The organism is Brakhagea baltica, from assembly GCF_052161605.1.
In the GTDB taxonomy this organism is placed as follows: domain Bacteria; phylum Planctomycetota; class Planctomycetia; order Pirellulales; family Pirellulaceae; genus JBKCUI01.
On the sequence record NZ_CP197409.1, the window covers coordinates 1557133 to 1787818 of the forward strand.

At 51.7% G+C, this 230686-nt stretch carries 161 protein-coding genes and 1 tRNA gene (2 of these 162 running past the window's edge); 87 read left to right on the top strand and 75 right to left on the bottom strand.

The genetic code is table 11. The features are described 5' to 3' along the window. Positions 1-136: the start of a lysylphosphatidylglycerol synthase domain-containing protein gene (locus SH449x_RS06110; protein ID WP_482380438.1), read on the bottom strand. 926 nt of this gene lie to the left of the window's left edge; 136 of the gene's 1062 nt are visible here — the first part of the coding sequence; it begins with the start codon at positions 134-136; its stop codon lies off the left edge, out of view. Positions 137-313: 177 nt separating this feature from the next. On the opposite strand from SH449x_RS06110, the gene SH449x_RS06115 reads away from it, so the two are divergent. Continuing rightward, a complete protein-coding gene (locus tag SH449x_RS06115; protein WP_482380439.1) occupies positions 314-2206 on the top strand; it encodes an AI-2E family transporter in 1893 nt (630 codons plus the stop codon). Here the strand turns inward: SH449x_RS06115 and SH449x_RS06120 are convergent. Continuing rightward, positions 2156-3103 carry a sodium:calcium antiporter gene (locus SH449x_RS06120; protein ID WP_482380440.1) on the bottom strand — a complete coding sequence of 316 codons (948 nt, stop codon included), beginning with the start codon at positions 3101-3103 and terminating at the stop codon, positions 2156-2158. The two genes, SH449x_RS06115 and SH449x_RS06120, sit on opposite strands and share 51 nt — an antisense overlap. Positions 3104-3153: 50 nt before the next feature. After that, positions 3154-5409, bottom strand: coding sequence for an ATP-dependent DNA helicase RecG (locus SH449x_RS06125; RefSeq protein WP_482380441.1), 2256 nt, complete (start codon positions 5407-5409; stop codon positions 3154-3156). 143 nt (positions 5410-5552) lie between these two features. On the opposite strand from SH449x_RS06125, the gene SH449x_RS06130 reads away from it, so the two are divergent. From SH449x_RS06130 to SH449x_RS06140, 3 genes are all read left to right on the top strand, one after another. After that, the gene (locus tag SH449x_RS06130; protein WP_482380442.1) at positions 5553-6353 is read left to right on the top strand and encodes a sugar phosphate isomerase/epimerase family protein; all 801 of its coding nucleotides are present in this window, start codon (positions 5553-5555) and stop codon (positions 6351-6353) included. Between the two features lie 249 nt (positions 6354-6602). Next, positions 6603-7415, top strand: coding sequence for an ABC transporter ATP-binding protein (locus SH449x_RS06135; protein ID WP_482380443.1), 813 nt, complete (start codon positions 6603-6605; stop codon positions 7413-7415). Further along, a complete protein-coding gene (locus tag SH449x_RS06140; protein WP_482380444.1) occupies positions 7415-10132 on the top strand; it encodes an FtsX-like permease family protein in 2718 nt (905 codons plus the stop codon). Before SH449x_RS06135 ends, SH449x_RS06140 begins: the two co-directional genes overlap by 1 nt. 8 nt (positions 10133-10140) lie before the next feature. On the opposite strand, the gene SH449x_RS06145 is transcribed toward SH449x_RS06140, so the two are convergent. Then, positions 10141-11157, bottom strand: coding sequence for a hypothetical protein (locus SH449x_RS06145; protein ID WP_482380445.1), 1017 nt, complete (start codon positions 11155-11157; stop codon positions 10141-10143). 332 nt (positions 11158-11489) lie between these two features. Here SH449x_RS06145 and SH449x_RS06150 point away from each other — a divergent pair, with 332 nt between their 5' ends. The 5 genes from SH449x_RS06150 to SH449x_RS06170 all read left to right on the top strand — a co-directional run bounded on the left by SH449x_RS06150 (position 11490) and on the right by SH449x_RS06170 (position 17358). After that, positions 11490-12470, top strand: coding sequence for a hypothetical protein (locus SH449x_RS06150; protein ID WP_482380446.1), 981 nt, complete (start codon positions 11490-11492; stop codon positions 12468-12470). Positions 12471-12515: 45 nt separating this feature from the next. Continuing rightward, positions 12516-14333: a Gfo/Idh/MocA family protein gene (locus tag SH449x_RS06155; RefSeq protein ID WP_482380447.1), complete on the top strand. Its 1818-nt coding sequence runs from the start codon at positions 12516-12518 to the stop codon at positions 14331-14333. 128 nt (positions 14334-14461) lie between these two features. Then, entirely contained in the window at positions 14462-14965 is a 504-nt protein-coding gene (locus SH449x_RS06160; protein WP_482380448.1) for a hypothetical protein, read from the top strand. 8 nt (positions 14966-14973) lie between these two features. Then, positions 14974-15963 (top strand): DNA polymerase III subunit, encoded by a 990-nt coding sequence (locus SH449x_RS06165; RefSeq protein ID WP_482380449.1) that lies wholly within the window; start codon positions 14974-14976, stop codon positions 15961-15963. 9 nt (positions 15964-15972) lie between these two features. Then, positions 15973-17358 (top strand): ATP-binding protein, encoded by a 1386-nt coding sequence (locus SH449x_RS06170; protein WP_482380450.1) that lies wholly within the window; start codon positions 15973-15975, stop codon positions 17356-17358. A 31-nt stretch (positions 17359-17389) separates the two neighbouring features. On the opposite strand, the gene SH449x_RS06175 is transcribed toward SH449x_RS06170, so the two are convergent. Then, a complete protein-coding gene (locus SH449x_RS06175) occupies positions 17390-20809 on the bottom strand; it encodes an efflux RND transporter permease subunit (protein ID WP_482380451.1) in 3420 nt (1139 codons plus the stop codon). 38 nt (positions 20810-20847) lie between these two features. After that, positions 20848-22002 (bottom strand): efflux RND transporter periplasmic adaptor subunit, encoded by a 1155-nt coding sequence (locus SH449x_RS06180; RefSeq protein ID WP_482380452.1) that lies wholly within the window; start codon positions 22000-22002, stop codon positions 20848-20850. 393 nt (positions 22003-22395) lie between these two features. On the opposite strand from SH449x_RS06180, the gene SH449x_RS06185 reads away from it, so the two are divergent. After that, positions 22396-23028, top strand: a complete 633-nt coding sequence (locus tag SH449x_RS06185) for a sigma-70 family RNA polymerase sigma factor (RefSeq protein WP_482380453.1) — start codon at positions 22396-22398, stop codon at positions 23026-23028. Positions 23029-23131: 103 nt separating this feature from the next. Beyond that, positions 23132-26071 (top strand): serine/threonine protein kinase, encoded by a 2940-nt coding sequence (locus SH449x_RS06190; RefSeq protein WP_482380454.1) that lies wholly within the window; start codon positions 23132-23134, stop codon positions 26069-26071. An 8-nt stretch (positions 26072-26079) separates the two neighbouring features. Here the strand turns inward: SH449x_RS06190 and SH449x_RS06195 are convergent, their stop codons facing one another. Beyond that, positions 26080-28299 carry an NfeD family protein gene (locus tag SH449x_RS06195; RefSeq protein ID WP_482380455.1) on the bottom strand — a complete coding sequence of 740 codons (2220 nt, stop codon included), beginning with the start codon at positions 28297-28299 and terminating at the stop codon, positions 26080-26082. Positions 28300-28302: 3 nt separating this feature from the next. Between SH449x_RS06195 and SH449x_RS06200 the strand changes: the two genes are divergently transcribed. The 3 genes from SH449x_RS06200 (at position 28303) to SH449x_RS06210 (ending at position 29960) form a co-directional block, all read left to right on the top strand. Beyond that, a complete protein-coding gene (locus SH449x_RS06200; RefSeq protein ID WP_482380456.1) occupies positions 28303-28581 on the top strand; it encodes a hypothetical protein in 279 nt (92 codons plus the stop codon). A 188-nt stretch (positions 28582-28769) separates the two neighbouring features. Further along, positions 28770-29033 (top strand): hypothetical protein, encoded by a 264-nt coding sequence (locus SH449x_RS06205; protein ID WP_482380457.1) that lies wholly within the window; start codon positions 28770-28772, stop codon positions 29031-29033. Between the two features lie 348 nt (positions 29034-29381). Beyond that, positions 29382-29960 (top strand): RNA polymerase sigma factor, encoded by a 579-nt coding sequence (locus tag SH449x_RS06210; protein ID WP_482380458.1) that lies wholly within the window; start codon positions 29382-29384, stop codon positions 29958-29960. A gap of 50 nt (positions 29961-30010) precedes the next feature. On the opposite strand, the gene SH449x_RS06215 is transcribed toward SH449x_RS06210, so the two are convergent. After that, complete coding sequence (locus tag SH449x_RS06215; RefSeq protein ID WP_482380459.1) at positions 30011-34006, bottom strand: hypothetical protein; 3996 nt, start codon at positions 34004-34006, stop codon at positions 30011-30013. A gap of 328 nt (positions 34007-34334) precedes the next feature. Here SH449x_RS06215 and cpaB point away from each other — a divergent pair, with 328 nt between their 5' ends. The 3 genes from cpaB (at position 34335) to SH449x_RS06230 (ending at position 38352) form a co-directional block, all read left to right on the top strand. Next, positions 34335-35426 carry a Flp pilus assembly protein CpaB gene (cpaB, locus tag SH449x_RS06220; RefSeq protein WP_482380460.1) on the top strand — a complete coding sequence of 364 codons (1092 nt, stop codon included), beginning with the start codon at positions 34335-34337 and terminating at the stop codon, positions 35424-35426. 149 nt (positions 35427-35575) lie between these two features. Next, positions 35576-37102, top strand: a complete 1527-nt coding sequence (locus SH449x_RS06225) for a type II and III secretion system protein family protein (protein ID WP_482380461.1) — start codon at positions 35576-35578, stop codon at positions 37100-37102. A gap of 17 nt (positions 37103-37119) precedes the next feature. Beyond that, positions 37120-38352, top strand: a complete 1233-nt coding sequence (locus SH449x_RS06230) for a CpaE/TadZ family protein (protein WP_482380462.1) — start codon at positions 37120-37122, stop codon at positions 38350-38352. A gap of 11 nt (positions 38353-38363) precedes the next feature. Here the strand turns inward: SH449x_RS06230 and SH449x_RS06235 are convergent, their stop codons facing one another. From SH449x_RS06235 to SH449x_RS06245, 3 genes are all read right to left on the bottom strand, one after another. Continuing rightward, positions 38364-40100, bottom strand: a complete 1737-nt coding sequence (locus tag SH449x_RS06235) for a C25 family cysteine peptidase (protein WP_482380463.1) — start codon at positions 40098-40100, stop codon at positions 38364-38366. 17 nt (positions 40101-40117) lie between these two features. Beyond that, on the bottom strand, positions 40118-41341 hold the full coding sequence (locus tag SH449x_RS06240; protein ID WP_482380464.1) for an aminotransferase class I/II-fold pyridoxal phosphate-dependent enzyme: 1224 nt from the start codon (positions 41339-41341) through the stop codon (positions 40118-40120). A 66-nt stretch (positions 41342-41407) separates the two neighbouring features. Beyond that, on the bottom strand, positions 41408-41725 hold the full coding sequence (locus tag SH449x_RS06245; protein WP_482380465.1) for a hypothetical protein: 318 nt from the start codon (positions 41723-41725) through the stop codon (positions 41408-41410). Between the two features lie 26 nt (positions 41726-41751). Here SH449x_RS06245 and SH449x_RS06250 point away from each other — a divergent pair, with 26 nt between their 5' ends. Continuing rightward, positions 41752-43065 carry an acyltransferase family protein gene (locus SH449x_RS06250; RefSeq protein ID WP_482380466.1) on the top strand — a complete coding sequence of 438 codons (1314 nt, stop codon included), beginning with the start codon at positions 41752-41754 and terminating at the stop codon, positions 43063-43065. 52 nt (positions 43066-43117) lie between these two features. Here SH449x_RS06250 and SH449x_RS06255 read toward each other — a convergent pair whose 3' ends face one another. From SH449x_RS06255 to ilvE, 3 genes are all read right to left on the bottom strand, one after another. Next, positions 43118-46441, bottom strand: a complete 3324-nt coding sequence (locus SH449x_RS06255) for an efflux RND transporter permease subunit (RefSeq protein WP_482380467.1) — start codon at positions 46439-46441, stop codon at positions 43118-43120. A 13-nt stretch (positions 46442-46454) separates the two neighbouring features. Then, positions 46455-48050: an efflux RND transporter periplasmic adaptor subunit gene (locus SH449x_RS06260; RefSeq protein ID WP_482380468.1), complete on the bottom strand. Its 1596-nt coding sequence runs from the start codon at positions 48048-48050 to the stop codon at positions 46455-46457. A 367-nt stretch (positions 48051-48417) separates the two neighbouring features. After that, the gene (gene ilvE / locus SH449x_RS06265) at positions 48418-49275 is read right to left on the bottom strand and encodes a branched-chain-amino-acid transaminase (protein ID WP_482380469.1); all 858 of its coding nucleotides are present in this window, start codon (positions 49273-49275) and stop codon (positions 48418-48420) included. Positions 49276-49603: 328 nt separating this feature from the next. On the opposite strand from ilvE, the gene SH449x_RS06270 reads away from it, so the two are divergent. Next, positions 49604-50905: a Gfo/Idh/MocA family protein gene (locus tag SH449x_RS06270; RefSeq protein ID WP_482380470.1), complete on the top strand. Its 1302-nt coding sequence runs from the start codon at positions 49604-49606 to the stop codon at positions 50903-50905. Positions 50906-50967: 62 nt separating this feature from the next. Here the strand turns inward: SH449x_RS06270 and SH449x_RS06275 are convergent, their stop codons facing one another. From SH449x_RS06275 to SH449x_RS06295, 5 genes are all read right to left on the bottom strand, one after another. Then, entirely contained in the window at positions 50968-52455 is a 1488-nt protein-coding gene (locus tag SH449x_RS06275) for a hypothetical protein (RefSeq protein ID WP_482380471.1), read from the bottom strand. A gap of 4 nt (positions 52456-52459) precedes the next feature. Further along, a complete protein-coding gene (locus SH449x_RS06280; RefSeq protein WP_482380472.1) occupies positions 52460-53935 on the bottom strand; it encodes a sulfatase in 1476 nt (491 codons plus the stop codon). A 123-nt stretch (positions 53936-54058) separates the two neighbouring features. After that, the gene (gene acs / locus SH449x_RS06285) at positions 54059-56020 is read right to left on the bottom strand and encodes an acetate--CoA ligase (protein WP_482380473.1); all 1962 of its coding nucleotides are present in this window, start codon (positions 56018-56020) and stop codon (positions 54059-54061) included. Positions 56021-56218: 198 nt separating this feature from the next. Further along, on the bottom strand, positions 56219-59749 hold the full coding sequence (locus SH449x_RS06290) for a S9 family peptidase (protein WP_482380474.1): 3531 nt from the start codon (positions 59747-59749) through the stop codon (positions 56219-56221). A gap of 351 nt (positions 59750-60100) precedes the next feature. Beyond that, complete coding sequence (locus SH449x_RS06295; protein WP_482380475.1) at positions 60101-61162, bottom strand: hypothetical protein; 1062 nt, start codon at positions 61160-61162, stop codon at positions 60101-60103. Positions 61163-61509: 347 nt separating this feature from the next. On the opposite strand from SH449x_RS06295, the gene SH449x_RS06300 reads away from it, so the two are divergent. Then, entirely contained in the window at positions 61510-62808 is a 1299-nt protein-coding gene (locus SH449x_RS06300; RefSeq protein WP_482380476.1) for a putative sugar nucleotidyl transferase, read from the top strand. A 14-nt stretch (positions 62809-62822) separates the two neighbouring features. Here the strand turns inward: SH449x_RS06300 and SH449x_RS06305 are convergent, their stop codons facing one another. From SH449x_RS06305 to SH449x_RS06340, 8 genes are read right to left on the bottom strand one after another with little or no spacing between them, the layout of a single operon-like run. After that, on the bottom strand, positions 62823-63266 hold the full coding sequence (locus tag SH449x_RS06305; RefSeq protein ID WP_482380477.1) for a Fur family transcriptional regulator: 444 nt from the start codon (positions 63264-63266) through the stop codon (positions 62823-62825). A 7-nt stretch (positions 63267-63273) separates the two neighbouring features. Then, entirely contained in the window at positions 63274-63651 is a 378-nt protein-coding gene (locus SH449x_RS06310) for a response regulator (RefSeq protein WP_482380478.1), read from the bottom strand. Further along, positions 63648-65810 (bottom strand): hypothetical protein, encoded by a 2163-nt coding sequence (locus SH449x_RS06315; protein ID WP_482380479.1) that lies wholly within the window; start codon positions 65808-65810, stop codon positions 63648-63650. Before SH449x_RS06315 ends, SH449x_RS06310 begins: the two co-directional genes overlap by 4 nt. Next, positions 65807-68119, bottom strand: coding sequence for an ABC transporter substrate-binding protein (locus SH449x_RS06320; protein ID WP_482380480.1), 2313 nt, complete (start codon positions 68117-68119; stop codon positions 65807-65809). The genes SH449x_RS06315 and SH449x_RS06320 overlap by 4 nt, the downstream gene beginning before the upstream one ends. A 57-nt stretch (positions 68120-68176) precedes the next feature. Beyond that, on the bottom strand, positions 68177-71551 hold the full coding sequence (locus SH449x_RS06325) for an outer membrane protein assembly factor BamB family protein (protein WP_482380481.1): 3375 nt from the start codon (positions 71549-71551) through the stop codon (positions 68177-68179). A gap of 3 nt (positions 71552-71554) precedes the next feature. Then, on the bottom strand, positions 71555-72319 hold the full coding sequence (locus SH449x_RS06330) for a biopolymer transporter ExbD (protein ID WP_482380482.1): 765 nt from the start codon (positions 72317-72319) through the stop codon (positions 71555-71557). Positions 72320-72321: 2 nt separating this feature from the next. Then, positions 72322-72807: an ExbD/TolR family protein gene (locus SH449x_RS06335; protein WP_482380483.1), complete on the bottom strand. Its 486-nt coding sequence runs from the start codon at positions 72805-72807 to the stop codon at positions 72322-72324. A gap of 54 nt (positions 72808-72861) precedes the next feature. Further along, the gene (locus tag SH449x_RS06340; protein WP_482380484.1) at positions 72862-73521 is read right to left on the bottom strand and encodes a MotA/TolQ/ExbB proton channel family protein; all 660 of its coding nucleotides are present in this window, start codon (positions 73519-73521) and stop codon (positions 72862-72864) included. A 207-nt stretch (positions 73522-73728) separates the two neighbouring features. On the opposite strand from SH449x_RS06340, the gene SH449x_RS06345 reads away from it, so the two are divergent. Then, positions 73729-74430, top strand: a complete 702-nt coding sequence (locus SH449x_RS06345; RefSeq protein WP_482380485.1) for a zinc ribbon domain-containing protein — start codon at positions 73729-73731, stop codon at positions 74428-74430. 226 nt (positions 74431-74656) lie between these two features. On the opposite strand, the gene SH449x_RS06350 is transcribed toward SH449x_RS06345, so the two are convergent. From SH449x_RS06350 to pilM, 4 genes are all read right to left on the bottom strand, one after another. Next, positions 74657-76264, bottom strand: a complete 1608-nt coding sequence (locus tag SH449x_RS06350; protein WP_482380486.1) for an outer membrane protein assembly factor BamB family protein — start codon at positions 76262-76264, stop codon at positions 74657-74659. A gap of 127 nt (positions 76265-76391) precedes the next feature. Next, the gene (locus SH449x_RS06355; RefSeq protein WP_482380487.1) at positions 76392-78860 is read right to left on the bottom strand and encodes a hypothetical protein; all 2469 of its coding nucleotides are present in this window, start codon (positions 78858-78860) and stop codon (positions 76392-76394) included. Between the two features lie 161 nt (positions 78861-79021). Next, positions 79022-81073, bottom strand: a complete 2052-nt coding sequence (locus tag SH449x_RS06360; RefSeq protein ID WP_482380488.1) for a hypothetical protein — start codon at positions 81071-81073, stop codon at positions 79022-79024. 143 nt (positions 81074-81216) lie between these two features. Continuing rightward, positions 81217-83685, bottom strand: coding sequence for a type IV pilus assembly protein PilM (pilM, locus tag SH449x_RS06365; protein WP_482380489.1), 2469 nt, complete (start codon positions 83683-83685; stop codon positions 81217-81219). Between the two features lie 350 nt (positions 83686-84035). On the opposite strand from pilM, the gene SH449x_RS06370 reads away from it, so the two are divergent. From SH449x_RS06370 to SH449x_RS06385, 4 genes are all read left to right on the top strand, one after another. Next, positions 84036-85982: a tetratricopeptide repeat protein gene (locus SH449x_RS06370; protein WP_482380490.1), complete on the top strand. Its 1947-nt coding sequence runs from the start codon at positions 84036-84038 to the stop codon at positions 85980-85982. A gap of 43 nt (positions 85983-86025) precedes the next feature. Beyond that, the gene (locus SH449x_RS06375; protein WP_482380491.1) at positions 86026-86709 is read left to right on the top strand and encodes a BMC domain-containing protein; all 684 of its coding nucleotides are present in this window, start codon (positions 86026-86028) and stop codon (positions 86707-86709) included. A 217-nt stretch (positions 86710-86926) separates the two neighbouring features. Then, a complete protein-coding gene (locus SH449x_RS06380) occupies positions 86927-87877 on the top strand; it encodes an ABC transporter ATP-binding protein (protein WP_482380492.1) in 951 nt (316 codons plus the stop codon). A 63-nt stretch (positions 87878-87940) separates the two neighbouring features. Beyond that, positions 87941-89212 carry an ABC transporter permease gene (locus SH449x_RS06385; protein ID WP_482380493.1) on the top strand — a complete coding sequence of 424 codons (1272 nt, stop codon included), beginning with the start codon at positions 87941-87943 and terminating at the stop codon, positions 89210-89212. A gap of 724 nt (positions 89213-89936) precedes the next feature. On the opposite strand, the gene SH449x_RS06390 is transcribed toward SH449x_RS06385, so the two are convergent. From SH449x_RS06390 to SH449x_RS06410, 5 genes are all read right to left on the bottom strand, one after another. Then, positions 89937-91580, bottom strand: a complete 1644-nt coding sequence (locus SH449x_RS06390; RefSeq protein WP_482380494.1) for an AMP-binding protein — start codon at positions 91578-91580, stop codon at positions 89937-89939. Between the two features lie 6 nt (positions 91581-91586). After that, on the bottom strand, positions 91587-93131 hold the full coding sequence (locus SH449x_RS06395; RefSeq protein ID WP_482380495.1) for an arylsulfatase: 1545 nt from the start codon (positions 93129-93131) through the stop codon (positions 91587-91589). 75 nt (positions 93132-93206) lie between these two features. Further along, complete coding sequence (gene nusB / locus SH449x_RS06400; protein WP_482380496.1) at positions 93207-93710, bottom strand: transcription antitermination factor NusB; 504 nt, start codon at positions 93708-93710, stop codon at positions 93207-93209. A 122-nt stretch (positions 93711-93832) separates the two neighbouring features. Beyond that, positions 93833-95281 carry a phytoene desaturase family protein gene (locus SH449x_RS06405; RefSeq protein ID WP_482380497.1) on the bottom strand — a complete coding sequence of 483 codons (1449 nt, stop codon included), beginning with the start codon at positions 95279-95281 and terminating at the stop codon, positions 93833-93835. A gap of 86 nt (positions 95282-95367) precedes the next feature. Further along, positions 95368-95457: transfer RNA gene (locus tag SH449x_RS06410), tRNA-Leu, on the bottom strand. Positions 95458-95680: 223 nt separating this feature from the next. Here SH449x_RS06410 and SH449x_RS06415 point away from each other — a divergent pair. The 3 genes from SH449x_RS06415 (at position 95681) to acnA (ending at position 101239) form a co-directional block, all read left to right on the top strand. Beyond that, entirely contained in the window at positions 95681-96352 is a 672-nt protein-coding gene (locus tag SH449x_RS06415; RefSeq protein ID WP_482380498.1) for a methionine-R-sulfoxide reductase, read from the top strand. A 521-nt stretch (positions 96353-96873) separates the two neighbouring features. After that, on the top strand, positions 96874-98379 hold the full coding sequence (locus SH449x_RS06420) for a hypothetical protein (protein WP_482380499.1): 1506 nt from the start codon (positions 96874-96876) through the stop codon (positions 98377-98379). A 139-nt stretch (positions 98380-98518) separates the two neighbouring features. Then, positions 98519-101239, top strand: coding sequence for an aconitate hydratase AcnA (gene acnA, locus SH449x_RS06425; protein ID WP_482380500.1), 2721 nt, complete (start codon positions 98519-98521; stop codon positions 101237-101239). Between the two features lie 475 nt (positions 101240-101714). Here the strand turns inward: acnA and SH449x_RS06430 are convergent, their stop codons facing one another. Beyond that, a complete protein-coding gene (locus SH449x_RS06430) occupies positions 101715-103919 on the bottom strand; it encodes an ABC transporter permease subunit/CPBP intramembrane protease (RefSeq protein WP_482380501.1) in 2205 nt (734 codons plus the stop codon). After that, positions 103916-104692: an ABC transporter ATP-binding protein gene (locus SH449x_RS06435; protein ID WP_482380502.1), complete on the bottom strand. Its 777-nt coding sequence runs from the start codon at positions 104690-104692 to the stop codon at positions 103916-103918. The genes SH449x_RS06430 and SH449x_RS06435 overlap by 4 nt, the downstream gene beginning before the upstream one ends. A gap of 377 nt (positions 104693-105069) precedes the next feature. Between SH449x_RS06435 and SH449x_RS06440 the strand changes: the two genes are divergently transcribed. The 10 genes from SH449x_RS06440 to SH449x_RS06485 all read left to right on the top strand — a co-directional run bounded on the left by SH449x_RS06440 (position 105070) and on the right by SH449x_RS06485 (position 115776). Beyond that, complete coding sequence (locus tag SH449x_RS06440) at positions 105070-105966, top strand: HDOD domain-containing protein (protein ID WP_482380503.1); 897 nt, start codon at positions 105070-105072, stop codon at positions 105964-105966. A gap of 96 nt (positions 105967-106062) precedes the next feature. Next, positions 106063-106779: a TetR/AcrR family transcriptional regulator gene (locus SH449x_RS06445; RefSeq protein WP_482380504.1), complete on the top strand. Its 717-nt coding sequence runs from the start codon at positions 106063-106065 to the stop codon at positions 106777-106779. A 49-nt stretch (positions 106780-106828) separates the two neighbouring features. Next, positions 106829-108337: an efflux RND transporter periplasmic adaptor subunit gene (locus tag SH449x_RS06450; RefSeq protein ID WP_482380505.1), complete on the top strand. Its 1509-nt coding sequence runs from the start codon at positions 106829-106831 to the stop codon at positions 108335-108337. 47 nt (positions 108338-108384) lie between these two features. After that, positions 108385-111636, top strand: a complete 3252-nt coding sequence (locus SH449x_RS06455) for an efflux RND transporter permease subunit (RefSeq protein ID WP_482380506.1) — start codon at positions 108385-108387, stop codon at positions 111634-111636. A 50-nt stretch (positions 111637-111686) separates the two neighbouring features. Beyond that, positions 111687-112100: a GntR family transcriptional regulator gene (locus SH449x_RS06460; protein ID WP_482380507.1), complete on the top strand. Its 414-nt coding sequence runs from the start codon at positions 111687-111689 to the stop codon at positions 112098-112100. Further along, on the top strand, positions 112063-113004 hold the full coding sequence (locus SH449x_RS06465; RefSeq protein ID WP_482380508.1) for an ABC transporter ATP-binding protein: 942 nt from the start codon (positions 112063-112065) through the stop codon (positions 113002-113004). Before SH449x_RS06460 ends, SH449x_RS06465 begins: the two co-directional genes overlap by 38 nt. Then, on the top strand, positions 113001-113675 hold the full coding sequence (locus SH449x_RS06470) for a hypothetical protein (RefSeq protein WP_482380509.1): 675 nt from the start codon (positions 113001-113003) through the stop codon (positions 113673-113675). The genes SH449x_RS06465 and SH449x_RS06470 overlap by 4 nt, the downstream gene beginning before the upstream one ends. Before the next feature lie 43 nt (positions 113676-113718). After that, positions 113719-114906 carry an acyltransferase family protein gene (locus SH449x_RS06475; RefSeq protein ID WP_482380510.1) on the top strand — a complete coding sequence of 396 codons (1188 nt, stop codon included), beginning with the start codon at positions 113719-113721 and terminating at the stop codon, positions 114904-114906. 404 nt (positions 114907-115310) lie between these two features. Further along, complete coding sequence (locus SH449x_RS06480) at positions 115311-115529, top strand: hypothetical protein (RefSeq protein WP_482380511.1); 219 nt, start codon at positions 115311-115313, stop codon at positions 115527-115529. A gap of 121 nt (positions 115530-115650) precedes the next feature. Continuing rightward, entirely contained in the window at positions 115651-115776 is a 126-nt protein-coding gene (locus tag SH449x_RS06485) for a hypothetical protein (RefSeq protein ID WP_482380512.1), read from the top strand. Between the two features lie 697 nt (positions 115777-116473). On the opposite strand, the gene SH449x_RS06490 is transcribed toward SH449x_RS06485, so the two are convergent. Next, entirely contained in the window at positions 116474-117826 is a 1353-nt protein-coding gene (locus SH449x_RS06490) for an IS110 family RNA-guided transposase (RefSeq protein WP_482377413.1), read from the bottom strand. Between the two features lie 164 nt (positions 117827-117990). Here SH449x_RS06490 and SH449x_RS06495 point away from each other — a divergent pair, with 164 nt between their 5' ends. From SH449x_RS06495 to SH449x_RS06540, 10 genes are all read left to right on the top strand, one after another. After that, positions 117991-118548: a hypothetical protein gene (locus SH449x_RS06495; RefSeq protein ID WP_482378601.1), complete on the top strand. Its 558-nt coding sequence runs from the start codon at positions 117991-117993 to the stop codon at positions 118546-118548. 121 nt (positions 118549-118669) lie between these two features. Beyond that, positions 118670-119215 (top strand): CbrC family protein, encoded by a 546-nt coding sequence (locus tag SH449x_RS06500; RefSeq protein ID WP_482380513.1) that lies wholly within the window; start codon positions 118670-118672, stop codon positions 119213-119215. A 556-nt stretch (positions 119216-119771) separates the two neighbouring features. After that, positions 119772-119999, top strand: coding sequence for an addiction module protein (locus tag SH449x_RS06505; protein ID WP_482380514.1), 228 nt, complete (start codon positions 119772-119774; stop codon positions 119997-119999). Then, positions 119996-120286, top strand: coding sequence for a type II toxin-antitoxin system RelE/ParE family toxin (locus tag SH449x_RS06510; protein WP_482380515.1), 291 nt, complete (start codon positions 119996-119998; stop codon positions 120284-120286). The genes SH449x_RS06505 and SH449x_RS06510 overlap by 4 nt, the downstream gene beginning before the upstream one ends. A gap of 86 nt (positions 120287-120372) precedes the next feature. Continuing rightward, positions 120373-120897 carry a transposase gene (locus tag SH449x_RS06515; protein ID WP_482380516.1) on the top strand — a complete coding sequence of 175 codons (525 nt, stop codon included), beginning with the start codon at positions 120373-120375 and terminating at the stop codon, positions 120895-120897. A gap of 382 nt (positions 120898-121279) precedes the next feature. Beyond that, positions 121280-122041, top strand: coding sequence for a hypothetical protein (locus SH449x_RS06520; RefSeq protein ID WP_482380517.1), 762 nt, complete (start codon positions 121280-121282; stop codon positions 122039-122041). A 135-nt stretch (positions 122042-122176) separates the two neighbouring features. Continuing rightward, complete coding sequence (locus SH449x_RS06525; RefSeq protein ID WP_482380518.1) at positions 122177-123226, top strand: alpha/beta hydrolase; 1050 nt, start codon at positions 122177-122179, stop codon at positions 123224-123226. A 74-nt stretch (positions 123227-123300) separates the two neighbouring features. Further along, on the top strand, positions 123301-123873 hold the full coding sequence (locus SH449x_RS06530) for a hypothetical protein (RefSeq protein WP_482380519.1): 573 nt from the start codon (positions 123301-123303) through the stop codon (positions 123871-123873). Between the two features lie 635 nt (positions 123874-124508). Beyond that, entirely contained in the window at positions 124509-124997 is a 489-nt protein-coding gene (locus SH449x_RS06535) for a type II toxin-antitoxin system VapC family toxin (protein WP_482380520.1), read from the top strand. After that, positions 124990-125202 (top strand): hypothetical protein, encoded by a 213-nt coding sequence (locus tag SH449x_RS06540; protein ID WP_482380521.1) that lies wholly within the window; start codon positions 124990-124992, stop codon positions 125200-125202. Before SH449x_RS06535 ends, SH449x_RS06540 begins: the two co-directional genes overlap by 8 nt. A gap of 229 nt (positions 125203-125431) precedes the next feature. Here SH449x_RS06540 and SH449x_RS06545 read toward each other — a convergent pair whose 3' ends face one another. Together SH449x_RS06545 and SH449x_RS06550 are read right to left on the bottom strand one after the other, a co-directional pair. Next, positions 125432-125725 carry a hypothetical protein gene (locus SH449x_RS06545; protein WP_482380522.1) on the bottom strand — a complete coding sequence of 98 codons (294 nt, stop codon included), beginning with the start codon at positions 125723-125725 and terminating at the stop codon, positions 125432-125434. A gap of 708 nt (positions 125726-126433) precedes the next feature. Continuing rightward, positions 126434-126595 (bottom strand): hypothetical protein, encoded by a 162-nt coding sequence (locus SH449x_RS06550; protein WP_482380523.1) that lies wholly within the window; start codon positions 126593-126595, stop codon positions 126434-126436. A gap of 1239 nt (positions 126596-127834) precedes the next feature. On the opposite strand from SH449x_RS06550, the gene SH449x_RS06555 reads away from it, so the two are divergent. Then, positions 127835-129043: a TlpA family protein disulfide reductase gene (locus SH449x_RS06555; RefSeq protein ID WP_482380524.1), complete on the top strand. Its 1209-nt coding sequence runs from the start codon at positions 127835-127837 to the stop codon at positions 129041-129043. Between the two features lie 237 nt (positions 129044-129280). After that, positions 129281-129619 (top strand): hypothetical protein, encoded by a 339-nt coding sequence (locus SH449x_RS06560; RefSeq protein WP_482380525.1) that lies wholly within the window; start codon positions 129281-129283, stop codon positions 129617-129619. A gap of 746 nt (positions 129620-130365) precedes the next feature. On the opposite strand, the gene SH449x_RS06565 is transcribed toward SH449x_RS06560, so the two are convergent. After that, positions 130366-130611 (bottom strand): sigma 54-interacting transcriptional regulator, encoded by a 246-nt coding sequence (locus tag SH449x_RS06565; RefSeq protein WP_482380526.1) that lies wholly within the window; start codon positions 130609-130611, stop codon positions 130366-130368. A 145-nt stretch (positions 130612-130756) separates the two neighbouring features. Here SH449x_RS06565 and SH449x_RS06570 point away from each other — a divergent pair, with 145 nt between their 5' ends. After that, positions 130757-130924, top strand: a complete 168-nt coding sequence (locus SH449x_RS06570; RefSeq protein WP_482381812.1) for a TOBE domain-containing protein — start codon at positions 130757-130759, stop codon at positions 130922-130924. Positions 130925-131086: 162 nt separating this feature from the next. Next, positions 131087-134152, top strand: a complete 3066-nt coding sequence (locus SH449x_RS06575) for a [protein-PII] uridylyltransferase family protein (RefSeq protein ID WP_482380527.1) — start codon at positions 131087-131089, stop codon at positions 134150-134152. Between the two features lie 480 nt (positions 134153-134632). Here SH449x_RS06575 and SH449x_RS06580 read toward each other — a convergent pair whose 3' ends face one another. The 5 genes from SH449x_RS06580 to SH449x_RS06600 all read right to left on the bottom strand — a co-directional run bounded on the left by SH449x_RS06580 (position 134633) and on the right by SH449x_RS06600 (position 141676). Then, positions 134633-137722, bottom strand: coding sequence for a c-type cytochrome (locus tag SH449x_RS06580; RefSeq protein ID WP_482380528.1), 3090 nt, complete (start codon positions 137720-137722; stop codon positions 134633-134635). 188 nt (positions 137723-137910) lie between these two features. Beyond that, a complete protein-coding gene (locus tag SH449x_RS06585; protein WP_482380529.1) occupies positions 137911-138411 on the bottom strand; it encodes a hypothetical protein in 501 nt (166 codons plus the stop codon). A 184-nt stretch (positions 138412-138595) separates the two neighbouring features. After that, the gene (lepB, locus tag SH449x_RS06590; RefSeq protein ID WP_482380530.1) at positions 138596-139465 is read right to left on the bottom strand and encodes a signal peptidase I; all 870 of its coding nucleotides are present in this window, start codon (positions 139463-139465) and stop codon (positions 138596-138598) included. A 286-nt stretch (positions 139466-139751) separates the two neighbouring features. Then, on the bottom strand, positions 139752-140921 hold the full coding sequence (locus SH449x_RS06595; RefSeq protein ID WP_482380531.1) for a M48 family metalloprotease: 1170 nt from the start codon (positions 140919-140921) through the stop codon (positions 139752-139754). Positions 140922-141130: 209 nt separating this feature from the next. Then, positions 141131-141676 (bottom strand): hypothetical protein, encoded by a 546-nt coding sequence (locus tag SH449x_RS06600; protein WP_482380532.1) that lies wholly within the window; start codon positions 141674-141676, stop codon positions 141131-141133. A gap of 923 nt (positions 141677-142599) precedes the next feature. Here SH449x_RS06600 and SH449x_RS06605 point away from each other — a divergent pair. Together SH449x_RS06605 and SH449x_RS06610 are read left to right on the top strand one after the other, a co-directional pair. Then, positions 142600-144162, top strand: coding sequence for a sigma-70 family RNA polymerase sigma factor (locus SH449x_RS06605; RefSeq protein ID WP_482380533.1), 1563 nt, complete (start codon positions 142600-142602; stop codon positions 144160-144162). A gap of 625 nt (positions 144163-144787) precedes the next feature. Next, complete coding sequence (locus SH449x_RS06610) at positions 144788-148171, top strand: transglutaminase family protein (RefSeq protein ID WP_482380534.1); 3384 nt, start codon at positions 144788-144790, stop codon at positions 148169-148171. A gap of 44 nt (positions 148172-148215) precedes the next feature. Here the strand turns inward: SH449x_RS06610 and coaE are convergent, their stop codons facing one another. The 4 genes from coaE to SH449x_RS06630 are packed head-to-tail and all read right to left on the bottom strand — an operon-like array spanning position 148216 to position 154022. After that, a complete protein-coding gene (gene coaE / locus SH449x_RS06615) occupies positions 148216-148929 on the bottom strand; it encodes a dephospho-CoA kinase (RefSeq protein WP_482380535.1) in 714 nt (237 codons plus the stop codon). Further along, positions 148914-151823 carry a DNA polymerase I gene (gene polA / locus SH449x_RS06620; RefSeq protein WP_482380536.1) on the bottom strand — a complete coding sequence of 970 codons (2910 nt, stop codon included), beginning with the start codon at positions 151821-151823 and terminating at the stop codon, positions 148914-148916. Before polA ends, coaE begins: the two co-directional genes overlap by 16 nt. Before the next feature lie 25 nt (positions 151824-151848). Beyond that, the gene (locus SH449x_RS06625) at positions 151849-152841 is read right to left on the bottom strand and encodes a TFIIB-type zinc ribbon-containing protein (protein ID WP_482380537.1); all 993 of its coding nucleotides are present in this window, start codon (positions 152839-152841) and stop codon (positions 151849-151851) included. Then, entirely contained in the window at positions 152841-154022 is a 1182-nt protein-coding gene (locus SH449x_RS06630) for a TFIIB-type zinc ribbon-containing protein (protein WP_482380538.1), read from the bottom strand. Before SH449x_RS06630 ends, SH449x_RS06625 begins: the two co-directional genes overlap by 1 nt. Positions 154023-154256: 234 nt before the next feature. On the opposite strand from SH449x_RS06630, the gene SH449x_RS06635 reads away from it, so the two are divergent. Genes SH449x_RS06635 through SH449x_RS06645 form a run of 3 tightly spaced genes read left to right on the top strand, consistent with a single transcriptional unit; the run spans position 154257 to position 156124 of the window. Further along, the gene (locus SH449x_RS06635) at positions 154257-154853 is read left to right on the top strand and encodes a dihydrolipoamide acetyltransferase (RefSeq protein ID WP_482380539.1); all 597 of its coding nucleotides are present in this window, start codon (positions 154257-154259) and stop codon (positions 154851-154853) included. A 43-nt stretch (positions 154854-154896) separates the two neighbouring features. Next, complete coding sequence (gene fliN / locus SH449x_RS06640) at positions 154897-155313, top strand: flagellar motor switch protein FliN (RefSeq protein WP_482380540.1); 417 nt, start codon at positions 154897-154899, stop codon at positions 155311-155313. After that, on the top strand, positions 155300-156124 hold the full coding sequence (locus SH449x_RS06645; protein WP_482380541.1) for a FliO/MopB family protein: 825 nt from the start codon (positions 155300-155302) through the stop codon (positions 156122-156124). Before fliN ends, SH449x_RS06645 begins: the two co-directional genes overlap by 14 nt. A gap of 28 nt (positions 156125-156152) precedes the next feature. Here SH449x_RS06645 and SH449x_RS06650 read toward each other — a convergent pair whose 3' ends face one another. The 3 genes from SH449x_RS06650 to SH449x_RS06660 are packed head-to-tail and all read right to left on the bottom strand — an operon-like array spanning position 156153 to position 159588. After that, positions 156153-157343 carry an aminotransferase class V-fold PLP-dependent enzyme gene (locus SH449x_RS06650; protein WP_482380542.1) on the bottom strand — a complete coding sequence of 397 codons (1191 nt, stop codon included), beginning with the start codon at positions 157341-157343 and terminating at the stop codon, positions 156153-156155. A 17-nt stretch (positions 157344-157360) separates the two neighbouring features. Continuing rightward, positions 157361-158731, bottom strand: a complete 1371-nt coding sequence (locus SH449x_RS06655) for a hypothetical protein (protein ID WP_482380543.1) — start codon at positions 158729-158731, stop codon at positions 157361-157363. After that, positions 158731-159588 carry a leucine-rich repeat domain-containing protein gene (locus tag SH449x_RS06660; RefSeq protein WP_482380544.1) on the bottom strand — a complete coding sequence of 286 codons (858 nt, stop codon included), beginning with the start codon at positions 159586-159588 and terminating at the stop codon, positions 158731-158733. The genes SH449x_RS06655 and SH449x_RS06660 overlap by 1 nt, the downstream gene beginning before the upstream one ends. Before the next feature lie 278 nt (positions 159589-159866). On the opposite strand from SH449x_RS06660, the gene SH449x_RS06665 reads away from it, so the two are divergent. The 3 genes from SH449x_RS06665 (at position 159867) to SH449x_RS06675 (ending at position 162817) form a co-directional block, all read left to right on the top strand. Beyond that, complete coding sequence (locus tag SH449x_RS06665) at positions 159867-160487, top strand: pyroglutamyl-peptidase I (RefSeq protein ID WP_482380545.1); 621 nt, start codon at positions 159867-159869, stop codon at positions 160485-160487. 62 nt (positions 160488-160549) lie between these two features. Then, positions 160550-161329 (top strand): nickel pincer cofactor biosynthesis protein LarB, encoded by a 780-nt coding sequence (gene larB, locus SH449x_RS06670; RefSeq protein WP_482380546.1) that lies wholly within the window; start codon positions 160550-160552, stop codon positions 161327-161329. Between the two features lie 174 nt (positions 161330-161503). Next, the gene (locus SH449x_RS06675) at positions 161504-162817 is read left to right on the top strand and encodes a glycosyltransferase family 87 protein (RefSeq protein ID WP_482380547.1); all 1314 of its coding nucleotides are present in this window, start codon (positions 161504-161506) and stop codon (positions 162815-162817) included. 53 nt (positions 162818-162870) lie between these two features. Here SH449x_RS06675 and SH449x_RS06680 read toward each other — a convergent pair whose 3' ends face one another. Next, positions 162871-163140, bottom strand: coding sequence for a hypothetical protein (locus SH449x_RS06680; protein WP_482380548.1), 270 nt, complete (start codon positions 163138-163140; stop codon positions 162871-162873). A 367-nt stretch (positions 163141-163507) separates the two neighbouring features. On the opposite strand from SH449x_RS06680, the gene SH449x_RS06685 reads away from it, so the two are divergent. After that, a complete protein-coding gene (locus SH449x_RS06685; protein WP_482380549.1) occupies positions 163508-164848 on the top strand; it encodes a hypothetical protein in 1341 nt (446 codons plus the stop codon). 55 nt (positions 164849-164903) lie between these two features. Here SH449x_RS06685 and SH449x_RS06690 read toward each other — a convergent pair whose 3' ends face one another. Continuing rightward, a complete protein-coding gene (locus tag SH449x_RS06690; RefSeq protein WP_482380550.1) occupies positions 164904-165779 on the bottom strand; it encodes an Lnb N-terminal periplasmic domain-containing protein in 876 nt (291 codons plus the stop codon). 447 nt (positions 165780-166226) lie between these two features. Here SH449x_RS06690 and SH449x_RS06695 point away from each other — a divergent pair, with 447 nt between their 5' ends. From SH449x_RS06695 to SH449x_RS06765, 15 genes are all read left to right on the top strand, one after another. Further along, complete coding sequence (locus tag SH449x_RS06695) at positions 166227-172082, top strand: secretin N-terminal domain-containing protein (RefSeq protein ID WP_482380551.1); 5856 nt, start codon at positions 166227-166229, stop codon at positions 172080-172082. Positions 172083-172409: 327 nt separating this feature from the next. Beyond that, positions 172410-174101 (top strand): GspE/PulE family protein, encoded by a 1692-nt coding sequence (locus tag SH449x_RS06700; protein WP_482380552.1) that lies wholly within the window; start codon positions 172410-172412, stop codon positions 174099-174101. A gap of 49 nt (positions 174102-174150) precedes the next feature. Then, a complete protein-coding gene (locus SH449x_RS06705) occupies positions 174151-175368 on the top strand; it encodes a type II secretion system F family protein (RefSeq protein WP_482380553.1) in 1218 nt (405 codons plus the stop codon). Positions 175369-175427: 59 nt separating this feature from the next. Continuing rightward, the gene (gene gspG, locus SH449x_RS06710) at positions 175428-175931 is read left to right on the top strand and encodes a type II secretion system major pseudopilin GspG (protein WP_482380554.1); all 504 of its coding nucleotides are present in this window, start codon (positions 175428-175430) and stop codon (positions 175929-175931) included. Positions 175932-176177: 246 nt separating this feature from the next. After that, a complete protein-coding gene (locus SH449x_RS06715; protein ID WP_482380555.1) occupies positions 176178-176849 on the top strand; it encodes a prepilin-type N-terminal cleavage/methylation domain-containing protein in 672 nt (223 codons plus the stop codon). Continuing rightward, entirely contained in the window at positions 176849-177325 is a 477-nt protein-coding gene (locus SH449x_RS06720; RefSeq protein WP_482380556.1) for a type IV pilus modification PilV family protein, read from the top strand. Before SH449x_RS06715 ends, SH449x_RS06720 begins: the two co-directional genes overlap by 1 nt. A gap of 11 nt (positions 177326-177336) precedes the next feature. Further along, the gene (locus SH449x_RS06725) at positions 177337-178554 is read left to right on the top strand and encodes a prepilin-type N-terminal cleavage/methylation domain-containing protein (protein ID WP_482380557.1); all 1218 of its coding nucleotides are present in this window, start codon (positions 177337-177339) and stop codon (positions 178552-178554) included. Further along, on the top strand, positions 178551-180299 hold the full coding sequence (locus SH449x_RS06730; RefSeq protein ID WP_482380558.1) for a ComEA family DNA-binding protein: 1749 nt from the start codon (positions 178551-178553) through the stop codon (positions 180297-180299). The genes SH449x_RS06725 and SH449x_RS06730 overlap by 4 nt, the downstream gene beginning before the upstream one ends. A 13-nt stretch (positions 180300-180312) precedes the next feature. Next, positions 180313-181926 carry a hypothetical protein gene (locus tag SH449x_RS06735; RefSeq protein ID WP_482380559.1) on the top strand — a complete coding sequence of 538 codons (1614 nt, stop codon included), beginning with the start codon at positions 180313-180315 and terminating at the stop codon, positions 181924-181926. Then, complete coding sequence (locus SH449x_RS06740; protein WP_482380560.1) at positions 181923-182843, top strand: hypothetical protein; 921 nt, start codon at positions 181923-181925, stop codon at positions 182841-182843. Before SH449x_RS06735 ends, SH449x_RS06740 begins: the two co-directional genes overlap by 4 nt. Beyond that, positions 182840-183505: a hypothetical protein gene (locus SH449x_RS06745; protein WP_482380561.1), complete on the top strand. Its 666-nt coding sequence runs from the start codon at positions 182840-182842 to the stop codon at positions 183503-183505. Before SH449x_RS06740 ends, SH449x_RS06745 begins: the two co-directional genes overlap by 4 nt. A 340-nt stretch (positions 183506-183845) precedes the next feature. After that, the gene (locus SH449x_RS06750; RefSeq protein WP_482380562.1) at positions 183846-185279 is read left to right on the top strand and encodes a DUF1501 domain-containing protein; all 1434 of its coding nucleotides are present in this window, start codon (positions 183846-183848) and stop codon (positions 185277-185279) included. Between the two features lie 70 nt (positions 185280-185349). Then, a complete protein-coding gene (locus tag SH449x_RS06755) occupies positions 185350-188202 on the top strand; it encodes a PSD1 and planctomycete cytochrome C domain-containing protein (protein ID WP_482380563.1) in 2853 nt (950 codons plus the stop codon). A 2-nt stretch (positions 188203-188204) separates the two neighbouring features. Beyond that, the gene (locus SH449x_RS06760) at positions 188205-189629 is read left to right on the top strand and encodes a DUF1501 domain-containing protein (RefSeq protein WP_482380564.1); all 1425 of its coding nucleotides are present in this window, start codon (positions 188205-188207) and stop codon (positions 189627-189629) included. 69 nt (positions 189630-189698) lie between these two features. Then, positions 189699-190151: a hypothetical protein gene (locus SH449x_RS06765; protein ID WP_482380565.1), complete on the top strand. Its 453-nt coding sequence runs from the start codon at positions 189699-189701 to the stop codon at positions 190149-190151. A 255-nt stretch (positions 190152-190406) separates the two neighbouring features. Here SH449x_RS06765 and SH449x_RS06770 read toward each other — a convergent pair whose 3' ends face one another. After that, on the bottom strand, positions 190407-194333 hold the full coding sequence (locus SH449x_RS06770) for an FtsK/SpoIIIE domain-containing protein (protein ID WP_482380566.1): 3927 nt from the start codon (positions 194331-194333) through the stop codon (positions 190407-190409). A 114-nt stretch (positions 194334-194447) separates the two neighbouring features. Here SH449x_RS06770 and SH449x_RS06775 point away from each other — a divergent pair, with 114 nt between their 5' ends. The 4 genes from SH449x_RS06775 (at position 194448) to SH449x_RS06790 (ending at position 198599) form a co-directional block, all read left to right on the top strand. Beyond that, on the top strand, positions 194448-195050 hold the full coding sequence (locus tag SH449x_RS06775; protein WP_482380567.1) for a DUF5658 family protein: 603 nt from the start codon (positions 194448-194450) through the stop codon (positions 195048-195050). A gap of 128 nt (positions 195051-195178) precedes the next feature. After that, positions 195179-196489: a class I SAM-dependent rRNA methyltransferase gene (locus SH449x_RS06780; protein WP_482380568.1), complete on the top strand. Its 1311-nt coding sequence runs from the start codon at positions 195179-195181 to the stop codon at positions 196487-196489. 100 nt (positions 196490-196589) lie between these two features. Then, positions 196590-197528: a hypothetical protein gene (locus SH449x_RS06785; protein WP_482380569.1), complete on the top strand. Its 939-nt coding sequence runs from the start codon at positions 196590-196592 to the stop codon at positions 197526-197528. Positions 197529-198236: 708 nt separating this feature from the next. Continuing rightward, complete coding sequence (locus SH449x_RS06790; RefSeq protein WP_482380570.1) at positions 198237-198599, top strand: hypothetical protein; 363 nt, start codon at positions 198237-198239, stop codon at positions 198597-198599. 55 nt (positions 198600-198654) lie between these two features. Here the strand turns inward: SH449x_RS06790 and SH449x_RS06795 are convergent, their stop codons facing one another. The 4 genes from SH449x_RS06795 to SH449x_RS06810 form a co-directional block, all read right to left on the bottom strand. Then, entirely contained in the window at positions 198655-199986 is a 1332-nt protein-coding gene (locus tag SH449x_RS06795) for a PQQ-binding-like beta-propeller repeat protein (protein WP_482380571.1), read from the bottom strand. 826 nt (positions 199987-200812) lie between these two features. Then, a complete protein-coding gene (locus SH449x_RS06800) occupies positions 200813-201661 on the bottom strand; it encodes an alpha/beta hydrolase (protein ID WP_482380572.1) in 849 nt (282 codons plus the stop codon). Further along, a complete protein-coding gene (gene acpS / locus SH449x_RS06805) occupies positions 201662-202048 on the bottom strand; it encodes a holo-ACP synthase (protein ID WP_482380573.1) in 387 nt (128 codons plus the stop codon). Between the two features lie 8 nt (positions 202049-202056). Next, on the bottom strand, positions 202057-203265 hold the full coding sequence (locus tag SH449x_RS06810; protein ID WP_482380574.1) for a YihY/virulence factor BrkB family protein: 1209 nt from the start codon (positions 203263-203265) through the stop codon (positions 202057-202059). Between the two features lie 51 nt (positions 203266-203316). Between SH449x_RS06810 and SH449x_RS06815 the strand changes: the two genes are divergently transcribed. From SH449x_RS06815 to SH449x_RS06830, 4 genes are all read left to right on the top strand, one after another. Then, on the top strand, positions 203317-204294 hold the full coding sequence (locus SH449x_RS06815; protein ID WP_482380575.1) for an L-threonylcarbamoyladenylate synthase: 978 nt from the start codon (positions 203317-203319) through the stop codon (positions 204292-204294). A gap of 284 nt (positions 204295-204578) precedes the next feature. Further along, complete coding sequence (locus tag SH449x_RS06820; protein ID WP_482380576.1) at positions 204579-205334, top strand: 3-keto-disaccharide hydrolase; 756 nt, start codon at positions 204579-204581, stop codon at positions 205332-205334. A 32-nt stretch (positions 205335-205366) separates the two neighbouring features. Then, the gene (locus SH449x_RS06825; protein WP_482380577.1) at positions 205367-206167 is read left to right on the top strand and encodes a TrmH family RNA methyltransferase; all 801 of its coding nucleotides are present in this window, start codon (positions 205367-205369) and stop codon (positions 206165-206167) included. 90 nt (positions 206168-206257) lie between these two features. Next, positions 206258-207604, top strand: a complete 1347-nt coding sequence (locus SH449x_RS06830; protein ID WP_482380578.1) for a PP2C family protein-serine/threonine phosphatase — start codon at positions 206258-206260, stop codon at positions 207602-207604. On the opposite strand, the gene SH449x_RS06835 is transcribed toward SH449x_RS06830, so the two are convergent. Continuing rightward, complete coding sequence (locus SH449x_RS06835) at positions 207601-209118, bottom strand: CNNM domain-containing protein (RefSeq protein ID WP_482380579.1); 1518 nt, start codon at positions 209116-209118, stop codon at positions 207601-207603. The genes SH449x_RS06830 and SH449x_RS06835 overlap by 4 nt on opposite strands. A gap of 135 nt (positions 209119-209253) precedes the next feature. Further along, the gene (locus SH449x_RS06840; protein ID WP_482380580.1) at positions 209254-209865 is read right to left on the bottom strand and encodes an HAD family hydrolase; all 612 of its coding nucleotides are present in this window, start codon (positions 209863-209865) and stop codon (positions 209254-209256) included. 211 nt (positions 209866-210076) lie between these two features. Here SH449x_RS06840 and SH449x_RS06845 point away from each other — a divergent pair, with 211 nt between their 5' ends. After that, a complete protein-coding gene (locus SH449x_RS06845) occupies positions 210077-210385 on the top strand; it encodes a hypothetical protein (protein WP_482380581.1) in 309 nt (102 codons plus the stop codon). A gap of 12 nt (positions 210386-210397) precedes the next feature. Here the strand turns inward: SH449x_RS06845 and SH449x_RS06850 are convergent, their stop codons facing one another. The 6 genes from SH449x_RS06850 to SH449x_RS06875 form a co-directional block, all read right to left on the bottom strand. Next, complete coding sequence (locus tag SH449x_RS06850) at positions 210398-212083, bottom strand: pseudouridine synthase (RefSeq protein ID WP_482380582.1); 1686 nt, start codon at positions 212081-212083, stop codon at positions 210398-210400. Between the two features lie 294 nt (positions 212084-212377). Continuing rightward, positions 212378-213481 (bottom strand): 3-dehydroquinate synthase, encoded by a 1104-nt coding sequence (gene aroB, locus SH449x_RS06855; RefSeq protein ID WP_482380583.1) that lies wholly within the window; start codon positions 213479-213481, stop codon positions 212378-212380. 14 nt (positions 213482-213495) lie between these two features. Then, the gene (locus tag SH449x_RS06860) at positions 213496-215079 is read right to left on the bottom strand and encodes a protein kinase domain-containing protein (protein WP_482380584.1); all 1584 of its coding nucleotides are present in this window, start codon (positions 215077-215079) and stop codon (positions 213496-213498) included. A gap of 146 nt (positions 215080-215225) precedes the next feature. After that, on the bottom strand, positions 215226-216680 hold the full coding sequence (locus SH449x_RS06865; protein WP_482380585.1) for a 2-oxo acid dehydrogenase subunit E2: 1455 nt from the start codon (positions 216678-216680) through the stop codon (positions 215226-215228). Between the two features lie 110 nt (positions 216681-216790). After that, on the bottom strand, positions 216791-219520 hold the full coding sequence (aceE, locus tag SH449x_RS06870; protein ID WP_482380586.1) for a pyruvate dehydrogenase (acetyl-transferring), homodimeric type: 2730 nt from the start codon (positions 219518-219520) through the stop codon (positions 216791-216793). A gap of 259 nt (positions 219521-219779) precedes the next feature. Then, positions 219780-221090 carry a glycosyltransferase gene (locus SH449x_RS06875; protein WP_482380587.1) on the bottom strand — a complete coding sequence of 437 codons (1311 nt, stop codon included), beginning with the start codon at positions 221088-221090 and terminating at the stop codon, positions 219780-219782. Here SH449x_RS06875 and SH449x_RS06880 point away from each other — a divergent pair. Continuing rightward, on the top strand, positions 221084-223033 hold the full coding sequence (locus SH449x_RS06880) for a hypothetical protein (protein WP_482380588.1): 1950 nt from the start codon (positions 221084-221086) through the stop codon (positions 223031-223033). The genes SH449x_RS06875 and SH449x_RS06880 overlap by 7 nt on opposite strands. A gap of 25 nt (positions 223034-223058) precedes the next feature. Here SH449x_RS06880 and SH449x_RS06885 read toward each other — a convergent pair whose 3' ends face one another. The 6 genes from SH449x_RS06885 to SH449x_RS06910 form a co-directional block, all read right to left on the bottom strand. Continuing rightward, positions 223059-223841, bottom strand: coding sequence for a hypothetical protein (locus tag SH449x_RS06885; protein WP_482380589.1), 783 nt, complete (start codon positions 223839-223841; stop codon positions 223059-223061). A 4-nt stretch (positions 223842-223845) separates the two neighbouring features. Next, the gene (locus SH449x_RS06890; RefSeq protein ID WP_482380590.1) at positions 223846-225729 is read right to left on the bottom strand and encodes a peptidylprolyl isomerase; all 1884 of its coding nucleotides are present in this window, start codon (positions 225727-225729) and stop codon (positions 223846-223848) included. Between the two features lie 173 nt (positions 225730-225902). After that, complete coding sequence (locus tag SH449x_RS06895) at positions 225903-227207, bottom strand: hypothetical protein (protein WP_482380591.1); 1305 nt, start codon at positions 227205-227207, stop codon at positions 225903-225905. A gap of 11 nt (positions 227208-227218) precedes the next feature. Continuing rightward, positions 227219-228139 (bottom strand): histone deacetylase family protein, encoded by a 921-nt coding sequence (locus tag SH449x_RS06900; RefSeq protein ID WP_482380592.1) that lies wholly within the window; start codon positions 228137-228139, stop codon positions 227219-227221. Next, on the bottom strand, positions 228136-228615 hold the full coding sequence (locus SH449x_RS06905; protein WP_482380593.1) for a 6-pyruvoyl trahydropterin synthase family protein: 480 nt from the start codon (positions 228613-228615) through the stop codon (positions 228136-228138). Before SH449x_RS06905 ends, SH449x_RS06900 begins: the two co-directional genes overlap by 4 nt. Before the next feature lie 82 nt (positions 228616-228697). Beyond that, positions 228698-229072, bottom strand: a complete 375-nt coding sequence (locus SH449x_RS06910; RefSeq protein WP_482380594.1) for a nucleotide pyrophosphohydrolase — start codon at positions 229070-229072, stop codon at positions 228698-228700. 218 nt (positions 229073-229290) lie between these two features. On the opposite strand from SH449x_RS06910, the gene rpoN reads away from it, so the two are divergent. Further along, positions 229291-230686, top strand: partial view of an RNA polymerase factor sigma-54 gene (gene rpoN, locus SH449x_RS06915; RefSeq protein WP_482380595.1) — the 5' portion only. Its footprint extends 95 nt past the window's final position; only the first 1396 of its 1491 coding nucleotides appear in the window; its start codon is at positions 229291-229293; its stop codon lies beyond the right edge, outside the window.

A 230686-nucleotide genomic window follows, 5' to 3' on the forward strand; every position in this document is an offset into this window, starting at 1 on the left:
TCTTGATGATTCGCATCGTAGTGGGGGATTGCAAGCGTGCTAGAAACCAAGGTAGCAAACCGGTCGCTGCAAGGCTGTCAGAAGACTTGGCTTCGCCGGAGGAAGCCGGTTGATTGTTTGAGCTGCTCTGATTCAAAGGGTGGTGATTTCGATGGAGATTGGTGCTTGCTGTAGTCGTGTTAGACGTCATCCTATAGAATTCTGTGTTTGATCACCATACCCACTGGCCTGTAACAGGGAATCAGTGGATAGCCCGGCTCTTCGAATGCTTGTTTTCCTGTAACTCTTTTTTCGCTCAGCATCCCGTCCCAATATGACGCGTTATATATCCTTTGCAGTCCTGCTCGCCATCATCATTGTTATCGGTTCTTTGTTCTACCGCGTGATGATCGGTTTTTTCGTGCCCGTATTTTTGGCTGCCGTATTGGTTGTTGTGTTCCGTCCACTTCATCGATGGGTTTTGTCGCGAGTGGGGGAACGGGACCATCTGGCGTCAGGTATCACGACCGGCTTGATTGTGTTGATCGTGCTTTTGCCGGCTGGCTTGGTGTTGTCCTTGGCCGCAGTCCAGGCTGTACGATTTGTTAGCAACGTCAACTGGAGCAATATCGAGTATGGTCTAAACAAACTGCGAGGAAATGATTGGATCAATCTCGAATATCCGCACGTTGAAGAAATGCGGGCTATACAAGAAAAGATTTCTGAAATTCAGACCCTGGCCACCAGTCAAACCAGTTTGGAATCGCTCATCGATGAAAAGGCAAAGTTTCAGAGCGATTTAAAAGAGATCAAGCGCCTTATCGACACAGAGCTCACACCTCATCTAGCAGAAATTCCATCTGCTGACGCGTCCCGAAAAATTCTAAAGGCAAAGTCCGGTAAGAAAAAAGGCAAGCAAACAGAGGTGGGGAAAGATCTCAGCGCTAGCCCATCAGCTTTGCGAGCGGAGTTAAAAGAGTTTTTTGAACGACAAACTCAACAGATTAAAGAGAAGCTGAAAGAGCGAGATGACATCATCGAGGCTAACGCAGAGAGCGATTCGGACATAGATGAAGTGCCCACAGGAATAGCCGACGTTACATCAGACCTGCTTTCACAATCGCCGGAAATGATCAATGGTTTGTCGGGGGCAGAAATGATGATATTGGACTCCGTTCGTCGCAATTACATCCAACAGAGCGTTGAGTGGCACGAATCCAGGTCGGTTTTATTTGCTGCCCTAGATGCTCTCGAATCGAAGAACATACGAGAGCTGGATATTGTGCAAATTCAGCGATCAGTATTGTCGGCTACCAACGCATGGAACCAAGCACGAGAGACTGTTTTGGGAGGCCCAATCGTTGCGGTCTTAAAGGAGATTGCCAATCCGTCCGAAGAGCAGATCCGCTCGCTCACTGGCTCTTTTGTAGAGTACATCAGTCCCAGGATCGTCTCCATTACAGGTGATTCGGCAGTTTTTCTCGTTCGCCTAATCATTGGTTCTTCGATCCTGTTAGTTGCTCTCTACTTTTTCTTCTGCGATGGGCCGTCCATGATGCGAACGATTATGGAACTGAGTCCATTAGATGACAAATACGAGTTTGAATTGTTAGCCGAGTTTGATCGGGTGTCGCGCGCGATCGTATTGGCGACGTTGCTGTCAGCCTTGGCACAAGGTGTAACGGCTGGGCTTGCTTATTACGTAGTCGGTCTGGATTCCCTGGTTCTGCTCACGGCGGTAACCGCAACATGTGCACTGATACCGTTCGTTGGTCCTGCTATTGTTTGGGTTCCCGTATGCATCTACTTGGCGGCATACCAGGAGAACTACTACGCGGCGATCGGCGTTGCGGTGTGGGGCTTTTTAGTGGTGGGGAGCGTTGACAATCTGGTCAAGATTCTCATCTTGCACGGGCAGAGTCAACTCCACCCCTTGTTGGCATTGCTTAGTGTTCTCGGAGGGATTCAGACTTTGGGGCCAGTGGGAATTTTGGTTGGCCCCATGGTTGTCGTACTTCTTCAAACCTTGTTAGGTATTCTGCGACATGAGCTGACCCGGTTCAACAAATGGGATGCCGAAGCTGGCGGGGAGGGGGCAGCAAGCCCATTGAGTGAAAAGTTTCGCAAGTTAAAGCTTCGTGGGGGTGAATCTCCTGCGATGGAGGGAGTAGGGGGCTTAGATGAGGTTACTGACCTTGCCCATAAAAAGGATGTAGATAGCAAGTAGCAATGCCCCTTCAAAATGAGACACCTTTTTATCTTGCGTGATCAAGTAAAAGAATATGGTCACACCGACGTAGAATGGGAGCGAAAAGAGGATTAGCTCGCTCGGGACCGTTACGTTTCCAACAGCCGCTGCAACTCCCGGAACAACTAACGCATTGAAGATACAAGAACCCAACACGTTCCCCACTGCCAGATGCGCCTTTCCTAGTCGTGCAGCGGTAACGCTTACGATACATTCCGGCAGCGTTGTTCCCAGAGCGAGCAGGGTCATCGATACGATGGCTTTGTTAATTCCGAGGTAATCCGCGATCTCAGCAACGGAATCGATCGTTTTTTCGGCACTGAAGTAGATCAAGGCCCCCGTCGCGACCATGATGAGAAAGGGCTTAAGGAATCCTTTGGATTTCGTAGCAGGTACCAAGGACTCGGTTTCCTCGGAGGCTTCTTTGCTGTTGAGCAGATAAAAGAGATACAGGCCGTATGCGACCAGTCCAACAACTGCCTCGCCAAAAGTAATCACACCGTCATACATGATGGTCACAGTGATGATAGCCGCGCCGATCAAGAAGTTCAGGTCGATATAAATGTACTGAGATCCCAGATCGATACGCCTAGAAGAAAAAAGTGACGTGAGCCCCATGACCAAGAGCAGATTGGAGAGGGAGGAACCGAGCAGATTGCCGGGGACGATCTCTGAGTTTCCACCACGCACTGCTACGACAGCGGCCACCAATTCGGGCAGCGAAGTGCCAACGGAGACGATGACTACTCCGATCACAAAGGATGATAGGCCGAGAAGCTCACCGATGGTCTCTGCTGCTTGTGTAAAGTGTTTTGCTGCCCAAAGCAGAATCATAATAGAAACAGCAAAAACGAGGATGGCGACTCCTATCGACATTCGCAAGACTCCTGATGCAGCGTGTAGATCAATAACCTTTTGAAGATGTCTTAGCCGACATCGCCCAAGGAAGCAACCGCACCGTGCCGACCGAGAATTTGCTTCTTTAGCTTTTCATGAACAGGGTCGTTCAAGCCGGGATCTGCAGCAACAAGCTCGCGCGCGACTTCACGAGCGACCGAAAGCACCTCGGCATCACGAACTAGATCGGCGATACGGAGTGACGCCGCCCCCACTTGCTTGAGCCCCAAAAGATCCCCCCAGCCACGGAGTTTCAGGTCCGCTTCTGCTAGTTGAAATCCATCTTCAACAGAAGCGAAAACCTTCAGGCGATCATTTTCTGTTGCATCGACGCCCGATCTTGGAAAGACGCAAACATACCCTGGTGTACCACCTCGACTAACTCGACCACGCAATTGATGGAGCTGTGCGAGTCCGAGACGATCGGCGTCTAGAATGGTCATGACGGTGGCGTTCGGCACGTCGATTCCGACCTCGACGACGGTGGTTGCAACGAGAACTTGAGTCTCTCCGTTCTGAAAGGCGTTTAGTTTGCGTTGCTTTTCTTCCCCATCCATCCGTCCGTGCAATAGATCGATTCGCAAGTCTGCGAACTCGGAGGAAGAGAGTTCTTGAAAAACCTGTTCGGCACCGAGCGAGTCTGAGTCCAGGTCCTGTTCGACCCTGGGCAGAATCACATAAGCTTGTCTCCCCGAGCCGATTTGTTTTCGGACAAACTCCCACCAACTAGCTTGCTGGTCGGTAGTCCCAAGATAAGTATGCACCGGAGCGCGTCCAGGAGGCTTATCCCTGATGACGGACGAGTCAAGATCACCGAACTGAGTCATGGCGATGCTTCGAGGAATAGGGGTCGCTGAAAGGACTAAATAGTGTGGTACGATTCGCGAATCCTTGAGGGCAGCCCGTTGTGCGACGCCGAACTTGTGTTGTTCATCAATGACGACCAAGCCAAGATTGTGAAACTCGATTTTGTTACTGAGAAGGGATTGCGTCCCGACGACAATATCTACGGTACCAATCGCGATCCGCTGTTGCAGTTCATTTTGTTCGCGTTGCGATAAAGAGCCGACCAGCAACTCCACCATTACTTGGCTTTTCGCGAGTTGTTGCGAAAGGCGGTCGAAGTGTTGACGTGCGAGCAGCTCGGTAGGAACCATAAGAGCGGTTTGGAATTTGTTGGCGACCGCGTTCAGCATGGCATATTGCGCTATGGCTGTTTTTCCGCTTCCTACATCACCTTGAACGAGCCTGTTCATAGGAACCTCCCGGTTCATGTCATTTCTTACATCTTCGATGGCCTTAAGCTGGTCATTGGTAAGTTGGAAGGGAAAGCGCTTTAAAATCCTCGCATGGATGATGGGGGTTGCTTCGATTCGTGGTGCCGACTTGTGAGAGTCGAAGCGATTTCGTTGCATGGCAATCGCCATTTGATAAACCAGTAATTCTTGGAAGATAAATCTTTGGCGAGCAGCGTGTGCCTCGGCCAAGGTCTCAGGGTTATGGATCTTGTGTATCGCGTCTTGGATGCCGAGAAGCTCTGCGGGTAAAGATTCGCTTATTAGTTCGGTTTCTGCGTCGGAGACGGTAGCTTCGAGCCCTGGCAACAACGGGCCTGTTTTCGGTTGGATGGGGGAAAAATTCTCTCGAAGTTTTTTGGCCGCTAGCTGCCGCAAACTTTGAGGAAGGGCTTCTTCCAGGGAATCGGCCAGGGAGTTAATCGCAGCGCTGACAGCGGTTTGGACATGCTTTTGTAGCAAGCCCTCGGTGAGTGGATAGATAGGGAGTGGGCGTTGGGGGGGAGGTTCAACACCAGGTTCGAGCACAATCACTTCTGGGTGCCGCATTTCAAATGAGATACCGGTTGACTTTGGGACACCGGTTGCCACCACGTTCATGCCTCGCTTGAATTTTTCTTGGCGAAACATCTGGTTGTACCAAACGCATCGAACGAATCCGCCGCCGTCGAGGGCTAATAGGATTCCGAAGCTACCGCGTCCGCTGAAACTGTAGCGAGAGTCCATGTCGACGATCTGTCCGGCTACGGTCGCGCGAACTCCTTCGGTCAAATTCAGAATGTTTTGGTAGGGGGCCACATCTTGGTAGTTTCTCGGGAAAAGAAACAGAAGGTCTGCGGCTTTGTGGACTCCGATGCGATGAAAGAGCTCAACCCTTTGCGGGCCGATCCCAGGAACAAATTGCAGGGGAGTCGAGCGTTCTATGGACTTCTGCGTCCCTTTGTCGTCTGTTTTTTGTGGGGTCTGAACATGCGGTGCAATGGGGTCCATAGCGTGATTCCGTAGTTTTTTAGGAGTAATTCATCTCTTCGCAGAGTTCCTCGCCGCTCTGCTAGAAGACGTCTTTCGGGGAATCGATGTGGCTAGCTTTTGAAAAACATAATACAAAGCGTGGTTGTCAGTTCTATAAACCCTTGGATAATAGACAACTGCCGTTTTTTCGACTCAAAGGAGTGATTGATCAAGTGATTGTAGCAGCATCGACAGGTTGTTTTCCAGAAACCCCGCTACCGGAAGCAGTTGAGATTCTTGGTGATCTCGAGTTTACCGCGGTGGAGATTGTATTGGACGACCATGGAATCCAGATGCCGCCGGCTCGGATTGTGGAAGATTTCGAAGAAGCGCTTCGCGTTGTCCGAGACACCCATCGCTTGGATATTTGCAGTTACGACGTCAAGATTCGAGCCGAGGGAGACGTTTATTACGAGCGATTCGAAAAGGTCTGCGATCTCGCCAAAGCGACAAAGGTCGTGACTCTTACCATTCCGAGTGGCGAGCATGGCACTCCGTTCAATCAGGAAGTAGAGCATCTACAAAAGGTGGTTAGCATAGCGGAGGGTAGAGGGGCCAGAGTTGCGATCAAGGGGCAAATTGGCTGCCTTAGTGAGGACCCCGATACCGTTAAGACCCTTTGCGATTATGTCCCCGGTCTCGGACTGACCTTGGACCCTAGCCATTACCTCTGCAGCAACCACCGGAACAAAAACTACGAAAAGTTGCTCAAGTACGTCTACCACACTCACTTGCGAGATTCAAAAAAGGACAAATTGCAAGTCCGAGTTGGCCAAGGGGAGATCGAATACGGGCGGCTGATTACGCAATTGCAAACCGTCGGCTACGACCGAGCCCTGAGTGTAGAGATGGAGCCCATGGCAGATATGGACATGCGTCAGGAGCTTAGAAAGCTTAGGCTTTTGCTCGACAGTTTACTTTAGCGGCAACACGTGAGCTTCACCTGGACAAGCCAGGTCCGTTCTCATTGAGTTGCGGTAGAAATTTATCTGCCTGTCACTATGGCGTGTTTGCCAGGGTCCTCCCGAATCTCATCGAAATCGGTTAGACTAGAGGGGGTTGAGATCGCGGGGCACGAGCGTCCAGCCTGCGAGGTCAGGTCGGCGGCTAACCCGGAAGAGAGGTGGCGGGTCGGCATCACACACACATCTTGTCCCTCATCTGTCAAAAAAATGCCGATTATAGAGACGCGAGACCTTCGTAAACAGTTCGGTGTTGGGGATGTCGCGATAGACGTTCTTCGCGGAGTGACACTCTCGATCGAAACCGGTGAGTTTGTCGCCTTGATGGGGCCTTCGGGATCTGGCAAGAGTACTCTTATGAGTATTGTCGGCGGCATCGAGCCGCCATCTAGCGGCGATGTCATGTTGGAAGGCGTGAACATTGCAAAGTTAACCGATGACCAAAGGACATTGCTACGCAGGCGTCGAATAGGCTTTATATTTCAAGCCTTCAATTTGATACCAACCCTCTCGGCACTGGAAAACGTGTCTTTGCCACTAGAGTTAGACGGGGTTTCGGCCAAGGTTGCCCGCGAGCGTGCTCTCCGAGCACTCGAACGCGTAGAGCTATCGCATAGAGCTAGCCACATTCCCTCTCGCCTTTCTGGGGGTGAGCAACAGCGGGTCGCGGTGGCCCGCGCGATTGTGATCGAACCGGCGATACTGTTGGCAGATGAACCGACAGGCAATTTGGATTCTCGGCAAAGCGAGCGAGTCACCGAGTTGCTGCGCAGTTTGGCTGCGGATCACAAGCATACGATTGTCATGGTGACGCATGATGCCAAGGTGGCACGTTCTGCTTTTCGACTTTTGCTTTTCCGCGATGGCATGATCGAAAGAGACGTCAACCAAAGCGATTACGGACACGACTTTCCTGTTAGCGATTCCGGGAGTTTCCCTCGTCCCAGTTACGCCCCTCCACCGCAAGATCCAGCCGTACATCAGCAACAAATTGAGAGATTTGCGTCGGAGGGGAATCGCTAATGCCTCTAGCAAAACTCTCGCGTCGCGAGATCCAAAGCAGACCGCTGCGCAGTTTGCTGACGCTGATAAGCATTGTGATTGGAGTCGGAGCGATCGTTTCCACATCCATCTCGACGGAGTCCGCCAGGCTAGCTCAGGAAGCGATGATCAAAACCGTGACGGGCAATGCGGCACTGGAAATTGTGTCGATCACGGACGGATGGTTTGACGGTAAGCCATTGGAACCGATCGCCAGAATGGAGGGGGTGCAAGTCGCGTCCCCCATCATACGCCGATTTGTACAGATTTCCGTTCCGCCGGGGTCATCTCATAGCGACATCGAGGAATCGAAGGGGGATGGAGACCCTGGCGTTTCTAAGGAGAGACCGCAGAACAGGACTTTTCGGCTTCAAATTCTCGGCGTAATCCCAGAGCTCGATAGGAAGGTACGCGATTTCAAGATTGTCGACGGGCGAGAGCTTAGCTATGAACAAGAAGATCGAGACTCCGTCGTGATTGATGAACAACTAGCACAGACCGCGGGGCTCAAGGTCGGTTCTAAGTTCTTGGTCCAAACGCTTAGTCGGTCGCAAGAAGTTACCGTTGTGGGGATCTCCAAGGCACTAGATGCGAGTGCTGCGATACAATCCGGACCAATCCTGGTTCAACTGCGGTCCGCGCAACGCTGGTCGAGAGCCAACGGCAAGGTCGGCGTATTGCAAATCGTGGCCGACCCTAAAGTACCTTTGCCAAAACTCATCGACGATCTTCAAGCGGAGCTAGATCGGATCGGGGCCGAATTAGCGGGTTCCGAGTCTGCCAATTCCGAGCCTGATGCACTGGCTGCGGAGGACGCAGGTGCCCCGCCTCGGAGAACAACGGTAGCTCGTGTTCCCAAACCACCTGAACGACTAGAGATTCGTCAACCTACCGCCCGTAGTCAATTGACGGAGGAGATAACCAAGGCCCCCGAATCAGGGCTACGTCTAGCGATCGCTTTCTCGCTCATCATATCTGCTTTCATCATTTACAATACGTTCCAGATGAATGTCGGTGAGCGACGTAGGCAGCTTGGAATTCTCAGATCTATGGGCGCATTAAAGCGTCAGTTGCTTTGGATGATAGTTCGCGAGGGATTGTGGTTAGGGGTGATAGGCGGGATTCTCGGCAGTATTGCCGGTTATTTTGGAGCGAGTATTCTCAATCAATCCACGTCGCAATTGTTGCAGATCAATATTCCTCAAAGTCCGTTCACCATCTGGCCGTTTATCGGTGCATTCATCGCGGGAATAGTAGTCGCAACCTTGGGGGCCTTCTTCCCCGCCTTGCGAGCTTCTAGGCTTTCTCCCGCAGAAGCGATGAGGGTTGTCGCTTCGGGGGAATTCGGGACCAGTCGGATCGGATGGCTCGTTTTCGGTAGCGTGACGATCACCGCGGGAGTTATAGTACAAGCGTTATCGATTACCGGCATTTTCGACTACAGTCATGCCGTGACGGGTGCTTTGGTAATGCTTATCGGAATTGTCTTTTTGCTACCCGGGGTCATTGGAGAGTTAACTGCGGTTGTGGCTAAGCTGCTGACCCCGATCATTGGCGTTGAGGCAATGCTCGCGCGAAAGCAGATCTTGCGACATCGAGGGCGTAGTTCTCTGACCATCGGCACGGTATTCATTGCGATTGCGACGGTCTTGGGGCTGGCGAGCACGATCCTGGACAACGTCGGAAATGTCGAACAGTGGTATCAGAGAGCCATCGTCGGTGACTTTTTTATTCGGGCTGCGATGCCCGACATGAATACAGGGGCCACTGCCGACATGCCTTTGGATCTTCCCGAACAGATCGCCGGTATGCCTGGCGTTTCCTTGGTCGACACGCTGGATTTTGTGAACGCCAAGGTTGGAGATCGGACGGTATTGGTTGTGGTGAGAAAATTCAACTCACCAACGCAAGACTTTTTCGATCTCACCGAGGGCAAAGCTGACGCAGTGTTGGAGGGCATCAAGACCGGCGGCACGGTGCTGGGCTCCGTTTTATCGCAGAGAATGGGGCTCCATGTAGGGGACACGATACCGCTGGAAACATTAGCTGGCGTCAAGGATATCCCAATCGTGGGTGTTACTAACGAGTATATCGCCGGTGGGCTTACCATGTATTTGGAGGAGCAGACCGCCAAAGAACTTCTGGATGCACAAGGGCTGGACGCCATAGTGGTCAGGGCTGATCCAAGCCAGCACGCTCAACTCGAAAAGAAGCTACGTCAACTGTGCGAAGAGAATGCGCTGATGTTTCAGTCCTATTCCGACTTAGTCGCGATCATCAAGGGGACGCGAGACGGGGTGACGGGTGGGCTGTGGGCAGTATTGGCACTCTGTTTTGTGATTGCCGCATTCGGCTTGGTCAACACGCTCGCGATGAACATTCTCGAGCAGACTCGCGAGATAGGTATGTTGCGGGTTGTCGCGATGACTCGCAATCAGGTTCGCAAGATGATAGTGTCACAAGCTCTCATCATTGGCTTAATCGGCTTAATACCGGGAGCGTTGATGGCGATTTGGATTGCTTATCTGATCAATCTTCCCTCCTATCAAGTCATTGGCCGGGATATCGAGTTTAAGATTTATCCATGGTTGCTCGTGGGGGGCGTGGTATTCGAGTTGGTGATTATTTTACTCGCTTCGATGCTACCTGCCGAAAGGGCGGCTCGGATTAACGTTTCCTCAGCGTTGCAATATGAATGATCTCGGCGTTAGAGCGTGTCGAGAACTTGCATGACACCATCGAGAGCTCGCAGGACATAGTCGTCTTGGATCACTTCTAAACGTCCCAATACAAGAAGGTGCTCTTTTCTGTTGGGGGGCTCAGGCTCAGTCACTGGATAAGAGTGTTCGTCGGAATACAGGACCCTAACACTTGAACCACTGATAGTTGTGAAGGTGGGCCAGTCCGAGCTTTCTTCGGGCGAATCATGAAAAGCCGATTTCGCCGCAGTCTCTCGCGTTAACTCTATGACCACGTAGGCCTGTGGTTCCAGCTTTACCATCCCCGGGATATCTCCTGTGGAACAGCGTCGAACCAAGTTGAGAAACTTTGTGTCGTTCAGTACGAGGGACGCGACCGAATCGCGATGCTCATGCCAGTAATCCAAGGTGGCTTGGTCGGTTGTGTCGATATAACGAGCGAGATCGCAAAGCGAACCGTAGAATTCAGAGACCGCTTTGAGTTGTTCGCCTCTTTCGCGAGGAATGTTTCCCCATTCCGCTTCGTACCAACGAAGTTTGTCGAGTGCTGCTTTAAGTGCTGGGTCCGGCACAGAACTTTGCAGGGGCTCGTTTATAGAGAGGGCGGCCCCAAGAGCAGGGAGGTCGCTTTTAATCTCCGCTCCCGAAGCGGCCTGGGAGTAGGGTAAATCGCTGGGAGATCTTGCTGTCGATGGTGGTTTGGGAGTCGGTTCGAACCTAGCTAGTGTACCATCTGGCCGAAAGCTCGATCCCCGCAGGTGTTTTGGGACGACCCAGGGGACGTATTGTGCGACTGCGGGCCCCGCGTTACCGAGGTCCCTGCCGAACCCATACCAAAGGATTCCGGTGGCGAGCGGCAAGGCTGCTAGTCCCCCGAGAACTGGCGGCAGGATTTTTAGCCAGGCTGGTTTTGGCTTGGATCCGTCCTTGCTTTTTTTCTCCCGGACTTGAAATGTGGGCCGTACCGGTTGGGGAGCCGGTTTTTTTTCTGTTTGCCCGGCCGCTTGATCGTCGGAGTTGTCCATCGCAGGTAGCAAGAAGAGGAAAGTCTGTTGGGCCCGTAAGGGGGGTAAGTTCCCGACAGTTGAAAAATTCTTGGGACGCAAATCTCTACCCATCAAGGATACACACAGAGCGAAGCGGGAGACAGAAAGTCCTCTCGGAATTAGGCCCCGGCGAGCTTTTTTTCGTCACAACTAGGGGCATCGTCCTGGCCATAAGCCCCCCAAAATGCCGTTTAATGGGACCAATCACTTGGCTTTGATGGCGATTTGGACCATACTGTAGTGAATTCCGGGAAAGTGAGCCGGTTATCTATCGGCCTTCCCTTGTTGTTCCCTCCCACCGTTTGATCTACATGCTGTTGCAAAAAGCACGTTTAGGCGTCCTGGCGATCGTGATGCTGGTGGCGTTACGATTCACTATTGGATACCATTTTTATATGGAGGGGGCAGTAAAAGTCCGAGAAGGTAACTTCTCCTCTAAAGGTTTTTTGACGGCTGCTAAGGGACCTCTTGCCGATCAGTTTAAAAGCTTGATTCCCGACCTCGATGGATTGGTTCGACTCCCCGAAATGCGAGAAAACCTCATTGAGGAGAATCAAGAACCGACACCAGAGGATCCGAACGCCAGCCTGAGCTACGCAAAGCTTTTCGGACTGCTGAACGACTATCGTGATAGCATCGTAAGTACCTACGGGTTTTCTGCCGAGGAGCAAATTCAGGCGGCCGAGGAAATCACGAGCCGAACGAAATCCGAATTGGTAGATTTCGCTGGTCAGTGGCAAGCGGAGATCATGGAGTACCTGAGAGGGTACCAGCGCGTAGAATTGAACCGTGCGGATGCTGCCAAATCTATTGTGCCCGGCATGAGACGTCAAAAGGAGGAGATCGAGGGAAAATGGAGAGCAATTGCCGCCCCCTTGCTACCTCAGGTCGATAGAATACTTGAGACCTTCGAAGCCGACCTCAATGGTTTGGCTACGGAAGAGCAGGTAGCAGAAGCAAAGAAGAAATTCGTTAAATTCAAGCTGCCGGGCGAAGGTCCCATTTCGGTGGATTTGGTTGATAAATACATTCCGATTTTCGATATGACGGTCGGGATTTTATTGATGCTGGGTTTGCTGACGCCGCTCGCAGGCACAGCAGCCGGATTGTTTTTACTATCGGTTGTTCTGACTCATTTTCCAGGAGCCTACGGGGCTCAGCCGACTTACTATCAGGCGATCGAAATGTTCGCTTGCTTCGTGTTGGTGTTCACTGATGCGGGACGGTATGCGGGACTTGACTTCTTGCCGTGGAGTTTCTGGAATCGAAACAAAGGCGGTCGAGAAGGCTAGGGCGGGTTACGATAAAAGTTACGTCGATTTCATTGAGAGAGAGTTATGAACCAGTTATCACCGGATGAAAAAGCAGTCGGCCAAAGTAATTACTACGAGGCTGTAGGGTTCACCCGCCGTCAGTTTATGCAGAATATCGTCGCTGCGGGTGCTGTGTCAGGAGCCGGATTGGGAGCCATGTACTTTGGCTATTCCAAGGTGAATGATCCCGTTCGAGTTGGGGTGATCGGTACCGGAGACGAGGGGAATGTGCTTATCGGCGCTTGCAATCCCGAATACGTTACCGTGAAAGCTATCGCCGATATTAGACCCTACAGTATCTTCCGTGCATTCCATGGTGATAACTCTTCGCCTGCGGCATGGTCTGCTCGGCCCGGTTTGATCAAACAATACAAATATTCCAGCGAAGCCGAGGCACGAGCAAACGTAAAGGTTTACGATGCATCCAACGGCGGCATGGAGGCTTTGCTAAACGATCCCGAGATCGAAGCGGTGATCATAGCGTTGCCATTGCACCTGCACGCACCGATCGCAATCCAAGCGATGATGCGCAACAAGCACGTTCTGACCGAAAAACTGATGGCTCACAATATCGCTCAATGTAAAGCCATGGCTAGGGTTGCATCGGAGACCCGAGACATGGACGACAAGCCAATTCACTTGGCCACCGGGCACCAACGGCACTATAGCGTACTTTATGACAACGCTGTTCACTTGCTTCGGTGGGGCATGATCGGCCAGTTGCATCACATTCGAGCGCAGTGGCACCGAGGTAATTTGCCTGGCAGAGATTCCTGGCAGCCACCATTGCCAAAGGGAGAGATTGGTGGAAAGCCCGAGGACAGCACCGTCCTTAAGCAGCTGGCACGCTTCCAAGCTGACTTAAAGAAAGCCAAGAGTCCTGCGGAAATCGATTTGCTCACGAAGAAGGTGGCTCAGTGGGAAGCTTGGATGGCGGACGACGTCGACGCGGAAAAGTTCGGCTATATCTCTTCGAAGCTAGGAGATCGCGACAGACCGGCTCTGGAAGAATTGATCCGTTGGAGAATTTTCGAACGAACCGGTGGCGGATTGATGGCGGAGCTCGGCAGCCACCAGCTTGATGCAGCGTCGATCTTCTGCAGCGCACTGCGAAGTGACGGGAAAAAGGCGCGGCCGATTTCGGTTCACGCCGTTGGTGGCCGTCACATCTTCCCATTCGACAGAGAATGCGAAGATCACGTTTACTGTTCGTATGAATTCCCAGGGCCAGAGTATTCCGAGAAGTTCGATGTCGGGTATACCATTCCTGGGACCAAGGGAATCAAGTCTTATGAGAACGATCCCAATAAGAAGGTGGTCGTGACTTATTCGTCCATCAACGGCAATGGCTTCGGCGGCTACGGCGAGGTTGTGATGGGAACCAAGGGAACGATGATCATCGACAAAGAGCAAGAAGTCATGCTCTATGCGGGTTCCGATACTGGGGCAACGGTCGGAGTCAAGGCTGCTAAAGAGGGCTATGCTTTGGACACCCAGGCCAGTGGCGGCTCGTCCGCTCCTGTAGCAAAGGCGGCTGCTAACGCCGGCCCTGTAAGCCGGGGGTACACGGAACAGATCGAGCACTGGGCCTACTGTATCCGTAATCCGGATCCCGACAACAAGCCACGTTGCTATCCAGAGGTGGCCATGGCGGACGCTGTTATCGCTCTTACCACAAACGTGGCGATGCGACAAGGAGCGCGGGGCGAAGCTGGCTTCATCAAATTCAAGGATTCTTGGTTTGATGTTCGGTCTGATGAGACCCCGGACGGCAGCAGCGTCCAAGAGGAGCTAGCTGCGATGAAATCGTACACGATTCATGGCGGGTCTCAATCCGCTTAGGTTGGAAAGAGGCTAGCCGATTTATAACTATAGTGCTTAACAACGTTAGCGTTTGACAAGAGCCACAGACTCTGGGATGGTTTGCTATTCCAGAGTCTTTTCGTTCCGCAACCAGCCAGTCGATCTAAATGACGGATCAAACGCTTCAAACACCCTCGGTAAGCTTGCCAGGACCGCCACGTGCTATCCCTGGCAAATGGTTCGCATTGCCCTTTGGGATGCTCCTATTATTTTCCTTATGGCTGGTCGTTTCGATGGCATTTCGATTTCAAGCCATCATGAAACAACTCGAAGACAGTCGCGAGGTTTGGCCGAAGGCCGCAGCGATTTACCGTGATGTCCTGGATGAAATCTCTAGGGAGTCCTCTTCTGATGCCTGGCAGGACGTAAAGTCTGCATTCACCAAATCGAGTATCTTCGACGAACAGAGTGTAGCCGTGAAGCAATTACTCGTGAAATTAGCGAGCGACCCGAGTGAAAGGATTGCCACAGAGAAGATGAAGGAACGAGAGGAGATTATTGCAGTCGAGCAATCTGAACGCACCCGTGCACAATTGCAATCTGGGATAGTCGGTTGGTGTACGGTAAAGGGGTTGCGACTTAAGCTCCCTCCATTGTTCTTGTTGGATTAAGGATCGATATGGACTGGCATTCGCTACTTGGTCATGATCGGCAAAGAACGTGGTTTCAGAATGCCGTGAAGAATGAGAGATTAGCCAGCACGTTTTTGTTTGTGGGCCCTGCCGCGGTTGGAAAACGCACCTTTGGGAAATTGCTCGCACAAACACTCTTGTGTACCACGAATCATCCCTCTGAGTTTAGACCTTGTGGACGTTGTGAGACGTGCATTCAGCTCAACGCAGGCACCCATCCGGATCTGATCGAGATAGCCAAGCCGCCCGACAAGACTGCTTTGTCGATCGATCAGTTTGTTGGCAAGGAAGAAAACCGGATGCGCGAGGGGCTGTGCTATGAGATCCGCATGAAGCCTTACTCCAACCGTCGTAAGATTGCGATCGTCGACGATGCCGACACGATCGGAGAGGAAGGAGCCAACAGTCTCTTAAAGACGCTCGAGGAGCCTCCTCCTGGATCTGTCATCATCCTGATCAGCACCAGTTTGCAAAGACAGCTTCCGACGATCCGTTCACGCTGCCAGATCGTGCGATTCCAACCTCTTTCGACTGAGCATCTCGCAACGCTCGCCTTGCGACAAAATCTGGTTGAGGATCCAGCACAAGCAGAAAAGATTGCTGGGCAAGCAAATGGTTCGCTTGCGGAATTCGCGGTTTATGCCGACACCACTTTGCGAGAGTTTCAGCAGGAGATGAAAAAACAGATATCCTATCGCCCGATGGATTTTCTAAAGTTCGCCAAAGCGATCCAGGGCAACATGGAGTCCGTAGGGACCGAATCGCAACCGCGGCGAGAAAGGCTTAAGCTGCTGATCGATTTTGTTCAACAGCACTATAGAGAGGTGATGAGCAATCATCTCGATAAGGATCCGGCGGTTGTCGAGCGGACGATTCGATCGATCAAGCGTTGCTTGGAGGCGAAGGAGCACGTGGATCGCATGGTGGCCCCCGCAGCTCTGATTGAAGCGTGGGCTGCCGACATCGCTGCCATTTAGAATTCGAGTATGAACCGACACCATCATTCTATCGTCGTTCCCTACGTGTCGACTGCGATCTGGCTCATGCAGTTGCGATGGGTCGCGGTCGTAGGACAATTGATCGCGGTGGGATCGGTAACGTTGCTACTCAAGATTCCTCTCCAATGGCAACCCCTCCTTCTTCTAATTTCGTGGACCGCTGCCACGAATCTTGCCATGACCTATTGGGTTCGGCGCATCAAGTGGTCACTACAATCCAAGTCAGAATCGTTAGGCAAAATAGGGTTTGGCCACTCGGCGGAGTCCAGAGATTCGTTTTTGGATGAGAACATTGGAAATCGTGTTTTAGCTGCCGTGCTTTGCATGGATGTAGCCACATTAACGGCGTTACTGTTTTTCACGGGAGGGGCAGCAAATCCCTTTTTGATTTTTTACTTCGCCAATATAGCCATCGCGGGGATGCTCCTCCCTCGACGACTGGCCTGGGTGATTACGGGGCTTTCGATTACTGGATGTATCTTTTTGCTGAACTCTGCACGCGGTGTTTCCGCACTAGCAGTCTCTCCGTTAGCTGCGGAGGCGGATTGGGGGATCGAAAAGATTTCTTTCATGATCGCCTTTACAACCTGCAGCTCGGTCGTGACCTACTTCGTCACAATGCTCGCGGTGGAACTCAGACAACGTGAGGTGCAGTTAGCTGTCATCGAAAAGGAGCGAGAACGAGCGAGACGATTAGAAGCGATGGCAACGTTAGCGGCAGGGGCAGGGCATGAATTAGCGACTCCGCTGTCGACGATCGCTGTCGTCGCAAATGAATTAAGTCGCAACCTGGAGAAGTATGAGGTTTCGCCCGGAATCCGAAGAGATGTGAAGCTTATCCGCGAGGAGTTGAATCGTTGCAAAGAGATTTTGCATCGCATGAAGAGCGGAGCCGGGGAGGCCGCAGCCGAAAACCTGAAACCGATCTCGCTTAAGGAGCTGGTTGCCGCAACGGTAGAAGCCATGCGAGAGCCAAACCGCGTGATCGTTTCTATCGAGGGAGGAGCCGCAGAGAGTCGAGGCGTGTTACCCAAGCAAGCCATCTCCCAAGCGCTTCGCAATTTGCTTCAAAATGGACTTGATGCTTCGCAGCCGCACCAGAAGGTAGAGCTTCAAGTCAAACTGATTGCAGATCCTCAAACGGGCTATGAGTCCTGGAGCATGCTGATCAGAGACCGTGGAACAGGACTTTCGGAGGAAGTGGCCAGAAGAATCGGCGAACCATTTTTTACGACCAAAGAGGTTGGCAAAGGGATGGGGTTGGGAGTTTTCTTGACTAGGAATGTCATTCAAGGAGTTGGGGGAACTCTAGATTTTGAACCCGTGAGCGGTGGTGGAACCCTGTGCCGCGTCGATATTCCATGCCGGACTTAGCCGGAAATCCAATTCTTAAACCACACGGTTTTTAACTCTGCAGGATTCCCTCTTGCTTTTCCTCGTCCTCCATGTTGAAGAGCGAGAACACCATGCTCAACACAATTGGGACCAGCAGGATGGTGAACACGGTCGACACCACTAAGCCGCCGATGATCACAGCTCCGAGGCCTCGATAAAGTTCGCTGCCAGGCCCTCTTAGGAATACCAAAGGCAGCATACCTCCTACGCTGGTAAGAGTGCTCATGAGAATCGGTCGAACACGCGTCCTCACCGACATAACGATTGCGTCGTTGGGTTTTTTGCTAACAGCGTTTCCGTTTTCATCGACTCCGTGTTTCAGAAAGTTTAGTGATTGGTGAACGATCAAAATGGCGTTGTTCACAACAACTCCCGCCAGAATTACAAAGCCCAGAATGGTTAGAACATCCATGTTTTGCACGGGAAGATAGCGATCATTCAGCGTCCAGTTATGAACCATCGCCAAACCAATAAACCCGCCAAAGGTTGCAAGCGGGACGCTGATCATAATCACCAAGGGAAACGCCCAGCTTTGAAAGAGTATGACCATCAGCAAGTAGACAATCAGGATGGCGAGAAACATCGAACTGGAAAGAGTCCCCACGATCGTTCCATCGCCGATGAGTGCTTGCTTGATCTCCGCTAAAGCCCCAGCCGAACCTGCGAATCGCACGTCGACTGTCGCTGCAATCTTGCCCGCCGCGCGCAACTCACGTTCCTTGGCCCTAAGCTCCTCCATAACCTGGCCCAGCGGTCGATCGCCGGGAGGAGTAAACTCGAGTGTGACAGCTCTTTGGCGATCGACGTGACGAATCTGATCCTGTGTCAGCACACGCTCGACAGTTGCCAAGCTCTCCAAGTCGACAACGCCATCTGCCCGGGTCGCGATAGGAGTGTTGAGCATCTTTTCTAACGGGAAGTCTCCCAGTGCCGTAGAGTTGATAATCTTCAAGTCTCTGAGTTCGCCGCCCCGTTCAAACCGCCTAGGAATCAGGATTCCGTCACCCGCAGCTTGGGTCGCTAGTCCGATGTCGCGACGTGTAAGCCCTGCTTCTTGCAATCTGTCATCGTGCGGTAAGATTTGAATCTCAGGAGTGGGCAGCAAGAAATTCGCCGGGTTTGGGTTGGTACTGCGAGGACCATACTCTTTGATAAGGTCGAGCATCAATACGCGAGCCGATTGCACCGCATCATCCAAGGAATCGCTGACAACGTCGATCTTGATCGCAGCCCCTGTAGCTCCCCCCGTTCGAAACAAGGGGAATTGAAAGCAGAAAAAAAGAGTATCGGGTGCAGTCTGCCCAGCGGTCGCTTTTTCTAGCAGAGGTAAGGCGTCTGGAGTCATCTCGGGTTCTTTCGTGATACCGATTTGAAAGATCCTGCCTTCTCTCGCCACCAAAAAGTAATGATCCAGCAAAGGAGCTAACACCTTTTCCTCGGCACCAGCAGCGATCGGGATCATGGCACGTCGATCTTCCATCGGGTTAGGACCTCCTCTACGAACCGACTCTATAGCGAATCGATCACCGGCAGCTTCCCACGAGGGGGCGATCGTTGGTTCGATTCGGCTCCCAATCTCGAACAGTTGGTCGACGCTATAGGCGGGCGGGGGCACCATCAATCCGAATACAAGATTTCGATTCCCCTTGGGTAAGTAATCGAGAGGTGGCAGTAGGTACCAAATGCCCGTTATCGTTATCCCAATGAAGAGTAGCGTTGTAATCATCCGACGCCCCCAACTCTGGATTAACCAAGCTACAAAAGATCCAATCCATACCGGCACCTGAGCCACCTGCTCCGCCGTCTTACGTATTCCATTCCAGAGAACCAAAAGTCGACGATTACTAGGTAATGCTTTGGTGATGTCAATAACAGGAGCCACTGCCACTGCTTGCTGCTTGCGAAGAATGACACCCGCAGCAGAGGGGATAACTGTGAGCGATACGATCAAACTCAGGCCGACAGCTGCCATGATCGCCAGTGCAATGTCTCGAAACAACTGGCCCGCTTGCTCTTCGATTCGCAAAATGGGCAAGAAAACGATTAGAGTAGTCAAGGTTGATGCCAGAACAGCGCCAGCAACTTCTTTAGATCCGCGAACGGCAGCTTGTTTGGCGGTACAACCTGTTTGAAGATGACGGAAAATGTTCTCAATTACCACGATTGCGTTATCCACCACCATGCCCACGGCAAAGGCCATGCCTGCGAGCGAAATGATGTTCACGCTGCGCCCCATAAACAATAGTATGACAACAGTACCGATCGTGGATAAGGGAATAGCGAGAGCTATGATCCCGATACTGCGAATACTTCTTAGGAAGAGCAGTAGAGCCATAATTGCAAGAACTCCCCCCGTTAGGATGTTGCTTTGGACCAAAGCAAGAGCATCTTTCACGTAGGTGGACGAGTCTGATGTTTGTACCAGTTCTAGCTTGGTACCTGGTGCCATGAGCCCATCGAGTTGTAGTAATTTTGCTTGCTGACTAAGCAGCCCGCCGTCAGCGTTCATCCGACGAATTTCTGCTTGGAGTTCCGCCATGACATCCAGCAGATTCCCACCTGGTTCAAGTTGGAAATTGAAAAACGGCATGAGGGTACCGCGCGCCCTCGCGAAATCAATTCGCTCTTTGTAGCCAGCCACGACTCTGGCCACGTCTCGAACATAGACAGGCCCGTCTTCATCACGTCGCAAAACCAGCTCTTCCACGTTATCTACGTTCTCAAATCTGCCGATGGATCGGACGCGAAGATCGCTCTTGCCATCTACAATACGACCAGCGGAAAAGTTCGCGTTATTGACTTGTAAAGCATTCAAAAGTGCTTCATAGGTCAGTCCTCGTGCGGCGAGTGCATACGGATCGACAATCACCTGGATCTCTGAGGCGCGAGCACCCGTAATTCCAACCTGGGATATTCCAGAAATCCGCTTAAAGACTGGTTTCATTCGCCGTTCCATAAAATCGAACAGCGTCGTCGTATCGAAATTCGGGTCGTCAGAACTCAGTCCCACCCAACCGATGTAGTCGACACTTTCGGGATCAATCGCCTCAATAGTAGGTTGATCAACACCGAGCGGGTAACCAGGTACTTCGCTTAGTTTTCGATCCACATCCGCCAACGCTTCGCGAATGTCGGTTCCCGTTTTAAATTGCAAACGGACCAGTCCGCGTCCGTTGCGGGAGATGCTCGCCATCGATACGAGGTTGGGTACCTCACCAAGATACTTTTCTTGTTGCTCGATGACATCGCTTTCGACTTCCTGAGCAGAAGCATTTTCCCATGCTGTTGCGACAGAGATAACGACCGACTCAATCTCAGGTGCCATGCGAATCGGTATATTCCGGAACGCAACCATACCGGCCAGCAATGCCAATATCACAGCAACCGCGACCGTGATCGGGCGCTCGACGGATGCTCGTATAATGTTCATGAAACTCTCTGCTTACCGTTCGTGTATCGCAATGATTCTTAGAATGATGTCTTAGTTTGCGTAGGCAAGATAGGTGCAACGATCTGTCCAGGAGACAAACGCTCGTTGCCCTCAACGATTACCTGGTCCCCTACGCTAACCCCCGCCGTGCGAATCGCGACACGAGTTCCTGTTTCAAATTCGATTTGGACATCGATGGGTTGTGCTTTATACGAATCGCCTTCGCTGACGACTTTGTAGACGATGGTTTGGTTAGGACGTCGAAGCAAGGCATCCTTATGGACCGTCATAACACTTGCTTCCTCGGTTAGCGGCAGCCACCCCTCAATGGACATCCCTGCGGTCAAAAGGCCAGTTGGGTTTTCGATGACGGCAACGACCCGAAGAGAACGAACTCTAGGGTTAACGTCAGAGATCCGTCTAACCGAAACAACTTCGATTGCGTCACGAATCGCAGGCGAGCTTAGAATGACCTCGCGACCGTACTCCGCCACCTCGCGGACGAATCTTTCGGGGACGTCGAGCCACGCCTCGAGATTGCCAGTCGACACTAAAGTTAAAATAGCGTCGCCTGCTTGCATCCAATCGCCAGGCTCAGCCAATCGTTCGATAACGGAGGCATCAAAGGGGGCTCGAAGCGTCATGTCATCAATGCGGATTTGCATTAACGCAATAGACTGGGTCAGACGGTCCAAATTTTTTTCCGTTGCTAAGATAGTGGCGTCTGCGATTTCTTTTGCAGCAAGATACTCATCGTATTCCGTGTCGCTGATCGCTCGCTCCTCCATGAGCTTTGCTGCGCGGTTCAGATCCGCACCGGCTTGTTTCAATCGGGCCCGCTCACGTTGCAGATCGGCTTTACCTCGTTCGACTTCGGATTCTAGCTCTTTCTTTTGGACCTCAAGACGACGAGCGTCGATCCGAGCCACGATATCACCCTTGCGAACTTCGTCACCTTCCCGAACGATGACTTCGACGACTCTGCCAGGTTCGAGTACCGCCAACCGCCCGCGAGCAATGGATCGAAGCGTACCGGTTATCGAATGCCTTAGACGAAGCGATTCCAATTGCACTTGCTCGGTGCGTACTGCAGATTGGGATAGGGCTGTATTTTCTAGACAGCCTGCAAAGTAAGCTATGAGGGCAGCAAGCTGCACGCATGCGTGAACGGTCCGAAGAATCGTGGAATGCATTTTCTGTGAGGAATTGAGGCGTGAGTGGTCACGAAAAACGGCAGCCGACACTCAACTGAATACCGAGTCGCCCTACTATCCCACTATACCCCGAGCAGAAACCCTTTCCGCGAAAAATTCGTAGCACACCTACCATTCTCAAGCTGCCAGACAGGATCGAAACGCCCTGGACATGAAACAAACCCAATCGACAGGTTAGATTTTCAACAAAAATGTGTGCTATCCACCAAATGTCAACACTAGGGTGACTTGCATTGCTCAGTGCCCCTAAAGGCTGAGAATCCATCGAACGAGGTAGTTTGTAGTATAGTTCTCTTTTCGTAATGGATCGCCTAAAATCTTTGGGGCATCACTCTCGAAGTCGCGACCCAAAAAAGCGGATGGCAATTGGACATGACCGAAACGCTCAAAGATTACGATCACGGAACAGGTCCCTCAACATCGTTGTCGTTATTGCAAGAAGCATGTAAAGGGAGCCAAGACGCATGGAGATGCGTTGCCCAAATTTACGGGCCCATCGTTTATGGCTGGGCTCGGCGGACTGGGCTGCAAAATTCAGACGCTTCGGATGTCATGCAAGAAACATTGTTGGCGGTTTCTAGTTCCATTCAACGTTTTCGCAGCGATTCGCCCAGCAGTTCTTTTCGGGGGTGGCTATGGACCATCACTCGAAATAAACTGAATGATCGGTTCCGTCGTTTGCAGAAATTGCCTATGGTTTCGGGGGGCTCCACCGCAAATTTTGCCCTGCAACAAATGGCCGAGCCTCTTTCTGGGTCTCGTTATAACCTCGACCAGCCACCTAGCGAATTCGATGCTGACGCAGCCCATGTCGAGATGCGTTTGCTGGAAGTCCTGAAAACGCAGTTCACACCCCGCATTTGGCAAATGTTCTGGGAAACGACGGTGATGGAGCGTTCACCGGATGAAGTTGCTCAAGAAATGGAAACAACCAAATGGGCCGTGTACAAGGCAAGAGCTAGGGTTTTGCAAAAACTGAAGCAGGATTTTCGCGAATTGCTTTGAGGACCGCAAGAATTTCGTGTCCAACGGTTGCGTTAGGAATGGTAGAGCACATCACTTGAGGCTGCTCACTCGGAAGAACTCTGCCAACATAGGAAAGCGTAACATGATTGCTGCCCAAACCAGTTGCCCGTCAGACGATCGATTGATCGAAATTCTAACGGGGAACGTGCTCTATGAGGAACTGGAAAGCTCCCTATCGCACATTGATCAATGCGTTGAATGCCAAGCCCGAATGGAACGGATAGAAATTGGGGGATCCATCTTGCGAAAAGCAAATATCGCTTCCCGTCCTTCGCAGAAACCATTTGTTTGGGATGCGTTTCAAGCCGAGTCTGCTTGTCAAGCAGGATTGAGCCGGCTGCTGGAAACGAGCCGAAATGAACAAAGGCCCAGTGTTGTGCTACCCTTTGATCGCATCGGGCCTTACCGGTTGATTCGCCCTCTAGGTTTTGGCGGCATGGGTACGGTTTACCTAGGGAAACATGATCGGCTGCAAAAAGAGGTCGCGATCAAGCTGTTACCTCGAGAGCGAATCGAAACCCCAGGATGGTTGGATCGTTTCAACAGGGAGATGGTCACGATCGCTTCGATCGAGAACCCACATGTCGTACGCGCTACCGATGCGGGCTTTCATGATGGGTGGCACTACTATGTTATGGAGCATTTGGACGGCTTAGACATAGGACGTGTCGCAAGCAGGCTGGGAGTATTTAAAATCGCAGACGCTTGTGAAATCATCCGACAGGCGGCGATTGGCTTGGCGTGTATTCATGAACAAGGTTTGGTACATCGAGACATTAAGCCTTCCAATTTGATGCTGACGGTTTCAGGGCAAGTGAAATTGCTGGATCTCGGGCTCGTTTTGGCTGGCGATGATCCGTTAGCAATAGATGAGCGACTAACTACTGTTGGTCATTTATTAGGTACGATTGGCTACATGGCGCCCGAGCAGTTAACCGATAGCCGGTCTGTCGATTGGCGAGGTGATCTCTACTCCCTCGGAACAACTTTGTTTCGTTTATTGACAGGATCGTTACCCCATCCTCGTCAACATGGGATCGCTACCCACATCTTGGCTATCACGTCGGAGCCCCCGATCCCGATACAGAAATTACGAGCAGAAATCGACTCGCCATTGGTGGATCTGGTTGGGCGATTGCTTTCTCGTGATCCTTCGGTCAGACCGAGCGGCGCGTCGGAAGTGGTCGAAGGCTTGACCGAACACGCCAAGGGGGCTCAGCTCACGAACTTAATTCGAACGGCATTGGACCGTCCAGACAATCCAGGCGAGGCCAACAATATCGCCCTCATGAATTCCTTAGTAAACGTCCCAGCGACCAAGGCGATACGCAAGCGAAATAGGGGACGTTGGCTTGTTGGGCTAGGAGTGCTTTCGGCCCTGGTTGTGGCGGGGATTCTGCTGAAGCTGGAAACGGATCGTGGGGAGTTGGTGATTCACAGTGAACAAGATGGCTTAACGATCTTGGTGAAGCAAGAGGAAAAGATCGTCGAGCGATTGGAAGTCTCCGCTGGAAAAGACCAAAGTACATTGCTGCGAAAAGGGACTTATCGCGTTGAGATCGCTGGCGGTGGAACTGCTTTGCAGTTAAGCGATAACGTGGTAACGATCGGCAGAGGAACGCAGTCTATCCTCAAAGTGGAACCAAAAACGCAACTAAGAAAAGAATCTGATGGGACAGAGGATGCATCAGGAGATCTAAGCCCACTCTATCAGGGGCAGACTCTAGCTTATTGGCGAAAACGTCTTCAGGTGGAGCAGTCCGTTGTGGACCTAGGACAAGCTATGGCGGCGGTCGCAACACTGAGTCAAGGCACCGAGCATAGGGCCGAATGTGCTCGCGAGATTTTGCAGCTTGCGCGTCGATGGGGAGGAATCATCTCCCTCGGAACCGGGGAGCAGTTCGGGGGAAACAGATTCAGCTTCAGCGAAGATCCATCGTTTGAGTCAGGACGATTCATGGGGAACTTGTTGCTACTGTTCCCTAAATTCCTGCCCAGTCCTGGGTTGGAAGCTTTGCGCGACGAATTGCGTTCAGGCAATGAAAAGAGTCGTACGGCCTGTGTGTGGTTGCTCAAAAACGCACTTACGGGAGTCGTCGGGGAAGTGGAACTGGCTGAACGACGCGTCCTGGTGCAGAACTGGTTGCTCGATCGGTTGCATTCAGATCGGGTAGAGTTAGCTCGAGAATTGCTGTCGTTGATGCCGGAACTTGTAGCATCGCAGAGTGATCATGGTTGGCATGGCTTAGCCTTTATGTCGAGTCTGCTCCTCAGCGGTTCGATAGGAGAATCCATCGCATCCCAACCTTGGCTGCATGACCAAATTGTCTCGGCGATTGAACAAGCGAGTGAGAGCTTTGCGGCTATTGAGAACTTAGAAAGCCCACAAGGGGATATTTATATTAATCGACATGTCGTACTTGCTGGTTTGGAATTGGCGTTGCTTAACCCGTCGGCTGATAGTGGCCGAAAACTGGACCTAGGAAGAGTTTTGGAATCGCCTTTGGAGACCGAGGACCGCACCCTGCTGGACTACTTTCTCTGGGAGATCATCGAGCGTATCAACTTTGAGCAAGATCCGATCCTTACCCGTCAATTCGATAGGTTGACTCCCGCGTTCTTGGAAAACTACCCTGATGCTTTATTCAAAGGAATGGAAACGCGTATAGTACGAATAATACGGAAAGCCTCAGAGCCTGCCGAGACGACAGTTACCTCATCAACTGCTTGGTATGGCGGGGGTATGGTGGGTGGTGTCAATATCCCACCGGTCGTCCACCAGTTGAGGCAGATAGTGCATACTGATACGTCATGGGGAAGGCTCCTTCCCGAATACGCTGCTCGCACGCCTGAGGTCGCTAAAGCCATCGAGTTGTTATCATCCTTGCAATCGCACGTTCTCGAATGGCGAGACTCGAGAGCGTGGACGCGTTTAGATACTCAAAGCCAATTTAAGGGTGAGCAAACCAATGTCGATCGGGCTTTAGAAATACTTCGCAAACGGTTCTCTGAGCAGAGATAGGCGGGCAATTAAGCCTGCATAACTTCGCGAGGTTTGACCAGTAGAGTTGTGCCGGAGGTGTCGCAAACCTCCACTTCGCAGCCTTCGTCGATCCAGCCGTTCTCCGCGATGACGTTCACGATCTTGTTGTCGATCATTGCTCTTCCAGCCGGGTTGCAACGTGACAGCGTCTTCCCGGTTCGCCCCAAAAAGGAGTACGCTTCTGCTTGTGCGTCATCCAGGACCTCCATGTCTTTATGGTCCGTTGGCGGATCAAGAGAAAGCCATCTTACCATGGGAGAATTAGCGAGTTGTTTGCGAAACACGATTGCAAAACCGATCAACGCAATCAAACCGAGTCCCAATTGCCCCGCCCCTTCAACAACTCTTTGTCTCTGATAAGCGTTGGAGGGTAGCACAAATGTCTGCCCTGCTAACAACAGCCCGATTCCCATCATCGAGATCCCGAGAAAGCCGAAAATTCCAAACCCAGGAATGACGAAAATCTCGACAAGGATGAAAATGATGCCACCCACTATCAACAAGATCTCAAGCCACTCCACCGTGCCGTTCAAGAATTGCATCCAAAAGAATAGCCCAAAGCACACCACCGCTATAGCTCCACCAGCTCCAAGTCCTGGAGTTTGCAACTCGGCGAACAAGGCACCAATTCCGATTGTGACGAGCAGAAACGCAAGCCAGGTTTGCCCCGCTAGCCTATCGACTAATGCCTCCCAGGAACCAGTTTCTTTTTCTTTCGGTAGCGATTCCAAGCCAAACTTGCCAGCCACCTCATCAATGGAAATCAAACTGTCAGCCGCGACGTTCAACTCCGAAGCTCGCGAAAAATCTAGGCCGCCATCAAAGCTAACTTGTGGCCCCTTTACCCAGCGTGCAACCAAGGGGTCATCAGGGAGCCAATCGGGGCTGCTGAGTAGAATTCGGCCGTCATTAGAACTGTACTCAAAAATGGGAATGTCCGGCGTTGCGCATCCCAAAAAGATCCCGATTGGACGACCGGTCGTTTTGGCAAGAGCGTCAAAAGCGAACTTTTTTTGCTGAACAATCGCTTCGCTGATGGTTGCCTCGCCTGCTCCCCCCAGCTTGGCCGAAGGGTGCATGTAGATCACATCACATGCCAATGCGACTAAGGCTGCATCACCAAGTAAGACGTGCGGTACATATGCGACCAATTCAGCTCGTGCGGGACTTATGTCGGCGAGGTACTGGGCCAAACGAAGCGATTCCTTCAAACTGCCGCCTGGCGAATCGAGCTCAATGACAATCAAATTCACATCGTTCGTTTTCAAACCCTCATCGATAGCTCGAATCATTCGATCGACCAAGCGAGGGGTTACGATACCTCTCAAATGGGTTCGCATGGCGACGCGAGGGCCATCAAACGAGGGAATCGTAACCAGCGGACCACTGAGCCGAAGAACCTGCCCCAACTGGTCCAAATCCATGGCGGTATGTGCGACCCATTGCCAACGACGCAGGGTATGCCCATCGATAAAAAAGAGCTGGTTGTTAGGAACGAGCTGCTCCTCATTCCAGGCTCCCTCGGGACGACCGTCGCTCTGTAACTGCTTGCTGGTTCTGTACTCGACTTGCTTGTTATCAAGTTCTAGCTTGTACAACGTTTCCGATGGATCGAGCATCGAGAGGACTGCAGCAGCAGGAAAACTACCGTGCCGCTTTGCAATATCGACGTAAGCTTGCTTGATCGTGTCATCGACAGACGCTTCGTCAATCGCCGCCTTGCCCAACTCCGCATCCGCCGCCATGGCGATCTCTTCGCAAGCCAACGCGATCAGGACAGCGTGCCCCGCCAACGACTCGTTGAAATAAGCGACCGTGCGCAGACGACTCCCTTTCGGACCGGTAAGCCATCGGGAAATGGATAACGCTCGCTCGAACGAGGTGCCTTGCCCGAGCAAGCTCTCCGCTTGGTTCAAGGAGGCCGACGCTCTCTGAAAATTCAAAACCACCAAAGGTCGGTTGAGCCCGGTGCTGTTGCTCGAAACGGATTCCAACTGACGCTTTAGGTTGGCCTCCGAACCGGAGTCAAAAGGCAACTTCACATCGATTACCACCGATGCTCCAGGGGCCTCCGCACTCCTGCCGGTCTGCTGCGTCATCGCATATGCGGGTCCTGGGAGCAGTACGCCCCCCAGCAGGCCTGCCGACAAAATCAAGAAGGCTAGCCTTGAGTAGGGATTGATCCCAAAGCCACTCATTCTACTCATTGCATGATTCCTAAGGTTGCTGTCGACTTGATCTGGGTACAGGATGGAGGTTTTGTCGGATTGCTGGCTTTGAGCCACCGAGTCGAGGAGTTCTCGTCACGGAGGCCGCCAAGTTTCAAAGGGCTCTCACGTTTCGACGTTTCCCTCCCTATTCTAGAGAAATCGCCGCTCATTGGATGGGCTTTGGTCAGAATCACCAACTTTACCTGGTTTCCATGGATTCTATGGCGATTTCCCGCCATCGTGGGGGCGGACTTCACCAGTATAAAAATCGACTTTTAGGAAAAATTTGCCAGTTTGCAAGTTTTCTTCCGAACCTCAACTACGATACCATAGTCTAACGGGAGTGCGAACGAAGTAGTTGCGTTCGTCCCAAGGTGGCTGATCAGCGGATCGCCAACTTTTTTTGTTTCATAGGAATCTCTCTTTACATGCGCCGGAATGGGCGTTGGGAGGATGTAATGCGTCAAATGAATATTGCTCCACGATTTGTCAATGTTGTCGCCATGGTGCGAAACAGCGCGATTGTAGCAGTGGTCAAGGCTGCGTCCCTCCTGAGCCATCTACACAAACGCATGACAGGTACGACGGATGATTGCACGCGGCTAGGTAGCCTCGGCGAGTATCCGTGGTCAGAGGAATGGCGAGGGCTCCAGGGAAGAATGCAGGCACAGCCCGCATTACAACCCGTTGCCAGATCCATATCCGAATCGACCAGTTTTAAGAGTTCGTAACTCTTGAAACCACTTCAGTTTATCTGAAACGAATTCAGCCATTTATCGCCATTGGCTGGCATTCGCAAAACCGTACCTGGCGAAACACGAGATGAAGAGCCTCCGGCTTGGGAACCCATGGTCGTTTATTTAACGACCATTCTTCCAAACCTAAGTCTCTACTGGTCTTGAGTTGACTTCAGCAAAGCCGTGAACGCGATCTAATCGCGGAACCGGTGCGTGGAAGTAACTTAAGCTGGTCATCTCGTGATCCACGACCACACCTGGAATCGACCCTTCGTCTCGATGCCTTTGACTAGGCATGCGAGAGTGCGAATTCGATTTTGGGGCAGAGAGAAACTATTTTGTATGACCACTGCTGAAATTGTTGAAGACTCTTCGCTCGTTCCTGTTGCTGACCTGGTTCGGGAAGCACAGATCGGGGACCACGATGCCATGGAGGCTCTTTACAACCGCTTCCAAAACCACATCCTCTCCATCGCCTACAAGCGAATGGGTAACTGGGATGAAGCCCAAGAACTTAGCCAAGATGTATTTATCCAAGCGTTTCGACGCATCGGCCAGCTTCAAACTCCTGAGGCTTTCGGTGGATGGTTGAGACAGATTGTTCATCGCATGGCGATCAACCGATTGACTCGTCGACCAAAGCCTAATTCGGTTGATCAAGACGTCTTGGAAGCCACCGCCTCCTACGACGATGAACCAATCGATGCTGTCCTTTCAACTGAGCGAACCGTGAAAGTTCGCTCGGGCTTGGATCGACTGGGAGAGCTTGATCGCCAAACGCTGGTTGCTTTCTACCTGGACGGTCAGAGCTTGATTCAAATGAGCCAAGCCTTTGACGCACCGGTTGGGACGATCAAGCGTCGGTTGCACGTCGCCCGAAAGCGACTGGCAAAGGAGTGCGAAGAACTCCTAGGGGTTTAGACTAACGAAGGGCGAATTGAGATGTTTGGCGAACCCACGATACCTCGTTTCTATCGTGGGTTTGCATTTTGAGCTTTTTGAAATCTTTCAAATCGCTCTCTCAGGGATTCGGGAGGACGAACGCGATTGCCGGACTCTCGATAGCCCGAGAGTCCATCATCGGGGGTTTGCTGCCCTTTGGCGGTTTGGCTCGCTTGCTGCAACCCTAGCGACCTGAGGGCCGCATCGAGTTCCTGTCGCTTGCTCGGGTCGCTTGCTGCTTGGTCCTTAGCTGATCGCCAACGATCGTAAAAACCATTCAAATCGTCCTTGCTCCATTTGAGCCTACGCAACAACTCGGGGTCAGGACGATCCTTCTGTTCCTTAAGGTACTCGAGAGCCAGGTCGGTTTGTTTGTCGGCGTAATCGGTAGGCAGGAGCTCGCGCTCAGGCTGCGAGTTGTCGAATTTCTTATCACCCAACTGCCCACTTCCGGTCGACTTTCCGTCACTAGCTGGCTTCCCTTTACCGCTTTGCCCGCCAGGCTGTTGATCATTGCCCGATGACTGGTCGCCGCCGGACTGCTGATCACCGCCAGACTTCTGATCACCGCCAGACTGCTGATCACCGCCAGACTTCTGATCACCGCCAGACTTCTGATCACCGCCAGACTTCTGATCACCGCCAGACTTCTGATCACCGCCAGACTTCTGATCACCGCCAGACTTCTGATCGCCACCGGACTTCTGATCGCCACCGGACTTCTGATCGCCACCGGACTTCTGATCGCCACCAGACTGCTGATCGCCGCCGGACTTCTGATCGCCGCCGGACTTCTGATCGCCACCAGACTTCTGATCACCGCCGGACTTCTGATCACCGCCAGACTTTTGATCACCGCCAGACTTTTGATCACCGCCAGACTTTTGATCACCGCCAGACTTCTGATCACCGCCAGACTTCTGATCACCGCCAGACTTCTGATCACCGCCAGACTTCTGATCACCGCCAGACTTCTGATCACCGCCAGACTTCTGATCACCGCCAGACTTTTGATCACCGCCAGACTTCTGATCACCGCCAGACTTCTGATCACCGCCGGACTTCTGGTCACCGCCAGACTTCTGGTCACCGCCAGACTTCTGGTCACCGCCAGACTGCTGGTCACTGCCGGACTTCTGATCACTGCCGGACTTCTGATCGCCGCCGGACTTCTGATCGCCGCCAGACTTCTGATCACCGCCGGACTTCTGATCACCGCTAGACTTCTGATCACCGCTAGACTTCTGATCACCGCTAGACTTCTGATCACCGCCAGACTTCTGATCACCGCCAGACTTCTGATCACTGCCGGACTTCTGATCGCCGCCAGACTTCTGATCACCGCCGGACTTCTGATCACCGCCGGACTTCTGATCACTGCCGGACTTCTGATCGCCGCCAGACTTCTGATCACCGCCGGACTTCTGATCACCGCCGGACTTCTGATCACCGCCGGACTTCTGATCACCGCTAGACTTCTGATCACCGCCAGACTTCTGATCACCGCCAGACTTCTGGTCACCGCCAGACTTCTGGTCACCGCCAGACTTCTGATCACCGCCGGACTTCTGGTCGCCACCGGACTTCTGATCGCCACCGGACTTCTGATCGCCACCGGACTGCTGGTCGCCGCCGGACTTCTGATCACCAGCGGGCTTTCGTTCTCCGCTTTGGTTTGGAGTGTTTTCGCCGTTTTGAGTGGAATCGGAGCCAGCGTCTTGGTCACCGCTTTGCTCGGTCGCTTGACTGCGACTGGAGCCTTTTCCTTGATTTCCTTTTTCTTGGCGATACTTATTTATTTCTTCAAACGCCTGGCCATCATGAATCGGTTCGGAATCGTCATCGCCGGAACTAGAATCACGTTTATTACCAGACTTTCCGCTGTTTGCACCATTTGAGTTTCCAGTGGATGAACCGGATTCACCTTCTGTCTGGTTGGCCGAGTCGTCTGATTGCGCGCCGTCACCTTGGTTGGAGTTACCACCGCGCGAGCCTTTTCCGGGACCACCGGGAGAGGATTGCGATTCCGATTGATCGCCGGCTTGTCCATCGCTTCCGTCACCACCCGCCGAGCCACCCGATTGTTGGTCGGCCTGTTTACCTTGCGACTCATCGCTCTCTTTAGAATTGTCTTTACTCTTTTGGCTTGCGGATGAACTTTCGTTCGAGCCAGCATTCTGGTTCTCTGAAGACTCTTGTGAATCAGACTGGTTGGAACGAGAGCTAGAACCTTTGCTTGGATCAGGCTTTTTCTCTTCGTCGCGTTTTTTCATCCCGCGTTGTTCGGGCTGTTTCTTTGGCTCTTCTTTATCCGCTTCCGGTTGTTTTTCTGAATTGTTTTGGACGTTTTCATCCTGCTTTTTTGGTTCAACAATTCGAATGCGGATCGACGTGGAGTAAACGACATTAGGCTCCGGGGTTTCCGTACCTGGCGCGCATCGATTGTCCACCGCGATAGCTGCCAAGTCGACGATATCGCCCGGTTTGAGTGAGTAGCGACTTGGGGCAAATTCGAACGTCCTAACGATCTGGCCGGTTACGCCGTCACGGGATTGAAAAATCTTCTCTTCGAAAATGGCCTGCTGGGTGAGTTGGTTGGAAGCACTTTTTCCGAAAACGGAGAGCGAGGTGAGACCGTAGTCTGGATCGTTCGCACGAACTTCAATATTGAGCAGGGCATTGGATGGTATATCCAGTTGAGACGGTAGATCACTTTGCAAGCGAACGGTTGGAGGAAGATCGGCAAGAATTTTCGTTTGATAAACGACGGGCTCGATGTTCTGTTCCCCGAGTTCATTGGTGACCCGGATGCGATATCGTTCTATCGTGGGGCTATTTTTTTGCTCATCCAGCTTTGCGATCCACTCCCCTTCGAGCAAGAGGTCTTTCGGGACTAAATCCAGCAAATGCGACGAGCGGATCAAGATGCCTCGTTCGACGGTGGGGTTGAACTCGACTCTTGCACGCTCCATTGGTTGATTTGCATGAGCGAACAGACGCACCCGAGTTCCTTCGGGGGCCTCGAAGGCACCATCCTTACTGATCGTTCTATTCTTTAGACCTGTGTACTTGGGGTGTACGAGTTCGATTCGATCGACAGCGACTATGGGGACCGTTTGAATCTTTACTTCGTAGGGGCCGGATACCGCGTCTCCGGCTTCGATCCAATAAGTCATCGGCTGATGAATACCACCGAATGACTCACCAAAGTTGAGTCGATAGCTTAGGCCTTCCACCTCAGGCTGGAGTGGAACCGTTTGGCCGATTTTTTGACCATCGGACAAGTCATACCGCATGCTAACTTTATCGTGAATCAGTACACCTCTGGTGCTGACTCGAATGGGGAGATTGGTTCCTTGTGTGATTGTAGTAGAGCCCGGAGCAACCTCGAGAATGGCAACGCGAGTCGCTGGGTTTATGGAGGACCATGGCATTAAGATTCGGGCGACCGAGACGATACTGCTTTTTGGTGCTGAGACTGCGTAGATGACGAATGCCAGAAAACAAGCAACAAAAAACGAAGTCAGCTTAATGAGGCTGCCGTTATCCAGGACCGAGCTGCTTTCCGTGCCTTTCAGGCTGCGAGCCGCGAATCGTCCGACTGCCGCGAGAACTCCTTTGGGCGTATGCTCCTGAGCCGTTGACAATTGGAGCCAGCTAATGAGACTCTCCTTCATTTCGGGGAACTGCTGCTCAATTTGTCGAGCGGCGTGCTCGGGGTGAATCGGCCTGGCGACAACCGGAAAAACCTTACGTGGTAGCCACCACAAGGTCCAACCGAGCAGGGTCGTAAAGAAAAGCACGCGCATCGGCACGTTCAGCGCGAGCAGCCAATGATCGATCAGGACTGCGACAAGCAGCACTAGAAGAAGTACGGTCAACCAGCCAACGATTCCGAGGCTAATTTCCAATCGGCGCATCGACTTCGCTGCACCGATTAGGAAGCTGAGCAAGGTTTCTCGGCTGACCGGAGCGTTCAGATCCAGGTTGGCAGCAGGCTTTGATGGAACAGTAGCTTGTGACATACAAAATCTTTGACGGATGGGAATTCTGAGCAGTTCCAGCTCACCACTATTATAGGCAGCAGAATGGCAGAGTAATGGGAGCGGTACGACAACGCGGCCAAAGAAACGGAATTTCATATCCTCGTCCGGCACCGCTCATTCTTTGCGATTAACGGTAATTCCAGTTTTTTGGGTTATTGGGGCCTTCCACGATTGGTTGTAGCCCTCTGAGGAAAAAACCGAATTACCCCTCGATAGTTCTCAGCCGACTTTGGTTTTTTGAAGTACGGTTGAAAGGCATGGAAGCCGTTAAACACCTTCATCTGGTTCTGAAAGTGAGCGTGCCTCCATGCGTGCAAAATCTCTTGTCTTGTTATTTATCGCGATCGGTTGCGGCGTAGTCGCGTCGGTTGCCGTCAGCCAGGTGGTTCTAGAGCAGAAAGAACAGCCGACGGTCCAAACAGTGGGGATCGTGCTAGCTAAGAAAAATATCTCTGCTGCCGCGAAGCTTCAGGCAGACGCATTGAAGATAGAACAATGGCCCTCGGATCGGGTTCCGCCGGGAGCAATCCTAGATATCGCTCTAGCCGAGGGCAAATTCGCCAAGCAGCCGATCTATGCGAACGAACCAGTCATCGAAGTCAAACTGGCGAACAAAGGTAAAGAGGTAATCATTCCCGATGGGTATCGCGTGTTCGACATCGTCGTAAGAGACGAAACGGGGGGCGGTGGCTACATAGCCCCCGGTGACCGAGTCGACGTTTTTGGATTCTTTGAAAAGGGCCAGCGAATCAGTGCTTCGAGAACTATAAAAGTCCTCGAAAATATCGAGGTTCTTATGGTGGATGGGGTGGCGTCGGTTGACTTGGAGGCCCAAGAATCGGTCAAGAAATCGGTCCGTACCATACAGTTGCTGGTTCGAGATCGGCAGTACAGCGTCTTGGACACCGCTTCGCACCTCGGAAAGCTGCGTCTAGCACTGCGTCCGCCCGAGAAGGACGAAGCGACCGCCACCAATGAAGACGACGGCGAAGAGTTTATGTCTTGGCTGAATGAGGTAGAGCAGGGAGACAAGGATAAGGGCAGATCGGAGGTGCTGGTAGCAGCCTCCAAGGCTATCTCTGAAATCGCAGAGCAGTCTCAGGCCGCTCCAGAAGACCAGTATGTCATGACTATCCTCACTCCCGAAAGTGTTAGCAAGTTTCGTTGGCGAGAGGGGGCTGACATGCCAGAGAAAGTCGAGCCACAATTGGAAAATCGAGCCTCGACCGCGACGCAGCTAAGGAACTTGATCCCACCTCCAGCTGTTCCGGGCAAATCGAAAGCTACTGAAGTCGCCGGCAATCCCCCCTTGCCCGCTCTGGTTTGGGATCCGGTTAGCGGGACCTGGCAAACTGGGGGAAGTGGGGACAATAAGTCGGTCACCGCAGAAGGTGAATAAGTTCTGGACCTCAAGTGACGATGATAGGGATTGAGTGGGATAGTAGGCATATGCTTGCTATCCCATTTGTAGGAGCCAGTTTTGGTTTCTAATTAGTTGGCCTCAAGGGATTGGGGTTTCCATAGTATTCACAGGGAAGTGAAGCTCACATGACACCGCGAAGTCATTCTATCACCTTAGCTTTCTTGTCCTTTATCTCGTTTTGGGTTTTTTGGAATCCGGCGGAGAGCATCGGTGGAGACCGTGACCTGGCAATCCCCACGGGGAGAATTCAGGTTGCTAAGAAGCAAGAATCGGTACAGATGATTGTTTCTACTTCCCAGTACCTTTCGTTTCCGCAACCCATTTTGACGGCGACGATAAACAATCCAACGGTACTGAAGGTTGATCCAACCCAAAAGAACGAATTGCTTGTTTCCGCGCTCTCAACCGGGGTTACCCAGATCGATGCAAAGGGTCTGGATGATACCGTTTACAACGTACAAGTCATTGTTATCGGCGACGCCCGAGAATTGCAAAGCATTCTCGCACAACACTTTCCAACTGCGACTCTGCATGTGCAACCTATCAGAGATGCTGTGATCATTTCAGGCCAGGTCACGTCTGACGAACATGTTGAACAGGTCGTCACGATCGCAGAGGAATTCTATCAGCGGGTTATTAACAAGATCGAAGTCATCGGTGTGCACACCATCATGTTGCACACGCAGATCATGGAAGTCTCGAGAACCAGACTGCGGCAGCTTGGTATCGACTGGAGTATGGGATTCCGCGACGATTTTGTCTCCACAACCTCTGCGGGTTTGATTGGGGCCGGTGGTACGACCGGGGCGCTGATCAACGCAGGGAACGAAACATTCAAAGTCGGTATCATTGACAGCGGGAATTCGTTCTTCGGGCTTGTCAGAGCACTCCGGGAAAACAAACTCGCTAAGGTTCTAGCAGATCCAACCGTGGTAGCGATCGACGGCAGACCGGCCAGTTTTAACTCCGGAGGGGAGTTTCCCATTATTGTGCCAGCAGGACTTGGCCAGGTTGGGATTGAATTCCGTGAGTTTGGAACGCGAGTAGATTTCGTAGCCAAGGTGCGAGGAGATGGTCGAATTTGGCTAGAAGTGCGGCCGATGGTGAGCGAAATCGACCCGGGCCGAAGTGTCAATATCCAAGGCACCAGTGTCCCAGGGCTTCGAAGTAGGTTCGTCGATACTTCGGTGGAGTTGAGAGCAGGGCAGACGCTCGCACTGGCTGGTTTACTACAAGTGAGAACAGAAGCGGAATCGGTTGGGATTCTGGGGCTAGCCGACATCCCCTACCTAGGCGCACTCTTTCGTTCGAATCGGGAGGTTCAAAACGAAGTGGAACTGCTGATTCTTGTTACTCCGAACTTTGCAGCTCCGATGGATCCACATGAGGTTCCAGCTGGTGGACCTGGATACAACAGCGATAGTCCGCTCGATAAAGAGTTGTATCTACATGGCCATATCGAGGTTCCTGCAACATGCGGTCCCGCAGGTGTTACCGTTTCGGAGACGCATGCCTCTGGACCAACGTTATACGGTGCCGCGTATGCCCCGGGTGCAGACAGCTATTCTGCATCTTCAGCTGCAAGCAAATCGAGGGTTCCTGCACAGCCCGTCAGCACCGCCAAACCAGTTCAACTACCCGTTCGTCGATAAGAAACTAGTATCAGAACATGAGCAACGTACTTAGACTGGCTATCGTCGACCCCAACGATGAGACGCGCGAAAATCTCAAGACCATGCTGCTAGGTATGGATATTGTCTGGCTCGATGCCGAGTGCTCGCGCTACGAATTTTTCGCTGATGTCGTTGAACAATCGAAACCCGATGCGGCTCTCATTTGCCTGGATGGAGGTCCGGATCGAGCTTTAATTCTCATGGAGAAATTGCGGTCTACCTCACCTGACTGCGTGATCTTTGCCGTTTCCAAAAGCACAGATGGGCAGTTGATTCTAAAGTCGGTCCGATCTGGCGCTCGGGAATTTTTACCACTACCGATCGACGTAGAGGAACTCTACGCTGCACTCGAACGATTGCTCCAATCGCGGCATAGTAGTGGCGATAGCAAAATTCGCGGATGCAAAGTGATAGCCGTCGCAGGTGCAACGGGAGGTGTAGGCTGCACCTCAATAGCTGTCAATATTGGCTGCAACCTTGCAAGAAACGCAGACAATTCCGTGGCTCTTGTCGACTTGGATCTAGCGTTGGGAGATGCAGATGTGTTTCTCGACTCGATTCCAGACTTTAGTCTAGTCGACGTAACAGAAAACGTCTCGCGACTTGACTTTCAGTTGTTGCGTAAGTCTTTGACAAAGCATTCCTCGGGTCTCTACCTACTGCCTCGCCCCGTTCAGTTACAAGATCTCGACCTGATTAATCCCGACTCGTTGCGGCGGGTATTCGGTTTATTGCGTGCTTCGTTTTCGCACGTCGTAATCGATATGTCGAAATCTTATTCGCACGTCGATTTAACCGCTTTGGAATTGTCGAACGAAATCGTTCTCATGGTGCAACTCGATCTTCCTTGTTTGCGCAACATGGTGCGATTGCTCATGAGCTTGCAACAAATCGATTCCATCAGAGACAAAATTAAAGTTGTTGTGAATCGCGCGGGTCTGGAAAGTGGCCAGATCAGCTTAAAGAAAGCGAAGGAAACGATCGGACGAGACGTTTTCTTCCAGATTCCCAACGACTACAAGACCATGATCGAAATGAGGAACAATGGGCAACCTCTCATCGAACAGGCCCCCAAGGCTTTGATTACACAAGCAGTCATGCAACTAACAGAACTACTGGACACAGGAACGACAACGGTTTCACTAGACCAGGACAAATCCGCTGCCGAGAAGTCTATCGCCCAGTCGTGGCGGAACTTCTGGCCAGGAAAAGCCAAAGCAAAAGCCTGACCGAACCCTCATTACTTATCAGGCGTCGATCGAGAACGCTTGACCGAAAACCTATGGGTGCCGATCGACCAACCGTCGGAATGCTCCATGCGCATCCAGACAACCTGCTTGCCCTTCGTATCCTTGGGTACTGGGATATCTAGCTCCACAGAACCTGGCGTTACATCTACTTCATGCCGCCATAGGACAAGATCGTTGGCGCGTTCATGATTTTTCTGCATGAGCTCCCGTTGTTCAGGGGTCCCGGCATACCGTCCGATATTAACGAGATTGGAGGGGAGCTGATCTCGATGCATTCGCAACTCAATCTGCAAACGACCTGATCTTTGCGATTCCGCTCGAACCGAGAGCATCTCACCAGCCAGAATTTCCAGCGGCCCAGTGATTGGCAACTCGTCCGGCATTTGAATCTTGAGAAGCGGATCCCCAAGCAAATTCATGAGCCGAATGTGTTCGCGTCGTTCTGCTAACAAACTGTGATCGGGAGGACTCAATGCCCTAGCCATTTGCTCCACCGAGACCTTGTATTTCGATTTCAGCTTCGAGTTCTCGCGTTCCATCGTGCTATTTTCTAACGATCCGTCAGTTGACGAATCGTCCTGCCAGACATTGCGCTTTGCATTCACCAGGATTCGCCCCAATGTCGGCACTAACGTATTACTAGTTCCATCATCTTGACGCAAAAATGCTTCCTCGATCATCTCGCCTGCTAATTGGGAAAGTCCATAGGGCATGGTTACGCGAGAACCTCCGATGACCGCGATCGGCCCGTTAGGCTGAGTCATCAGTTGTTTTCCGAAACAAGCGACCGTGGCGTCGATTGCTCCCGTATAGCATGCCAACATGATGGCGATGGGCGGCCCATTCGGCATATCGAAACTGGGAATGTCCTCCGGAGCACAAATGCATTCGAGCTTATCGCCGTACTCGAAATGATCCAGTCGATCAATCCATCCGTGGCCAATATAAACCCAAAACAGTCCACCCTCGTTCAATCGCTTGATGTAAGTTGACTTCATCTGAAACGGGTCCGGACAATAAGGACTTGTCAGACTAGCATAGGTCATCCGGACTCGGAAGCGATCCGGTAATCCCTCGGCCAAATACCGGCGAGCAACCGCCTCAATGGCCGCGTCAGCGAGAAACCCGAACCCACCTACCCCAGCAGTGACGTGGACATCATCTCGCCAAGCCCCAAAGTGCTTCGAGGTCTCATACTTAATACTTCTGGCCAGCACACGCTTTAGTTCGCTTCCTGTCTGCACAGGAATTCGCCCCACAGAAATCTCCGGACATCCGTCATCATCAATATCCCCGAACAGCACATCCGTTGACAGATTTGGCGTAAAGGCCGGCCCCAACTGAACAGTCGTTTCTAGCTGGAATGACGGCGTCAGGATTCGTCTGGCGGGAGGTGGTTCCTTGGATAATTTCGTTTCGGGGAGATCCTCAAGCACATCACCGCAGAGCAAAATGGCCTCGACCGGTGCATTAGCTTGTTCAACGATTTCAAGGATTTGATCTCGCAAGCGAAAAGGATTGGGAATCGAATCAATTTCGATAATCTCGAACTCGCTCGATCGGTATTCGATCCATTCCTCCAAGGAAGCAGACCAATCTGACGGCCTGACTACCAATACCTTAGGCAGTGGATCTACAGGCAGTGGATCTGCCGCGAACGATTCGACGCGCAATGCGATCCAAATCAAACCGATGATGGCTAGAAGACCGGTAGTGCGGCGGACCATTGCTATCCTTTGACGTTCTAAGCGTTCACCAATTCCATCGTGGCAGTCTTCTCTAAACAAGCACCGATTTGTCTCACGGCCTGACGTAGCCTGGCCTCATTCTCTACAAGCGACAATCGTAGATATCCTTCCCCGAGTGGCCCGAAACCTCCCCCCGGACTCACTGCGACATTGCCATGTTCAAGCAGATGCATCGCAAAATCGATGGAGTTCATTCGGGAAGCCCAAGGTTCCGGAATCTTGGCCCATACGAACATGCCCGCGCGGGGCACCGAGGCTTGCCAACCGATCCGTCGCAATCCCTCAACCAATACATCGCGGCGACCTTGGTAAATCATCGATTGATGCTCGACGTTCGCCTCCGTGTCTCGCAGCGCTACGATCGAAGCGATCTGAATCGCCTGGAACATTCCGTAATCATAGTACCCTTTGATGGTGGCTAAAGCCTTTACCATTTCTGCATTGCCCGAGCAAAATCCAACCCGCCAGCCGGCCATATTGTATCCTTTGCTCATCGTCGTAAACTCCACGCCGACGTCCTTTGCACCGGGGGCTGACAAAAACGAAGGAGGCACGTATCCATCAAACGCGACGTCCGCGTAAGCGAAATCGCTGATCACCATTAGACCGTATTTCTTGGCCAGCTTCACGACATCGACAAAGAACTCCGGTTCGACCGTGACGGTCGACGGATTGTGAGGATAATTGATGATCAACAGTTTTGGTCGAGGAAAAAAGTGCTCGCACGTGTAAGCGATGTTGGAAAGATATTTCTCGGTATTCGAAACGTCCAAGGCAACCACGTTCCCAGAAGCGAGAATCACACCATACATGTGAACCGGGAAGTAGGGAGCTGGAATGATGGCGGTGTCTCCTGCCCCGATCAGCCCCAAAAGCATGTGCGAAAAACCCTCTTTGGAACCTAAGCAAACGATCGTCTCTGTCTCAGGGTCCAACCTCACGCCGTACTTGCGAAGGTATTTGCTCGTCACCTCACGCCTGAGGTTCAATATCCCGTTAGCTTTAGAGTAACCGTGATTGGTCGGGTCCTTGGCAGCTTCTGCAAGCTTGGCGATCACCGACGGATCTGGTGGGTCTGAGGGATTCCCCATTCCCATGTCGATCAGATCATGGCCCGCCCGTCGCTTTTGATACAACAAACCATTGATTCGACCGAAAAGATAAGGCGGCAGTCGATGGACGCGGGGTGCTAACTCAATGGGGATTTTACCTGGATTCATATTCTGTTTGGTTTGCAATGTGGTTGTCGTGCGGACCGGACGTCGGAGCTAATACCTGCGAACTCACTACCTACCATGATAGGATATCGCCCCGAGGGGTTCGAAGAAAGCCAGAAGTTTCCTCGGCGTGGATGCAGATTCGCGTTTCTCAAGCCCCTCACCGAGCGACTGTAGAAGCCAAGCTAATCGCAACCAGGTGTTGTTCACTCCATCAGGCTTGCCTGACGGAATGGTGGCAAACCATAGATGACGAATGGGGGGCCCCCTGAGGAACGAAGAGTTTGGCGAACCGGCACGCCCTTCGTTCCTCAGAGCGTACCACCCGGAACTGATGCCTTGTGCTCGCCACACGTTCTTTGAAAGGTGATAAGCTAATACGAACATTTGAGTTACTGTGTAGGAGCATTAGGATGGCTGCTGAAAATGACATGGCGGTGGGGACGGTGATAACCCCTGAAACGAATCACTTGAGTACAGAAAAGGAACGTGAAGGGGCTCTGAATCGCAGACGCATACCTAGCATTGATGTCTATCGAGGCATGGTCATGTTCCTGATGATTGCTGAAGTGCTGCGGCTATGGAAACTGCGGGAAGTTTTTGATCAAGATAATCTGAGTGGTAAGATCGCTGAATGGATCCGTTTCCACACCACGCATGTGGAGTGGGTTGGTTGCTCGCTGCACGACATGATTCAGCCAAGCTTTACGTTCTTGGTCGGAGTTTCGATGGTGTTCTCGCTCTCGGCAAGAATGTCCAAAGGACAAACCAAGCTTCAGATGTTTGCCCACGCCATGAGCCGCAGTTTGATTCTGGTGTTTTTAGGGATTTTTTTGAGGAGCCTCGGCAAGCCTCAAACGAACTTCACGTTCGATGACACCTTGACTCAAATTGGCCTGGGATATTGGGCCCTTTACCTCGTGGCAGGGTGGACCAATCGCTCCATCGCGATCGTATTGGCAGCCGTACTGGTCGGATACTGGGGAGCTTTTGTCGCCTACCCAAAACCACCGGCGGGGTTCGATTATGCGGCCGTAGGGGTGCCCGCGGACTGGGCAGGCCACTGGACGGAGGGGCTGCTGGTTCACTTCAACAAGAACTCGAATCTAGCATGGGCCTTTGATTGCTGGTGGATGAATCTGTTTCCAAGACCAACGGAATTTTTATATTCTGGTGGGGGATACGCGACGCTGAGTTTTGTACCTACCTTTGCGACGATGCTACTCGGTTTGGTGGCAGGGCGGATCCTCCAGAGCATTACAGAGCCTGGGCAGCAGTTAGGACTGCTCGTAGCGGTTGGCTGTGGGTGCATGATTGCGGGCTACGGACTCGATTGGTTTGGAGTCTGTCCTGTTGTAAAGCGAATCTGGACTTCGAGCTGGGTACTTTGGAGCGGTGGAATCTGTTTCTTATGGCTCGCGGTTCTGAGCCTGATCTGCGACACGTGGCGATTCGACACCTGGGGTGGATTCTTCTTGGTAGTGGGGGCGAACTCGATTGTGGCTTACGTGATGTCATGGACCTTGAAGGTGCCGACTAGTGAAGCCCTGTTGCGGCATTTCGGCGGTTGGTTTGAATCAGCAGCGAAGAGTTTAGCTGCTTTTGCTTCCACAGAAGAGTCGGCGATCCCCCTCGTCCAAGAGCTGCTCGTCGGTCTGGGAGTACTGGGCGTATTTTGGCTGATCTTGTATTGGTTGTACCGTCAAAAAATCTTTGTACGAATCTAGCGGCAGTTTCATCGCAAGTTTAATTAATCATGCTTCCCCTTGAGATGTCTACTCAACTCGAACTATTCATAGCTAAAGCTGGTGCAGGCAGTGAATCCGAGGGCTTCGGTTCACTGGCATGCTCGTCCGCTTCGCTCCAATCTCCGTTGAACTGCTCCTTGGTGTAGGCGAACAGAGCGTAATTTTTATAAAGGAAAGGTACGACAAAAAGGACCAGGAAAGTTGACGCCATCAAACCAAATGCGAGAGCATTCGCCATCGGAATGAGGACTTGTGCCTGAAAAGATTTCTCCAACAGCATCGGTAACAACCCTGAGATCGTCGTCACGCTGGTGAGAAAAATCGGGCGTAGACGCCTCGCACCACTTGTCATCAGAGCCTCGGTTACAGGCATACCACCTCGAACTCGTTGGTTAATGAAGTCGAGCAAAACGATGGAATCGTTTACGACAACCCCTGCGAGTGGGACCATACCAAATAAACTAAACAAGGTAATCGGTAACCCCTGTATAGCATGCCCGAAAATAGCTCCTACGATACCAAACGGCACGATTAAAAGAACAATAAACGGCTGCAAGTAGGAATTGAACTGAAACACCAGCAGTAGGTACATGCAGGCCATGGCGAGCGTAAAACCGATGAGCAAGCTCGAGAAAGACTCGGCCGTCTCTTTCTGCTGGCCCTCCCATGAGAAGCGAAGGGCGGGGAATCTCTCTTGGAGTTCAGGCACCAATTCCGCTTTCAAATCTCTCGCGACGATTTCCGCATTGGCTATGGCCGTATCCAAGTCGGCAGTGACGGTAACAGACCGCATTTGGTTTACGCGGTTAATTTCGGAATAGCCTCTAGCAATGGTAATGTCGGCCACTTCGGTAATGGGTCGCTCCACATTGTCAGCCCCGCGGACCCGGATCTCTTGCAAGTCCGCTAACGAACGCCTTTGCTCGATGGGATAGCGAACCATTAGCTTCACTTCGTTTCGCCCCCGTTGCAATCTCATGACTTCAGCACCGTAGTAGGCATTCCGAACGGTTTCAGCTAAGTCCGAAACGGTGATACCCAATGGCTTGGCAGATTCTTTGACCGCAAACTGGAACTCAATTTTTCCTGCACCATTGTCATCCTGGATATCGTAGACTCCACCAAATTTGCTGAGGGCCTCTTTGGCCGCTAGTACGGCCACCTCGAGATCCTTCTCGTTGTCGCGGGGAGCGAGTATCTTAAATTCGAGAGGCTTACCTCCAGGCCCGATATTAGCAGCTCGATAGGTTACCCGTTCCGCACCAGGGAAAACCCCGGCCTCTTCACGCCACATATTGATGATTTCGGTGCTGGTTCGATTTCGAAGGGTAGCATCATGGATCTCTACATTGATTTGCCCAACATGTGAGCCACTCACCCGCTCCCCTGCACCAGGGTTACCGGTGGTAGCGGCACCGATCTGCAGAAACGTCAACTTTACCGGCCCTCTTGTACCCGTAGGCGAATCAGGTTCGGGTGTTTTATTGATTCCCTTGGCATCTTCCTCCTCTGCGATTCGCTCGCTTACGCGTTGGATAGCTGCCTCCATCCGACGTGCTGCGTCCGCCGTAATCGCCTCAGGCGTTCCGTCTGGATAGATCACTTGGCCAATGATGGTCTTTCCATCGGTCGCGGGGAAGAACTCAAACGGAACCAATCCCGACCGAATGAAACCCGCTGCCGTTAAAATCGCAGCTGCCCCCACAGAGATCGGGACAGTCGGGTAATCGAGAACGACTCGTAACACTTTGGGATAAATGGCAGTACCTAACCAATCCATAAAGCGTGTTGCGTATCTCCCCAGCCAGGTGAACGGAATCTCGATGATGTCGATCAGGTTGCTCCAACCCCGAGCTAGTCTCTGCGCTAGAGATCGTGGTGTCTTCGATTCATGGCACAAGTGCCCAGGCAATGCAAACGTACATTCGAGCAATGAAAGTAAAAGCATGGCGATGATCGCCGTTGGCATGACGGCAATAAACTTGCCCATCACCCCTGACACATTGTAAAGCGGAATAAATGCGATAATGGTCGTTGCAATACTGGAGTAAACGCTACCGATCACTTCCGACGTCCCATCAACAGCCGCTTGAAAGAGACTCTTGTTCATGGCTCGGTGCGCGTAGATGTTTTCGCCTACCACGATCGCGTCATCCACAACAATTCCAACGGCCATAAGGAACGCGAACATCGATAGCATGTTCAGCGTCTCGCCAAATGCGAATAAAACCAGTCCTGCTCCCAGGATGCAAATGGGAATTCCGAAGGCGACCCAAAACGCCAAACGAAACTCTAAGAAAATGGCCAAGATCAAAAAGACGATCAGCCCACCTTGTATACCGTTACCTCGCAGCATACGAATTCGGTCTCGGACATCTACACTTTCATCTCCCCATGCCTTGATTTCGAATCCTTTAGGAGGGGTAACCGACTTAACGAAGGCATGAACCGCGTCAGAAATCTCTAGCAGATCCTCGCTGCTGGTGCGTGTGACCTCGATCACGATCGCTGATTGACCGTTCACTTCGTTTATAGCGCTGATATCGTCAAACTCATCTCGTACCTTGCCAATATCACCAACCGTTAGTACGACTCCGTTCGGACGGGTAAGGACCGGTAGCTTGGCAATCTCTTCTCCGATTTCCCGTTTGTTCTTGCCCCGCAATAGAATCTCTTGCCCGTCGCTTTTGAGCTGACCACTAGGAAGCTCGACATTCTCGCGTCTTAAGAGGTTGGCGATGGCAGATAGGGTCAAGCCGTATTTGCGTAACGTGTCTTCATCGATCTCAACATCTATTTGATACGGCTTGGTGTTGAGCAAATTGGCTTGGGATACCTGTTTTAGCTCTATCAATCGCTCTCGAATATTTTCGGCGTAATCTCTCAGCTTGGCCACCGTTTCGGGACTATCATCATCGGGACCGATAATCGCCACACGAATAGCTGGAGTGCGAAACGTAATTTGCTCGACGGTCGATTTCTCGCTTCGCTCCGGAAAAAACACCGAAACGCGATCGACTGCTGATCGTATTTCAGAAAGTGTTTTTTGAGCATCAACTCCTGTTTTTAATTCCGCGAGGGTATACCCACCACCTTCACGACAAATACTGGTGATGCGTTTGATCCCAGAAATCGATTGAATCGATTCCTCAACCTTCTGGCAGATACCGCTTTCGACTTCGTCTGGAGTCGCTCCCGGGTAAGGAACGGTGACCAAAATGACATCCAACTGAAACTCAGGAAAGGTTTCTCGTCGCATGGACATAAAAGAAAACAATCCCGCAACCACCAGAATGACGAGCAGAACGTTGATTCCCGTCAGATTCTTAACGGACCAATTTATGATGTTTTTCATTTTTGCGTCCCAATCAATCCTTGCTCTCAACTACCGGCGAATCCGTCAACTGTTTTATCTGAAATCGCACCTGATCCGAGCCGTCTCCGGTAACGTTTGCTAGAGGTGAGACAATGACTAGATCATTTGGCTGTAGCTGATCACTTCCCTGAACGACCCAGTACTCAGCTCCCGAAGGGCCAATACTGACAAGGTTTACCACATTGACACCCCCAGTGACCAATAATCTACCTGCCTGCCACTCATCGGGGTTGATGCTGATGGGGGCGTTCTTTTGGGATGCGGTTGGAGTTGCTGGTTCAACTTTTATATCGTCAGCTGTGGAACCGTCCTCATCAGGAGCTACTAAAGAATCATCTGGTTCAAATTTCCATAGCTGGTTTCCCGGTTTAAGTGCCAACTTGGGAACAAGAACAATATTCTTTGGAGGAATGGTATGAATCCGGCATTGTACGAACATGCCCCGAACCAGCGCAGGCATACCAGAATCGGATACACTGGGTAGCTTTTCTCCGTTGACAAAAACCTCGCTAGGTTTTTCCACTTGAATGCGCACGGGGATGGTTCGGCTTTGAGCATCTAGCCCCAAACCTTCGTAGCGACTCAGCTTCCCTTTCCACTCGTAGGTAGTACCCTCTCGTCCCGCGATTCGGTAGGAAACGGTTACATCGGTATGTGGCAGTTGGTAGCTAGATGCCGACAACAGGGTTCTCACCTTGGGAGTATCTAACCCGTCAAGGGGTTGTTCGAGAATGAGCAACAACTGATCGGATCGCAGATTGCAACTAACCTCCACCCGTTCGGTATCCTCGATTACACAAAGAGTCGCACCCTTCTGAACATACGAGTCCGTTTGAACGCTCTCGGTGACAATCACTCCGTCGATGGGAGAGACGATTTTGGTTCGTTCCAAATTCACTCGTGCCTGTTGTAACTGGGAGGCCGCCAAACGCTCCGCCATCTTGAGCCTGGAACGACGGGTCTCCAAGGTTTGAATCTGGTTGATAATCGTAAGTCGCTGATTGGCGCTGGCGACCCGCGATCGCTTGGCCTGGTCTAGCTCGGACTCGCTGGCGAACCCTTTCGGTAGGGCTTGAAGTCGAGCGAAATCTTTCTCGATAATGGCCAGCTCCTCTTCCGCTAGCTCGAGCAAATCGCGGGAATTGGAGATATCCTGGTCCAACTCTCGTTGCTGGGCGTACTCGCTCTCTTGCATCGCATCCAAGCGTTCCACCTCCAATTCAAAATCGGTCGGATCGAGTTCGAAGAGAACCTCGCCACGCTTTACGAAACGCCCAATCTGGCACGATTCGCTCTTGAAGCGAATGCGTCCTGCCACCTCAACCGCTAGATTTATCTGACGGTACGAAACCACTGTTCCCGTAACTAGGACATCCAGCGTTTCCAGCGCACCGGAATCTACTACCTTGTCCACCGAAACGATCGGCAACTTTCTGAGCTTGGAAATCGTGTCGCGGCCATCTACCGGCGCCTTTTTCGGTTGCTGACGGCCTAATGCAAAAAAAGCACCGACCCCCACCGCTACGAAAACGAGCGGCAGCAGCACGCCAAATACGATAGCCCTCGAGGCTTTCACGGTCTGATTCACAAATCAAGTCCATCAATAGAAAGGAGCCCCGATCACCTGGAACGCACACCGTCTCCAGCTCGGAGTCAAACAAGATTCGTATTCTATTCGGAATCTTTGATTTTACCTACCGATTCTAGGAAAGGATCAAGAGCACAAGAACCGCTACTTGCAATTCTCAACCCTTATAACCTCAGAGCAGCCACAAAATCTTTTGTCAAAAACGTCAGCTCCGGCATTAAACCGTTCCTGAGTTGCCCGTAAAAAGTTGCCCGCAAAATCAGCAAGACGATTGCCCAGCGACATTCTCAAAGGTCACTTAGCTCACGTTAATCGCAGACAAGGCACGGCTGGGCACCCCTGCATTTGGACGCCACAATGCCAACGCCTAATTTCGAACCATTTCCTTGAACGCGGCCATCAGCTTGCTGGTAACCGATCCTACCTTACCGTCCGCAATCGTCCTGCCGTCGATGTCGACCACAGGGATCACCTCAGCGGCACTGCCTGTTAGAAAGCATTCATCTGCGACGTAGAGATCGTGGCGTGTCATGGTCTGCTCAAAAGCGGTCACTCCGAGAGTTCTGGCCAAGTCGAGGATCGCATTTCGTGTAATTCCCTCGAGAATCCCCGCGTCTTTCGGAGGAGTCATCAGCACGCCATGCTTCACAATGAAAATATTGTCCCCCGTGCACTCTGCCACGTCCCCTTTGTGATTTAACATCACGGCCTCAATGCAACCGGCTCGGAGCCCCTCGAGCTTAGCCATGATATTGTTGAGGTAGTTCAACGACTTTATCCGCGGGCTAAGAGCGGCTGGGTGATTGCGAATAGTTGAAGCGGTTATGATCTTCAAACCCTTTTCATAAAACTCCGCCGGATAGAGCTTGATCGAATCGGTGATGATAATGACCTGCGGATCGCTGGTTTGGGTCGGATCTATCCCTAACGCTCCTGCCCCTCGGGTTATGACCAGTCGAATGTAAGCATCAATGAGACTATTCTTTTTCAACGTCTCATACACTGCCGCCTCCATTTCCTCTTTCGAGAGAGGTATCGAGAGGCAAATAGAATTAGCCGATTCGTAAAGACGATCTATATGTTCCTTCATGCGGAAGACTTTGCCGGAATAGCTTCGCATTCCTTCGAAGACTCCGTCGCCGTACAGCAACCCGTGATCGTAGACACTGACCTTTGCGTTTTCCTTGTCGTAGAACTTTCCGGAGATGTAAATCTGCAGTGCCATAGTAACCTATCGATGATTCTGATGAATACCAAACCGCTTCACCTAGGAAATGTAACATAACGCCAAGATTTTTCTAGGACGTAAATCATCGTTACCATGCGGCATTATCGGTTTCTGAACTCTCTTTTCCGTCGGGAAACTCTCGAATCTGTTCCACGTCGGGGCAGTTTTTAATGTCCCGTTCAACCGACCAATCTTGGGTGCTCCCTCCTCCGCCACATATGGTAACGATTCCGAACAAGTGCCTCACGTCATCACCCACACATTTTCGTTATAATTGGGCCGACGGAATCCACATCCTCAGCATCCCTCCCTAGGAACCTCTCCCATGAAGCGATCTCGCAACAGACGCCATTTCCTGTCTCAAACCGCTACCGCCACAGCCGCCCTGCCTCTGGTACATACCCTGGCATCTCAGACCAGCTATGCCGCTGGCCTGTCCTCACCGAACGAACAGATCCGCTTGGGAGTTATAGGAATCGGTCCCCGGTGCACCTACGATCTAAAAGCTATTCTTCCCTTTGAAGATGTTCGATGCGTGGCTATCGCCGACGTACAAGCCTCGAGACGAGATGCGGGAAAGAAACTGGTTGACGACCACTATGGTCATAAAGCTTGCGAATTGTATCGGGATTTCCGAAAGTTGCTGGATCGCAAGGATATCGATGCCGTCTTGGTCGCCACGGGCGATCGATGGCATGCTGCTGCGTCGATTATGGCCGCAAAAGCAGGCAAAGACGTGTACAGCGAAAAGCCTTGCGGCATCACTATCGCCGCGTGCCAAGATCTAGCCCAAACCATGCATGCACACAAGCGTGTCTTTCAAGCTGGGACTCAGCGTCGGAGCGTCCCGAACTTCCAAAAAGCAGTCGAGTTTGTGCATAGTGGCAAACTAGGGAAACTCCATACGATGCATGCATCGGTTTATGTTCCTGTACTCGAGAACAACTGGTTGCCATCACAACCAACGCCTGATCGAGAAGTCGTCGATTGGAACCTCTGGCTAGGTCCCGCTCCATGGCGTCCCTTTCATCAAGCCTACTGCGATGGACAATGGCGAGGCCAATGGGATTTCGATTCTGGCGCAAGACTTCTCGATTGGGGAGCCCATACAATCGATCTTTGCCAATGGGCCAATCAAGCGGACCACACCATGCCGATAGAGTACTTACCAAGCGAGGAGAACATCGTCTGCCGGTATGAGAACGATGTTAAGCTGGTGATCGATTTCCTCAAGGAACCCTTCGGAAATCGGGCTCCCCACTACGAAACAAGACTGGGAACATGTCCCATCCGATTCATCGGAGATCGTGGCTCAGTGGAAACAGGTGATGCTGGTGAAATGCTCGTCACTCCTGACGAACTACAACAAGAGATTACAGAAGAGACCAAGCGAGTTAAGGGGCTCGATGTTTCGGCTCATGCTCGAAATTTCTTCGACTGTATGCGGAGCCGAGAGCTTCCGGTCGCAAATCAAGATGTCATGCGTCGTTCGCACATTGCATGCCACGCGGCCGCGATCGCATGGATACTCAAGCGGAAACTCAAACTGGATCCTGCAAAAGAAGAGTTTATTGATGACCCAGAAGCCAATCTGTTGCGCAGTCGCCCAGACCGAATTTGGTTTTAAAATGCTACGAGCTCGATTGAAATTCTTAGAAGCCATTCGGCTGCGAAACCAAGCTCATTGCCCTAGCCTCGCTTTTCTTCCGTTTGAACGATCGCGAGCGTCGTTTCGAACAGATCATTCGTGATCTTGAATTCGGGATGCTCTGAGCGATACCGCTTGCAGTGTTCCGATATCAGACGATACAAAAATCGAAACAAATTTCTCGGCGTTTTGAGAGATTGAAAGGCTGCGATCAATCTTGCGTCGGTGACTTGCGGATCGAAGAGAGACTTAGGACTCGGCGTCGCACCCGCAACACCGCATGCCTTCATTCTCGCGCCGAGCAAGTCATAAAGCGCCTCACCAGTCCAATCGAATCCAGGTACAACATTTTGTTTATCAAGCCGGGCTCGCTCATGAAACTCTCTCGACTCGCGATCGATGTAGTACTGCAAATCGCTTGGTAACAAAAGCTTGATCCCAAGACTCTCGTGCTTGAGAAGTTTGTTGTCCAACAACGGCCAAACCAACAGCTTCATTCTCTCTGCAAGACCGTTGATGAGATCTGGCTCGTCCACGCGATCCACGATAACAATCATTCCGGGATAGCCAAGTGTTCGCAGCAAAAGCTGAAGCTTCTCCAGAATCGCGTAGCGGTCGTCGCTGCGGTCCGAAACCGGCAGCGGCTGCTCGTCGAGTTCCTTGCGTGAAAAATGGAGCAGTAAGTTTCTTAGCTGACTCTTGTCACGAGGGATCACTCGCAAGTATCGGCAAATTTTGGAAGCTAGCATGTGGTAGCGCAACCACCTGTATCCATAGGTTCCCCACGATGCCACTAAGCCAACTGCAACCAATATCGCCGCCCACTTTAGGGACAAGGATTCCTGCCAGTAAAGCCCTCCGGTCAAGCCAAGCGTGATCAAACTCAAAACAACGCCCAGCACAAACGGCCACCACGTTGACAGACTGCGGAAGCCAAGTTTCTTTCTGACCGCATGAAAACGATCAGCGTGTGTTCCCGTCGAGGAAATATCATATACCGCTGCCAGTAACAGAAGATCTCGTCGTTGTCCTCGATCCAACCCGCTTACCTTGGCGGGCTCCATGATCGCAGCTTCGGACTTTAGCTGAGAACTGGTACCGAGAATGCCATCAACGAGCGGAGTGACTGCCTCGCAAAGTATGGCATCCATGTGGTCCCACAAATGAACCGATTGCAGTACCTTGTCAGGGCTCGACTGAACGCGACGCGAGAGACCACGCTGCAATGGCCCGAGATACGCGTTAAAGTCATCTAGTTCGACCAAGTAGACACGATGCTCTGGCTGGCTTTGGTTATGATCTTTGATGTATTGCTTTAATTGGAGCCGGATGGCAGTTTTGCCCGAGCCCTTAGGCCCAAAAACGATCGATGTGGCAGGCTGCTTCGGATCGCCAGCCACCTTGCTCCATGACGGATGAAAGGTGCCTGATATGCAGTGGTCACGAAAAACGGCATCGGTCTGAGCATCTTCGTCCGAAAACGGATTGCGAATAAGGTTGTGATGCTGCAGGAATTCTTGTTCAGTCATTTGACTAGCGTCTGTAATTTGGGTTAGGTCGAGGCAATCTTGCACCTTGGGCGGTGAGCAGTTCGACCAAGCGTTGGTCCATCTGTTGGACACGATCGGGAAATGTGACGGCCAAGTCTTTAGATTCTGACGGATCGTCGTCTAAATGAAATAGCTCCCGTTTCCCGTGCCAGTATTTAATTAGCTTCCAATCGCCGCTCCGGAGAATGCTGTAGGGGCCTGGTTCGTGACGATAATGAGGAAAATGCCAAATAAGCTCCCCTCTTCCGAGATCCTGGTCGCCCCCGGATTTTAGGTGGGCAAGCAGAGAAATACCATCGATTTCCCGTTCTGACGGATCTGAGATCGCAGAAGCTTCCAGGATCGTTGGGAAGAAATCGATAGACGAAACCGGTGCATGGCTAAGGCTTCCCGCTGGAATAAACTTTGGCCAGCGAATGATGAGAGGAACTCGGATTCCCCCTTCGTAGGCATAACCTTTTCCACTCCGAAGGGGTGCGTTGTCAGTCGGCTCACCATTGTTGTCCAACCCGCCGTTATCGCTGGTGAAGATCACCATAGTGTTCTCCACGAGGTTCAGTTCCTCCAAACATGCACAGATATCTCTCATGGCGTCATCAACTGACTCTACCATAGCGGCATATCTGGCATTCTGTTTCGATTTGCCGGGTGATCCAGCGTATTTCGCCTCAACTTCGGGCAACGCTTGTAACGGTGTGTGAACAGCATAATGCGACATTTGAATAAAGAACGGTTCGTCTTTCCATTCACGAATGAGCGCAACCGCTTCGTCAGCCTCCCGTTTCGTAAGATATTCACCTTGGCTGCGTCCCGGTAGATTGTGAATCCCTGCTCGCAATTGCTCGTTTGGGTGCATCGGATTGTTAAAAGGATCGAAATAGGAAGGTGGCTGTCCATAGTCGCAGCCTCCTTTATTGACATCGTACCCCCGCCTCTCAGGATAGTATTCGTCGTCACCCAAGTGCCATTTGCCGACATAACCACAACGATATCCATGCCTACTTAGCACCTCTGCGATAGTCCGCTCGCTCGGATCGAGGAAGTAAGGATTGGGGGGACAGGATAAAGGCTGTTTCGGGTCGCTGGTATACTCCGTCGGATTGATGATAGCCATATCACCATTCGGCCTTTGAAATCGAGAACGAATCCAGTCGGTAACTCCCACGCGATGCGGGTAACGGCCGGTCTGAATGGCAGCTCGTGTTGGGGAACAAACGGCACTAGAGGCATAGCCGTTTAAGAACCGTATCCCCTCTGAGGCCAATTGGTCTACGTGAGGTGTTCTGAAGTACGAAGAACCTTGGCACCCCAGATCCATCCACCCTAAATCGTCGACCAAGACCAAGATGATATTGGGCTTTTCGGCGGCCATTATAGTGGCCGTGTGGCTTTGCCAAGCGACCATCGAGCCAAACACAATAACCAGCCAGCTCATCTGTTTTAGTAATTTGATTGCCATCGGAGTTGTCACACCAAGAGAGATAACTGCTGAAACTAACTCACGCGTGATCATTATGCACTATGCCCAAGTAGACTTTATTGTCATTGTCGCTCCTCTACCACCTGGACTATACCACCTGGACTACGATTCCTCGTCGCTGCGAAGCTTTGCTAGGACACTAAAGTCTTCGAGGGTTGAGGTGTCGCCAGTTCCTTCTTTGCCAGCAGCGATATCTCTCAATAAGCGGCGCATAATCTTGCCACTTCGCGTTTTGGGCAATATAGCAGTGAATCGAATGTCGTCAGGTACTGCCAGTGCACCGATCTCCTTTCGTACGTGCTTTTTTAGAACGTCCTTGAGCGCCTCATCCGGAGCATGGTTTCGCAACGTGACAAAAGCCGCGATCGCCTGCCCCTTGATTTCATCGGGTCTGCCCACGGCTGCGGCTTCGGCAACCGCCGGATGGCTCACGAGCGCACTCTCCACCTCGATCGTGCTAAGCCGGTGACCAGAAACGTTGATCACGTCATCGATCCGGCCCATGATCCAGTAATAGCCGTCTTCGTCCTTTCTCGCATTGTCTCCCGTTAGATAATGATTGGGCACGCGTTTCCAATATTGTTCCACATACCTCGCTTCATCCCCCCAAATGCCCCGAAGGATGCCCGGCCAAGGCTTAGCGATGCACAGCATGCCCCCTTGGTGCTCACCGACTTCTTGAAGGTTGTCGTCGAGGGCGACCGGCACGATACCAGGCAGAGGTCGCGTGCATGAACCTGGCTTGCAATCGAGAGCACCTGGTAGCGGTGACATCATGATGCCACCGGTTTCTGTTTGCCACCACGTATCAACAATAGGACAACGCCCCCCTCCTATCTTCTCGTAATACCACATCCAAGCTTCGGGATTGATTCCTTCGCCAACACTTCCTAAAAGCCGCAAAGAAGAAAGGTCATGCTTCTCCACATGCTGATCTCCCCATTTAATAAAAGCGCGAATGGCAGTTGGGGCGGTGTAAAGTATAGTCACTTTATATCGTTCGATGATTTCCCAGAATCGATTTTCTGCTGGCCAGTTGGGAGCCCCCTCGTAAAGCACTTGTGTCGCTCCCGCTGACATCGGCCCATAAACAATGTAAGAGTGACCGGTTATCCAACCGCAATCGGCGGTACACCAGTAGATATCCGATTCTCTATGATCAAAGACCCACTGAAACGTACGCTTCGCATACAGGTTGTAACCTGCTGTGGTGTGGCGAATCCCTTTTGGCTTTCCAGTCGAACCGCTCGTGTAAAGAATGAAAAGAGAATCCTCACTGTCCATGGCTTCTGGTGGACAGTCCAATGACTGGTCGGCAACGAGCTCATGCCACCAATGATCCCGACCCCCTTGCATCGACGGATTGTTGTTAGTCCGCTGTAGAACCACACAGTGCTTGACGCTCGGGCTCTTCTTGAGAGCTTCATCGACTGTCTCTTTCAGCTTGAGATCTTTTCCTCGCCGCCATCCACCGTCCGCAGTGATTACCAAGCTGGCTTGAGCATCGACGTTTCTATCTGCGATCGCCTCCGCACTAAAGCCGCCAAAGATCACAGAGTGTATCGCTCCGATACGTGCGCAAGCCAGCATTGCAATAGGGAGCTCGGGGACCATCGGCATATAGATACTAACACGATCCCCTTTGCCGATACCAAGCTTTTTTAGACCGTTAGCAAATCGGCAAACCTCCTCGAAAACCTGTTGGTAGGTTAACTCGCGACGGTCACCTGGTTCCCCCTCCCAAAAGAAAGCCACTCGGTCCCCACGGCCTGCTTGGATGTGGGCATCGAGACAATTGTAAGAGACATTGGTCGTGCCTCCGAGAAACCACTTGGCATCGGGGGCTTGCCACTCAAGAGTCTTTTCAAACGGAGTGAACCAGTGCAAGTGCTCACGTGCCTGCTTCTCCCAAAAGCCTTCAATGTCCGATATCGATTCGTTGTATAGTCGCTCGTACTCTGCAAGGGAACCGATAAAAGCCTGTTGTCGAAACGCCTCGCTGGGAGGAAAACGGCGCGTCTCGTTGAGTACGTTATCGATCTGCCCAGAGGATTGGTCCGACATCAATGATTCTCGTGGTTTGAGGGGAGGAAGGAATCAAATGCAAAGGGGCGGATTTTTGCATTGGAGCCGCAATATAGCAACTCCCCTCTCATTTTACACGAAAATCACTTTTCCGAGGGAGCGCATAAAAATGCGGTGAGCGATTCGTTCAGAATCACTCACCGCGTTAAAATTCTAGCTACGAAGATCGAAAAGCAATTAGTTCCCAGGCTTCGTCGGTTTATCCTCCGCGTAATCCAGCATCAAGCGGTCAGCAAAAAACTCGAACATCCGCTGGGTTACATAGGGCTGGTAAGCTCCAAAACCGTGACGAGTTGCGGGAAGATAGAGCATATCAAACTTCTTGTTGGCTTTGATCAAGGCATCGACAAGTCGCAACGTATTGGCTGGGTGCACATTGTTGTCAAGCTCTCCGTGCACTAAGAATAAGTGATGCTTAAGATTGCTTGCCAGTTCAGCGTTGGTAGGAACCTTAATCTCAAAGCGAGTCTTCTGCTCCTTGGACTCTTCCTCCTTTTTCTCATCGACCTTCTTGCCGTCTTCTTTTTTCTCTTCGTCCTTCTTCTGATCTGTCAACTTTTCCTCGTCGTTCTGCGTCTTGGAATCGTCCTGACCTACTTCTTGCTGGGTACCTTCTTGACGTCGACGTACTTGCCGCTCCTGTTCCAGCATTTCCTCTCGTAGCCAAAGAGGTAGCGGCTCATCCTCGCCCCACAATCGCTGCTCGAATTCCCAGTGACTTTCCCCAACGTCCAATTCGTAGTCGTTAAAGAAATCGTCAGGCTCCACCTCCAGCACGGCTCGCAAATCTGACGGTGCACTTCGTTGTTGCACCTGAGCTGTCGAGGAAACTTGGGTGCCATCATTCTTCTGGTCCACAGGCACTTCTCGAAGCCCATGCCATCGTTCGGACCAAGCGTTATTGTAGATGTTGTTGTCGTGATTTCCCGCAGTGGAGAATCCAGCTTTGAAAAAGTCGTTATACGGTGGTACCATCAATGCAGCGGCAGTCATGAAGCCACCACCGGAGTGCCCATACATACCAACCCGCTCGGTATCAATAAACGCAAAACGTTGCCCCAACTGCTCGATGGCTGCTTTCTTATCCGGGAGTGCATAGTCACGAAGATTGAAATACCCATAACCGGCATAAGCCTTGGAGCGGTTTGGCGTGCCCCCACGGTGGCCGACTTGAATCACGATAAAACCGATTTGAGCTAATTGCTGCTCGCCAGCTGTCGCGGTAAAGGTGTGACGAGTCCCCTCTTGTTGCGGACCGGGATAAACATAAGTGATGATCGGATACTTTTTCTTGGGATCAAAATTGAACGGCTTGTACATGTTGCCGAACAAATCTGTGACGCCATCCGCAGCCTTGACAACAAACGTCTCGGGTATTTTCCAACCAACTTGCTCCAATCGACTCAGGTCGCACTCCTCAAGCTTCATCAGCTCAACACCATTGCTGTCCCGGAGAACCGAGACAGGTGCCATATCGACTCGGTTGTAATTGTCGATGACAAATCTCTTTGAGGGAGTAAGTCTCGATGCATGATCAGCATTACCTGGATCCATTAGCTTGAGATCGCGACCATCCAATCGAACCGAGTACAAGTGGCGGTAGTTCAGATTCTCCCCTGGTTCACGGCCGAGTGCTGTGAAGTAAAGAATGCGATTCTCTTCATCGAGGTCAACAATTCTCTCAGCGAAATAAGGCCCAAAGGTGATCGCATTTTTAAGCTTACCGTCTGCATCGTATAGATAGAAATGCCCCCATCCACTACGCTCAGACCACCAAATCATCTCTTTGTTGTCGTTTAAAAATCGAATTCCCTTTGGCGCAATCGTCGACTTGTCAAATCCCTCCTCAAACAGGCACTTTGTCTCGCCTGTCGCCAGATTCAAAGTGCAGTATTCGACGTTGCGAAGAAGTCGATCTCGCCGGAGGAATCTCAGCTCTTCATTGGAGTCACTATAGCGGAGGTCGCTGTAAAATTCATCTTTCCATCGCTTCTGGACTGGTTTCAGGGCTTTATTCCCAACTTGGAACCAATGAAGCTCCGTCTTGCGGACGTTCTCTTCACCCGGCATTGGATAGGGGTAGGTTTCCAAAGTGGGACGAGGCGAACTCAAGGAATTAATAACCCAGAGATCTTTGACTCCGCGTGAATCGCTACGAGTTACGTAGAAGGACTTGGAATCTTTAGACCAATTAATATTCGGACGAGTAAGGGTATCATCCTTGATTTCCTGAGTCGTTCCGCGTCGTGAAACCAAACGTCCGGCAAAGCTGTATTTGTCGGAGCCATCGGTCGTGAGCTGGATCGCGAGCTCATCCCACTTGGGATTGAATCGAGGTGGTCGAGGTGTAGCAGGAGCAGAATCCTTTTTGGATTCCGTTTCTTTGGTCTCGTCTTTTTTTACCTCGTCAGTCTTTACCTCGTCAGTCTTTACCTCGTCGGTCTTTACCTCGTCGGTCTTTACCTCGTCGGTCTTTACCTCGTCGGTCTTTACCTCGTCGGTCTTTACCTCGTCGGTCTTTACCTCGTCGGTCTTTACCTCGTCGGTCTTTACCTCGTCGGTCTTTACCTCGTCGGTCTTTACCTCGTCGGTCTTTACCTCGTCGGTCTTTACCTCGTCGGTCTTTACCTCGTCGGTCTTTACCTCGTCGGTCTTAGTCTCCTCGGTCTTAGTCTCCTCGGTCTTAGTCTCCTCGGTCTTAGTCTCCTCGGTCTTAGTCTCCTCGGTCTTAGTCTCCTCGGTCTTAGTCTCCTCGGTCTTAGTCTCCTCGGTCTTAGTCTCCTCGGTCTTAGTCTCCTCGGTCTTTACCTCCTCGGTCTTTACCTCCTCGGTCTTGGCTTCTTCTGCGGGAGTGTCCTTCTTCTCCTCGGGCTTCTCTTCAGCTACGGGTGTTTCTGGGATTTGAACAAAATAGAGATTGTGTCCCTTAGCGAAGACGTACGATTTTCGATCAGGTGCAAAATTGCGATGAGCGTCGTTGTTTCTTGGGGGTCCTGACTCTGGGCCAGCTTGTTGCCCTCGCTGACCGCCTCGCTGCGAATCATTTCTTTGCTCTTCTTGATCCTTTTGCTCGTCCTGTTGTCTATCTTGTTGACGTTCTTGCTGCTGCTCTCGACGGTCCTGCTGTTCTTCTTGCTGTTCTTTTCGTTCTTCTTGTTGTTCTTCTTGACGTTGACGTCCACCACGCTCTGTGGTGGGAGGGGCGCCGGTTGGGGCACCTGCTGCGGGGGCGGCGCCTAGACTCTTCATTTCCTCGGACTTAAGCGAATACTCGAACAGCGTACGCTCCACGACGAATTTCAGAGTGTCTTCCTTTGTGCTTACCTCCAAGCGGGTCAGATTCAGCTGCCCCGGTTCCACAGGTTGACGGGTAAGTTGCGACAGCTGGGCCGCTAGCTTGATGTGGTCGAATAAAGGTAAACGTGTTCCTTTTTCAGGGTTTACACGCCAGTACTTGGTCCCCTCTGATGTCTTGAATGAGTACCAGAATTCATCCGACTTATCGATGAAGTTTGGTGTGACCGAAGTGCTATAAACAAATTGCCTCAGGTAGCTGGAACTGTACTGTTCCGCCATTCTGAAGTTCGGGTTTACCACGCGAGTTAGCTCTTCGGTTTGAGCAAAAACGACCTTGGGAATTGGCAGCGACAGGACCGACACCAAAGCGGTCATTGTGCCCATTCTCTTCCAATTAATCTTTGACAGCATCAATGGGTATCCTGGATTCATAACGTGTAAATAAGGCAAAGCTCCCACAGGAACGCGGGAATGGGAAAGGTGGGATGCAAGAGGACATTTGGCCGGTTTCTACCCAAGACCAGCCGGAGAGGTTCATCACCAATGGCCCATTATGGTTTCCTGGTCAAGAAATCGCAACGAAATCACCCCTAGGAAACGATTGTAAATCTCAATGTTTGCCTAAAAGATGGATTGCCTAAAGGATGGATGGCACATATTGAGCCGTACCGAGCTATTTTCAGATTTGCAATTGGCACGGGAGCAAAAACGAAAAAAGCCAGCGAAAGCTGGCTTGGTGATTTCATCCTGATGAGGTGAAAGTTAGCGAAACACCCCAGGCTGTGGGTTGGATGGCACCCCGGTTGCCGTGTGGGGGATCGACGATGTACCAGAGGACGGCTGGCGACTGAAATCGTAAGCTGTCGATCGGCTGGTGCTGCCAGGTCGATACGGGCTAGCTCCTGAATAAGAGGCTGCCATCGCCTGAGGTGCGGCCGGAAAACCATTCGAGGCCGTGTTAGGCATCGAGAAACCCATATTGGGTTGAGGCAGGCTGGCCATGTTGGTGGCAGCCATTCCTTGAGGCACGGAACCAACCATAGATGGGGCTGGTGAGCCAGGACCCATAGGGCCGGGCTGTGGTAAACCTGCGAATTGCGGGGCCGCTTGCGGGCTAGGTAACCCTGGCAGCCCGCTGGCTGCGAACATGGCTGGCTGCTGCTGGGACGGCTGTCCCGATGCTTGTGGCAAGCCACTCGCAGGAGGCTGTCCGTTTGGTTGCATGCTTGGCAACGAACCGGAAGCGATCGGTGCGTTCTGTGCTATCATGCCCGTGGTCGGTGCATTCGCTGCTGGATTGAAGCCTGTCGCGGGAGCAAATCCGGTAGGCGGCTGGTTTGAAGCCAAGCTGCTTACACCACCGTAAGGCGATGGTGCAGTATGCCCCGTCCCGCGAGCTGCCGCCATACTGTATGGGCCGGTTTGGTAACCGTTGGCATTCGCTGCCAAGCCGGTGGCAGGATTTTGTTGAGGAACTGTGAAATCGGGGGCGGTTGGAATCTTTGAGTTGTTTCCACCGAACGCACTACCGTACGGACTTGTGCGAGTGTTGGTCGGGTTAGTGCTCGACAACAACGCTGGGGAACCGTTAGTGGCTGGGCTAACAGGCCCTGCACCGGTCGAAGCGAATGTCCCGGTTTTCGACGTGGGAGCCGAAAGACTTGGATTGCTTCCCGCCAACATCGATTCGGATGGCTTTTTCGACCACGGAAATATGCTAGCGCTTGGCATTTTCCATCCTGATTGACAACCGGTTTGGCCCGCCGAAATCAGGGCAACAAATACGACAGCAAAGGTTTTTCGTCGAGTCAATTTGGTCGACATGGCTAACAAGTCCTTTTGATAGCTTTGGTTCTAATAAACACGGGCGACAAGCAGATGATTGCCGAAGCGACGCTTTCCTGGCCACCAATTGCTTGATTTGCATCGTTCTTTTTCTACTTCGGTCCGCAATCCCCAGGAAATTGAACGCAATCGTTACAAATTGCCAAAATCATCCTGCTTTTGTCCAATCCATCGATCCCATAATCGACGACTTAGACTCCTCGCATGGAATAGTGGAAGCCGATTGCCGGCGTCAATATGGAACAGTTGGCGTTTCTATTTTTTGCGACAATGTTTATTGTCTTCCATCAATACGGAACCTATCTTGCAGAAGTCGGAGAAGATTTATGGCGATCGTTATTTTTGAGGACCAACAAGTAGAACGACTTGCTCCGATCACTCTCGCTAGGCTTGCCGCAACAATGACTTGCGGAAGCCTTCGCCTTCTCGACCTGGCTTCGCTTCTAAGCAACGATTTGTACGGCGTTTCTCGGCCGTACTTGAACGCCATTCAGCGAACCGACTTTCCACAACTGAAAATCCTTGAATCTCGACCACAGGGCGGTTCCGGCGGGGACTCCGATGTCGAATTAATGCTGAATGCAAGAATTGCACCTACCGCAACAAACTACCATGCGTTGGCCAAGCTAGTGGCGATACAACGAGATGATAAACGCGAATGTCGGGTCATCATGGATCGTGATTCCGTAGCAGCAATCATCAACCCACCCTGGACGCTTGTCGATTTATTCTCGGCCGGGTACTTGGGTCTGGAGTCGATGCTGGCAAAAGCCAAAGAGTTTGATGAGTTATCTTGGGAAGTGTCGACTATTCAACTTCCGCATGAATTGATCGCTGCCAACATGACATCCATCGGCGAAAACTTGGACCTGAGATTGCAACTCTCCGAACAAGGTTTGCTCGGCAACGTTTATCAACAACAAAAGGATGGTGTATTCGTCGCGCCGAGTGCATGTATCGGGGAATACGTTCTTTGCGATACCGCCAAGGGGCCAATTCTTATCGACGAAGGAGCGGAGATCGGGCCGTATACATTACTTCGTGGCCCCATCTACATCGGTCCCAAAGCCAGAATACTCGAGCATTCCGCCATAAAAGATGCTGTTTCGTTATCGCATACCACGAAAATTGGGGGTGAGGTGGAAGCATCGATCGTTGAGCCCTACACCAACAAACAGCACCACGGTTTTCTGGGGCATAGCTACCTGGGAAGCTGGATCAATCTCGGCGCTGGAACCTGTAACTCAGACCTCAAGAACACCTATGGCACGGTCAACATGGAATACCCCTTCGGAAAATCACAGACCAATATGCAGTTCTTAGGCTGCGTTATGGGTGACTACTCCAAAACGGCAATCAACACCGGCATCTTTACCGGTAAAGTGATTGGCGTGTGTAGCATGATGTACGGCTTTGTCACCAGCAACGTGCCGAGTTTCGTCAACTACGCTCGACTGTTTGGTCAAATGGCCAGTCTCCCCCCAGAGGTCATGGTAAGTACGCAACAAAGAATGTTTTCGCGACGAAAGGTCAAGCAGCGTGGATGCGATGTGCAACTGATCTACGATATGCATCGCCTCACTCAGATGGAGCGAGACAAGCACGGCGAGCTAACAATAGCCTAGGCTTATCGCTAAGTTTATTTGTCGGCTACACAAGTAGCACATTCCCCTTTAACCAGCACTTCGGAGACTCTTCCGATGATAGTACTCTTCTTGAGATTGGACTCCGAAACAACTCCGAGCTCTAAGCAGGATATGCTACCGCAGTTGACACAGAGAAAGTGCGGGTGACTGGACTCATCGTCTTGATGGTCACGGATTTCGAATCGCCAAACGTGATCCCCCAGTTCGGTACGATGGACCAATCCCGCTTGCGTGAGGTCCGTCAAATTTCGAAAGACTGTTGCTTTGTCAAAGCCAAGAGGTACTAGCTGGTTCGATAAATCCGCATGAGTTTGTGGACTCTTCGCCCGCCTTAATGCAATCAAAACGGCAATACGAGCAGGCGTGCAACGTAGCGACGTGCTTCTCAACAAACCGCGAACCGATTCTACTTCCTCTAGATTCTGCAGATCTTTCATGGTTCGCCTATCGAGTTGGAAGGAATTTCCCTAATCGTTCAAGGGTAGCCGGGGAATGGAGTTCTAGTTTTCCGAAACCATACTCCCCACCGGCTGCGACGGCTGTTTCCTGGTGCTCGGGGTAGTTGGTCACCAACATCACCGGGATTCGCCTCGTCCCCTCGCTAGATTTTAGCGTTTTCAAGACCTCTATGCCATCACTGTAGTCGATATCTAGTTTCCGATTGATCAAAATGAGATCAATCGTTCGTGAATCCAGCCATTTTTGGGCATCTGAGAGGTGTGCTGCCCGCAATACCTCGACATCAAAGCAGCTCAACAACATCTGTTTGATAGCGAAATGATCGGGATCGCAGTTTCCAATATCCAATACCGACTTGGTCATCGTGCCTCTTCCATTTTTCTCTCTAATTCATTGACGGTCGTAGTTTGCAACCAGTTTTGAATCATGTCACGTGTCGACTTGACGAGATTTTCGACTTTCGTCACGAGACCTGGGTTGGGCTGTCCTACCTCCGTTGCGAGAGCTCTTCGCTGGATCGCCTCTACCTCGGAAAATAGTTTCTCGTAGGATTTTAATCGCCTGATTTCGTCGAGATTCTTCTGCGCATCTTCCAAGTCCTTTTTCTCAATGCGAGTCTTAACCCTCGCTTCGAGGATTCTTCTTTGAACGACTATATCGAGCACTTCATTTTGGATTCCTTTGAGAAAGGCCTCCGCTTGAAGTCGTTTTCTATCGTCAGGCAGTTGAGCATCCTCGCGAGGCATCATTCCTGTAATGATAGGCAATCGTGCCAGTAGAGTGTCACCGTTTTTTACATAATACAGGTAGAGAGGCAGCTTGGCCTGTATCTCTCCCTTAGGAGGTTTCGCCGGTGCCTTGGGAGCGGACTCGTCGGTCGACGAATTCTCTGACTCAGAGGCTGGCGGCGCAGGGTAGTCGGGTGGGGCAACCGGATCGAGCACCATTTCTCTCGCCATGGCAAGGCTCGGATTCGTGCTGCTGGTTGGAATATCGTATTTGATGATCGGCAGCTTTGACTCGGTGATTGTTGTTACCCCTCTCCAGTCCGTTCTCGGCAACGTTACGAGATCATCAGACCCCGGCGTTCTAAGGAATATCTCAGCACCGGACACCCCGATACTCGGCTGCTTGACTGAACTGTACATACTTGGACGGAATGTGAGGAATAATTCGCTGGTGGTATCCTCAGGTTGTGGCACCTTGACTCCTATACGAATTGTCCTTCGATTTTTCGCAGCGGTGAGAGCTCCGCGGCGAGCCGTAAAGATGGCGCTGTAATACAAGCTGGTGGTGTCAATCTTTTCGGTCAGCACGAGGTAGGTAAACGGCATTGATTGCACCATGGTTGGATTACCGCTCGAGTCTTCTCGACGAACGTGTGGCACTAAAACATCACCTAACCCAATAAAAGCAGGATGGCTGTCGTTCGGAATCAATTCGGCCGCTCGCACCCTTACAACTGCGGTGGAGTTGTCGGTCTCTTCGATCCTTACGAACGGATTAAACGTACTTCGCACCAAATGCTCGACTGCCGCAGCGATATCCTGACGCCTAGTAACCAAAATAGTCCGCATGGGGCCAATTCTTCTGACCACGGAATCCAATTCCTTGACCCGTACCCGGAAGAACTCTCCCGAGCGATCAATGGATGTCAGATAGATTTTGTCAAAGTCACGAAGCAATGCTTCGGGCTGCCAAGGCAATCTCGCCGGGATTTTGCGGCATTCCTTTTTTATGATCTCAAACTCGGATTTGTTGACTAAAGCAGCGAGCACATTCCCCTCTGCAAGGCCCTCATTCAAATCTTGAAGCTTGCCCTCGTAGGGGCGGAGATTCCCTCGAAATTTGTCCCAAATGGGATCGCCAAGAAACGGAACAATGTCTCTCTTCATCCCCGCATAGGGAAGTGACAGAACATGAAAATCTCGAATTCGCTCCAAAGCTGATTCAAAGGTTCTTACGCTATTGAGACTAGCCGCTCTCGCAGCCGCATCCTCAATTTCCTGAATCTGCTCTTTGGTCAACTTAGCCCTCGCCGCTTGCTCCTCCTTACTCAGTTGCCGAGGAGGTGGCGGTGGGCTGAGCTCCAGGAATTTCGCTTTAGCTTCATCTGAGGTTCCAACAACAAGTAACATCTCGCCAGCTAAAACTTGGTCCACCGATAGTTCATCTATCCGGTACAGAATGGAGCCGTATAGGGAATCCGGTGACGATTGGACTCGAGAAGAAAACACTCCTCCAAAAGACGCGTCCAGTCTTTGCTGCACTTCCCGATGCATGGCTTCCTCTGCTTCGTCATTCCAGCCGACACTAGACGAAACGCTAGCCCAGACGTTAACCCGGTAAGGATCTGATTCCCACGGGGTTTGACCTGTTGCCAATGGCGAAAAAGTGAAGAGTGAAAGTAGCAATAACACCCATGCTTTGGCGAAGTTACCTGGCAAAGTTCCCGAGTCGATGAGCCCTGGTTGATTACGGTAGCAGGAACCACTGTTGCCTAATCCTAGCTGTAGAATCATCGTGCTTGGATCCTCCATCTTTGAACGTCCTGATAGAGATTGAGAGGTTTCTTTGCAACACCCGCAAGCTCTGTTCTGTAAGCCATGGTCTCGGTGACCTGCCACAGCGGAAGGATGGGTAGATGGGCCGCAACCAATGAGTGGAGATCCAAACACCCCTGCCGTACTTCTTTCCAGCTCCTCGCGCTATTCAACGCTTCAAGTGCTTGAACAATGTATTGATTTTCTGACTGCGCCGCCCCTCCAACACCAAACAAACGCTGAGCATCGGAAACCGGTTCCCACACCGAAGCGGAAACATACAAAACGTCGATGGATTGGTCGTCCAAGGCAGGCATCTTGTCGTAAGGGACAAGCTTTCCGTCTAATCCAATCACCTTCCATGCCTGTAAAATCGCTTGTCCTGCAATCCGAGCGGATTCATAATTCGGAACTCCTAGCCGGATAACTGGCAACGGGGGAGCCTCCTCTTTGGTCTTGCTGGCCTTAAGGGTCAACTTCGCTTGGGCGAGAAGAACCAGAATCTTAGCTAACCGAGGGTCGTATTTCGCGTCCGGTATGCTTGTGTTATAAGCGTACGCGAGAGGGTCGGAATCGCTTTCGCCAGCAGGAAACGGTCCGCTGATTACTCGATCTAGCGGCGTCGCAAGCCCGCCGAGAATCTCATCTTTGAGAATGGCGTCTCGATTAATACCGTAAAGCAATGCTCTTCTGAACTCGCGATCATCCATAATAGGATGTGTGGAGCGAGGGATGAGCATGTGAATAATGGGTAATGCATAGGGTTCGGTTTTAACCGTTTTTACGTTCCCAACTCTCCGCACGTCTGCTGGAAATAGCCTATCGATAAACTCGAGTTCGCCACGAGCTAGAGCAGCAACGGCGGAATCTGCATTGGTGAACAGGACCTCTTGGATTTCTCGAGGCTGGAAATCCAAAGGAGGCTCCGCGCCAGCCCACTTGTACCTTCGTATCTCTCCGTCATCCGAATCGTATCGATAAATGGATTTGTTAAACGATTGATTGTCCATGTCCTGCAACTGCCACTGCAGAAACGCCTGTGGCAGAACGTGAGGCCGACGAAACCTTAACTTGAGGCGATCAGGGCCTAACACAGAGACGGACTGAAAGATCGAGGCCCAACCAGGCGTATAGTACTTGCCCTTAATAGATGCTCTTTCAAGGAGGGCTTGTGATAACTGCAGACTGTTCGGAACATCGATCGCTTCCGAATTCTGAATGGTTATATCCAGTTCCAGCCTGTCATCGCTTAAAGCGGCATTGCCATAAGCAAATCGATACTGTCCTCCCTCAGGACCTGTGCTCCGAAATTGGAAAAGTGGTGTTTGAATCAATTGACCTGTTCTCAGGGCAGGCCAATCTGCAAGCGCAGCGGGATTGGGAGAATCCGTTTGCTGAAAGACTCCCACTCTTACTAATGGGAATTCTTTGATAAGGTCATTGAGCAATTCCCTTCCGCCTGGATAGTCGGGTTCAATATCCAGCATCCTCATCGCAGCTTGCCGGGCACGCCCGTAATCTCCCTTTGCACGAAACTCGGCTGATTTCTTCTCTTCTCGACTAGCGATTTCTATGAACTGACTCTTTGCAACTCCCACCACTGGCAGTTCCTCACCATACTCATCGTTGAGCCGCAATACCATGGATCGGGCGACCATATACTCACCACGTTCAAACATCCCCCTGATCAACTGTTCGGCGACTGTCGAGATAATTCGTTGGACATCCTCCTTGCGATACTCGGGAAACCTACGCTTGAGTTCTTCCAACGCGGCTAGCGTGTGCGGCAGGTTCTTTTCACTGGCCATGTCGCGAGCGGACTGAAACAAAAACTCCTGGTGTAGAGAGGCGAAGTTGACCGACTTTGGATAGTTCTCGCGAAGATAAACTAAGTGCTCGAAAGCCTCAGCATACTTGCGCTCTTGCAGGTACTTCCGGGCTAGGTGAAGTACGATATCCTCCCAAAAGGTGATCTGAGCGATATCCTTCCACTCTACCTCGTACAACCGCGTTCGAAAGATCGTCAGCACACATTGCAGCTTACCCGTTCGATTTGCTTCTCTAGGCATTCTTCTGCCAGGTAAATCCAACGGCTCAACCTGCATGCTTTTACCCCCAGCAGCCTGGGTCAAGGTGATCACATCAAAGGGTTCGCCATCGATCACCGTCCCTTCAATCTCAAGCTCCTTTAGAATAGCATCAATGTCCTGTGCAAGCGCGTTGCTATCCAAAGCGACAAATGACATCGCTAACAAAGAGACAATGAGCATTATCGAACGTCGAAGCATTGCACTCCCTGGATTCACTCGTGTCGGTTCGTTCAACAATCTGACAATCATGTTCACCTACTGATCACGGGTCGGAGTTGGAACGGTCAATACAGAACCTTCGTCGGTCGGTATCAACATACCTCTGGGCAAAATGAGTGGAGAGACACTCAAAGGCTCGCCAAGATTTTTCCTTGCCAGGATCTCTCCATTGCGAAGGGAAACTCTAAGGATTTCTCCGGCAGCGGTCCCAATCAAACAATCATTGTCCACGATGGTGACCGCGCCCACAAACGTTTCTCGATCGATCGGAGTGGTCCAAAGTCGCTGGCCCTTGTCATCCACGGCGAGCAACCCTTCGATATCGCTATGGGCCACCACGACAGAGGTTTCGCTCCCTTTCGCTGTAAACGGTCCCCAAGCAAATCGCCCTTCGACCGCTACAGACTCCTTGCGGCTCAAATCTGAAGCGTCGAACAAATCCAATAGATCGCCTGTGTTGCTCGAACTGACCGCGACGACGGTCTCGTTCAAAACCGTTAAACGCCCCTTTAAGGATCGGTCGAGAGGTTGCTGCACGATCGGCCTGAGTTGCTTGCCAACAGACAGTCGGTAGATGTTTCGGCGTTCATCAGCAATGACAATGCTCTGGTTGTCACTGAGCAACACCGGGTTCAACCACTTGGGAACTTCATCTGCCTCGATAGTAGGTTGAAACGGAACTCCAACGATCTTGCCGGTCGTGGGCTCGATCAGAGTTAATTGGGCGTTGGAAAGCGGCACTACCAAATACTCCCCTACGGCCACCGGTTCGTTGCTGGGGACCGCCTTACCTACATCAAAAGCTACCATTCGAGAAATAGAACGCTCTCGGCTAGGATCAACGAGCAGAATCTCGTTCCCCTTCATGGTATTGAAAATGGCTAGACGCCCATCCGGGAGGGGGACTGGCAAAGTGAATTTCATTTCGGTCTGATTTCGCCCCTGGTTCTCAATCTGCCGAATCGGCTCCTTTGATTGAAAGGACTTGGCCTCCAGCGAATAAACAGCTCCCTGCGATGTTACGGCGACAAAGCCATTTGGACCACTGCTCAATGCCGTCACAGGAACCCCAAGATCGATTTCCCAATTTGGGTCACCCGTCTGTGGGTTGATTGCGGAGACACGAACTCCTAGATTGCCGCGTACGACGCGAGCATGAAAAATGGCCTCTTCGCCTTTAACGGGTCGAGATACGAACTGATCGCCATCATACTTCTGCCAAGAACGATTTAGCTTCTGGCTGGAAACTTGAATTTGATACATGGCCAACCGATTTGATGCCATGTAAAGGTCGGTCCCAACAACTAGCGGCCAGGTGACCTTGGGATCGATCTCCTTTTCCACGTTCCCTGCCATCCGTACCACAGTATCGCGGGTTCCGGTGGGGTCTACATCCAGTACGGCAACTTCTCCTAAATTGGTCGCTACCACAAAGCGTCGTCCCTCCGATTGAGGATCGACGACAAAGTGACCGCGGAACATGATCGGAATCTGCTGGGCAGGTGTAATGTTTTGCCCATCGTCGTCCGTTCGGAAAATCTTCAAATAAGCGTAGTCCGGCCCTGTGTTCTCGAAGACCAATAGGTGATTAAGAATCCAAATCGGTGGAATCTTGATCGTCCCTGGGTTATGGCCAAGGTAGATCACCTCCACGCATTCGCCGTTTGCCCTGTTCAATGCATACAAGTTCGAGTGATTGCCAACAACGTAACGAATCTTTCGACCTGCTTGGCCTCCGACGCTGACCTCTGTGGTTTGTGGTAAACGCTTCTTCCAGCGGGCCTGTCCCGTTACTGCATCAATCGCATAGACGTCACCCTCTCGCGTTGTGACGAAAATGTCGTCACCATCTACCTTGGGTGGATTGATAACACTTTGAAAGGTTGTCTCCCAAACCAAATCACCACTACTGGACTCCAGTCTGCGGAGACTCTTTTGCTCAGGAAGCGAAACCAATACATCGGCATCTCCTGCGGGGCTCATTTTGTATGGTTCGCCATCCCAAGACACACCGAAATATTGACGCCATAACATAGCTCCATCACCCTCTCGTATGGCGACGACCGAGTTCTTGATGCGTAGTGGCAGGACGTTCGTGTTCGTGGGGTCCCCATCTCCCTTGGTATTCACTAAAACGGCTTTGGCCAATACGTCCACAGGGTCCGCACTCGTGGAAACGGTCGGGTTTGGAGAATTGGTTGTCACCAGTTCCTTTTGCAGGCCCGTTGCAACCGCTAACAGCTCGTTTAACCTCGGAGTACTTTCCAACCGTGGGTGCTTTCGAAGCAATGCTCTTCGCAGTTCATAGGTTCTGTTGACGTCTTTGGCCTCATTGGACTTCTGCATCTCCTCCAAAGCGACGAGCAAATCCTTCTCGCGAACAATGTCCACCTCCGCTCGCGCCTTGCCCTCTTCGATTTTTTGGATTCGTAGCTTGTTTTGCGTTCGCTCTTCGTTGCCTACAAAACGTGGATCATTTACCAGCTTCAACTGCTCCGTAAACGACGTCAAAAGCCTTTCTCGATCTTCTAACGACTTCGCTCCATCTAGCCGACTTACGAATTTTTCCGACATCTTGAGCAGGGCATCGGTGAAGTCGCTCCGCACCTCAGCAAGCCCAGGTTCCGAAGCGATAAGGGGAAAAGCTTCCTGCGCTTTCTGAAGCGATGATGTAGGATCGGCAACCTTGTCGGACTCTTCTCTAACGATGGACAAAGTCGATAAGACCTTAGCTTTGCTCGCTCGGGGATCGTTTGAATAACTACGGGAAAAGTCATTGAATCGCTTCGACGCTTGGGCGTAATCCCGCGCACTGTATGCCCCCTCTGCTAGTTCATACGCCTGGTCAGCACTTCCCTGACTAACCCAATAAACCAGGAAGGCTAACGGCATCAAAAATAAAAGAAGGATAAAGCCGATTCCTACAACTCGAAACGACTCCCAAGCATTCTTTTTATTCGGATTGACATAAACCTTGGGCCGTACAATTTCTTCCATTCCGAGGTCGCTAGACGCGGGTCTAACGGAGACGCTCTCTGCCACGACCTCTACGATCTCCGGTTCAGCTTCGTCCTCGACAACTTCGACCGCCTCAACCTCCTCGACGATATCGTCAGGCAAAAGATCCTCAACCGAATCACTCTCTTGGACTTCGTCGGCATCGATCGGTCGGCCTCCTCGCAAGGCAGCGGTCGGATCGCTGGCAGAACTGCCCAACGTTTTGTTTAGTTCGGTAACTAAGCTCGTAGCCTGGAAACGAGTCAGGTGACCATTATCGACCAAAAACTTTGCGATCGACTCGGGAGTGAATTTTTTGTTGGCAGTCCCAAATTGCCGATCCAGCTCAGAAATAATCTGAGGATCGAGAAGCCCTCGGCTTTCGAGTAGGCGAATAAATGCGGATGCAGACATCGACTATTGAAACTCCTCAACAACCTGAACTTGAAAACCGTTAAAACCTCTATCTCTCGCAGCATCGACCGCCGCGATGACCGCTCCGTGAATACAGTCCACGTGAGCTTCTATCAATAATTTGAGCTCTTCATCCTTGACTCCCGTCGCCATTTCCATCTTTGCCTCGTCGAGCGCGATGAGCAACTCTTGCTTACTGCTCGCTTCTCGCTCATCGCCCCCCGCAAAGATGATGGTGTAGCCATTGAACTCGTCGATTTGAATGCGGATGGTATCGTTATTGGGTTTGGGCTCAGCTGTTACCGCATCGGTCGGCAGAGGAGGTGGCTCCTCAAACGCTTTTTCACTGCTAAAAGATGCCGTGATCATAAAGAAGATCAGCAGCAAAAACGTAACGTCCACCATGGGAGTCATGTCCATGTCGTCGGTGGGGAGCTCTTTATTAGGAAACTCAATTTCGGCAACATCAGCATCCTCTGCTTCCCTGGCTGTTTCTTTCGCGTGCCCCCTGCCGGCGATCTGCAAGACTGGTTCCCCGACAGCGTCTACCGAATCGTCTTCGTCCACCACTTCCACAACGTCGATGACATCATCTTCGTCGTCGAGGGCGACCGCCTCGACGAGCTCCTCCGAGCTTTCCTCTTCCGGCGAGATATCAGGAACGAGTACGACACCACCGCATCGTGGACATCTGGTTTCCCTGCCCACCATGCGATCATGGACGGAAAGATCTGAACTGCAATGAGGACATGTTACTGGTATGGACATGATTACTGAGTCTCCTGTACCGCAATGTGTAGGAGCTTGTTTTCGTCAATCACCTCGGCTATCGCCTGTTTCACTTTGAACAACTGACCCGCTGTAACGTTACCCTCTGCTCGAATTAGTATCTCCGTCTTGCGGCCTGATTCTAATTCCAGCTGAATATATTCGCCGATCTCTGCCGCTTGCTGATCGGGATCGTCTGAAAACGGAACCCCATCACCGTTGGCCACGATGGCAACATCCCCAGACCCACGAGAAACAATGACCGATACGCAACTCTTGCTGGGCACCAAGGATCCGTTTTTAGCAGGTGGTATCTCGTACGTTTTTTCTCCCGTCATCTTCGAGGTTAAGATGAAGAAAATCAGCAACAGAAACGTCATGTCAATCATCGGCGTAATGTCCATCTCTCCGTCAACGGGAGGTGGCTTTGGTACGTCGATCGGCCCTACATCGGAATCATCCGAAAAATCATCTCGGTCTTCGGTCATGTCGGATCAGAAGAGAAAAGTAAGGGTTACGGAAACAATCCCAGTTGCAATCGACTACCCCTTGGTACTCTCCTCGCCTCTCCTACTCATGCCCTCTTTAAAGGCTTCTAGGAACTGAGCAATCCCGGAGACCACGAGATCCTGCATCTGTCGGATGCGGTTAGTGATGCTCGCCATGCACATAACCAAAGGAATAGCGATGGTCAAACCAATGGCCGTTGTTTGAAGTGCAACCTGAATGTCCGCAGCCAGATCGGAGGGGTTCACATTGGCCGCAGAAGCCAACTTGCCGAACGCACCCATCATACCGACCACCGTTCCAAATAGACCGAGCATGGGAGCAGTCTTAATGACAGTAACCACCCAAGCAGTGTTGTAATCCAGGTCAGCTAAAACGTCACGCTGGAATCGATCTAAAGTGAGTTGCTGGATCTTCTTAAAGCCGAATACGCGGTTGGTGCATGCAAACGCGATGAGCTGGGGCAAGGCTCGTGCATCGTTTTGACAAACCTCGATGACTTGCTCAAAACGCCCTTTCCTCAAGTCTGGCTCGATCGAAGAAAGAAAGCTGTCCTGGAGTTCTTCCGACTTAAAACGCTTTCGGCTTACACGAGACATAACCAGCACCACAAAATACGCTCCCCAGAGCGCAACTGCGGCCAATGCTATGTAGGACGCGTTTCCAACAATCGAAAAAATCTTACTCGGATCCATTGCTTTCTTGACCAGTCAAGCGTTTAGAGAAGTTAATGGGGGAGGAGAGGCCACCCTGATTCATACGACTTCCCTATCATAACCAGAGTTCTTGGTTTTGGCATCCGTATCCCCCACAATAGGCGGATTCTCCTCCATTGTGCCTGTGACTTTTTGTGGTTTAATGCTTCAAGTACGCGTCCCCCCCTCGAAACCTGGAGAAGATCCATGAAAGTGACGGATTCAATCATCCGACAACTTCACGCCCGCCTCAAACAGATCGCTGACATGGAAGGGCAAATAGCTAGGGCCCCAAAACTAATCGAGGTTGCACGTTCCAAAGTTCAATCCGCCACGGTCGACTTAGCGAACTGCCGAGAAACGATCAAGAAGAAAAGAATGGAGGCCGATCGTAGGCAGTTGCAGCAAAAGGAACGCGAGGCAAAACTGCTGGATTACAACGGAAAAATGAACGCCGCGAAAAACAATCGGGAATATCAATCGTTCAAAGAGCAGATCGCAGCCGACACCCAGGCAAATAGCGTGTTGTCCGACGAGATCTTTGAGACGCTGGAGGAAATCGATGCCTTGCAGGCACTGTCGATTCAACTGGACGAGAAGCTTCAACTGACCACAGCGGAGTGCGAAAAAAATGTTGGTCAAATCGAGGCGAGACTGAACGTTGTCCAAGAGGATCTTGTCTTGGCCAAATCTCAGTTGGCGACTTCGCTTAGTGAACTCCCGAACGACTTTGTAAACGAGTTTCAACGATTGGTTAGTTCTCGCAATGCGGACGCTTTTGCCGAAATGGACGGCGAGTCATGCGGCGGTTGCTACAACGCCTTGCCTCCAAGGGTAAGAGATACGTTGCGACAAGGGCAACCGATACTATGCCCGAGTTGCGGTAGACTCCTATACCGGCCCGATTGATCGATTGCGATCTCGTCGATTTCGCCCTTCCCGTGTGAGGGTGGCTCGCCTATAGTTGTGTTGTGCAATTTGGAAACAATTGCACGTAAACCTCCGATCGCTTTTCCGGCTGAGGGACCATCATTTTGCGTTGGCCTAGATCAATTAAGGCGAGTGCAGTAGCACGCTAGATCTGCGCCAGTCTCGCAGCGGCTCCGTGTCGTGCCGCAGGCGGTCGGAGGTGTTTTTATCCCGCAAATGGGTCAAATATCGATTGCTCTTCCGTCTTTTTATCAAGCTCAAACGGGGAGAATTCATTGGCTTGAGTCTCGCCGGGGGATGAACTCGGGGGGGTGGATTCGGTCGCAGGCTCTCCGTCATAGATTTTGGTGGTTGTGTAGACCGGCATCTCGGAATCGATCTCTCTTAAACAAACCAATTCCCCTAAGTCCGAGACCAGCAAAATGCGGTCGCTGATGTTGTTGGTAATTCCTCGGAACCTACCCACCGCAACCCTTCCTAATTGTACCCCGCTCTCCATGCTAATCACTGCTAACTTGCCTGCCTGATCCATTGCATAAAGCTTACCTTCGGTAATGTTTAGCACCTTGGCGATTCCCCCAATTGGCCTCCGCCAAACATCTTGGCCTGTCTCAAGGTCGGCCATTAGAAGCAAGCCGTTTTGCGATACGATCGCTACATGCTTTTTTCCGACGACCGGCGAGTTCCCGGTCGGAATCCCAAATTTCCGACGCCAGGAAACCGAGTTGTTCGAAGTGAGGTTGGCTTTGATGAGTGAACCAAATTCCGAGGCCATAACAAAGCCACCATCGACAGCAACCGGACTTCCCGGAACGTCTGTCTCTGCATCGACCGCTGTCCAAAGCTTGGGGACCTTATCGTGTTTGGCAATGATCAAGCGATGATCGGTGACCCAACCAAAGAAGTGATGATCGTTCGATTGAACGAGCGTTTTTCGATTTTCTCGCCCCAGCCGAACCACCTTCGGGGAAAATGTTGGATCTACGGCGCTATAAGAAACAACCCGCCCACCGGCGGAAGGCACCAATACACGATCATTCCAAACAAGCAGTTCTCCCGTGGCTACATATTGCAATCGTTGAGTTGAGACCAAGTTTCCCTGTTCCAATCCATACACAACCAAGTGGTTGCCATTCACCGCTGCGACATAGTCGTCAGAAACTCCCGGCCCCAAGACGCTCAATTCGTATCGTGGCAATTGATTCTGCCAGTAAATACTGCCCGTTTCTGCATCGATACAAGTTATCAATCCGTTTCGATTAATGGCTACCAGATAGGAAGACTCGGCTACCTCGGAAACGATCTCGACCTCACGATTTGCCCTTCGATACGTTTCGGCCAGCTTTTCTGCCATGGCTCGAGCCCCCGAAGCTCCCAGCTTGGCCACCTCCTCGTCTGCCGACGCCTCTTGCTTGACCCAATCGGTGTCGGTCGCTTTGAATTGTTCCAAAACGTACCACAGTTCCGACGAACGCCGCCCTGGCGAACGGACAGCATCGGACATCTTGACGAATTTTGCCCCTGTACCATCCTCAGACACGCTCTTGATTCGAACGTCTGTAAAAAACGAGTTGCTGCGAGACTCTTGGTCCGGAGCTTTTAATAGTACCGTGAAAACCTCAGCCTTGCTTTTTCGCGTTGTCCATAATCGCAATGAGACATCGCCATTCTTCAGGCCAATTCCACCAATTGAAGCACGCCAATGTGTCGTCAGACCAGTTCTAGCAAGCGCTTGGGAATCAATCTGTGCATGTAGACTCGAGCTCGCTAAAAGACAAAAAAACAAGCAAACTGAGAGCAGCCGATGTGTCATTCGTAGTTCTTCCTTAGGATCTGGGTGCTTCTATATTAACAAGGAATCAGGAGGAACAGAAATAAAAAAGGTGGGCAAAATTCCACCCACCTTTTTATGAACATTCGAAATCAGGTCAGGAAAGATGCTACATTCCCCCATCGCCCATTCCACCGCCAGGCCCCATACCGCCCGCGCCGTAGCCTCCGCCAGGTCCGCCCATGCCGCCGCCAGGTCCGCCCATGCCCCCGCCGGGTCCGCCCATGCCGCCTCCATAGCCGCCCATGCCGCCACCCATCGCACCAGCCATACCTCCCCCTAAAACCCCGACAGCTGGCTGATCTGGCTGATAGCCCATATTGAATGGGGTAAAGTTATCGAACTCGCGACCGACTACCAGTTGCCCCGTCCTGGAATCGAAGGCAATAACCTCTGCTCCCGAACGCAAATCGTCCCGCGTGCTATAAACGGACAATGGAGTCGCGCCATTCACGTCAACGACCGTTACCTGCCTGTTCACTTCATCGGGCCTACCATCAGCCCGCTTGTACAACTTAAGAATCTTCGTGAAGGGATGCACGAAAACAGGTGGCTCCTTCGCGTTTTTCGTCGAACCATTCCACAAACCCAAACCGAATACACTACCGGCAGAAACCTCCTCTGTCCTCGCGATGTCAAAAATCAACATCCGTTGGTTCCATACCGCTTTCGCTTTCAAGGGACTGGTCTCAAAAAAACCTCCCCTACCATCTGCGACGTAGCTAGGCCTTTCCATGCCACTGGAGAATACGGGAGCTGGTGCAAAAGCCTGGACTACTTCGGTAGGCTCGGACCATTCTGAGAGTCGAATGCTCTTTCGCTTTCCAGTTTCCGGATTCGGCTTGACCGTCTCTCGAAGCTGTTGAACTCTCGCTAGCGCGACATCTTCTAGATTGATGCTCTTTGGACTACTTGCTTCGAATTCAGGGAAATTTGGGTCGTACATCCTGAGCCGAATGCGATAGCGATAAGCTTTACCATCCTCAACTCTCTCATCGATGAACCGTACAAGCTTATATTTGGTTCGCAGTAATCGCGTCGGCAATGCACCCGACATACCTCCCATACCGCCTCCAGAGCCCATTCCCATACCGCCCCCAGGGCCCATACCGCCCCCAGGGCCCATACCCATTCCGTCTCCGGATCCCATTCCCATTCCGTCTCCGGGACCCATTCCCATACCCCCGCCGGGTCCGCCCATGCCTCCGCCATAGCCGCCCATGCCGCCTCCATAGCCACCCATGCCGTCTTCGGATCCCATACCGTCCCCGGGCCCCATTCCCATACCGCCTCCATAGCCACCGCCTGGTCCGCCCATGCCTCCGCCATAGCCTCCCATTCCAAAGCCACCGGTCGCCCCCAGTTTGGCCGGGTCTTCATCAGGAGCTAGGTCTCCCATGATCGATGGCAAGTCGGGATGGCCAGAAAACTTCGCGTAGTCCGCCAAGAGAACCGGCGGAATCGGCATGGCAATATTTGGGGTGACCCATCTTTCGGGATGCACCTCGCGGCAGGAACCGATTTTGCGAGATTCAGGCCTCTCAATTTTAGCTTCCTTCAGCATTTTTTCGTTGTACTCCTCCAACGAAAAAGAATCATGCAGTCTCCAAGGACTTTGGGTTCCATCGGGTGCGACTTCACAACGCTCCACTTCGAAACCTTGGTAATAAGGCGTGTCTCGTCCTGGCAGATACTCCTTGGCGTCTTGAAATGCCTGCATGTAACTTTTCTCTAGTTCATCGTGTGGCGCCAACGCAGTAACAACCACCATGTTAATAGGCCTGCTGGCGACGTTGGGACTCTTGTTTTTCTCCGCTGCTGTCAATTGAGGGGTCCAAAACGATGGGTGGGTCCGCATGCCAACCGCAAAGCCTTTGTCGTAACCTGCCGCTAAATACTTTTTTTGCTTCTCCGGCTCACCGCCTGGACTGCCACCGCCGGGGCCTCCTCCATAACCACCCATACCCATTCCCATGCCGCCGGTCCCCATGCCCATGCCGCCATCTTCACCTCCATATCCTCCTCGGCCACCTCCCATGCCACCTGGATATCCGGAACCTGCCCCAGCGCCCCCTCCACGAGACGGCCGAGTTTGCCTAGGCTCGGGTGGAACATAATCCTCAAAGTCCCGAAAAGGATCGCCTGGTCGGTACTCTGCGAATGCTCCAGAGAAGTAGGTTACTCGCAATTTTATGGGTGCAAACAATTCTGGATCAGAACGCTTCTTTTTCTGCCCTTCATTGATCGGCACTAATGCTAATCGCCAGTCCGTGGCTTGAACCGGCTCACGAACCGCAATCACATCGGGTGTGAAGCTAGTCCTCGCCACTCTTGCTGGCTGCTCCTCACTCATCGCCTCAAAGTGATCGTTTTGAGTTACCTCACGTTGAACCGATTCCGCATCTTGCTTCAATTTCTCGGGTGTTTGGCTGGAGGAAAAACGCTCTGTACTAACCCCGAGGTAGACCAGAAACCCAGCGACCCCAATAACCATGCAGAAAATCAGCTTCTCCGCATGGAACAAGAGAAAAGTTTTTGGATCGAATCCTTTTCCTGACGAGCTTTTCTTTTTCGCCATTGCTTGATCCTCTTTGTTTGTTATCTCAGCTTACTCGTTGTGATTCAAAAATTCCCCTTTAGGTAAGCAACCTAAAGCGAGTCGATGTTTTACGTTCCCTAACCAGTCGCAAAAAAATCGCGACGGATCCTGTGGGTGAAAGTTACCCACGCCATACTTTATCAAGTCCCAGGGGTCCCAGGGCTGCCTGCCGATTCCGATTGAGGAGGGGCGTCTCCGCCAGTATCCAAATCGGAAACACCATCCGAGCCAGATTTTTCTTCAGCCCCTCCAGCCTCTTGACTTGCTTCAGATTCGGTGCCTACTCCAGCATCATTCCCTGGATTCGCTTCGTTATCGCTAGGCAGAATGCCATTGGCGTCAGGATTTCCCGTCTCATCCGTTGTTGCTCCGTCCCCAGCAACACCTGCCGCAATTGAGGGCGGCTCGCTGGTAGTCGAATTCTCCTCTTGCCCAAGCTCAATTCCACTCAAATCGAGTGGAGGGTTGTAGAGATAAACGAGACCATAGATTTCTACAGGGACCTCTTCAACAGGGGATGTTCTCGTTCGTGATGCTGCCTGAGCTCCTCCCATACCGCCGTAACCGCCCATACCACCTCCAAGACCGCCGCCCGGGCCACCCCCGAGACCGCCACCCGGGGCACCTCCATAGCCTCCACCGTAATCGCCACCTCCATCTCCCATTCCCATGCCTCCACCATAATCGCCCCCCGACTCACCCTCTCCACCCATGCCTCCACCCATGCCTCCACCCATGCCTGGGCCCATGCCTGGGGCACCACCGGGCGCCATTCCTCCACCGCCTCCCGAGCCCCCGACGCCAGCCATGCTACTACCTGACGCATTGACGCGAACTTGATAGACCTCCAACATAAATGGTGCGTTGCCACACTGAACAATAAGCTCAGAAATTCGCTCTGGATTCATTTTCACTCGAAAGCGAACCGGGACTCGTTTAGCGACAGCGTCTACAGCGTTGCTGCCGTTGGGATCTTTGAGAGAAGATCTCAGTTCTTCTCCTGTTCTTTCTTGAAAAAACGTCTCTTGTGCAAAACTGATGTACCGATTGTCGCCTGGATCCATGGAGGAACCTGACCCCGCAGCCCCCTGGCCCCCCATTCCCATTGTCATTCCAGTGCTACTCCCGCCGTCATCCTCACCTCCGCCTCCCATCCCACCGCCTCCCATGCCACCATAACCGCCCATTCCACCGCTAGCTCCTCCGCCTCCATCGCGCTTTGCATGCTTACCCATCCGAATCCATTCAATCTCTCTTACTGACGCCTGAAAGTTCTCGACCGCCCCTTCATTGGTGGCAGCTATGATTCGAATGACATTGTCGAGCAACCAAATATCCTCTTGTGTATAATAAATCTCGAGTATGGAGGTCGCTCTGTTCAACGAGTACCAGGGAACGATCTGCCCGAGAAGCGTTTGCTGTGAAGACTGACTCCAGCGAACTAGATCCTTTGAGCCCGGTCCGGCAGCGCCCGGCCCTCCTGCCCCCATTCCGCCGGCAGTCCCTCCTCCGTAACCGCCACCGTATCCACCATCGCCATATCCACCATCACCCTCACCGCCTCCCATTCCACCACCGGGCCCCATTCCGCCACCGGGCCCTCCCATTCCGCCACCAAGGCCTCCCATTCCACCTCCATATCCGCCCATACCCGCCCCACCTCCCGCTACGAGCTTCGCCTTCCACTCCGTTTTGATCGGCTTGGTGATATTGGAGAAAACGGGTGCAATGTAGTCGCGATAAACCCGGCGGTCAGATGCGGTAATCCTTGCGAGATCTCCTTTGAGTTCTGAATCAACGATAGGGAAGTCGACGTACTTTTCAACAGGTTTGAGTGATTCGAAAATTCTCGCTGTGTCTTCCGAAGCGAATGCGCTCCTCGGCCACTTAATAAGGTCCTTCTGCTTCTCGTATTGCAGTGTCCAAGCTTGCTGCAAATCTCTGTGCATGGCCTGGACTTGAGTTCGCATTTTTTGATGCGAGAACTCGTTAGGATGCTTCGGTACCTTACCGCGCACGGTTGTGACGTCTGAGAACTTACCCTTTATGGCAGTAGTTCGCTCATCGATCTTCTGGGATAACGCTGAGGATACAAGAAAAAACGTAATACCCGCCAGGAGCAGAAAGCACACAGAAAGGATCCAAAATTGGTGCTTGACTACAACTTCCAACTGTTTTTTTACGTCTGCCATGATTATCGTCCTCGCCCCGAAGTTCCGTAGGTTATGACTTCGATTTGGATTTTTGGTTTCAGGTTATTCCGAAGGTTATTGGGTCTTGCGTCAGCCCCGCGAGGGAGACGCGTTCAATTTTAACTGTCTCTAACTCGATCCGATTAATCATCCGCATCAGACGAGCCAGGCGCGACTGACGTCGCACCATCTTCCGACGAGGCTGTCTCGTCTTCACTGAGCATCGGAAGCCCGCCAGCAGCACTTCCCCCCTCTGTCTCAAATCGTGGCTTCCAGGCGAACTGAACAACGAATTCGCAAAGCGGAGCAGGAAAGTCTTTGGCAACCTCCTTACCATCTTTATCCTTAAGGGTTTCAGGTATTTTAAGACCAGAAGCGCCCATTCCCATGCCGCCGCCCATGCCGCCACCAGGTCCCATACCACCCGCGCCATAGCCTCCGCCGGGTCCCCCCATTCCACCCATGTCACCGCCCATTCCCATGCCACCGCCAGGTCCCATGCCACCCGCGCCGTAGCCTCCGCCCGGTCCGCCCATGCCACCCATGTCGCCGCCCATTCCCATGCCGCCACCAGGCCCCATGCCGCCACCAGCCCCGCTTCCGTATCCGCCGCCAGGGGGAGCACCGGCTCCCTTGATTCCTTGCTCCTGCAGCCATTCGGCAAGCAACTCTTGGAATTTGGGGTTGGGCTCTCTGTACGTTTTGTCGATCGGTTTAACGCTTCGAACGATAGGCATTCGAATACCAAAATCCCGAATTGCCGTAAAACCAGGCTTTGGCTTTTTGAAGTTCTCCTTGGGTTCAATCCCCGTCATATCAGAAATCGGCATATTGATTTCGCCGTTCTCTAAGTACTCAATCATGTATCGCCAGACGTGATCTTGGCCTTCCTCCCCACGAAGCAAAGGCCCCCCTTCGTACTCGTTGTGATAATGGAACCCTTTAATTTCGATGACCCAACCCGGTCCATTAAGTTCGCTAGGCTCGGGAACTGGCTTCTCGAGATTCTTAGGGTCGTAGAACTTGCGTCGGATTTTTACACCATCCGTGTACTTAGCCTTCACATCTGACGTAAACCATGTTGATAGATCGTCCAAATACTTCTGATCAATCGATGTAATGTGAAAATCTAATCGATTGGGATACGGCAGCTCTTCGGGAGTCTTGTCGGTATCCGTCAAATCCTGCCGCTTGGCTCCCTCTACGATCTTCAAGAGCTCGAGAGTTTGAACGCGCCTCTTCGCTCCAGAGCTTATTTCCTTGCCGACATTGCTCAACAATGTGACCTGGCCAATTAGCTTGCCATCCGTCGCAATCTCATTGTCCGAAGTTCGCTTCATGTTGGTTACGCTCGTCTCAGCAGAAGCCCATCGAGGCTCCGCCACAACCCCGAGGGCCTGACCTTTAGAAGCATGATAGGTGACCATGGACGCGAGCAGAATGGACAGCGCACCGACCGTCCAAGGCTTCTTCTCTCGGATGACGCGATCAATCAAAATCTCGCGAGGCAGAAGATTGGTTCGGATCGGGCCTCTCTTAAGTTGCTGCAAACAGAGACCATAGACCACCCCAAACGCGGGCAGATTCTCTTTGAACGCTTGTGCTCCCGTTACCTCGACCCCGTCGAGCTTCGGGAATTTGTCGACGACTGATACGTCAATCCCGAGATTCTTGTTCAAGAACTGCTCGAGCCCGGGCAGCTTTGCCGTGTTACCCAACAAAGCCAACGCGTCGAAATCCCCCTTCTTGTTGACCGTTCGGAAGAAGTTCAGAGACCTTTGAATCTCGGTGACCAAGTCGTTGAAAACTGGCCGCATCGCTTGAAAAACGAGCTTCGGATCATCCGCTTGTAAAGCATTCTTCTTGAGATGCTCGGCCTTTGCAAAGGTAAGCTTGAGATCCTTGGTGAGCTGTCTGGTGAAGTGGTTCCCGCCGATCGGAATGTTCCGATGCCATACGCGGAATCCATTGGTAACGATTAGATCGCTCGCATCGGTTCCTATCGAAAGCACAACCAGGGATTTAGGAGGCGCATCAGGATCGAAGGTGTCGTTGGCCAGCGACTCAGCAAAGCGGTCATAGGCAATCATGTTGTACAACGCCATCGGCGCGAGCTGCACCAAATCGATGTCGATGTTCTTTGCCCGGTAGGGTTTCAGATTGCGGAAAACGGCTTCTCGCTTCATGGCGAACAAGCCGACTTCACTTTCGAGAGCGTAGCCGTCCTCAACCTGAGCTCCTTCCATTTGCTGGAAGTCCCAGATAACGTCCTTCAAATCGAAGGGGATCTGTTGCTTGGCTTCGTACTTGACGATATCCCCGATCTTCTTGACCTCGACCGGTGGCGGCTTGAAGAATTTCGCCAGACCGCTTTGTCCGGGAGCACTCACAGCGACCGTCGCACCCCGAAGATCGTTACGTGAAACAAACTGCTCCAACGCATCCGCAACCAATAACTCAGGCTCAGCCTCGGGTTGCGTCAAGATTTTAGGGTACTCAACATAATCAAATACATCAGCGATCACCTGGTCACCTTCCAAGTGGCATCGCATCGCTTTAAGAGAAGCTTGACCAATTTCAAGCCCCCAAACATGTTGTGGTTTCTTCGCCATCGTGCGAATCTCCTTTGCTAGACCATTGGCGAGCTACCGGACTTCCGGTCTCGCATTTCAGTCTCGCTTCAGATTGAGTTTTCTGAGATTAGTTGATGAGTCATCGTCGCCCTGTTGCTCTCGTCCGGAGGGTATAGGGACCACTCTATGTTACAGGATACACCCCCCCAGTGTCAAAAAAATCCCCGGTACATCGTAGAAAACGGCTTCGGATCCGGTCTTTGGGACTTTGTCCATGCGAAAAATCATCGATTTTCCTTCCATCGCCGATCTAGTGGAATAGGAAATGGTCCGCTGTAACCGTTACAATTGAACTGGGTGAAGTGCCACAAATAGTAAGGAATACAGTCATGCGAATCGGAAAACCTCTCGGTCGGCTGCTCGTCGCGAGTTTCTTCCATTTGACGTTTGGAACCGCGAATTTGGCAACCTCGGACGAACCGGCCAAAACGGACCAAAAGGAAACGATCCGCAAGCTGATTGAACAATTGGGGGATCCAAACTACTCGAAACGAGAACTCGCCAAACTCGAACTGGAACGGATTGGCTATGTGACCCTCGACCAACTCAATGCGGCCAGCTTTCACCCCGATCCGCACATCGCCAACACGGCCAGATTCATGGTCAACAGCAATCAATTTTCTTGGACGAGTGAGTTCGACACTCCTAAAGTCAAAGAGATTCTCAGCAATTTTGCCGCATCCGAAAGCGATGGCAAGGCGATTCACATCGACGAACTGGCCCGCTTGGAACGGGAAGAAGGGCTCCCGGGGCTCTGCCGTTTGGCTCGCTACGAATCCAACGCGGCACTCGCCAAGCGTGCCGCCATCCATGTCCTGAAGTCAAAAGGACAGGTGGGGCAACCTGCCGATCTACGGATAAAACGCATCTCCGCTCTTCTCGAAGGTGGAGAAAGTCAATCCAGCAAGTGGATACTGCGACATATCAACTCGATGAACCGATTCGATCTCGATTTTTGGAATGAGCAAATCGAGAGCGAAGCAAAACTCTTTCAAACTCGTTCCCCGGAAACGAACGAGTTCGTTTTCTTGAATCTGGGCCGCTGGATCGCAGAACAATGCGCGAGTCAACCAGAACTTCGGGAACAATCGATTGCCATCGCCAAGTCCCTCGTCGACCAATTGGGGCTCTCCGATGCTTCTCCTCTTAACGACAAGTCTAGTAAAGCGATCGAATTCGCACAGTGGGCACTCGGTGCAAAGTTTCATGAAGCGGTTCCGCACATGCACTCCAAGCTCAAGTATCGAATCGTTAAGCGTGAACCGACGCTGTCCTACTATCTTGCAGAAAGCTACCTGCAAGCCGGTAAAAAGGAGATCGCGGAGCGGATCGCTAAACTCGCTCTGGAGGGAAAACCATCTGCCGCTGATGGCAGTGAGTGGAAGGAAAGCGTGGACGAGGCAAATGATCTACTCCGAACTCGGCTTGAAGGTGCCATCGGCTACCGCAATCAATCCTCCAAAGAAAAGAGGCAGATCATCGGGGAACAACTTTCGGAACGAGGTCTGTTTGAGTGGGCCGAACGAGAGTTCAAATTGGCAGCAGACGATGACCTAACACTAATATCAACTTTGACCAGCTTACTGCGATTGAGCGAGCTGCAACACTCTCTCGAGCGATACTCGGATGCTCGCGACACACTTGGTCGATTCCAAAGTCGCTATGAAAACGAGAAGATGTTTCGGGATCAAATGCAGAATCAACCTACCGTAACCTCACAGGTGCTATCCTTCTACTATCTGTACGCAGGCGACGCAGCTCTCGATTCTGGTGACCCTACCGAGGCCTTTGACCACTTCTATCGCTCCTTGGAGTTGGCACCGGACAATGTCGATGCACTCATAGGAATGTACAAACTAACGCCAGACTCTGATCAATCCAAACGCAGGCAGACGAAACACAAACAGATAACCGAGTTGCTAAGGTTACAAGTTCGCGAATTGGAGGACATCGCCAAACAAATAGGCGGAGGCCAGTTTGCAGCCATCACAAATGATTTGGTCATCGCACTCAATTCCTATGCCTGGGCTGTCGCAAACACCGAAGGCGACGTCGAACAAGCCATTGCCTTTAGTCGACAGGCTGTCGCGACCCGCCCCAACGATTCGGCATTGCTGGATACTCTCGCACACTGCTACTTCGCAGCAGGTCGCTGGACCGACGCAGTCGAACAACAACGAAAAGCAGTCGAGCTAAAACCTCATTCACCGACCATGCGCAGAGCTTTGGAACGCTTCGAAGCACGCCTAAAATCAGAATCGCAGTCCACTCCCTAAAGCACTCGAGGAAGCCATCAACACCCATCAAGAAAACAATCAATTGGACACGTTGGCGGCAGACGAGTCTTACGACTCACCAGCCATCGGTATCCTGGAAACCTTAGGCTGGACAGCAGCCATCGTTGCACTGGACGCGATGGCAAAATCAAGCTCCATTCGTGTCATCCAAGCTGAGTGGAATGACATGCTCGGTTCCATTATCAAAATCCAAGGGAGCATCAGCGATGTCCAAAACGCTCTCGATGTAGGTGCGAAGACGGCAGCCTCCTTTTTCCCCCATTCGCCCTCAGGCAACACGCACGTACTGCTACTCCCCAGGCCCGCTCCCGACGCGATGAATGTCATCGTTAGCCCTGCCGAATACAATGCTCTTATCGAGCAGTCTGTCGTGAAGCTTCCCCATAACATTTCCTCCAACGAACTAGGTTCTGAATCCATGTCCTCGACATCATCCAATACTATGGCCCTCGGCTTCATCGAAACGCAAGGCTTCACGGCGGTTTTCGAAGCGATCGATACCGCTTGCAAATCCGCTTCCGTCGAGGTCGTAGGTAAAGAGAAACTCGGCGGCGGTTATGTAACCGTTGTCATTCGCGGAGATGTCGCCGCCGTCAACGCCGCCGTAGAAGCTGCCAAGCCCCGCATCGAAGGCCTGGGTAAATTGATCGCTTGCCACGTTATCGCTCGCCCGAGCGCAGCAGCTTTAGGCCTGCTTCCCAAGTAGCAGCAGTTTCGCTTCGCAGAATGCTCTCCGAGATCGGGGTGGGAACGGGGGATTGGTTATTCGCCCCCCCTCGCCATCAAGCAATCCCAAAAAAGTTTCGACTTTCCGCGCTCCGTTTCACGCTGCGCGTCGGCCAATAAGGTAGCGATGGCGTTCATTTAATGAACGTTCTTACGTATTTTGATACGATTCCCGTAGCAGCTACCAGAGAAGCACAATGATACGAGTTGTTGAAGTGGGCAAGGCGTTTCAGACGACCCGAGCGGTCGATGGCGTTTCCTTTGAAGTTCACAGCGGAGAGATATTCGCTTTGCTGGGCCCCAACGGGGCAGGAAAATCGACCTTGGTTAGGATGATGATCGGCATGATACCACCCGATCAAGGTGCGGTACGGTGGTTTGGCGACAACAGAATCCCAACCCAAATGAAACCCTCCGAGATCGGTTACCTTCCAGAAGATCGAGGGCTCTATAAGGATCAAAAAGTAAGCCGCATTCTCGAGTACTTCGGACAATTGCGAGGTATGTCGATCTATGATTCCAAGGAATCAGCCAAGGAGTGGGCGAAGCGGTTAGAAATATCGCACTACCTCGACCAAAAACTGGAAACGTTAAGCAAGGGCAATCAGCAAAAAGTTCAGGTGGCCGCTGCGGTACTTCACAGACCACGCGTCGCCTTTTTGGACGAGCCGTTCTCCGGTTTGGATCCACTCAACCAAGAATTGATGGTGGACTTTATCGGTTCACTGAGAAACGAAGGAACGACCATAGTTCTCAGCGCTCATCAACTCGAGCTGGTGGAGCGTTTGGCTGATCGCGTTCTGCTTTTGTCTCATGGGAAACGTATCGTTTCGGGAACGATTGATGATGTAAAGGCGGGTGATTACGGAGGCTACTCGCTTCAGTTTCGATTCGCCACCCCTGTCGATAACGATGCTGTGAATCAATGGTGGGATGATCCTTCACTGGAAAGTTTGGAAGTAAAGGCTAACTGTACCGTAAAGCTTACGTTGACAGGGCGAGAACGAATTTCAACCTGGCTCGAGCGTGCTTCTCGACTCGGTGATCTAGTCGACTTCCGAGGTGGCTACCTGTCCCTGCATGAAATTTATCTCCGGGCGGTCAACAATAATGGCAAGAAGGTATCTGAAGAGCTCCTTGAGATTTAATGAACTCAACCTGTTTTTAAAAAAGCTGTTTTCTTTGTAGTATCAACAGATCCGATCAATATCATGATGACATGGCTGAAACCTTGTTTGACAGTGGCTCGCTGGGAATTTTTTCGCTACTTCAAGTGGAAGGACCAACTCATTGGCGTTGTAGCGATGATTTTCGGTGCAGCAATCGGTTACGCTGCCATGAGATTATCGCAATCTACGAGCCAAGTCGAGCTGGCGGTTCTCGGTGCCAGCGATAGCTTTGCTTTTGCCGACAAGGGGAACCTTAAGCTAGCCGAGGGTACCAATGACGAAGCCATGTGGCAACAAATGGTCGAGGCTGGAAAAGTTGACGGACTGCTCAAGATTAACGCCAGTTCTCGAGAGGGGTTCGTCGCGGAACTGATTGTGCGAAAAGAGCCTGCCTGGCTGGAGGAGTTGCGACCAATCGTGGAGGCAGAAAAATTGCGATGGGAGATTCTCGATGCACAAATTCCTATCGGCACAGTGGAAAGACTGCTCAGTCCATCCAAAATTGACATCGTATCTCTATCCGCAGGAGAGACCTCCAAGGGGGATCGGATGATAGCATACGGTATGTTGGTCGCTATGTTGCTCACCAGTTGGATCGGTCTAGCCTACATGATGACCGGAATAACCGGAGAGAAGCAGATGCGTGTGACCGAACAGGTTGTTAGTGCCATCCGTCCGCAAGCATGGATCGATGGCAAGCTTTTAGGAATCTCTGGGGCAGCCATTGGTTCCTTGGCGTTTTTATTCTTGACCGGGTTAATCTGTCTACCTGCTGCGAACTTCCTCGGAATCGATGTGGCACTGCCTGGGGCATTGAAACGTTGGGATTTGGTCCCGCTGCTGCTCGTTTACTATTTGGGGGGCGTATTCTTTTGGAATTGCTTTTATGCAGCTGTCGCCGCAGTCATAAATGATCCCAACACCTCCTCGCGGACATCTCTGCTATTCTTACCCATGCTACCAATGATGGCCGCCGGTTTTGTTGCCTCAAAGCCTGATGGAGCCATGATGAAAACGTTAAGCATCCTGCCGGGAGCCTCATCGACTGCAATGCCCATGCGAATGATCTTGGGCGAAGTAAGCTATCTAGAAACCATTTCTAGCATCCTGTTTCTGCTTTTGGGAATCTTCGTTCTCAGAACGATTGCCGGTCGGGTGTTTGCAGCCGGCATCATGCTCTATGGCAAGGAGCCGACTTGGGTCGACATCCTTAAATGGTCTCTAACCAAACGATTCGACGGAAATGGGCTTCCCATTGTATCCACGCTTCTAATGTTCTGTTGTCTGTCTGTTACAGTTGGACCAAACGGATAAGAACATGACAATGCACCGGAGTTTTCCGCTAACAGATCCAACCCTTCCTTTGATCGGCAGATTCAGAAGGACCTGCGGCGTTAGCCTGATCCCTAACAATACGCGGAACAAGCCAAAGAAACTGGACCTACAAAGGTCGCGGCTTAGTCGCCACCCACACCGATTACGGCTCCAACACTTGGACCCAAATCTACGACTCCTGCTGCGCCCTGTTTTGACTTGAACGCAAATGAGTTCCGGCTCTTGTAGCGGACGAGGCCATGAGGCCATTTGAACTGGAGACCGCCCGATCTTATACCAATAGGACTCCTGCCGTATTCGTGCGAAGCGATCTGGCCTCGTGGCCTCGTCCACTACAACACAAAAAATCTCAATAACCAGCTACCAATCCGCCTCTTTGACCGTCTACAATTCGGGTATGACAGATCATCCGACCATCACTTCCGTGCTAGATGGATGAGCCCGATAGCCGAGAGCTTCTTGGGAAGAGATCCGATTGGGTATGGTGATGGATTGAATCTCCTATACTTCCTAGGAAATCGAGGCACGGTTGGGCTTGATCCAAGTGGAAATATCACAATCCGATGCACATGTACGTGTGGCTGGAATTACGGTCGGCATGATCCGGAAATCATCAATGTTACCACAGAATGTACGGGTTCCGGGGAACGCTGTTGCTGGACCGCATGTAGAAGGGAAGTGCTTGACAGAATAAGAGATAGGCTTAGTCAGTAATGTCTCCGCCTAAACCAGCAGGAGAAGTGTGAATGGTGGACGTGGCATAGTGATTGCGTATATTTCTTCGATGCTTCGCACCTTTGAAATTTCTTAGACCATTTGCTTCGGTCCAGTCATCACTAGCAATCAAAATGCGATTGGCTCTAACCGGTTGAGTAGCGGCTAGTAGCTCACTGACCTGCCGCCTTATACTTTCACAGTCCGATGGGCCGATATTGGTGTCGCTCAAGATGATGATTTCGTAACCGGTTGGAGAACTCGGAACAAGAAGACAGTCACGTACCCCCGCTATGCCGCAAAGCAATTGTTCCGTGGTCAAAGGATCAACCTTGTACCCATTCTCGAGCACGATGGTATCGTCGCTTCTACCGAGGATTCGTACACATCCCGACTCGTCCTGCTCCGCCACGTCTCCAGTATCGAGCCAACCATCTATGATTCGGTTTTGAGTAGCTACGGGATCATTCCAATAACCCATCATAACGCCGGTTCCCCGAACCCATAGCCTGCCGTCGTCATCTATCCGCAACTCCATCCCAGGCACTACTGGCCCCACACCGTTCAAACGTTGATCAGCCCCCCCTCGAATTGCTCCCGATCGATTGGAGCAAACCACAGGTCCAGCCTCGGTCAATCCGTAGCCTTGATAGATGGGCATGCCCGCCTCTGCAAACGCTGAACGCAATGCTTGCTCCAAAGGTGCTCCACCGCTCGCCAACTGACGCATCCGCCCACCGGTCAGCTCGTGAAGAGCAAGGGCCTCTCCCCCTCGTTTCACCCATTCCGTGTGAATCCGCATGTAGAGGATTGGAACGGCATTAAGGAGGGTTGGTTTAGCCACTCTCATCCGCTCCAGCAGCATGGAACTACTATTTAGAATCTCCAGGGATGAGGCGCTGATCAACCAAGTCGCTAGCTCGCAGGTCTTTGCATAGGCATGCGAGAAAGGAAGTACATTGAGGCGATGGTCGGCGGCAAATTGAGGCATGGCATCAAGTTTTGCAATCGCGTTGCTCACTAAATTGCGGTGCGATAACATCACTCCTTTTGGTCTCGATGTGGTGCCTGAGGTAAAGAGGATATTCGCGATGTCCGTTTCGGAGAAGCTTCTAAACACATCATCCGAGTTTCCATGAAAATCCTCTGGTTCCCATCCCGGCTTGGATGATTTTGTACTGCAAGATTGGATCCATTCGCTGATGTTGGGACGACAAAGATGCAAGCAACGATCGTTCTCCGATACCAAGTCAGCTTGATCGTCGACGATCACCAAATCGGGCTGAAGATCGGCAACCATCGCTCGGGCTTGCTCAAGCGGAATGCGAGGATCGATCGGAGCATGAATCGCGTTCAAAAACGAACACGCCAACTCCACGAGTATCCACTCGCGAGAATTCCTCATCCCATTTATGATGCGCGAACCAGATTTGATACCTTGCTCGTGAAACCTAAATGCAACAATGAGAGTTTCTCGATGGATGTCTGCCCAGCTCCATGTAAGCACACCGTTGTCGCCATCGCGATCTAGAAAGCAAATGGTATTGGGCGAATCGTTCGCGTTTCTGTTGCAATAATCGTAAAGCCGAGGAAGCGTCTCGCGTTCCGCAATAGGTAAGGGAGAGTGTGGCATAGGAGGCTAACGTCTTGGAGGCCAGCCTTGGTCGGGATCCATGCGTCGATAGTCTTCTTCGGTTGGTTCACCGCCAAACTGACGCCAATAGCGAACTGCAAAAGGGTTTAGCTTCGGCCCAACCACATGTTCATTGACTAATTGACTTCGGCACTCCCCCCACCATCGATCGTAGGCAACCTGCATCTCTTGAACAATCTCAGGGTGCTCTACTGCAACATTCTTAGTTTGCGCGTAATCCTCTTGAAGATCGAATAGCTGCCACGCGGGAACTGTGCCATCTTGGAGAGGAGCACCATTTGGATTGACCATGGCCCAACGGGTGTTTCGAATCGCAACATTTGAGTAACGGTATTCGTCTGGATTAGCATGCTTTGGCCAACGCCCCACGTGAGTTACGAGGAACCGATCCGGCCACTTCGGTGATGGTGTTTGCCAAAGTGGAACTAGCGATCGGCCCTCGATTTGTTGAAGAAGTTGTTGTGGCAACGGGATGCCAGCTAGTTCTGCAATTGTGGATAGAAAGTCGATGTGGGAAGTGAGCTCACTGGTCTCGCCCGTGGGAATCATTTCAGGCCAACACCAGAACGAGATGGCACGAGTTCCGCCCAACCATGGCGATCCTTTGGCTCCTCGCATACCGGCAGAGAATACCGTGTGTCCCACAGCGGTACCATTGTCATTCATGAACACGATTAATGTATCCTTTTCGATACCGAGCCTTTGCAAGTGCGATCGCAATCTACCTACGTTTTCGTCGATGTTATGGATCATTCCATAAAAGTTGGCTAGATCTTCGTTAGCGACCTTGTCTCGATAGACGGCCGCGTCTTCCTTCTTCGCATGATAGGGCGAGTGGGGAGCGTTGGTCGAAATGTAGGCAAAAAAGGGTTTCTCGCTGGCTGCTTGTTCGGCCAGCCATGTGCTAGCTCGTTCGAAAAAAACGTCGGTGCAATAGCCCTTAGTTTGTTTTAGCTGATCGTTGTGGAGAACGATTGGGTCGAAATAGGAATTGCCGGGCACATCGCCACACGAACCGGGATAGGACTGACCGATGCCGCCCGCGCCATGAATAAAGACTTCGTCAAAACCGCGACGGCCGGGCAGGTATTCGTCTTCATCACCGAGATGCCATTTCCCAAAGATGCCGGTGGCATACCCTGCCCCCTGAAGCATTTGCGGAAGTGTAATCGCGTCCAGGGTTAGTCGTTCGCGTTCCAGGATAGTATGCGTGACCCCATTTTTGAATTCGTGCCGCCCAGTCAAAAGTGCGCTCCGTGTCGGTGCGCAGGTCGGGCTGACATGAAAGTCAAGAAAACGAAAGCTGTCGCTCCTCAGTTGATCCAAATGAGGAGTAGCCAAGACGGGATTGCCATGCGCAGACAGATCCCCATAGCCTTGGTCGTCTGTGAGAACAAAGACAATGTTTGGTTTCTTGTTCGTCCCATCTGTTGCGTGAGTTGCTTCAATCGCGAAACCAAACATGCCGATCAGGACGGCGGCGAAGGCAAAAAATGACAGACGATTCGTGCAGATTGGTAGTGCATACATGGTTTGTATGAGTGTAAGACGTTGAGTGACCTGTCCCCGCGTCACCTGATTCTAACCAATCTTTATTCGGACAGCCTAATTGGCCGAGGGAATCTCTTCTTCGGCTGACGATTCTGCGACTTGTTCCTCGTGCTCAGCGGACTGAGATTCGGTCGTGTCAGCAGGAGAGGAATCGGATTTAGCATCCTTAAGAATTCGGTCCAAGATTCCGTTTACGAATTGGCTCGAGCTCCTACTACCGTATCGTTTGGCTAGTTCAATCGCTTCGTTGATCGAAACGCGACCTGGTGTGTCCCCAAACATCATCTCGAACGCTGAGATACGAAGAATGTTTCGGTCGATGGTGGTCATTCGCTTGACCGACCAATTGGCTGCATATTTCGCAAGTCTTTGATCGATTTCCACGCGATTTTCGCGAACTCCGTGGATCAGATTTTTTGCGAAAGCAACCAATGGCTTGTTGTTCAGCATTCGACGTTCGACAAACTCATCCGCGATCTCGTGTTCACGCAGTGGGTTTAGGTCTTCTTCATAGAGGACTTGGAGGGCGATTTCACGTGCGCGTCGACGCGTAGTCATAAGTTGGAAAGCTGAGGTTACGGTAGTAAGTTAATTTGACAGGCTTTAAGGGCTCTATTCTCGATTGGTGAGGACATACGTCAAGGATGAAATCCTGGAAGCGTCCCATAGTTGCGAGAAAGTCATGTAGAAGTGGTCTGCGGCAGAGATGTTGAAGTGCGGAGGAGCATTTGATCGACTTCGTTTGAGACGATTACCCCATAATTGATAGCCCCTAACCAACCGGACATGATAATTCCGACACTGCCAGCGTGATACAAGCCGGAAATTTGTTGGGGTAGTGCTCTTGATACCGCCAAGCCCTCGAATTTCGTGCCAAAACTCGCACCCAGTTGGTGTTTGGTGTAGTGATGAAACGTTCTCGGTGTTGCCGCTTCGGCGTGCTCGATCATATCGCGGCAGCCGGGCACGTATTTTTCCAGCGAATCGATGGTTGTTTCTACCAACTCCTTCTTGCTGGCTTCGTATTCCTCCTCGTTTAGATTGGCCCAATCGCTCCAATTGGCATTGGTGCTGCTGACGACCGCGAATCGCTCTTTGCTGTGCGGACGGGTGCGCGGGTAGTAGAAGCTAAACGTTCGGGATGTAATGTTTCGATCGAGGAGCAGATCTGTTCGAAATAGATTGGCCGTTGAGCAGAACAGCAAATCGCCGGTCGACTCGTCGATATAGCTGCCAGGCTTGAGGGCCATGTAGACTTGGGTGCTGCTGTTGTTGAGACGAACTTTGCCAGCATCCGCAATGAAATTCGGGTCAAAGTTTTCCTCACCAACCATTTGGAAGATGGTAGATCGGAGGTTGGAGTTGCTGACCACCGCGCGACACTTGATTTCTTTCCCGTTAACAATCACGCCGCGAACCCCAGAGTCGCCGACCAAGATTTTGTAGACATCACAGCGGATTCGTATGTCGACTCCATTTTTCTGGAGTTCCGATTGCATCTTGGAAACCAGGTCGTCGGTGCCTCCCTCGTAGATGAAGACCCCTTTGGCCATAAAGTTCGAGAAAACAATGCCATAGGTAATGGCGGGATCCTCTAGCGTGGAACCGTTCGCGTAAGTGATAGGCTCCATCAGCAAGCGCACTACATCCTCCCGACCAGGGAAGAATTTTTCGAAAAGCTGCCCGGTCGTCATCGACTGGTCGTCGTAGAAGTTCATACCTCTCGCAGTGTCGAAGAATGCAGTGACGGCTTCGGCTGTGATCCCGAATCGATCGGTCAGCAGGCGGGTAAAGTCTTCGCGATTAAAGGTCGTCGTCAGCGAAAACATCGGATTATCGAAGCGAATATTCTTCAACTGAACGATGTTGCTCGCGATTTCATCGTTCCAATAGCGACGACAGCTCTTGATCATCCCATGCGGGAAGCCATGAAGCGAGATATCGAACGTGTGGCTGCCCGGGCGTTTGAACCAAGTCGCCAGTCCGCCAAGTTTGTAATGCTGTTCGACGAGCAAGACTTTATGGCCCGCGCGGCCAAGAATGTTGGCAGCGGTCATCCCGGCCAACCCGCTTCCGATCACTACCACGTCGTATTCCGCCCGTGTTCCCGCTAAAAAATCTTTCGGCATACTTTTTTAGGTAATTCCCCCCTGATGGGTGGGTCGAGTATCGTGGGATACGAATCCGTAGAGGGGCGAATTATGCACTTTGTAGGTGCGGATGAGAGGAATCGAACCTCCACGGCCGTATGTATTAGGCCACTAGATCCTGAGTCTAGCGCGTCTGCCAATTCCGCCACATCCGCAAAAACAGTCGTTTGGCAACATCAACTGATGCGGAGAAATTAGCCAGAACCGTCAGAATGGTCAAGCCAAATCAAGTCTTGGAATTTCGAGTACCCGCCACATCGGACTGGATTCCGGTTCCCTCAACCCTATAATTAGAGGGAGGCCTAACGGTTTATCGCTGTGACGTCCCACTATGTTGGTTGTTGAACTGATTCATGGCTTATGTGCTGGAGTACTGAGATGCAACGGAAATTATGGATTGCTGGAGTCGGGATTCTCGCATTGACTCCAATGGCGATGGGAATGATTGCTTCGCAAGACGGCAAATCCCAAAGTGGAAAAGATGACACCAAACAAGAAGCCAAGACCGAAGAAACAAAAGGGAAAGGTTCTGCGAAAAAAGTGAATCAAACACCAAAGTACAACAATTTGAACACTGAGGAAAAGCGGGTGATCCTTTACAAGGGGACAGAGCGGCCATTTATTGGCAAATACACCGACTCTACTGGCGATGGGACCTACATCTGCAAGCGATGCAACGCACCGCTCTACGATTCGACCAGCAAGTTCCATAGCGGTTGCGGCTGGCCGAGTTTCGATGACGAAATTAAGGGGGCCGTGAAGCGAAAGCTAGAAACGGACGGAACCGGGCGGGTAGAGATTGTTTGCGCTTGTTGTGGTGGACATCTCGGACACGTTTTCGAGGGTGAACGATTCACGATGAAGAATACTCGCCACTGCGTAAACAGCGTTTCGATGAATTTCGTGCCACGCGGAAAAGAGCTTCCGAAAGTTATCAAGGCCGAAGACATCGAAGACGAAAAGAACAAAAAGGCAAAGCAAGATGATGCCGCCGAATCAGCGGATTCTGTAGGACTCGGGGATAAATCCGGCGTTGATGCGAAGAATTAGTCCCTTTTACGTTCATTGATCAAAATAGCTCTTGCAGATTGCTCATCTCATATTGGGCTCACTGCCACGAAACCAACTCCTCTCGTTTTTTCGAGAGGAGGAGGTTGTCTCTTACTCTAAGATCTCTGCGCCCTATAGAGCATCGCTCTAGCTAATCATGCAGGTCTGAGGTTCAGTTATTCATATAGCCTATCGCAACTTCCCGGCAAGCAGCGGTTATCCGGAGGCGTATTTCACGCTGCGACAATATTATGTTTAGGCAATACACGAAAAATGGGTAAAATTTGCGGCTCCCTACTTTTGCTGTGATAGAAGCATAGCTAAACTCTGATTTATGCGAGAACGGGAAACGGTTGAAAGAGTCACCCGAGTCAAGCCGGTCTTTAAACGCTTGCGTCGCTTTCGCTTCAAGTTAATCACCCATTGAGTTTTCACCCCAGTGCATGTTTCGAGCACGCGGGTCCGGATACTTTTTACGACTGGCCAAATGGCCTAATTCATTTTACATCTAGGAGACTGTTATGAAGTTCCGCCCAGTGTTTGCACTTGGGCTGGCCGCCATTTTTGGGGCCAGTAACGTTTATGCTGACTGCGGTTGTGGCAGTGCAGCGACTGTTGCGACCAGCGCATGCTGTGGATCTGTCGGCGGAGTTATTGCTTCCGCTGGTGCCGCAGCATGTGGTTCGCAAGTAACTTACGTTGAAAAGACCGTTATGGTTCCAACGCAAGTTGTAGAGAAGAGAATGGTCAACAAAACGACCTACAAAACGGAAGAAAAGCAGGAAGAGTACACTGTCGTTAAGATGGTTCCTCGAACAGAAGTTCGGGAAGAAAAGTACACCGAAGTTAAGATGGTTCCTAAGACCGAAACCAAGACTCGCGAAGTCACCCTGATGGTCCCCAAGGAAGAAGTCAAGAAGCAAGTTGTGACTCAAAAGGTCCCAGTCATGAAGGACGTTGAGTATACTTACTCCGTGCAAGTACCAAAGACTGTCGTTGAAGAAGTTCCCTATACCACCTGCAAAGTCGTTTACGAAGACGTTCAAAAGGAAATGACCGTAAACGTTTGCAAGCAAGAGACCTACGAAGTTCCCGTGACCGTTCATGTACCTGAGTACTACGAAGAAGTCGTTACGGTCAAGGTTCAGGTTCCACAAGTTGAACAAAAAACCGGCGTACGCAAAGTTTGTAAGCTTGTCCCTGTCACCACGATGAAGACCGTTACCAAGGACTGCGGTTCTTACCAAACCGTCATGGTCGAAGTGCCATGTGCAACTCCTGTTGCGGCTCGCGGTTGCAAGACGTCTTGCGGCTGCGGAACCCCAGCACCTGCTTGTGGTTGTGAAGTTCCTGCCACCAGAACCGTATGCAAAAAGGTTTGGGTTCCTAACATCGTTACCCAGCAAGTTCCTGTTACTTGCATGCAAAAGACGTGGGTTGACGTTCCTTACACCTACAGCGTTAGAACCTGTAAGGTTGAGGAAAAGCAAGTGACTGTCAAGAAGTGCCGCATGGTAGCAACGACGCAAATGAAGGCTGCTACGCGCAACGTAATGGTTCCAGAGACCAAGGTTGTTACCGTTAAGCAAGCGAAGACTGTTGAAGAACAACATGTTCGACAAGTTTCGAAGGTCGTATGCGAAACCGTCCAAAAGACGGGTGTAAAGAAGGTTTGCGAATACGTCGACGAGACCAAGGAAGTCGAGTACAAGGTTTGCACGATGGTTCCAGAAACCAAAGTGGTTGAGTACACCGAGACTACTTGCGAAAAAGTGACCGAAGAAAAGGTACGTCAAGTTAGCGTAACCGTTTGCGACCGAGTCGAGGAGAAGCAAATGCGAACCGTAAAGGTTTGCACTCCTGTTACCGAGCAAGTTGAAGTGGACGTAACCGTTTGCAAGATGGTACCAACGGTTGTTACCGTACCGGTAGTGACACGTGGGGCAGCATCTCCATGTGCTCCGGCCGCCTCCGCTTGCGGTTGTGCAACAACTGCACCTGTCGCCACTGGCTGCGGATGCAACTAATTCGATAGGCTATTTTGCCTAACCCGAAAAATCAAACGGCCCGCGATTGACTTTCAATTGCGGGCCGTTTTTCTTTTGGACTTCTTCGCTACAATACCAGCTTAATCTTTCAATTACATCCTTACCCACCGTTAATTCAATGTCCTCAGCAAACCGACTGACCGATCCGTTTGGCACACGAAGCACATTCAAAAGCTCCCTCGGGGAACTGGGGATTTACAGATTAAGCGAGCTGGAAAAACGATGCGTTGCCAACGTTTCTCAACTCCCCTTTTCCATCCGAATTCTGCTCGAAGCCGTCCTTCGCAACTGCGATGGCTATCAAGTATCCGAGGAGGATGTGCGAAACTTGGCCAATTGGACAGCCGCGAAACCAGCTGAGGTGGAAATCCCGTTCAAACCGGCTCGAGTTGTCTTGCAGGATTTCACTGGTGTGCCTGCCGTGGTCGATTTGGCCGCCATGCGAGACGGCATGAATGCCCTCGGAGGGGATCCAAAAAAGATCAACCCTTTGATCCCTGTAGATCTGGTGATCGATCACTCCGTCCAAGTGGACTATTTTGGGACCGACGATGCATTGAGCAAAAATGTAAGCGTTGAGTTCGATCGCAACAAAGAGCGGTACGAGTTCCTACGTTGGGGACAGCAAGCCTTTGACAACTTCCGAGTGGTTCCCCCGAACACTGGTATCGTTCACCAAGTCAATTTGGAGTTCCTTGCTAAGGTCGTTTTCCAGGGTAAGGATCATGCTGGGGCCGTTGCATTCCCGGACACCCTGGTGGGAACGGACTCTCACACCACGATGATCAACGGTCTCGGGGTACTGGGGTGGGGCGTAGGTGGTATTGAGGCCGAGGCCACCATGCTCGGACAGCCACTTTACATGCTCATGCCTGAGGTGGTGGGTATGAAGCTGGTCGGAAAGTTAGCACCGGGAGCGACCGCAACCGATTTGGTGCTCCGTGTTACTGAGATTCTTCGCAAAGAAGGTGTCGTCAATAAGTTCGTGGAGTTCTTCGGCGAGGGAATGTCCCGCATGACCTTGGCCGACCGTGCAACGATCGCTAACATGGCCCCAGAATACGGTGCAACGATGGGTTTCTTCCCTGTTGATGGTGAGACCCTCAACTACATGCGAAGAACCGGACGCACGTCCGATGAGATTGACTTGGTCGAGCGTTACTGCAAAGAGCAAGGGCTCTTCCGTTTGGATGGTGCACCCGAGTTGACTTATACCAAGACGTTGACGTTAGATCTCGAATCGGTCGAGCCATCATTGGCAGGTCCTAAGCGACCTCAAGATCGCGTTCCACTCAAAACCGTTAAAGCATCGTTCTCCAAGGCGTTGAGTGCACCGATTGCTGAGCGTGGCTTTGGCTTACCGACTGAGCAATTAAGCGCAACTGGTACTGTAGCTGACAATGGTCACACGACTGACATTGCCCACGGTGCTGTCGTCATTGCGGCCATAACTTCCTGCACCAACACCAGCAACCCGTCGGTGATGCTAGGAGCGGGGCTTTTGGCCAAGAAAGCGGCAGAGCGAGGGCTCAAGGTAAAGCCATTTGTGAAGACCAGTTTGGCCCCAGGATCCCGTGTTGTAACAGACTATTTGACCAAAGCAGGAGTGCTCGAGTCGCTGGAGACGCTAGGCTTTCATGTCGTAGGCTATGGCTGCACGACCTGTATCGGGAACAGCGGTCCGCTCCCAGACGCAGTGGCAACCGCTATTACCTCCGGCAATCTAGTCGCGGCAGCGGTATTGAGCGGTAATCGCAATTTCGAAGGCCGAGTGAATCCGCACACTCGCGCGAACTACCTAGCGAGCCCACCACTTGTTGTGGCATATGCCCTGGCAGGAACGGTTGATATCGATTTCGAAAGTGAGCCTATCGGGACCGATCGGGATGGCAAGCCTGTGTTTTTCCGAGAAATATGGCCAACGCGTGAAGAGGTAGATGCGGCCATCGAGAGTGCAGTATTGCCCGAGATGTTTGTGAACCAGTATTCCAGCGCTTTCACTTCCAACGAGAATTGGAATGCGATTCCCGTTACCCCGGGAGAATTGTTTCAATGGGATGCGAAGAGCACGTACATTCAACGCCCACCGTTTTTGGAAGGCATCACGAACGCCGAAGGCAGTATTAAGCCAATAACCGGTGCCAGAGTACTAGCTTTGCTAGGTGATTCGGTCACAACGGATCACATCTCGCCAGCGGGCTCGATTGCAAAAGACGGACCTGCGGGGCGATTCCTGGTCGAGAACGGCGTGAATCCTAGAGATTTTAACAGCTATGGAGCGCGCCGCGGTAACGACCGAGTCATGGTGCGTGGAACCTTTGCGAACATTCGGATTCGAAATGGTTTAACCCCTGGCATTGAAGGTGGTGTTACACGCTACTTACCTACTGGCGAGCAGATGAGTATCTACGATGCATCCATGAAGTACCAACAGGAAAACACGCCGCTCATTATCTTGGCGGGAACAGAGTATGGTACCGGTTCGTCGCGTGACTGGGCCGCAAAGGGGACGTTGCAACTGGGAATCAAGGCTGTCATCGCCGCGAGTTACGAACGAATCCACAGAAGCAATCTCGTGGGCATGGGTGTTTTGCCGCTTCAATTCGCTGATGGGCAAACAGCTCAGTCGCTTGGGCTTTCAGGTGAAGAAGTTTTTGACATTCCCGACCTCGACGACAGCCTGAAGCCTCGAAGCATTGTTCAGGTCATTGCGACGAAGGCGGACGGTACCAAGACAAGCTTCTCAGCCATCGTTAGGATCGATACTCCGGTGGAGATAGACTATTACCGAAACGGTGGAATTCTACCGACCGTGCTCCGCAAGCTGGCTCAAGCTTAATTGCTTGATAGTTACCCGTTACTCATCTCCCGTCCAGAACCGTACGAAAGGAATTTTCTCTTACGGTTCTTGACTTAGGTCGGTGGCGAAAACGGATTTCTGAATAAGGGTGAAGCAGTCAAGGACCGGAGTAGCAATTTCGCTAGACATGAGCCTCCCCGAACCTGCCGGAGGACTTTTCGAGCGAGGGCTTAGTGTGGGCTAAGTGCTGACCCGCAAACAAGCGATAGCCAGGTTTGTGGCTGGCACGAATTCGACTATTACGTTCTAGCCACAGGGATTTGAAAATGCCCCTGGCTCGGATTATGTCGAAACACTTCCCAACCTATCAAAGCTTCCGCCGTTTCGTCATGCTACCAGTAGGCTGCCACAACGCGTAGGAGCAGATTGTCGAGGTAGGTCTTGGTCGAGGTGAGGAAATTACCTCTGCAGGAGTGTTGTTTGATATTGCAGTTTGCAACTCTATGCCGTTCCTCTATTTATGGTCCAGTACGCATACCTGTTTCGGTGAGATCCGTGGTCGCATAGCCAGGAAAGCAACCAGGCTGATGGAAACACCGACACTTAGAGTGCACCACATTTCGGTGTAGCTCCATGCATTCGTGTCATGTGCAATTGCCCAACTGAGCCAGTCCGGTGGCATATTGCCTTGCCGCCCGTTAATTGCCAAAGTAAGCGAGATCGCATTGTGGAGCATGTGAAAGAGTATCGCCGTCAGTACACTTCCACTTCTCGCAGCTATCCAACCTAGTAACAATCCCATAAGGGCCGCAGATATGGATTGCTGCAAAACGCCATGCGAGAGCCCAAAAAGTAACGACGTTGCGAGCACAGCTCGTAAAGTGCCATTGTTGCGTTCTAATCCTGAGAATAGAAATCCGCGAAAGACTAGCTCTTCGGAAATAGCTGGCAGCACTGCCAAGCATAGCAGGACGGGCCAAAAAGGAGCCGAAGCAATAACAATGTCGACCTGACGCAATAAGGCAATCGTCTCTTCACCGAGTTTGTACTCACTATTGATTGCATTAGCGATGGTCACATAAGACGGGTGAATCGCGATCGCCAATAACCCGACAGTCGCCAATTCGGGCAAGGAGACTCGGTGGAGCCGAAACGCACATCTCATGGATCTGGTGAGCATAACGCCCATGATCAATACGGGACCGAGCATTAGCCCCAACTGCAGCGACAGCGTGTTGGCAGCTAGATTGCTCCAGGTGATTTCGGAAACTCCCAAGCTCAGCCGTCCAAAGAACAGCATCGCCAGAATGAGCATACCACATACAACAGCCTCGTTTACGGTGGGGGTTGATTCCCGCTTTCTCCATGCATCTCGAAGCCAATTCTTGAGTGAGTACCGTCCGCCATCCTTTAACATGGCGGTCTCATTTTCAAATTGCCTTACTGCCCATCGAACAGCCAGCAACGTGCATAGTATCGTGACAGTCGCAACCGTAGGTAGATGAAGAAGGGCGGAAAGATACTCTCCCTCCATCAGAGCACGAGACAGCAAGACCGCTCCCGTCACCGGTATAATGCTCGTTCCGGGAGACAATCCCACCCCCGGCAACATGGGTAGCGATACGAGTGGCAATCCCACTAGAAGCAAAGGCATCAGATAGTATTGGCCTTCTTTTGTGCTTCTAGCTAAACTCGCCACCGCCAGTGCTAAAGCGCTGAACATAATGGAAATGGGGACGACCAGCAGGACCAGCCAACCGAGCGAATGGAACGGCAATGGTGCCAACATATCCGATGTTGCGGCTAACGTCGTTGTTGCCATTCTCCCGATGACCATGGATGCAGTTACATACATGCTGGCCAGATTAAGAAGTGCGGTACCCAAACTGAAACAGATAATCGTTAGCAATTTGCCCCAGACGATTTCTAGTCTTCTCGCGGGACTGCAAAGCAAAGTTTCCAAGGTCCCTCGCTCTTTTTCTCCTGCGCACAGATCGATAGCGGGATAGAATGCACCTGTCAGCGCCCAGATCAATACAACAAACGGAAGTAGCTTGGACCAAAGAAAGATCCCTTTTTGACTAGGCTGCGAAATATCGACGGTCAGCAGCCGTGGTGGGTTGATGATTCCAGCGCCTAGCTCGGTTTGCTCCAGTGTTTGACGCAGCCATGCAGCATGCTCTTCTCGAACGATGCGTTCAAACATGTTATTCGCAATGGTAGAGCGTTCCCAGCTCAGATTGCTTATGACTTGAATCGACGAACTCCATCGATTTGCTCGAAAGTCGGGTGGGATGCAGACGATACTATCGCACGAGAGTTCTCGTAAACAGTTCTCGACTTGCTTCCTTTGAATCGATTTCTCAGTATCACCCGCGAGCTTGGCTGCATGCGGTGAACTTGATGGCTCGTCTCGTTCTTGCGCCAGGTATGCCTCGAGGCATTCCTGTACTCGTTCTGACTGTGGAATGGCTTTCCAATGGACTGGTGCGTCTGCCCGATCGTCGAGGATAGATGTCGACTCTGGTAGGTTCTCCGCTCCGACAACACCGATGACAACTCGTGGTTCACGATGAAACTGAGCCACTTCGAACATGATGGAACCCATCAGAGGATACAAAAGCAGCGGCAGAAACAGAACGGTAAACATGGTGCGTCGATCTCGCAATTGATCGCGCACTTCTCGTGTGAAAATTAGTTGGATATGACTCCATCTCACGTGAGCAATTCCTCTCGCGAAAGGGGTGTGTCATTACCTTGCAGTAGCAGGCGATAAAAAATTTCTTCAAAGTCTGATTCTTGATGGCGGTCGGCAAGTTCGGCGAGTGTACCGCTATCTATGATTTTCCCTCGCCACATAATGGCCACACGATCACAAACTCGCTCGATTTCACGCATAATGTGAGACGAGTAAATGATACATTTCCCTTCGTCTCTTAATTGCCTGACGATATCCTGTAAGGCGCGAGCGGCTAGTACATCAAGTCCCAAAGAGGCTTCGTCGAGAATCATGACAGGTGGATCATGAATGAGGGCTCGTGCGATAGAGACTTTTTGCTTCATGCCTGTCGACATTTTGGCCCCCGGCATATCTCGGAAACTCATCATCTGAAGTCTCTCGAAAAGATGGCTAATTTTCTCCTGAAGGGGTTCTTCGGGAATCGAATACAGTCGACCAAAGTACTCCACCATTTCCCAAGCGGACATTCGGTCGTAAACATTGGTATTGTTCGAGACGTAGCCTATGGAATGGCGCACGTAGTCCGATTGCTTCACCACGTCGAAATGGCAAACTCTGGCTGTTCCAGAGGAAGGTTGAAGGATGGTGGCAAGAATCCGTAAAGCCGTAGTTTTCCCAGCTCCATTCGGGCCCAATAAACCGAATACCTCCCCGGCCTTCGCTGTGAACGAAATCGAGTCGATTGCTGGATGATCACCGATCTCCGCATCAGGATAGTGTTTCGTTAGATTGGTAACTTGTACCAGTTCCATGCAAGACCAGTGATTGAAAACGTGTTAGACGAGTCTATCGCCCTTAATCTTCTGTTATTCCGAGTAAACCACGTAATGGATACCACTTTGCGGATCGCCAGGCCGCGTCCAGGGGCGAAAAAAGCGGGCAACACAGTTTCATCGCCCTCAGAAGCAAAACAATTGGCATAAACGATCAACTTAGAACACTCCCGGAGGCCGGAATATCCTCCGCTTGCACATTCGTTGGCCTTGTTTCGCATCTTGATGGTGACAAACGTTTGCATTTGCCCATTCAAGTACTACGTTTCCTGAGGAGGGTTGTCCGTATCACTCTCCTGTTATTCAAGTTAGCCGCCAACGAACCAAAATTACACGCACAATTCTCGGACTCTGAAATGACCGCGACGAAATCGATTGCAAGCCTCGAAGAGATTCTCTCCAACACCCAGCTCCCAGCACTTCCCACAAGTGCCATCAAATTGATCGAAATCTCCAACGACCCAAAGAGCGGTCCAGCAGAGTATGCTCGGCCCATCGAAGCAGACGCGGGGCTCATGGGACAAATCCTCCGCTTCGTCAATTCCTCGTACTTTGGTTTTAGTCGCGAGATCGGTTCCGTCTCACAGGCCATTCAGCTAGTAGGAGCTCGTACCATCAAGAACTTCGCTTTGTGGAGCGCGGTGTTTTCTCTAGTTCCCAATCCCAAGTTTGGACCTTTTGATCTGAAGAGCCTGTGGCAAGATTCCTTGAGAAGGGCCGTGTTTGCTCGAGAACTTGGGAGATCGCTGAAGCTCACGAATGCCGAAGATCTTTTCGCAGCCGCCTTATTGCAGGATATGGCGATCCCGCTGCTATTGAAAGCGCTGCCTGAACATTATGAGTCCTTGATCGAACGAAGAGCCTCCGAACGAGTTCGGCTATCCTGCCTGGAGAAGGAACTATTCGGATGGGATCACGCACAAGCTGCCGCTGCTCTTTGTCGCAATTGGCGCCTTCCAGAGGAGTTCTCACTCTTAATAGAACGACATCCCGATGTCGAAGAGTTACTCGAGGGAAGCTCGGCAAAGCGAGACGCGGCCTGTGTCGCCGTCGCATCGCTCTTGCCTGCCTGCAAGGATGAGGAGTGGGGTGAGCAAGAGGAATTCGAAGCTGCGTTTGATCGCATCGTCGGAGAACGCCCTGTTGAACTGGAGGACATGATTGCCAAAGTCGATGCGTCGTTTAGCGAGTTTGCCCCTATTCTCCAGTTGCCCATTCCAGGTAGATCGCTTAACGACTGGCTCAAAAACTAACGAGCATCTGCGGAAAAAAAGAGATATCTTCGCCATGTTTGTTGAGAACCGCCTCATTCAGGTTGCTTTTTCTGACGATACGTCAACAATTGACGTATGAGGACAAAAACGAGGAAGCAACGCGAAATCCAGGAACGCGAACAAAGCATTCTGCAAATCTCTCGGACTATTCTAGTCCGCGAGGGGTACGCTAGCTTGACCATGGATCGTTTGGCCGCAGAAATGGAGTATGCTAAAGGGACTCTCTACAACCACTTCCCTAACAAAGAGGAAATCGTGGTGGCTCTGGCGATCGAATCGATGGAGTTGCGTCGTAATCTGTTCGAAAAGGCATCCGTATCGCGTAGAGTGCCGCGAGAACGAATGGCTGCAATCGGGTGCGCATGCGATTTCTATGCTACGCAATACGCCGAACATGCCGCTGTAGAAGACATGATGCGAAACGGCATGGTTTTCGAAAAATCCAGCGAAATTCGGCAAAATTTGGTCAAACAGTGCGAATTGGGAATCATGTCCATCGTCTCGGGAGTCGTGCGGGATGCCGTGGCGGTCGGAGACCTCGCTCTGCCAGAACTCCTCAAGCCCGAGGAGTTTGTCTTTGGTTTTTGGTCCATCATGTTTGGAAGTCAGTTAATCATGACTACCAGTCCTACCCTCTCCGAAGTCGGGGTGATAGAACCGACGAGGTCGATCCGCTACCACGCTTGGACCTTGATGAACGGATACAATTGGCAACCGCTGGTCACATTTCAGGAAATGCAAGAGATGATGGATTCTCTAAGAGACAAATGGAGCCGAGATGCTCACTGCTAATCCTCTAACTCGGTATTTTTTTAACCAAAAATTGACGCAGGGTCAAAAAATGTCGTCACGAACAATTTTGATTGGGTTTTCCGCACTGGGGTTGGTGTCGCTGGGAGGAGCCGGAGGCTACTTTTTCGGTGGCATCCCGGCACCAAGTTCTACGAGCTTGGATGCGCGTAGTCTGACAGCACCAGATCAGCTGCCCGCTTCAGCAAGCGACTTTGGAGCGGCGGGCACCGTTGGTCAAGATTCCGCTGCCACAGACAAAGAACTACTGACTGTGCATGTAATGCAACTGCGCGAAGGAACCGAACAATTGCTCGAACAACGGTTCACAGGATTAGTCACCGCCAAACGAACCAGCCGCTTAGCAGTCAAGTACATGGGGCTGCTACAAACCATTCATGTGCACGTAGGAGATTCGGTTCGCGCGGGTGAAGTACTGGCATCGCTCGACCAACGGGAATTGATCGCACAAAAAAGTGTAGCGATGGCACGTTTGAAAGGAGCTCAATCTCAACTACAGGAGTCGATCACAGGCCCTCGGCCTCAAGAACTGGAACGTGCTGCGGCAACTGTCGAGGAGCTGAGGGCGTCCCTGAAATTGCGAATGAACACGGCGGAGCGCACCCAGATACTGCTTCGTTCATCGAGCATCTCCCCACAAGAACATGACGAGAACCTCACTGCGGTCGACATGACTCGTGCCCAACTGCGTGGTGCGGAGCAGCAACTCGCCATGCTTGTCGAAGGAACTCGCACAGAACAAATCGAGAACCTTCGGGCTACGGTAGAAAGTTTGCAGTCGGAAATTGAGCGGATCGATGCCATGCTCCGAGATCATGAAATTATTGCCCCCTTTGATGGGCGGGTTCAAGCTCGATTTGTTGACGAAGGGGTAGTCGTTTCTCCAGGCCAATCGGTTCTCGAGGTTGTTGAAAGTACAGACCTGGAAATCCGCGTCGGGCTGCCATCAAAACTAACGGCCGCAGAGACTTTAAAAACCGCTACCCTCAAATCCCGATCAGGATGTGCCCCGCTCACCGTCCGAAGAATCGCTCCTGCTATCGACGAAAGAACACGCAATCTAGAAGTAGCGTTTGGCATCAAAACGCCTGTGAATTTAAAGCAAGATGAATTGGAACAAGGTGGTGCACCGATTCCAGAATTGGTCATAGGCGAGGCGGTCGACGTCACCATTCGTGTCCCAGTCTCATCAGAAGGATGGTGGGTTCCCACAGCTGCCCTGACTCCAGGGGTGAGAGGACTCTGGAATTTGCATGTGGTCAAAGAATCAGGGCAGCCAGAGCCGAAGCCAGCAGCTCCATCGTCAAACCCTTTCTCGTCGACTTCTAAGTCCGCTAGATTAACCTCAGAACCATGGTTAACCCGAATCGAGGTTCGCAATGTCGAGATCTTGCGATCAACGGGAGACTGGACGCAAATCCAGGGAACTGTCAACGGTCAAGATTGGATCATCACCGATGGAGTGCATCGCGTGACTCCCGGTCAGTGGGTTTATGCCAAGCACGATCTACAGCCCCACCGACTCGTGCCAGCTCGGTGATGTTTCAAACTCCGATTCCTATAATCTTCTTTACAGGACGATAAACCGTGACCAAGCATCCTATAGGAATTTTGGCAGGTTGGTTTTACCGAGACCCACGCCTAAGTGCTCTAACTGTACTGCTAGCTTTGGCTGCTGGGGTGAGTTCGCTTTGGGTGCTGCCACGTATGGAAGACCCTCAACTGACACAGCGCGCTGGGAACATTGTCACAGTCTTCCCTGGTGCGGATGCGCAGCGAGTCGAGGCTTTGGTCACCGAAAAATTGGAAGAGCGGTTGCGGGAATTGCCCGAGATTAAGCGTCTGCGATCGCAAAGTCGCGCCGGAGCATCGTTTATCTCGGTCGAACTGCGCGATGACATCTACGACCCAGGACCGGCCTGGTCCAAAGTGCGGGGTAAAATCGAGGATGCGATTGGCAAGCTACCGGAGGGTGCGACGCGACCGGAGTTTACCGAAGCGGAGATTTCTGCCTACGCTTGGGTCGGCGGAATTGTCTGGAACAGACAGGAACCACCGAGTTACGGTGTCATGCGTCGCCTTGCACGGGAACTGCGAGATCAGCTGCTAGCAGTGCCGGGCACGAAAAAGGTTGACCTGTTCGGTGATCCCACCGAAGAAATCCTCGTGGAGCTCGATGTGGCCGATCTAGCAGCTGCCGGGGTGTCGCCCGCACAAGTAGCTATGCGGCTCGCCAATGCTGATGTCAAGTCTGCGTCGGGCTTTCTGAGATCGGGTGCATCCGACACGATCGTGCAGTTTCGAAACGAATTTCAGAGCCTCGAGGATATTGCTAAGGCGACGGTGGAATCTTCCGTGCCAGGTTCATTGCTTCAGCTTGAAGAGATTGCCAGCATCCGACGGGGTACACCTGACCCGCCTGCTGCTCTGGCGATGGTCGATTCTCAGCCAGCGATTGTAGTGAGTGCTCTCCTGCGAAGCAACTTTCGTATCGATCAATGGAACGATTTGGCAACGCCAGTGATCGAAGCATTCTCGAGTTCGCTTCCCGAGGGTGTTGAGTTGCAATTGGTCATGACGCAAGATCGCTATGTCAATGATCGCATGAACAGCTTGCTCAGCAATCTAGGTGTTGCGGTGATTGCCGTAGCTGGCATGACGTTCGTATTTTTAGGTTGGCGATCATCATTGCTGGTCACTCTAACGCTCCCCCTAACTGCCATGATCGTCTTGGCTGGTATGAGAGCTTTCGGAATTCCGATTCACCAGATGTCGGTCACGGGGATGATTATCGCGATGGGGCTGTTAATCGATAACGCTATCATCGCGGCAGACGAGGTCACTATCGGGTTGCAGCGAGGACTGAGCCCGATGGAAGCAGCGTCTGACATGGTGGCACGGCTGTTCGGTCCATTGCTAGCGTCGACGGCGACCACAGCTTTAGCGTTTGCGCCGATCGCCCTCATGGAGGGGCCAGCCGGAGAGTTTGTCGGTACCATTGCCATCACGGTCATGCTGGCGATCTTTGGATCGCTGGCCCTGTCGATGACGATGTTGCCTGCCATGGCGGCTTGGTTGCTGGGGCGAACAGTTAGTGAAAACTCAGCTTCAAGTGAGGAAACGTCGACGGTTAAAGAGGCTTCGGCTAACTCTGTCCGCAACAGACGTAAATGGCTAGCCCCTCTTTATTCGCTCTGGAGTCAAACGCTCGACCATGGAGTTTCGTTTGCCTGGATGACCAAGCGATATGAACTTTTTTTGGCTTGGATCTTTCGCCGACCATGGCTGGGGGTTGGGTTTGGGATGATACTTCCCGTTTTAGGTTTTGTAGCTGCGACTCAATTGAGCGAGCAATTCTTTCCACCTGCGGATCGAGATCAATTCTATGTTGAGCTTGAGATGGAGCCTCAGTCCTCGATCTCGCAAACTCGTGAAACGGTACTCGAACTCGACCGGCTCTTTCGAGAAAATGAGCGGGTGAAGAACACGTCATGGTTTCTAGGGGAAAGTGCACCATCTTTTTACTACAATCTCATCGCTCGCCGTCGCAACGTACCCAGCTATGCCCAGGGGATCGTAAAAATCGACTCGAACCTCGAGACGGGCGAATTGATTCGTCAGCTGCAACGAGAGTGCGATCGTCGCTTTCCACACGCTCGGGTCCTGGTCAGGCAGCTTGAGCAGGGACCACCGTTCGAAGCCCCTGTTGAAGTGCGAATCTTTGGTCCCGATCTGAATCGTTTACATGAGATAGGTGAACAACTCCGGCAGATAGCCACCACCCTTCCGACGGTAACGCATACCAAAACAGGCCTAAGCGAGAATCGTCCCATGGCCGAGATTCAAGTCGACCAAGGTCAAGCGAGCTGGGCCGGCATTTCGGAAAAGGATGTCGCAGACCAACTCTTCTCGAGGCTCGAGGGGCTCTATGCAGGAACGATCCTCGAACAAGTCGAACAGATCCCCGTTCGCGTGCGATTGTCGGGTGATCGTCGCGATGGTTTGATGGCGTTGCAAGAGATGGCATTGGTGGGAGGGCGAGCATCGGATTTGAGCCCCAGCGGTTCCGCAACCAACACTAGTTCCAAACCAACCACACGTTTAACATCGCTCGTCCCGATCTCGAACGTGACCCAGATTGAGCTAGCACCGCAACGTGCTCTCATAAACCATTTCAACGGTCGACGAATGAACGAGCTTCAAGCGTTCATACTCGCAGAGACTCTCCCGTCGCGAGCATTACAGGACTTGCAGACAGCTATGCAAGCGGCCGGATTCGAGTTGCCGCTCGGGTATCGTCTAGAATTTGGCGGTGAAGCCTCGGAGCGAAATGATGCTGTTTCACGATTGATGGCCAACGTTTCTGTTTTGGCAATTTGCATGGTAGGAGCCTTGGTATTGGCCCTCGGGTCTTTTCGATTGACCGGTCTGATCGGTTTCGTTGCCTTTTTGTCAGCGGGATTAGGAATGGGTGCTCTTTGGTGCTTTGGGTATCCCTTTGGTTTCATGGCGATCATCGGCACGATGGGACTCATAGGGATAGCCATCAACGATTCGATCGTCGTTGTTGCTGCCTTGAAAGAGAATGAAGCGGCCAAGTCTGGGAATGTTGACGCGATGGTTCACACTGTGATGGAGGTCACTCGTCACGTACTCGCAACCACGTTTACGACCGTGATCGGTTTCATGCCATTGATTCTGGGTGGCGGCGCGTTCTGGCCGCCTTTGGCCGTCGCGATCGGTGCCGGTGTCCTAGGAGCCTCGATCATCGCATTGACGTTGGTCCCGTGCGTCATCAAGCTCATCTTCAGCATACGAACCTCCCCAACCCCACTCTAAGGGCAAACGCACCCCTTGACTAATAGTCCCCATCTGTGCATACTGTGTATATGACTAAGCACAGTTGGATTCGGATTTCGCAGGCTGATAGTCGTCCGCTTTACACGCAGGTGATCGACCAGATAAAGAGGCGAGTATCTGCGGGCGATCTATTGCCTGGCGCTGAATTACCATCAATAAGGCAGTTGGCCTCCGATCTTCAAATCAGCGTCATCACAATCAAGCGCGCGTATTTGGAGTTGGAACGAGACGGGGTCATAGTCACTCGGCAGGGAAGAGGTTCGTTTGTTGCGGACAAACCGGGGCTCGCCTCTGAGTTGCTTGAGATGGAAATGCGAGAGCATTTAGCAAAAGGTGCGAGTCTGGGCAAATTACTCGGGAAATCCAAACGGGAAATGACCCGTCTGATGGGGGAGCAATACGACAATGACGACGATGGTAAGCAAAATGCATGTGACCAATGAGCAAACCGACTCGCCACTCGCGATCTGTTTAGATGGTGTCAACAAGCAATACCGACATTTCTCGCTTAGCGGGATAAGCTTAGCGATTCCACGTGGGGTAGTAGCGGGTCTCATAGGTCCGAACGGTGCAGGCAAAACGACCACCATGCGGATCCTTATGGGACTGGTGCATCCGGACCGTGGGCGTGTGAAGGTGCTTGGACAGGATATCTCGCTCAGTGCGTCGAATGCCAAGCATGAGATTGGATACTTTTCTGATGACATGCGGTTGTACAAACCGGAGTCGATACGATGGCACATGCAGTTTGTAAAATCGATGATTCCCACCTGGGATGAAGATTATGCACGCGAGTTAGTTCATCGTTTTGGGTTGATACCCGAGCAAGCCATAAAGAGCCTATCGCACGGCCAACGTGTAAAAGCAATGTTGCTTTTGGTGCTTGCACGTCGTCCGAAACTACTCATACTCGACGAGCCGACCAACGGCTTGGACCCCGTAGCAAAGCATGAGGTTCACACCGAGATCATGAGAGTTGTAGAAGATGAAAGTCGGACCATCCTTTATTCATCGCACAACACGCAAGACGTGGAACAAATCTGCGACTCGATCACATTTATCGATCGTGGAAAGATTGTAACGACGGGAGATCGAGAGGAATTCTTATCACGTTGGAAACGCTTAAAGTTAGTCGTGCCGCGAGGCTGGAAAGTACCTGTAGTCTCCGGGTTGCACGTCGACTCCGAACTCAACACATTTCGGGTGCTTACATGTGAGCACTTTTCTGGAGAAGTGCGTTGCGTATTGCTGAATTCAGGGGCCATTGTTGAATCAGTGGAACCGCTAACGCTCGAGGAAATCTTCATACACGCCGTAATGAGAGGGAGGGAGGGAGAATCCCGATGAACATACAAGCCATAAAGATCTTGTTTTTGAAGGACCTGTTCCTTAGTCGCAAGCCGCTGTTTGCCTATCTTCTCGTGGGAGTCATCTGCTGCATGCTGGCATGTGCCCCAGATAAAAGCATCTCATTCGCAGGTTTTATTCTCACCATAACGATCGCTATTGCGTCAGGTATCCATTTGATTGGAACGCTGGTGCTGAGCGAGACGACCGACCAAACACGACTATTCATACTTAGCTTGCCGGTGAGTTTCTTGGATTACTCCATCGGCAAGATGGCTGTGATCTTGACCACCTATCTGATCCCGTGGGGGGCCATGTTTATGATCATCACAGGTCTCACTTTTATGATACCCGGCTCGCATCGAGGAGCAGTGATCGTGTTACCTGCTATTTTTCTTTTCTTGTTGGCTGGCTTCAATCTGCAACTGATGACGGCCGTAGCGTTCGAATCGATTGGAGCCACTATTTGCGTGATGGTAGCGTGTAACGTGTTCCTTAACGTGTTTTTAATGAAGCTCTTTGCGATTCCAGAGGTGGCAGAAGTGATCAAAGGGGATGTTATTTCGTGGCCATCGTCCGTTGTTTGGATTGTGGCTGCTGAGTGTGCAATCATTCTGGTTTCTTTTGCCATTGCGTTCCTTACCCAGACACGAAAACGGGATTTGATTTAAGACTTCGACACTTCCTCGCTTCTTCGTTTTAGCTAAAAACTTCATGAGTGATTTCTCTCGAATATACTATCTAGATAATCTTAGAGTTATCGCCATGATGCTCGGTGTCTTTCTCCATGCGGGATTCGCGTACGCCAAGCCATCTAGCAGCTTTTGGTTGGCAACCGATCGTTATTCAAGTTCAATCGTGGATTGCAGCATCTGGTTCGTTCATCTCTTTCGCATGAGCTTGTTCTTTTTGATTTCAGGCTATTTTTCAAAGCTCCTTGTCGAAAAACGAGGAGTTTTTGGGTTCGTCCTAAACAGAACGGTTCGGATCGGGATACCGTTCCTATTGTTCTATCCGATTCTGTTCTTCGCTTTGATTGGGGTTATCGTCTTCGCAATATCGTATCTGGAGAAGCCGGAAGGGGCTCTTGCGCTGATGCAAACTGCAATGGATATGCCGAGCGATTCTCTGGGCAGACCCAAGTACCCACTGATGCATCTTTGGTTTCTGTACTACCTGTTAGGTCTATCTCTTCTGGGTGCTCTCGCTGGCAAGTGGATCGACACACTATTCAGTGGTGTCGAACGATGGATTCGAGGTTGGAGGGGCTCATCGCGTTATATTAGTCTTATAGGCTTGGGAGCTTTGCCGTTGCTCTTAGTTCCTGCGGTTATGCTCGCGCGAGTTCCCATTCCAGCCCCAGAGACGTTTCAGCCTTTACTGTGGCCGTTTTGGTTTTACGGACTTTTCTACTTTGGAGGATGGTTTCTGCGAGGTCGAGAGATGTTGTTAGATCAGGCTCCGCGCCAGGCAGTTTTTTTGAGTTGTGTTCTTGTTGTTGGATTCGCGATTTACTATTGTTCATTACCCACTTTAGATCTGCGGTTGCTTCTAGGGGGTAGATTCGAGCAGTCGCTTGCGAAGTACTGGCCAGGGATACTTCTCACTTGCTACCTATCGGTCGGGCTTACATGGGTCGCATTGGTATGGGGCAAGCGATTTTTGAATAGGCGTAGTGGTGTGATGGGGGTGATATCGGACTCTTCCTATTGGGTTTATTTGGTTCATTTACCTTTGGCGGTTTATCTTCAAACGTTGATGGTTCCTTTTGAGTGGCCGCTATGGATCAAGCTCACACTGGCGACATTGGGTACACTTTTGCCATGTCTAGTTTCTTATCTCGTGTTTGTTCGCTACACACCAATAGGTTGGCTTTTGCATGGCAAGCGATCGTTTCCCTAGAATGCCATTTCCTTTAGCTCTCAATACCCGTCGAAGCTGTTGAATGACATCTGCTTCGTTCGGATTAATCTTGCCAGCGACCGCCTCGATCACGTCCTGGCTGGGCATCGCTTCAATCTTCTTTTAAGGTCAATACACGCCATTTAGAGTTGCCTCGAGTTTGGCGGTAACAGGCGGCACATGCAACCGGGGGCAACCGTTAAATTGCATCAAAACAAAAAAAGTCCGCTCACCCCCCACATTAGAGAGGGGCGATAGCGAAAACCGGGATAACAATTATCCCGGTTTCTAATCGAGCGAGGAAAAAATGTTTGACTTCCGGGGATAACACCCCACAATAACGGCTTTCCCGGTGCGGAAGCCGGGATAATTACAAGTTATCCAATCCAGAAAGAACGCCATTTATGAGCGAGATCATCCACTGTAATATAGTGCTAGACAACGGTCTTACGGTATCAGGCTCAATCGCTAAATCTGAGTTCCTGACCATGTTTCGTAATCCAGACGACATTACAACCGTAACCGACCAATATACTAGCCCTGTGGTGCTAGTCTTGCCAGCAGGGACGCAAGTGGAAGGCTCTCTGTCAGGAAAGCCTCCTGCAAAATCCCTTGAGACCTGATAGTTACTAGGTAGTAACCACTGGACGCTAACTCGTACCTAATGTCATCTATAGGCATAATTCACTAAACTCCTGTACATATTGGATAACAAACCGATGGACACGAAGTGCTCGCCGTACGATGAATCGAGATGGAGCGGTTTACCGCTCGCACTCGGTCATCGGTGGCGACTATGAAGTCCAAGGTTTGCAAGTGACGGTCGCCACTGTTTTTAATATTTTTCGAGGCTACATCATTTTGAGGTAAGGTTAGGTGTCTTCGTCGTAGCCGCTTGTCGATCGCTCACCCCGGCGAAGTGAGTCTTCGAACGGAGCGCATGGCGATCGACAAGCGGCGCAGAGGATGACACCGGGAACTTGCTGATTTGCTTCTTAAGGTCTCGCTTTACTCTTCGCACTTGCTTATTCGTTCAAGGATGGTTGATTAGACGACTATTCGAGGTGTGAATGCCTTGTCACTCTTGTGAAGCCTATCGGCTTGCATCCCCTCAGTTATCCATGCACGGTTCCACTCATCGCTTGTTAGCTATGAATTCTCATCGTGGTTGGCTGCAGCTTGCCTGTAGGCTTCTGGATGCTTCGCATCGCTGAGCAGCAAGCTACCTTCCGTTATGGGGTTGGCACATTCTTTAGGGCGACGTGTCTGGTCATCTCGGCGAGTCTCTTACGAGTCCTCGTGTCCTATGTGAGACGACCGCGTCAACTGTGTTTAGTGCTCAACCTCGTGGGTAGGTCTTGTCCTTGGTCAAATTCGTTCGGTGCTCGTTGTAAGGCATTCTCCTGAGAAGGGGTAAAAGGTTCGTAAAGGGCTTGGAGGTCCGATTCGTTACGACGATGTCGTGTGCATCAGCCAGCGATACTGGTTGTCCTCCAAGCCTTGGGGCTATGAGGGCGAACAAGGCTTATTCGTTCGACGATGTGTGTTGCTTAGTGATGGCAACTCATCAGACCGCGGTTTCGAGCTTTCTTGTTCGCCTTGGATTCGTGGTTGGTTTATCTTTTGTTTTTGTCGGCTTTCCTTTAGGTGCTATGGTCTTAGGTTTTCGCTTAGCGGGCCTAGCGACAGAGCTCTGTACCGACGATCGTTTGGGAGTGGATTCGGTTGGTCGTGAAGCGATCTTGGGAGCCTGGGCAGCTGCTTGTTTCGCAGCGCGTTCCTCGCTGATCCTTCGATTCTTTCGCTTGTGACGGCATTCCTTTTTGGGCATTTCGAGTAGTTTCTCTTTTAGGCCTAGAGGGATGCGGCCATAGGACTCGGTCACTTCGATCATACGTTTTGGTTCCCAGTCTTTTTCATCACGAAGTAACGCCCATGCCAGAACAGCGATCTTGCGAGCCAATGCGATAGCAGCCTTCTTTTTACGAGTCTTTTGTTTGCCGCAGATTCGGTCGTAGACATGTTTGGCCCAGGGGTTATAGCGAAGTGAGGACCACGCGCATTCGACAAGGATCGTTCGTGCCAAGGGGTTGCCTCGCTTGGTGATTCGACCATTCCGATCGGTCTCGCCTGATTGGTACTGACGAGGCACTAAACCGAAGTACTGAGAGACTTGTCGACCGTTTTCGAAACGTTTCGCATCGTCGATGCAGGCGACGAGGATCTCGGCGGTTCGTGGCCCGACACCTGGAATGGTTTGCACACGGATAATTCGGGGATCGATCTTACCGATAGACTCAAGCTTCTTGACCACTCCATCAAGGACGGTCGTGAGAGTATCCATCTGAGTGAGTTCGAGATCGAGTTCCCCCTTCCAAAATTCGTGGGGTTCGCACTCTGTAAGCGGTTTGCGAAAGGAGTTGATCCGTTCTCGTCCTGTATTCCATGCCTTCTCGCCGGTGTCGATCGAGATACCGTGATTGACGAACCATGCTCGGATTTTGCACTTCATCTTGTTGATGCGAGAGTCAAGCGTTTTCCGATACTTCACAAGAGAACGGAATTCGCGGTGGGACTCTGATGGCATGTGAACCGCCTTGAGTTCGTTCATGGCGGCCATGCGGGCCAGCTTCAAGGCATCGTCTTTGTCGGTCTTGCGTTTTACGTTGCTCCACTTCCATGCATCTTCGTTGGTAGAGCAAACGAGGGTTTTGAGACCGAGCGATTGTGCCAGATCGTTGATCCAGCCGGAGGGGCCGCACGCTTCCATGACGACGAGGTCGATCTTGTGCTTCTTGAAGACGGTCTCAAGGTAGTTTCGATCGGTGGTAGCGTTCAGGAATTCATGCTTTCTGGTTTTTGAGTCGAAAAAGCAGCACATTGTGTTGAATTTTCCGAGGTCAAGTGCGAGAATCTTCATGGTATTGGATCCTTGGTTGTGGTGGGTGGTAATGATTGTGACAGTTGTCGTTCACGCGACACGAGATCACGGGTTTGAGTCGCCAGTTTTACACGAATGGCTCCCACCCGCTACACCTTGGACTTACATGGATTCTTTCTGCTTTCAATTTGACTGAGACGACAATGAAACTTGATCTCTCCAAGGACAAGCAAAGAATTCGCAAGTACATTGAGCAGCGAATCAAGGATTACCACGTTTACGTCAACTGCGGCCCCGGAGAAGATGCCGATCCAATCCAAGCCATTGTCCTTGGGTTCTACGCCGCGCAGGGCGGTTATGTATACCTCGTTTTCGATACACGCGCCGGCAAGAATCTTGACGGCAACTGGACTCTTCATATTGATGAACCCACGATGTGCCATTTTCCGAAATGGTGTGACTTCTACGAAAAGGCATGTGATGGAGAACCCGTTTCGTTGATTATGGGTGACGGCAGCACGAAGAAACTTGAAAAGTTGGTGGACAATAAAGAGGACATCATAGATGAGAAATCCGAAGACGAACTGAATGCGTACTTCGGTAACATGCTTAAGAATCTGATGGCCGAACTGAAGGAGGATGGAACTCTTGCAAAACTGCCTCTGCGAAAAGATGCATTTCTGATAATTGAGGAATTCGATGGTCATTACTTTTGGCCAGAACCGCGTTCGGTAAAGACCAAAGGTCGTATCCTTCCGTAAAAAAGCAGAACCAAGCGGTGAACCGGAGTTGCCGTTCACGCTGGTTTGAAATGGAAAGTCAATCGCGGCAACACCGGTTACCGCAGTCGTTCGTCGAAAGAGACTTCGTGAAGACGGAACCATGTTTCGCTACTTTCAAGACCCTCTCAATTTTTCCTACGTTCGGGACGACAATGCACCCTGTCACTTCTGCGGTTCAACGGAGAGCCGACTCGATGGTTCACACTGTCGCGGTGAGGCTTCCATTGATGCGGTTTGTTTCGCTTGCCTCCGCAACGGGAAACTGATCGATCATGACCTGACAACAAACGATGTTGATTTGAAACGAATCGGTGCTTCGATACCGGATTCTGAAGAACGCGAGAACCTCACGAACCAAATCATCTACTGCACACCACCGTTGCCAACTTGGCAGGATACGTGGTGGCCGTTTGTGGACGGAGACTTTTGTACGTTCCTAAAGATCGCTTCTAAACGCGATTTCCAAAACCAAAATGAATTCATTGCAACGGTCTACGACGAGTACAAGGAAATGAATGATCCAGATGAACTATGGTCATTTTTACCGGACCGGGAAATCCGGAACTTGTCCGATGGACAATACAACGTTAGTGTCTACTTGTTCCAACGCGGTAATCGCCTCGTCACGACATGGGACGCAAACTAAGAAGACCATCGACGAACATAAATAGGCTTAGATGTTGCGTCGGATAGTCGGGGGAGGGCGTACGTCGAGCCTGATGATTTCTCTTCACTTCTTTGCGGGCCAGCAGATAGCCAACATTTAAGCCCGTGTTCACGAAGCCCCGCGGCAGGATCGGTGAATCGGGGATGCCCCCTCCTACGGGGTTTACTTCCCCTCGCTCTACCCCTTTTCGTCGTCATCGCAGCAATGTTTCAGACTTGCTGCCCGTGTGTGCGACTCACTGGTTGGCATTCTTGTTGTGTCGGAGCGAGTTTCCTCGTTGGCAAGGGACACTTCGTTAGGGATTCTAGTCCCTTTTTCCGTTCCAGCGCAGTCCTTCTACGCAGAACGATCCCGCGTCGTTCGTTTTTTTACACCTCGACTTACGATAGCGTTAAGCAACGCACAACTACGGCGGTCCGGTGCCCAGGATCGGAATCAGTACAAACCGGTGTTGCCGCTTGAGCGACCGTTTGGATGCCTCCCGTTGGCGAACTTGCTATACTGAGTGCATCCCTCGAACCAACAGGAGTACTCCATGACCGCTGACCAACTGATATCTGACGCGGCTTCACTGCCTCCATCCGACCGTCTTCGCATTGCTCAAGCAATTTGGGATTCCCTACCTGAAGACGCTTATCCGGCCCCGGGGCCGGAAATCAAGGCGGAACTTGATGGTAGGATGGCAAATTATCGGGAACACCCCGAGAGCGGTATGACGATTGACGAGCTTCGTGGCCGGCTAGAGGCTGATCGAGGCGAATGAACGTGCGCCTTGTTGACGAGGTTTTTCTTGACTTGCGAACGGCTCGGGACTGGTACGATCGAAAGAGTGCTGGTCTGGGCGATGAGTTTGCGGAAGCGTTCTTTTCTACGGCGCGTGATTTGCCACGTGTTTCCTTGCATCATGCGATTGACGAGACTGGATATCGACCCATCCGAATGCCTCGTTTTACTGCGGTGATTTACTATGATCTATCGGATTCCGAGATCGTGGTGGTCGGCGTTTTGGTGAATGGACGAAGCGCTTCCACACTAAAGAATCGCGGATAACATAACTGGGCTTAGATGTTGCGTCGGATAGTCGGGCGAGGGCGAACGTCGGGCCTGATGGTGGCTGTACCTAGGTGACTCGATGAATGCAACCCGTTCTCCCTATTAACTACTGCCGAACTCCGATACTCGGGACTAGGCAGTATCGTTACGAGCCTTGCAGCTATGAGAAAACGGTCTACAACTCCTGCGGTGATCGGAACTGGAATGTCTTTATAGAACGTCCCCCGAAACCGGACGTGCCAGCCGAGCGGATGTTCAAGTACTTGGCTCGCTATATGACCGGAGGTCCCATCTCAGATCTCAGGATCTTGGGAGAAAAGGCTGGTCGCATCTGGTTCTTAGCCCGTAGCCTTAGGAAAGGAGAAGGCCAAATTGCAACATCGCTGGAGAGGGTCGAGTTCGTCAGGAGTTGGAGAGAGGTCATTCTAAAGAATGATCACCCTGTTTGGTATAAGCCAACGGATGTCGAGTGCGAGTTCCCACCAGAACCGAAACCGTCTTGGGAGCACGCTTATGGATCGCAGACTAAGAAAGCGAGCGAAGAGCCCGACCTCTTCGATGAGATCATCGCCATGCGAGAGAGCTTAGCGGAGTCGAATACGGCCTGACAGGCTCAAAGCCTAGCAGACACAAACAACAAGACTATCACAACAGCCGTTTAACGAGCAAGCCGCTCGAGCACGTCCAGACCTAGGAAACACGACCAAAACCAGCAGTACGAAGCCCAAGTCCAAAGCCCGCCATCTCAACGCCAGCGGGTTAAAGGGGCGATAGAGCAGTCCACGTAGGAGTCTAAACAGAGCTCGGGGAGGAGCGAAAAAGAGAAGAATCCGCAGTTAGGTTGCAAACCGCGCCTAGTCAAGCGATAATCTCACGGGATGCGGAGCAAAGCCACACAGTTCAACGCACAATCTATCCCACCGCTCCGTTACACTCCGGTAGGGATAGATTGCATTTCGTTTATGCATAAATTTTTCATTTTCACGCTATATGACCTCCAATCATACCGACTTCCGAATCGCTTACGTCTTACACAACAACATTTTGCAGATGCTCAAAGCGAGGCCCTCTAGCAATGGATTGCCGCAGCATTGGCCAAGGGCATTGGACACTACGCTGACTGAAACAGGCCGCGATCTCGATGCCCACCTGGGACGCGAGGTCGCAATAACATCCGCCAACGTTAACATTTTGCTTTGCCTTGCAGCCTATACGGAGAGTGATCTCGAAGAGATTCTGCTCGCTGCATTTCCCCGTGGTCAACAGAGAGCGGAATTTGATGATCGTGCCGTATCTATTCTTCGTAGCGAACTGATCAAATTATCTTCGCTGGAACGTTACTTCGAGTTTTTCCAAAAACTTTATGGAAAACACCCGCGTGACTTGCTTTGCGATCAAACAAAGACCGGTGTGCGTCTTCTATTCGATTTGCGCAACATCGTCATTCACGCTTCGGCCTTGGCTGGTCAGTGGCATTGTAAGGATGGACAGCATTATCTAATGGTCGACGATCCTTTTTACTTGAGTGTCGTGAGAACATCTGCGAGACTTCTTGGACTTCCAGATACGTTTTACTGTTTACCGGAGTCCTTGTTGGGTTGCAATGAGTTGATCGACATTTTCATCCAATGCGCGGGCGACGCCATTTCGATCCTAAGCAAATACGTTGTCGAGCACTGGCCAGATTGCAAAATTGAATTTCATCTACCATACTTGGTTAACGAAGCATTGAAATACAAGGCTTCGGTGTAGTATGCCGAGCGGATGCATAACAATCGCATGCAACGGAGCCGGCGGTCGGGTCGGTTTTGAAGTCAACGCATCTCGCGCCGGCCCGCTGATGCGAGGCGTTCGCCAACTCAGCCTTGAACAGACCGAGCCGTAAAGATGCGAAGTGAATCCGTCAGCCTCTTCTTCTCGCTTATCGCCTTGCTTTGCATACCCTGCGCAATTGTGATCGCATTGGCCGCGATCCGACGACTACGCAATAAATCCGCGATGCCGTTCAAGGGCGTTTGGGGAACTTGTGCGATGGCCGCCACGATTACCGTCGTAATTACATTGGTCATCTCTTTCATCCTCAAGGCGACCGGGTTCTTTGATCAACAGTTTTATAGACCATCAGCACGCTCCTTTGGTGCGCAAGACGAACTTAGACTCCAACCTGAAATCGTGAGTTTTGCCAGCGCCGATGGCACGATGCTGCATGGATGGTTCCTACGTTCGGAGGACGATCCGCTAGGGACGGTAATCTGCTTCCAAGGTAGCGACCGGAACATCACCTATACGACCCGAAGCGTATATTGGCTGACGCAACGCGGATTTAATGTTTTCGTTTTTGACTACCGTGGATACGGTCTGTCTGAGGGCGCACCGGACCGAAAGGGGCTCGTCGAAGATTCAGTTGCGGCAATTGACTATGTGGTGACTCGCTCGGACGTGCGACCCGACAGGATCGTTCTGTATGGTCAGAGTATGGGAGGGCAACTCGCCCTAAACGCTGCTTCGATTCGAAAGGACGCCGGCATTCGTTTGGTGATTGCCGAAGCGACTTATGCTCGTCAAAGCTACCACTTGAGTGATAAGCTTGGGCAAATCGGTCCGCTTTGGCTGGTGAAATGGGGAGGTTGGCTGCTAACCAGTGATGAATACAGCGGCGAGTCGGCGATTGCGGACTTGCGGTCGACGCCAGTATTGCTCGTTCACGGGAATTCAGACACGGGCGTCATTCCCTACCATAGCGAACGGCTCTTCGACGCCGCTGCAGGAGCCAAAGAGATTTGGCGGTACGAAGGGATCGGACACCTGCAGATATTTAACGATGAACCACCGCGAGAACGGCTGGTTGAGTTCATAAAGACACATTTGTCCCCCATGTTCGACGTTGATGGCACAGCAGCGGGCGGGGAACAAACGGATGAACGCGAGCCGGAATAGCCCGGCTGGCTCGCTTCGCTCGGCAAAGCTTGCTCCCGGCCGCGATATCCTTAACATTCCCCGAATAAAGCTTCATGACAAAAAACGTCAAGTACGAATGTGACGAAGGCGAGTATCTTCGCGCGGCGCGAGGATTCGTACGTGCCATGGTCGCAGAACTCAATGAAGCGCTGATCGAAAATCGAATCTCTAAATCAAAACGTCGCGAAATCTGTACATCGTTTGTCTATTCGCTTTGCAATACATTCGATCAAGGATGGGTGCGCAACGAAGGAAAGACGTATTACCCGTTGCTTGCATTCACCAAGAAATTCTACAATATCGGCGACACGCTAGACTCCGTAGCTCCAATTCAAATGCCTGATCACAGTGTGCCATTCTACGAAGTGCTTGGGGGCGAGACTGACTGGCTATTTGACGACTGCGGAGGCAAGCGTCCGCCAGATATTCTGGGTAACGTTGGTAGTGAAATGCCAGACATCGATTTGCCACCGGAACCTGAAACAGAAAGAATACGGCTCCCATGCTCCGTTTGCCAAGGATCAGGCAAGTGTTTTTGCCTGCGCAAAGGATCGGGAGAGGCGGCAGACTGTCCGCGATGCACCGGCACCGGTAAATGTAGCCATTGCAAGGGCACTGGATTCTAGGCGGTCGGGGAACCAAGCATTGGACCGAAGGGCTCGATCATTCGGCCCTGACTTGTGTCGAGATCACCCCTCGCCCATCGGTCAATGCCGTCGTTCGTCGACTGATGTTGACTGACGCTCTACACGAATGAATTGAACTTGGAACGAAACGAATTATCTACATCGATGTTGACGACACGTTGATCCGAACGTTTGGAACGAAACAAATACCAATGTCGTCGTGTGTGAAATATGTCCGCAGAATGCATGCTTACGGTCATCAACTGTATTGCTGGAGTCGCGGTGGCGCGGAGTATTCTCGTGGTGTTGCTGTTTCTCTTGGCATAGCGGACTGCTTTTTGGGGTTCCTTCCCAAACCCGACGTTTACGCACACCTCAGCAGGCTTCCTCTCCACGGTTTGTCGTCTCCCCGCAGTTGCCTACGTCTAGTACTTAGATTGTTTGGTACCATTTGGTATACTGTCCTCCAAGCAATTCCCATTTTCGTACAGGGGACTTGCACCCCATTAGTTCACACCCGTGCCGGGCGTACGATGCACCAAAGTCGGCGAGCGGTGCGTTTTGACAATGGATAGATCACCTCGCCGACTTGGTGATCCGTAACGTTCTGCCGTTCAGATTTGAGATTTAAAACGATGGCAAGAATCTATATCGAAACCACTGTCGTCAGCTTCTACTTCAACGCTCGGACCGAGCCCGAGATGGTGTCACGTCAGAACTGGACCCGGCGCTGGCTCGATGCTGCTATCGCATCGTCTGATGAACTGGTTACCAGCCTTGCGGTCGAGAACGAATTGAACGGTGGGCAATTCCCGAACCGATCGGACATGCTCGAATTGGCTGGAAGGTTCCCACTTCTTGATTTGAACGATTCAGTAGCGGAAGCCGTTGAGGCATACATCGCAAACCATGTGATGCCAAATGATCCCGGCGGTGATGCTCTTCACCTTGCCGTCGCATCGTTTCATCGTTGCGACTTTCTGGTGACATGGAACTGCCGCCACATCGCGAATGCAAACAAATTCGGCCACATTCGCCGCGTAAATGGTATACTGGGTTTGGGCAATCCAACTTTGGTCACCCCGCTCGAGCTGCTTAACGAGGACATTTTACCTGATGGATAGTTACTCTGAAGTTCGCCGCGTGCGTCATGCGATGTCTGCGGCTGCTGGCCATGACATTCGTAAATTGATTGCGACGATTAACGAGCGTCGCTCCGAGGTCGCGCACCGCATTATCGATCCAGGGACGAAGGCAGAACAATGCGATACACACCGAGCTGCCGACAAGACGGTTTCCAATGGTAAGTCTTCTCCGGCGGCCGGGTGATCGCAACCGACTATGAAGTCCAAGGTTTGCAAGTGACAGTCGCCACTGTTTTTTAATATTTTTCGAAGCTACATCATTTTGGTCGCTGAACTAGGTGCGATTGCGTTTCACTCTTTTGGACCTGCTAGGCAGGCCGCAATCCCTCAGTTATCCATGCACGGTTCAAACATCTTGATTCCTGTTCGACCGCGTTGCGGCTGTAGCTTGCCTGGAGGCTTCCCAGCGTCATTTATTGGTTAGGCTTGGATTTGCTCGAGGTAGGTTTGCTTGATGGAGCCGATATCGCTTTATTGGGGGATATTTTCTTCAGTGCAGCTTTCGCTTCCTTTCGAAGTCGGCTCTCGCGTTGATCACTGTTCTCTTTGACAGGCATTTCCTTAAGTGTCTCTTTGAGCCCGAGATTCATTTTGCCATAGGTCTCGGTCACGGTGATCATCGTGTTGGGGTCCCAGTCTTTTTCATCACGAAGCATGGCCCATGCCAAGACCGCAATCTTGCGTGCCAATGCGATGCCCATGCGCATTCGACGAGAATAGTTCGTGCGAGAGGATTGGCATCCATGTCATTATTCTTTTGAGCACCTGGGAGATTCTTACTCAATCAGCCTTGTATTTTTGCTTTGGCTATGGACGATACATCTACCTTGTCTGTAGTGTTGGACTTCTGCTTCTGTCTTTGGCTGCCACAATCGTTTCCGCAGGTTCTTCCGAGGGTAGACTTGTCGTTACGCATGATGATTTGGGAATGAAGCTTTTCCGTTTTTGGATGTTACAAAACACAATCATTGGGACCCTTGCAATAGCCTCGCTACTGTGGCTGATTGCTACCGCACCAAAAGGGACAGCAACTCATCTTCTCAGGATTTCCGTCTTATGGTGACGATCTGTAAGTACAACTTCGAGTCAAAAGAAACGGCGAATGAACTTCCACTGCTACGCAAACTGTTGATTGCTTCAACGAAGCAACCACGAGCAATCCGATGCACCCAAGCGGCGGATCGGGCGTTCTCAGAAACGGATGACTGCGTCGTTTTTTTTTCTTGCAAGCAGACAATGCCTTTTCTTTTCTCTCCTCTCATTCATCCAACTTCCGGCTATGCTACGGAAAACACTCTTGAAGAATTAGGACCTGAAGAAAACGGACAACGTCCTAAAAGCTACCAGTCGTCCTCTCTGGGGACGAAGCCGAAAAGAAACTGTTCACGCAGTACTTGTCCCATTCCATCATCGAATCAAGAATTGGCGAACGTTTCATTCGATTCAGGGAACTGACCGACGGAGCGATCAGCGACAATGTCGCGGATCGCTCCGCCGATCCGATTCTCCGTATCCCAGTTGTCCCCACAAGTAATTCTGCCACCAAGCCGTGAACGGACGGGCGTCGCACGAGTCATCGCATGTATCACCAATATCAAGCAACGTACGGTCCTGCTGATACTCTAATTCTGCTGAGTTGAGAATCGCCGAGGGGCTCCAGTTGAAGGTGTCGGATCTGGTTCTTGGCCCGTAGCCTAAGGAAAGGAGAAGACTAGATCGCAACATCGCTGTCGAGTGCGAGTTCCCACCAGAACCGAAACCGTCTTGGGAGCATGCTTATGGGCCTTACATCAAGTCTAAGAGTGACGAACCCGACCTCTTTGATGAGATCATTGCCATGCGAGAGAGCTTAGCGGAATTGAGCACGGCCTGACACGCTCAGAGCCTAGCAGACACAAACAACAAGACTATTACACAGCCATTTAACGAGTCATTGGCTCGCGTACGTCCAGACCTAGGAAACAAGCACAAAGCCAGCAGTACGAAGCCCAAGTCCAAAGCCCGCCATCTCAACGCAAGCAGGCTAAAGGGCGATAGAGCAGGTCACGTAGGAGTCTAAACAGAGCTCGGGGAGGAGCGAGAAAGAGAAGAATCCGCCGTTAGGTTGCAAACCGCGACCAGTCAAGCGATAATCTCTGGCGTAGCGGAGCAAAGCCACTCAGTTCGGGCGTACAATCTATCCCACCGCTCCGCTCCGGAAGGGATCGATTGTAATTCGTTTATTCGTTTTTTAGCTAAGGAGGAACTCGACGAGCGTCATGGCTCTGGAATACCTCCCGCTTGCCGGATGGATTGTTACGCTTCTCGCCACATAACCGATCAGCCCCCGCCCCTCCCCCACTTTGCTCGGCGGCTTCGCCGCCGAGCAAAGTGGGGGTATTGCAGGAGGTGCCAGCGTATTAGCGAGAAACATGAAGCTCCACTGGACAAGCCAGTGGTATCTAAAGATGGTCGCTTGTACTCCTGTCCCTGATGAATGTTGACTCCCTCTGTGGTACGATAGAGCGATGTCAGAGGCAGTCTCTGACTGAGGATGACACGTGAGCAGTGCGGGCGACGGTACTCGATCCTCCGGGCAAGAACGCGTGCTCCGCTAACCAGCGGATGCATTTAACGTTTCGATTCCTGGGTCTTGGGCGGTCCACGATCCCCGTTCGACGTGACTGATCCTTTTCGTTCGTCGGCGAAAGAAGCATTGGCAGATTAAGTTCCACTTCAAACCAAATCACCGATATCTCACCAGAACGCATCGCTCAATGGCTCTTGATTCATCGAACACTGCGTTGGAGTAGGAGAAAATAATAGGGATTTTTTACATGCGCGGCCGATTTGTTACTTGTATCGCTTTACTCACTTTTTCGATCACGAATGGTTGCTCGGCGCCATATCGCTCCGAACAGGAACACCGTCTGGAAATTCCAACAGCCGACAACAACAATACAGTTGTCACTTCAGTAGACTTGTTACGTGCGAATATTCGCGCGGCAGGAGGAGATGAAGCGTGGCGGAACCTGAAAGGGATTGCAATGGAGACTGAATTGCAATCGTTCGTCGCTAACCAACTTACGGCGAAGAGTGAAGAGCGGCTTGAGCTCGATATGAATCGAAATCGATGGCGTACAACTAGCGTGAAAGGGGATGCGATTGAACGCGTGACGATTGGAGACTCAACCCGTTCGGAAATTTACAAATACGAACAGGGGCAAATTGTGGGATCCACGGGCATCCAACCCGAGGCTCCTTCCGTATATAAAGAACTACAACTAGTTGAAGAGGCAGAAGATTGGACTGTCGATCGATCGACATGGCAAGACAAGGAGCACTGGTCGTTAACCTCAAAAGACGGTAGCCAGCGACGCATCTACGATCTTGATTCTTTCTTGCTTTCTGCCACCGTCGAGATGACCCCTTACGGTTCCTCGGAAACAATCTACTCGGACTACAGAAAAATTGGCCGATGCCTATTCCCTTTCAGCATTCGCAGCATCTTTCGAGATTCGAGTTTTGAGCTCGCCAAATCCGTCATCAAGATCGAAGTTAATCCGAGCTTTGACGACCGGAGGTTTGAGTTTGAAGAGGGATGGAGAAAAGTAAAAACGGGTATGCCTGCGCCCGATTTCATGATTCCTGATTTCTTCAATCAAAACAAAACCTGGTCAAATGAAACGTTACACGGCAAAGTTGTGTTAATTGACTTTTGGGCCACATGGTGCGGACCGTGCATTAAAGAATTTCCGGAACTCAAGGATATTTCCAAGAAATACTTAGCAGATGATCTCATCGTTTTGGCTATCTCCTTTGACTCAGACAAAGAACAGTACGAAGAGTTCGTTAAATCAAAGATACCTGAGTGGAGTCATGCATTAGTCGAGAACGGATTTGATTCCAGCTTGGCTAAACAGTTTGAGATCGCGAGTATCCCACGTACGATTTTGCTGGATAGAAATGGTGTTATTCTGGGAGTGGACGACGAGGTAAGAGGTAAGTCCCTACACAAACGACTAGGAGAAATTTTTTCAGAATGAAAATCACGATACGAATCTTCCATTTTTCAGTAGAATGATTGGACGAACATAAATAGGCTTAGATGATGCGTCGGATGGTCGGGGGAGTGTGTACGTCGATCCTGATTGTTTCTATTCAGTTCTTTGCGGGCCAGCAGCTAGCCAACATTTAAGCCCGTGTTCACGAAGCCCCGTATTAGGAGCGGCAATGGAAAGAATCTGTTGCTTGGTTGTAAACCGCGTCCAGCAAACTTAATCATGAAAGCTGCCGGAGCGGTTGCAAACTCTTGGCCCCGACCACTTCGCTCACCGGCGATATGGCGTTTAAAGAAACTGGCGGGCAAATCGGGCGAATGGCATCGTTGGGCAACGGTCGCACTGTTGAACTGGCGCCCCTCGCAATATGCTGATGAAGTCCCTTTGATTCAAATTCACGGCGATCGTGACGCGACATTACCGATACGGTACACACATGCCAACGTGGTAATTCGCGGAGGAGGCCATACCCTACCGCTCACACACAGCGATGAGATCGCGAAGTTGTTGCATCAAATTGCACCTCCATCCCAACGCTCCCCTCCGGTTGGGCAGGGATAGACCCTAATTCGTTGATTTTCAGACTTGATTTACAGCTTGTTTCGGCAGTCACTATCACGAAGTTTTTAGGTTTACCCTCTAAAATGCTGCGCCCCCCCTCGTTAAGTATTCGTTTCGAGTTTCACCCACCGCACCTGAGTGTATCGTTCTTCCAAAGGAAATGATTGCACGTTTGCGGGTTTCTAGGGGCGATCAACTCTTCGTCCAAGAAACAGTCGATGGTATTCGATTAACTGCCTACGATCCTGAATTCCAAAAGCAAATGGAAATTGCCAACATGGTAATGCTAGAAAATCGTGACGCACTTAGGGCACTCTCGAAGTGATCGAACCGGAGTGGATTCGGCTAGATGTTGTACTTGCCGTCCATACTGCACAATTAGCAGAACATGGAGGGCAAGACGGTTTGTGGGATCGAAGCGGGTTGGAATCCACACTTGCTAGTCCTCGAAACTCGCTGAGGGGTTAACTGATGCTGATCAAATGGCAGAATGGATTCGCTCGAACATGCAGAAGCGAAAGTAGAAACGAATTCAAACTGTCAGAGAACAGGGAGTGCAAGCGACCGACTTTTGATACCACAGGCTTGTCCAGTGGAGATTCATGTTTCTCTCTAAAACGATGGCACACCTGCATTCCCTCCCTCTTTGCTCGGCGGCTTCGCCGCCGAGCAAAGAGGGAGAGGTCGGGGGCTGATCGGTGATGTAGCGAGGAACGTAAAAACCCACCCGGCAAGCAGGAGGCATTCTAGAGCCATAACGCTCGCAGCAATCGAATTTGTGCTGCCAAGGGCAACTCACCTACCTCGTCCAGAAAGAGCGTTCCTCCGTTGGCGCGATCAAACCATCCTCGCCGCTGATCTGAGGCACCGGTAAAGCTCCCCTTCTCATGCCCAAACAACTGAGAGTCGATAAGCTCTGAAGGGATCTCGCCGCAGTTGACGCGAGAATAGGGACGCTCCGCTCTTGCTGATCGTTGGTGAATCGCGGGCACTTTTTTATGGTGTCATTCTTTGCAACACGAGAGCGATGGGCGAATTCAGTGCCGTTTCGGTGGTGTCAGGACATTTGAGAGGAAAGACCAACACGTCGTCACCAGGGCGATCAGCCTGGTTTGTTAGCTCGCGTTACGCGGCTCAATCCTGCTGGTGCGTTTGCAAGGTTTTTTTTTGCAAGCCGATGTAGGGGACGAAATACAAGTCAAGCTGCCACAAGACCAATATCGTGAGCTGGGATTGTTTCCAGGCGATCCTGTTTTTGTGTACCCCAAGAATGCGAGGGTCTTAGTGCCCGACTTCGTCATTTGATTGCATCTAATTGGATTCGGATACGATGGGGCTGGCTTTACTACGCAGGCAGAATGGCGTGAAATTCCGATGGAGTGTTGTACGAAATGTTTAGAAATCCGGTTATGATACGTGAGCAGAGGGGAGGTTTACTTCAAATTTCGGTAGTGGGAGCTCATCACGTTGGAAAATGGCAGAACTGGAGAGGAACTCCGGCAATGGATCGAAACCGATGGACTCAAGTTGGGAACCGAGTCAGTTAATGAATTAAACCGATGGTTGGTTTTGTCTACCTTGTGGGATCCAGATCGAACGCTGCTGGCGCAGCTAACGCCACTGCTTCAAGAGTTTCCCGAATTGGAGCGAGGGGTGGTGCCGTTGGTTGCCTTTCTTTTGGCAACGCGTAGCCCTGGGGTTTTCATCGGATTCCTGCAGCGTGATAATGAAGCCCTGCCAGTTCTGCTACGAATCTTGTCATTGCCTACACCCGCTTCTTCCTGGTTGATTTCTGATGAGGACTGTTTTGATTGGTTAAGACTGTCAGCTGGACAGCTCGTTAGTGCGGAGCGGCTCAGGGATGTCATTGCGACCGAGGTCTTGTCGGTGGATGACGAATCGGTGCGGTTGGCTTCGATGAGATCGTTTCGTAGGCGAGAGACACTCAGAGTGTTGTGTGGTTTTTTTCTTCATGGGGTGGGCTGGAATGATGTTATGGGACAATTATCCGAGATTGCAGACGCCGCATTTTATGCAAGCTGGGAGTTAGCATTTTCCGAGACCCGAGTAGCCCCTGAGCGTCGTCAACAAATAGAGTCGGGGTTGATTGCGCTGGCAGGTGGGCATTACGGCGGATGCGAGTTGGACTTGGAATCACCCCTCCAGATCCAATTTCTCACGGAAGAAGAGCCAACGGGTGTTGGGAGAGCCAATGGGGGCAATACAGATCGCTCGCGAATCGCAGAGCGAACCATGTATTGGTTAACGAATGCCGATGGATTCGATTACCGCGTGAGCCGTTTTCTGGGGTCGGGGAATGAGCCTGCCGTATCAAACGCAGTTTCGTTGTTGAGCGAGACTTTAGTGGAGACCAACCGTCAGTGGTTTCAGCAGATCGAGAATCAAGGTCGCACGCAACACAGATTAGCTCTTTTACGACGCAGGCTTTTGGCCGGTAGTGAAGCGTTCTACGAAGAGTGGAACAAGCAAGTCCCAAGCTTTGTATTCCGCCGTAACTTGTCCGGTGCAGATATCGTCGGTTTGTACGCTTTGTTTCGAAGGATCGATCGGTCTGCCTCGCAACGAATTGGAGCTATTTCCCAGGAGCCCGAATCCAAACTCCTTGGAGCGTGGCGTGAGGAACTATCGATCTTCGTACAGTATTTGCAGATACTTTATGGCGGAAATGACGAGTCGCTTTCCTTGGGAAATACTAGGTCCGCCATTGATGCTTTGGCAAATGCTCGCCACATTCAAGACTCAGAACGAGATGTTTTAAGGAATGCTCTTCATGCCATCGCGACCGCTAGCCTGCAGTTGCAGGCCCGATCCTTAGAAATGACCGGGCAAGATCCAATTCGGATTCCCGTCGCCGATTCTTTTGAAGAACAACTGAATAATTGTCGTGAGAAAATGGAGGCCGCCCGCGATATCTGGAATCGAAAACAGCCTGAAGCGTTCCTGGTCCCCCCAGAGGTAGCCGTCGAAACCGACCTAATTCTAGACCCCGCCCCCGACCGTGACTGGGCGAATCGCGTTCTTAAGTCCTATGGTTTCGTCCGTTTGCAAGATGCTATTCAAAACTTACAGGAGCTAGCGCAAGAAGAGATTCGGATGCTTTCTACCAAGCGATGCCGACACTACCTTGCGAAGATTGCCCCAAGTTTACTGAGCAAGATAAGCCAGACCCCTAATCCGGACCTGACGCTCGAAAACCTGGTTGAAACGACTCGTTCCTTGGGAGGCAAGGGAGTACTTTGGGAGCTGTTTAGTTTTCACGAGCCCAGCATGGATCTTTACATTCGGATTTGCGGAGCGAGCGCCTATCTGGTGTCGATTTTAACTAAGAACCCTGGGATGATTGACGAGCTGCTCGATTCGTTAATGCTGAACCGGCTTCCGAGCGAAAGCCAACTCCACTCCATGCTCACCGATTTGTGCCGGGGGGCGGCAGATCTAGAGCCCGTTCTTACCTCCTTCAAGAACGCGATGCATCTGAATGTGGGAGTGCGCGACATACTGGGTAAGGAAAATGTTTCCGCTACCCACAACGCTCTAACGGACATTGCGGACGTATGTGTGAGACGTGTGATCGAAAGCTGCTATAGAGCTTTGGTGGAAAAGTTTGGTGTGCCCACGACACGTAGCGGGCAAGATTGTCCGTTTGCTATTCTCACGGTAGGAAAGTATGGCAGCCGCGAGCCTAACTACCATAGCGATATGTCGTTGTTGTGCATCTATGAAGAAGAAGGGGTGACAACTACACAAGGAGCAAGCAAGAGTCAAACTTTAGATCATTGCGATTTTTTTCATCAGCTCGTCTATCGGATAACTCAATCGATCAATCGATTGGGCCGTTACGGACGTCTTTATGAAGCCAAGCCGTGGATTGTTGGCGAGGACGTTGGCAGCACGGCTGCATGGAGACGGCACGACTTCGAAAACCTATTTAGTACAGGCGAAATATCTGCAATTAAGAAAGTCGAGTTTTGCTCAGCGCGATGCATTGGTGGAACTCCTGGCTTTCTGAGTCGTGTTAATGATGCAAAAAGTTTGATTTTGGGAATGCGTCATTGGACGAGGGGGGATTCCCTGAAGGTTTTGCAGCATCGTCTCGGGCTGGAACAAGGTGTATCACCGAACAATATCAAGCGAGGTCAAGGAGGGACCATCGAGGTAGAGTTACTAACGAAAGTGCTTTTACTCACAAACTTCCACGACCGACCTGAGCATATCGCGGAGGGGACGATTGAAGGGTTAGAAAATCTTTCTGAACACGGGCATATCGACTCGACGGACTACCACGCACTTCGGGAAGGATACTTGTTTTTGCGACGAGTGGAATCCGGATTGAGGCTCATGAACACGACCGCCCGACATGATCTGCCTACCGGAAAGCAGGAGCTAGAGCGGTTAGCCTATGTCATCCGCTTGCAGGCCCCGGATAGCGTCGCCGCGATATGTGATCAGCATCGAGCATCCATTCGTACAATTTTCGAGCGGGTATTTTCTGAGATGGAGTACCATCCATAAGCATGGCATGTACCGAGTTTAAAGATGCCCCGGCCTGTGCAATAAGGCGGCTACTGCGACCAGGCCTAGGGCACTTTCGCGATCGGCTAGCCGACGCAAATATCTAGAAGTCTTATTCAGGGCCGTTTCGAAACAAAATCCAGCGGGAGAGTCAAAAGACTAGCATCTGACTCTCCCGCGTTGGACTTGTTGGGTAGAGGGTGTCCGCCTGAGAAACAGGCAATAACACTATGTTATTGATTATGCAAGAGATGTGCCAAAGCGCAGGCGTCAGTGCATTTCTTCGCTTCTTTGCCGAAATTTGGCTAGAAAGTCGAGATTCCGGGATGTCCTTTGCCGAGGTGGCCTCACTTCGAATCTAAAGGACGTTCTAGTTGCCCACTTATTGGGCAGGTCGTGCTAGCGTATTGACGCTGAGCAGTGCACGACCTGGCCGACGTGACTGGGCGTGGGAACAGGTTTTGTGCCCGGGATTTAGCCCTATTTCTTGTACACTCGAGACTTTGAGTCTCCAGCTGTCATGAGATAGGCCATCAAATCGCGTACCTCCTGCTCGTTGAGTTGATCAAGCAACCCGACGGGCATTTGTGACACCTTAGATTCTTTCATTTCCTCAATCTCGTCTTTGGCCAGAACGATCGGCTTAGCATCGGCATCGATCGTATAGATATAGATTTCGTTGCCAATCTCAACAGCCCGACCTACAAAGCTTTGGCCATCGGCAGTTAGAATCTGTTGAGAACCGTATTGATCCGAAATCGCTTTGCTAGGTTCGATGATTGATTCCAGCATATCCCTGACCGAGAACTTCTTGCTGGCGGTCGACAAATCTGGCCCAACCGCTCCTCCTTGTCCAGCAATGCGATGACATTTGGAACAGCTGGTAGCGTGGTAAAGATTCCTGCCGGATTCGAAATCCGGTTTGTTCGTTGACGTTTCGATTGCTGCTAGAGCTTCCGCGACGGTCCAAGTTCTCCCGGGACCTTGAGGCGGTGTTGAGGTGAAAGGTGCCGACAATAAGGATTGACCGGTTAACGAATCCAATACAATTGTCTCCTCTGGCGAACAGGTGGCCAGCGCGTCGTCGCGAAACTGGGTCAAGAACTTCCCATAGCTATTGCCACCCGGCTTTTTTGATGCATCAATGAAAAACTGGAAGTACCTCCGCCTTTGATCCATCGTCCAGCCTTGTTGGACATTTCTCAACGTGAACGCAAAGTGAATACCGCGTACAGGAGGCATGTTTGCAAGCATCTCACCGACCGTCCCGCCATATCCGGCATTCCTGGCGACCAAATAGCCCCAGTCAGGAATAGGCTCCGGCCCAAGCTTGTCCATCATGTCTAGCGTTTTTTGAACGACCGAATCGGACTTCAAATAAACCAGGAGCTGAACAAGCTCCGCATCAAGCTCATAAACATGCGTGGGATAAACCGCATCTAAAACTGCGAGCAATTCTCCACGCTGATTGTCGTTTGGAGTGCTAAGCCTGCAAAAAGCTACTTGCATGGCTCTTAACCAAGTCAATCTTTGTTCAACGTCGAGTTGTGGCCAATCGTGTTGCATTAGTGATTCTACAATGCGTGGCAGGTCGCTCGATTCTCCTTGCCTTGCTAGGGCGAGCATGGCTACTGAACTCGCGGTCGGATCTTTGAGTGAATGCACTTTGTCACGCCACGCTTCGACAGGCTGACTTTCGAGCGCGACCCTGGCTGCATAGCGAATGAACCGGTCGGAATTCCCCAAGTGCTGGATAGCTAAATTGACATCACCCGTAGCACCCCCGTGCATTGACTCAAGTTGACGCCGGACCCTTCGACTTTCTGCTCCTGCCTCGCTGGCTCGGAAAGCAGGCTCGGTGCTCTCCTGCCCCACATAGGTCACACGATACAAATCGGACTGGGTGCCGCGTCCACCTGTCGCAAAGTACAGTGCACCGTCATTGCCCACAATCGCATCGGTGACGGGTAATGGTGAACCGGTCACGAAATCAGTCTTTTCTCCCGTGTAGGTCGAACCATTCGGCTTTAAGGCCACCGAGTAAATGGTGCTGTAGGTCCAGTCCAGAATGAACAAAGCGTTTTGGTAACGGGCGGGAAACTTGGCTCCCTCGCCAAAGACGATGCCAGTCGGAGAACCTGGCCCGATATCTACGGCCGCAGGCAGAGAGTCTTCGTAGTATGCGGGCCACTTGCCCGTGCCGCTTCTCCAGCCAAACTCGCTGCCACTAGTTGCATGACAGACTCGTGTTGGGCGATACCATGGCGACCCAAAGTCCCATTCCATGTCTGCATCGTATGTGAACAGCTCACCATCTGCATTAAGTGCGATATCGTACTGATTGCGGTAGCCCATGCTAACGACCGTCCAGTTCTTTCCGGATGGATCCACCTCGCAGATCCAACCTCCTGGTGCCAAGATACCAGCCGCATGCCCGTTGGCATCCCATCGGCGAGGTAACAAATGATCTTCGTTCCAATTCGTCGGGATTTTGCTCCCCGCGATTTTGTTCGGCAATTTTGTATGGTTACCAGCCGCGACGATCAACGATTTTTTATCAGGCCCTAAAATGACTGCGTGCGGACCGTGCTCGCCACCACCGTCTAGCTTCATGCAAAACTCTGCGGTGTCAACCAGTCCATCGCCGTCAGTATCACGAACTCGATGAAGTCCTGATTTGTCCCCACCGTTTACAACGACATAGAGCGAGTCAAAAGCCCATAGTAGACCTTGAGCTCCGCTTAAAGATACAGGTAGCTTCTGCACACGGGTTGCTTCGCTCGCAGTCCCTGGAGTAATCAGATACAAACCTGCTCCTCCTTGATCGCTTGCGATCAGCCTGCCGCGATCATCGGTCGCCAGGGAAACCCAAGAACCCATCGAACGAGGGACTCGGAACACTCGTTCGATCTGGAAGCCCTCTGGCACCTGGGCATGAGTGGCGATCTCGGGCATGAACTCCCCTTCTTCGCCCCCCTCCAGAAGCATTAAAAGAGAATCGCGGTTGACGCTTCCTGACCACGGTAATCCACTCGCTCCCAGTTTCCCGAACTCGATCGCATTGCCCCATGCTGAGTCGTCAAAGCCAAGTTCCTGCCAGCCCGCTACCTCTTTTGCGGACGCTTTCCAGGAACTATCCGACACGACTTCCACTAATGAACCGTCCTCCATAAGAAACAGCACGAGTATCAAAGCCCCCGCCGGACCTCCTTGATTGCGAGCGATCATGGCCAGCTGATTGCGTCCCTCTTTGGCATGCTTGGTGATGTCCACCAAGTTGGGTTGAGACCACTCGTCGTTCGACAGCACCTTGGTATCGTTGATGAAGAACTCCAGTTGGTTGTCGGCACCTCCGATAACTATGGCTTGTTTGACTTTGCCGTTCAGATCCACGGAACGCCTCAGAAACGAAGGTTGATCCGGGTTGTTGCTAGACCAGATCCAAGCTGGGTTGCCTCGGAGTTTTAGCTCTTTGGAAAGCTTGGGAGACTGTGCGAAGCACTGGGGAGGAATGAGGCTAAAGGTGCAAACGGTAACGATCGCTAAAGAAATGATCCGAACGAGATACATATAGACTCCGATGGGCATCTTGGCAAAACAAGAGAAAACTAGGTAGGGAGCGTTGGTAGGAATCTCAATTTTAACTCGACGGTCGCCCCCCAGATACGCAACTTAAGGTTGGCAACGCAAAAAAATGGAAAAAGTAGTTGGCTAGTCGCTCGAATCTTGTGATCGGAACGTTGACTGTATTCACTAGTTCATTCCCAAGCCATGATTCGACTTGCGGCAACGACTACGAGGCTTTCGGCAACACGTGCAATGATCTTCTCGGAATCCTCTGTGACATCCCGGTCGTAAGATAGTTCAATCGCTCCGAGCGTTTTGTTTTTTGAGGCTACGAACCAGGGCAAACCCAATTGGAATCGAAACGAATCGTTGCTACTTCCTCGTTTGGTCACGGGGCGTTTCAAGGTCACGATCTCTCGTGCAAATAATCCATCGTGCAGGTCTCTGTGTTGGACTATATCTCTGTGTTGAACTAGAGGAGTCAATCGTGTTTCGTTAGCCCAACGACCATCCATAGCCCAAATGACGACAGCATCAGGACGGAGCAACTCGCGCAAACCGATGTTAAGACTGGCGGCGACCGCTGCGGTGGTGCTACTTCGGCAAAGCCTGTTGACCACCGTCGCTATAGAATTCGTATCAGACAGGATTTCCAAGGTTTGCTCGTCCACCTCCCAAGGGATCCAGGCCATGCATCCGCAGTTGGGGCACGTAGAATCCCGAGGCGGATCGGAAACTAAAACGAAAGAGCGTTGACCGCAAATGCTGCATTGAAGTGGCTCTCCGTCGGGTGTCCTGCTAGAAACTCTCATGGCTGACCGTAATTGCAAATTGAACCTTTCCCAAAAGTCATTTGGAAATCTCTCCAAGGTAATTCTAACGATGAATGCGCCACCGGTGAGGTGGCCAGAAGGTGTGTGTTACAATTCCGATCATATGCGACGCCGGCACTGCGAAGGGATTGTGACCGGGAGCACCGCGCTGCCACATCCGCGAATCGCGTGATCGAGCGGAGAAATCTCCGAGCACGAAGTATTCATCGTTGCTAAGCAAGGCGGGGCGACCTTCGGATCCCCACAACTTCGGGCCAAACGGGGCAGGAATTTCTGATAAGTACTCAAGTCCCATTATGGAGTCAGGTGGCGTTTGGCGTACGCCATCGATCCACACGGATCCGTCTTGAATGTGAACCTTTTCGCCTGGTAATCCGATCAATCGCTTCACGTAGAGCGTTGCTGGTTCTTCAGGATTATGAAAAACCACAAGATCCCATCTTCTAGGGTAGAGATACTTTGCGACTAGAAAGCGATCGCCAGAATACTCTGTCTCGTCGACCTCCAATGATGGGGCAACATGGAAATTTTCGCAGATCATTAGCTGTTGATCGGCTTTTTCATAACGATGGTCGAACGCTGTACAATAATTGGGTTTACCGCATTCTGGGCAAGTTCCCTTGCAGTGTCTTCCCAACAGCGTCGGTGCCATAGCGTTCGTTGGAACCACAAATGCTTCAAAAAGGTAAGGTTTCAGCACAAGTGGAAGCAAGAGGAGTGTACAGACGGTTGTTAGCAACGTTGGAAGCCATGCCTGAATTGTCTGCACGAACCGGGTTTGAAATATGGCGAAAATCACGGTACAGGGAATGGCGACTGCCGCAGCAAGTTCAACCAGTCCGAGTAGGATCGAATCGGCAGCCCAGTATGATGAGATCACCAGGAAAAGGACATTGATAGAGATCTGCAGCATGCTTACACACACGGTAGCAAAAACAACACCCCGTGTTGTAACGTTTGGTGCTTTCGCCCAACGCAATCCTAGACGAAGACATAGTGCCCAAAGTACGAGTTGTCCGACTAGCAGGCCAATAAATACTGAAGCAAAAATTATGGTCGACAGCATTTCGAACGATGTTGTTTTGCGAAATAAAGAACGAGCAGGAATCGATACGCTAAAGAAATGGCGACCGTAGCGATCGTAGGATGACAGCTCTAATTCTAACGTAAAGGGAACGCCCGACCTCCCATTCTCAGTGCTAAGTTATCTTTTCTACGACAGATAGCCTTTGCCTCAAGCTCGGGTGAGTCCAGCTTGTGCGATGTGGCTTGTTGGATCCGTAAAGCTTCTTCAGCACATGGCCATACTGAGTACTGGCTTCGAGCAAACTCAGGTTCCGGTGTTTCGCCCCCAGTTTGATCGCATATTTGTCGGCGTCCCATTCCGTCCACCAGCAGGTAGCGACAATCAGCCCGGCGAAGACCAAACCGAGCAGAAGACAGCCTAGTACTAAGTATCCGCCTTGGGTGCATGACAGGAGGTAAAGCAAGCTGGGGACTGCAAGGAATGTTGGAAGCATACGCACCAAAGCGTGGTGTCGAATGCTATGGGAAAGTTCGTGGAGAATGACCCATTCGATTTCAGCGGTATCAAAAGTAAGAAGGAGTTTATCGGTCAGCAGTAGCTTTTTTTGAGTCAATCCACCCAATAACACTGCGTTCGAGGATCTGCAAGCCGTTGGCCACAGATAGACCTTGGGTGAGGGATGGCGAAACGCTTTCCAAAGTGATTCCATCTCTTGCGAGCGTTCGTCATCAATTCGTTCGGCTCGGGAGCACCAAAGAAACCAGTAGGGAATCAGGAGCGAGCTTAGCCATGCCGAGGCGATGATGGTCAGCAAAAGTCCCCAGGGAAAGGTGGTAAGTGAGGTAGGTTGGCTTTCTCCGATTGAGAGGTCAGTCAGTCCCGTTGCATGCAACAAGTCGATGGCAATTACCATGAATCCAAAGATGGCGATTGGGATCCAAAGAAGTCTATTAAATCCCAGATGATGCTTGAGAAACAGAATTCCCATCAAGCTAGGCAATGTGCCGCAAACAATTGTGGGAGCCCACATGTTGGTCGTGGCCCAGGTGGTTTCTACCAGTTGCGGCCATCGGAGCAAAGCTAGAAGGAAGGGCTGAATGATCAGGAAGCCTAGTGATAAATGCTGAAGTTGTTTTTTGGATAGGCGAGACAGATTGGAGCCTGTCACTGCGAAGGCTAAGCAAACTAAGAGCAGCAACGTCCAGCACTCGATATCAGTGCGTTCCGTTGGTAGCGAGCTAATCGCAAGTGGGAGTTGCAGCCGCGGCGGTGTCGATCCAGCATAGAAAAGCCAGTAGAGTGGCCAGGAAAGGAGCGGAGACAGCAATAAGAGACGTCCCATAAATTTCCAAGGAACATGGATGCTAGGGCCTACAATCCGGTTGAGATTCCCGCACCCCCCTGAGTGGTCCAGCGCTCCGCCTGAGAAATTCCAGGTTAACCAAGTCTCCCTAACTACAAAATTTTTTCGGGAGCATAACGGAAAATAGGGCGGGGGGCCGGTCGGGTTTTTCCGTGGAAATGGGGGAGCCTTGTGCCTGGCCGCAGCCCCTATTTAGCCCTTCGGGAGAGAAACAACGTAGCAAGAAAGGCAACAAAACATCCTGAACCGACGTAAAAACAAGTCAACATGGTTGGTCTTTGGGCTTCGAGCATTCGTTTGAAAACGAAGTACGGAGGGATCGGTGTCTCGGTTACGCCATCCTGAGAGATCTCGTTCCAGGTGTCCCAGGCCGTTGCGGGGGGCATATCTAGCATTGCCTGTCGTATGTCCAGTACGAGATCTTCTTCAGACAGATCGAGCGGGGCAGAAAAGCTAGCTCGAAAGGAATACAGGTAGCCTGCGTAGCTTAGGCAAGGGATGCTAACCAGGAGAAAGATCACTGACAGCACCCCCAAAACGGGAGAGGAACCTTTGTTTTTGCCCCGACGTGAAGATACTTCAGTTTCGGCAGGGGAAAGTGTCGAGAAGCCTCGAACGGTAGGGACTTGGACATTAGCCTCGCACGAGGGGCAGCTAACTGTCATTCCCGCTTGGCTCTTAGCGACGGTTAGTTTGTTTTGGCAGTTAGGACAAGGAAGAAGATATTGGCTCATAGTGAGAACGATGGGGTCAGGATCTGTTGAGAGTCGGATGGATGGTGCTAGCGGTGGACTTTTCCGATGATACCAATCCTAGTTGTTTTCGCAGGATGAAACCGATCGAAAATTATATTGGCTTAAAGTTTTTGTCGGTGGCTGGACCCGCGTTATGTGGTGGTTAAAATAGGGTCGGTGCTGGTGGTAGGATCGCGAGATCCAATCCTTCACACTCACATACCACAAATTGGAACATGGATGGTCGGTCGTAAATGGCCGGTCAATGTGTTTTCCAAACATCCTTGCCTTAAACGCCGGATCGTTCGAGTCAACTAAAGTACCCAGCAAACTTATTGGGTTGACACTATCATAACACGACCGTCGAACGGTGTATAAGCGAGAGACGACAGCATCGAGGGTTACCTTGTGGCTGTGGTATTCTCATAGGATGGGAAGGTTTGCCGGTAACTCGGATAGAGAGTTGCTGCTTGCCTCCGGAGTGGGTGTGTTCCAGTGGTATTGATCATGGAAGAAAATCGGTCGTGTTCCGTTATCATTTCGTTTGGGTTTGGGTCGCGGTGACTAGGCGTGCTTGGGTACGTCGTGTTAGTCAGCGTCGGCACTGTTTTCCCTTGTCGAGTTGAAGAGCAGCAACGAAGCGTGCGTCGCGGGCATCCTTATATTTTTGTTATTCGTAAAAATTTACCATTTGTAATCGGAGTGATGTTCGTTTTAAGTTAGGTGCTACACTTCTCTTGCCTCACTCAGGCGGGGGATGGGACGTATGCGTTATTGGATCTATCTCAGGTCCGCATGGTTTTGGGAGCATGCCCAAGCGAAAGCGGATCAGTGAAGCGCCCAATGACGAGAAACGTCTAGGACCGTGCTAGAAACCGAGCACTTCGACCCTCCATTTTTTCGTGGTTTCAGGAGCTATTACCTTGTTCGACGGCCTGTTGGATTTCGATGATGATTTGCCTCGCAGCGCTGACGACTTGGATGGTCTTCGCAAACTGTCGCTTGAGGAGGAAGGTGACGACCTAGGCGATACGGTCGCAGAGGTTGTTGTTCCCGAGGACCAAGTCCAATTGGAAAGCGATGATGATCTGCTTTCCGGCATGGACGAGATCGAGACGTGGTCTGACGATCCAGTTCGCATGTACTTGACGCAGATGGGCGAGATACCTTTGCTCACCCGCGACGAGGAAATTCGGCTGGCGAAGAAAATCGAAGTCACACGACGACGATTTCGGACCAAACTGCTCGAGTGTGACTATGTGGTTCAGTATGCCTTCAAGATTCTCAAACGTGTTCATTCAGGCGAACTACCATTCGATCGCACGGTCCAAGTCTCAGTGACCGATCGCCTAGAGAAAGACCAAATTCTCGGACGACTGCCTCACAACCTCAAAACCCTCGATGTCTTGCTAAAGCGAAATCGTCGCGATTATCGCAACGCGTTGAGCAAGAACTTGCCGGAAAACGTGCGTGTTGAGGCATGGCAATCCCTAGCTAGACGACGTCGCAAGACGGTGCGTCTAGTGGAAGAGTTGGGTTTGAGGACTCAGCGAATTGAAGCAATGATCAACGTTTTAGAGAGGCTCAGTCAGCGGGTCGATGAGATTCTGCATGACTTGGCGACCCTAAAGTCATATCAAGTTTCTCCTTCGCAGGTGGCGCAGCTAAAGCGTGAGTTTCGTCAGATTCTCGTTGCGACTCAAGAGACGCCTACCTCGCTGAGAAATCGGGTTGCTACGGTGAAGAAAGTCTTTACCGAGTACCAAAGAGCGAAAAAGCAGTTAAGCGAAGGCAATTTGCGTTTAGTGGTTTCGATTGCCAAGAAGTATCGTAACCGTGGTCTCAGTTTCTTGGATCTGATTCAAGAGGGGAACGCGGGCTTGATGCGGGCGGTCGACAAGTTCGAGTATCGACGAGGGTTCAAGTTCTGCACCTACGCGACTTGGTGGATTCGCCAAGCCATCACCCGTGCGGTGGCAGACCAGAGCCGAACCATTCGGATTCCTGTGCACATGGTAGAAACCATGTCGCGGGTTCGAAATGTGTCTCGTCAACTTCTGCAAGAACTAGGTCGCGAGCCTACCTTGGAGGAAACCGCCAGACGTGCAGAAACGACAATCGAGGAAGCGCGGCGAGTATTGGCCATGAGCCGATACCCGATTTCGCTTGATCGTCCTGTCGGGAATAGCGAAGACAGTCATTTCGGCGACCTGCTACCTGATGGTACCGCAGAGAGTCCTGCCATTGGTGCAGCACAAGAGATGTTGCGAATGCGAATCAACTCCGTCTTAAAGACGCTGAGCTATCGCGAACGCGAAATCATCAAACTGCGGTACGGTTTGGGTGACGGTTATAGCTATACGCTGGAAGAAGTAGGGCACATCTTCAAAGTGACGAGAGAACGTATCCGTCAGATTGAAGCCAAGGCGGTCCGAAAGCTTCAGCAACCAAGTCGTTCGCAAGAATTGGTCGGGTTCCTCGACTAGTTTTTCGCATTGTTCATGGTTGTTCACTCAACCAGAGCCAAATCTAAACCCCAAATTTAAACCTTGGTGCCCCCTCCGGTACCAAGGTTTTTTTGTGCTTTCGGTTTAAAAAAGAACCGGGCCCCGATCAATTGCTTGAACGAGGCCCGGAGTCAGGACTAATTGACCTCGAATGAATCACGCGCTCCTGGTAACCCAGAGCACAATCCAATCCGAGCGGAGTGAAGGCTGCATGTCACTAGCAGCCCGCCGGCCCACTAGGACACCTCACCCCCATGGCCAGTACAGAAACAATTCACTGATCACCTCCTTTCAAGAACAGCCAGGCTTACGCGGTCTCACAGCCAAGAACCGGACCGCAAAGCACGGAAACAGTCGCCGCGATGCGTTTCGCAGCACTGACCCTATTTTATTTTGAATGCCCCCAAGAAATCAACTAGAGCTTAGGCTATGATGCTAAAAGTTGTCGAAAATTCTCTCCCTTCTTCGACGGCGGACCACTAGCTATTGGATACTTTGCATTGGTGAATTGCTCCTCCTGCTCCCTGCAAAGCCCCTGAGCTTCCAGCTAACAACACCAAAGCCCTTCGGTTTTTGATTCCTTACTCCTTTGTTTTTATTCTCCATGGGAATTCGCGTCGCGCTTAAGCACCACACTCAGTACACATACGATCGCCCCATTCAACTGGGCCCTCAAGTCGTGAGATTGCGACCGGCACCTCACTGCCGTACGCCGGTCTTGAGCTACTCGATGAAAGTCAAGCCGACCGATCATTTCTGCAATTGGCAGCAGGACCCTCAAGGCAACTACATTGCCCGGCTCGTCTTCCCCGAGAAAACAAAAGAATTCTCGATAACCGTTGATTTGGTGGCGGATATGACCGCTATCAACCCATTTGACTTTTTCCTCGAATCCTATTCGGAAACCTACCCGTTTCAGTATGAGCCTTGGCTTTCCAAGGAGTTGGCACCGTTTCTGGTGCTTAACCACGACATCGATGAGGTCGATGCCTGGCTCAAGGATAAAGTGGTGAAGGATCGCCATATAATCGACGTGATCACCGACCTGAACCAGCAGTTGCAGCAAGACATCCAATACGAAATACGTTTGGAACCAGGTGTTCAATCCCCTCGTGAAACGCTCGAGCGGCGGGCCGGATCCTGTCGCGATTCGGCATGGCTGCTCGTGCAGATTCTGAGGCGGCTTCACTTGGCAGCACGCTTTGCCTCAGGCTATTTAATTCAACTAACAGCCGACCAAAAATCGTTGGACGGTCCTTCCGGTCCCGAGCAAGACTTCACGGACTTGCACGCTTGGGCCGAGGTTTACTTGCCTGGTGCAGGTTGGATCGGTTTGGATCCCACATCGGGATTGCTTTGTGGCGAGGGGCATCTGCCGGTAGCGTGCACACCGGACCCATCCAGTGCTGCTCCTGTGACGGGCTTGGTGGAAATGGCAAAATGCGAGTTCGACTTCCATATGTCGGTTCAGCGAATCGAGGAAGACCCTCGCACGACCAAGCCATACACCGATGATCAATGGCGTCGGATCAATGATCTTGGGCAAAAGGTCGATCAACAACTCGTCCAAGACGACGTGCGACTCACTTTCGGTGGCGAACCGACGTTTGTTTCCATGGACGACATGGAAGGCCCCGAATGGACTACGGATGCTGTCGGGCCCACCAAGCGGCTTCTGTCAGGGCAATTGATCAAGCGTTTACGAGATCGCTTCGCACCGGGAGCATTTTTACACTATGGGGAGGGGAAATGGTATCCCGGTGAGTCACTTCCCCGCTGGGCTCTCACTTGTATTTGGCGTCTCGATGGCGAAGCGATATGGCAGGACGCCAAGTGGATTGCTGACGAGAAACGAGATTACGGCTTCACTTTTAAGCATGCGAGGCTTTTCTCGGAAACGCTCGCAGAAAACCTAGGGGTCGATTCGCAATGGCTCGTTCCTGCGTACGAGGACGTGCACTACTATTTGTGGCGAGAGCAAAGACTCCCGGTCAACGTGAAACCTTGGGACCCAAAGTTCGAGGATCCCGAAGAGCGCACTCGCATGGCGCGAGTTTTTAGCCGGGGGATCAATAAGCCGGTAGGAGTCGTGTTGCCCATCGAGCGTCAGTGGTGGCAAGCTCGGTTGAGATGGCGGAGTGGTCCATGGCCCGTCCGACCCGAGCGGCTCTTCCTGCTTCCAGGCGACTCGGCGATCGGCTTAAGATTGCCTTTGGACAACCTGCCTTATACTGTCGCGCAACCAGGCCAATATCCCACTCCATCAGACCCCTTTGCGCATCGACCACCACTCTCCCCGGCGGTTTCCATTCTGCAACAAAGCAGACCTCAGCCGGAGGAACCGGTCCGGGCGAATAAAACCGGTTGGGGTTCATTGGTCGCATTAGATGCGGACGAAGACATTAGCTGGTCCGAAAAGCAAGCGCAGCGGCACACCGAAGCGGCTATCGATCCTAACGCCGTGGTTCGCACCGCGTTATGTGTAGAGCCACGGGATGGGCGCATCTATGTGTTCATGCCTCCTACAGAGACTCTCGAAGATTACCTCGATCTAGTATGGGCCATTGAAAAAACCGCATGCGATCTGGAAATGCCAGTCGTCGTAGAAGGCTACCTGCCACCCAAGGACCATCGCATCCAACTGATCAAAGTCACTCCCGACCCAGGAGTGATCGAAGTAAACATTCATCCGTCCAAGAATTGGGATGAGCTGGTTGAAAATACGACATCTCTTTACGACGAAGCACGTCAGTGTCGATTAGCCACGGAAAAATTTGACCTCGACGGCAAGCACACTGGGACCGGCGGAGGCAATCACATCGTCATGGGAGGCCCGACGCCCTGGGACAGTCCGTTTTTGCGAGCTCCCCACGTTTTAAAATCCATGATTGCGTTTTGGATCAACCATCCGTCTTTGAGCTATCTGTTCAGCAATCGATTCATCGGTCCAACCAGCCAAGCCCCTCGGCCAGACGAAGGTAGACAGGATTCCATTTACGAACTGCAGACGGCTCTCAATCAGCTGCCAGGCCGTGGACAGGATTGCCCACCGTGGCTGGTTGATCGTATCCTACGAAACTTGCTCATCGATCTCACGGGAAACACGCACCGAGCGGAAATATGCATCGACAAGATGTATTCTCCCGATAGCTCGACCGGGCGTCTCGGGCTGGTCGAATTGCGAGGTTTTGAGATGCCTCCTCACGCTCAAATGAGTTTGGCAACGCAACTTTTGGTTCGCAATCTGATCGCCTCGTTCTGGCGAAAAGAGTACGACCAGCCTCTGATTGCTTGGGGCAAGGATTTGCATGATCGCTTTATGTTGCCACATCACTTGTGGCGAGATTTTGAGTCTGTTGTTTACTACTTGCAACAAGACGGATGGGACTGGGAAGCCTCGTGGTTTGCGTCTCATTTCGAGTTCAGGTTTCCACCGGTGGGGAGCGTAGAGTACGACAACGTATCCATCGAACTTCGCACCGCGATCGAACCCTGGTATGTAATGGGAGAGGAGCCCGGGGGTGGTGGAACCGTGCGCTACGTCGACTCCAGCATCGAGCGTATTGAGGTCAAAGTCAGCGGCTTTGACAAGAAACGACACCGAGTGCTTTGCAATGGTTACACGTTACCACTCCAATTCGGTGGCGCCCCGGGAACTTATGTTTGCGGAGTTCGCTATCGAGCTTGGCAGCCATCATCCTGTTTGCATCCCACGATTCCAGTGCATACTCCGCTCGTCGTCGAATTATGGGATTCCTATTCGGGACGTTCTCTGGGAGGGTGCACCTATCACGTTGGGCACCCTGGAGGACGAAACTATGCAACGTTTCCGGTCAACGCACTCGAAGCGGAAGCTCGGCGTACAGCTAGGTTCCAAAAATTCGGGCATACCCCCGGCTTCACGCACCCGCGAATGCCGAGGCCGAATCCTGATTTCCCGTGCACGCTGGATTTAAGAAGGGAACACCCCACCAGAGGGAACTATTAACGAAGGTGCACTTTGTTTTAAGAAATTTCGTAACGAGAATACAATCAGCCTTTGATCGCTAAAACACTGGATTCGCACCAGTGTTTTATACTGACCTTCAATTGTTCCAAGCTGCCATCGTTGGCAATGATATGTGTTGCCTTCGATCGTTTTTCTGCAATGGGCAACTGGTTTCGTTCTCTGGCTCGCCAATCCGACTCGGTCCAGCCTCTCGCCATCGCAAAGGCTCGTCTCCTCTCCTCGGGAGTGTCGATCATAAGAATGTAGTCGCAATGCTCGTCCCATCCTCGTTCGAATAGTAACGGGATATCGAGTACTAAGAAAGTAAAAGTCTGCTTAGGATCGTGAGTTTGGAAGGCTGAATCCTGGGTTATCTGTTTCCATTCAGACAATTCCCGAAGAAGTTGTTGGCGTACTCTCGTTTGCACAACCGATTCGAGAAAATCCTTGTTGGATCGATGTTCGGGAGTTTCCCCGAATACCAACCTCGCGATTCTCTTGCGATCGAGCCTTCTCCTAGTGAGATCCTGCTCATCTTCATTCTCTAAGACTTGTCTACCAAACCGATTGACAAGCTGATCAATCACTTCCGGTTGCGTCAAAACTTGATGGGCGATTTCGTCAGCATTCAATACACGACCGCCGAACTCAGCGAGAGTTTCGGTCGCGACAGATTTTCCACTTGCCACTCCCCCGATAATCCCTACGACTTTTCGAGAGTTGTGGATTCTGTTTGTTGTGTCTACATCGCTTCGCATTCCGCCCAATTCTTTCCCCGTTTGACATCTACCTTGAGCGGAACACTTAACGGCATCACATTAATCATGGCGTCGCGAACCAGATCTGCCAATGGCTCGCACAGTTCATCGGGGCAGTCGAAAATCAATTCGTCATGGATTTGCAAAATCATTTTAGCCGGCCACTCCGTGGCTCGTAGACGTTTCCGAATTTCGATCATCGCCATTTTGATCATGTCGGCCGCAGAACCTTGAATGACAGTGTTGACGGCCATTCGCTCTGGTTCTAATAATTGCTTCTGTTTGGCCTCTGGCAGGCTTGGGTAATCACGAATACCGAGGAGGCTGCGTTTTCGACCAGACATGGTTTTAACGTAGCCGTTTTTTCGACAATCGACGAGAGTTTCGCTTATAAAGTTTCGAACAGAAGGATACTGCGCGAAGTAGGCGTCGATGAAATCGCTGGCATCGGTACGGGAAATCCCCAGGCTCTTGGATAATCCGAACGGGCTTTGTCCATAAATGATGCCGAAATTGACCGCCTTGGCTCTGCGGCGCATTTCGGACGTGACCTCGCTAAGTCCGACACCATGAATTTGAGCCGCTACTATGGTGTGGATATCTTGATCGTCTCGAAACGCGTGGCTCATGATCTCGTCTTGTGAGCAGTGTGCTAAAACTCGCAATTCAATTTGCGAATAATCAGCCGCCACGAGCGACCAGCCGTCAGCCCGCGATAAAAACGCCGAGCGAATCGAGCGACCCTCCGCAGTTCGAACGGGAATATTTTGAAGATTCGGTTCGACACTACTCAATCGGCCTGTGGCTGCAATATCCTGTCGAAAGGAAGTGTGCAAGCGATTGGTCTTAGGGGAGACCAGCTTCGGCAATGCATCAACATAAGTATTCTTTAGCTTGGTGAATTGGCGATACTCGATGATCTTCGCGGGAAGTGGATGCTCGGGGGCTAGTTCCTCCAAAACTTCGGCATCGGTGCTCGGACCGGTTTTGGTTCGTTTCACAACACGCAAACCAAGCTTTTCAAAAAGAATAGTGGACAACTGTTTGGGGCTGTCGGGATTGAAAGACTCCCCTGCTAGCTCGATGATCTCGTCGAACAGGGCGATCGTACGAGCTTGGAAGGATGTGCCCAATTCTTTTAGCCGATCGATCGAGATGCGGATCCCTTCGAGTTCCATGTCCGTTAGCACGTTGATTAACGGCAATTCCAGCTCGGTCATCACTTTGTCTAGCGATTCTTCCGCGAGCCGTTTCTGCATAATAGGAAACAGCCTAAACGGAACATCGACATCTTCGCAGGCATAGGGGCCAATGGCATCGAGCGGGACATCGGCCATGGATCCTTGATTCTTTCCCGAACCGATCAAGGAAGTTATGGGGGTGTTGTTGTGACCGAGCCACCGCTTTGCGATGTCGTCCAGGTCGTGATTGCGGCCTCCCGCGTCCAGTAGATAGTCGGCCACCATGGTGTCGAAGCCGATGTTCTCAAGCTCGACACCGTGGTTTCGCAGAACGATCAAATCGTACTTGATATTCTGACCGATGAAGGTTCTTCCGGAATCCGATGCGAGATTGCTAATCTCCTGACGAACTTGTTCCCAATCCAGTTGAGGTGCACCGGAGGGAGACAAAATAGGAATGTAGGCCGCAGAGCCTGGTTGCCAGGAAAGGCTTAATCCAACAATCGCAGCATCTCGCGCACGAGTTGATGTCGTCTCGGTGTCTATCGCAATCACCCTTGCATCGCCGATGTCTGCGATTAAGCGTTTCCATTCTTCGGTGCATGTTACCGTTCGATATCCGTCTCGCGACAATTGGTTATCAACCGGTTCTGTAGGGGCATCTGGTTTGTCTAAATTAAGGAACTGTTCTGCTAAGCGTCGAAAACCGAGGTCCTGGAACAGATTCTCCGCTGCATCGCGATCTAAGGATTGCGGTTGCATTTCGCTCCATGCCAGCGAAATGGGACAGTCTCGCTTTAGCTCGACCAAGGTCCGACTGAGTAAAGCCTTATCTCGGTGGACTCGCAAGTTCTCTTGTTTCTTGGCACCCGGTACCGAATCAACATTCGCGAGGATATTGTCCAGGGAATCGAACTGCTCGAGGAGTTGTTGTGCGGCTTTGGGGCCAATCATGGGGACACCCGGCACGTTGTCAACCGAATCGCCAACCATGGATTGAAAATCCACGACTTGGTCGGGGCGGATGCCCCAAACCGCTTTCAGTTCGTCAGGCCCGAAGAGTTCATTCTTTCTAAGATTGAGCATTTGTATTCGTTCAGAAAGTAGTTGCCTACAGTCTTTGTCGCTGGTTACTAGCAAAACCCTCGCGCCTCTCGCGGCCGCGTCGGTGGCCAAGGTTGCCATCAAATCGTCCGCTTCGTAGCCACCAAGGGAAATCTTCGGAATCCGAAGCACATCTAGGCTATGGTGAATGAGCCCAATCTGTTCGCGCAAAGCGTCCGGCATTGGCTCGCGGTGAGCTTTGTACTGGTCATAAAGTTCGTTGCGAAACGTGATTTCTGATTCATCGAACGTACAGACGAGGAAGTCGGGGGTCCATTGCTGAATGAGACTCGCAACATCTCTCAGGAATCCATGGACCGCACCTACCTCTTGCCCTTTGGGATTCGTCATTGAGGGGAGAGCGTGAAAGACCTGGTAGATCAAGGAGTGCGAGTCAATAAGAATGACGAGATCATCTGGACCAGGGATAGTCGACCTCGGTTTCGTCGGCTTCACAGGCTCAGTGGGGGAAGACTCAACGCGGGCAGGTTCAACTGAAACGGACGAGTGCGTCTGAGTGGTCGTCTGATTGTTTGGCTCCTGCACGGAATCGACTGGGCTATCCATTTCGAAGAGGGTAGGTTGAGCCGAGTTACGTTTTTTCGCCATGAGAATGAATTTGGTGAGATGAGTATTATCGGACTGCTGAACCAAGGACGATCAGGAATGCGATCAGGATAATGATTGCCAGAACAGCAGCAATGACTACTGCCAGTTTTGTGCCCGAGAACGGAGCAACTCCGGTTACTTCGCCGGTTTGGCCATTGACAAGTACTCGGTACGGTTTCTGTTTGTAGTGATAGACCATAATCCAGACGGGCAACAGTACCGGTGTGCTTTTCATGTTGCGTGCAAAAAGATTGACATGCAGATTCCTGACGTTTCCGCGTATGGTGGATTGAACGGTTCTGCTGGCTTGCTGTTCCAGAATGGCTTGAGCAAAATTGCGAGCATCTCGCCGTGTTGTTCGGAATTCTTCGACGACAATGTTGTGTAGATCTAACTCGTCAGGAGTAACACTCTTTGATAGGTCAAAGGGACATAAGTCGCGAATCTCCACGGGAGTGAGCGTACCTGAAGCTCCCACCAGAACATTGTCAAAGCGTTCCTCGGTCGTTCCCGAGATGGGATACCAGCTAGCTCTAGCTCCGGCGGGAACAGCAGATGTATCAGCGGTCCAGGAAACATCTGCCTGGGCATAGAATACCCAAAAAGGAACGAAGACCGCCGTGACTTTGCTGATGACCGAGTCCGTCGAGGCATCTCCAGGACGCCAAAAGCCTTGTGACAACCACTTTCGAATCAATCCTTCTACATCTCGATGCTGAATGCGAAACGGAATGACAGATTTAGGGCGGATCGTTCGGGCAGTTGGCCGAGAGGTTAGCTTTTCGCTGCCGCAGAACGGACATCGCAACTGTTGAGCCGAGGCATCGTAACTCATCGATGCACTGCACTGTTCGCATTGAAAACTAAGAATGCTCGCGACCGTTTGCAACGCGGACGTTTCCTCGATACCAACACCGACGGTGTCGACGCCTTGTAGATTCTCGGTGCCGCAATTGGAGCAAAAGAGATCTTCCGGATCCAGAAACGAGCGACAGACTCTGCAGCGAGACTCTTCCATTAGTTCCCTATCCGCAAGTTGGACACGAGTCCGATCAGTAGTATTCCAAACAAAATCAATAGCCCAACAGCAATAATTGCTACGACAATGCGTTTGGTCGACCAAGGTTTCTCGCCGTAGACCTTGCCTGTTTGCCCGTTGACTAGAAAGCGATAGACCTGACCACGGTACTGATACGCCATGACATGAACAGGTAGCAGGACCAAGTCAGTGTCTCCCTCTTCAAAATTCGTAAAGACATTGAGGTTGGAATGCGTGTCGCCTGGTAGAAATCGAGCGATCGATTCTTTTTCACGTTTTATGAACTCCGACTTCGCGACTCCTAAGGCTTCTTCTCTCGTCAACGAATACTCTTCCAGCATCCAGCCTGCCAAGAAATGAGGTCGAAAACGCATCATGCTGGCAAGACGGTAAGGTTGGATAGCGAGGGCTTCTCGCTGTGGTAACCCCTTGGAGGCAGACACCATGTAACCGGAATAGTACTTTCGAAAGATACCATTCAGTGGCCACCATTCGGTCTCTTGTACGGTACGAGTTCTCGTTTCTCGTTTTCCGTTGACGGTAACGGTATAGGTCTCAGTTCGATACCAATACTCGCCAATGCGAGCAGACCATTTGCTGTGAGACTTTAGGGTGAAGTGCCAAAAGGGAACATAGACACCTTGTTGTTTGTCCGTTACGGCTCGGTGTTTCAAGTCTCCTGGCCGAAACCAACTGTTTTTTCCGAGCCACTCGAAAAAAAGTTCTGTTGCCTTTTGCTTGGTAATCGCGAAACCAATCACAAACTCTGGTCGACGACGTGCTGAACTTTGACTCGATTGCTTAACCACGTAGGTCGAATCGCAAAAAGGGCATCGCAGGCTATTCAAATCAGAGGGGACATCGATGTCCGCACCGCAATTGTCGCAATGAAAATAGCCCAGTGTGGCGATGCTGGTGGAGGGGCCAATGGTGGCCGCTGTGTTGATAGGCGTTGTGTTGAGGGACCCCGAGTTGGTCGCTACCGTTGATAGCGTGGAAGCATGAGGGACGCCGCAGGCTGTACAAAACCTAGACTCGCAAAGACGTGGAGCCCCGCATGTCGAGCACGGCAACAAGGGGGCAGCTCGGATTGCCGACGACTCCTCGAGAGTCGCGGGTTCGATCAATGTTGCTGAAGATGCATCGGTTTGATTCCGCATTTTGCCGGTCTACGCATCCATTCCAAGGTGCACGTTAACGTAAACAATCTCACGGTTATTTAAATGCTATCAGAGCGATTTCGCAATGTAGGATTATTTCGCACGAGCAGAATAACCGCTACAGTCGAACTGGTATTGGCCCATAACGCATCGTTTCTAGTCGTTTTTTTTATCAAAAACCGGTTTTGACCTAGGTTAGAGGTGGGAAGTCGTTTCTCGAATCCAGGCAAAATCATGGCAGGAAAAAAAGAAAAAGCGGAAACAGCAAAAGACGTTAAGGCAGCGGCCCACGGAGCAACCGACGGAGCTGAACCCAAGAAAGGGGGAGGTCTAGCCGGAAAGCTACTAGTTGCCGCCTTTGTGAGTGGTGTCATTATCACGGAAACGTTCGTGTTCTTCTTTCTGGTCCCCTCCGGCGAGCAGATCGCGGCCCTCGCAGAACAGCGGCTGATTGCTCAAGCTCAGGAGATTGATTCTAAGGATAAAGTTCACAAGCATGTCGAGGAGGAAATCGTAGAATTTCACCTACCGGTGATCGCGGTACACTTTAGGCCGGTCGGAACCGATTCCTATTATCGAGTTGAGTTTGTGCTGTATGCTGAAGTGCTAGCAAAGAATTTGGATCATCTGATCGAGCTTTTCGCTTCCATGGAGGGACGGGTCAAGAATCGACTTATGCTAGAAATTCGTCAGACCTCACTCCAAGAGCTCGAGGAAAACCAATTGGGCTTGCTTCAGCGGCGATTATTAGCGACAGTGACCCAGATGCTGGGCAAAGATGATTTGTTGCTAAACGTCGGATTTGCCGAATATCAAGTACTAGAAGACTAGTTTCCCGGTCTCGGTCTGCTACAGTCAGTCAAGGAAGATTCGATTGTCCAATACAGATACCTCCAATCCGCAGGCCGCTGACACTAGGCCTGTTGAGAATGTTATCGAGCGAGCAGAGGCAGCTCTCAAGCAAGTTGAAGAGTCTCTGCAGTCACCTAACGTTCATCGATACCAACTATCTGAACTGGTTGGAGACGAAGGTCCACCTGAGAAAGTCTCCATCGATCTACTGAGAGATGTGCAGCTCGAACTCAAGGTCGAGCTGGGACGTACCAAGATGAGCCTCGAGGATATCTTGCAATTGCGTAAGGGATCCGTCGTAACACTGGATAAGCTCGCTGGCGATCCAGTCGATATCTACGTTAATGGCAGGCTTGTAGCACGGGGAGAAGTTCTCGTCCTCAACGACAACTTTTGCGTCCGAGTCGCGGAATTGGTTGGAAGCGATGTCATCTCTTAGGACCTTCCTAGAATCATTGTTCGTGCTGAGTGCCAGCAGATTATCAGCCGTCACCGTGGCTTGTGTGGCTGCTCTGGTGTTCGGCATCCCTGTTCATGCTCAGATGTTTGAGGACCAGAGAATTCGAACGAACCAATCGGCTGGAGAACCATCCTTGGTACGGGGCACAGGTCGAACGTCAGTTGGTGGGCAACAGACTACTCACCAAGATACTCGTTACGACGCTTGGCAACACTCTCAAGCAGAATCGCAAGTAAGATCCGCCAGTTACGAATCTCAAACGCCCCCTGCTTCGAGCGGACTCCCGTTTCGTGGCCAAGCGGATAGGACCGATGCGGTCGCCCCAGCGTCTGCACAATCCATGGTTGAGCTGAAAGGACCTTCGAAAGCTGGCGATGGCCGAATTACGAAACCAACCAGTCCGTGGAGTACATTTTTCTCGGTTGGGTTTTCGCTTTGCATCGTCGTCTGCCTATTTTTGGGTGTCGCTTGGATGGCTAAGCGAACGATGCCAGCCGGCTCCTCTAAACTGCCGAATGAAGTCATCGAAGTTTTGGGCCGTTCCACCATTGCACCACGGCAGCAGGTCTACGTGCTCCGGTTTGGCAGAAAGCTTTTGCTCATTAGCCAGCAGCCAGGACAAACGCAAACGCTAAGCGAAATCACCGACGAAGAAGAAGTCATCCGACTGGCAGGAATCTGCGAGGCGAACTCTCCACGCTCGAGCACTCGTTCTTTCTCAGACGTTCTGAAGCAAGTGGCAACAGGAAAGGTTGAAACTGCTCCCGTACGTACACGACGAACAGCCTGAAAAACTACCTAGTTACCGGCCTTAAGAATCATACAACCATCATCTCATCGAGAGATCGCAAGGCCGTACAAGCGGCATCGACGTCCGCTTGCGTCGAGGTGCAACCAAGGCTTAATCGCAAGGTTCCGCCGAGTTGACGTGTACCGAGCGAGTCGTGAATCATCCCCGCGCAGTGGAAGCCTGCCCGGCACTCGACTCCGCCTGCTGAATCCAAAAATACCGCCATTTCTTGCGGGGTTTGAAATAGAGACGACGAGCTCTTCGCAACGAGGCTGAAAACGGGTAGCCGCTGCTCAAGGCTTGCGATCGGCGAGCCCACCAATGCGAGGTTTTCGCAGCTGTGAATGGTATCAAGAATGGTCTGATTCCAAAGTTCGTAGGGAGGCTCCGCGGATTGCTTCTTCCATTTCAGACCGGCGTTCAAGCTGGCTATGGCGGGAACATTCAAATTGCCCGACTCCACGGTTGCTTGCCAGGAGAATTCACCATTGATTTTGTCACTCGACTCACCTGTTCCACCGATTAAAAACGGTGCACATAATCCTTGTACCACAGACTTAATGATAAGGACTCCAGTTCCCAACATGCCGCATAACCCTTTGTGTCCGGCTGTTGCCAAGATATCAATACCGAGCTCGTGTAAATCGATCGGCAAGTATCCGGCAGACTGCGAGGCATCGACCATGAGCAGGATACCTCGAGAGCGAGCAATAGCAGAGATGGCCTTTAGATCTTGTACGGCACCGGTAACGTTGGAAACGTGGCTCACAATTAGCAAGCGAGTATCGTTACGGATGGCACTTTCTAAATCCGATGGATCGATCATGCCTTGAGAGTCGCAACCAACGCTGCTCCATTGCAACCAGTTTCGCGAGGCAGCCAATTCTAGCGGACGCAGCACGCTATTGTGTTCGATCGAGGTTGTGAGAACATGTAAAGGTTGGCTTGTGGTGCCGAGGGCTAGACCGAAGATCGCTGCGTTGAGAGCGTGGGTACCGTTGCTGCAAAACGCAATCTCTTCGGTAGATGAGGCGTTAAAAAGTGCGCGTAGGGAGCGACGGGTTTCCTGCACCAAGTTGTTCGACTCAAGACCGCTTTTGTACACACCTCGACTGGCTGGAGCACCGCAGTCAGATTGGTAGTGCACCATCGCTTCCAACACGCTCGGTGGCTTGGGCCAAGTCGTGGCGGCATGATCCAAATAATGTCTCGCGGGCACTGTCTAGCGACTCATGATTACGGGAAGAGATAACGAAGGATATTTCGGAGCGGTTGGCTCGGCATATAGGCGACGGGTTGACCAATGATGCCTCGTCCCAGTTGAGCTTGGCGGACATCTTGTCCGAGACCAATCAGTGGCCGATATTGGCTCGCATAACCATTAAACGCACCGGGGAAATAGGTTGGCGGAGTGTAACTAAATGGAGTACCCGTGTTGGGGGCATACTCGTAGGGTTGGGTGCCACAGGTGTTGCAACCAGTGCTCTGGCGATAAACCGTTGGCGATACCATGAACCGTGCATCGGTCTGACATGGCGGGGCGTTCACAAATGGTTGGCTGTTAACAATGCCCGAGCGCGGATCGAACGTGGAGGGTTGGGGAGTAGATCCCACCCCTGATGGAGGGACATAGGTGGCTGGAGGTGCTGGCATGACTGCCCCAATTCCGGAGCCTCCGACTCCCGAGAGAGGTGCGCTCGTGTAGCCAGAGGGGCTAGGTGTTATCAAGGTTGGGTTTGATGAGGGGGGGCTTCCCGGGATCATTCCTGGCACGCCAGTCGATGGGCTTGCGTAGGGCACTGATCCCATGGGAGGTGGATTGTAAATGGGGGCCGCTAATGCACCATCCCCGAGACCAGGTTGGCCAACTAGCCCGGGCTGGCCAGTAAACCCGGGCTGGCCAGTAAACCCGGGCTGGCCAGTAAACCCAGGTTGTGGTGAGGCTATTCCAGCGTTGGGGAGTATCGGTGTCGGAACGCCCGCAGACGGATTGCTCATCGGTGGCAAAACGGGAGCGCTTCCCATGCCGGGTAAGTTTGTTGGCTGGGAACCGAACGGAATCTCCGGTTGAAGTGATGAGCGAACGGAGGATGAAGAGACTAGTTTCGTGGATGTCGAGGAACGGTTGACCAGAGGGACGTAACACGAATCGTTGACCGACTCAACGCGAGCACGTTGTGTTGGGGCGTTGCCAGAAGAGGCTCCACTGGAGGTCGTGGGAGGATCCAATTTCGGTTGCAAATTAGGAGAGGAGTACTCTGCGCTGCCATTCTTGAAAAGCTTCGGACGAGTGTGCGCTTCGTCATCTTCCTGCCACGCGGTTCTTGCGGCGCGTTCCTCGAGCGAACTAGGTTTCTCAACGTACTCTGCCAACGGATCTTTCTTGCCTTTCTCAGTCTCCAGCTGACTGATCATCCATCTCAATTCTCTAAGATCGAGCGGGGCCTGTTCGTCGGTGCGTTCCGCAAACTGCAAAGCCTTCCTGGTTTGGTCCTGGCCATCTTCCGGATCGAAAAAAGATGCTTTACCGACAGATAGCGATCCGCAGAATGCGACTGTTGGCAAAAGGAGGGCGATGGTTGGTTTGGAGAAGGCTCGGGTTGGCATTAATTTGACTCCGGGTTGATTTTCACGTTGGATGCTTTGAGTCGATCGATCTCAGGACTTAGTTTTTTTAGTTGCTCGGCATCGAGGTACAGCTTTAAAAAGGGAGCATACTGCTTCGAGGTGTCCGCTTCGCACGACTCGACGAGGGTGACTAGGCTTTCCAAGGGGTTTTGGTCGAGCATGAGGAGGTTCAACTCTTTGAGGTCCGCCAAAAAGTCCACTTTGCTGATTTTGCAATTTCTCAGGTTAAGAGTTTTCAGTTGCTTGAGTCCCGACAAGCTCGGAATCGATTCGATAGGATTGCCAGCCAGTTGTAAGGTCCAAAGCTTTCGGAGGCCTTCTATGGCGGTAAGGTTGGTGATCTTGTTGTCATTCAAGTACAGCGAGTTGAGTTTCTGCATACCTGCAATCGGAGCTAAATCACTGATCTGATTTTTGGACAGTTGGAGGTATTGCATCTGTTTTAGGTTGGCCAGGTGCTCGATGGAGGCGATCTGGTTGCCGGAGAGATCCAAAGACTGAACGTTTTTCAACTCTGCTATAGAGGTCAAATCCGTAATCTCATTGTTGGCGAGATCGATTTTCATGATGGCTTTGCAGTGTTCTAGCCCTGCTAGACTCTTGATCCCTTTTCCGCGAGCGACAACCTGCGAAATGTTTTTGACGTCATCAGCGGTGATGGGCTGGTCGTTGTAGCGTTTCTCAAAGACCTCCCAACGGATAGCTTTTTCTAGAGCTTTGTCAGGAAATACGTCTTGAGCGCCAGCGATCGGGCCGATTCCCAGCCCCGTCAATATTGCGGTAGCAGCGACGACATAATGGCACCAGTTGAATCTCGAAATAGGGTTAGCAATCATAGGAATATTCGCGAGGCGGGGAGAGGTTGTCAGCTGTCGTGGAAGAAAACACCACCCTTAACACTGTAGCCCAATAATCCCCGGAATTCCAGCATTGATGCAGTTCGCGTGCTCACACGGCCCGATTTCTCAATTAAATCCGTGAAACCGACCCCAAAATGGAGTAGGATTTGGGAACAAAAATTGCACGATCGCCAAATTGGGCAGTACGCTTCGGGCGAGTGCTGATCGCCGCATTCCTTGCACCTAACAAAAGAATCGTTCTGAATTTGTCGCCAATGAGAGTCTTAATCACTGCGTTTGAGCCGTACGACATATGGCAACAAAACTCGAGCTGGGAGGCTCTGGTGGAATTATTGCAACAGAAAGGTGCCATCGCTGGGGTGACCACGAGGCGTTACCCGTGTGATCTCGGGCAACTCGTGACTCGACTCAACAAGGACCTTTCAGCTGGCTACGATGCGGTTTTGCATTTAGGACAAGCCCCCGGAGCGAGCCGGGTTTTACTGGAGGCGATCGCTCTGAACGTCGCTGGAATCACTGAGGTTGCGGGGGATTTTTTTGGCCCCTTGGTGCCGCGAGGTCCGGTTGCTTATCGAACTTCCTTTCCCTTAAACGATTGGTATCGCTCCCTCAGGCAGCATGGCATCCCCTGTAGTATTTCGTATCATGCTGGGACTTATTTGTGCAACGCAATTCTCTACCTAACCCACTATTGGTTTGAACAACACGATTTGCAGCGACCAGTCGGGTTCCTGCATATCCCCTTGACTTCCGAACAAACAATCCAGAGTATGCGAGACCTGCCGTCGATGTCCAAGCGGCAAGCAGCGGAAGCAGTCGGTCTGGTTCTTGATCAGATTCTGCAGTCGGCGAAACCTGTCACTGAGTTTGCTTGATATTAGCAGGGGGTGGCTTAGTAGCAGCAGGAAACAAATCCAAGCAGGAAACCAGGAGGATCATGTTGTCGATAGAAGCATGGGTGGACGCGTTCCGTAAAGGGGAGCTTACCGAGTTCGAGCTTGCTCAAAAGATTCTGCAGCAAACCAATAACACGAGCGTTGGATTGAACGTTGATCTGGATCGATCACGCCGTTGCGGTTTTCCTGAGGTGATCTACGGACAAGGGAAGTCTCCTGAGACGATTTGCAAAGCCCTGGATCAATTGCTTGAGCGAGAGGCTGAGATTCTCATTACGCGCATCAACCCCGAACAAGTGCGGGTGGTGTCCGAGGCGTTTCCTTACCATCACTGGAATTTTCGTGCCAACACATTACGGGTGGGACGCAGCGCGATTCCCAAAACTTCGGAGCAATTGTTAGCGGATAGCCCGGCTGCTCTCGTCGGTGTGGTAACGGCCGGAACTACCGATCAGCCCGTTGCTTTGGAAGCTATGGAGACGTTGACTTGGATGGGCATTCCGGCGAAGCTGATTGAGGATGTAGGCGTGGCTGGTCCTTACAGATTGCTAGCCAGAGTGAGCGAGTTGCAAACGTATTCTGTCATCGTCTGTATCGCAGGGATGGAGGGAGCTCTTCCTAGCGTGCTCGGTGGGTACGTTAGTTGTCCCGTGATTGCTGTGCCAACTAGCGTTGGATACGGGGCGAATTTCGCAGGTCTTTCCGCACTGCTCAGTATGCTGAACTCTTGCGCGTCGAACGTGGCCGTGGTTAACATCGACGCTGGTTTCAAAGGAGCCTACATGGCAGGCTTGATGATCAAGCGAAACCGGCCTGCTTAGAAGAATTGGTGAAACTGGCATCACTCCGTCGCTCAATTCCGATTGTAGCGACGATACCGATTTTACCATCCTGCGGAGTTATCTTTGTAGGCGTTGGTGAGATATGGGGTGCTTGGGGAGTGATACTGGGCTAAGAGAAAGGAGCACAGATCAAGGCCACTACTTCACAACACGATGAATCTTTCCCAAATCATACGAGAGACTCGATTCTTCGCAGTTATTCTGCTGGTGTTACTCGTCAGTTACTGTTTGTTCGCACCGAACTATCGGTGGAGTGATTCGTTCGATGAGACACCCTACGCTGCCGATTTTCTTCAGGAGTGGACCGGTGCCCGGCTGATCCTATCCGGAGAAGCTGATGAGTTGTACTCGGATCGCTTTGTTCAGAGCCAGCATGACAAGGATGTTGTTGGCTTCGCGTGGAATTCGGCAGAATATTTTCCTGCAGTTTATCCGCCACCACACTATTTGTTGTTTTCCGTGTTCGGTCTTGCTCCCTATCAGTGGGCGGGAGTGTGTTGGTTGGTGGCCCAGTTCGCTTTTGTCTATGTTAGTTGGTTGGCGATCCGAGATGTTATGGCTCGCGAAGCTAGCAAAGCTGCACGGGAAGATATGGCGAACAGTTATGCATCATCGCTGTGGATGGCACTTATCCTTTTCCCACCATTGCTGTTTTCCATTACGTTGGGACAGAAAAGCACCCTGTGGATGATGCTCATTGCCTTGTCCGTTTATTCTGTGATACGTGGCAAGAATTTTACTGGTGGGATAATTTTCGGAATGCTTTCGATCAAGCCGACTTTATTTTTTCTGTTGCCGTTGGTGATGCTAAAGCAGCGGAGGTGGGGTTTCGTGGCTGGCAGCTTTGTGTCTGCTGCCGGGATCTGGGGGGGAGCTTACTTGGTGATGCCCGCATCGGTATGGACTGGTTTTTTAAGTGTGGCGAGCACGGCGGGCTCGTTTGCCGAGAACGGAGGGTATCGACCGGAGTGGTCTTGTAACCTGATGTCCCTGGCGTACGCATTGCCAACCGGCTACGTGAGTTGGGGAAAGCTCGCGATTTGCGCTCCTTTGGCTATCTATCTGTTGTTCGTAGCTATTTTCCGTAGTCCTAGAATGGACAGTCCGATCGGCTGGCTGCTGGTATTGGTCTGTACCGCGCTTTTGAGCCCGCACTTTTATTACTACGATATGTGTGTATTGTTAGGTCCATTGCTTTGGTTGTGGAGCCGAGCCTCTCGAGAAGCGACGATAGTCTACGTCGCACTCGCTGTCTGCTGCGTCGTCAATGGAGACGTTTATCGCATTTTAGGGGTGCCACCAATGCCGATCGTTTTGATCGGAATGGTGTGTGCTGCGGGGTTGGAGGTGGCGATGAAGGAGGGGGCGGGGAGCAGGCGTGGCAGACATGGACGCAGAGATCGCAAATTTCCGACTGATTGTGCCACTACGAAAAAAATCCACGGCACAGCGACCGTGGATCTTTAAGATATGTTCCGCTCAAAATGGACTGAGTCGAGTTGTTAGGGAACGGTCGAGATTTACTCGGTGACCGTTTCCTTGATTTTCTGGAGGAAATGTTCTCCAGAGGTTTTGCACAGGTCCTTGCAGTGCTTATCGGCTTTTTTCAGATCATCGTATTCGAAAACGGCGACTCTCTTCAAGCTTTGGTTAAATACACCCCAATAGAGTTTGATGCGTGGTTCTACTGCTGCCTTCCTGGTTCGCTTCGCCTTGACCGGCGCTGGGGCATCTGGGTCGACTTCCTTGACGGCCTTCTTCTTACGTGGGGTTTTGACAACAGTTTCCATGGATATATAGCTCCAAAAGGTATGAAGAAAGCGAATGCTAGCTGCCGCCAGGGCTTACAAATTCAACACACAGAAGTGTGGGAGGAAGTTGAAGGGTAAGCGTAACACCCCGGGGCCGCCTAAATTTTGCAGCATTCATTATAGAACCAACGACCGTTTTCTAAAACCGCTTCACGAGAAAATTCAGAATAACGGTGTTTTGTTGACCGACCAGACGGTCGGCAGAAAGTTCGCTTCAATCGTTTCAACCGGCAGATTCTCTCAATTCGTTAACCTCAGCCTCCGATATTACTCAACAGATGCTCGGTTGCAATTCGCCTTCCGATCGAGCTGCAACAACAGAACAAAAAAACCTCCGGGGTGCGCAATGATCGAAAATCGAGGAAATTTCTGGAAAAAGCGGCTGTTCCGCCAAGCAATTCGCCTCGGAACGATCCATGCATGCTTGCTGGGAACCTCATATTCGCTGGTAGTAGCTCAGGAATTGCCCGGGCTCCCACCCGCAAACTTGATGCCAACTCGGCCGTCTACGCCCATTACGACGGGTTCATCCAGTGTCGGAATTAAAATTCTGCCTGTATCGCCGCCAGCGGCTTTGGTTGGTGCTCCTGGAAACCGGACGTTGTCGGATGCCTTGCCCGTTCGTGCCACACCGCAACTCAACAGTGGAGCCGTTGTTGTCACTTTGCATGATCAAATGGAACCATATCTTGGCAATTCGCCTGCGGCGTTGCCGAGGGTGTCTCCCGTAGTGGCTGGTGATCTGCCCGCACAGCATGCAATTGGACCGTCGATCATAGAAAATGATAAGGCGAAACGTACGGGACCGGTCAAGCTAAGCTTTGGCGATTCCGGGATCGTTGATCTCGGAATCACTCGCCCTCGGCAAGAACCATCCTTGAGCCCGAGGACCCCCGAGCTTTTGAGGCCGGAGAGGCACAGCATATCGCAAACTGTAGTTCTGGCTCAAGCTGCACAGTTAACAGGCGAAGGCTCGGAAGATTCGGATGCCATCGCAGGCCTGTCAGAACCTCGCACATTGGTAACGGGAACTGACTCGGTGGTGCGAACGAGCCAAGAAACTCCTTTATCACGGTTGGTGCCACCGGAGAGAATCACACCACCCATGCCGATGCCGCTTTCGAGAAGCGACGAGAAGGCATTCGTGCCCCAGCCTGTCGAAGAAATGCAAGTCGCGGAGCCATTGGTACCAATGGCAAAGGAGATCAACGATAGTTCCTCGAAAGCAGGCCCACCTAATATCGCACAAAAACCTGCACAGACGTACGACGTTGAGTCGCAAAGTACCTACTCATTTGACATGCCCTTTGTCGTGGACCAAGTAGTCTCCCAAAACAGTGATGTTTGCATGGCGTTCCACAACGGCCGCACAGTGACCGTCGTCGGGGGCAAGGGTGGCGGCACCATGCTTACGGTTGTAGCAAAAAGTGGCGAATCGCAATTGATCGCAGTCAATGTGGCGAGCGTTGGCAGGCAAATTGCTCGAGCGCAGACAGAACTAGATAGGGTAAAGGAAATGATTATAACCCTGTATCCTGATGCGAAAATTCAAATCCAGTCACTTAAGACGGGGGAGCTAGAAATCAAAGGCATTGTCAACTCCGAAGCAGATGCTAAGAAGATTCTGGAGCTAGTTCGCAAAGTCTGCTTGGTTCCAGTGAACGATAAACTCAAGGCTTTGCGTTAAATGTTCGTCAGCTATGAAATGCTTCCTTCGGCAATCCAGGCGAGTATTCGGATGCTTAGCGACTTCGGATAATCAGCGACAGGTTTGGATCCTGTGAATGAGACCTGGCTAGCATCGTTATGTTAGCCAATTTTTTTGTTTGCTCGAAACTTCCTTGCGACTGAATCAGTCCCAACTCATAAGCCAATCGGTCCGAGTGCCCTGGCAAAATCACCCGCCAATCAAACGGAACCTTACCTGGCCGCAATTGATTGACGTGGCTGACCAAGTTGGTCGTGCAGTTGTTGTTTATGAGATCGTAGAACTCCGGTTCACGTTGTAGTTTATTTGAACGGTCTAGCATACCCACGAGCAAGTTCTGTGTTTGATCGGGCGTTGCCCTTCCTCGATAAAGATACACCTCGACATCACGTGTATTCGTTCGGAGTGGAATCACGTCCCTTTCGTCTGCGATCACATAAATGAGCTCGAATTTCTTTCTTAGGCCACCTATGGCGGAATACGATTCTCCTTGATCGAGCCTCGCCTCAACAGAAATGCAAAAGTGCTCGCCCGATCGCAATCCAAAGCTGAGCATCGTATGGGCCAGTAACGATGTCTCCTTGAACGGAACAACGATGAAATCGACATTAACGACGTCGTCCAGATTAAAGGTGAGGTCATAATGTCGGACGTCGTAGTCCTCTTCGGTTCGATACCGGCAGTTGCGAACGTGGCGGATCGTGATTTTATTTCCCTTGAACTCGGCAAACGGTAGAATCGCCAAATCGGGACGCCAGACACGCCCCATGGACTGGGCTTCTTTCTGCAAGAATCTGTTGCGAATTCCGCCAGTTTCTCGAAGAAGCTGTCTATCTTGCACTTTCTGCCCACAACCTGTTAGCAAGATCACCCAGACCAGGTGTATTATAAGCCTTGCAGTTACAGACATTTGCAGATTCGCGCCATCGGGAAAAGAAAGGTTTGAAAAGCCCCGCACTAAATCCCGAGCGATAGCATACAGTGCTACACTGTGTCAAGGTCCACGCAGCCGAGTCGCCTACCCCCCGTTGGCCGACTGCGATAGCAGCGCGATTGGGTGAATTTTCTTTTTTTGGTAAATCGGACGCCTTGGACAGATTATAATCTTGGAAAGTGTAGCGAATTGCTACGCTCAAATCCCACCTCGTGGCTCACCCCATTCTGCCACACTCCACGTAAGCTAAGTCGTTCAATGAGTCTGTTTTGTTCTAGGTTTCTCCTCAAGCTTTCTTCTTATCGAACCCTCTCGCTTGGGCTTTCGAACCTGAGAATTGCTATCGGAATATGCCTGGTGCTCTGTATCGCGGCCCCCGGCAGGGCTCAGACGGGCGACATCGCCAGACTGATACACCCCGACGTGGCAGACAAACTCAGCTTGACCGATTCCCAACGTGCAGACCTGCAAAAAAACCGTCAAGAAAAAACGACAGCCGTTGCCGCCGCGACTGGACCAGCCGAGAAAGCCAGAATCGCAGGCGAGTTCGATCAAAAAGCCTTGGCTTTGCTAACCGACGAGCAGCGGGCTCTGTTCGCAAACCTGGAACCACTTCGAAAACTCAAATTCCAATTCCGTGATATGAAATGGGACGAGGTCCTGTCCTGGTTCGCCGAACAACAAGACTTGACCCTCGTCATGGATCGAATTCCACCCGGTTCGTTCACCTACATGGACGTCAGGGAGTACACTCCGAGCGAAGGGATCGATCTGCTGAACAGCGTACTCATGACCCGCCGTTTTGCACTGGTTCGCCGAGAAAAAATGCTCGTGGTCATGGAACTCAGCGATTCGATCCCTCTCGAACTGATCCCCCGCGTCACACAAGACAAATTGCTCGAACGCGGCCAATTCGAACTGGTCAGCGTGATCTTCCCGCTAGGTGGCAGACCGATCGATGCAGTCCTGTCCGAAGTCAAACCGTACTTGAGCAACTTCGGACGCGCGATCCCGCTCGCCCAAGGAGGCCAATTGCTGGTCGTCGAGAACGCCGGCAAAATGAAAACGATCAATGAGTTGATTGCTTCGGTTCCCGTCCCGCAGCGACCTCCCAAACCGGAGCCTCCGCCACCGCCACCTCAACCTGTGTTCGCAGCCTACCCCATCGCTGGGCTCGATGCTGCCGCGACCCTGAAAACGATCCAGACGCTCGTCCCTAGCCAACAGATCACCGTCGATGCCAAAACGAATGTGCTGAGCGCGTTCGTCATCCCAGCTCAACAAACCGCGATCAAATCGGCTCTTGATCAGATGCTCGCCAGCTATTCGCAATTGCCGGACAATCGGGCCGTTGCCTATCAAGTTCCCCCAGCTGCCGTGACGGAAATCGTAAAGCACATCCAAGCCCTCGTCCCGGAGGCCTCCGTCCTGCCCGTTTCGGATCGCGTACTCGTGTCCGCGTCCCCAGAACAACAGCAACTGATTCGAGATGATTTGGCCAAGCTCGATATTTACCCCGTCGAACAATCGGGCAAGAACATGAAGTTTTTCGAACTCGATGCGAAGCTGCTAGCCTCTGTGGAGCCCGCTCTCAAAGCTATCATCCCAAGCCTGCAGGTTTCCTCGAATGCAACCGCAGGAAGCCTCATCGTGCGCGGTACCGAAGAGGATCTAACACTCGTTTCCGAAATCATTGATAGCTGGAAACAAGCTTCCTCGAACACCCTTTTCAAACTCCGCTCTTTTACCCTCGATCGACCGGCCACGGCAACTTGGTTGACTACGGTTGCGAAGATCGTACCAAACGCAACAACTTGGTTGGATGAGGAAGGGATAAAGCTTACTGTGTTGTCTTCCTCCGAAGACTTGCAGACGCTGGAAGCGAACCTGGCGACCCTCGTCGAGCAGATTCCTATACCTCTTGAGCGAATTCTTCGTATCTATCCTCTCTCAAAATCGCAGGTGTCTCGACGGCAGATGTTGAGCGATTTGCCACAAAAGCTAAGCACCATCAAACTGCTGGATGGCTCCAATGGGCGAGAGCTGTATGTTTGGGGAACTTCAGAGCAGCACGAGGAATTCAGTAATCTACTAGAAAGCATCGACACGGCATTGCCAGAAGGTGCACCGAAGTTGCCTCGTACCTACAAAGTGGATTTTCAAAACGTAGCCTTGGTCCAGCAGATCCTTACTGCCGAGTTCTCGGATGCGACGATCACTTTGGATGCTGAAGGCCATACGTTGACCGTGGTTGCCGAAGAGCCAACGCACACGAAGCTGGCTGCCAGGCTCGAGCTGTTTCAAGAGAATTTCCCCAAGAAGACACCGGTTCGATTGGAAAACTATTCGGTAAAGGGGATGACTGCTGAGATCTTGCAAACGACCCTGGCTCCATTGCTTACCAAAGCGAGAGTGAACGTCGATTCCAAGAACGCTCGCCTTTTGATTACGGCTGACGAAGAAACCCATGCCGAAATCGCGGAACTGGTCTCAGCCTTAAGCGATGCGACGACTCCCGACTTGCAGAAAGTAGCCATTGTTTATCCTATCGATCACGCCAAGGCGACACAGGTAAAGCTCGTTGTGGATCAACTCGGCCTCACTGTCACGACTGTAGCGGACGACACGTTAAAGCAAGTAGTAGTAACTGGGACGATCGAGGATCATGCTGTTGTTAAATCGATGATCTCGCAAATGGATCGCGTCTCGCTCGGAACAACCGATAAGCAGATTCGAACGTTCGATACGAAGAAGGTCTCCTCTGCTTATTTGCTTCCCGTACTTCAGAAGCTTTGGCCCGATGTAGATTTCTCTGCCGACCCCTCTAGCAACCGAGTCATCGCGTCCGGAAACCTTCGGCAATTGGACGCAATCACATCCGCCATGGATCGATTGATTGCTTCGCCGGACGGAGCGGTCCAATCGGTCAAGACCTACCAGATTGCGTCGGGGGATATGGTTACGCTGCCAGTTATCTTGGGGCAAATCGCGCCGCAGGCACTTCTCAGTGTCGATGCGACATCACGAACCATTACGGTTTGGGCCAACGAAGAACAGCATACCCGCGTAGAACAAGCGATCGAGCAAATCTCGAAAGTCGCCCAAAGTGCTAAGACCCCGATGACATACCGAGTCAGCCCGACGCATGCAGCGCCAATTCAATTGGCGATCCAAGCCCTCGTGCCGAATGTGAGTGCTGCGGTCATTGGAACAACGGGACAATTGATCGTGGTCGGTTCAGAAGCTCAGCAACAGAAGGTTGCGGAGATCATCGACATGCTTTCGAAAGAACTCGATCAGTCGAATCGAACGGTACGTGTGATCAAGATTGACCCAGAGATGGTGGATCAGGTGTCGTTGCTTGCCGCGTTGCAGAACACGGTCCCACCGCAAGTTAAACTGGAATCCAATGCATTGAACCGAACCATCATGGTGATCGGTACTGCCGAAGAAGTCGATGCCGTCGAAAAGAAGATTGAGGAACTGAAGCCTCAGATACCTGCTGCACCTAACAAAATTGTAAAGCAGTATCCGATCAATACCTCGGATAGCACCACTTTGCTTGCCGTATTCCGGGCGACCTTCCCAACAGTTAGTGTAGTACCAGATCTGGTACAGAAAACGTTTGTAGTGACCGCAAGCGACGAAGAACACAGTAAGGTAGATGAATTCTTAAAGGGATACGATTTACCTCGTGCACCGGTGTTCTTTGACTTGAAGCCGACAAGCAGCACGTCTGTTTTGGCTTCGCTTAAAGCGTTATATCCTGGCGTTACCATGACCTTTGATGCGCCAGCCAATCGAGTGATGGCGATTGTGGACGAACAACAAAATCAACGCATCGCAGAATCGATTCAATCGCTCGAACAAGGTCTCGACACCGGCGAGAAGACTGCCAAAGTCTTTACCCTCGATGCCGACAAGTACGACGTAATTGCTTTGTCGACACATCTAAAGAGCTTGATCCCAGCCCACATCTCTCTCGAGGCCAACGCTCGCAGTTCCACCATCTTGGCGATCGGCACGGAAGCAGATCTAGCTGAGGTATCAACCAAGCTAGAGTCATTGAAAGAGCAAATGCCTTTGGTCAATTTGGGAAAGACCGAGGTGTACAAACTGCAGTATGCACCAGCCACCAGCGCGACCGGCATCAATACGATCATCACCACGCTCTACAAGGATGTCACCTCCTACGGTGACCCCATCAATGGAACCTTGGTCGTTACCGCGACACCAACTCAGCATGAGAACATTGCGTCCATTGTGAAGGGGTACGATCAAGGAGCCAACGATCTCGAGACGCAAGTCTTCACAATGACTAAGGCAGATCCTCTTTCGCTAAGAACCGCACTGGCAGGGAGCAATCCCCGAATCTTCATTACAGCAGACACGGCAACCAATAGTTTGATCGTGACCGCACCTTCGGGGCAGATGGAGCGAATCGAGAAAGCGATTCAGGAAGTGGAAAAATCGGATGACCGACGAAAGACGACTCAGTCCTATAGTCTTTTAGCCGCCGAACCAACCGCCCTAGCTCGAGCGCTAGGCATCAGCTACCCCAAGGCCACGATCACGGCAGATACTACTAACAACGCTATCTTTGTCGCCGCCACTCCCGAGGAACACGAGTCGATTAGTAAACTCGTTAATGACTTGAATGACCTGCCGACCGGGCGGGGCGGTGTTAAGATCGCGCCTCTTCAATATACGAATCCCGAGTCTTTGGCGAGAACCATCACGGCCGCGCTAGGGCCTCGGTCGAGATTGGTGGTTACGGCCCACCGAGAGAGCAGGTCGTTGTTCGCTGTCGGGAATCCAGTCGAGTTGCGGACGTTTGAACAGCTTGTAGAGCAACTTGATACACCGGAGAAAATGGATGACGATCGGCAATTCGAATCCTTCCCGCTCAAGGGAGTTGATGGCACATCCATCGTTTCGTCTCTGACCCGATTGTTAGCGGGCAATGATGAACCGCCGGATATCAAATACGATTCTCTGAATCGTCAAATCCTTGCAGCGGGGACGAAAGATCAGATCGCCAAGATTAAGGAGGCTTTGAGCAAGTTCGATGCGCCGAAGCGAGATTTTGAGATCTTTCCGCTGAGGACTATCGATCCGTTCACATTTCGTACGGCCGCGGAGGCACTCTTCGAACAGGAACCGAGCAGCAATCAACCGACGATCAATGTGGACAACAGCTTGCAACAAGCGTTGATTTATGGAACCAAGGAGCAATTAGAACGAATCGAGCAATTGATCGTTCGGATGAATGAGGGGGCGACGACTTCTAAAATCGGCAAACGCGAGGGAGTTCGGTTTGTGCCTGTGAACCGAGATCCACAATCGTTGCTGGAAAACGTGCAGAAGCTATGGCCCAAGATTCGGACCAATCCGATCCAAGTGATCGATCCCAAAAAGATTCAGCGAATCTCGCCCGACGATCGTCAATCCAACAACCTAAACGCAAACTCCCCGAAGGAGAGATTCGTCTCGTTTGCTGATTCTGCTGCTCAGGATTCTCCACCCGTAATTCTCATCACCGGTGACGAACAATGGACCATCGCGTCTGAAGATGAGGAAGCCCTCGCACAATTCGAGTCGTTGCTTGAAACCTTGCTGAGTCCTAGCGTACAGCCCTATGCGACTGCCGGCAACTTTGGAGTGTACATCCTGCGTCATGCGGCAGCCGCCGAAGTTCGAGACTTGCTGATGGATGTGTTCGGATTGTCGAGTGGGCGGTCTTCGTTCGGTAGCTCGATGCAGCGGCTGAAAATTGTTGCGGACCCTCGCATCAATGCGTTGGTTATCGGGGGCAATCTCGCAGATCGCAAGACCGCAGAAGAGCTTTTGGGGGTTATCGATTCCAAGGATCTCATTGATCGACTCCAGCAGATCACTCCCAAGATCGTGACGCTACAGACCGCCAATGCCAAGAATGTGCTCGACGTTTTACAGGATGTATACAAGTCTCAACTATCGTCTGGGGCTGGTCGAAAGCCTCTGCCGATTCCCGAAGGGGTTTCCACCGAGGTCGCCACGATTTTTCAGCAGCTTAACGCGGCCGCCTCGGGCCCGTTGCTGACTATCGCCATCGATCCCACCTCCAATTCACTCGTGCTGCGGGGGCCTGGTGAGCTAACCGACGAAGTGACCGAATTTATCAACAAACTCGAAAAACAGTCCGAAGACGCACCAGCCCAGCGAATCCAAGTGCTTCGTCTCGAATCCACCAACTCTGCGAACCTCGAACGAGCCTTGAGACTCCTTTACACGAAATAAATTAACATTAGCCGGCCTACTTTAGCGACATTTGCAATATTGACAAAACAGAGGATTCGCATCAACATGGGAAGCTGTAATGGCTGAACAAACGAGAGGGGGCCATGGAGGATTCGGCGGGAACGTCCTGTCCGGAATTCGATAGCTCCCTCAGGCCAATAAATTGCGACCTTTGCGGACAGGGATTGTCCCTGCAACCAATCGCGACCTGATTATTCCCGAGCTTCAAAACTCCTGAATACGACAAACGGCCTCCCACCAACAACCTACCCCCCCACCCAACAACACTTGCGGATTGAGTGTTTCTTTCAGTCATAGGACCAAACCATGATTTCCAGCCCCAATGGAACGCGTTCTTTGCTTGAACCGGAACAGCTTCGAGAGCTAGCTCGTGCCTTTGCCGATGCAGGGGCATTAGAGGAACTGACCCAACGCTGGAGCTTTGAGAATTCCCAGGAGCTCCTAGCCACGAGCGCTCGCTCTATGAAGATGGAGTGGCTCGAAAATGACAGCATTGAGAATCCGGAAGAGACGCTACAAGGGTTCCCGGCCCGATTGATTTACCGCTTTTCCGTTTTCCCGATCGAGCGTGGTGACGGGTGGCTTCGGCTAGCCGTGAGCAACCCCTTTGATTTTGCCGCCATCGATTCGGTAGCGTCAGCAGTCCAGGTGGAGGTTCGCCCGGTGATGGCCTCCACCGAAATGGTTCAACGACTGATCAAGCGGTACCTCGGGGTCGGCTCCGAGACGATTGACGGACTCATTGCGTTACAGCGACTCAAAGGTGACGAAATCGAAATGGTCGAGGGGCTCGATCTCGATAACCTCGAAGATGCCGAAGAAGCGCAGCAGGCTTCGGTGGTTCGACTGGTTAACGAAATTCTCAGTGAAGCGATTGAGGCCCGGGCGAGCGACATCCACATCGAATCCCAAGAGGCCGGATTAAAAATACGCCATCGCATAGACGGGGTATTGCAAAAGCAATCGACTCCACCCGAGATGAATCAGTTTCGAGCAGCGATTATCAGCCGACTCAAAATCATGGCCAAGATGAACATCGCCGAAAAGCGAGTTCCTCAAGATGGTCGAATCAAGTTGCGAGTCAAAGGTCGCGAAATCGATATTCGGGTCTCTGTTATCCCCATGCTTCACGGCGAAAGCGTCGTCATGCGGGTGCTCGATAAGTCCAATTTGAGCTTTTCGCTACGTGGCATCGGTATGCCCGAGTCGGTTTATCAAAAGTTCCAAAAGCTGATTCGCTTGCCTCACGGCATCGTCTTAGTCACTGGTCCGACGGGTTCTGGAAAGACGACGACGCTATATAGTGCTCTTAGCGAAATCAAATCGGAAGATATCAAGATCGTAACCACCGAGGACCCGATCGAGTATCAGCTCGAGGGAATCAATCAAATTCAAGTTCATGCCAAGGTGGGGCTTAATTTTGCGGCTTGTTTGCGAGCTATATTGCGACACGATCCCGACGTAATTCTCGTCGGGGAAATTCGCGACTTGGAAACGGCTGAGAACGCGACCCAAGCTTCGCTGACCGGTCACATGGTGTTCAGCACATTGCACACGAACGATTCGGCTGGTGCGTTCATGCGGTTAGGAGACATGGGTGTCGAGCCCTTTTTGGTCGCGAGTACCGTCGAAGGGGTGATGGCGCAGCGACTTGTTCGGGTCCTGTGCGAGGATTGCAAAGAACCTTACAAACCAAGTGAAGAAGAGCTTCCCGAGGATTTTCCGAAGGCCCGATTGTCGGAGATTCCTTTTTTGTATCGTCCCACTGGTTGTGAGTGCTGCCGAAATACTGGCTACCGGGGACGAATGGGCATTTACGAGCTGCTCGTTACCAACGAGGAGATACGACATTTGGTGACGCAGGCTTGCACATCCGACGTCATCAAGCAAGCGGCCATTAAGAATGGCATGGAAACATTACGAGATGACGGCTGGAGCAAAGTTCTAGCTGGCATCACAACCATCGACGAGGTATTGCGAGTTACAAAGGCCGACTAAAGTCGAGAGACTTGCGGTTGATCGTTGAAACCAAACGCATCCAAGAAACATGACTGAGTTCGCATATACGGCAAAAGCTTTGAACGGTGAAAAGCGTTCAGGCACGATTGCAGCGGAAACCAAATCCGATGCCATGCTGAAGCTGCGCGCTCAGTCTTTGTTTCCTCTTTCAGTTACCGGCAAGCAAGCCGCCAAGGCGAGCGCGGGGTTTTCTCTACCAAAGAGAATTAAGAAAGAACAAGTAGCCGATCTTTGTTCGCAGTTGGCTGATTTGCTAACTAACGGCGTTCCCATGTTAGAGTCGATCTACATCCTAGCCGATGCGACCGAGAACCCGCGACTCAGAGAAGCTGTTCTTCGCATGCATGAAGCGGTATCCCAGGGTGACACGCTCGATGCGGCGATGGCGAAAGAGAATGGCATTTTCTCAGAACTCACTCTCAGCATGATTCGCGCCGGCCAAGAAGGTGCGTTCCTCGAGGATGCTCTACAACGAACTGCTCACTTTCTTCGCAAGCAAGATGAAATGCGAGCCAAGATCGTGGGTGCACTGACCTATCCATCCATACTTGGTATCGTGGGCACGACCATTGTCGCACTCATGGTGGTTTTTCTCGTTCCCAAGTTTCAACCGTTATTCGATCGACTGGAACAAACCGGAAATGCTCTGCCCACGATTACGGTGATCTTGTTGGGGGCCAGTCATGTGCTCATGTCGTACGGCGTGTTCGTTATTGCCGCCGCTGCGGCGGGAGTTTACGGTGTGATTCGCTGGGCTAAGACGGCGGCTGGCCGTCGTATCACGGATCAAGTCAAGCTCCATGTTCCTCTCTTGGGAGGGATCTTCCATGATGCCGCAGTCTCTAGGACTTGTCGAGTCTTAGGCACCATGCTTCACAACGGCGTTCCCTTGTTAAGGGCTTTGCGTATCAGCAGTGAATCGACCGGTAATGTCTTGCTGGCTGATGCGATTCTCAAGTCCGCAGACAACGTTACCGCAGGCGATTCCCTATCCAAACCTTTGTTGGCGAGTGGATTGATTCCTCCGCAAGTTATGGCCATGATCCGGGTCGCAGAGGAATCCAATACGCTCGACGATGTGTTAGTGAAAATCTCGGACCGAATTGATGGACGGATCGAACGCAAACTGGATGTTCTCGTGCGAATGATCGAACCACTGATGCTCGTTTTCATCGGGTGCATGGTGATGTTCGTCATTGTGGGAGTGCTGATGCCAGTACTAGATTTGAACTCGTCGGTTGGATAACAGACTCATCAACCAAAGAAACACGTACAGATTACTCAGTTGTAAAAAGGAGAAAGAAAATGAAACGTAGCAGAATGCAGCGACGAGGATTAACACTCTTGGAGCTCATGATCGTTCTGGTCATTTTGGTCGGAATTATCGCATTGGTCGGACCACGCGTTCTGGGTACCCAGAAAAAAGCTGATATCAGGACAGCCCAGGCCCAGATTGGAAACTTGGAATCCGCTTTGAAGCAGTTTGCTGTGGACATGAAAACGTTTCCCACAACGGAAGAAGGACTCAAGCTTTTGGTCGAGCCACCCGAGGACGAAGCTCTCGCCAAGAATTGGGACGGTCCGTACCTCGAAGGTGGCAAGCTGCCAAAGGATCCATGGGGAAGCGACTTTGAATACGAGTATGAGACAGAATCAAGCGAAGAAGGAAGCGATTCTAGATCTAAAGTAGACACCTTCCCTCGCATTTTCTCCCTCGGACCGGACCGAAAACGAGACACCAGCGATGATGTCGGTAATGTTGCTAAAGGTAGCGAATCGGATTCGGATTCCTCGAGCACACGAAACTAGCGTCTTGATTCAGCGCATCGCATGAGCGAGACATCGGAGTCGCTCGTTCATGCCTCGGGCCGAATTTTAGAAGGCACCACCTTGGCTCCCCGCCCGCAAACCCAACTCGCCCCGTAACCCAACTCGCCCACTACCACACCTCTCCCACCTTTGGATTCTTTACCAACCGCGTAACCAACATTTGCGACAGAACACCAACCCCGATGCAAATCCCTCCCTTTGGTTACCACACTTACTCAACACAAAATGAAAATTAGAAAACAAAAACTGCACCGAGGATTCTCGCTGATTGAAATCATGATCGTTCTCGTGATATTGGCAGGGGCTTTGGCGATCGCTTGGCCGAATCTTCAGAAACCGCTAGGTAGAGTCAAGCTGGACGAAGCCTCTCAGACCTTGCGAGAAGCAATCGATGAAAGCCGCCACCGGGCGATGAGTCAAAATCAATCCGTATTGATCCGGCTTCGAAAAGGAGCTCACGAGGTGCAATCCGGTAGCATCGATTCCTTTGCAGAGCAATTAGCAGGTGACCTAAACGGCGCGGCGGCCCCCTTATCAACTAAACAGCCACAAGTCTGGAAACTTCCTAGCGACGTTGTCGTGATGAATGTGGAGAGCATCGATGATGTCCCTGTACAGGACGAATTTGGTTTTTCGGGTGGTGTGAGTCCCTCGTCAGAAATCAGCTCGCGTGGAGATTCATCAGCGTCAAAGGCTGTGAATGCGAATCAAGCCTCTGCACCGATTGGAATGGGACTGAAGACCGATTTCGATAGTGGCGACCAAGAGTGGTGGGTACCTCTGAACGCGATGGGAGTTGGCAGCAATGCGAAAATTACATTGCTCGACAAGTCCACCAAGAAAACCATTCATGTCTCCTATTCCTCGACCACTGGCGGGCTGGAGATCTCCCGATAATGTCGAGCGAAGCTTCCGATAGATCTGGGCTATCCTTGCTGGAAGTGATGATAGCCACTGGGATACTTGCAGGGAGCGCCATCGTTTTATCCTCGATCATTGGAACGGGCGCGAAGTTTGGTAATCGGGCTGAAAGCAGGATGACCGCCATGGTCCAAGCTCACTCGTTACTGGACGAGACACTGGCTCGGATCGCGGCTGGCAATTCGATGGAGGATTATGCGGGGGAGATACCAGGCACCCCACCGCGATCCTTTGAAGTAGTCGTTCGAAGCATGCCTCAGCGATCATCGAGTGCTTCCGGCAGTGCGAGTTTTTCGAATGCCGGCGGCGCAAGTCGATCAGCCTCTCAAGAAGAGTCGAGCATGGTACAAATCGACGTTCGGCTTTTCGATTCGAACGGTCAGAGTAACCGCACATCGTCCAAACCGATCGTCCACTTGACACAGATCGCGCGGCGAGGTCCGATTCCGTGAGGTTTGAGCTCATGCGAAAGGATTCCTTATCGAATACAAAAATTCGTCTTTTGCAGCGCGATAGCAGTCCGAAGCGAACGGGAGTGACGCTGCTAGAGCTTATGGTCGCGTTGGGGTTGCTGGCGATGCTGTTGCTTGTCGCTTGGTCATTGTTCGATAATCTCCAAAAAGCGGAAGAGCGGAGCGCTGGGTTAGCCAATCGAGTTCAAGTGCTAAGGCAAATACGCGGCTGGTTAGCCGAAGACATCGATCAATTCGAACTTCCGGTGTTCTCGCTTGGTGAAACCAAAGCCTCTAGCAACGAAGCCTATTTTGTCGGTGATGCTACAGGTTTTGTAGCAACATCGATGCCCTCTATAGATCCGCTTCCTTTTCTTCAAGACGCATTCGCCTCACCATCTTCGGTGGATTCGACGGGAGCCATGCGCGAGATCGAAAGAGAGCCGGAAAATGTTTCGGTTTACGACACCGATCAAGATCGCCAGGTTCGAGCTGCGCGCAGATCGCCATGGCCGACTGATAAGATCAATATCGAGTATCGCTTGTTGCCCGACGCTGGACTGTCGCAACGCAATGCAAATAGCCAGTTCGAAGAAAGCCGATTTCGTGTGGTGCGTCGCGAACGGATGCGGACGCCAGTCAATAGTGTGCCATCATCGACCTCGGATTCGTCTGCCGAACCAAACGGGAATGGTTCCGCGTTAAATTCGATTCCGGCGGCTGATCGATTGTTAACCATTCGGGATTTGTACCGACAAGACGATACGGTACTCGATACGCTCGGTTCGGTGATCCGAGAAAAGTCTCTTGCAGGGCTTCGAAATGCGAGCTTCCAGTATTTCGATGGATCAGCTTGGCAAGATACTTGGGACAGTCGACAGCAGAACGGATTCCCGTTGGCAGTGGCTATCCAATTCGATTTCCCAAGTCGTGCGCAACTTCGTAAAGAGTTGGTTCAACGAAAGCAGGACTCGCAATTCGGAGATAGAGACGAGTCTGCCTCGCAGGAATCATTTGGCTCGATCGATAGCTTGTTAGCGCAGCAGTCCACTGCGAGATCCGAATCTCGCGACAACCAGGAATACCTCATCGCGACATCATCTAATGAAGTTACAATTGTCGTCGCAACCCATTTTCGAGCACCGAATCCAATTGGCGAATCCATGGATAACCAAACTAATGGAGCATCTGGCTCCATGGGTAACTCATCAATGAGGCAGCGACCATGATGCATCGCCCCCTTAGAAGCCGTCGTCGCGGAATTGCCCTGATTGTTATCTTCGTGATGGTTATGCTCATGACCTTGGCTGCCTATCGGTTCTCATTCGTTATGCAGTCCGAGTATCGGCTAGCCAAGCTTTACGAAGAGCAGATTCATGCCCGGCAAGCGGCTTGGAGTGGGATAGAACACGCCAGCGCGATCGTCGACCAGCCACCTGCGTTTAGACCTCCATTGGCGATGAAGGCTGACGGAAACGGACGGGAGGAAAGTCGGCTGTTTCGAGGTGAATTGATCCGCAACGAATCGACTGCATCATCAGGGGAGACCGCTAGCGATGCATGGAAATTCGCACTGATCTCTCCTAGTCGTGGCCTGGTCGCTGGAAACGTGGAGGCAGTCGGTTCCTCACTTACTCCAGGTGCGAACAGCGAATCCAGTTGGAGGTGGGGATTGGAGAACGAGTCTGCAAAGATACCAATCCTTGCCCTGTCGGAATGGGAGCGGACCAATCCAGGTCACGCACTCGCCGTTCTTTCACGACTGCCAGGCATTAATCCTGAATCCATTGAACCATGGTTGATTCAAGCCGGAATCGTAAAGCCTAGCAAGCGATTTGGTAACTCGGGAAGCTTCGAAAACCGCGATCCATCGACTGCTGGGTATGGCTTGGTTGATCAGGATTACGATCCGTCTCGCACTGGCATGAGTGACAATCCCATCCAGCCCAACAACTCTAGCGAAGCATCGGGCTCATCAGCCCCAACACAGTGGTTAGGGGGAGATTTGAATCAGAACTATCGACTCGACCCCGTGGAAAAAATGTGGTTAGAGAAGCAATCGCGAATCGGCTCCTCCACCGTTGGTCGCACTTCAAGTATTCAAGCCGAGGACTCGATCGCTTTACAACGCTACTTGACTCGCTTCAGCGGTTGTAGAAACGAACGCTTCGATGGTTCCGATCGTATTTATGTCAATGATAATGATCTCAGAACGTTGCACCGTAAGCTCATGAGTTTATGGCCGCAACCGCTGGCTGACTATGTCATCTTGGTAAGGCAGTATGGTCCGACCAGTTCCGCGAGACGCGGACGGCGCGGGCGCTCATCAGCCGATGCCTCGCAATCCTCGATCCAAGCTACGGCGACATCGAATACCGCTACCGAGCCCATCGATTGGAACATTCCCGCTCGATACCAAATTCGAAGTCTTTGGGAGCTCGTCGATGCCACATTGAGCGTCCCCGATTCCTCGAATTCGCAATCGTCGCAGACCAAATCGGTGGTTAGTCCATTTTCGAGTAGAAGTGGGGATGGTTCGAATTATCTTATAAGACTGTTGGATGACTGCACCACCGATCGTAGAAAGTTTCTCGAGGGCAAGATAGACATCTGGGACGCACCACAAGAGGTTCTCATGGCGATCCCCGAAATGGACGAGGGAACAGCGAACAGAATCATTGCGGCGAGGAATGAAGAAACCGTTAAACAGCAAGCGTCGGGCACGCTGGCATGGCTTCTCCAGCGTCGAATTGTCGACCTCCCTAGACTTCAAAGATGGGAGCCCTACCTCACGGCCCGCAGCGATGTTTACACAGCGCAGATAATAGGATTTCGTGATCAGAACACATCAGTGTACCGATGCACGGCTACTATTGACGGTTCACAAGTTCCCGCCCGGATCCGAAACTTGCAAACTTGGCATGCATGGGATGCCGGGTTCCAGTTGAGCGAATTCGCAAGTGCCACAGAATAGACTTTCGAGCGTAATGAAGATTCCGAGTTTACCAAATCTATCAAATTTCAAAGGACGCAGATCCGGCTCCGGTTCTGTTGCGGTCGTGCATTGGGATAAGGATCGCTTGTACTATTTCGTCGGTACATTATCTCAACCAATTACCAATAGCAGCACCGGTGTTCTGCCACTGTCGAATCCCGATAAGCCGATGATGGCTCTAGCAGAGTTTTTGCAAGAGTCCAAAAGTAACGTCAATCAGGTAGTCGCATTGATTTCGCGTCCGCAATTGGATCTGTCGACCTTGACTCTTCCCAAGGGTGACGTCAAAGAGACTGCATCCATGGTGTTAAGTGAGTTGGAGCAGCAGTATGGTGATTCGGCCGACTTACCCATCGCTGACTTTGTCTTATCGATGGCGCACCAAGACACATCGACGGGTGCGGAAACAAACGATGTTATGGTGTTCGCCGCTCAGACTAAGTTTTTGGAGTCGCTCCAGGAGCAAACCAAAGAATCGGGTTTAAAGCTCGTAGGCGTAGGTGCTAGGCATTTAGGTCCTTTGAGTCTCGTTCATCGACGAGGAGACTCGCTAGACACTCTTACCGTTGCGATTCAATTCTATCCAGGTGAAACCGAGCTCTCGATCTGTCATGGTGGAACACCCGTTTTGTTGCGATCGATTCGGAACAGCACAGAGGATGCCGAAAGGGTCGCCGAACAAGTATCCGTGGAGGTCGAACGATGTTTGACATTGTTGCCTCATGAGCTTGCATCCAAGTCGATTCAATTGGTGTTTTTGGGAACAAACCCATTCACGGCACATGTCGCTGAAGCATTGAGCGGATCGGAAGCCCGGACCGTCGTGCATATCGATCCTACCGCGAGCTGGCCAAGCAACGGTGTTGTGGCACCATCGATCGAGGAGCTTGGCTGCGAGTTCGCTGCCAACATAGGTGCCGCTTGGGATTATTTCCACAAAACGCTGCCGATTGATTTGCTCGCGCCTAAGCGTCCTCCGAAGCCGGCGAATCCGTGGATCAAGCGGGGAGGCTTAGCTGTGGCAGCGACAGCGGGGGTAGCCGCCATTTCGTACGTGTTCCTCGGAAACATCCAAGACCTCCAATTAGAGGTCGAACAGCTAGAGTCGGAGTTCGCGGATGTCTCCAAGCTAACCAACAAGTATCTAGAAAAGGCTGATCGCGTAAAATCGGTAGAAGATTGGTTAGCCAATCAAGTCGATTGGTTAGCAGAGTTAAACGAGATATCACAAAGGTTACCCGATGGACAGAACGCAACGGTTCGACGATTGACCGGATCGTTAGGTGCTGCGGGCTCTGCGATCGATTTGTCCGTACAGGTCAACGCGCAGGAATACATTTCCGTTCTAGAGGACCGACTCAAGAGCGCCAAGTATTCGGTCTCGAGTCGCCAGATTAGTCAAAGCCCCGATACAACCGATTACCCTTGGAATTTTGAAACACGAATCTCGTTCGCCGTTGATGCTCCCTCATGGAAATCGTACGGTCCTCCCGCTACTTCGCCGAGTGATGAGGCTAAAGAGTCGTCGCAAAAGTCGTTGCCTGCTGCTGAAACACCTGCTGCTGAAACGCCTATGGCTAAAGCCGACAGCGAGGTGACGTTATGAATTCTCGTACCAAATGGTTGATAGTCGGTGGTTCGATCGTATTTGGACTGTATGGAGCAGATGCTACGTATCGGTCTTGGATTGAAGAGCCGGAAAAGCAATTGACAGCTCGACTGGATGACCTAACTAGCGAGATACAGAAAACGAAGGATCAGCAGTCACAGGCTCAGAGGGCCAGCAAGCGGTATGATGACTACTTAGCGAGGGCCTTGCCAGGTGATCCGCAGGCCGCTCGGTCTGTTTATCAGAAATGGTTGTTGAAGCAAATCGAGCGGTTTGAAATCACATCTTCGTCGGTGGATGCTTCGCAGCCAACAGCCATCGAGCTTCGTTCGAGGACCAAACGTGGCAAGCGTGATCGGATCGGACACCGAATCGACTTTTCCCTTCGGGGCCAAGCGAGTCTTTCCAAACTATCTGCATTCCTCGACGAATTTCGAAATGCCGGCATGCTGCACAAGCTTACATCCCTTACATTGAATCCAATCGGTAGCGAAGGCAGGCTCGATGTGAGTCTATCGATACAAGTTCTAAGTTTGGAGGGAGCCACAAACGATAAAGCGCTAAGCGATTGGCGCGTGCTGCCTACGATCGTTGCGGAGCGGGATAGTGACAACACCTTTGTGCGACGCAATTTGTTTGCTCGCGGGTTTGCTAAAGCATTGTACGATGTATCGCTCAAGGCGATTACGGTGAACCGAAAAGGGGAGACAGAGGCTTGGTTTACTGTAGACAGCAAGGGAACGGTGGCCAAGATTCAAACCGGCAGCTATGTACCAGTCGCTTTACACGAGATAAAAGTCGTAGCGTTGGAGACCGATCGGGTTCAGATCAACGTGAATCAAGATTTGCATTGGATTAAGTTGGGTGAATCCGTTGGCAAAGTAACCGCCCCCAAGGAGATGGTAACAGAATGAAACAGAATATGACCTCATTCCTAAGTGGCCCACGAACGATGCGCAAAGTGTCGGCTTTGGTTGGCATGTGTATGGTTTGTTATACAGGTCAAGCGTACGGGCAATTGATCGGTAATCAGTCGATTGGCACGGCAGCTGGTTCCAATCAGCCTCGGTTGCAGGGTGGAAATCTGAATTTGGGAAATACCAACACACCTTCTGTCAACGGTCGGTTTGTTCGGGGCAACCGTGCTCGCAACGATTTTGTTGGTTCCAATCGATCGGATTTGCAAGGCTTTGTGGGCTCAACGCAAGCCATCGGCGTAGGACGGGTTCAGTCTGCGGTAGAGGGTTTGCGGGTGCCAATACAGCGGTCCGGAAACCGGCCTCTTCCACCGCAGCCAGCGACGGGTATGTATTATCCGAGACTCGATTTTGAGCTTTCCGTTGCTCGCGACCAAGGTGTCGAGTCCACGATGAGTCAACGGAAGGAGATTGTTTTTACCGAAGCGCAAGCTCGAATCGCGAGGGTTGCAGGCGAAACGGTCAGTGTGGTACGAGTAGGTGATTTAGCTATTGTTCGTGGTACGGTTACCGACCAAAGAACAGCGGAGCTCATCAAGCAGATGTTAGCATTCGAGCCAGGAATTGATCAGATTAAAGACGAGCTCATCCTCAAGTAGTTTATCCGCATGCCCAACAGTCTGCGCTGAGCGTTCTCAAGTAGTTTAACCGCATGCCCAACGGGCTGCGCTGAGTGTTCTCAAATAGTTTAACCGCACGGGCAACGCCCTGCGTTAAGCTCTCTAACCCGGATCTGTACAGCGAGACTCAGCAAAACATCCTCTGCAAATCACCGACAGGCTCGTCCTGGCGACCGCTGCGCAGGCCATTGCAACTTGTCTAATTTATCTCTAGCGCCCTGCGGCACACAAAGTGTTATAATAGAGAAGTTAGGCTGGTGTGCCAGTCCGCCTCCCAACGCCATTCCCACCCTACCTCTCCCTCCTTTTGAGCCATCCCATGAGCGTTATTCGTCGAGCTACCTCTGTAGAGGAGCAAAAAGCATACATCGATTTTCGACGTACGGCCGCGTCATCCCGGCGAAGCTTTCTGCAAGCGGGAGCTTTGGGAGCCTTGGGGCTAAATCTTTCCGACATGTCGCAACTTTTGGCCAACGACGGGACACAGGGAATCGGTTCTTCATCGCGCCAAAAACCCGCCAAGGCTTGTATCTTTCTATTCATGTGGGGTGGGCCAAGCCAGCTCGATACGTTCGACCTGAAACCGAATGCGCCCAGCGAGGTGCGTGGCCCCTTTAAGCCGATCGCGACTCGCGTACCAGGCATGGAAATTTGCGAGCATTTTGTAAACCTCGCTCGGAACACTGATAAGATTGCATTGATTCGTTCGTTGACCCACGACGACCCGGCTCACCTATCGAGCGGTCACTTGACCGTTACCGGAAAGCTGGCTCCCGTTCTTAAGAGCGATGCAACTCCTCCCAGCGACAAAGATTCGCCTCACATCGGTTCGCTTTTGGCCAAGCTTCGGCCGACCAGCAACGGCTTGCCTTCATTCGTAACTTTGCCTTGGAAAGCATATCACCCTGCTGCACCGGGGGGAGAGGCTCCCGGTCAACATGGTGGCTATCTAGGAGCAGCGTACGACAGTTTTCTTGTGGGCGGTGATCCGAATGCTGCTGATTGGAAACCCGCCACATTTTCCCTTCCTTCGGAAATGTCGCTTGATCGACTAGAGTCTCGCTATCATTTGCTCCGCTCCTTTGATCGGTTCCGAGCCGATGCCGAAGCTGCCGTTCCCATTGCTGATCTAAAGAGTCATCAAATCAAAGCGTACGATATGTTGACATCACCAAACGTACGAGATGCATTCGACTTGAGCCGCGAATCGGTGGAAATGCGAGAGCGGTACGGACGAAACATTCACGGCCAAGGAGTCTTGCTCGCTAGAAGATTGATCGAGCATGGCGTTCCCATGGTATCGGTTAATTGGCATAACGATGGCAGGAATTTCTGGGACACGCATGGCGATAATTTCAATCGGCTAAAGAATGACTTGATTCCTCCGTCGGATCGAGCCTTAGCCGCACTACTAGAGGACCTCGAGGAACGAGGCATGCTCGACGAAACACTAGTCGTTTGGGTGGGAGAGTTCGGGCGACGCCCAACGATCACACCTGAAAACTCTGGACGCGAGCATTGGCCCTTTTGTTACAGCGGACTGCTAGCAGGAGGCGGGATTCGCGGTGGCATGGTTTACGGTTCGAGTGATAGTAAGGGGTCTTACCCAGATCGTGACCCCGTGAGCCCCCAAGATTTAGGGACTACGATTATCCACGCTCTCGGCATCCCGACTGACTCGATGGTTCACGATCGAGAGGGGCGACCACATCACGTTGCGACCGGCAAGGTGATTACCGATTTATTAACATAAAGTTGGATTTGATTTGGTTTATGAGAGTGTTTTTCGAGGGCTGCTAGGCAGTAGATTTACGAGACGGCTTATGGTTGATCAGCAATTAAATAATGCGAAGGTCGCAGTGATAAGTCGCTTTGTTCGGCCTGGATTGTTTTGTATCTTTGTGGTGTGCAGCTTTTCACTCTCGCATAGAGAGGTGTACGCCTATCAAGGGGAAACACCCACAGTTGTAACCGAATCGTTCTCCGCAACCGATCTCGAGTTTTTTGAATCGAAGATTCGTCCCCTGTTGTTCGAACGTTGCTACGAATGTCATTCCGGCTCCGACCTCAATGGAGGGCTTTCAGTCGAATCGCGAGATTCACTTTTAAACGGAGGCGATTCAGGCCCAGCCTTGGACTTGGTATCGCAGCCATCCGTTAGTCTGTTACTGCGAGCGGTTGAGTACCGGGAGGAGCATCTGAAAATGCCACCTGACGGCCGATTGTCCGAGCAACAAATTGGGTGGATTAAAGAGTGGATCGAACGCGGAGCACCTGATCCGAGGAATCCTTTGGGAAGTGAGGGCAATACGACCAAAAGCATTAAGGGACTGAGTCTCGATGAGGGCAAGCAGTTCTGGTCGTTCAAGCCCCTGGACAACCCTTCTCCGCCAGACGTCACAGACCTGAGTTGGGTGCAGACACCTGTTGATAACTTTATCCTAGACAGGTTGGGCCAACAAAATCTGACACCAGCCGGTCCGGCCGATAGAAGGAGTTTGATTCGACGTCTCACACTGAATCTGACAGGTTTACCGCCAACTAGAGATGATGTCGCTGCTTTTGAGGACGATACATCGCCGACAGCCTACGCGGATCTGGTGGAGCGGTTGTTAGCATCTCCGCAATATGGGGTGCGCTGGGGTAAGCATTGGTTGGATGTGGCTCGCTATGCGGACTCAAACGGTTTGGATGAGAATATCGCCTTCGGAAATGCTTGGAGGTATCGTGACTATGTCGTCAAGGCCTTTAACGAAGATAAATCTTTTCGCCAGTTTCTGATCGAACAGATCGCAGGAGATCTTGTTCCTTACGCCAACGAAGAGACCAAGACTGCGACTGGGTTCTTGGCTCTGGGAGCTCGCGTGTTAGCCGAACCCGATGTCGAGAAATTGTTCATGGATACGATCGATGAGCAACTCGATACGCTCGGCAAAGCGTTTTTAGGAATGTCGTTCGGATGTGCACGTTGCCACGACCACAAATTCGATCCGATAACACAGCACGATTACTATGCTCTAGCCGCAATTTTAAAAGGGACAAGATCGTTTGCAGACGAACGATACGGTGCGATTAAGTATTGGTATGAACATGAATTTCAGCCTGAATCTGACAGGGAAAGGCTCACGGGAGTCGAGGCTGCAATCGCGGCTGCCAAACAAGCGGCAGCAAGCTACAAAGCACAAGCCTACGATAGGATTCGGACAGCGGCACGCAGCAAAGCCGCCGACTATTTAGCCGCGGCGGCTCAGCTGCCTTTCGGCGCGAGTTTGGTTCAAGTCGAACAGGTATCGCAACCGCTCGATTTGCACCCACGGATTTTGCATTACTGCCGAATTCATCTGGAGAACCAAAAAGATTCCGAGTTCTTTAGCAAATGGCACGAATTAGCCGGGGACAGCGATGCCATTCAGACTCACTACGAAACATTGTTCGCCGAGGTGGATAAAGCTTGGCAAGAGGCTCAGGCAGCCAGCCCGCCATCGCAAGGTTTAAGCGATCCACGACTCGAACAAGCCCGCTTGGCCCGACTCGATGCAGCAGGTTTTCTTGCTATTCCGCCACAACCCGAGTACGCACTCGATCCCGAATCGCTCGAAAAGTATTACGACCTTATGGAGGAAGCTCGCAAGCTGGAGAGCCATGCAGAAGATCGCTATTCGGCCATGGGAGTCAACGAATCGGTGGCAGTACGGACGCTACCAATACATATTCGAGGCAGTCACTTAAATTTGGGGCGACCTGTTGAGAGAGGCTTTCCCAAAGTGATGCAATGGTCCGAGATCCCGCCGATATTTTCCCGTCATGCGAGTGGAAGGTGGGAGCTGGCTAATTGGTTGGCGGACACGTCTCATCCTCTAACGGCACGAGTGATCGTTAATCGAGTTTGGGCTTGGCATTTCGGTCGTGGATTGGTGGGTAGTACCGAGAATTTTGGTGTTCAAGGAGAAACACCTTCACATCCTGAACTGTTGGATTGGCTCGCGAGGAGATTTGTTGAGAGCGGTTGGTCTATCAAGGAGCTAAACCGGTGGATTCTACTGTCTAGCACCTACCAGATGGCATCGGTGCACGAACATGCTTCGCTGTATGATTTAGTCGATCCGGAGAATCGCTTGTTATGGAAATTTCCTATACAGCGGCTAGATGCTGAACAATTAAGAGATTCTGTTTTGGTGACTTGCGGTCGGCTTGATCTGAAGCTGGATGGTAAATCGGTACCGTTACGGAATAGGCAGTTTGTTTTCGACCATACGTCAATCGATCATACCCGATACGATAGTTTGCGGCGTGCAACCTACTTACCGATTATTCGCAACAATTTGTATACATTGCTCGAGCAATTCGACTATCCAGACCCAACGATGCCGACCGGTACTCGCAATCAAACGACAGTTGCTCCCCAGTCCCTCTTGTTGATGAACAATCCGCTCGTATTGGATTCCGCTGAGATGTTCGCGGAGCAAGTTACGAAGCAGTACAGCGAAAACACCATCCGGCTGGATGTGGTTTTCCAGGCCTTGCTAGGTAGAGCCCCGAGTGAATCGGAATCGTTGTCTTGTCTGCAATACTTGTCGACTGTGGATGAATCCACATCTGATCGGGATGAGAAGCGTATCTGGGCTGGCTTGATCCAAGCGTTGATGGCGACGAATGACTTTCTTTATGTGAGGTAATAATGGATCGATCGCATCTTGTACGTAGGCAATTGTTAAAAACCAGCGCGATCGGATTCGGTCACCTTGCGTTCTCATCTATGCTGGCCCGCGAGTCGAAGGGAGTTGTGCGGCAGGAGAATTCGCCACAGCCCCCCAAGTCACCCCATTTCGAAGCGAAAGCCAAGCGGGTCCTGTTTTTGTTTATGAAAGGAGGACCGTCACATGTCGATACGTTTGATCCCAAGCCACTGTTGGACCGCGATCATGGTAAACCCCTCCCTTTTGCGCTGCCGAGGGTTGTCTTCGCCGCGCAGGGAAATTTACTAAAGTCACCATGGAAGTTTCGGCAGCATGGTCAAAGCGGTTTACCGGTAAGCGAGTTATTTCCGAATGTTGCCAAGCATGTTGACGATCTTTGCGTATTGAGATCTGTACATGGAACCAATCCTGCTCACGGTGGCGCTGCGCTCAAATTGCATACAGGCAGTGATCAATTCGTTAGACCTAGCATGGGTGCATGGGCCATCTACGGTTTGGGAACCGAGAACGAAAATCTACCTGCCTTTGTCACCATTTGTCCGACATTGGCTCACGGTGGTGTCAATAACTGGGGGGCAGCGTTTCTGCCTGCCCATTGTCAAGGAACACCGATCGGCAATGCTAGCCAACCATCCAGCACGGCTCAAGTTCGTGATATCACCAATGAAGTCTACACATCACATGAGCAAAGAAAACAGGTCGACTTGATAACGGAATTAAACCAGATGCAGATCGGTGCAGGAATTAGTTCTACGGAAACGGCCGCCTTGGCGGGGCGACTGGAATCTTATGAATTGGCGTTTCGGATGCAGTCGTCGATGCCCGAAGCGCAGGACCTAGCATCAGAAACGGAAGCAACCCATCGCATGTACGGGGTAGATGATCCGGTGACTGCGAATTTTGGTAGGCAATGCTTGATGGCAAGGAGGCTTCTTGAGCGGGGAGTTCGATTCGTTCAGGTAACCCACTCGGATAGTGAAGTGCAATGGGACCAGCATTCTGACTTGTACCAAGGACATACCAAGAATGCGGCTGAAGTGGATAAGCCTATTGCAGGTTTGCTTCAAGACTTAAAAGATCGCGGTTTACTAGAGGACACGTTGGTGCTTTGGGGGGGAGAGTTTGGACGAACCCCGACAGCCCAAGGAACCAATGGGCGGGATCATAATCCTCACGGGTTCACGATGTGGATGGCGGGAGGCGGAGTTCGCAGTGGAATGGCCTACGGCGCAACGGACGACTACGGCTATTATGCGATGGAAAACAAAATGCACGTAAACGATCTGCACGCAACCATGTTGCATTTGCTGGGCCTCGATCATGAGCGGCTGACGTACCGCTACGCCGGTCGCGATTTCCGCTTAACAGATGTCGCAGGACAAGTTGCTACGGCAATTATTGCATAAAGTTGCCGTAGACCTATAACTATTGCATGCAGCTCCGATACTCAAGTTCTTCTCTTTCCAGTCAAGCTCATGCTAACCCTCGCTTTTCTGACGCATTTTGCGACCACATGGTTCATGACCGGATTGATCTGGATGGTGCAGATCGTGCACTACCCACTATTTGCCGATATCGGTCGCGATGACTTTGTTCCGTACGAACGCAAACACTCTCGCGCGATCACCTTCATCGTTGCACCTGCGATGTTACTGGAATCTGCTTCTGCAGCGGGACTAACGTGGTTGTTAATCGAGACACAGCTGATATTCGTTTTGGTCAATATAGCGTTATTGATTGTAATCTGGGGATCGACTTTCTTGATCCAAGTTCCCATTCACCAAAAACTCGAGCTCGGTTTCGACGAGACGCTACACAAGCGACTCGTTTCGACCAACTGGATCCGGACGATCTGTTGGACCGCGCGAGCCTTGTTGATGGCAATTTTGGCGGGCTCGAGTTTGCTATGTGAAGTTTTGAACACATAGGCGGTTTAAGCGAGCAGCATAAGAAAAAACAGACACTTATCGCTGATCGCCACCGCGAACGGGGCCTCACCCTCCCAGCGAAGCGACCGGGAGGGTCGGCAATCGAGCCTTAAGCGAGGTTGGCGGGGAGGGCAGGACGCCGTCGATCTTAATCCGACCGATGCATCGCACCCCTCCCCAGCCACGCTTTCGCGGGCTGACCCTCCCCAAACGGCGTTTGGGGAGGGTGAAGACGGGGGCGATCGGCGAATCGTCTTAAAGCCTCAGAAGCACAGAATCTAAATCGAATGGCCGGAATTTGATCGGTTTGCCATCCATGTCATCCTGGATGATCGCTACGTGTGGTTCTAGCTTGTTGGCAATATTCGAATCGATTAGTTGATTGGAATCGTTGGCACTCATCTGCATGAGGATGCGGATTTCGCCATCGCGAATCGATTGCCTGGATAGCCAACGGGTCAGTGTGCCAGCGGTATCGGACCATAACCAAACAAACATACCCACCCCTGAACCATCCTTAAGCAAATTAGAGAGTATCGCATCAGGTTTGGAACTGCCCGAGTCCTCTCCAAAGGAATACTCGTCCCCCTTTCGGAGTTCCCTAAAACGGGACAGATTTGCAATCGCTACCAACATCGTCGGATGTTGCGTCTGAGGTTCGCTCAAGCGTTTATCTAACTCCGCTTGTAAACTCTCCATAAATTCATCGAGATCACGAGGCGAGGAAACCAATGCGTCATCCCGTTCAGAAAGCTTGTTCATCAACTTGGAAAAGGATTTGTCTTCCGGCCTTATGCCGTTCAAAATCCTAATTCTCTTGCTATTGGTTCCTTGGCTCCCAGGCTCGTTGTCAACTATTCTGACGAATCCCGTCACACATCCAGCCAGAATGCTGGCGGCAGTTGACTCTTCTGTTCCTACAACAAAACAATTGCGACCTGGGCTTCGGTGCACTTGCTTGAATATTGGTGGGTCGATCGCTACGCTGTCTCCCAGCAGCATCGTGTATCCGAGCGTATCGGTAGTGGTGGACTCGAGCGCCAAATCGATGCTTCGCTGGTCCCATATTGCGGGCTTATGCCCTTCGAACACAACACGTCGACCAAGTACGTTCGTGGTTGGTGAATGAGGGACGGGCTGAGCAGGCAGGGCGTGAAGCAGGGCCAACTGATCATCCTTGGACAGATAGGAGACCTGAAAACCTTGATTGCTCTCGACCCTGCCACCCGACTCGTTATAGATGGCTTGACCTGAGTAGCGAAGCCTCTCAGCAGCGGTATTGTCTTCGCTCAGTATCAACATGGCATCGGAGCTATCGCACTGGAGAGCAATCCGAACCGCCATCTGAGCCAGCGTTGTCCTGGGAAGCGAGTAGGCTCCGCCCAAAGTTTGAGAGGCTAATACTAAATGCATGCCAAAAGATCTTCCTTGACGGACAATACGATCCATGAGCATTGACGCCTGCTGCGCAATTTTGTCATCCTCAACGAACATTTCTTGAAACTCGTCGATGACGATCAGGATTCGAGGCATGACGACCTCCGGATGTTTTGCGGCGAGGCTAGGCAAGTCCTGCACGCCGTACTCGCGAAACGCTTCGCCTCGAGCATGCATAACCCGATCAAGATACTCTAGGGTGCTGACACCAAACTCTCGTCGACTTTCGATACCAATAATGTCGGTATGTGCCAATTCACTTTCCGAGTAGACCTGGAACTCCACCCCTTTCTTAAAGTCGAGCAAAACCAACCTTAGTTGATCGGGAGCATACTTCATGGCAGCGCTGGTAATCATGGTGTGCAACAAGGACGATTTGCCAGAGCCCGTTTTCCCAGCAATCAGAACATGTTGCGAGGTTCCAATACCAAGCTTTAGAAACTGAGTTCGCCCTGCGGCAGAAACCCCTATCGGAATTGACAAATGCTCGGCGCTCGAGGCAATTTGTCTCTCGGCTTGCGGCAGTTCGATCGAGTCAAAAGGAACGATCATCTTGCCGATTTCCGCTACGGCATCCAGGTGTTTAGTCATGATCTCTTTGACTCTCGCCTCGGTGGGTGCCAGATCTGGAATTAATTCCGAATCCGAGAAATCAGGAACAGCAACGGTGATTCGGCCCGTTGAGTCTGAGTCCTGAGGTCTCTTGCTAATCCTGAGATGCATGCCGTAACTGAGAAGCGAGGTTTTGTCAGCAAAGGTTGGCCACATCGCAGTGTCGCTCGTACGCAGTAGCACCCCAACGCCGCACCTTGCTCCGGATGCGAGAATCGACATGAGAGATTGCCACGAATGATCGTCGAGGCCAAAGGGGAACTGATCCCAGACTATGAGTCTGTACGGAATCGCCATGGGACCAGCCTGTTGATTGAATTCATAAAGATTCGAGAAATTATTCCTCAAGCTCTGTTGAATCACATCTTCGACATGCCGCGCTGCCCTGGCAAGCTGATCTGCGATGTGCAAAGATTGAGTCCAAACTCGATCCCCCACCAGGCTCGAGTTCACGTCAGCGACCGACATGAGCCAGGAAAACTTTTTTCCCAAGCCTTGTGGATCGATGATCGTCATCTGCAAACTACCCGCTGGCACCGACGTGATCGCGCGTAAACAGACATTCTGCATGACAGCATCCGAGGTTGCCTCCGTCCCCGATTCACTATCGAGAACCAGTGAGCCATGGGATAAAAGATCCAGTGCGACTGGCCAAGGCACCATGTCTTGAAACAACGTTGGATCTCTTTCCAATGCTTCCTGTAACAGTGGGGTTGTTGGATCCATGTGCCCAAGTCGCCAGACGACATTTGCAGTGTCGCGGCGCCAAGCGGAAGTATCGAAGTACGAACTATTCCAGTCGGGTTGACGTTCCTTGAGAAGCTTTTCATAGGTAGCTAGTCTATCTCTCAATACACGGCAGCCGTGGTTCCATCTTGCGATACGGAATTCCTGCGAACTCGAAAAGTCCCCCTTCAGCTTATCGATCTTTTTGTCTCGTTCGAGTTTCAGTTGATCAGATGTTCTGGAAAGTTCCTTTTGGATTTGAGACCATTTCGATTCCCAACGCTGATCGATAGAGGAAAATTTCTCACTTCGCGTGCTAGATAATTCGAAGCGACGTTCTGCGCAGCTTTTTGCTAAGGCTTGGCATGCTGCTTCGAACTTGCTTGTCATTGCTTCACGTTTCGTCAGGTAAGCATTGCGAGCGATTTCTTCGTCTGCTTGATGTTTCTGTACAAGTCGGGCCAGCTCTCTTTGGTAAAACGCCTCCGCCATCGCATGGCCTTGGTTGATATAGCGGAAACAGACAGCAGCATCCTGGATAATACAATCTGTATTTTGCTGAATGACTCGCGCGACTAAGGGGCGAGTGGCGAAGTGCAAAATGGCGGTGAGTACGATCGAACTGACCAAGCCAATTCCGATGGGAAGCAATACTTTCTGGAGCAACAACCATGCGATCAGACCGGCAACAATCGCGCCCAGAACACCCAGAGAGTAAAACCAAATCGAGGAGTACCATTTTACCTTGGGGTGACTCTTCGTTAATGCGATGGTCTCTCCCAATTTCTTTTTTGCATCTTCATAGCATCGGGCGAGCTCTTGCAGATCGCGGACATCAGCTGAGGGGATATCCGCTTCGTTCGTATTCGGTTCCCCCATGAGGTCGCGTCCTACTTTGACGAGAACCCATTCACGTGCATCCTGCAACATCTCGTCGATGCCACGCTTTTCATTAACAAGCTTGGCTCTTACGCTGTCACGTGTCTTGCGGGCTGCTTCTTGGTTGGTTTCAAGCTCACGCTTTAGACGATCGAGGGTATCGTCTCGCTGCTTCCTGTTAGCCTCCTTGTCGTTGTTCAATTTGATCTTTAATCGCTTTAACTCCGATTTTTCATACTGAACGCTCGTAAGAAGTTCACGTTCCACAAATCCCATATGCTGATCCAGCTCGACATCCCAGGATTCCATATTGTTGTGCTCGATCGCTCTTCGCTTCGTTGCAAGCTGCTGAGTTTCCGACTCAAACCAGGTATGTTCCGCATCAATTTGCTGCTGAACGCTTTCGCTGCCGGAATCCCAAGCTTGCTTTAGCTTCTCAATCCTCTGTCTCAAACCTTTCAGCGAACGAATCTGATACTTTAAGAACCGTCCATCGGATCGGACTTGCAGAAGCTTTGATTGAGTCATAGAGCTGGCAGTCGGGTTTGAGAAGAATGTTGTGGCTGCACCTCCAACATGCAGTCTGCTAACATAACCTGTATTGTATAGCAAGAAACGCATGGCGAGCTAGAAAGCATAGACATGGACCCCTACAAAATTCTAGGCATTTCCTCGAATGCTACGGAACAGGAAATCAAGCGAGCCTATCGAGCTCAGGCGGCCAAGTACCATCCCGATCATGGCGGTGACGCCTGGGTCTTTGAGCAGATCCGTGCGGCCTACGAACAATTGACCGAAGCGGGGGCAACGGCCGCGACAAATGATCCTGCGAGTAAAGGTGGGACTAAAAGCGCAGCAGCGCCATTTAGCCAACCTGAGCCAATCTCCCCAGAGGCGCGGACGAAAGGGGCGAAAAGTGAGCAGCACTGGTACAATCGCCCGCTTCCGCTCCAGTCGGAAACATCCTGGTTCATTCTTGTTAACGTGCTGGATATTGTCTTGACCAACGTTCTTCTGCAGCGAGGGGCCATGGAAGCGAATCCGATCGCCAATTTCGTCTTTATTCAATTCGGCTTCGCTGGCATGATCGCTTTCAAGCTGGCGTCAGTGGTTTTCGTTTGCTTGGCGGCCCAGCTCATCGCTCGAAAGAGCCCCTCCAAAGCCAGGGGCTTGCTGTGGTTTGGATGCATCCTGGTCGGGGCGGTTCTCGTGTATAGCAGCCGATTGATCTTGTATTCCAACTAAATTGATCCTTAGGAGTTGCTGAAAGTCGGTCAGAGGATAATACTCGACCACTCTCCCCCTTTATTATTGGAAAAGAGTTTGAAATGATCGATGGCTCGCGGGAATTGGTCCCACAAAAAAATTCAGCCATGCCAGCTGTGCACGTTAGTCGACCCATGTTGCATCCCAACATTTACCGAAAACGCATTTTGCATATCGAGGGGAACCCTGCACCAGGCGATTGGGTCGCCGTTTATCATCAACAGTCCGACGTTCAAGATCGCGGTGGCCGACAAGAATCTTCCACCAGCGTAGGACATTCTGCGTACGACAGCAGAAACCCGAGAATGGGTACTAGGCCTCGACGTGATGGAGAGATCGCCGAGAACCCGAGCTTGTTCGCATACGGTATTTATAACCCCAGGTCGGAGGTTGCAGTAAGGTTGTATTCCTGGTGGGGCCAGTGGCCTGATGAAGCGTATTGGGACACTCTGATGGATAATGCCGTGTCGCTTCGCAGGGACGTTTTGCGATTGGATGAAACCACCAACGCCTACCGAGTGTTGCACGGCGAATCCGATGGCGTACCGGGGTTAGTCGTAGACCGCTACGGCGATTGTTTAAGTGCGGAGCTCTTTAGCCTTGGCATGTATCAACGAGTCCAGCCGCTCCTGGAGCGATTGGCCAGCAGGTTGGGGACCAAGCACTGGCTTGTACAAGAGTGCCCCCAGTTCCTCAGTCAGGAAGGAATTGGGCTGCCGACTCTCAAGAGCCCGGAGCTTCCTCCAGCCGTAACCATCACGGAAAATGGTGTGAAGTATAAGGTGCACTTTGGCACGGGACACAAGACAGGCTTTTTTTGTGACCAACGAGATAACCGACGCATGTTGGCTCACTTCTCGGCGGGCAAGAGCGTGTTGGATCTCTGCTGCTACACAGGTGGCTTCTCCGTCCAAGCGGCCAAGGCTGGTCAAGCTGCCGAGGTGACAGGAGTCGATCTCGATGAAGATCCTTTGGCGATGGCCAAGAAGAATGCGGACATGAATCAGACACGCGTTCGATTTGTGCAATCCGATGCGTTTGCGTTTATGCGAGATATGTTACGAATCGGTCGGCAGTATGATGTAATCGTGCTGGACCCTCCCAAGCTGATACGTTCCAGAAATGAGCTCGAGGAAGGGAGCAAGAAGCATTTCGATCTGAATAAGCTCGCCATTCAGCTCGTCAAGCCCGGAGGAATTCTGTTGACCTGTTCATGCGCTGGACTGTTGGATGAAATCTCTTTTCAATCGATCGTTCGTTCGGCGGCCAAGGCCACTGGATTTGATGAAGAGGGAAAGCCCAACCCACCGCGCACGCTGCAGTTTCTGCATTCCTCGGGAGCCGCCCCGGATCATCCAGTTGTTGCGCATTGTCCGGAAACAGGGTATCTAAAAAGCCTATGGGCACGAGTGCTTTGAGAAAGCAAAAAGGGGACGGAGGTTTTTCTGTTCGGACGTGGTACATTTGAGACTCCTGCAATTATTCCGTAACCACCTTTTGTGATTTTGAGGTGACATTGTGAAAGCATGCATTTTATCCCTCGTTCTTTTATGCGAAGTCGGGTTGATTCACTCAGCTTTGCTCGGTCAAGGTGCCTTTCAGGGGACATCTAAAGATGAGGCGATGGAATGTGTGACGGACTTTGTAGCCAATCGTGAGAAGTATCCTTCGTTTCTCTGCGCGTTCGAACTTGATAAGACTTACGCTTCTGGCACCTCCCAGAACGAATCGCGGACACGATTGATTCTGTCTGAAGATTCAGAATCGAAACGAACGCGGATGGAAATCGAACGCGAAGGTTTCGCGGTTGGCGACGACTTCGACATGCCTATTGCCGAGCCGCTTCTCTCAATCTTCGACGATAGAGGGAAGAGGCGATTCTTTTTGCAAGGTGCAGAACAACGGTTTGGAGGGGGGCTGCCCAGTGGTACTGTTATTCCCAATCCTTGGATGGTTCCGATATGCGGATTAGCCTCACTTGAAAGTGGCACAATGGGACTGGATGGATGCTGGATCAATATTCTCGATGAAACGAAGCTTCTTTGGGCCGAATCGGACGGAACCCATGTTCGTGGTGAATGGAGTTTTGGTAGTGGTGTTGGTGAGTGCTACATTCAAGTGTACTTTTCGTCCAAGTTCAACAATCTGCCTGTTTTCGTTCGCTACATTCGGCCCAAAGATAAGGACAAACCATTTGAGAAAGTAGGAATTACGTTCGTATCCGAAAATGAGATTACATGGAAACCGTATCGGGATGGTTTCGTCCCGGTCGAGGTCAAAATGTATCGGGAATCCTATTGGAGTTCGAAACCTGGGATCAAGTCAACGAATAATCATGTCTATCGTTTTTCGTGGAAAACCCCTTTTGTGAATAAGGATGGAGAAATCGATCCTGATGTCTTTGTCCCTGGAAAAATTGATTTTGAAAAGCTTCAAAGCAGCTTTGAAAAATTGTGAATCTGGAGGAGAAAAAGGGGATAGTATCGAATAACGCCCGCACCCTTTTTTGCCTACATCCTTTTAAGGCGACCTACAAGCCCACCGCGAAGCGGTCAATCATCAAAGCCCGGGGTCGCGGTGCGCACCCCGGGATAGCGTGCCGCGTATGACAAACGAACCCCAACGGGGTTCAACATGGGCCTGTGTGCAACCCCGTTGGGGTTGGCCGATTTTTTGTTCGTTGACCCGGGGTGCGCTCCGCGACCCCGGGCTATGTTGTGGAACTGCTTCGCAGTTGGGGGCCTCCCGAATGAGGGAGTCCAGTCCCCAAAAGGTGCCATCCCGCTTGCTTGCGTATTGGATCGTTTGGGCTTCCGGATGGTGGGGGATGTACAGCGAGTTGGCAGAAAGTGTAACCATCACCTGTGCGAGCTAGGTGCATTCCAAATCTTGGCGGACTCCCCGCCTCCAATACCTCAGGAGCGGTATTGGAATGTGAAACAGCCAAAGGTCGAGGCAGCTTCAGTGAGTTGTGATGGTGTTCTATCTGCCGATCGCATTCGACCTTAATCAATAATCCAGGCAAACTTTCTGAAAGAAGAAAATTCGCGAACCTGGCTTGCGACTTAGGACTCTATGTGTTGTGTGGAGTCAAAGCTAATCGGTGGCCGTTGGTAGCCCCTAAAATTCGTCCTCTTAGAATAGCGTCTTTGTCGGTACAGACCCATGACGAACAAAACGGAAATGCAAGAATCTTGCCAGACTAGCATTGTGTCTCGGATAGCCGGTGAAGATATTCGACCTGGTGATTTAATGACGTTATCGATGGAGATGATCGAGTTGCCGTCCTACCTTTGGTGCTGTGACTCTGCAACGACCACCAAGGATGAAATCATTCGCTTACGTTACTTACCTCGCGAATCGGGAGAGCCGTTTAAGGTGATCAGCATTTGCTTACCATTCGTCTACGCTAAAAAGGCGAATGGCAAGCTGGTTACCTTTGACACCCGAAAACACCAACTCGTAAAGCTCGATAAGGCATGTGGTAAGAAGGTGTGGAAAGCGCTTCGAGCAAAAAGCGAAAGCTAACGTCAAAGCAGCCAGGCTACTGTAGCCGTTGACTGTTCGTCGCCTTGGCGCTGGATTACTTTTTGAGGTCGATGCAAATGATCTCGCTGTCGTTGCGAATGTAGGCCCGTTGGTTGGCAAAGGCAGGCATACTCCACACGACCTCTCTGCCGAAAGCGAAATTCGATGGCTCAATCACCTTGGCTCGATCGATCTCTTGGTAACCCTCCGGCGTAAGCTTGGCGATGATGAGCTCTCCCTTTTCGTTGAACAGCCAAAAGCGATCCCCTTCTTTCACTAAAAAGGCCGTTTCACTGCCCGCAAGCCGCCCCCCAACCGCATTATTCGTTTCCCAGAGTCGTTCGCCGCTAGGAATCCTAATCGCCATGAGAGCTCCCCCCTGATCCATTCCGTAGATCACATCCCCAACTGCAATCGGTTGAACGTTTACGGGACATATCGCTGTTCGTGTCTTGTCTCGCCAAACCTCTTCCACTACCGGTTGATCGCGATCTAGCTTGAGCAGCAAACTTTTCTTGGAGTATCCTGCGACATAGAGATAATCACCAACTTGAACGGGGGACATTATGATCGACCCATTGCTGGCCTCGTAGGGGACGCTCCAGTACTCTTTACCATCAGTCGGATCTACAGACGTGACGGCGTTTGGTTTGCAAAGTATCAACTGTCGAACGCCACCCGCGTTGATGATTGTTGGAGGTGCGTAGCCTTGTTCGGGAGCCGTTGAAGCCCGCCAGAGTTCCTCGCCTGTTTTCTTATTGAGCGAAACAACATGGCTACCGGCACCGCCGGCCAGCGCAAGCAACCGATCACCATCGATAAGCGGATGGGCGGAATATCCCCAGAGAGCCGATTTGGTGCCATACGCATCTTTGAGTGCTTTCTCCCAAACAACTTCCCCTGAGTCAACTTTCAAGCAAACTAAATTCCCCTCAGCCCCCAACGAATAGACCAATCCGTCCTCAACGATCGGCGTACAACGTGGTCCACCCGGATAGGAGATCGTGTAAGGGCAGTCGTACTCATACTTCCAAAGCTCTTTACCGGTCGCTTCATCCAAGCAGATAATACGCTCACGGCCTTGGAATCCCGCTCGACCGAAGTTGTCGACCTTGACGTTATCGTCGGTAAGATAATCCGTGATAAAGACGCGGCCTCCTTGTACCGCAGGGCCCGAGTAACCGCCAGCAATCTTGGTTCGCCAAACAACCTTGGGCCCCGAAGCAGGAAATCGCTCTAATAGACCAGTTTCTCGCCAAATGTTGTCTCGGTTGGGGCCCATCCACTGATGCCAATCATCAACTGCTGCGGCAATGCCTAGATTGCCGACGGCCATGGATGCAGTTAACGCCGCCTTTGCAACGAACCCTAGTTTGGACCGGACCATAGAAGCCTCTCAAGATAAAGAAAACCTGCGGTAAACACGAAAATCGAACAATTGTAACGCCATCCATGATTAATGATAACGGATTCCACGATACAGACGTTGAAGGCTTAGATAGGTTGAAGAGCTTTTTCAATGAAAACCAAGCCGGCGGGATTCGCTTGCCAACCAGCCAGCGATTATCCGGACCCTCCGAGGCCCAAATAATTACTGCCCATCAATTAAATGCTGTGTCCCCAGAATGTTCTCTACCCGTAGTGGCCGAGGCGACGAGGCCCGACCGCCTGGCACGAATCTGTCTGGGTTACGCTCAGTCAGAAAAGGCGGTCTCCAGTGCAAATGGCCTCGTTGCCTCGTCCACTACGAAGATGCGGCCCCCCCACCCTCCGCTCCCCAAAAATTACTGCCCAACAATTCAATGCTGTGTCAACAGAATGTTCTCTACCCGTAGTGGCCGAGGCGACGAGGCCCGACCACCTAGCAAGAATCTGTATGGGTTTACGCTCAGTTAGAGCAGGCGGTCTCCGTTGCGAATGGACTCGTTGCCTCGTCCACTACGAAGATGCGGCCCTCCCACCCTCCGCTCCCCAAAAATTACTGCCCATCAATTCAATGCCTTGTCCCCAGAATGTTCTCTACCCGTAGTGGCCGAGGCGACGAGGCCCGACCGCCTGGCACGAATCTGTCTTGGTTACGCTCAGTCAGAGCAGGCGGTCTCCAGTGCAAATGGACTCGTTGCCTCGTCCACTACGAAGATGCAGAACACCTCACCCTCCGATGCCCAAAAAATTACGGCCCGTCAATTCAATGCCGCGTCCCCAGAACGTTCTTAGCGATTAGCATGAACGCGATCGATCAGCAAACTGCATTGATGCCAGAACTCATCGGGGGCGGACTCGTTGTGCGTTAGATGGTCTATTTTGAGAAACTGTTTGGATGACGAGGGGCAAGCTGCAAATAACCTCTCTCCAAACTGAATCGGTACGACCTCGTCCGCCAAGCCATGCATTTGCAGTAGCTCCCCGCGATAGTTATTGATTTTACGATCTGAGTAGAACTTGTTCCGCATCAGCCACCGAACAGGGAGTAGCGGAAAGTGGTGGCTCGCTACGTCAGCGATCGAGCTAAAGGTTCTATCCAAGATCAAACCGTCTACACGGCAACGAAGGGCCATTTCGATTGCGGCTGCACCGCCGAGCGATCGTCCCATGGCCAAGACTGGAACTTGGCTGAGTTTCTCATCCGATTGCACCGCAGTAGCAATGGTGACAGCATCCTCTAAAACATTCGTTTCGCTCGGCTTTCCTATCGACTTGCCGTAACCACGGTAATCGTATGCGACGACGTTTACACGTAATCTTCTAGCCATCTCCAGCATCTCATCTCCGAGGAATCCGAGATGCTCACCGTTGCCATGCGAGAAGATAATCGTCGCGCGAGGCTCCTCGACGAGCCATGTCCAAGTGTGGATCCGGCTACCATTCTCGCTCTCAGTGAACGATTCCCGAGCTCCACTGCGTTCTGCGGTCCAGTCTCCATATTCGGGGGATGGGGCTGGAAAGAGTAACGATCGTTCGAAAAACATCAGCGCTAGTAGGAAAGCGGAAACAGAGGCGAGAAGCAGAACCGCGATTCTTTTCAGCGAATGAAGTGCTTGGAATCGAGGCGTTGGGCTCACTTAACCGATTCCCGATGCGAAGGCTGTAGCATACGCACGGCAATGGGAAATGCTGACCATGATTTCCTTGATACCACGCTCCTTTGCGATTTCGGCTGCTTTGCCAGCAAGTTTCATTATCGGTGCTCCCGATACTTCGTTTTGGATTTCCAGATCGGTCCATTGAATTCCGCGAGCCCAACCGGTTCCGAGAACTTTTAATACGGCTTCTTTCGCAGCCCAGCGTCCGGCGTAGTGTTGTGTTGCGGCTTTGCGAGACGAGCAGTATTCGATTTCGCGGCGAGTGAAAACACGTTGCAAGAAGACTTCGCCGTGCTTCTCAATCATCTGTGCAATGCGAACACATTCGATAATGTCGGTGCCGATGGAAATCAGTTGTCCTGTCATGATGGTTTCTATTTACGATAGCTCGGTGTTCGTCGTGGAAGCTGCTTTAGATCGGAACCTGAGACCGATACTAGTTCTCGCCCCACCTCATTGAAACTTGGTTGGTAGGGGCTACTTAAGAATTCGGTCTTGGTCGTTCGTCCCGTCGGGTTGGTTTGACCATCCCATGGATCGGGTTGCATTGGGTTTGGTTGCGGTATCTCAAGGCTATCATAATCCGAAATTGTCGGTACCGCACTTGGGGGTGTGATGTCAGGTTCTGGACTGGCTTGTTCCGATTTCGCGCGGCGACGTTCTAAAACTTGAACATACTCAGCACCAAAGAACAGAATGCAGATTCCATAATAGCACCAGAGCAGGATTGCGATAAAGGAACCTATGGCCCCGTACGCAGTGGTGTAACGCATACCAATCAGGAAAACGCCCAACACAACCCGACCCATTTCCCAAATCGAAGCAGCCAATAATCCACCCCGAAACGCGTCTGACCAGACCACTTTCTTGCGAGGTACCCAGCGATATACAATCGCGAACAAAAGCGAGTTGGAGAGAAACTCGAACAGAAAATCGAAGATGCCAAAGGCATGGGCCAGCGATGGCATGCTGCTATCAGTCACGCTTCGTAACTGTGTGATCATCGTGCTCCCTGCGAAAAGCCCCAGCACAACGCCTCCCACTCCCAACAACATCAAAAACGCGGAGAACCGGTAACGCAGAACGCGGAACAATGTTCGCTTAAGTCCACTTTCCTTGCGAATCGGGATGCGAAAGATCTTGTCAAAGCCACGATCGATCTGAGAGAAGACACTCGCCGCAGCCAGCAGGGCGGCCGCCAACCCGAAGGGCCCCGTAACGATGGAGTGGCTTCGGAGTTGCTCCAGCACTTGCTCGACCTGGACCTTAACGACCGGTGAGGCTTGATTCTCCAAGGTGCTCAAGAGTTGGGCTTCCGCGCTCCGGCCAATTTTGGTGAACTGGAGGACTAGTCCGATCCCCGAGGTTAAGAGCAAAATCATCGGAAAGAGGGACAAGGCGAGATAGTAGGCGACTGATGCAGCGTGTGAACTGGCATCATCCTCCGTCCACCGAATCGCGGCATCTCGCAAATTGGGAAACAATTGGCGGAACCAACGCGCAATCCAGCCCTCTTTCATTTGCTTGGCCACCATTTGTGGCAAAACTCGACCGATCGATTGTTCTATAGGTTTCCCAGACATGGCGGGTAGTTTAGATTCTGAGCAATTCGACTGCCATAGAGATATTCCTTCATGAAAACGACATACCTTACTGCCGAGCAACTGGATCGGGCTGGGCAAATGCTAGCCATGAATCAGCTAGTGGCTTTTCCTACGGAAACGGTTTACGGACTGGGGGCGAATGCCCTCGAGGCCGATACCGTAGCCAGGATCTTTGAAGCCAAAGGACGTCCGTCCGACAACCCGCTCATTGTTCACATTGCCCATTTGGACCAAATTCACGATTTGGTGAGCCATGTTCCTGAGACGGCTCGGATATTTATGGAGGCTTTTTGGCCAGGCCCCTTGACCTTGGTGTTTCCCAAGAGTGCCTCAGTCCCCAAGATTGTAACGGCAGGGATGGAAACCGTTGCGATCCGGATGCCGGCCCACCCATGGGCTAAAGCAATTCTCGAGCATGCAGGAAAACCAATCGCTGCACCGAGTGCGAATCGATCCGGCTCGCCGAGCGCCACGACTTGGCAAGCGGTTCAGCAGGATCTCGACGGTCGAATTGAGGGGATCGTATGTGGCCCGCCGTGTTCGGTTGGTCTTGAGAGTACGGTTCTGGATGTTTCGAAAGATCGACCGCGCATCTTGCGTCCGGGATCCATTACCTACGAACAAATCCGTGCACTTAGTCCAGAGGCGATCCCCTATTCTGAACTTCATAGAGCTGGCTCAGATGCGGAGCTCAACTCTCCTGGATTGCGGCATCAACATTACAAGCCCGTTGCTAAGGTAATGATTCTAGAGCCAGGTCAGTTGGTCGAACAAGATTTAATCAAGTCTAATGTTCGCATGTGGTATATCGGTCTGCATGCGCCGGTGCAGAAGGAGCTTTTTGAGCGTGTTCAGATTTGCGAGACGCTAGAGCAATACGGGTATGAGTTATTTCATTTCTTTCGTAAGGCGGATGTCAGTGGGGTTGCGACTATCTTTTGCGAATCTGTCGAACCGCACGGTTTCGGCACGGCCCTTATGGACCGCATACGACGAGCATCGAATTGACACTTGGAGCATGGGATTGGGGGGGGCTCGATAACCCCTCAAGCGAGGAGAGCCCCTCCCCAGCCACGCTATCGCGGGCTGTCCATCCCCAAACTGCGTTTGGGTAGGGTGAAGTTGTTGATGATTAGCGAGAAGTGTTCTTTTTTTGTTGTTCATTGCTTTCGATCTGGCGAGTTCCATTTACAATCGTGATTCTGCGGTTCTGACCTTGCGATTCAGTAACGCTCTAGATTCGTGACTTCAAGACTCCTTCCACCTTTGGTCCTCCAACCCACCATTGACCCATGAGACTTACCGTTTTCACACTGATCTTGTCGTTTATCGTTATGTGTTCCTCCCGATTAAGTGTTGGGCAGGAATCCGTGTTGCAGGTCGCTGCAACATCCGAAAGTGACTCTGGATTTACAAGTTTATTCAACGGCAAGGATCTGACGGGCTGGGACGGCGACCCAAGCATGTGGAGCGTCGTGGATGGTGTCATTCGCGGTGAGACGACTGCTGACAATCCGGCAAAGGGAAACACGTTCCTAATCCTTCAAGGCGTGCAGCCCAAAAACTTTGAATTGAAGCTCAGCTTTCGCTGCACAGCTGATAACAACTCGGGGGTCCAGTATCGGTCAAAGCATATAAAGGATGGGTCTGTTAGAAACAATTGGGTGGTCCGCGGTTATCAGCACGAGATAAGGAACGAGATTAAGCTTCCCAACGTGTCGGGTTTTATTTACGACGAGGGAGGCAAACGAGGTAGGATCTGTCTGCTAGGGGAGAAGGCCATTTGGCAAAATGGAGAGAAGAAGGTTTTGTCGCAGATCATGGATCAAGCGGCCTTTGATAAGTTGTTTAAGCTCGATGACTGGAACGACGTTAGAATCGTTGCCAAGGGGAGTGAAATCCAGCACTACATCAACGGGGCCTTGGTTCTGGATTTTGTCGATGATCCCGAGCTTGCATTGACCGAGGGAGTTATTGCCTTGCAGTTGCATGCTGGAAAACCGATGTGGGCGGAGTTTCGGGATATTGCCATCCGCGAGTTGCCGTAGGTTGTACTGGGGGGCAGAATAGCGAGTGCTTTGTGGCTGTTGAGAATATTGATTCGTTCGAAGATAAACGACTGGATCCTTACCGTCATCTTCGGACGAGCAATTTGACTCGATTCAGCGGGCGGTTTATAGCCGAAAGCAAACCGCTTGTCGCTCGGCTGATCGGTAGCGACCTTCAAGTGGAATCGGTACTGCTGGACAAGAGATTCTTGGAGGAGGCATCGGGTTGGATTCCTGGCCACGTTAACCAATTGGTGGTGCCTGGAGAGTGGATTGCGGATTTGGTTGGATTCCATTTTCACCGTGGTTATCTAGCGTGTGGCATCAGGCCGGCGTACGGAACGGTAGAGGCTTTCTGCGCAGCTTGGACTCATCGACCGGACTGGACGGGGTGCATGCTGGTCGGGGTACAGGATCCCGAGAATATGGGGTCCATTTTGCGGACCTGCGCCGCATTTGGGATTTCCGATATTTTCCTCGGCCCAGACTGTGTCGATCCCTTTGCGAGAAGGGTACTGCGGGTTTCCATGGGGAATGCGTTTAAGCTGAAATTTTATGAATGCAGATCGCCCCAGAGTAGCATTGAGCGGCTAAAAGGGGCTGGTATTCAATGTATCGCGACCTGTTTTGCCCAAGACAGCGAGGAGTTATCCGAATTTAAGAGACAGGGGGCGAGTGTTGCCATCATGGGGAATGAGGCCCACGGACTGCCGGAGTCCATTCAACGCGCGGCAGACCGAAGGCTTATGGTGGCCATGGATTTGGCGACCGACTCGTTAAATGTCAGTGTTGCGACCGGAATAATTCTGCACAATCTTTGTCGGGTCTGTTGAGTGTTCGACGCGTAATGTTGCAGAGATGCGTGTATACTTGTGCGAAGTAGTGATCATACATACCTGAGTTTCCTAAAAATCCATCCCATTTTGACCAAAGAGCCAGTAAAAACCCGAGACACCAATCACGCTTGGTTTTCCGTTGCTTCAGCAACGCATGTTGGCATGCGCCGTCGGAATAACCAGGACAATCATGCGGTGCTTATGGCACCGGACGGAGCGTCATGGGAAAAATTTGGACACATGCTCATCGTCGCCGATGGTATGGGGGCGCATGCTGCGGGAGAGCTGGCTAGCCAGCTGGCCGTCGAGCACATTCCCTTGCACTACCGCAAGCTATTTCGAGGCTCTTCTTCGGAAGCGTTGGAGCTCTCCATGATAGAGACCAACGCGGAGATCTTTCGCCGTGGGCAAGCGAACCCTGAGTTCCGCAGCATGGGGACCACTGCGTGCGCTGTTACGATCGTACCGGAAGGGGCTATCGTTGCTCACGTCGGAGATAGTCGGGTTTATCGATTGCGTGGCAACCATTTCGAACAACTCACGTTTGATCATTCGCTCGTTTGGGAAATGCGAGCCACGGGGGATATTTCTGAAGAAGCGATACGAAACAGCACAATCCCCAAAAATGTCATCACTCGCTCACTCGGCCCCAATCCGAGTGTAGTCGTCGACATCGAGGGACCTTATCCGCTGCAGGTCGGCGACAAGTTCTTGCTGTGTTCGGATGGCTTAAGCGGGCAACTTGGAGACGAGGAGCTTGGTACACTCCTGATGCTTCTCGATATCGATACAGCAGTCCAAGCGATGGTGGATATAGCTAATTTGCGAGGAGGGCCGGACAATATCACCGTCGTAATCGGAGAAGTACGCTCGCTGGATGGGATACCGAGCGTTCAGCCAGCCAAACCAACAGGACGAGCCACTGGCGGGAAAGCGAATCATTACCCGATAGGATTCGCGGTAACAGCGTCGGTAGGGGCACTCTTGTCGGTTGTTTTGCTACTGCTCGGACACTTTCCCATGGCCCTCGTTTCGATGGTCGCTTCGTTGGTCGCGTTCGGTTCTGGCTGGGCAAAGTTTAGGTCGACTGCGCAGGCGTTTCCGTCCTTCACCAGCGGTCATGGCAAAGGGCCCTATAGGCAATACCGGTGCAAGGCCGACTCCGGCTTGGCGTCGAACCTCGATCATGTGGTGGAAGAGCTAAAGAATTGGTTTAAGGATAATGATTGGCCTCCACCGCCGGAATCTATTGCGGAGACAATCAGGAAATCAAAGGAAGCTGCCAACACTCGCAACTATGCTTCGGCCATCCAGTTCAGCATTCAGGCGATTCTCGAACTTATGGAACTCGCCCGCATGAATCAGCATAAGGAAGAGAAGGAGAAGGACGCCGCTCAAAACGACGACGATGACGATGGGGTCATCGACTATTAGTCTAAGCTAGCTTGTTCACCAGTCCGCAGAATCTCCACGACTTCGGCAGGGCTGGATGCGTAACGCAAGTGATCGGTCACGAATTCACTTTCATCAAGTATCGTAGCAATTACCGATTGCAGTCTCTGGTGTACCCTCGGTTGACCTGCCGGAGTCAAGAGTACAAAAACCAGATAGGCTTTCTCCTGATGATTCCTGTACGGTATACCTTCTTCAGATCGAATAAACATGACGATCGATTGCTGAAGTCCCGCGAGTCGAGCATGCGGCATCGCAAGACCTTTTCCTAGGTAGGTCGATACAGCACGTTCCCGCTCGTCAATCGCCTTGATGACTTGCTCCTGGCTGACCGGCAAATCCCAGTTCTTAGTTCGCATGGTCGCGGTTCGTACGACCTCGATCATGTCATTCCCCTCGAGCGAGAGGTGAACAAACTTTTCGTCCAGCGAGTTGTATAGACTAATTTGCTCTTCGTCCTCAAACTCATCCCGAATCGTTCCGATGATCTCTTCGATGACATCCTCGAGCGTGAGAAAGCCAGTCCAGTTTCCTTCCATGTCGTGGACCAAGGCCACATGGACGCGACGACGTTGCATCTCGCTCAGCAACGACTCGAGAGGCTGGTCTTCTTTTACATTGAGATACTGGCGACAAAGCTTGTTCAAATCGCTTTCCGGATGGTCCACCAGCATCAAGTCCTTGATATGGACGATACCGATAGGAGTCCTTGTTGATTTGGATAGCAAAGGATACCGGCTAAAACGATATCGCCTAATAACCTCTTGGTTCTCGTGCCAATCGGCCCCCTCTCTAAGGCAGTGGACCTGGGATCGAACTCGCATCGCATCTCTTGCCTTAAGATCTCCCAGGTCGAAAACGTTTTCCGCAAACAAAAGCCTCCGAAAGGACATAACCCCTTCGGCTTGAGATTGGCTTAGCAGGATACGCAACTCATCTTCACTATGAACCTCTTGTCCACCAGCATTTCTGAGCCCCATAAATCGAAGCAACGATGTTGCAGAACCATTCAGTACTTTCAGTGGTACATAGAATAAAAATCTAAACAGAATAAGTGGTCGCGAGGTCCACAGGGATGCCTTTTCCGTCAAGCGAATCGCAACTGTCTTAGGAATAAGCTCCCCTACCAAAATATGCAAATAGCTCACGATGAGATAGCTGATCGCAAAGGCAACACCATGCGTCGTTAGGAATGACGAAGTCGTTCGCTCATGTCCCATGAACAATCCAACAACTGGTTTGATAAGCGTGACGATGGCGGGCTCGGCAACGAATCCTAGGCCGATGGAGGCAAACGTAATCCCGAGCTGGCACACAGATAGGTACTCATCGAGCTGGGTTTGCACTCGCTTGATAGAGAGAGCACCCGGGACGTTATTGTCAACCAGCTCTTCTACTCGGGACGGCCGCATTTTTACGGCAGCGAACTCTGCAAGCACAAAGAAGCCATTCAGAAGCAACAGCAGAACTGCAATCGCCAGATATAAAAGCACCATTTAGGTTAGGTTGTTGTTGGATTAGTTTGTTGGTGGACGAGGCGGGATTATAGCAAAAACGGCCCAACATTGCTCAGCGATAGAAGAACAAATTTTCATGGAGCTATTCTTGCGCGCACACTTTCATCAGATCTTTTAAGCCCAGCCATCAACAATCTTTAGCAATCGGTCGGAATTGACGTAGACTTCGGTTTGCCAACCGCGAGCTTTGGCGGAGGAAATATTGTCGTGGCGGTCGTCCGTGAAAAACAATTGCGATCCGGTATGTCCAGCTTGGGATTCCGCGATTTCGTAGATGACATTGTCCGGTTTCATGCTCTTGGCTTCGTAGGATAAGATCACAGGACCAAACCAATTCCTAACCTGCGGATATTCCATTCGCACAATCCAATTCCAGTGCGCCTCACAAGTATTGGAAAGCAATCCCATCGGGAGTCCTAAATCGCGAACCCGTTGTAAGACAGGCAAAATGTGGGGATTAGGTATAAACATGTCGGCTGCCGCTTCGAGAATCGCATCGGTTTCTAGCACCTTATCGAGATGATTGCCAATCCGATCGACAAACTCGACCCCTGAGATCTGACCTGTCTCATACTCGATTTGCAATTCCGTTTCCATGACCGCAGTTCTCATCGCACTCGGTGAAACGCTTGCAATCTTTGCCATCCTGCGAAAGGCTAGATCATGATCAAAAAAGAGAAGTACGTTACCGAGATCGAAGTAAACAAATTCAGGTCTGGAATGCATGGTGCCTATCGAAATCCTTGAGTCAATCAGTGAGGTGCTGGCGTAATTCTGACTAGTTCGCCGATGCTAAACACTCTTGCTGTCGATGCCAAGCGAAAAGTCGCTCCTATTGTTCGCTAAAATACAGTCCGTTAGCGATCTGGACACGCCGGGAGAAAATTGGTATCGCTCCACTTTCGGTTCATAAGGCGTTGTTTGGATGGCAGATGAAATGAGAATACACGACACAGATCGTTGGCGAAAGCTTGCCATCGCGGTCGCCATCGGTTCATGCTTGATAGGGGCCGGGGGATGCACCTCTTTTCAGAACAAGCAAGAAGTAAGCTCCTATTCACGCAACAACGCCACCGGATGGGAGCGTTTTAAAAAGTCGAGCAAAAACGCGTGGAACAAAACCTGGGAATTTCTCGATCCGTACCCAAGCAACCCACCTCCACCGCCGAAATGGGTTCCTCAGCCCGAAAGCAAGAAACCCTCTAGCGTGGAAGAGTGGCTCGGACAGCCACGTGTGGGAACTTGATGTTGGGATAAATTAGCGTTTCGGACGCGAATTTCCTCTAGTGCTCCTGGAGCTGCTAGCACTTCGGTCTGAAGTGCGCCCGGTTGGCTTTCGTCGCCCGCCTGACGGTCCCGCTCTAAAGGAACTGCCCCCTTGGCCACCTCGACCACCTCGCGATCCCTCACCTCCCTCTCTATTCGAGAAGCTGCGTCCTCTGGAATCAGATCTCGAACGAGAAGAGCCTGCACCACCTGCCGCACCATCATCGGTGCGAGAGCGTGTTCTTGCGTCAGGTCTGCCTTCTGGACGGCCTGGCCCTCCTGATCGGCTACCCTCGGGACGCCTGTTCAACGAACGTCCTGCCGTCGGGCGTCCTGTTCCCGAACGTCCATCCCCCGTTCTCCCTGCACCTCTACCGCCTCCGGATGGGCCCGTTCGGCCATTTGGTCTGCCACTTGGCCGGCCGGTCGGTCTGCCACGCCCGGTTGATCGACCTTGATTGGCTGATGGCACCCTCTCCCGATTTCGATCCCGGTTTGGAGCTCTTTTCGGTTGCAGCTCGTCGTCTTCTGCCCCTAGCACAGCGCCGGTCGTCTTGGGGATGTCATATTCAAAGTCTTCATCCCAATCTCCGTCTTTGACCAAGATGGCATCTTCCACCCCGAGTCCAACCATCTCTTCGTCGTCGGGCATTCGATAAGGGTTCTGAGATAACGATGGCAACGATTCCAGTTCATCATCCGTTGACAGAGGCATGGATTCGTAGTCATCCGATTCTTCATCAAACGGGATAAAAGTCTTGGGCTGGCTGCTCGCGACAGGCCCTTTATTCTTAGTTTGACTCTTGCCAGAAGGCAATGCATCACGAACCGAGGATTCGCTGGATACCGCATCCACGCGTCTTTCATCGCTGCGGCGTTTTCGATCGCGACGATCCTGATTCCTAGCCGAGCGTAAATCGTCCACTGACTTGTACAACCCGGCGACTTCTTTTTCCGATAAAGGCCTATATGCTCCCTCGGGTAAATCGCCGAGCTTGAGCGACGCAATCGAGATCCGTCGTAACACTACAACCTTATGACCTAGACGAGCCAACACCCGTCGAATTTCCCTGTTCTTACCCTCGCTCAGGGTTATATCAATCTCCGTGCAACCCTTGCGAACTCGACGAATCGTAGCCCCATCCACTCTCGCAATGCCTTCGGCTAGATAAATCCCTCGCTGCAATCGCTTGAGCGCCTCCCTATCTACTTGGCCTGCAACCACTACGAAATAGGTCTTGGGTACGCCGTGCTTGGGATGGGCCAGTCTTTGCGACAGCTCTCCGTCATTGGTGAGCAGTATCAATCCCGTACTGGAAGAATCGAGTCGGCCGACCGGAAAGAGCCTGGTATGGTTCGGAACCAGCTCGATCACTCGAGGCCGCCCTTCGGGGTCAGCATTTGTGCACAAAAAGCCTGCCGGCTTGTGTACCGCAAAATAAACAGGCTTGTGCCGTCGCAGAGGTTCGCCGTCGACCAAAATTTTGCTCTTGTCAGCATCGACTTTGGTGCCGACCTGAGTAATGATTTGGCCGTCGATCTCGACTCGCCCCTCAGCCAACAACTCGTCAACTTGTCTGCGCGACCCAAAACCTGCTGCGGCCAGCAATTTGTTTATGCGTTGCTCTCCGGATAAAAAAGAAGGAGTTGGAGCGCGACCTCTTGATTTGTTCGACATGGTAATACCTATATTCCATCCTGGGCAAATTTCGCTTCGAAACCAATACGGCGAACGCATCCACTGAATGTCATCACGACAGAAAGGGTAGTTCGAAGCAACAAGAAATACATCCGGTTCACTTTTGCCCGAAAATGCAGTGAAATCGGAAGGCAGCGTCTCACGACGCGACGGATACTCAAAAGATTAATCATGCACAGCAGGTTGTGCAGGCCAAAAAAAGCGATTTGGAAAAATTGATGCCAGAATTGAGGACTGACAGCAGGCTTTCCCCTATTTTCATGGGAAACCAGCTCAGCCTTGGGCCGAACGATTGGCCTCGATCGTCGCGATAACGTCAACCTCTGGAACACCTCTAACAGTCTTTACCGTTCCAATCTCGCTGGGAAGTATTAATTGCAAATTACCGTGCTCAGTCTTTTTATCCGACTGCATCGCTCGGAGCATTTCCCGGCTTGAAACGGTCGCGCTGAGCGAAACGGGCAATTCAAGCTGCCCCAGCAATTGCGTCTGCCGCTCGTGTTCCGATCTCGACCACATCCCCCGCTGGACTGCCAAGTACCCAGCCATCGCCATTCCGACCGAAATTGCTTCGCCGTGCAGGTATGTGCCATATTCCGTGGTCGCTTCGATTGCGTGCCCAAAGGTGTGACCGTAGTTGAGAATGGCCCGCAGGCCGGTTGTTTCGCGCTCGTCTGCCGACACCACGGAAGCTTTAAGCTCACAAGACCGGGTTATCATCCGATTCAAAACCGTCTCGTCACGCTCCAAGATGCGATCTATGTTCGTCTCCAAAAAGGAAAAGAACTCAGCGTCGAGGATTACGCCGTACTTAACGATCTCTGCCAAACCGCTTCGGAACTCTCGATCTGGTAGACTAGACAAGAGATCGGTGTCTATGCAGACAGCATGAGGTTGCCAAAACGCACCAATCACATTCTTTGAGGTGGGTAAATTGATACCGGTTTTTCCGCCAACACTGCTATCTACCATCGACAGAAGCGTAGTCGGTATCTGAACAAACCTTACACCTCTCATGTAGGTACTGGCCGCAAAGCCTGCTAAGTCTCCGACGACTCCTCCCCCTAGAGCAACGACTACCGTTTTGCGATCAGCGCGACAGTCGAGGAGTTGCTGCCATATCCGAGCCAGCTGCTCGATGCACTTGCTCGTCTCTCCACTGGGTACGCTAATTCGGTCAACTCGCTCGCCGTTGGCTGCGCAGGAAATTTCTAGACGAGCAGCCACCGATTCCAGGTGCTCGTCAAATATTAGTACCGAGTGTTTCCAATCTGAAAGCAGACTTCTTGCCTTATCGAGCTGACTATCCAGTTCCTTCGAACCGATCCAAATGGGATAGGATCTCTCATTCAGAAGAACGTTTACTTTCGATTCCATATCTATCTAACTGACTACTTAGATTTGTTCTGATTGCGATCCACTGCTAATACGACTCGCGAGTGGCAGAGCCAATCGTGCAGCGCGGATCTTTGCTTGCTCATAAACATCATGCTTGAGTCGATCGCCACAAACAGAACGAGTATAAATTCAGGGATTGTAAGCATCCACTCGTAACGCAACGTGAAGTAGATTGCTAAGGGCCCCAGCCACGCAAATGCGTTTCGAAATACCTCACGCGTGACTAGCTGTTCGCTTCGAGGCGGCAATCCATTCTCCTCAACAATGCGTAACTGAAACAGGTAACGCCCGATTGACCGGCGACCATGATAGACCCAGGTGAGATAACCTGCTGGCACGCTCAAAGAGCAAAACGCCAGAATGGGAATCAGCCATTGCCAACCGCTCCAAGCATTCCCCATGAGAAACAATATGGGCACTATGAACGGTAACAAGCAAGCCAATAGGAAGACCTGGTCCGCCACATACGCCATCACTCTCGGAGCTATAGCGGCAGTTGTTGTATTAACAGGCTGAATCCGTTGCAGATCCCGCTCCAATTCGCTAAACGACTGGTAACGATCCTCAGGATGTTTCGCGAGCATCTTTTCGATCACGGGAGCGAATGCACGAGGTACACCCTGCGGCCAGTTTTGTGGGAAATCTATCGCAGCATCCCAATGAGTTTCGAGTCGCTCTCTAACCGTTTCTCCTTGCAACTCAAATGGATAGCGCCCGAAGACTAATTCGAAAAGGGTCACTCCCAATGCGTACATGTCAGACTGGATAGTACCTGGTCCCTTTAGCAACTCAGGCGCAAGATAGGCTGGCGTTCCCGACACTGCGTACTTTTTGCCTGACTCCGATGCGATCGTCGATAAACCAAAGTCCGACAGCTTGATGTCATTTTCTTCGGTCAGAATCAAATTCCCCGGCTTGATGTCGCCGTGCACGATATCGAATTTCGAAGCATGCTCGAGCGCAGATGCGACCTGGATGCCATAGCGAATGGCATCGGCATAGGGAATCTTCCCATCCGTCTTGAGCTTTTCGGCTAGCGTTGGACCGGGCAAGAGCTCCATGGCGAGAAAGGGTTCCTCACCTTCTCTGCCGACATAATATATGACAACAACATTGGGATGATTCAGTCGGGCCTGAGCAACAGCCTCTCTCAACATAGAGGCAATTCGAGCCTCCATATTGTGATCGGTGTAACGCATCACCTTCACGGCAACAAACCGCTGCAGCGAAGTATCTAGAGCACGGTAAACTGCACCCATGCCGCCGTTGCCGAGCTTTCGGTCTAGCTCAAAGTGGCCATAACTTTCTCGAGGGGGATCGCTGGAACCTCTTAAGTCAAATGTTGACTCGTGTTCGGGTTCGTCGAGACCGGTTATCGTAATCGTGGCGTTCAGGGGCGACAGAAATGCCTCCGGCTTAAAGTTTCGCTCGCAATGGGGACACGTCCCTCCCTCGGCCGGATTGACCTCAAAATCCCGGCCGCAGACGCACCGATACGTAATGCACAAACGCTTCGGTGAACTCTCGTCCACCGTGGGTTTGTCCAATTCTGTAGGTAATGTCTGCTGGGAATCCATCCCCTCATTCTAGTCAAACTTTGAATTCTCGGGTGATGCACAAAGCCGCAATAAATTTGTTAAGGTATCAGGAAGCTAATTCAAACCGCGATAGCCCCTGATGGTAGGCCTCCCTGAAATCAGGGCGGGAAGCAAAAACTTGCCTACTAAATAGCCAACAATAATCGGCTTGGAGCTTCCAAGTAAGCGATGATGTCGTTCAAAAACCGTGCCGCAGTCGCACCGTCCACCAAGCGATGGTCATATGCCAAGCTGAGAGGCATCATCAATCGAGGGCGAATGGAATCGTCGTCCATTACGACCGGCAATTTTCTCGAACGGCCAACGAGGAGAATGGCAACCTCAGGAACGTTCACGATCGGTGTCGAATACGTTCCACCAATCGCTCCCAAATTGCTAATAGTAAAAGTGCCCCCTCGAAGATCGCTCACGGCAAAGTCGTTATTGCGCACCCGTGCAGCCAAATCCGCCAAAGCATAAGCGATGTCCGGGATCGACATTTGATCGGCATTCTTTAGCGTCGGAACGACCAACCCTCGATCGCTGTCGACAGCGATACCTAAGTTGACGTAGTCCTTGTAGATAATCTGCTCGTTTTCCATGTCCAGATTAGCGTTCAAAGCTGGATGGTGCTTCAATGCGGTGGCCACAGCTTTGATAAGGAATGGCATCGTTGTGAGCTTGATTCCTCGCGATGCGTAATCATCCTTGCTCGTCTGCCGAAAGGCTTCTAGTTCGGTTACATCGGCGTCGTCAAAGTTGACCACTCGCGGAACGGTTTCCCAAGACTTATGCATCTGGGCAGCAATCGTCTTTCGGATCTTGGTCATGCGATCAACGCGAATAGGGCCGTAATCGTCCTGAGAGGGAGTGCCCGGTAGGTTGCCCTTTGGCCCCTTGGAAGCAGCTGGAGCTCCGAGACCAGTCTGCGCGGCTGGTGCCGTCTCTGCAATCGCAGGCACTAGGGTTCCAGTACGGGCGGATTGGTTAACGGACCGAACAACCGTCATAACATCTTCGCGGGTGATCCGTCCATGTTCGCCAGTGCCAGTTACTGCTGCCAGGTCCACACCAACCTCTCGCGCCAATCTACGGATAGCCGGTCCGGCGGGAACGACGTCATCGCCAAAAGGTGTGCCCACAGCCGGGGACGACGTGGTGGCGGCAGCTACAGGCGCGGCAGCTACAGGTGCCGACGCTGGTTGGGCAGGAGCTGGAGGAACAACCACAGGAGCCGCAACCGGAGCTGGACGAACCGGCTCTGGCTTAGGAGCGAGAGCCTCAGGGGCCGCCGCTGACGGTGGAACTGTCGGAGCAGCTGCTTTGGGGGGAGCTGCCGGAGCCGCTGGTTTGGCAGGAGCAGCACCCTCAGCAACTTCAATCGTTGCCAATACGCCACCCACAGGCACGGTTTGCCCCTCGGTGATCGCAAGACTCAAAATTTTTCCTGCCACTGGAGAAGGCACCGAGACCGTAGCCTTGTCCGTTTCCATCTCAACAATCGACTGATCCTTTTTGACGACGTCTCCGACGCTGACGAGAACTTCTAGTACGTCGCCGGATTCGATACCTTCGCCGAGTGAAGGGAGTTTGATTTCCATAACTTAGTAGTCGTTGCTAGAGGATGTGTGAGGAAGATACAAAGGAAACATTGCTTTGGTCCGAATCTCGCCATGCTGAGATTCGGTAATTGATATGACTATCTGGCCCGTTAAGCAAACAGCGGATTTGGCTTTTCGGAATCGTAGCCCAGGTCTTGGATCGCCTTGGCTACTTCTTTTGGATCGAACAAGCCCTTCTTGCTCAATCGGTACAACGTTGCAATGACGATGGATTGCGCATCAACCTCGAAATGCCGACGCAGAGCGGGTCGCGTTTCACTTCGTCCCATTCCGTCGCAACCGAGTACATAGTAGTCTTGCTCGATGTAAGGCAGAAGCTGCTCACCAACTGCCCTAACGTTGTCGCTCGCCGAAATAATCGGCCCCTCGACTCCCTCGAGCACTTGTTGAATATAAGCTTTGCGGGCTGGTTGATCGGGATGGAGCATATTCCAACGCTCGAGATCCTGAGCCTCGCGCCGAAGTTGGGTGTAGCTGGTAACACTCCACGCGTCACTGGCTACCTTGTACTGTTCCGCCAAAATCTCTTGAGCTTCCAGTGCATGGCGGAGAATAGCTCCCGAGCCAAAGAGTTGAACGCGTGCGCGTGCCCCCTCAACCTCACGGGACTTGAACTTATAGATGCCCCGAATGATTCCATCCTCGACACCTTCAGGCATCGATGGCATGTCGTAATCTTCGTTGTGAACGGTGATGTAGTAGATGCCAGTCTCACCCTCTTGGTACAGACGACGCAATCCATCCATCACGATGACGACCGTCTCATAAGCCCAAGCGGGATCGTAAGCTCGAACCAGAGGGAACGCCATGGCGTTGAGGTGGCTGTGACCGTCCTGGTGTTGCAGCCCTTCGCCGTTAAGCGTTGTGCGTCCTGCGGTTCCACCAATCAAAAAGCCCTTGGCTCTCATGTCCATGGCAGCCCAGATCGAATCACCAACTCGCTGGAAACCGAACATGGAATAGTAGATGTAGAACGGAATCATATTGATTCCATGGGCCGAATAAGCAGTCCCCGCAGCCACAAAGCTGCTCATGGACCCGCACTCGGTGATCCCTTCCTCCAGGATCTGCCCATCGCGAGCTTCCTTGTAGTACGCAATTTGGTCGGAATCGATCGGTTCGTACAACTGACCGGCATGTGCATAGATGCCTATATCCTTGAACAACCCCTCCATACCAAAGGTTCGAGACTCGTCTGGCACGATCGGGACAATCTGCTGCCCGATTTGCTTGTCCCTAACCATTCGTGTAAGCAATCGAACAAAGCCAGCGGTCGTGCTGATGTTCTTGCCCTCGATTTGAGTGCTCATGAACTTGCGATAGCTTTCCAAAGTCGGGGTCTCGGTCTTTGGAATGGCGAGCGGACGACTTGGGAGCGAACCTCCTAGAGCCTCACGTCGCTCTTTGAGATATTTGATCTCGTTGCTTGTTGCCGGTGGCTTATAGAACGGTGCGTTGGCAACCTCTTCGTCGGAAATCGGGATACCGAACCGGCTGCGAAACTCTAGCAATTCCCGCTCGTTCATGGACTTCTGATTGTGAGCGATATTTCGCCCCTCACCTGCTTCCCCAAGCCCGTACCCTTTGATCGTCTTTGCCAAAATAACCGTCGGCTGACCTTTGTGTTCAACGGCAGCCTTGTAGGCGGCGTACATCTTCTCGGGATCATGCCCCCCACGTTTCATTTTCTCAAGCTTCTCGTCGGAGTAGTTCTCCACCAGCTTGAGCAGTTCAGGATACTTGCCAAAGAAGTGCTCGCGGATGTAGGAACCTGGCATTCCCACATACTTTTGATACTGACCATCCACGACTTCATTCATTCGTTGAACGAGCAAGCCTGACTCGTCCTTGTCGAGCAGTACGTCCCAATCACTACCCCAGACGACCTTGATCACATTCCAGCCTGCACCACGGAACACGGCCTCGAGTTCTTGCATGATCTTGCCGTTCCCGCGAACAGGACCATCGAGTCGCTGCAAGTTGCAGTTCACGACAAAGATTAAATTGTCGAGTTTCTCTCGTGAGGCTAGCGTGATAGCTCCGAGTGTTTCCGGCTCGTCGCATTCTCCATCCCCGAGAAACGCCCATACCTTTTGGCCCCTCGTATCCTTGAGTCCCCGGTCATTCAGATACTCATTGAACCGAGCTTGGTAAATAGACATGATCGGCCCCAAACCCATCGAAACGGTGGGGTACTCCCAAAAATCAGGCATGAGCCATGGGTGCGGGTAGCTAGATAATCCGCCACCGTCCGCTAGCTCGCGACGGAAGTTCTCAAGCTTTTTCTCATCCAGTCGGCCCTCAACGTAAGCACGTGAGTACATGCCAGGCGAAGCATGCCCCTGAAAGTAAACGTGGTCTCCGTTGTAGCCGGATTCGCCACGGCCTCGGAAGAAGTGATTAAACGCGACTTCGTAGAGGGTTGCGCTACTCGCAAAGGTGCTTATGTGCCCCCCCTGTCCCTTGTTCTTGTTGTTCGCCCGTACGACCATCGCCATGGCGTTCCAGCGAATGATGCTTTTGATACGTCGCTCCATCTCCCGGTTGCCCGGATAAACAGGCTGCTTGGACAACGGGATGGTGTTAACGTACGGAGTGTTGGTGTCAAAGGGGATCGAGATGCCAGTGCTGCGTGCCCGATTCTCTAAAGCCTTGATCAAATACTGAACGCGCTCTTCACCCTTGCTTTTACTGACGTAGTCCAGTGATCCCAGCCACTCGCTGGTTTCCGCTGGATCAACGTCGATGGGTGCCGCTAGTTGGCCCGCTGCGGCCACCACCGAAGGGTCAATATCCCCCAGAACTTCAGCATCCGACATAACAACTCGTCTTTCTCAAGATTCCCAAATGACTTTTAACTTCTCGGCAAGGGTCCCGCGTTCATAAAGAATCGCCCGGCTACCTACCGCTAGCTAAGATAATTGCGAAAACCTGCATTGTCCCGAAATTATGCCTGCGCGTAAAGGTCCGCCGTAGCCATAACCGCCAAGCATCGAACAATTTAGCGCCTGTTTGTGCTCGGTCTGGAATGCGCGATGAAAGGGGGCTCGATACTCCTTGGTGGGTCAAAAAGTGAAACTAGCCTCCCTTGAGGGCCCCCGATTCCTCAAAAATCGATGACATGCGATCGATCCATTGCGAGAAATCATGCCTCAAAAGGACAAATTCTCGCGCCGGCTCGCGTCTTGTATCCCAATTATCGGCGTTCTGAAATCGATTTTGCATTTGCTCCGCTAATGATAAGGCATTGCCCGGTTCCGCTAAGCTTCCAAGCGGGTGCTCCCGCAATAATTCGCCCGCACCGGCATCCGTGTTGGTGGCCAACACCGTTGCTCGGCAAGCCATGGCCTCGAGCAACGCGTTCGGTAGCCCCTCGTAGAGCGATGGCAAAACGAACAGATCGCATTGCTTCATGTACGGGTAAGGGTTAGCGACATGGCCGTGGAAATGTACCTGCTGAACGAGTCCCAAATCACGTACTTGTCGCTCGAGATCACTTCTACAAGGCCCATCACCCAGGAGATGCAACTTGAGTGCTGGCGTATCTGGCTGGCGGTTTCGCATGTAGATTCCTAACGCGTCGATCAGGTAGCGATGCCCCTTTTCGCTGCTAAGTCTTCCGACAGACACCACGCGAGGTCCTCCGTTGTGCTGCCAAAGCTTCAATGAGTCGGAATCCGCGATCGGCGCATCGGCTTGTTTGTCGATTTGCTCCCAGTCAACCGGGCTCGGTACGACCTCGATCTGCTTATTGCCCAAATCGTAAAAGGTTTTTGCATCAACCGCAGTCACATGACTCACCGCTAATAATCTCGTCGCGGAGCGATACGAAGCACTCAGAAGTCGCTTCTTGAAGTACAACCATCGCTTCTCGGACCGTACCACATCGCGTGACGGAGGGGAGACAATCGTAGAAACTCGTCGCACGCAGGGTTGAGGCGTCACTGACTCCTTAGCACATTGTGCCTTGACGCACTTAGCGACCGCAGGGCCTGTAATCATCGCTGCGTGAAACAAGCGATCATAGACGACTTGTATGTTGTGTTCCTCAATCGTTTTTGCTAGATGTTTGACCTGCATGCGATGGATTCGCCCCGGCCAATTCCATAATCGCCAACTCCATAATCTTTGTCGGTTCTGGTCCCAAAAAGAATCGATTGGGACGTCTGCTGGAACTCGTTCGAGCAAGCTCCCCTTTCTGTAGACCAGGTAAAGTCGCAAGTCGAACCGAGCACGATCCAAACGCTCCAGCAAGTAAAGCAATTGTCGCTCGCTACCTCCCCCCTCCATGCTCGAGGCGCAAAACATTAGCTTGATTCGACTGCGAGCTTGAGTCACGTTGGGAAAAATTGCGTTAGAATAAGAGCGGCGGATAGCGATAGTTGACAATCAATATAGCATTCTTGGTCGGAGTTCGAATGGCGGGAGCATTTTCGTTGAACAGTCTCGAGCCGTCTGGTCGCTCGATCCAGGCAGCACTGCGGTTAAATTCGGTGAAAACCCGCGTCGTCCAACGATTCGTTTGTTTTGCGATGCTCGCGGTGGCTCTTGTGAAGGTCAATCCAGCCACGCAAGCTTCCGAGGTCGCGGATTTGCCCGAGGCGAAGGCCTTATTGGCCTGGGTCGAAGAGCTACCCCAAGCTAAAAACCCGCAGCATCCCAACTTCGAGTTCTTCCGTTCTTTAAAAGCCTCTTTAACAAAACCGGCAGATGGTCGTCAACGATTTGTGCTGCCAAGCTCCGCGTCACGAGCCAAACGCCAGACGCTCGCCTTGAGGCAAGCCTTTACCTCCGACTTGGAACGAAAACAGTTCGAATCACAACTCGACGATCTTTTGCGATCCATCCGCCAGAAAATCCAAGCCGCAGAGTCTGAACAGCAAAGCGAGGCTGCTTTCCGGTTGCGTTGGGCTCATGTCGGGCTAACGATGCTCAGCAATCAGCCCTTTGGGGACAAATGGTCTCCTGCGGAGGCGATCATCAATCCTAAACGGTCTGGTCCTAATCAAAATCCTAATCATCCGGTGACAGGTTGGAGAGGATCGTCTTACGAATGGATTCGGACACCTCACTTCGATATCGCATCTCGGGGATCGAAATCGGACTCAGCCATGTTGGCCGAGCTTTGCGAACAAGTATTCGCCGTTTGGCAACAAGTCTTCTATGACTACTGGCAAGTTAGTGGTGAGTCGTTGAAAGCTTCCACAACTCCCTATCAGGTTGTCTTGTTCGCGAATCGACGCGAATACGAGGAATCTTTGAAGCGGCAGGTTCCCAACGTCGAACTTTCTACAGGATACTACAGCCAGGGTGCAAAGCACTCGTTCTTTTACCTCGACCAGTCCAAAAGCTACGCCACCTTGGTGCATGAACTAACGCACCAATTTTTTGCTGAGGCATCATCCAAGCCAATCGAATTCGACCCAGACTCGACTCCAGGCTTTTGGGCCGCAGAAGGGATCGCGTTATACATGGAATCCCTATCCATTCGCGAACTGGGGCCAGCCATATTGGTCGATGTCGGTGGTTGGGATGCACCCCGTTTGCAGCCTGCTCGCTTCCATTTTCTACGCAACGAAACCTGGCTGACGGCCGATTCCTTTGGCCGGATGGCCGGCGTAACGTTTCGAAAGCCGACCGATCTGGCGCTCCGGTACAGCCATGCATGCGGACTTGTTCATCGCTGGATGGATTCTAGCCGTGAGTCTCGCACCCAATTGATCCAGTTTCTAAAGCACTTATATTTCCAAGACAGCAATGCGATCCTCATGCCTTGGGATGATGAGGCACTGCCTGAGGCTTACGCCGAGTATATGCAAAATATTCCTGCCAGCTCGTTGTTTTACTTGCCGCATGGGAATCGGTCCGATTTGGTGCTAAGTCGTTGCCGTGTCGATTCGGAGTGGCTGATTCGTTTGCTGGGAAACAAGACGGCTTGGAATTGGATTGACGTTTCCTTTACGCAGGTCGACGATGCTGCATTTTCTGCGGGAGGAGGTCCGTGGGACATCGCTCGACTAAGTGTTGAGAATACCAAGGTAACTGATGCGAGCTTGACCGCGTTTCAGCAGATGGCTCGCCTGACGGAGCTCGATTTGACGAATTGCAAGATCACCGACATCGGCGTGCAGCAATTGGCAGGAAATCGCTCCATCCGGACACTATGGCTTACTGGCACCCAGGTAACGGATGACATGCTCAAAGTGCTTGAAGGCATGTCCCGCTTGGAGTCTGTTCATTTAGACAGAACGCAAATATCTGCTGAGGCATGGCAGCAATTTCTTAAAAAGCGGCCCAGGCTCAAAGCAACCTCCACCGGCCCAGAGGAATAAGTCTGGTTGATCAACGGCCATTCTCTCAGGCAACGTTTGATCGGACGTGCGCTAAGGATCGCAGTTCTTCTACGATTTCATTCTGCATCTTGTTTTCAAGAGATTGCAGTGCTTGAGCTGCGAGCATGCCATCGAGAACTCTATGATCGCAAATCAATACAGTCGGCATCACCCCACTGTCATTGATGGGGGCAAAGGCCAGGCTGGTAGCCGTAATGAGGGGGTGATAGGCGTTCAAGCAGTTCTGCGATGCAAGGCTGGAAATGGAAAAAGTACCAACATGCTTGCAGTGCTTTCGCCCCGAGCAGTGCATGGCCCACCACCAGCAGGCGCGTCTCAGCAATCGAGGAACACGTTCTAGAATGCAGCCCTCACGGTAGATCTCACCAAGCGGTTTTGAAACGGCATCGTTAAGTTGTTCCTGTATGGCGACTAAGTTGTTCTCTTCGGCATTGTAGACTTTAGCCCAGATCAACCGAGGTTCGCCCGAATCGTCTTTCCGATGTACGGAGACTGACCCTACCGTGCTTGGATGTCGGTAAATATGCTCGGTGGGCCATCGCACATACCGCTCTCTCAGTTCCGAAATTTCTTTAGAGACCAGTGCATAGGCTTTCAAGAAAATGGCGGTCCAACCTATGCGCGTCCTACAGGCCTTGCGTGCGGCTTCCGTCACACCGAGCTGGAGATCTCGCAGGAGAGGAAACGCGGGTACGGATCGGGACGCCACCAAAATGTCTATGACGGTCTGCCGATGAGCCGGAAACGCTCGCCGTGTCCCCTTGCTGGAAGTTCTCTGGTTGGGCATGAGATTATCTCTGCGAAGATTCCTTGGAGTCCAAAACGGCCTTAGCTTCTGAGGCCCTCACACGAGTGTTTTTCGCATTAATAAAATCCACGATTTCTGCTTCGTCAAAAAGTTTGCGAAGGTATTGGTCCATCGCTTGACGTTGCTTCTTTTCGATTAAATTCTGATAGAGTTCTTTTCGAACCGTATCATCCATACGGGAAACGACAGGAGTCGTCAGACCGCGAGACTTGAGCAGAACGTAACGACCGTTGACTTCGATGATGCCAGAAAGTTCACCAGGAGCCAACTCGAAAGCGGCTTTTTCCATTATCGGTTGACCTCCGTGCTTTCTCAGTGGTGGAACAACGCCATAGTTGCTTTGTGAACTAGGCTCGACGGAGTATTGAGCAGCAAGCTCTCCGAAAAATTGTTCGCTCGTGTTTCCGCGAGCTAGGTTCCATACCTCCTGGGCTGTTCGCTGGCTACTCAGAACAATGGCCAATACATCTGCTCGCGGTCCGTAATTGGATTCAAAACCCATCTGCAGATCCTGCTCGGTAACTTGCACTTGTCCGGCAGTGAGCTTCTTTAAGGCGACAGTTGGCCAAGTCACATCCCGGAGGTAAAGTTCCCTGGACAATCCCTCACGTTGATTAACATCCTCCAGCCAGCCGACGACGTTTGGAGTCCCATTCGCATCTCGGAATCCGAAGTAATCGGCAACGTTTGCGAGTTCCGCATCTAGGTCTTGTTGAGTAACGGCAAGTCGATTCTGCTCGAGTGCCTCTTCAACTAGCTTTCGATTGATCTCACCTTGCAGAATTTTTTTTCCATGTCGTTTGACACAAGCTTTGTCATAGAACTCCATCAACACCGCTTGACCGTTCACGATTGCTGCCACGCCTGGGTACTGTGCTTCGAGTTGAGGGTCGCCATGCACAAGCGTCACGCTTCCTTTCTCTCGAATGGAAGTAAAAACAGTTTCGGCAGAATCACGAAGCTTTTGCTCTTCAATCTCCGACTTAATGCGGGCTTCGATTTCTTGCATCTGAGGCCCAGGAGGCTGAACTCCTTCGATATGGTGTACGCATTGCAAGATGACGTACATTTCCCCTGCTTGAAAGACGCGAGACACTTCGTTCGGCTTCAAGGAAAAGGCGATATTCTCTAGTTCGTCATCGCCGAGGTATCGTCGAATCGGCGGCAACAGGCCTTCGACGCTAGCCGAATCTGGATCCTCGCTATGATCCTTAGCTAGTTTCCGAAACGAATCAGGATTTGCGACAGCCTGCTCGTGAAGCTTGGCAATCTTCTCGCGATTCTCGCAAGCGATCATCCGAACCTTTACCTTCGGCCCGTACTGGGATTGAAATTCGCGATCAATATCTTGCGGGGTGACAACGATCGTGTCCTTGGCGAGAGCGCGCATGGCGAGCATCGGCCAAATAATCTCGGTAGCATACTGCTCGCGTGGAATATCTCGCTCATCCTCGAGCAGCTTCAAATACTGAGTGGTCGTCAATCGGAACTTGCTTGCAATCCTCGAAATTTCCATATCGACGTCGCGAGCCTCGATGACGATGTTTTGGGCTTGGCAAGCTTGCATCAACATCGTTTTGTTGATGATGTCGTCCAGAATCTCGGTTCCGAATCGCAGGCGGCATTGTTGTGCCAACTCAGCGATAGTGATTTGCTTTCCATTGACTAGAGCTGCGACCAGAGTTTGCGGATCAGCCTTGCCGTCCGTTTTGATTTCGGTTTTGGCAGAGGCAGTCGTCGCCGGGGTTTGACGTCCCAGAAGTCGTTTTAATGGGTCCTGTGCGAATGCGGCGGAGGACGGGATGGTCAAAGCGCTCAAGAAAAGGACTCGGAAAAGTTTTCGGCGAGAGTTTATTGATAGCGGCATGGTCATTCCTCCATGAATGTACGGTTATGCGAACGAAGGCGCGTGAAAGCTGGGGGCAGCAATTTGGGTTGAGCCGGGAATGTACGGCGTTGGCGAAAGCGGGGTCAATATCAGCTTGACCGGAATCGCTGCGAATAAATGCTAGCAACTAAGTCAGCAAGTCAGAGCTCTGCTCATTCTTTCCCACGAACGGGTTCGTCTTGCCTCGAGCGGAAAGGAAGTACGAGCGGAAAAACGGCTGCTACACAAATCGCGGGCATAGCAACTGCTCTCATTCGAAGATTGCTCCAATAAATCGAATGGACTGCACAAAGGCTCAGGATGAGACAACAAGCGGGGAGTAGAAATGATTGCGTATTGGGCCAATTTCCTTTCCGAAAGCCCAAGGTGACGCCCCAAATAGCCCCCGCAAAAACCAATCCATACCATGCTCCAATGGCCGATCGCATCAAAATCCCGGATTGATTCGGCCATAACGCCCACAGCCAACCAAGTCTAACCACGCAACTCTTGACGAAGGTGATGGGGCGAGCGCGAATTGTTTTCCACGCGAGAGTGTTGGCGATGTGGTCCTGCTCAAGCTCCGGCACGCCTTGGATCTTGCTAGCCCATTCCGATTGGAAAGCGGTGTCATCCCAGTCGCGACCTGAGGTCGTTTCGATATGGTCATAAAGTGAGTCATTGTTAGCAAGCAACAGCGTGTAGCCGCCATGCGTGGTCGTCAGAATCCAACGATCCAATTGGGCTCGGTTGCGAACGGACCAAGGCACAATGACAACGGCAATCCCGAGGCAGAGTAACGATAGCTGAGTGAGATTGGGAAAGGGACTCGAAGCTTTTAAGCGAAATCGTGGAACGCGATACACTAGAAGTAATGCAAAAAAAAGACCAGCCCAAGCAATAGCGGTCGGTCGACAAAGAGCGGAAAGTCCGAGAGCTAATCCAACCACGAAAAAGTCACTCCGCTTGGGCGTCTTCCACAAATTGATCATGAGCCACAAAGTCAATGTCGTCAAGAATGTGGCTAACGTCTCGGTCATGACCAATTGGGATTGGCGTATCAGAATGGGATCGATCGCAACCAGGCCGGCTGCGACCAAAGGTAACAAGCTTTCTGAAGAAATAAAGCGAGCCCTTGCAAAGGATTCCTTGCGAGAAAGAATAATCTCCCGAACCATATGCCAAGTCAATAAACAAGTTGCTGCACCCAGCGACGCATGGCAGATTGTAAGATAAAGACTGCTCAGCGAGCGAACATCGGTGACGCCCCAAGATAGCAACCAGGGATAGAGTGGGGGCCGAAAGGCCGTGGGGTGCGAGTTTAAACCGAAGATGCCGGTTGCATTGAGTTCGATTGCCAAGGATCGGTATGCATCGGGGTCGGATTGAAAAGCGTCAGACGCGAAAGCGATCGCAATCCAGCGAATTAGAAAACTTATCAAGAGCACCAGTACAGGAGTGAGCCATCCCTTTGTCAATGGAACGCTCCTTAGACGATGTTGTTAGTAGATTGCGTGAAAAACTCTGATGCCAAGGCGATAGTCGCTGCGTGAATGTCAACAATGTCATCAATGTTCGGGGCATAGCCGCCCGCCATGGCGATCGCAATGGGAGTGTGAGACTTTCTCGCGAAGTCGAGAACTAATTGATCTCGAGCTTGTAGGCCGGGCTTGGTTAGGGCCAGTCTGCCGAGTCGATCCAATTCGAAAGGATCGGCACCTGCTAAATAGATAATAAGATCGTAGGGGCCGTGGGCAAACGATTGCTCCAGTCCACGCTGGAGTGCGTTTAGGTAAGTCGCGTCGTTTGTTCCATCTGGCAATTCTACGTCGAGCGAGCCGGGATGTTTGCGAAGGGGGAAATTCTTTTCACCATGAATCGAGAAAGTGAAAACGTAGGGATCTCGCCCCAGAATCTGGGCAGTGCCATTTCCTTGATGCACGTCACAGTCGATGACGATAGCCCGGGATATCAAGCCTTCGTAGCGAAGCGCGCGAATCGTTACGGCAGCATCGTTGAAGACACAATATCCTTCGCCAGCGTCATACATGGCGTGATGAGTTCCGCCGGCTAGGTTTACCGATATCGATTCGGACAACGCGGTTCGAGCGGCAACCAGCGTCGCACCGCTGCTTCGGCGGGAACGTTCGACCATTTTCTCGGACCAAGGAAAGCCAATACGCTTTATTTCTTGGGGAGACAATTGGCCTGAGATGACCCGCTCGACGTAACTCGGGTCATGAGCGAGGGATAGTTGTTCGCGTGTAGCCGCCGGGGGGACGAGCAGGATATCTTTTTCGTGGTTCGATGAGCGCACGATCCGATCTCGGAGCAATCGGTACTTCGACATCGGGAAACGGTGCCCTGTTGGTAGGGGCAGTTCGAAGTGATCGGTGTAGAAAAGCTTCACAAATCTTGCTCGGTTGCGTCCACGCTTGAGATCACGAGTTGAGATTGGCTATCGATTGCCGCTTCTGCAAAAGACTCATCTGTTTCCCAGATACGAACACGGGTTGCGGTCGCACCGGTGTGAGCGAGGAGTTTGGGGCAAACCTCCTCCATAAGATACCTGGCCATGTTCTCTGCAGTCGGATTGTAGGGCATCAGAAAGAGACGACACGGTTCGACCTGCCTAAGTGCATGGATGGCATTCTCGTCATGCTCGAAGATCAAAAAGCTATGGTCCCAATTTTCATCGATCCAGCCTTTGCAGAGTTTCTTAAGATCGGAAAAATCGATGACGCGTCCGACAGAATCCTGATCGTCGCTAGAGACAAAAAAATCCGCTACGTAATTATGTCCGTGAAAGTTCTCGCATTTGCCACCGTGCTTGTAGAGCCGGTGACCAGCGCAGAACTTGATGCGTCGCATAATGGTGAGGCTCATAATTTAACGTCGTTTTCCAAGAATGATTAAAGAGCAAAATCAGGGTAGGTGGTGGCTTTTAAAACCAAGAGTCACACGGATTTTAGTTTTGCTCTAACGAATCGGCTACCTTAAGTTTCGGATTGTTCAGATGCCTGTCTTTGTCACGGTCGGTCTTCTTGGCCAAGTTGTCGCGCATAGCTTGAGTCAAATCCACTCCGCACTGATTCGCCAGGCAAACCAAAACGAATAGCACGTCGGCCATTTCGTCAGAAAGGTTGCGTCCCAAGTCTGACTTTTTGAAGCTTTGATCCCCGTAAGTGCGTGCGAGCAGCCGAGCCAGTTCGCCCACTTCTTCCACCAAAACGGCAAGATTGGTGAGCTCGGAAAAGTAGGTAACGCCAATGGTTCGAATCCAAGTGTCGATTTCAGATTGTAGTCTTGCGATTGTCAGTTCTGACTCGTTAGTTTGGTCCATGGATATGCACGACATTGCGAGGGTTCGGTGTTTTTGTCAACTGGATTGGTGGACGGCTTAGCGGGCGTGGCATCTGCGAGGGGCGGGGCAGCGATAGCAAATCACGAGCAAATCACGTACCCATTCCGTGTGATTGCCGGAAATCTCTCTGCACTTTACCCTAGAAAAATGCTAGAGTGTAGGGGATAAGTTTGATTCAAAATTAGGAATGACATACTATGCGACTTTCGTTCGGACTCGAAGCGCGGCAAGTTCAGACGCAAAAGCTGGCTCCTCGGATGATCCAGTCGATGGAGATTCTGCAGCTACCGATATTGGCGTTGCAGGAGCGGATAGAGCAGGAGATGAATGAGAACCCGATGCTCGAGGTTGAGGAGCGAGACGACTCGCTGCCGGACGAGGAACCGGAGGATTACCCTAATCCCAACTCTTCACGCACCGAGGACGAGAAAGAGCTGGTGGTCAAGGACGGTCAGTCCAATGCCGAGGACTTTGAGCGGCTGGCCAACATGGATAACGATATGCCAGATACGTTCGACGATTTTCGACGCTCCGGCAATCGAATCCAGGACGAATCCGATCGAGCTCATGACTTGATGGCAAACGCTGCGGAACGTCCTGAGTCTCTCAACGATTTTCTTTTGCACCAGCTTGCAGAGTTGGATATCGATGACGCCGTCGAACGAATTGCCGAAAGGATCATTTCTTGCCTAGACGCGAGAGATGGCGGCTACTTTAAGCAGTCTTTGCCCGACATTTTGCCTCCTGATCACCAGCCAGAGGATTTGCAACTGGCGGAAAAAGCGCTGTTGCTGGTCCAGTCGATGGAACCGGCGGGAATTGCTGCTCGCAACCTCAGGGAGTGTCTATTGAATCAGGTACGGCCCGACATGCGGCTGGCTGATCAAATGCGAACGCTCATTGCACACCACCTCGACGATTTGGCAGAGAATCGTTTGCCGAATATTCAGAAGCGAACCGGTTACTCGATCGAGCTCATCAAAGAGACTCGGGAGCAGTTGCACCAATTGAATCCCAAGCCTGGCGCAGCATTTATGGAGGTTTACGTTCCCGTCGTCACCCCAGACGTCATTGTCGAGCTCGACGAGGATGGCGAGTATCAAGTGAGGCTGGTGGATGATTCGTTACCCCCGCTGCGGATAAGCGAGTACTATCGCAAGAGACTGTCCGACCCCAACGCCACGGAGGAGGAGCGGGAGTTTATCAAGCGAAAGATTGGAAGTGCTCAGTGGCTAATCGAGTCCATTCAGCAGCGACGCAGAACGCTAACTCGTGTCACTCAGGAAATTGTTAGTTACCAACGAAAGTTTCTAGATTTAGGTCCCGAGGCGATCGAGCCGTTGAAAATGCAACAGATCGCAGACAAAGTTGGGGTTCACGTCACGACGGTTTCCCGTGCTGTTGACGACAAATGGATTCAGACCCCTCGGGGGATTTTTCCGCTTCGTCGCTTTTTCGTTTTCGGAACCACCTCTGCGGATGGCGAGGATGTTGCTTACGAAGCCATTCGTTTAAAGCTTCAAGAGATCATCGACAAGGAAGACAAGGCCAATCCGCTCAGCGATGATGACTTAGTTGCAGAGCTTACCAAGC

What these genes read in the sequence shown, in the direction of transcription:
- SH449x_RS06115 (WP_482380439.1), top strand. Translation starts at nt 314, where the DNA reads ATGACGCGTTATATATCCTTTGCAGTCCTGCTCGCCATCATCATTGTT.
- SH449x_RS06120 (WP_482380440.1), bottom strand. Translation starts at nt 3,103, where the DNA reads ATGTCGATAGGAGTCGCCATCCTCGTTTTTGCTGTTTCTATTATGATT.
- SH449x_RS06125 (WP_482380441.1), bottom strand. Translation starts at nt 5,409, where the DNA reads ATGGACCCCATTGCACCGCATGTTCAGACCCCACAAAAAACAGACGAC.
- SH449x_RS06135 (WP_482380443.1), top strand. Translation starts at nt 6,603, where the DNA reads ATGCCGATTATAGAGACGCGAGACCTTCGTAAACAGTTCGGTGTTGGG.
- SH449x_RS06140 (WP_482380444.1), top strand. Translation starts at nt 7,415, where the DNA reads ATGCCTCTAGCAAAACTCTCGCGTCGCGAGATCCAAAGCAGACCGCTG.
- SH449x_RS06145 (WP_482380445.1), bottom strand. Translation starts at nt 11,157, where the DNA reads ATGGACAACTCCGACGATCAAGCGGCCGGGCAAACAGAAAAAAAACCG.
- SH449x_RS06150 (WP_482380446.1), top strand. Translation starts at nt 11,490, where the DNA reads ATGCTGTTGCAAAAAGCACGTTTAGGCGTCCTGGCGATCGTGATGCTG.
- SH449x_RS06155 (WP_482380447.1), top strand. Translation starts at nt 12,516, where the DNA reads ATGAACCAGTTATCACCGGATGAAAAAGCAGTCGGCCAAAGTAATTAC.
- SH449x_RS06160 (WP_482380448.1), top strand. Translation starts at nt 14,462, where the DNA reads ATGACGGATCAAACGCTTCAAACACCCTCGGTAAGCTTGCCAGGACCG.
- SH449x_RS06165 (WP_482380449.1), top strand. Translation starts at nt 14,974, where the DNA reads ATGGACTGGCATTCGCTACTTGGTCATGATCGGCAAAGAACGTGGTTT.
- SH449x_RS06170 (WP_482380450.1), top strand. Translation starts at nt 15,973, where the DNA reads ATGAACCGACACCATCATTCTATCGTCGTTCCCTACGTGTCGACTGCG.
- SH449x_RS06175 (WP_482380451.1), bottom strand. Translation starts at nt 20,809, where the DNA reads ATGAACATTATACGAGCATCCGTCGAGCGCCCGATCACGGTCGCGGTT.
- SH449x_RS06180 (WP_482380452.1), bottom strand. Translation starts at nt 22,002, where the DNA reads ATGCATTCCACGATTCTTCGGACCGTTCACGCATGCGTGCAGCTTGCT.
- SH449x_RS06185 (WP_482380453.1), top strand. Translation starts at nt 22,396, where the DNA reads ATGACCGAAACGCTCAAAGATTACGATCACGGAACAGGTCCCTCAACA.
- SH449x_RS06190 (WP_482380454.1), top strand. Translation starts at nt 23,132, where the DNA reads ATGATTGCTGCCCAAACCAGTTGCCCGTCAGACGATCGATTGATCGAA.
- SH449x_RS06195 (WP_482380455.1), bottom strand. Translation starts at nt 28,299, where the DNA reads ATGAGTAGAATGAGTGGCTTTGGGATCAATCCCTACTCAAGGCTAGCC.
- SH449x_RS06200 (WP_482380456.1), top strand. Translation starts at nt 28,303, where the DNA reads ATGATTCCTAAGGTTGCTGTCGACTTGATCTGGGTACAGGATGGAGGT.
- SH449x_RS06205 (WP_482380457.1), top strand. Translation starts at nt 28,770, where the DNA reads ATGAATATTGCTCCACGATTTGTCAATGTTGTCGCCATGGTGCGAAAC.
- SH449x_RS06210 (WP_482380458.1), top strand. Translation starts at nt 29,382, where the DNA reads ATGACCACTGCTGAAATTGTTGAAGACTCTTCGCTCGTTCCTGTTGCT.
- SH449x_RS06215 (WP_482380459.1), bottom strand. Translation starts at nt 34,006, where the DNA reads ATGTCACAAGCTACTGTTCCATCAAAGCCTGCTGCCAACCTGGATCTG.
- cpaB (WP_482380460.1), top strand. Translation starts at nt 34,335, where the DNA reads ATGCGTGCAAAATCTCTTGTCTTGTTATTTATCGCGATCGGTTGCGGC.
- SH449x_RS06225 (WP_482380461.1), top strand. Translation starts at nt 35,576, where the DNA reads ATGACACCGCGAAGTCATTCTATCACCTTAGCTTTCTTGTCCTTTATC.
- SH449x_RS06230 (WP_482380462.1), top strand. Translation starts at nt 37,120, where the DNA reads ATGAGCAACGTACTTAGACTGGCTATCGTCGACCCCAACGATGAGACG.
- SH449x_RS06235 (WP_482380463.1), bottom strand. Translation starts at nt 40,100, where the DNA reads ATGGTCCGCCGCACTACCGGTCTTCTAGCCATCATCGGTTTGATTTGG.
- SH449x_RS06240 (WP_482380464.1), bottom strand. Translation starts at nt 41,341, where the DNA reads ATGAATCCAGGTAAAATCCCCATTGAGTTAGCACCCCGCGTCCATCGA.
- SH449x_RS06245 (WP_482380465.1), bottom strand. Translation starts at nt 41,725, where the DNA reads ATGTTCGTATTAGCTTATCACCTTTCAAAGAACGTGTGGCGAGCACAA.
- SH449x_RS06250 (WP_482380466.1), top strand. Translation starts at nt 41,752, where the DNA reads ATGGCTGCTGAAAATGACATGGCGGTGGGGACGGTGATAACCCCTGAA.
- SH449x_RS06255 (WP_482380467.1), bottom strand. Translation starts at nt 46,441, where the DNA reads ATGAAAAACATCATAAATTGGTCCGTTAAGAATCTGACGGGAATCAAC.
- ilvE (WP_482380469.1), bottom strand. Translation starts at nt 49,275, where the DNA reads ATGGCACTGCAGATTTACATCTCCGGAAAGTTCTACGACAAGGAAAAC.
- SH449x_RS06270 (WP_482380470.1), top strand. Translation starts at nt 49,604, where the DNA reads ATGAAGCGATCTCGCAACAGACGCCATTTCCTGTCTCAAACCGCTACC.
- SH449x_RS06275 (WP_482380471.1), bottom strand. Translation starts at nt 52,455, where the DNA reads ATGACTGAACAAGAATTCCTGCAGCATCACAACCTTATTCGCAATCCG.
- SH449x_RS06280 (WP_482380472.1), bottom strand. Translation starts at nt 53,935, where the DNA reads ATGGCAATCAAATTACTAAAACAGATGAGCTGGCTGGTTATTGTGTTT.
- acs (WP_482380473.1), bottom strand. Translation starts at nt 56,020, where the DNA reads ATGTCGGACCAATCCTCTGGGCAGATCGATAACGTACTCAACGAGACG.
- SH449x_RS06290 (WP_482380474.1), bottom strand. Translation starts at nt 59,749, where the DNA reads ATGCTGTCAAAGATTAATTGGAAGAGAATGGGCACAATGACCGCTTTG.
- SH449x_RS06295 (WP_482380475.1), bottom strand. Translation starts at nt 61,162, where the DNA reads ATGTCGACCAAATTGACTCGACGAAAAACCTTTGCTGTCGTATTTGTT.
- SH449x_RS06300 (WP_482380476.1), top strand. Translation starts at nt 61,510, where the DNA reads ATGGCGATCGTTATTTTTGAGGACCAACAAGTAGAACGACTTGCTCCG.
- SH449x_RS06305 (WP_482380477.1), bottom strand. Translation starts at nt 63,266, where the DNA reads ATGAAAGATCTGCAGAATCTAGAGGAAGTAGAATCGGTTCGCGGTTTG.
- SH449x_RS06310 (WP_482380478.1), bottom strand. Translation starts at nt 63,651, where the DNA reads ATGACCAAGTCGGTATTGGATATTGGAAACTGCGATCCCGATCATTTC.
- SH449x_RS06315 (WP_482380479.1), bottom strand. Translation starts at nt 65,810, where the DNA reads ATGATTCTACAGCTAGGATTAGGCAACAGTGGTTCCTGCTACCGTAAT.
- SH449x_RS06320 (WP_482380480.1), bottom strand. Translation starts at nt 68,119, where the DNA reads ATGCTTCGACGTTCGATAATGCTCATTGTCTCTTTGTTAGCGATGTCA.
- SH449x_RS06325 (WP_482380481.1), bottom strand. Translation starts at nt 71,551, where the DNA reads ATGTCTGCATCCGCATTTATTCGCCTACTCGAAAGCCGAGGGCTTCTC.
- SH449x_RS06330 (WP_482380482.1), bottom strand. Translation starts at nt 72,319, where the DNA reads ATGTCCATACCAGTAACATGTCCTCATTGCAGTTCAGATCTTTCCGTC.
- SH449x_RS06335 (WP_482380483.1), bottom strand. Translation starts at nt 72,807, where the DNA reads ATGACCGAAGACCGAGATGATTTTTCGGATGATTCCGATGTAGGGCCG.
- SH449x_RS06340 (WP_482380484.1), bottom strand. Translation starts at nt 73,521, where the DNA reads ATGGATCCGAGTAAGATTTTTTCGATTGTTGGAAACGCGTCCTACATA.
- SH449x_RS06345 (WP_482380485.1), top strand. Translation starts at nt 73,729, where the DNA reads ATGAAAGTGACGGATTCAATCATCCGACAACTTCACGCCCGCCTCAAA.
- SH449x_RS06350 (WP_482380486.1), bottom strand. Translation starts at nt 76,264, where the DNA reads ATGACACATCGGCTGCTCTCAGTTTGCTTGTTTTTTTGTCTTTTAGCG.
- SH449x_RS06355 (WP_482380487.1), bottom strand. Translation starts at nt 78,860, where the DNA reads ATGGCGAAAAAGAAAAGCTCGTCAGGAAAAGGATTCGATCCAAAAACT.
- SH449x_RS06360 (WP_482380488.1), bottom strand. Translation starts at nt 81,073, where the DNA reads ATGGCAGACGTAAAAAAACAGTTGGAAGTTGTAGTCAAGCACCAATTT.
- pilM (WP_482380489.1), bottom strand. Translation starts at nt 83,685, where the DNA reads ATGGCGAAGAAACCACAACATGTTTGGGGGCTTGAAATTGGTCAAGCT.
- SH449x_RS06370 (WP_482380490.1), top strand. Translation starts at nt 84,036, where the DNA reads ATGCGAATCGGAAAACCTCTCGGTCGGCTGCTCGTCGCGAGTTTCTTC.
- SH449x_RS06380 (WP_482380492.1), top strand. Translation starts at nt 86,927, where the DNA reads ATGATACGAGTTGTTGAAGTGGGCAAGGCGTTTCAGACGACCCGAGCG.
- SH449x_RS06385 (WP_482380493.1), top strand. Translation starts at nt 87,941, where the DNA reads ATGATGACATGGCTGAAACCTTGTTTGACAGTGGCTCGCTGGGAATTT.
- SH449x_RS06390 (WP_482380494.1), bottom strand. Translation starts at nt 91,580, where the DNA reads ATGCCACACTCTCCCTTACCTATTGCGGAACGCGAGACGCTTCCTCGG.
- SH449x_RS06395 (WP_482380495.1), bottom strand. Translation starts at nt 93,131, where the DNA reads ATGTATGCACTACCAATCTGCACGAATCGTCTGTCATTTTTTGCCTTC.
- nusB (WP_482380496.1), bottom strand. Translation starts at nt 93,710, where the DNA reads ATGACTACGCGTCGACGCGCACGTGAAATCGCCCTCCAAGTCCTCTAT.
- SH449x_RS06405 (WP_482380497.1), bottom strand. Translation starts at nt 95,281, where the DNA reads ATGCCGAAAGATTTTTTAGCGGGAACACGGGCGGAATACGACGTGGTA.
- SH449x_RS06415 (WP_482380498.1), top strand. Translation starts at nt 95,681, where the DNA reads ATGCAACGGAAATTATGGATTGCTGGAGTCGGGATTCTCGCATTGACT.
- SH449x_RS06420 (WP_482380499.1), top strand. Translation starts at nt 96,874, where the DNA reads ATGAAGTTCCGCCCAGTGTTTGCACTTGGGCTGGCCGCCATTTTTGGG.
- acnA (WP_482380500.1), top strand. Translation starts at nt 98,519, where the DNA reads ATGTCCTCAGCAAACCGACTGACCGATCCGTTTGGCACACGAAGCACA.
- SH449x_RS06435 (WP_482380502.1), bottom strand. Translation starts at nt 104,692, where the DNA reads ATGGAACTGGTACAAGTTACCAATCTAACGAAACACTATCCTGATGCG.
- SH449x_RS06440 (WP_482380503.1), top strand. Translation starts at nt 105,070, where the DNA reads ATGACCGCGACGAAATCGATTGCAAGCCTCGAAGAGATTCTCTCCAAC.
- SH449x_RS06445 (WP_482380504.1), top strand. Translation starts at nt 106,063, where the DNA reads ATGAGGACAAAAACGAGGAAGCAACGCGAAATCCAGGAACGCGAACAA.
- SH449x_RS06450 (WP_482380505.1), top strand. Translation starts at nt 106,829, where the DNA reads ATGTCGTCACGAACAATTTTGATTGGGTTTTCCGCACTGGGGTTGGTG.
- SH449x_RS06460 (WP_482380507.1), top strand. Translation starts at nt 111,687, where the DNA reads ATGACTAAGCACAGTTGGATTCGGATTTCGCAGGCTGATAGTCGTCCG.
- SH449x_RS06465 (WP_482380508.1), top strand. Translation starts at nt 112,063, where the DNA reads ATGACGACGATGGTAAGCAAAATGCATGTGACCAATGAGCAAACCGAC.
- SH449x_RS06470 (WP_482380509.1), top strand. Translation starts at nt 113,001, where the DNA reads ATGAACATACAAGCCATAAAGATCTTGTTTTTGAAGGACCTGTTCCTT.
- SH449x_RS06475 (WP_482380510.1), top strand. Translation starts at nt 113,719, where the DNA reads ATGAGTGATTTCTCTCGAATATACTATCTAGATAATCTTAGAGTTATC.
- SH449x_RS06480 (WP_482380511.1), top strand. Translation starts at nt 115,311, where the DNA reads ATGAGCGAGATCATCCACTGTAATATAGTGCTAGACAACGGTCTTACG.
- SH449x_RS06485 (WP_482380512.1), top strand. Translation starts at nt 115,651, where the DNA reads ATGAATCGAGATGGAGCGGTTTACCGCTCGCACTCGGTCATCGGTGGC.
- SH449x_RS06490 (WP_482377413.1), bottom strand. Translation starts at nt 117,826, where the DNA reads ATGAAGATTCTCGCACTTGACCTCGGAAAATTCAACACAATGTGCTGC.
- SH449x_RS06495 (WP_482378601.1), top strand. Translation starts at nt 117,991, where the DNA reads ATGAAACTTGATCTCTCCAAGGACAAGCAAAGAATTCGCAAGTACATT.
- SH449x_RS06500 (WP_482380513.1), top strand. Translation starts at nt 118,670, where the DNA reads ATGTTTCGCTACTTTCAAGACCCTCTCAATTTTTCCTACGTTCGGGAC.
- SH449x_RS06505 (WP_482380514.1), top strand. Translation starts at nt 119,772, where the DNA reads ATGACCGCTGACCAACTGATATCTGACGCGGCTTCACTGCCTCCATCC.
- SH449x_RS06510 (WP_482380515.1), top strand. Translation starts at nt 119,996, where the DNA reads ATGAACGTGCGCCTTGTTGACGAGGTTTTTCTTGACTTGCGAACGGCT.
- SH449x_RS06515 (WP_482380516.1), top strand. Translation starts at nt 120,373, where the DNA reads ATGCAACCCGTTCTCCCTATTAACTACTGCCGAACTCCGATACTCGGG.
- SH449x_RS06520 (WP_482380517.1), top strand. Translation starts at nt 121,280, where the DNA reads ATGACCTCCAATCATACCGACTTCCGAATCGCTTACGTCTTACACAAC.
- SH449x_RS06525 (WP_482380518.1), top strand. Translation starts at nt 122,177, where the DNA reads ATGCGAAGTGAATCCGTCAGCCTCTTCTTCTCGCTTATCGCCTTGCTT.
- SH449x_RS06530 (WP_482380519.1), top strand. Translation starts at nt 123,301, where the DNA reads ATGACAAAAAACGTCAAGTACGAATGTGACGAAGGCGAGTATCTTCGC.
- SH449x_RS06535 (WP_482380520.1), top strand. Translation starts at nt 124,509, where the DNA reads ATGGCAAGAATCTATATCGAAACCACTGTCGTCAGCTTCTACTTCAAC.
- SH449x_RS06540 (WP_482380521.1), top strand. Translation starts at nt 124,990, where the DNA reads ATGGATAGTTACTCTGAAGTTCGCCGCGTGCGTCATGCGATGTCTGCG.
- SH449x_RS06545 (WP_482380522.1), bottom strand. Translation starts at nt 125,725, where the DNA reads ATGCGCATGGGCATCGCATTGGCACGCAAGATTGCGGTCTTGGCATGG.
- SH449x_RS06550 (WP_482380523.1), bottom strand. Translation starts at nt 126,595, where the DNA reads ATGACTCGTGCGACGCCCGTCCGTTCACGGCTTGGTGGCAGAATTACT.
- SH449x_RS06555 (WP_482380524.1), top strand. Translation starts at nt 127,835, where the DNA reads ATGCGCGGCCGATTTGTTACTTGTATCGCTTTACTCACTTTTTCGATC.
- SH449x_RS06560 (WP_482380525.1), top strand. Translation starts at nt 129,281, where the DNA reads ATGAAAGCTGCCGGAGCGGTTGCAAACTCTTGGCCCCGACCACTTCGC.
- SH449x_RS06580 (WP_482380528.1), bottom strand. Translation starts at nt 137,722, where the DNA reads ATGTATCTCGTTCGGATCATTTCTTTAGCGATCGTTACCGTTTGCACC.
- SH449x_RS06585 (WP_482380529.1), bottom strand. Translation starts at nt 138,411, where the DNA reads ATGGCCTGGATCCCTTGGGAGGTGGACGAGCAAACCTTGGAAATCCTG.
- lepB (WP_482380530.1), bottom strand. Translation starts at nt 139,465, where the DNA reads ATGCTGCAGATCTCTATCAATGTCCTTTTCCTGGTGATCTCATCATAC.
- SH449x_RS06595 (WP_482380531.1), bottom strand. Translation starts at nt 140,921, where the DNA reads ATGGGACGTCTCTTATTGCTGTCTCCGCTCCTTTCCTGGCCACTCTAC.
- SH449x_RS06600 (WP_482380532.1), bottom strand. Translation starts at nt 141,676, where the DNA reads ATGAGCCAATATCTTCTTCCTTGTCCTAACTGCCAAAACAAACTAACC.
- SH449x_RS06610 (WP_482380534.1), top strand. Translation starts at nt 144,788, where the DNA reads ATGGGAATTCGCGTCGCGCTTAAGCACCACACTCAGTACACATACGAT.
- coaE (WP_482380535.1), bottom strand. Translation starts at nt 148,929, where the DNA reads ATGCGAAGCGATGTAGACACAACAAACAGAATCCACAACTCTCGAAAA.
- polA (WP_482380536.1), bottom strand. Translation starts at nt 151,823, where the DNA reads ATGGCGAAAAAACGTAACTCGGCTCAACCTACCCTCTTCGAAATGGAT.
- SH449x_RS06625 (WP_482380537.1), bottom strand. Translation starts at nt 152,841, where the DNA reads ATGGAAGAGTCTCGCTGCAGAGTCTGTCGCTCGTTTCTGGATCCGGAA.
- SH449x_RS06630 (WP_482380538.1), bottom strand. Translation starts at nt 154,022, where the DNA reads ATGCGGAATCAAACCGATGCATCTTCAGCAACATTGATCGAACCCGCG.
- SH449x_RS06635 (WP_482380539.1), top strand. Translation starts at nt 154,257, where the DNA reads ATGGCAGGAAAAAAAGAAAAAGCGGAAACAGCAAAAGACGTTAAGGCA.
- SH449x_RS06645 (WP_482380541.1), top strand. Translation starts at nt 155,300, where the DNA reads ATGTCATCTCTTAGGACCTTCCTAGAATCATTGTTCGTGCTGAGTGCC.
- SH449x_RS06655 (WP_482380543.1), bottom strand. Translation starts at nt 158,731, where the DNA reads ATGCCAACCCGAGCCTTCTCCAAACCAACCATCGCCCTCCTTTTGCCA.
- SH449x_RS06660 (WP_482380544.1), bottom strand. Translation starts at nt 159,588, where the DNA reads ATGATTGCTAACCCTATTTCGAGATTCAACTGGTGCCATTATGTCGTC.
- SH449x_RS06665 (WP_482380545.1), top strand. Translation starts at nt 159,867, where the DNA reads ATGAGAGTCTTAATCACTGCGTTTGAGCCGTACGACATATGGCAACAA.
- larB (WP_482380546.1), top strand. Translation starts at nt 160,550, where the DNA reads ATGTTGTCGATAGAAGCATGGGTGGACGCGTTCCGTAAAGGGGAGCTT.
- SH449x_RS06675 (WP_482380547.1), top strand. Translation starts at nt 161,504, where the DNA reads ATGAATCTTTCCCAAATCATACGAGAGACTCGATTCTTCGCAGTTATT.
- SH449x_RS06680 (WP_482380548.1), bottom strand. Translation starts at nt 163,140, where the DNA reads ATGGAAACTGTTGTCAAAACCCCACGTAAGAAGAAGGCCGTCAAGGAA.
- SH449x_RS06685 (WP_482380549.1), top strand. Translation starts at nt 163,508, where the DNA reads ATGATCGAAAATCGAGGAAATTTCTGGAAAAAGCGGCTGTTCCGCCAA.
- SH449x_RS06690 (WP_482380550.1), bottom strand. Translation starts at nt 165,779, where the DNA reads ATGTCTGTAACTGCAAGGCTTATAATACACCTGGTCTGGGTGATCTTG.
- SH449x_RS06700 (WP_482380552.1), top strand. Translation starts at nt 172,410, where the DNA reads ATGATTTCCAGCCCCAATGGAACGCGTTCTTTGCTTGAACCGGAACAG.
- SH449x_RS06705 (WP_482380553.1), top strand. Translation starts at nt 174,151, where the DNA reads ATGACTGAGTTCGCATATACGGCAAAAGCTTTGAACGGTGAAAAGCGT.
- gspG (WP_482380554.1), top strand. Translation starts at nt 175,428, where the DNA reads ATGAAACGTAGCAGAATGCAGCGACGAGGATTAACACTCTTGGAGCTC.
- SH449x_RS06715 (WP_482380555.1), top strand. Translation starts at nt 176,178, where the DNA reads ATGAAAATTAGAAAACAAAAACTGCACCGAGGATTCTCGCTGATTGAA.
- SH449x_RS06720 (WP_482380556.1), top strand. Translation starts at nt 176,849, where the DNA reads ATGTCGAGCGAAGCTTCCGATAGATCTGGGCTATCCTTGCTGGAAGTG.
- SH449x_RS06725 (WP_482380557.1), top strand. Translation starts at nt 177,337, where the DNA reads ATGCGAAAGGATTCCTTATCGAATACAAAAATTCGTCTTTTGCAGCGC.
- SH449x_RS06730 (WP_482380558.1), top strand. Translation starts at nt 178,551, where the DNA reads ATGATGCATCGCCCCCTTAGAAGCCGTCGTCGCGGAATTGCCCTGATT.
- SH449x_RS06735 (WP_482380559.1), top strand. Translation starts at nt 180,313, where the DNA reads ATGAAGATTCCGAGTTTACCAAATCTATCAAATTTCAAAGGACGCAGA.
- SH449x_RS06740 (WP_482380560.1), top strand. Translation starts at nt 181,923, where the DNA reads ATGAATTCTCGTACCAAATGGTTGATAGTCGGTGGTTCGATCGTATTT.
- SH449x_RS06745 (WP_482380561.1), top strand. Translation starts at nt 182,840, where the DNA reads ATGAAACAGAATATGACCTCATTCCTAAGTGGCCCACGAACGATGCGC.
- SH449x_RS06750 (WP_482380562.1), top strand. Translation starts at nt 183,846, where the DNA reads ATGAGCGTTATTCGTCGAGCTACCTCTGTAGAGGAGCAAAAAGCATAC.
- SH449x_RS06755 (WP_482380563.1), top strand. Translation starts at nt 185,350, where the DNA reads ATGGTTGATCAGCAATTAAATAATGCGAAGGTCGCAGTGATAAGTCGC.
- SH449x_RS06760 (WP_482380564.1), top strand. Translation starts at nt 188,205, where the DNA reads ATGGATCGATCGCATCTTGTACGTAGGCAATTGTTAAAAACCAGCGCG.
- SH449x_RS06765 (WP_482380565.1), top strand. Translation starts at nt 189,699, where the DNA reads ATGCTAACCCTCGCTTTTCTGACGCATTTTGCGACCACATGGTTCATG.
- SH449x_RS06770 (WP_482380566.1), bottom strand. Translation starts at nt 194,333, where the DNA reads ATGACTCAATCAAAGCTTCTGCAAGTCCGATCCGATGGACGGTTCTTA.
- SH449x_RS06775 (WP_482380567.1), top strand. Translation starts at nt 194,448, where the DNA reads ATGGACCCCTACAAAATTCTAGGCATTTCCTCGAATGCTACGGAACAG.
- SH449x_RS06780 (WP_482380568.1), top strand. Translation starts at nt 195,179, where the DNA reads ATGCCAGCTGTGCACGTTAGTCGACCCATGTTGCATCCCAACATTTAC.
- SH449x_RS06790 (WP_482380570.1), top strand. Translation starts at nt 198,237, where the DNA reads ATGACGAACAAAACGGAAATGCAAGAATCTTGCCAGACTAGCATTGTG.
- SH449x_RS06795 (WP_482380571.1), bottom strand. Translation starts at nt 199,986, where the DNA reads ATGGTCCGGTCCAAACTAGGGTTCGTTGCAAAGGCGGCGTTAACTGCA.
- acpS (WP_482380573.1), bottom strand. Translation starts at nt 202,048, where the DNA reads ATGACAGGACAACTGATTTCCATCGGCACCGACATTATCGAATGTGTT.
- SH449x_RS06810 (WP_482380574.1), bottom strand. Translation starts at nt 203,265, where the DNA reads ATGTCTGGGAAACCTATAGAACAATCGATCGGTCGAGTTTTGCCACAA.
- SH449x_RS06815 (WP_482380575.1), top strand. Translation starts at nt 203,317, where the DNA reads ATGAAAACGACATACCTTACTGCCGAGCAACTGGATCGGGCTGGGCAA.
- SH449x_RS06820 (WP_482380576.1), top strand. Translation starts at nt 204,579, where the DNA reads ATGAGACTTACCGTTTTCACACTGATCTTGTCGTTTATCGTTATGTGT.
- SH449x_RS06835 (WP_482380579.1), bottom strand. Translation starts at nt 209,118, where the DNA reads ATGGTGCTTTTATATCTGGCGATTGCAGTTCTGCTGTTGCTTCTGAAT.
- SH449x_RS06840 (WP_482380580.1), bottom strand. Translation starts at nt 209,865, where the DNA reads ATGCATTCCAGACCTGAATTTGTTTACTTCGATCTCGGTAACGTACTT.
- SH449x_RS06845 (WP_482380581.1), top strand. Translation starts at nt 210,077, where the DNA reads ATGAGAATACACGACACAGATCGTTGGCGAAAGCTTGCCATCGCGGTC.
- SH449x_RS06850 (WP_482380582.1), bottom strand. Translation starts at nt 212,083, where the DNA reads ATGTCGAACAAATCAAGAGGTCGCGCTCCAACTCCTTCTTTTTTATCC.
- aroB (WP_482380583.1), bottom strand. Translation starts at nt 213,481, where the DNA reads ATGGAATCGAAAGTAAACGTTCTTCTGAATGAGAGATCCTATCCCATT.
- SH449x_RS06860 (WP_482380584.1), bottom strand. Translation starts at nt 215,079, where the DNA reads ATGGATTCCCAGCAGACATTACCTACAGAATTGGACAAACCCACGGTG.
- SH449x_RS06865 (WP_482380585.1), bottom strand. Translation starts at nt 216,680, where the DNA reads ATGGAAATCAAACTCCCTTCACTCGGCGAAGGTATCGAATCCGGCGAC.
- aceE (WP_482380586.1), bottom strand. Translation starts at nt 219,520, where the DNA reads ATGTCGGATGCTGAAGTTCTGGGGGATATTGACCCTTCGGTGGTGGCC.
- SH449x_RS06885 (WP_482380589.1), bottom strand. Translation starts at nt 223,841, where the DNA reads ATGCCCAACCAGAGAACTTCCAGCAAGGGGACACGGCGAGCGTTTCCG.
- SH449x_RS06890 (WP_482380590.1), bottom strand. Translation starts at nt 225,729, where the DNA reads ATGCCGCTATCAATAAACTCTCGCCGAAAACTTTTCCGAGTCCTTTTC.
- SH449x_RS06905 (WP_482380593.1), bottom strand. Translation starts at nt 228,615, where the DNA reads ATGAGCCTCACCATTATGCGACGCATCAAGTTCTGCGCTGGTCACCGG.
- SH449x_RS06910 (WP_482380594.1), bottom strand. Translation starts at nt 229,072, where the DNA reads ATGGACCAAACTAACGAGTCAGAACTGACAATCGCAAGACTACAATCT.